Raw genomic sequence first — 230686 nt, forward strand, 5'->3', positions numbered from 1 at the left:
CAAGGCGATGATCGCGGACAACCAGCTGGCGATCGTCGGCGGCCGCAATCTCGGCGACGAATATTTCAGCGCCAGCGAAACGCTGCAATTCCGCGATCTCGACGTGCTCGCCGCGGGCCCGATCACCGCCGACGTCTCCGCCAGTTTCGACGACTACTGGAACAGCAGCATTGCCTATCCGCTGCGTGCGCTGAACCATCAGAAATTCGACGCAAAAGAACTGGACAAGACGCGCGACGACTTGCGTCAGCACTGGCGCGAAAACGCCGATCCGTACAACGCGAAGCCGCTGAACGCGACCCCGCTTGCCACACAAATCGCCGACGACCAGCTCGGCCTCACTTGGGCACCAGCCGAATTCAAGGCGGATTTGCCGGAGAAAATCATCCACCCGTCGCCGGACTATGTCAGTCCGCCGATGCAGCGTCTCGCCGAGCTGATGCACGACGCGCAGAAAGATTTCCTGATCATTTCGCCGTACTTCGTACCACACGAATCGGGTGTCGAGGCGGCCGGCGTGTTGACGCATCGCGGCGTGCGGATCGCCGTGCTGACCAACTCGCTCGCCGCCACCGACGCGGTCGCCGTGCAAGCGGGCTACAGTCCGTTTCGCGTGCCGCTGCTGCAGCAAGGCGTCGAACTTTACGAATACAAACCGCAGCAGAATACGCCGCGCGCGGGGATTGCCGGTTCGCGTTCGCGCGCCAGCCTGCATGCCAAAACCTACGTGATCGATCACCAGATTCTGGTCATCGGCTCGATGAATCTCGACCCGCGTTCGGCCAATCTGAACACCGAACTGGCGCTGGTGATTCACAGCGCGCCGCTCGCCGACCAGGTCGCGCAGATCTTCGCGCGCGCCATCGCGCCCGAGGTCAGTTACCGCGTAACGCTGGCCGACGCCGCGCAGCTCGCCTACCTGCGTTCGATCGGTGCGCCGCTGTCGCCGCTGGTGTGGACCGACGTCGAAAACGGCATGCGCCGCACCTACATTTTCGATCCGCAAGCGGGTTTGTACCGGAACGCGCTAACGGGTCTATTCTCCCTATTGCCTGTCAACGCAGAACTTTGAAAAGCGGAGTTGAACATGACTGAAGACGTACGAATGGAGCGTGACACGTTCGGTGAAATCGCCGTGCCGAACGCGCGTCTGTGGGGCGCGCAAACGCAGCGCTCGCTGCAGAATTTCCGCATTTCGACCGAGAAACAGTCGCTTGAACTGATCAACGCGCTGGCCGTCATCAAGCGCTCCGCCGCCGAGGTCAACCAAGGTCTCGGCGTGCTCGACGAAAGCAAGGCCAAAGCCATCATCGCCGCCGCCGACGAGATCATCGCGGGCAAGCATCCCGACGAATTTCCGCTCGCCGTCTGGCAAACCGGCTCGGGCACGCAGACCAATATGAACCTCAACGAGGTGATCGCGAATCGCGCCAGCGAATTGCTCGGCGGCGAGCGCGGCGAAGCGCGCAAAGTGCATCCGAACGACGACGTGAATCGCGGTCAATCGTCGAACGACGTGTTTCCGACCGCCATGCACGTGGCCGCCGCCGACGCGATCGTCAAGCATCTGCTGCCGGCGCTGAAGACGCTGCGCGATACGCTCGACGGTAAGGCGAAAGCGTTCGCCGACATCGTGAAGATCGGCCGCACGCACCTGCAGGACGCGACGCCGCTCACGCTCGGCCAGGAGTTTTCGGGTTACGTGGCGCAACTGGATCACGGCATTCGTCACGTGGAAGCGACGCTGCCGCATCTGTACGAACTCGCGCAGGGCGGCACCGCGGTCGGCACGGGGTTGAACGCGCATCCGCAGTTCGCGGACAAGGTCGCGGCCGCGATCGGCAAGCAGACTGGCTTGCCGTTCGTGTCGGCCCCGAACAAGTTCGAAGTGATGGCCGCGGCCGACGCGCTGGTGTTCGCGCACGGCGCGTTGAAAACCGTCGCCGCGAGTTTGAACAAGATCGCGAACGACGTTCGCTGGCTCGCGAGCGGTCCGCGTTGCGGTCTCGGCGAGCTATCGATTCCGGAGAACGAGCCGGGCAGTTCGATCATGCCGGGCAAGGTCAATCCGACCCAATCCGAAGCACTGACCATGCTGTGCGCGCAGGTGTTCGGCAACGACGTCGCGGTGAATATCGGCGGCGCGAGCGGCAACTTCGAGTTGAACGTGTTCCGGCCGATGATTGCGCACAACGTGCTGCAATCGGTGCGACTGCTGGCCGACGGCGCGCATAGCTTCAACGACAACTGCGCGGTCGGCATCGAGCCGAATCGCGAGCGTATCGATACGTTGCTGAACGAATCGCTGATGCTGGTGACGGCGCTCAATCCGCACATCGGCTATGACAAGGCCGCCAAAATCGCGAAGAAGGCGCATAAGGAAGGCACCACGCTGAAGGCGTCGGCGCTTGCGCTCGGGTATGTGACCGAGCAGCAGTTCGACGAGTGGGTGAAGCCGAAGGAGATGGTGGGGCATTCGGCCGGTTGAGTGGCCAGATAAGCGGCCGGTTGAGCGACCGGTCAGCGTGGCGAGTTGGTCGGCCGGTCGAGCGCCTCGACGCTACGGCCGGTCAAGTCGCTCTGTTGCTGCGCTTGCGGCTCGCCTGACCCGCTGTCCTCGCAAACGCCCTGTTCGCGTGGACAGCCCGGCGCGCCGGCAATCCCTGCCGGCACCGCTTAAACCTTCCCCTGCGCCACTTCTTCCGGCTTCAACTCGACGATCGCGTCGAGCGCTTCCTTCACGTCCATCGCGTATTTCGCAAGACGCTTCTGCTCATCCGTTTCCGGCACGAAGGCCGGCACCGGCACCGGGTGGCCGTTCTCGTTGACGGCGACCATCACGACCAGACAATCCGTGGTTTGCATCAGCTCGCCGCCCTTCGGGTCGCCGGCTTGCACGGACACGTGGATGTGCATGCTGGTGCGGCCCGTCGCCACGACCCGCGCGCGCAATTCGACGAGGTTACCGACCAGAATCGGCCGACGGAACCGGATATTGCCCACGCTGACGGTCACGCAATAGCGGCCCGACCACACCGCCGAGCACGCGTACGCGGTCTCGTCGATCCACTTCATCAACGCGCCGCCGTGCACCTTGCCGCCGAAGTTGACCGAACTGGGTTCGGCGAGAAAGCGGAAAGTGGTTTCGGAACGGTCAAACGGGGCTGCGGAAGGGGTGCTCATGTTGACTCCGGTCAATCGGATGCATTGAAAGGAGGCGATTATACGAGCGCAATATTGACAGCGTCGTGGGTTCGGCGCGGTTGGCGAGGCGAATTGTTGCGGGAATTGGTTGAGGCTTTCGGTGAGCTTTCCGTCGGCGCGGGGCTTTGTGTCCGGGTCACGCCAAGGTAGCGCAGGGCTATCACCGGCAGCGCCCGCACGGTCGAGGCAGTTGTCCGTCGCTCATTTATGCACCGTAACGCCCTCGTCGATCGTGCCGTACATCGTGATGCTGCCAGTGCCGGCCCCCGACGAATCCGCACCGCCCTGCACGCACGCGCCGAGCAGCAGTGCCGCGACCAGCGCGGCGAGAAGAGTTTTCATGACTGCGTGTTCCCGCAAAGACAGGCTTCGATTCTAGCCTGGCGGATCAAGCCGGCTCAGGAGCGGCAGCCACCGCGCCGCGCCCGATGCGCCTGCCGGGTTTTCGTAGCGCATGCATGCAACACTTCACGCTAAGCTGAAACATAGAATGCCGCGGATCGGTACATTGGTCCGTATGGCGCCCTGGCGGCGCCGCCAACGGCAACCCGGTTGCCCGGACTCGAAGGAGACACCCCATGACCCTCAAGCTCGCCGACGAACAGAACCATTTCCCCGGCCTGAGCCGGATCGGCGCGCTGCTCGCCGACCCCGGCCGCGCCGCGATGCTGTGGGCGCTGATGGACGGCAGCGCCCGCCCGGCCGGCGAACTGACCGTCATCGCCGGGCTCTCGCCGTCGGCGGCGAGTGCGCATCTCGCCCGCCTGACCGACGGCGGTCTGCTCGCGCTCGAAGTGCGCGGCCGGCATCGCTACTTCCGGATCGCGTCGGCGGATATTGCCGCCTCCATCGAAGCGCTCGCCAACGTCGCGCAAATCAGCGCGCCGCAGCGGTCCGTGCCGCGCCCGGTGCGCACCGTGCCGCTCGACATGCGCTACGCCCGCACCTGCTACGACCATATGGCGGGCGAGCTGTCCGTGCGCGTGCTGGAGCGATTGGTTCAGCGCGGTCTGCTGACGCTGGACGGCACCTCGCTGGAAGCAACGGAAAACGGCGCCAGCCGCTTCGCCGAATGGGGCATCGATCTGTCGGCGCAGAAAAGCCGTCGACGCCGCTTTGCCTGCACCTGCCCCGACTGGAGCGAACGCCGGCCGCATCTGGGCGGCGCGCTCGGCGCGGCGCTGCTCGACTCGTGGTCCGCGCACGGCTGGGTCGAGCGGACCGAGCGGCCGCGAATCCTGCGCGTCACGCCGGCGGGGCAGCGTCATTTCGATACGTTTCTGGCAGGCTGAATCGTCGTCGGAACGACCACCCGTGTCGCTCGTAACCCTCTGATGCGATTACAGAAATTCTCCAATCAGCTTACGGAATGCCTTATCGAGACCTTTTGTTACACGCCGGTGAGGTGGCCTTACAAAAGTGGGGGTCTTGAAACATACGCGGCATGTAAAGTGAACTCCGGATGAAGCAAAATGCCGCGTCCGCCGGAGATAAATCATGAGAACACACACTAAAGATCAACACTCGAATCGCCGCATTACGGGCTACACCCTGATCGCGGCCGCGGCGTTTCTGCTCGCCGCTCAGGCCGGCATCGCGCAGGAAGTCCAGCCCGCTCCTCAGGTCGCCTCGACGCAGAACACCGATCCGCCGGGGCGCATTGCGCGCCTGAACTACATGGCCGGCACGGTGACCACCGAACCGGCCGGCGCGACCGACTGGTCGTATGCGCAGCTCAACCGTCCGCTCACCACCGGCGATCAGTTGTGGAACGACCAGAACGCGCGCTCGGAGCTGCACATCGGCTCGACCGCGGTGCGCCTCGATCAGTCCACCAGCCTCGATATCCTCAATCTCGACGACAACAGCGCGCAACTCAAAGTCGCGCAAGGCACCTTGTCGACGCGGGTGCGCGAACTGGCGCCGGGTTCGTCGTATGAGATCGACACGCCGAATCTCGCGCTCGGGCTGAACGGCCCCGGCGACTATCGCGTCGACGTCGCGCCGGATGGCAGCAGCACCAGCGTGACCGTGCGCAGCGGTAGCGCGACGGTGTACGGCGATAGCGGTCAGGTGCAAGTTTCGGCGGGCCAGCAGGTCCGCTTCGGCGGCACCAGTCTGCAACAGGTCGCCGACAACGGCGTGCCGGGCCTCGACGGCTTCGACCAGTGGGCCGCCGCGCGCGATGCCGCCGAAGACCGCTCGGTGTCGGCACGCTACGTGTCGCGCGACATTCCCGGCTACGAAGACCTCGACGCCAACGGCACATGGCGCAGCAGCCCGCAATACGGCGAAGTGTGGGTGCCGCGCGCCACGCCGGTCGGCTGGGCGCCGTACCACGAAGGCCACTGGGTCTGGCAGGCGCCGTGGGGCTGGACGTGGGTCGACGATGCGCCGTGGGGCTTCGCGCCCTACCATTACGGCCGCTGGGCCCAGGTCGACGACGCGTGGGCGTGGGTGCCGGGTCCGATCGTGGTTAGCGCGCCGCCGGTCTACGCGCCGGCGCTGGTCGCCTTTGTGGGCGGCGGAGGCGGCGGTGGGGTCAACTGGGGCGTGAGTCTGGCGATCGGCGGCGCGGTGGCGGCCGGCGTCGCGTGGTTCCCGCTCGGCCCCGGCGAGCCGTGGCATCCGCAGTGGGGCGGCGGTCACGATCACTGGAGCCCCGGTTACTACAACCGCGTCAACCAGACGACGATCGTCAACAACTACAACCACAACGTGACGAATGTGAACGTGACCAACATTCACAACACGTACATCAACTATCGCGCGCCGGGCGCTGTCACCGCGGTGCCGGCGACGGCCTTCGTGCACGGTCAGCCGGTGGCGCGCTTCGCGCAAAAGGTCGACCCGCAGCAATGGCGCAACGCGCAGATCAACCCGGGCGGCGTGGGTATCGCGCCGGTCAAGGAAAGCTTCGGCCCGGGTCTGCGCAACGCGAATTACCGGCCGCCGGCGGGTGTCGCGGCACGTCCGGTGGTCGCGACGCGCAGTCCCGCCATGCCGGCCGCCTATCACGACACCCTCGCGCAGAATTTCGCGCAGAGCGGTGGACGGGTGCCGGGCGCGGGTCAGCCGATCGTGCGGACCTCCGTGCCGGCGCACATGGCGGGCGGTCCCAGCGCATTACCGGTGCAGAACGTGCGGGTCGTGCAGTCGCATATGCCGGGACGTACGCCGGGGGCGGCGCCGGGTGCGCCGGGTGCGCCTGGCGGGATGCAGCAGGCAGGGCAGCGTCCGGGGGCGATGCCCGGCGCGGCGCCCGGTCAGCCGCAACGTGGCGAGCAGGCGCAGGCTCGGCCGGGTATGCCTCAACCGATGGCCAATGAACGCCAGCAACCGGGCGAAGCGGGACATCCGGCAAACGGCGTGCCGCGTCCGCCGCAAGCGAACGGCGGCAACCCGCAAGCCAACGCGCAGCAGCACGGCATGCCTCAGCAGGCCGGCCAGCAGCCGGGCGCGAACGAGCGCCACGAGCCGGCATGGACGCAGCCGCATACGCCGATGGCTCAGCAGGCGCAGCAGCGTGGCGGGCAGCAGGAGCCGGCGCGGCAGGCAGAAGCTCGTCCGCCGCAGCCGCAGCAACAGGCTGAGCGTCAGGCGGAAGCGCCGCGCGAAGCGCAACGGCCGCAAGAAGCTCATCCGCAGCCGATGCAGCAGGCGCAGCAACCGCGTGAGGAATACCATCCGCAGCCGGCACAGCAGGCGCAGCAGCCGCGTCAGGAAGCACGTCCGGAACAGATGCAGCAACCGCGTCAGGAGCCGCGTCCGCAACAGGTGCAGCAGCCGCGCCCGGAACCGCGTCCGCAGCAGGCACAGCAGCCTCGCCCGGAACCGCGTCCGCAACCGGCGCAGCAACCGCATCCGGAACCGCGTCCGCAGCAGGCGCAGCGTCCTGAAGCGCATCCGCAGCACGAGGAGCAGCACTCGTCCGGTGGCAACCATGACGAGCATCACAAGGGCTAAACCCGGCAGCGCCGAGCTTTAATCCGCGCACCTGAACTCGAGGTGCAACAAAAAACCCCCGCGACTCACATCGCGGGGGGTTTTTATTTTTCAAGCGAGCCGAACGCAGGCCGCCAACCGCTCAGACCGCCATCGGCGCGGTCAGCGGCTCGTGATGCCGATAACCCACCAGCGAAAAATCCGACGGCTCGATCTTCTCCAGCCACTCCGGCTCATACACACCGGTCGTCGCATAGTCCGGCACGCGATCTGAAATCGCGAAAGCCGGGCTCTCATACGGCTCACGCGTCAATTGCCGCTGCAACATATCGAGCTGGTTTTCGTAGATGTGCGCGTCGCCGATGAAGTACGTGAACCAGCGCGGCGTATAGCCCGTCAAGCGGCCCACCAGATGCAGCAACGCCGCGCCTTCGGTCAGGTTGAACGGCGTGCCGAGCCCGACGTCGTTGCTGCGAATGTACAGACACAGCGAAATCTCGCGCCGCGCGACGTTCGGCAGGAACTGATACAGCAGATGGCAAGCCGGCAGCGCGATCTGATCCAGCACCGCGGGGTTCCACGCATGAAACAGAATTCGCCGGTCGGCGGGGTTCTGCATGATCGTGTCCAGACATTGACGCAACTGGTCGATCGCCTTGTAAAGCAGCACTTTGGGACTGCCGTTCTCGTCGAATTCGGTCACCACCTGGAAGCCGCGCGACTGCGCGTCGGCCAGCTGCGCGCTCGCGCCCGCGTCGAGCACCTTGTAGGCCGGCCACTGGCGCCACTGCACGCCGTACACGTCGCCGAGATCGTCCGGCCCTTCGCGATACGGATTGGCCAGCCATTGCGGATTCTGGTTCGCGTTCGCGTCCCACACCTTGCAGCCGAGGTCACGAAAATCCGCGGCGCTGCGCGACGCGCGCAAAAACCCGACCAGTTCGCCGATCGCCGACTTGAACGCCAGCTTCTTCGTGGTGACAGCGGGAAAACCTTGCTGGAGGTCGAAGCGCAACATCGCGCCCGGCATGCTGATGGTACGGATGCCGGTGCGGTTTTCCTGCCATGTGCCGGTGTCGAGAATCGTGCGGACGAGGTCCAGATACTGTTTCATGCGGGTTCCTTCGACGACGCGCGCGGCGCAACCGCCAGGCGCGCCACGAAAATTGAGCGGAAAACCCGATTTTAACAAGCGCGGCCGGACGACGCCGGAGCGCGGCACGAACCAGAGAAAATATCGACGCCCGCCATCCCCCCGGCCCGCGACGCGCGCGAGCGGTGGAACGCAAGGTCTAGAGATGCGGCACCGTAGCCGGCAAATCGCCGTGCGGCGCGGCCAGCGGTTCGCCTTCCATGTGCCGCATGCCATGCGAGCACAACAGCCGGTACAACGTGACGCGCGAAATACCGAGTTCCTGGGCGGCGTCGCCGAGACGGCCGCGATGGCGCAGCAACGCCAGCTCGATTGCCTGACGCTCGGCTGCCTCGCGCGCCTGCGCGAGCGACACCGGCACGATCTCGACGTACTCGGCCAGTTCCAGATCGCGCGCCGTGATCGCGCGCCCTTCTGACATGACGATCGCGCGCCGCACCCGGTTGATCAGCTCGCGCACATTGCCCGGCCAGCCGTAGTTATGCAGCGCCGCGATCGCATCCGGCGCAAAGCCGCGCAGACGGCGGCTCGCATCTTTCTTGAAACGTTCCAGCATGTGCCGCGCCAGCAGTTCGATATCCTTACCGCGCGCGCGCAGCGGCGGCTCGTCGATCTGCAGCACGCACAGACGGTGATAGAGATCGGAGCGGAAGCGCCCTTCGATCATCGCGGCGGTCATATCCACGTGGGTAGCCGAAATGATGCGCACGTCGACGTCGATCGCGCCATGGCCGCCGAGCCGTTCCACCTTGCGTTCCTGCAGGAAGCGCAGCAGGCTCGCCTGGCTTTCGAGCGGCAGATCGCCGATTTCGTCGAGAAACAACGTGCCGCCGTTGGCCGCTTCCACGCGGCCGATCTTGCGCTGATTCGCGCCCGTGAACGCGCCGCGCTCATAGCCGAATAGTTCGGATTGCAACAGATGCGGGGGAATCGCGCCGCAGTTGATCGGCACGAACGGAGCGTTGCGCCGCGCTGAACGCTCGTGAATCGCGACCGCCGTCAATTCCTTGCCGGTGCCCGATTCGCCGGAGATGAACACCGGCGCGTCGGTCATGGCCACTTTGCGGATCGAGCGGAACAGCGCGAGCATGGCGTCGCACGAGCCGACCATTTCGCCTTCGGCGCCTTGCGAGGCATCGTTCGAAGCGGGTTCGCCCAGCGAGATCATGCCGTACGCGTGGCCGACCGAATCGACGATCCGGTCGCCCGAATACGGCACCGTGACATAGTCGAAACAGTAGTCGCGCACGAGCCGGCGCAAGGCGGCGTCCTGCAACTGGCCGGGCAAGGTGGCCGCGACCCAGCCGACGTTCGGCATGGTCAGGCAGGATTCGAAGGCGGCAATTTCGTGCGGCTGGAAGTCGCTGCAAAGATCGAGCAGGCCGCCCGCCGCCATGCCGGCGCGAACCGCCCGGCGCACGTCACGCGCCGATCCCACCACTTCGACATGCCAGCCACGCTGATGAAAGCGTGTGTGCAGCTCCGCGCTCGGGTCGCGTGAAACGTAAATCAGTTGCCGCGTTGCGGGTTCCATTATTCAGATCCTCTCGTCAACGAACGTTAAGGATGACGCACGCACCTGAACCAAGATTCAGACACGCTGACCCGTTCGGGATTCGCGCAATAGCAAAAACCGAACGGCCATTCCATTCCGTGCGGACAGCTGATCCCCAAGAAAGCGGCGTGTGTGTTTGAGACGGCCCGTTAGCGGGCTTTTTTAAATCTGAAGCTCTTTTTCGAGAGCTTACTATACGCGCGTCGCTTGGAAAACAATTATGCGAATTTAATCGCAAATCCCATACCCAGTAAGGCTTAGCGGGCGATCCATCGATATTAAGCCGACAAATAAAACACGAGTGGAAGCGCTTTTCCTAGCGTAGACCCGAAGGTACTTCGTACCGCCGCAATTAACAAATTATAGGTATTTTCTGCCTGCCGTTTCAGCGCTGAAACGTTTTTGTCCGATTTGTCGAGCTTGACTCCGGGGTATGCCGGTCGCATCCAGATGCATCAACGGATTGCGACCGATGGCACACGTTTCGCTAAATGCTGTGCACCAAGGAGACACATCATGCGACTCGCTTTCCGCACCGAACTAAGCAGCCTCGCGTCTTGCGCCGCACTGTGCGCCGCCGCCGCTCTGTTCGTGCTGCCCGCCGGCGCCCGTGCCCAGCAAGCCGTCCAGGCGCAAAGCGCCACGCTGGCCGATTCCGCCGACTCGAACGACAGCGGCTTCGCCTCGTTCACGAACGCGACGCTGCGCGTCAAGGCCACGCCGGTCTGGACGGCCTCGACGTCCAGCGAGTTCAGCCTGCTCGCCGGCAACGCGCTGAGTTTTCCGGTCGATGGTGCATCCGTGAACGATTTTTCGCTCGAAGACCAGGTGTTGTCGCGCCAACGCGGCGGCGCGGTCGGCATGTTGATGGTGGCCGCGACGCCGCAGCTGATGCGCGGCAGCGGCAGCGGTAACGGCAACAGCGTGACGCTGTGGGACGAAATCGCCCCGCCCTCGTCGCCGCTACCGATTCCGGTCGACGCCGCGCGTTCCGCGCAAGGCAACGTGGCCAATTACCAAAGAAAGTAACCGAACAGATTAACGACGCATACCGGCGGCGGTGACGCGCAAAGCGCGCCACCCGCTTACAGAGACAAAGGCAGGGAACCGACATGACTATCTCAACCCGCATGCCGTGCGCGCAGCGATCGCCGCAGGCATCACCCGTCTCGCTGTCGACCACGCCGTCGACCCGCCCTCCCGTCTTCCTGGCCGCGCTAGCTGGAGCCACCCTGCTCGCCGCCTGTGCCTGTTTCAGCGTCTGCGCCAACGCGCAGCAAACCGTCAACCCTGGCGACATCATCGTTGAGCGCACGGTCACGCCGCGTGACGCGTTTATCCCGGTGCCGAAAGACCAGGATCCGGTTGCCGTACGTGCCACCACTTTCCCGGCCAATTCATTCAATCCGGCGATCGCCCAACTCGTGGGCGACACCGATCTGACGAATGCGCACGGGTCCAGCGGTGTCGCCGACGGCGGCGTGCTCGGCGGCACCGGCATGCAGGCGGTTACGCAAATCCTCAGCGGCAAGACGACCGGCAACAACGTCGCGCTGAACGCCGGTGGCATCGGCCTGCCCGGCCCCGGGATCGGCGGCACGATCACCTCGTCGGTGACGGGCGCGCTGGCGCCGCTGTCGAACGCGCTGAGCGGCTCACTCGGAGGTTTGAAATGAACCCGCTCAACGTGCGTTCACCGCGCTTGGGTTCACTGCGGATGGCGCTGGGCCTGTGCTTTGGCGGCGTGGCGCTGCTGGCCGGCCAGGCGCACGCGCAAGCCGTGCCGACCGTCGGCGCCAACGCGATCATCGGCAACGGCGCCGGCGCGGGTGTCACCGGCGCGTTCGCGGTCAATGAAACGGCCGGTCTCGACAACGCCCAGGCCAATCAGATCACGCTGACCAACGGCGGCTCGGTGGGCAATGCCAATGTCGGCACGCAAAGCGCGACGGTTGCCGCGAAGGTCACGAATGCACAGGCGTCGATTCAGGCGAACGCCTTTTCGAATACATCCGGCGCGGTACTGGTGAACCAGTCCGCCGGAGCAGGGAATCTGCAGCGCAACAGCACCCAGATCGGGACCGCCGCTGTGCTCGGAGTCGAGACCGTCTCGGATGGGGAGCTATCCGCGACGGCCCCGAAAAACGGAAGTCTGGGTCAATCCATCGGGGTTCATAGCGTACGCGAGGCAAACATCTCCAACGATGCCTTCAAGAACGTCAGCGGGATCGTGCAGATCAACCAGACAGCCGGCGCCGGTAATGCCACGGCAAACAGTTTTGTGCTCCGTCCCCCGGCGGGCACTTTTTTTAACTGACCACACTTAAAGTATCGGAGCGAATCATGAAGCGCACTCTTATTGCCGCAGCCGTCCTCGTTGCCGCATCCGGCAGCGCCTTTGCCGCACCGCAAAAGGTCTACCTGTTCAATGCCACGCTGGTGGGTGAAGCGGTCGGCGTCGAAGGTCTGGTTGGCCTGTACGGTTGCGTGCATGTGTCCAGCACGGCCGGCGCGGTGATCAATAACAGCCAGATGGTCAACGTCAACGCGTCGCTCGACCCGCAAGCCCAGAGCTACACGAGCGGCCACGTGACGACGTCGGTGAATAACAACTCGTCGTCGGTCGTCGGCGGTGGCGTCGCATACGCCGTGCTGACGCAAAGCCATTCGTCGAAATCGTCCAGCTCGCAAGGCGCGCAAGCGTCTGCCGGTTATGTGTATGGCAGCCAGAGCAGCGCGGTGCAAGGCGGCGGCTATTCGTTCAGCCAGCAGGCAGCCGGCATTGAAGGCGGCTTCAGCCACACCAGCCAGAACGCCGGTGGCCATATCGCGGCCGGCGGTTCGATCGGCGGCAGCTACAACTATCAGGGCTTCAATACGCCGTTCTTCGGCGAAGGCTCGGCGCATGCAAGCGGCGGATTCTCGGCCGGCTACAACGAATCGAGCTATACCAACTCGGCAGGTGTGGCAGGCGGCTTCGAAGCCAGCGAAGGTTCGGGACAAGGCAAGGTGTGGGGCTACAAGGCGAGCCAAGGGTCCGGCTACGCCGCGGTCGGCGAACAGTCGTCCAGCTATTCGAAGAGCTCGTCGTCTTCCACCGACGCCTACGGTGCAGCATGGGGTATCGACGCCAGCCTCGCCACAACCGACGTGACGGTGAAAGGCTCCGTGACGCAGCACATCAACACGCAAGCCGCCGGCACGCTGACCGCCACGACCGGCAACGGCGCCGCCAACGGTGTCTCGGGCAACCTGGGCATCAACATCACGGAAGGTATCGACAACGCTCAGAGCAACGACGTGTCGCTCGCTTCGGTCGACGTCGGCAACGTGTTCGGCAATGCGCAGATCTTCAACTCGCAAGGCTCGGCCGGCACCGCCAAGATCAACAACTTCAATCTGAATGCGTCGATCGGCGACAACTCGCTGCAAAGCGTGTCGGGCAATGTCGGGGTGAACGTCTCGTCGGGTATCGGCAACGTGCAGAACAACAGCCTCGCCGGTGCAGTGACGACGACCACGCCGATGAATGCCGAAACCACGGCAATGGTCGCCACGGATGACAACTCGCAAACCGCCAACATGTCGGTCAAGGGTCAATTCCAGGGCACCGCGATGCTGGGCGCAGGCGCTTTGATGAACGCGTCGGGCAACATCGGCGTGAACATTGCCGGTGGCGCGGGCAACCTGCAACACAACGGCCTCGCAATCGCAGCGCTGAACAGCGGTCACTAAGCTGACGGCACCGCGACAGCGGGTAGAAGAAGCCAGAAAAGCAGCAGGGAGGACGCGCCGGCCGCCATCGCAGCGGCCGGCGCGACCACGGAGCAGGAGACCAGCATGTCCGGGTTCAAGGGGTTCCCGGCGCTACGGTTCGCCGTAGCGTTGGCAAGCTGCACGCTGTGCGTGGACCAGACTTACGCGCAGGCGAGCATCGACACGTCCACCTTCGCGGGCGTGCCGTTGACGAAGACAGTTCGTTCGATGAAGGACATCCGTTACAGCCACATCGTCAATCAGCAGTTCGACTACAGCTGCGGTGCGGCGGCGCTGGCGACCCTCCTCAAATTCGGCTATGGCATCGACATTCCGGAAACCGAACTGATCCGCCGGATGATGGTGTTCTCCACGCCCGAAGTAGTGGTCAAGAATGGCTTCTCGATGCTCGACATGAAGAAGTTCGTCGAGACCATCGGCATGCGCGGCCGTGGCTTCCGGGTCACCGTCGACGCACTCCAGCATCTACAGATTCCCGTGATGGTGTTGATGAACATCGACGGGTACGAACACTTCGTGATCGTCAAGCACGCCGAGCAAGGCCGCATCTTCATTGCGGATCCGGCGCTGGGCAATCGCATCGTGATGCAGGAGGACTTCGCGAAGACCTGGAACGGTCTCGTCTTCGCGGTCCTCGGCAAACCCTTCAGGGAGGATTCCCCGCTCTTGCAGGACAACGAGTCGCTCGCGCTGAAGCTGCGCGCCAGCGCGCTGGCTAACGGCACCGCGGCGACTCCCTTTGTCGAGTACGGCTTGATCAAGGCAGACCTGTTCTGACTCAACCATGAAGCAACAGCTCACTCAGCTCGGGCTCGCAATCTGCACCTTGATGTGCGGCCTGACCAGCAGCGCCCATGCGGCACAGGGCGCCGGCTCGCCACCGGTACCCGAATTTCTCGCCGCTCACGACACCGACGCCGCAGCCCTCAAGGTGCAGATGGTCGGCGACGATGTGCTCGCCGCCCAGACTGGCAAATATGCCGGCGGCACGATGATTTCCGGCTTCGTGCTGAACGTCATTTCGCAATGGCAGTTGCCCAACGGCGTGACCGCCCTCGCCCAAGGCACGCTGTCGGCGGTGCAGAACGCCGTCGGACAGGTAAGCACCGCCGTCAATTCGATGGCAAGCGTAACCGGGGGCAGCGGCGGCAACTCGGGTGCCAACCCGAACGCTCAAGCCACCGGTGGACAAAACATTTCGGTGAACGGCGTGTCGCAAGTCACCCAGGTTGCGGGCGATAAGAACACGGGTTCCAACTCGGCAATCATCGATTTCAATAATAACGCCGTGGTCCTGGGGGGCGCCGCCAATGTCCCGTCGGCAGCGGCCAGCAATTCGACCGGCTCAGTCAAAGCCGGCATCACGTTCGGCAGCAATGGCATTAGCGTCGCATTACAAACACCGGCTGGGCTCGCCACCCAGACCATCACGCCAGGCAACGGGCAAATCGCCCAGTTACTACAGATTGCAGGCAATAACCAGCAAGTCGCCAACGCATTGCAGTTGAGTTTGCAGACGCAGCAGATGTCAGCCGCGATGATCCGTCAGTTAGGCGTACTACAAGCGCTGCAAAACCGGAGATGAAGCGTCGGGCCGCCACCCGTCAACCGTAGGACCAGCAGTAAAGATACGGCAGCGCGCCGCCCGGCAACGGACGGCGTGCAGCCGGAACACCGGGGGAACACAAAATGAACAATTTTTCATCGACCAGAATGCCGCGCACGGCACTGGCGGCCATTCCGGCCGCCGTCCTGCTATTCGCGCTTTCGCAAAGTGCCGGCGCTCAGGCGCTGGCGGGACAATCGGTAGAAGACCGTCTGAACACGTTGATGCGGGTCGTCGACGAGCAGCAGCGGCAGATCCATTCGCTCGAAACACAGGTCACCAATCTCGAAATGGCGCAACGCGGCCGCGGCATGCCGGGCTACGGTGCACCGGCCGGCAGCGAAGCGGTGGCCGAACAGCCCGGCGCCGACGGGCTGCCGGTACCGTTGCCGCCGCTCGCCCAGGTCAATCCGGGCGTGCCGGCGCCAGGCGGCAACACGGGCACCGCCACCGGCGTGCCCGTCAACCCGCCGGCGCCCGAGGGCAACAGCGCGGGCGGCCTGCCCGCCGCCACCGACGGCAGCGGCGCGATCGGCACGACCCAGAAAGCCAACGAACCGGTGCGCACGCAAGCCGAGGAAGCCGTCGTGCAACGCGAACACGCGCCGCTCTTCGACCACAAGCTGACGATGGACTGGGGCATCAGCGACACCTACTACGATCGCCGCCAGTTGCAGTTGTCGGGCTTCCTCGCGCTCGACGCGATTTTCCTCGGCAACATCAACCTCGGCGAGACCAAGTCGCACCAGGTGATGGCCGATCTCGATACGCGCTACGGTCTGACCGACCGCATGAGTATCGACGTCGACGTGCCGTACATCTACCGGCATAGCAATTTCATCGTCGGCGGCGCGGGCGGCGCGGCGAACACGCTGTCGGACGCGTCGGTGAACGGCAGCAATGTCGGCGACATCAACTTCGGGATCTACTACCAGTTCCTGAAAGAGACCAACAGCCTGCCCGACGTGGTCGGCAGCCTGCGCATCAAGGCCCCGACCGGCACCTCGCCGTTCGGCCAGAAACTGGTGCAGGTGGACGCCAACAACACCAACCTGGTCGCGCCCAACAAGCTGCCCACGGGCACCGGCATGTGGAACGTCACGGCCGGCGTCTCGCTGCTGAAAACCTACGACCCGGTGGTGCTGTTCGGCAGCCTGTCGTACACGTATAACGTCGCCCGCTCGTTCGCGGACATCTCGTCGGTGCAGGGGCAAACCGAACCGGCGACGGTCAAGCTCGGCGACGTCGTGCAGTTCGGCGGCGGCGTCGCGCTCGCGTTCTCCGACAAGGACTCGGCCAGCATCTCGTACACGATGGCGCTCGAACCGGAATCGAAGACGCGCGCGCCGGGCGGCTCGTACTCGAAGGTACCGGGCAGCGAAACCACGGCGGCCGCGTTGAATTTCGGGCTCAACCACGTGGTGAACAAGCACCTGACCATCAACGGCTCGGTCTCGGTCGGCCTGACGCCGGACGCGCCGAACTTCGTGGTCGGCGTGCGCTTTCCCTACACATTCTGATATGCCAACGATACGAGGTCGAACGTGCGTGAATCACCTCATCTGACCAGTGTTGCTCCGGTGGCGGGAGCGGCTTCGCATCTCACGCTCGCGCTGCCGCAGAAAAGCGCGGCGGCCCGCGTGGTGGATACGCCTGCGCGCCTGCCGCCGACGGTGGCCGCGAACGGCGGCATGGCGGCGGTGGCCCACATACGGACCGAACGTCTGCTGCTCTACGTGGCGCGCACGCCGGACGAGACCTTGATTGCGCATCTGAAAAGCCGTGGCTGGAACGTCGCGGCGGCACGCTCCGCGCATGAGCTCGGCAAGCTGGTGAAGCCGGACGTGGCATGCGCCGGCATTGTCGATCTGGCGAGCTTTCCGCCGCGCGATCTGGCCGGTCTCGAAGCCAGTCTGCGGCAGCAGCAGGTCGGCTGGATCGCGCTCGCCACGCACGAGCGCCTGAACGATCCGGTCGTGCGGCGGCTGGTGCGCCACTACTGCTTCGACTTCGTGAAAATGCCGGTGGCGAACGCCTCGGTCGATTATCTGGTCAGCCACGCATTCGGCATGGTGACGCTGTGCGAGCCGGAGGTCGCGCCGCCCGTCGGCGAATCGGGCGACGAGGAAATGGTCGGCACCTGCGAAGCCATGCAACACCTGTTTCGCACCATCCGCAAGGTGGCGAACACCGACGCGAGCGTGTTCATCTCCGGCGAGTCGGGCACCGGCAAGGAGCTCACCGCGCTGGCGATTCACGAGCGCTCGCCGCGCCGCAAAGCGCCGTTCATCGCGATCAATTGCGGCGCGATTCCGCACCACCTGTTGCAGTCGGAACTGTTCGGCTACGAGCGCGGCGCGTTCACCGGCGCCAACCAGCGCAAGATCGGCCGGGTCGAAGCCGCCGACGGCGGCACCCTGCTGCTCGACGAAATCGGCGACCTGCCGCTGGAAAGCCAGGCGAGCCTGCTGCGCTTTCTGCAGGAAGGCAAGATCGAACGCCTCGGCGGCCGCGAATCGATTCCGATCGACGTGCGGATCATTTCAGCGACCCACATCGATCTGGAAGACGCGATGCGCGAAGGACGTTTCCGGGCCGACCTGTTTCATCGGCTGTGCGTGCTGCGGGTCGACGAACCGCCGTTGCGCGCGCGCGGCAAGGACATCGAAATTCTCGCGCATCACATCCTGCACAAGTTCAAGACCGACAGCGCGCGCAAGATCCGCGGCTTCACGCCTTCGGCGATCGAGGCGCTCTACAACTACAACTGGCCGGGCAATGTGCGCGAGCTGATCAACCGGGTGCGTCGCGCGATCGTGATGGCGGAAAACAAGCTGATTTCCGCCGACGACCTCGATCTCGCGCACTTCACCGAACAGCAGACCATGACGCTGTCGCAAGCACGCGAGGCCGCCGAGAAACGCGCGATCGAAACGGCGTTGCTGCGCCATCGGCATCGGCTGAACGAAGCGGCGGCGGATCTGAATATTTCACGCGTCACGCTCTACCGGTTGATGGGCCTGCATGGCTTGCGTGAATTGAGCGCCGTCGAAGACAAAGCCGTGCTCGCGGGCGAAGACGCCGAGCACGAATGACGCGTTGCACGGGGGGTGGGTCCGCACCCGTGGGCCCGCTTCCGCGCGTCAGGTAGAATCGTCCCGGTTACGTTCCCCTTTCCATTCGATGACGACGCTCACCCTGATCGTCGCTCGCGCCAATAACGGCGTGATCGGCCGCGACAACCAGTTGCCCTGGCGACTTCCCGAAGACCTGGCGTTCTTCAAGCGCACCACGATGGGCGCGCCCATCATCATGGGCCGCAAGACGCATGAATCGATCGGCCGGCCATTGCCGGGACGCCGCAACATTGTCGTGACACGCGATACGACGCGCCGCTTTCAGGGCTGCGATGCCGCCACCACGCTCGAGGAGGCGCTCAAGCTCGCCGCTCAGGATCAGGCGCCGGAAGCGTTTCTGATCGGCGGTGCGCAGTTGTATGCGGAAGGGTTGCGGCAGGCGGACAAGCTCATCATCACCGAGATTTCCGCCGACTTCGAAGGCGACGCCACGTTCCCCGAGCTCGACGACAGCGAGTGGGAAGAAGTCGCGCATGAAACGCATCGCGCGGATGCACCGAATGACTTCGATTATGCGTTCGTGACTTATAAGCGCACGGGCGCTTGAGGTTGCCGAATCCAGACTCAAACGCATTTGCATAAAAAACGCCACGCAAAACCTTGCGTGGCGTTTTTGTTTTTACCTGCGCGTTGCGCGCGGCTGCGCGCCGCAACGCGCAGCCACAACCCGCTTACTGCCCGGCGATCGTCATCCGTTCGATCAGCACCGAGCCGGTCTGCTTGGTGCCGCGCGTGATCGTATCCGCGCCGATCGCGACGATGTGGCGGAACATCTCCTGCAGCGTGCTCGCCACGGTGATTTCCTCGACCGGATACTGGATCTTGCCGTTCTCGACCCAGAAGCCCGAGGCGCCGCGCGAATAGTCGCCCGTCACGTAGTTCACGCCCTGCCCCATCAGCTCGGTCAGCAGCAAGCCGGTACCGAGCTTCTTCAGCATCGCTTCGAAGTCGTCTTCCGGACGCGTGTTGGAACTCTTCAGCGACAGGTTGTGCGAGCCGCCCGCGTTGCCGGTGGTTTGCATGCCGAGCTTGCGCGCTGAGTAGGTGGAAAGGAAATAGCCTTCCACCACGCCGTCTTTCACGACCGACCGCTGTTTGGTGCGCACGCCTTCTTCGTCGAACGGCGCGCTGCCCATGGCACGGGCGACGTGCGGATCTTCGACCACTTGTACGTGCGGCGCGAACACCGGCTTGCCGAGACTGTCGACGAGGAACGACGTCTTGCGATACAGCGCGCCGCCGCTGGTGGCCTGCACGAACGCGCCGAGAATGCCTGCAGCGAGCGGCGCTTCGAACAGCACCGGCACCTTGCGGGTGTCGAGGCTGCGCGCGCCGATGCGCGACAGCGCGCGTTGCGCCGCGTAGCGGCCCACCGCCTCCGGATCGGCCAGATCGCCGGCGTTGCGGGTCGACGTGTACCAGTCGTCGCGCTGCATGTTGCGGCCGCTGCCGGCGATCGGCGCGCACGCAACGTAGTGGCGCGAGAACGGATAACCCGCGAGGAAGCCGCGCGACGTGGCGAGCACGAATTGCGAGTGCTGCGCCGAGACGCTCGCGCCTTCGGAGTTCTTGATTTGCGGATCGGTCGCGAAGGCGGCGTCTTCCGAGCGACGGGCGATTTCCACGGCTTCGTCCGCGCTCAGATTCCACGGGTGATACAGATCGAGATCGCGTGGCGCGGTTTCGAGCAGCTCCGCTTCGGCGAGGCCCGCGCAGTCGTCTTCCGCCGTGAAGCGCGCGATGTTGTACGCCGCCGCGACCGTGTCCTTCAACGCCTGCGACGAAAAGTCCGAAGTGCTTGCGTTGCCGCGCTTGTTGCCGATGAACACCGTCACGCCGACCATCTTGTCGCGGTTGTGCTCGATCGTCTCGACTTCGCCGCGCCGCACGGAGACGGACAGGCCGTCGCCTTCGGAAATCTCGGTCGCCGCGTCGGTACCGCCGAGCGACTTCGCGTGACGAAGGATGTCCGAGGCGATTTCCTTCAGCTCATCCTGGGTATGCGGAAAAAAGCGCTGCTTGACGTCCATGTCTGCTGCCATTGTCGTTGCCGTCCTGTTCGGGGCCGAGCGGCCCTGTGTGTTCGTACCTGCCACGCATGTGCGTCTGCGTCTGTGTCTGCATTTGCGTCGTAACGCATCCCGCGATCATAGCAAGGTCCGCGCCGCCGTACCTGGCATTCGCCGGGCGTCACTTAGACGATGCTTTGGCGGGCGCGCAAGCGCGCGACAGCGTACCGTCGGGGTCATGCGCAATCCGCTTCGGCAGGCGCGGCGCGAAGGCTCGCGCGCGCCGGGACGGCCGGTTCGACAGGCGCGGCACGCTACAATATCGGTATGACACGCAAAACCCGCATTCAACCCATCGAATCCGCCGAGCCGGAAATCGACGAGAACGGTTACGACCGTCCCAGCAAGTCCCAGCTTAAGCGCGACATGCATGAGCTGCAGGAACTGGGCTCGGCGCTGATCGCCTTGCCGAAAGACGCGCTCAAGCGCATGCCGATGCCCGAAAAGCTCGACGACGCCGTACGCGAAGCACGCCGCATCACCGACCATGAAGGCAAGCGCCGCCAGGTGCAGTACGTCGGCCGCGTGATGCGTTCGCTGCTGGACGAGGAAACCGCCGCGCTGCGCACCGCGCTCGACACCTACAACGGCGTCAACAAGGCGGAAACGGCCAAGCTCCACTGGATCGAACGCACCCGCGAAAAACTGCTCGCCGACGACGCCGCGCTGACCGACTTCATTCGCCAGCATCCGAACGCCGATCCGCAGCAAGGCCGCACGCTGATCCGCAATGCCCGCAAGGAAGCGCAGCAGAGCAAGCCGCCGCGCTACTTCCGCGAGCTGTTCCAGTGGATCAAGAACGCCGACGGCCCGTCCGCCGCGGCCGATTCCGACGCCGACGACGCCTTGGAAGACGACGATGACGACCACGACGAGTAATCGGTCGGACAAGGCGCTGCGGCAACATCCGGACGAAATCGTGATCGGCCTCGTGTCGATCAGCGACCGCGCGTCCACCGGCGTCTACGAAGACAAAGGTATTCCGGCGCTGCGGGAATGGCTCGACGCGGCGCTGAGTTCGCCGTGGCAGGTCGTCACGCGCCTGATTCAGGACGACGCGGCCACCATTTCAGCCACGCTGACCGAACTGGTCGACGAAGTGGGCTGCGATCTGGTGCTGACCACGGGCGGCACCGGCCCGTCGCGTCGCGACGTGACGCCGGAAGCGACGCTCGCGGTCGCCACGAAGGAAATGCCGGGTTTCGGCGAGCAGATGCGGCAGATCAGTCTGAATTTCGTGCCGACGGCGATTCTGTCGCGCCAGGTGGCGGTAATCCGCGAAACGGCGGACCATGCGGCGCTTATCATCAATCTGCCCGGGCAGCCGAAGTCGATCAAGGAAACGCTGGAAGGTTTGCGCGATGCCGACGCGGACGCTGGGACCGGCGGTGCGGTGAAGGTACCGGGTATTTTTGCCGCGGTGCCTTATTGCATCGATCTGATCGGCGGTCCGTACGTGGAAACCGATGCGGACGTGGTGAAGGCGTTCAGGCCGAAGAGCGCACAACGGGCGGCGAAGCAGGGGTAGAGGTGGCGTGGGCCTGGCTCAGGCCTCGGCCTTAGGTCGACGCCCGGTTTCCATGTTCAAACCGGCGCGTAGATCTAACCGACGCCGTTCAGGCGCAACACAACGAACTGCGCCCTTCCCACTGGAAGCCGGCGCAGTAAAAAACCCGCCCGTTATTCCACAGCGCCAGCCGCATCCGCCGACGCCGGAATCAGGAAGTGCTCGCGGTAGTACTTCAGCTCGTCGATCGACTCGTGAATATCGGCCAGCGCCGTATGCATGGCGCGCTTCTGGAAGCCCTTGTAGATCGCCGGCTGCCACCGGCGGCACAGTTCCTTCAGCGTGCTGACGTCGAGATTGCGGTAATGGAAGAAGCGCTCCAGATCCGGCATCCAGCGCGCCATGAAGCGGCGATCCTGGCAGATCGAGTTGCCGCACATCGGCGATTTGCCCGGCGGCACATAAGCCCCCAGGAACTCGCGAATCTGTTCGGTGGCGTCGGCTTCGCTGACCGTGGACGCCTTCACGCGGTCGATCAGGCCCGAGCGGCCATGCGTGTTCTGATTCCACTGGTCCATTTTGGCGAGCGTCTCGTCGCTCTGATGAATTGCCAGCACCGGACCTTCGACCAGGCGGTCGAGCGTCGAATTCGTCACCACCACCGCGATTTCGATGATGCGGTCGGAATCGGGCTCAAGCCCGGTCATTTCCATGTCCAGCCAGACGAGATTCATGTCGCTACGCACGAGCGGCTGGTCGGTGGATGCGAGGATGTCAGTCATGAAGGGCAACCTTGATGGCCGGGCAGACGGTGTACGACCCGCGCGCCTGCCACGGCGAATGTTCGTTTGAGATTGGTTTGGGCCGGATCGGCGTTATCCCCCGCCGCGAAGCGGGAAGAAACATATAATTCTCGCATAGATACCACGGAATCCCCGGATGCCTACCCTGTACTTCACCGTTCTGTTCGTCATCGCCGTCGTGGCGATGGTCGGCACCAAACTGTGGCTCGCGTCGCGGCAGATCCGCTTCGTCGCCGGCCATCGCGAGCAGGTGCCGAGCCAGTTTGCCGGCACCATCGCCCTCACCGCGCATCAGCGTGCCGCCGACTACACCGTCGAGCGCACTCGCCTCACCATGATCGAAATCGTCGTCAGCGCCGCCGTGCTGGTCGGCCTGACGCTGCTCGGCGGCGTGCAGGCGCTCGATCTGGCGATCTCCGACTGGCTCGGCCGCGGCTACGCCGGCCAGATCGCGCTGGTCGCGGCGGTGATCGCGATCACCAGCGTGATCGATCTGCCGTTCGACTACTACCGCCAGTTCGTGGTCGAACAGCGCTTCGGCTTCAACCGCATGAGCAAGGGCATTTTCTTTGTCGACCGTCTGAAGGGTGTACTGCTCGGCGCCGCGTTCGGCCTGCCGCTGCTGTTCGTCGTGCTGTGGCTGATGAATCAGGCCGGCAGCCTGTGGTGGCTGTGGACGTGGGTCGTGTGGGTCGCGTTCCAGATGCTCGTGCTGGTGCTGTATCCGTCGTTTATCGCGCCGCTCTTCAACAAGTTCGAACCGCTCAAGGACGAAGCGCTGAAAAGCCGCATCGAAGCACTGATGCAGCGCTGCGGCTTCGCCGCCAAAGGTCTGTTCGTGATGGACGGCAGCCGCCGCTCCGCGCACGGCAACGCGTACTTCACCGGCTTCGGCGCGGCCAAGCGCATCGTGTTCTTCGACACGTTGCTCGCGCGCCTGTCGGGCAACGAAATCGAAGCCGTGCTCGCGCACGAACTCGGCCACTTCAAGCGCCGTCACGTGATCAAGCGGATGCTCGTCACGTTCGCGATCAGTCTCGCGATGCTCGCCCTGCTCGGCTGGCTCACCCAATGCGTGTGGTTCTACGAAGGCTTGGGCGTGCGGCCGTCGCTGATCGGCGGCAATAGCGGCCTGGCGCTGGTGCTGTTCTTCCTCGCGCTGCCGGTGTTTCTGTTCTTCGTCACGCCGCTCGGCAGCCTCAGCTCGCGCAAGCACGAGTTCGAAGCGGACGCGTTCGCCGCGACCCAAACCGATGCGCAAGATCTCGTCAACGCGCTCGTCAAGCTGTATGAGGACAACGCGTCGACGCTGACGCCCGATCCGCTCTACACCGCGTTTTATTATTCGCATCCGCCGGCGTCGCAGCGGATCGACCGACTGTTGCGTCACGCATGAGCGGCCGCGCCCCGAAAGCGAAGCAGGCCCCGTCCGCCCCGCGTATTGGCGGCCTCGTGGTGGCCGCGCACGGCCGCCATTACCTCGTCGCGCCGGAAGACGGCAGTCCGATGCTCCAGTGCTTCCCGCGCGGCAAGCGCAGCGAAGTCGCGGTGGGCGATCAGGTGATTTACGAAATGACCTCGGCCGATCAAGGCGTGATCGTCGAGATCGGCGAACGGCGCAATCTGCTGTATCGCTCGGATCAATACAAGTCGAAGCTTTTTGCCGCGAATCTCGATCAATTGCTGATCGTGCTCGCCACCGAGCCTCACTTCAGCGAAGACCTGCTCGGGCGCGCGCTGGTCGCGGCCGAGGCGAACGAGCTGAAGCCGCTGATCGTGCTGAACAAAACCGACGTGACCGCCGAACTCGCGTGGGCGCGCAAGCGGCTCGAGCCGTATCGCGCGCTCGACTATACGGTCGTGGAAGTGTCGATCAAGACGCAACCCGAGGCAGCGCACGCCGCGTTGAGCGAACATCTGCAGGGCCATGCCACGTTGCTGCTCGGCCAGTCGGGCATGGGCAAATCCACGCTGGTGAATCTGCTGATTCCGAACGCGGAAGTCGCCACGCGCGAAATCTCGACCGCGTTGAATAGCGGGCGTCACACCACGACTTTCACGCGGCTTTATCCGTTGCCGGATCTCGATGGGAGCGGCAAGCACGGTGCGTTGATCGACTCGCCGGGCTTCCAGGAATTCGGTTTGCATCATCTGACCGAAGGCCGGCTCGAACGTGCGTTCCCCGAGTTCAGGCCGCTGCTGGCGAACTGCCGGTTCTACAACTGCCATCATTTGCAGGAACCGGGCTGTGCGATTCTCGAGGCGGTCGCGGACGGCAGTATCCGTCGTGAACGGCATGCGCTGTACGCGCAACTCGTGCACGAAGCCAGTCAGATCGTGCGCTGATATGAGGCTGATGCGCGCGCCGAATCTCATCATCGGACAGCACTGGGTGAATCTGCTCGACGCCGCGGGTATTCGTTGCGAGTTGCACAACCGTTATCTGAACGGCGCGCTCGGGGATATTCCGGCGGATCAGTGCGCGCCCGAATTGTGGCTCGTGGATGAGCGCGATGAAGCGATGGCGCGGAGGTTGATCGACGCGGCGTCGCATGGGCCGGCGGCGGGGTCGCCTTCGTGGCGCTGCCATCAGTGCGGCGAGACGCTCGAGGCACAGTTTACGGTGTGCTGGCAGTGCGGAACGGCGCGAAATCCGTTGGATGGGTGAATCAATGAGGGCATAAAAAAACCGGGCAAGTTGCCCGGTTTTTTTTGCCCTGCGCTGTCCTGCGCGACGCTGGTCTTGGCTTGCGTGACCTTGGTCGAGTCTTAAGCCACCCACACCGCGATCGTCAGCATCAGCAACAGAATCATCCACAGCACGACCGCGCGCCAAACCAACCCCACCGCCGATTGCAGCGTGCGCGGCGTGCAGTCGTCGCCGACCTGCATCGGACCGCCGTCGCCGGTAGTCAGCGCGTCGAGACTGGACGGCTCCGCCAGCGGCCCGCTCAGGCGTGCGCCCAATGCACCGCTGCCTGCGGCGAGTAACACGCCGTCGTTAGCATCCGGCCACTGACGCGCATGATTGCGCCATGCATAAATCGCGTCTTCGAAATTGCCGACAATCGCAAAGCCAAGCGACGTCAGCCGCGCCGGCACCCAGTCGATCACGAAAAACGCGCGCTGCGCAAAGCTCGAAAATGCCACCGTCCGATCGTCGACCGGCCGCGCCCACGTGCGGGCCAGGTATTCAGCGATGCGATACAGCACCGCGCCCGCCGGGCCTACCGGAATCAGGAACCAGAAGAACACCCCGAAGACGTGACGATGCGACGCGACCACCGCATGAATCAGCGTGTGACGCACGATTTCGCTGACGGGCATGTCCACGGTATCGAGCCCGGTCCATTCATTCAGGATTTCGCGCGCGCGGGGCACATCGTCGTTATTCAACGCGAGGTGAATGTCGGTGAAGTAATGGCTGAACTGCCGGAAACCAAGCGTGAAATACAGCACCGCGACGTTCCACAGGAACGCGAGCGCAAAATGAATGTGATAAAGCACGTAGTAGACGAGCGCGACGGCCAGCGTCCACGGCACCACCACCACGAGCCAGGCGAGCAAACCATGCTTGGGCTTACCGGCATCGAATCCGTGCGCCGCCGACTCCGCATGGTATTGAAGCAGCGCGGACACCGGATTGTTCGGCGACAGCGCGCGCACCTGTTCAATGATCAGAGCCAGCAATACGGAGAAAAAAGTCATGCGATGCGCCGTGCTTTTCGAGTTTTTACGATTGTTTTATAACGATAGCACAGGGTCGGATGCCACTGAGCGCGGACGTTGACAAACACCCAACAAGTGCACACCCCGCGGCGATTCAAGCCGCGAGAAAGCGATAAAAATTGCGCAGCATGGCCGCCGTCGCGCCCCAGATGAAATGGTGGCCCCCAACCGGATTGCCGCGCTCGTCGCCCGCCTCCGCCGGCACCGATCCGGCACGCGGATACGGCATCGCGAAGAAACGACGCTCACCGCCTTCGTAGCGAAAGATACGCTCTTCGTGATTCGCCGGGTCCATCAGAAAGGCAAGCGGCACCTCGAAGACTTCGGCGACTTCGAGCGCGTCCGCTTTCAACGCGAACGGCGGATGCACCAGACCGATGACCGGCGTCACGCGAAATCCGGTGCCCGTCAGATAGTCGGGCAAGGCACCGAGAATTTCAACACGCGACGGCGCAAGACCGACCTCCTCCTGCGCTTCACGCAGTGCGGTGGCGGTAGCGTCGGCGTCGAAAGGTTCGTGACGGCCGCCCGGGAAACTCACCTGGCCGGCGTGGTCGTTCAGATGGTCGGCGCGCTGGGTCAACAGCACGGTGAGGCCGTGCTCGCGAACCACCAGCGGCACCAGCACCGCGGCCACCCGCGGATCGACGTGAGTATCGCGCCAGGGCGCTTCGATAATCGGCTCGGGCGCCCACGAAAGACGCTGCTCGAACCGTGCGCGCAAGCCATCGGGCGTGAGACGCCCGCCGGCCACCGGCGGCAGATCGGCGCCTGTCGCGACGACAGGCAAGGTTTCGGGCTCAAAGACGGGGCGGATCAACGGGTCTCTCGAATAGGCGGAAGGGGACGTGCCGCTATTTTGACCTGGCAAACAAAAAAGCACCCGCGAGGGGTGCTTTTTCTTACAGCATTTACGCTTAGGAAGCAGCGCGGTCTTTCGAGACCAGCTTTTCCTTGATCCGAGCCGACTTGCCCGAACGGTCGCGCAGGTAGTACAGCTTCGCACGACGCACATCGCCACGACGCTTCACGACGATGCTTGCCAGCAGCGGCGAGTACGTCTGGAACGTACGCTCGACGCCTTCGCCCGACGAAATCTTACGGACGATGAACGACGAATTCAGACCACGGTTACGCTTGGCGATCACGACGCCTTCGTAAGCCTGAACACGCTTACGCGTACCTTCGACCACGTTCACGCTGACGATCACCGTATCGCCGGGGGCGAATGCGGGGATAGTCTTTTCGCCGAGGGCGCGGCCAATTTCTTCCTGCTCGAGAATTGCGATCAGATTCATTACTGACTCCTAGATCCATCTTGTCGGCGTTCGTACCTGCCTTGCGCTAAGTTGCCTATTGCGCTTGGCTACGGCCCCGATAGAGGATGGGTTCACATCTGGCGCCGTACACGCATGTGCGGCGCCGCCTGGTGTCCGCTCGAAAGACCGAGGGCTTTACGCCTTCGACTCTTCTTTCGCGAGACTCGTAAGCCATGCCTCGTCGGCACGGCTCAACATCTTGTTCTTTCTGGCCGCCACGATCAGATCGGGCCGCTTGTTCCGCGTGTTGCGCAACGCTTCGCGCCGACGCCACGCCTCGATTTCCGCATGATGGCCGCCGAGCAGCACATCGGGTACACGCACGCCGTCGTATTCTTCGGGACGCGTGTAATGCGGACAATCCAGTAGCACATTGACGAAACTGTCCTGCACCGCCGATTGCGAGTCGTTGAGCACGCCGGGCAACTGACGCACCACGGCATCCATCAATGCCATGGCGGGCAATTCGCCACCCGACAGCACGAAGTCGCCAAGGCTGACTTCTTCGTCGACGACACGGTCGAGCAAACGCTGGTCGATCGCTTCATACCGCCCGCACAGCAGGATCAGGCCGGGCTCGGCAGCGAACTGCATGACACGGTCGTGATTCAGCGTAGCGCCTTGCGGTGACATCATCACGACACGCGGTGCGCCAATACCCTGCGCCGCCTGCGCAGCTTTCGCGGCGCCGATCGCATCTTCGAGCGGTTTGGCCAGCATAACCATGCCGGGTCCGCCGCCGTACGGGCGATCGTCGATGGTGCGGTAGTTGTCGGTCGTGAAATCGCGAGGATTCCACGTACGCAACCCGTATCGCTCCTGCTTCGCCGCCCGGCTGGTGATACCCCAATCGGTCAGCGCGCGAAACATGTCGGGAAAGAGCGTAACGACATCGAACTGCATCGCTCTCTCCGTTCAGCGAATGAATTTAGTAATCAGCTTCCCAGTCGACGGTAATTTGCTTTGCCGTCTGGTCCACTGTTTTGACAAAGACGCCGACGAACGGGATCAAACGTTCACCGGTAACCGGCTTGCCGCTTTTGTCGGTAGCCGGGTATTCGATACGCAACACCGAGTGCGCACCGTTGTCGATCATGTCTGCAACCTTGCCGAGGTGGACCCCGGCAACGTTCACCACGTCCAGGCCGAGCAGGTCGACCCAGTAGAATTCGTCGGCTTCGAGAGCCGGAAATTCGCTGCGGCTGATATAGATGCGAGTACCGCGCATTGCCAGCGCCGCGTCGCGATCAGCGACACCGCCCAATTGGGCAACCACGCTATCGCTATGCGTTTTCGCCTGTAACGACGGCGCCGATTTGCGCTCATGGCCTTGCATCAGCCACCAGCGCTTCGCGCTTAGCAAAGCATCGCCGCCATGCCCGGCATCCGCGTGAGCGGCTACCTTGACCCAGCCTTTGAGGCCGTAGGCATCGACGATCTTGCCAACCTCGACCACATCGGCCGGCCAGCTTTCCGCCGTTTCCGGGCGCATTGCTGCAGCACCTGAAACAACGGGTACGACATCGGCTTTCGCCTTGCCTTCGGCTTTTTCGACCGGCTTGCGGACGAATGCACCGAACGGCGCCTGACCAGACGTCTTGGCGCGCGAAGGTGCCTTGGCGCGACCTGAACTGCCGGAATCACGCTCAGACATGATTGAACCTCGCTGCTAACTTCGACGCCTGTTTCAGCAAAACACTTTGCGCATCGGACTGCTCACGCAGGTAGCGCGAGCCGCCGGCCGAACCGACGACGACACACATGCTAGCTACCATTAAGCAGCCGGCTGCGCCTTTTGCGCTTCTTTCACGAGACGCTCGACGGTCGGCGACAGTTGCGCGCCAACACCTTGCCAGTACGTCAGGCGATCTTGAGCGATACGCAGCGATTCACCCTTCGTAGCGACCGGGTTGTAGAAACCAACGCGCTCGATGAAGCGGCCGTCACGACGGTTACGCGAATCGGTTGCGACGATGTTGTAGAACGGGCGCTTCTTGGAGCCGCCACGAGCCAAGCGGATGATGACCATACTAGAATCCTTGAAAACCGGGGTTCGGAACGACTGAAACACGCGATTATAGCGGGAAACCGACGCCATAACAAACACTTACGGGGATAAACTGAGGAACGAGGTGGCGTCGCCCATCAGGAAACGGGCCTCGGACCCCGCTGAAACGCCCGAATTACCTGACGGAGCGCCTGTGAAACTCCCGCCGCCGATTGCCTTTTTGCCCGCATTTTTCGCGGTTCGCGCGTGGTTTGCCGGTTTGGCGCGCGCCCTGCATTATCGACGCGCCGTGCAGGCAGTGGCAGGCGCCTTACTCGCCGGGCAGGCCCTCACCGCCGTCGCCGCGTTACCGGTCGAGCGGATCAAACTGCCGCCGGGCTTCCGCATCGAGGTTCTGTCGGACGCGGTGCCGAGCGCGCGGGCCATGGCGCTGTCGCCGCAAGGCATTCTTTATATAGGCAGCCTCGACGGCCACGTCTACGCGCTCGAATTACAGAACGGTCACGTGACGGCCCGGCATGTGATCGCTTCAGGCCTGGAAATGCCGGCGGGCGTGGCCTGGCGGGACGGCGCGCTGTATGTGTCCGCGGTGTCGAAAATCTTGCGCTACGACGCGATCGACAGTCATCTGAACGATCCGCCCAAGCCAGTGGCGATCACCGACTCCCTGCCGACGGAAACGCATCACGGCTGGAAATTCATCGCGTTCGGGCCGGACGGCAAGCTGTATGTGCCGCAGGGCGCGCCGTGCAACGTGTGCCTGAAGGATCGCGACCGGTATGGGCTCATCGGTCGCATGGACCCGGACGGCAGCCATTACGAGGTCATCGCGCGCGGCATACGCAACTCGGTCGGCTTCGCATGGCATCCTGCGACGCATGAACTGTGGTTCACCGACAACGGTCGCGACCTGCTAGGCGACGATGTCCCGGACGACAAGTTGAACCGCGCGCCGCGCGTCGGCATGGACTTCGGCTTTCCTTATTGCCATGGCGGCGACACGCCCGACCCCGAATTCGGCAAAGACCATCCTTGCAGCGCGTTCACGCCACCGGTGGTCAAACTGGGCGCGCATGTCGCTTCGCTCGGCATGCGCTTCTATAACGGTGCGATGTTTCCCGCCGAGTATCGGAACAACATTTTCATTGCCGAGCACGGTTCGTGGAATCGCAGCAAGAAGGTCGGTTACCGCGTCGTTCGGGTGATCACCGACCCGGACGGCCGCAACGCTCACCAGGAAGTCTTCGCCGAAGGCTGGCTGCAGCCCGGCGAAACGGTCTGGGGACGCCCGGCCGACGTATTGCCGATGCCCGACGGCTCGCTCCTGATCAGCGACGATTACGCCGGCGCGATTTATCGGGTGACCTATTCAGGGCCGGGGTCCTGAACCATGCGACGCCGACGAACGCACAAAGCCGGCTGAAACGCTGTCCGCAGTCGCCGCGCGACTCCCCTACCGTAGACAAGGCCGCCCCAAACCGGCGCTAACGGCCGGCAACACAGCCAGCCCCCGCCAACACCGTCAACACCCGCCGTTGCCCGCGGCATTGCAAGCGCGACCGCCAGCCACGTGACCGCCGCCACCGCGCGGGCGTAGAATGCGCGTCGGTCCACGCCCTTCGGCGCGCTGCACCTTTCGACTGCCGGCCACCGTTCGCCACCGCCCGCCACTCTAACCTCGCCTACATGTCCACCCTCGCTTCGGCTTCCCCGCGTTTCAGATCCAAAACGATTACCGCCGCGCTGGCCTTCTTCTTCGGCAGCCTCGGCGCCCACCGCTTCTATCTTCATGGCACGCGCGACATCTACGGCTGGGCCCATCTGATCGGTACGCTGATTGGCATTCCAGGCGTCATGCTGGTGGTGGCAAGCGAGCGCGCATCAATGCTGGGCTGGGTGCTGGCGTTTTTCGGCGCCGTTTCGCTGCTCTCCGCGTTTCTCGCCGCGATCGTCTACGGGCTGCGGCCGGATGAAAAGTGGGACGCGCAATTCAACGCGCAAACCCAGCGTCAAAGCCGCTCCGGTTGGACGGTAATCTTCATCGTGATCTTCTCGCTGCTGATCGGCGCATTTCTGCTGATGACCGGTCTCGCCATCTCATTCCAGACCTATTTCGAAGGCCAGGTGCAGGCGGCCAAGGCGCTATCCCAGTAATCGCCCTTCGGTCGCGCGCGGCGCTAGAAAAGATCCAATTGAGGATTGTCGCGCGCTGACGGTTCAGCACGCATCGGCGCGACCGGCCGGAAGTGCGACATATCCAGAATGCCGTGGTCGCGCCGGTTGAGTCCCAAGCGACGCACGGCCTTGTGGAACCGCTGCTTGAGCAGATCCGCCCACAAGCCCTCGCCCTTCATGCGGGAGGCGAAATTCGCGTCGTAATCCTTGCCGCCGCGCATATCGCGCACGCGGCTCATGACCCGGTCGGCGCGATCGGGGAAATGCGCCGCGAGCCAGTCCTTGAATAGCGGCGCAACCTCCCACGGCAGACGCAACACGATATAGCTCGCGTTGCTTGCGCCCGCTTCCGTACAAGCCTCCAGGACACGCTCCATATCCGGCTCCGTGACGAACGGAATGACCGGCGCAATGCTCACGCCCACCGGAATGCCCGCCTCGCTCAACGTCCGGATGGCGCGCAGCCGCCGCGACGGCGTGGCCGCGCGAGGTTCGAGCGTGCGTGCGATCTGCGGGTCCAATGTGGTGATGGTAATAGCGGCCATGAATTGGCCGCGCGCCGCCATGGGCGCGAGCAGATCGATATCGCGTTCGATCAGCGACGATTTGGTGATCGCCGCAAACGGATGGTTACGCTCGCTGAGCACCTCGATTACCCGGCGCGTGATGCGCAGATCACGCTCGACGGGCTGCCACGCGTCCGTATTCACGCCGAGCGCGATCGGCTCCGGCACGTAGGATTTCCTCGACAATTCCCGTTCGAGCAGTTCCGGCGCGTTGATCTTCGCGTAGATCCGGCTTTCGAAATCGAGCCCCGGCGACAAGCCCAGATAACTATGTGTAGGCCGCGCGAAACAGTAGATGCAGCCATGCTCGCAACCCCGATACGGGTTCAGCGACACGCTGAACGGAATATCCGGCGACGCATTGCGCGTGAGGATGGTTTTGGCACGCTCCTCGAACACCTGCGTGCGCAATATCTTGGGCTCGCCGTCGTCGTCTTCCGAGACCGAAACCGATAGCCAGCCGTCGTCGACGGCTTCGCGCTGGTCGACTTCGTAGCGGCCTTGCAGATTCGTCACCGCGCCGCGCCCTTTGCGGGGCGCCGGCGGGGCGACCGGAAATTCAGGAACGGAGTCGAAGTCGGGATTGGATTGGGTCACGGCTGAAGAGCACGCAGAACGCAGGGCGGGTCAAAACAGAAACGGCGCAAAACACCTGTATGAATATACAGTGTTTACGCCGTTTGTCGAGTACCGCCAGCCGTACAAGAAATGCCTTAGCCGCCCGCCTTGACTTCCCGCTAATCCCCCACCGCGATCGTCAGCGTTTCCTTGATCTCTTCCATCACCACGTAGCTCTTCGACTGCACCGCGCCGGGCAACTGCAACAGAATGTCCCCCAGCAGTTTGCGGTAATCGGCCATCTCGCCGATGCGCGCCTTGATCAGATAGTCGAAATCGCCCGATACGAGATGGCATTCCAGCACCTCTGGAATCTTCTGCACCTCGCGGCGGAACTGGTCGAACATGTTGCCGCTTTTGTGATCGAGCGTGATCTCCACGAACACCAGCAGCGCCGCGCCCAGTTCAGCCGGATTCACGCGCGCGTGATAGCCGGTGATCACGCCGTCGCGCTCCATCCGCTTGACCCGCTCAATGCACGGTGTAACCGACAACCCGACCTGCTCGGCGAGGTCTTTCATGGCCATCCGGCCGTCCTGCTGCAGCAGGCGCAGGATCTTGTGATCGAGTTTGTCGAGGGACCGGACCGGTTGGCGCTGTGTACGCATGGTGTATTTGCTGAAAATCTTGAAAATACAATAACAAAACCTACCTGACTGTTAATAGTATAGCGGTTAACACTGGGCGACCCGCGTTGCACCTCGTGAATCGAACGAATGCCAACGAATCGACGCACGCGGCGCCCATTCAACCTCTATTGAACAGTCGGAGCAGTTATGCGAGTCGTCGTTTTGGGCAGTGGCGTCGTCGGGGTGACGAGCGCGTATTACCTGGCGCGCGCGGGTCACGAAGTGACCGTGATCGATCGCGAGGCCGGCCCGGCGCTCGAAACCAGCTTTGCCAACGCCGGCCAGATCTCGCCGGGCTACGCGTCGCCGTGGGCCGCGCCTGGCGTGCCGCTGAAGGCCGTCAAATGGATGTTCCAGAAGCACGCGCCGCTGGCGATCCGCCTCGACGGCACGCAGTTCCAATTGCAGTGGATGTGGCAAATGCTGCAGAACTGCACGTCGTCGCGTTATGCGGTGAACAAAGGCCGCATGGTGCGCCTCGCCGAATACAGCCGCGACTGCCTGCAGGCGCTGCGCGCCGAAACGGGCATCCAGTACGAAGGCCGTACCGGCGGCACGCTGCAAGTGTTCCGCACGCAGCAGCAGTTCGACGGCGCCGCGAAAGACATCGCCGTGCTGCAGGACGCCAACGTGCCGTATGAGCTGCTGTCGGCGGCCGAACTCGCGCAAGCCGAGCCGGCGCTCGCCGCCGTGTCGCACAAGCTGACCGGTGGCCTGCGCCTGCCGGGCGACGAAACCGGCGACTGCCAGATGTTCACCACGCGCCTCGCTGCGCTGGCCGAGCAACTGGGCGTCAAATTTCGCTACAACACGCCGATCGACGCGCTCGCCATGGCCGGCGACCGCATCGCCGGCGTGCAATGCGGCAGCGAACTGGTGCGCGCGGATTCGTTCGTCGTCGCGCTGGGTTCGTACTCGACCCAATTCCTGTCCGGCCTCGTGAAGATTCCGGTCTACCCGCTCAAGGGTTATTCGATCACCGCGCCGATCGTCAACGAAGCGGCCGCACCGATCTCCACCGTGCTCGACGAAACCTACAAGATCGCGATCACGCGTTTCGACGACCGGATTCGCGTCGGCGGTATGGCCGAGATCGTCGGCTTCGACAAATCGCTGCGTCAGGCGCGCCGCGAAACGCTGGAACTGTGCGTGAACGATCTGTTCCCGGGCGGTGGCGACACGTCGAAGGCGAGCTTCTGGACCGGCCTGCGCCCCATGACGCCGGACGGCACGCCGATCGTCGGCCGCACTCCCGTGCCGAATCTGTTCCTGAACACGGGTCACGGCACGCTGGGCTGGACCATGTCGTGCGGTTCGGGTCAGTTGCTGGCCGACGTGATGTCGGGTAAGCAACCGGTCATCAAAGCGGACGATCTGTCGGTGCATCGCTATCTCGGCGAGACCGCCGGCGCGCATCGTCCGGCTTACGCCTGAGGTTTAACCCACGCTTCGCGAGAGCGGTTGCTCTGGTGGGTCGCGAAACTTGCCAGCGCGAAAAAAAAGCGCCCCATGGGGCGCTTTTTTCATGCCGGCGCGTTAAGCGTTATGCCCAACGCGATCAAGCAACATCAGAACTGATCGTCCGACAAAGCCAGCACGCTCTCGCCGCCCTTGGCGCTAACGATCGACGCCTCGAGCGCCGACGCCAGCGGCAACACATGCTCCGCATAGAACTGCGCGGTCGCGATCTTCGCGCCGTAGAACGCCGGATCTTCGTCGCTCTTCTTCGTCGCGGCCAGCAATGCACGCGCCATCTGCCAGCCGCCCAGCACGACGCCCGCCAGCTTCAGATAAGGCACGCTGCCAGCAAACACCGCGTTCGGATCGCCCTTGGTATTGGCCAGCACGTAGTCCACCGCCGAGTTCAACGCGTCGTGGCCTTGCGCCAGATACTTCTTCATCGAGTCGAACGCCGGGCCTGATTGCGCGCCGAGCGCTTCGACCGTGCGCGCCACGTCGCCGAGCAGCGACTTCGCAACCTTGCCGCCGTCACGCAGGGTCTTGCGGCCGATCAGGTCGTTGGCCTGAATCGCCGTCGTGCCCTCGTAGATCGGCAGAATGCGCGCGTCGCGGTAGTACTGCGCCGCGCCGGTTTCTTCAATGAAACCCATGCCACCATGCACCTGCACGCCGAGGCTCGTCACGTCGATGGAAAGCTCCGTGCTCCAGCCCTTCACGATCGGCACGAGAAACTCGTAGATTGCCTGATGCTCGGCGCGCGTCGCGTCGTCGGGATGACGATGCGCGACGTCGCAATGCGCCGCGGCGACATAAGCCAGCGCGCGCGACGCTTCGGTGAGGCCACGCATCGTCGCGAGCATGCGGCGCACGTCCGGATGCTGGATGATCGCGACCGACTGCTTCGCGGAGCCATCTACCGGACGGCTCTGCACGCGATCTTTCGCATACGCGACCGCCTTCTGATACGCGCGATCCGACACGCCGACGCCCTGCATGCCGACCGCGAAACGCGCCGCGTTCATCATGATGAACATGTACTCGAGGCCGCGATTTTCTTCGCCGATCAGATGTCCGATCGCGCCGCCGTGATCGCCGAATTGCAGCACCGCCGTCGGGCTCGCCTTGATGCCGAGCTTGTGCTCGATCGACACGCAATGCACATCATTGCGCTCGCCGAGCGAACCGTCTTCATTGACGAGAAACTTCGGCACGATAAACAGCGAAATGCCCTTCACGCCTTCCGGCGCATTCGGCGTGCGCGCCAGCACGAGATGGGCGATGTTCTTCGCCATGTCGTGCTCGCCCCACGTGATGAAAATCTTCGTGCCGAACAGCTTGAACGACCCGTCACCCTGCGGCTCGGCGCGCGTGCGCACCAGCGCGAGGTCGGAGCCGGCTTGCGGCTCGGTCAGATTCATCGTGCCGGTCCATTCGCCTGAAATCAGCTTGGGCACGTAGGTTTGTTTCTGCGCTTCGGTGCCGGCGGTGAGCAGCGCTTCGATCGCGCCGTCGGTCAGCAGCGGGCACAGCGCGAACGACAGGTTCGACGCATTGAGCATCTCGATGCAAGGCGTGGCGATCAGCTTCGGCAGGCCCTGGCCTTCGTATTCCACCGGATGCTGCAAACCTTGCCAGCCGCCTTCGCCGAACTGGCGAAAGGCGTCCTTGAAGCCGGGCGTCGCGGTGACGACGCCGTCTTTCCAGCTGCTCGGATTGCGATCGCCCTCGACGTTCAGCGGCGCCAGCACTTCGCCGCACAGTTTCGCCGACTCGTCGAGCACGGCCTGGGCCGTGTCGAAGTTAGCGTCTTCGAAGCCCGGCAGCGTCGCGATTTCGTCGAGACCGGCCAGTTCTTTCATCACGAACAGCATGTCCTTGATGGGCGCCGTATAGCTCATTTCAGTTCTCCTCCTGTCTTCGATATAAAAAGGGCGCCGGACTTGATCGGTCCCGCGCCCTTCGCTGTTGCTGCCAGACGCCTTCAGACGGCGCTGCGGTGTTTAACCGAGTTCGCTCACGAACTCCGGCACGACCGTGAACAGATCGCCCACCAGACCGTAATCGGCGACGCTGAAAATCGGCGCTTCCGGATCTTTATTGATCGCGACGATCACCTTCGAGTCTTTCATACCGGCCAGATGCTGGATCGCACCCGAGATGCCGACTGCCACATACAGTTGCGGCGCGACGATCTTGCCGGTCTGGCCGACCTGATAGTCGTTCGGCACGAAGCCCGCGTCGACCGCTGCGCGCGAGGCGCCGAGCGCTGCGTTCAACTTGTCGGCCAGCGGTTCCAGCACCTTGGTGTAGTTCTCGCCGTTGCCGAGACCCCGGCCACCCGAGACGATGATCTTCGCCGACGTCAGTTCAGGACGGTCCAGCTTCGTCACTTCGCGGCTCACGAACTGCGAGACGCCGCTGTCTGCCGCTGCGTCGATCTTCTCGACCGCTGCGCTGCCGCCTTCGGCTGCGACCGGATCGAAACCGGTCGAGCGCACCGTGATGACCTTGATCGGGTCGGCCGATTGCACCGTGGCGATCGCGTTGCCGGCGTAGATCGGACGCTCGAACGTGTCGGCGCTATCTACTGCGGTGATGTCGCTGATCTGCGCGACGTCGAGCTTCGCGGCGATACGCGGCGCGACGTTTTTGCCGTACGCGGTGGCCGGTGCCAGAATGTGCGTGTAGTTCTTCGCGATGGTCAGCACCGTCGCTTCGACGTTTTCCGCGAGACCTGCCTCGAGTTGCGGTGCGTCGGCGAGCAGCACCTTGCTGACGCCGGCGATCTTCGCCGCTGCATCCGCCGCGCCTTGCGCATTGTGACCCGCCACCAGCACGTGAATATCGCCGCCGATCTTCTGCGCGGCGGCAATCGTGTTCAACGTCGCGGCTTTAATCGACGCGCCGTCGTGTTCTGCAATAACCAGATTCGTCATTTCGTCTGTCTCCGCGTTTCTCTTAAAGCACCTTGGCTTCAGTCTTCAGCTTCTCGACCAGCGTCTTCACGTCCGGCACCTTCACACCGGCGGAACGCTTGGGCGGCTCGACGACTTTCAGCGTCTTCAGGCGCGGCGACACGTCAACGCCGAGGTCTTCCGGCTTGATCGTTTCCAGCGGCTTTTTCTTCGCCTTCATGATGTTCGGCAGCGTCACGTAGCGCGGCTCGTTCAGGCGCAGGTCGGTGGTGATCACGGCCGGCAGCGTCAGCGACAGCGTTTCCGCGCCGCCATCCACTTCGCGCGACACCGTCGCTTTACCGTCGGCCACCACCACCTTCGACGCGAACGTTGCTTGCGGCAGATTCGCCAGCGCAGCCAGCATCTGGCCGGTCTGGTTCGAATCGTCGTCGATAGCCTGTTTGCCGAGGATGACCAACTGCGGCTGTTCCTTGTCGACCAGCGCCTTCAGCAGCTTGGCGACCGCCAGCGGCTGCAGTTCTTCAGTCGACTCGATCAGGATCGCGCGATCCGCGCCGATCGCCAGCGCGGTGCGCAGCGTTTCCTGCGATTGCGTCACGCCCGCCGACACGGCGATCACTTCGGTCGCCACGCCCGCTTCGCGCAGACGCACGGCTTCTTCAACCGCGATTTCGTCGAACGGATTCATCGACATCTTCACGTTCGCGATGTCGACACCCGTGCCGTCCGATTTGACTCGAACTTTCACGTTGTAATCGACCACTCTCTTCACTGGCACCAGGATTTTCATGCACACGCTCCAAAGTTACGAATACGTCAACCCAGCGAACATTATAGCGACTGCCCTTGCGGCAGCCGCGTCGCGGGCGCTCTAGCAGGAGGATATCGCTCCTCAGCGGCGTGACGGCAATAACGAACGATCGTTCTATTTTAATCTCGAAAAAACCCGGGTGACAACCCCGGGTCCCGATTCACGACTCTAATTTTGCATTGCCGTCTTGTCTTACTACGTTTGCGCTACTCCGTATGAGGGATGCCGGATCACCACGCGGTGATTACCGACCCGCCAAATTTTGTCGCCACGAACTGCTTCACTTCCGGCGAATGGTACGCGGCGATCAGCTTGGCGACCCACGGCTTGTCCTTGTCTTCCGCGCGGATCGCGATGATGTTCACATACGGACCCTTCGGATCTTCCGCGGCGATCGCGTCCTTTTTGGGGTTCAGACCGGCTTCCATCGCGAAGTTGGTGTTGATCGCAGCGGCGTCCACGTCGTTGAGCGAACGCGGAATCTGCGCGGCATCGAGTTCGACGATCTTCAGCTTGCGCGGATTGTCGACGATGTCGAGCGGCGTCGCCTTCAGGCCGGCATCGGCGCGCAGTTTCAGCAAACCTTGCTTCTGCAGCAACAACAGCGCCCGGCCGCCGTTGGTCGGATCGTTCGGCACGGCGATCTTCGCGCCGGGCTGCAACTCGGCGAGCGTCTTCACTTTCTTCGAATAGATACCCATCGGGTAGGTGACGGTATCGGCGATACGGATCAGCTTATAGCCGCGGTCCCTCACCTGCGCCTGCAAGTACGGGTCGTGCTGGTAGCTGTTCGCGTCCAGATCGCCGGCGGCGAGCGCCGCGTTAGGCTGCACGTAGTCGGCGAATTCGATGATCTTGATGTTCAGACCGTTCTTTGCGGCGACCGTCTTCACGACTTCCATGATCTGCGCGTGCGGGCCGCCGGTGACGCCGACCTTGATCGAGTCTTCGGCGTGAGCCGCACTGGCGGCGAACAGCGACGCGGCGCCGAGCAGGGCGGCGAGCTTGAGAATCAAACGACGTTGCATGATGGACCTTTCCAAACCTGATGATGCTGTTGTTATTTATGGCTCAAACGACGCACGAGCCAATCCCCGAACGACTGCACCAGTTGCACGAAGACGATCAGGATCACCACGACCGTCAACATGACTTCCGGCAGAAACCGCTGATACCCGTAACGAATGCCCAGATCGCCGAGACCGCCGCCGCCGATCGCGCCGGCCATCGCCGAATAGCCGACCAGCGAGACGAACGTGATCGTCAGCCCGGCCACCACGCCCGGCAGCGATTCCGGCAGCAGCACCTTGAAGACGATCTGGCTGGTGGTCGCGCCCATGGCTTGCGCGGCTTCGATCAGCCCGCGGTCGACCTCGCGCAGCGCGGTTTCCACCAGACGCGCGATGAACGGCGCGGCGGCGATCGTTAGCGGCACCACGGCGGCGGCCGTGCCGATCGACGAACCGACGATCAGGCGCGTGAACGGAATCACCGCGACCAGCAGGATGATGAACGGCGTCGAACGCACCGCATTGACGATCACGCCCATCACGCGATTCACCGCGATGTTCTGCAACACACCCTGACGATCGGTCAGGTACAGCAACACGCCGAGCGGCAAACCCACCGCCGCGCCGACCAGTCCGGAAATGCCCACCATCACGAGCGTTTCCCAGAACGACTGGACGAACATATCGAACATTTCACTCAACATACGAAAGCTCCTCCACCACCACACCCTGTTCACGCAGATACGTCAGCGCCTGCGCCACCTTCGTAGGTTCGCCGCCCGCGAGCACCGCGAGCGAGCCGAACGCCTGCCCCTGGATTTCGTCGATCTGGCCGTGCAGGATGTTGAAGTCGAGCTCGTAGCGGCGAATCGTCTCCGACAGGATCGGCTGGTCGACACCCGACCCGGTGAAGGCCAGACGCAGCAAATGGCCGCTGCCGGTCTTCAGGCGTTCGGCGACGCGCGCTTTCATGGCGGGCGGCAGTTCCTGCGCGATCACGTCGCCGATCAAGGCGCGCGTGACTTCGTGATGCGGTTGCAGGAACACGTCGATCACCTTGCCCTCTTCGACCACACGGCCCGCGTCCAGCACCGCGACGCGGTCGCAGACCTGCTTGATCACGTCCATCTGGTGGGTGATCAGCACGATCGTCAGGTTCAGTTCGCGATTGATGCGTTTGAGCAGATCGAGAATCGCGCGGGTCGTTTCGGGGTCGAGCGCGGAGGTCGCTTCGTCGGAGAGCAGCACTTTCGGCTTGCTCGCCAGCGCACGCGCGATGCCGACGCGCTGCTTCTGGCCGCCGCTGATCTGCGCCGGATAGCGGTCTTTCTGCGCCGACAGGCCGACCAGGTCGAGCAGCGGCAGCACGTTCGCTTCGATCTCGGCGCGCTTCATGCCGGCGAGTTCGAGCGGCAGCGCGACGTTCTCGTACACGGTGCGCGACGACAGCAGGTTGAAGTGCTGGAAGATCATGCCGATTTCGCGGCGCGCTTCGCGCAGTTGGGCGGCGGGCAGCGTGGTCAAATCGCGGCCGTTGACGACGATATTGCCTTCGGACGGGCGGGTCAGCAGGTTGAGCGTACGGACGAGCGTGCTCTTGCCCGCCCCGCTACGGCCGATGATGCCGAACACTTCACCCGCCGGAATCGACAGGTTGACGTTGTGCAGCGCCTCGACCCAGCCCCGGGGTCCGGCGAAGCGCTGGGAGATATTGCGTATTTCGATCATGGAAAAACGAAACGGCGGAGTTTGTCTGCGAGCGTTGTGTGCTCCGGACAAGCGGCCGCCGTTGCTTTTATTGGGATTTGAGGCGGCAATTCTACCGCAGCGACGTCATTCCCTTTAATAATCAATTGCGCGCTTTTTATAACCTGAGAGCATTAGAGGCCTGCCCGGTACGCGATGCTCGCGTGCGTCGCGTGGCAGCGACTATGATCGGGCGGAACAAAATCAGGATAAGACGACGGCCATGGAGATATCCCAAAGCGGCAAGGTGCGGCCCAGCGACGGCGCGCGGACCAGCGGCACGGCGCAGCGCGGGTCGGTCACGACCGCCGACGGCGTGACGTTGCCGCTCTACCGCTGGCCAGCGACTGCGCCACTACGCGCGACGGTGGCGCTGCTGCACGGTCTCGCCGAGCACGCCGGGCGTTATGCCGCGCTGGCTGCACGATTGAATGCGGCCGGCATCGAACTGGTCGCGATCGATCTGCGCGGTCACGGCGAAGCGCCCGGCAAGCGCGCTTACGTGAACCGCTTCGACGACTATCTGCTCGACGCCCAGGCGTTGCTCGACGCGGCGGCGCAAAGTTGCGCGCCGCTCTTTCTGATGGGACACAGCATGGGTGGCGCGGTCGCCGCGCTGTACGCGATCGAGCGGCTCGGCGCGAGCGGTCGGCGGTTGAACGGGCTGATTCTGTCGAGCCCGGCGCTGGCGCCCGGTCGTGACGTACCGCGCTGGATGCTCAAGCTGAGCCAGGTAATCAGCCGTCTATGGCCGAGCTTCCCGGCGATGAAAATCGACGCCGCGTTGTTGTCGCGGCTCGAACCGGTCGTGAACGCCAATCGTAACGATCCGCTCGTGCATCACGGCGCGATCCCGGCGCGCACCGGTGCGGAGTTGTTGCTGGCGATGGCGCGGATCGAAACCGGCCGCGCGGGTTTGCGTTTGCCGCTGCTGGTGTATCACGGTACCGCCGACAAGCTCACCGAGCCCGACGGTAGTCGCGCCTTCGGTCAGTTCGCGGGCTCTCCGGATAAAACGCTCACGCTGCACGAAGGCAGCTATCACGAGACGATGAACGATCTGGATCGTGATCGGGTGATTGGGGCGTTGATCGAGTGGATTGAGAAACGCGTTGTAGCGAGGGGTTGAGCGAGAGCGGCTGGGCGAGTTCGCGGCACGACGCGGCACGACGCCGAACACCCCGCCACGCGCGCCTAGCGCTTCCAATCCGGCGGCCGCTTCTCGATGAACGCCTGCACGCCCTCGAGCGCCGAGTCATCCATCATGTTGCAGGCCATCGTCTGGCCGGCGAGCTGATACGCCGCCTCGATACCCATCTCAAGCTGACGATAAAAAAGCCCCTTGCCCGCGCTGACCGCTTCAACCGGTTTCGCGCAGATGCTGGTGGCGAGCCGAGCGATTTCCGCATCCAACGCATCCGCCGGCGCCACGCGGTTCACCAGACCCTGCTGCTTCGCTTCGGCGGCGTCGATGAAATCGCCGGTCAGCAACATCTCCAACGCCGCCTTGCGCGACAGATTACGCGACAACGGCACCGACGGCGTCGCGCAGAACAGTCCCAGATTCACGCCCGACACCGCGAAGCGCGCCGTCTCGGCCGCGACGGCGAGATCGCACATCGCGACCAGTTGACACCCGGCCGCCGTGGCAATGCCCTGCACCCGCGCTATCACCGGTTGCGGCATACGCTGGATCGTCATCATCAGTTTCGTGCAGCGGGCGAATAGCGTCTGGTAATACGCCAACGACGGCGCCGCGCGCATCTCCTTCAGATCGTGACCGGCGCAGAATGCGCGGCCCGCACCCGCGATCACGACCACGCGCGCCGCCGACGACTGCGCGATGCCGGTCAGCGCCGTCTGCAACGCGTCGAGCAATGCTTCGGAGAGCGCGTTGAACGCGTCGGGCCGGTTCATCGTCACCCGCACGACACCCGGCACGCCATACGCGCCGTGTTCGATCTCGACTAATGAAGCGTTGCGCACGTCGGCGTTCATGGCCCGGTCCTCGTTGAGTTTGAATTCATGCAAGCCGCGCGTTGATGGCACGGCGCGTTAGCGGCAGCACGCCACACGGTGGTTCGGCGTCAGGTTCCGCGCGTCAAATCCCGGCCAGCGCACGCACATGCGCCACCACGCTACGCCCGAGCGCGGACAGGTTATAACCGCCCTCGAGACAACTGACGATGCGCCCACGCGCATAACGCTTCGCGATCTCGCGCATCTGGTCGGTGATCCACGCGTAGTCGTCTTCGACGAGGCCCATGTTGCCCAGATCGTCCTCACGATGCGCGTCGAAACCGGCGGAGATGAAAATCATCTCCGGCTTGAATTCATGCAGACGCGGCAGCCACATCATGTCCACCACCTCGCGCACTTCCATGCCTTTCGAACGCGCCGCCATCGGCACGTTGCACATGTTCGACGCCTGGTTGTCCGCGCCGGTGAACGGATAGAACGGATGCTGGAAGATGCTGCACATCAACACCCGTGAATCGCCGGAGAAAGCCGCTTCGGTGCCGTTGCCGTGATGCACGTCGAAATCGATAATCGCGACGCGCTCCAGACCGTGCACCTCGAGCGCATGGCGCGCGGCGATCGCGACGTTGTTGAAGAAGCAGAAGCCCATTGCGCGCGCCGGCTCCGCATGGTGGCCCGGCGGGCGCACGCTGCAGAACGCGTTGTCGTAACGGCCTTCGATCACCGCGTCCGTCGCGGCCACCGCCGCGCCCGCCGCGCGCAACGCGGCTTGCCAGGTGTGCGGGTTCATCGACGTATCGGGGTCGATTTCGGCGAGGCCTTCGGCGGGCGAACGGCTGCGAATGTAATCGACGTGAGCTTGCGTATGCACGCGCAGCAGCGCGGCTTCGTCGGCGAGCGGCGGCGACTCGCGCTCGATCAGCGAGTCGATGCGGCTCGCGATCATTTGATCTTCGATTGCCTGCAGACGCGCGGGGCATTCGGGATGCCATTGCCCCATATCGTGCAACAGACAGTCGGCGTGGGAGTAAAAACCTGTTGCCATGATTCTCTTCTGCGGCGCGGCACCGTGATGCGCGCGCGGCGTGTCTCCATCCAGGGCGCGCGCCCTCGGCGCGCCAACATTTATCAAGTTACCACACGACGCGCGTACGACGTATCCACCACAGTTTTGCGGAAGGCGTCGGGTATACTGCCCCGAACCGTTTTCCCCTGTCTCTTGCGCACCGCGCCTTCAGCTCACTATGACCGTCAAGCTTGCTCTGTCTGCACGAAACCGGCTACGCACCCAAACGGTAGTCGCCGCACTATCCGTCGCATCGTGCATGTTCATGGCAACTCACCCCGCGCAAGCGCAAAGCACCGCCAGGAAAGCGCCGGTGCAGATCGCGCAAAGTCAACCGCAGTCCGCCGTGCCGCAAGGACAAACCTTCGAGGAAGAAATCGTCCCGCAGCGCTACGCGAACAACGCCGCAGTGGACACGTTCATCAACGACATGGTGGCGCGCTACGACTTCGACCCGGACGCGCTGCACGCGCTGTTTTCGCACGTCAGCTATTCGGCGACCGCGGTCAAGCTGGTGACGCCGTCGCCCTCGCCGTCCATCAAGAACTGGCGCGTGTATCAGTCGCGTTTTCTCGACCAGATCCGCATCAACGCCGGCGTGCGCTTCTGGCGCGCCAACCAGGCCACGCTGCAACGCGCATACGAGGAGTTCGGCGTGCCGCCGGAAGTGGTCGTTGGCATTATCGGCGTGGAGACGATTTACGGTCGCTTCATGGGCAACTTCCGCGTGCTCGACGCGCTGACCACGCTCAGCTTCGACTACCCGAGCACCGCCAATCGCGAGGATCGCCAGGCGACCTTCCGCAAGAATCTCGAAGACTACCTGGTGTGGACCCGCGATTCGCAGATCGACCCGACCACGGTGCTCGGCTCGTACACCGGCGCGATCGGCATTCCGCAGTTTCTGCCGAGCAGCATCGTTCAATACGCGGTGAGCTACGACGGCAACAAGCAGATCGACCTGCGCACCAACCAGGCGGATGCGATTGGCAGCGTGGCGAACTATCTGCGTCAGAACGGCTGGGAAAACGGCCGGCCGGTGGTGTGGAAGATCGGCTCGGACGCCGGCAGCCTGGGCGTCGCGCAAGCCGCCGCCGACGGCAAGCCGGAACCGCATTGGCCGCTCGACCAGTTACTGCGTGCCGGGCTGCTGCTGAACGAACCGGACGTGGACGTCGCGGCCGAAGCCGGCACGCCGGTCACGGTGGTGGACCTGCCGTCGCCGGGACGCGGCACCGAGTACATGCTGGGCCTGAAGAACTTCTACGTGCTGACGCGCTATAACCGCAGCTTCTTTTATGCGCTCGCGGTTTATCAGTTGGGCCAACGCGTCAAGGCGCAGATGGAAGCGAGCGACGCGGCAAGCGCCGCCAAGAACGCAACGCCGCCGGTGGCGGCTTCGCAGTAAATCCGCTATCGGCGACGCGAACCGGCTACTGGTTCGCAACGGTTCGCGACGTATTGCATCGTGCATAAAAAAGCGCCGGTCCTGGTTGAAAGGACCGGCGCTTTTGCATTTGTTCACGAAGCCGCGTACTCAGGCGGGAAACACACCCGTCGACAGATACCGGTCGCCGCGATCGCAGACGATGAACACGATCGTTGCGTTCTCGACCTGACGCGCAACGCGCAACGCCACCTCGCACGCGCCGCCCGACGAGATGCCGGCAAAGATGCCTTCCACCGACGCCATGCGGCGCACCGTTGCCTCAGCCGCGGCCTGGCTCACGTTCTCGACGCGGTCCACGCGGCTGCGATCGAAAATCTTTGGCAGATAGGCTTCCGGCCATTTACGGATGCCTGGAATACGCGAGCCCTCTTCGGGCTGCGCACCGACGATCTCGATTGCCTGATTCTGTTGCTTCAGATACGTGGACACACCCATGATCGTGCCGGTTGTACCCATGGACGACACGAAGTGCGTAATGCGCCCCTCGGTATCGCGCCAGATTTCCGGACCCGTGCCTTCGACGTGCGCCGCCGGATTGTCCGGATTTGCGAACTGATCGAGGATGATGCCCTTGCCTTCGCGCTGCATCTGCTCGGCGAGATCGCGGGCGTACTCCATGCCGCCGGTAACCGGCGTCAGGATGATCTGGGCGCCGTATGCAGCCATGCTCTGACGCCGCTCGATCGACAGATCTTCCGGCATGATCAGCACCATCTTGTAGCCGCGGATCGCGGCCGCCATGGCCAGCGCAATGCCGGTGTTGCCGCTGGTCGATTCGATCAGCGTGTCGCCCGGCTTGATGCGGCCGCGCGCTTCCGCTTTCTTGATCATCGACAGCGCCGGACGGTCCTTCACCGACCCCGCCGGATTATTGCCCTCGAGCTTCGCAAGGATCACGTTATTGCGGCTGCGAATCTCGTCGTCTGGAAGCCGGACGAGTTGCACGAGCGGCGTATTGCCGATCGTGTCTTCAATCGTTTTGTAAGCCATATCGTTTCTGGTGCCGTCGCTGCGGGGAGTCTTCAATCTGTCGATTCTAAACCACCGTGCCCGCGGTTGCCGTGCGGCCCTTCTGCCCGCATGGATGCAGGCGCGCGCATCATCCAGCGCGCATGGTGCGAACCACGCAAAAAGCCCGCGACGTAGCGCCGCGGGAGCCAGTCATCTGCATGACAGCTGAAGGAGTGTGCTGAACAACTCCGGGGACGAGAAGGGGTACGACACGAGCGAGCCGCGCGCGCGACGACACACGCCACGAACGCGGCCCGCGTCAGGCTATTTCTTTACCGCCACGGTGGTATTGGCTTTGGGTGCGTTGGCCGGAGTGGCCGCGGCCTTGTTCGATGCAGACGCCGCAGCTTGCGTGTTAGGAGCCGCGCCAGCCGGACCGACAGCGAGACCCTCCGCCTGCAGGCGCTCGACGGTATGCCCGCCCATGCCTTTGACGCGCTTGCCGAGATCCGACGGGTCCTTGAACGGACCATGCGCTGTACGCTCTTCGAGAATGGCTTTCGCTTTGGCAGGACCGATGCCCTTGATGCCGCGCAGCGCGTCTTCGTTCGCCGTGTTGACGTCGACCGCCGCGTACGCGTGGCCGAAAGCGGCGAGCATCGCCGCGGTAACCAGAATTTTTCGAAACATATGGAATCTCCCTCGTACAACCGGTTGGCGACCATCACCAACCGGGAGATTCCACTTTACAGAGGTGTCCGGACTAATTAAACCTGGCCGAATAGCCAATGGACGTAGCGGTCGACACCTTCCTGCACGCTCAGGAACGGCGCGTCGTAGCCGGCCGCGCGCAGCTTGCTCTGGTCAGCCTGCGTGAAGCACTGATACTTGCCGCGCAGCGCGTCGGGGAACGGAATGTATTCGATCAGCCCGCGCTGCACCTGATCCGCGAGCGACAACGCCGGTTCATTGTTCAGCCCACGCAACGTGTTGACCACGGTGCTCGCGATGTCGTTGAACGGTTGCGCGCGCCCGCTGCCCAGATTGAAGATGCCCGACTTGTCCGGATTATCGAAGAAGAACAGGTTGACCTTCACCACGTCTTCGATCGAGACGAAATCGCGTGTCTGCTCGCCCGCGGCGTAGCCGTTGTATTCGCCGAACAGCTTGACCTTGCCTTCGGCGCGGAACTGGTTGAAGTTGTGAAACGCCACCGACGCCATGCGCCCCTTATGCGTTTCTCGCGGCCCATAAACGTTGAAGTAACGGAAGCCGGCAATCTGGCTCTTCGCGGTGGGCAGCACGCGGCGAATCACCTGGTCGAACAGGAACTTCGAATAGCCGTACACGTTCAGCGGCTGCTCGACTTCGCGCTCTTCGACGAAACGGCTCGAACCACCGTACGTAGCCGCCGACGACGCGTACAGAAACTGGATGTTCTGCGCGAGGCAAACATCGAGTACGTCTCGGCTGTAGCGGAAGTTGTTGTCCATCATGTAGCGGCCGTCGGTTTCCATCGTGTCCGAGCAGGCGCCTTCGTGGAAAATCGCGCGCACCTTGCCGAAGTCGCCGCGCCTGAAGCGTTCGACGAATTCGGTTTTGTCGAGGTAGTCGTCGATTTCGCAGTCGACCAGGTTCTTGAACTTGTCGGCGCGCGTGAGGTTGTCCACGGCGATGATGCGTTGTTCGCCGCGCTCGTTGAGCGCCTTCACGAGATTGCTGCCGATAAAGCCGGCCGCGCCGGTGACGATGACAGTCATGATGATCCTGCGGTAATGAGTTTCAGCCGACGCCCCGCGAATCCCCGTGCCGTGCCGTCAAGGCGCGCGTGACGAGAGATCCGGCGGGCCTGCGTCAATGAAAGAGTTCGTCGTAATTGACGGTGGCCGTGCCGAGTTTACCGACCACGATACCGGCCGCGCGATTCGCGAGGCCGACCGCGTCGATCAGCGTGAGACCCGCGCCCAGCATGGCGGCGAGCGTCGCGATCACGGTGTCGCCGGCACCCGAGACATCATACACTTCACGTGCATCCGCCGAGGCGTGCAGGATGCCGTCGTCGGAGAAGAGCGTCATGCCCTCTTCCGAACGCGTCAGCAGCAGGGCCTTGAACTGCAGATCGGTGCGCAACTTCGTGACACGCGCGAGCAGGTCTTCTTCGGATTTCCACTGACCGACCACCTCGCGCAACTCGGCGCGATTCGGCGTGATCAGCGTGGCGCCGCGATAGCGCTCCCAGTCGTCGCCCTTCGGGTCGACCAGCACCGCCTTGCCGGCCGCGTGCGCCTTGGCGATCATTTGCGTGACGTGGGTCAGGCCGCCCTTCGCGTAATCGGACATCAGGATCACGTCGTGCGACGGCAGCAGTTCGTCGAAACGCGCGAGGCCCGCGAGCAGGACTTCATGCGCCGGCGAGTTCTCGAAGTCGACGCGCAGCAACTGCTGCTGGCGCGACAGCACGCGCAACTTGATCGTGGTGAGCAACGCCGGATCGCGTTCGAGGTGCGGCGTCACGCCGCTTTCGCCGAGCAATTGCACGATGCGCTCGCCGGGTTCGTCGTGACCGACCACACACAGCAAACCGGCCTGCGCGCCGAGCGCAACCGCATTGCGCGCGACGTTCGCCGCGCCGCCCAGACGGTCTTCCTGGCGCTGCACGTGCACGACCGGCACCGGCGCTTCCGGCGAAATGCGGTTCACATCGCCGAACCAGTAACGGTCGAGCATCACGTCGCCGACCACCAGCACGCGCGCGGCGGCGAGCTGCTGGCGCGGCACCGCGATGAGGGCCGGCGCCGGCGTGGATGCCGCGGCTCCGGGCAAGGTCTCAGACATCGGCCGGAAGTTCAGAGGGTTGGGCATAAGGGCGTCCAATCGAGTGATAGTCGATGCCGATCTCGGTCATCGCGTCCGGTTCGTACAGGTTGCGGCCGTCGAAAATCAGCGGCGACTTCAGCACGGATTTCAGATGCAGGAAATCCGGGCTCTTGAATTCCTTCCATTCGGTGACGATCACGAGCGCGTCGGCGCCGGTGAGCGTTTCGTCCTGCGTCCCGGTGAAGGTCAGACGCGCGAGTTGCTCCGGCGCGTCGTGCAGATCGAGCGCGAAAACGCGACGCGCTTCGGCCACCGCCACCGGATCGTACGCGCGCACCTGCGCGCCGCGCGCCAGCAGTTCGGCGATCACGCGACGGCTCGGTGCCTCGCGCATGTCGTCGGTATTCGGCTTGAACGCGAGACCCCAGACGGCGAACGTGCGGCCGTTCAGATCGTCGCCGAGCTTCGCCGCGATCTTGTTCACCAGCACGTCTTTCTGGTGGTGGTTGACGTCTTCGACCGCTTCGAGAATGCGCAGCGGATGACCGCTTTCGCTCGCCGTGCGGATCAGCGCCTGCACGTCTTTCGGGAAGCACGAGCCGCCGTAGCCGCAACCGGCATACAGGAAGTGATAACCGATCCGCGGGTCCGAGCCGATGCCGCGACGCACCGCTTCGATATCGGCGCCGACGCGGTCCGCCAGATTCGACATTTCGTTCATGAACGAGATGCGCGTGGCGAGCATGGCGTTGGCAGCGTATTTGGTGAATTCGGCCGAGCGCACGTCCATGTACAGCGTGCGTTCGTGATTGCGGTTGAACGGCGCGTACAGGCGCTTCATCAGTTCGCGGGCGCGCATGCCGGACTCATCTTCGTCGTGGCCGAGCACGATGCGATCGGGACGCATGAAGTCGTCGACCGCTGCGCCTTCCTTCAGGAACTCGGGATTCGACACCACCGAGAAGCGGTGCTGCTCGCTATCGGCGAGACCGCGTTTGGCCAGCTCTTCTTCGACCACCGCGCGCACGCGCTGCGCCGTACCGACCGGGACCGTCGATTTGTCGACGATCACCTTGAAGCCGGTCATCGTGCGGCCGATGTTGCGAGCCGCTTCGAGCACGTATTGCAGATCGGCCGAGCCGTCTTCGTCGGGCGGCGTGCCGACGGCGATGAACTGCACCTCGCCGTGCGCCACGCTCGCTTCGATATCGGTCGAAAACGTAATGCGGCGCGCCGCGCGCGTGCGGTTGATGATTTCCAGCAAGCCCGGCTCGTGAATCGGCACGCCGCCGTTGTTGAGGATCTCGATCTTGCGCGGATCGACGTCGAGACAGAATACGTCGTGGCCGATTTCGGCGAGGCACGCGCCAGTGACGAGGCCCACATAGCCCGTGCCGATAATGGTGATTTTCATACGCTTTCCGGTAGAGGGTTCCGGTGATGATTCCCGGCGATGAAGCCGGTCATGAACACATTGCTGCGATAGCCGCTCGCGTGGACGCTGGCGCCCCGCGCCTGATGCGGCGGGTGCGCGACGGTCCGATTAATGGCCGACGCGGCCGCCATGGCGTCAGTTCGACGCGGTGATCGGTTCGACGCGACGCGGCGCATAGGTTTCCCAACCGCTGCAACCCGGGCACTGCCAGTAGAAAAGCCGCGCCCTGAAGCCACAATTCTGGCACGTATACCGCGGCAGATTTTTGGTGCGCTGGCGGATCAGCGTGCGCATCAATTCCAGCTCGCTGCGCCGCGGCTCTTCCGCGAGGGCTTCCTGCGCTTCGAGCAGACGCGTCATGCCGGCCAGATTCGGCGACTTCTGCATCTGCGAGCGCGCCAGCGCGTGCGCCGCGTCGGGCCCACGCAGTGACGCGACGTGCTGATAGGCAACGTCGAGCAGGTCGTTGGTCGGATAGCGGTCGACCCAGGTGGTCAGCAGATCCGCGCCGTCCTGCGGGCGACCGAGCGCCTCGTAGGCTTTCATCAGCTTTTCCGCGACCAGCGGTAGGTACGCCGGATTCTGCTCCTCGACGCGCCGCCATTGCGCGATCGCCGCTTCCTGCGCGCCGCCGGCGGCGTCGACGTCGCCGAACAGGATCGTGGCGCGCACGTTGGTCGGGTTCGCCTTCAGCGCGTAGCCGAGTTGACGTCGTGCTTCGTCCGGGTTTTTCTGCTGCAGCGCTTCCTGCGCGAGTTCGCAATGGAACTGCGCGATTTCCTTGTCGAGCGATTCGGCGCCCATTGTTTCGAGATGGCGAGCGGTGTCGATCGACTTGACCCAGTCCTTCTCGATTTCGTAGATGGTCAGCAGCGCGCGTTGTGCGCCGAGCGCGTAGTCGCCGGTTTCGAGCGAACGGAAGGTTTCCTCCGCACGGTCGAGCAGACCGGCTTTCAAAAAGTCCTGCCCCAACTCATAAAGAGCGTGATCGCGCTCGGTGACGGGCAGATCGGCGCGGCTCAGCAGGTTCTGATGCACGCGGATTGCGCGGTCCGTTTCGCCGCGGCGCCGGAACAGATTGCCTAGAGCGAAGTGCAGTTCGATGGTTTCCGGGTCGAGCTTGACGACTTCGATGAACGCATCGATCGCCTGGTCGGGCTGCTCGTTGAGTAGGAAATTCAGTCCACGGAAATACGAACGCGGCAGGTTGGCGCTTTCGGACAGCAGCGTCTTGAGGTCGTAGCGCGCGGCCATCCAGCCGAACGCGAACGCGACGGGTATGACCAGCAGCCACCAGAAGTCTAGATCCATGCGATTGATGCAAATGAGCGGGAAAGCGGAAACGGAAAGCCGCGCTGACGACGCGCGGCTAAGGAAATGTCAGATCAGCGGTGGCATGGGCGGTTGTTCGACCACCACGGGGGTTTCGCGTGCCACTCGCAACTCGCGCTTGAGCCGGCCGTTTTCCATGCGCAGGCGCACCATGGCCGGCATGGACGACACCAGCCCGGCCAGCAGCCCCACGACAAAGAACGCGAGGCCGATCAGGATCAACGGCGCCGACCATGCGTAGCCCGCGAGGAAATTCAGCGTAGCAGTTTGCGTATTGGAGAGCGCCAGCACCAGCAGCAGCACGAACACCAGTACACGGATCAGCCAGACGATAAATTTCATGAATAAGGTCTCTTGACGGCAGTTGCGGGGTGACGCCGGCTTGATGACGCGTCGCGCCACGGTGTTGCCCGCGCCGAAGTGACCCGTATTGTAATTGAAGCCCTCGTGGCTGGGCAGGAACTGGGTGAAAGCGGGTTGGCGGCGAGATTCATTGCTGAATCGAGACGGCGGGCACGCTGAGCAGCGCCTCGGTCAATTCACGCGAAAAATGCAGACAAAAAAAGGTACACGCGAAAGGTATGGGCGAAAAAAAAGCACCCGAAGGCGCTTTTTCTGGTCTTTTGCCGACTGGCTTTGGCCGCTGACGTTACCAATGCCACGCTGCAAACCACACAGCGGAGCACTTACAGGTCGTCATCCGGCTCTTCGGCCTTCAGCGGCTCGCCCGCGCGACGATCTACCCGTTCGCGCAACTCCTTGCCCGGCTTGAAGTGCGGTACGTACTTCTCAGGTACCAACACCTTCTCGCCCGACTTCGGATTACGCCCGACGCGGGAGGGACGACGGTTGAGGCCGAAGCTGCCGAAGCCACGAATTTCGATGCGATGACCGTTGGCAAGTGCCTCCGACATCGCATCAAGCATCGTCTTCACCGCGAAATCCGCATCTTTAAGAACAAGCTGCGGAAATCGCGTAGCCAGCTGGGCGACCAATTCCGATTTGGTCATACTGCAGCAGACCTCTCAGGCTTACTGGTTCTGGCCGTCGAGCTTGGCTTTCAGCAGCGCGCCGAGGTTCGTCGTGCCGGTTGCAGCGGTGCTCGAGTCCGACGAAGCCAGGCCGCGGATCGCTTCCTGTTGCTCAGCCGAATCCTTGGCCTTGATCGACAGGTTGATACCACGCGACTTGCGATCGATGTTGATGATCATCGCGTTGACCTTGTCGCCGTCCTTCAGCACGTTGCGAGCATCTTCCACGCGGTCTTGTGCGATTTCCGAAGCGCGCAGGTAGCCTTCGACTTCCGCCGACAACTGAACCACCGCACCCTTCGCGTCCACCGTCTTGACCACGCCGTCGACGATCGAACCCTTGTCGTTCATTGCAACGAAGTTGCTGAACGGGTCGCCTTCGAGTTGCTTGATACCCAGCGAAATGCGTTCCTTCTCGACGTCGATGCCGAGAACGATCGCTTCCACTTCGTCGCCCTTCTTGTACTTGCGAACGGCTTCTTCGCCCGTTTCCGACCACGACAGGTCCGATAGGTGAACCAGACCGTCGATGCCGCCCGGCAGACCGATGAAGACGCCGAAGTCGGTGATCGACTTGATTGCGCCTTGCAGCTTGTCGCCCTTCTTGAAGTTGCGGCTGAAGTCGTCCCACGGGTTCGGCTTGCATTGCTTCATGCCGAGGCTGATACGGCGGCGGTCTTCGTCGATTTCGAGAACCATGACTTCGACTTCGTCGCCCAGCTGCACAACCTTCGACGGTGCAACGTTCTTGTTCGTCCAGTCCATTTCCGACACGTGAACCAAGCCTTCGATGCCCGATTCGACTTCGACGAATGCGCCGTAGTCGGTGATGTTGGTGACCTTACCGAACAGGCGCGTGCCCGACGGGTAACGGCGCGAGATGCCTTCCCACGGATCGTCGCCCAGTTGCTTGATACCCAGCGAAACGCGGTTCTTCTCTTGGTCGAACTTGAGGATCTTCGCGGTGACTTCCTGGCCAACCGACAGCACTTCGCTCGGGTGACGCACACGACGCCATGCGATGTCGGTGATGTGCAGCAGGCCGTCGATACCGCCGAGGTCCACGAATGCGCCGTAGTCCGTGATGTTCTTCACCACGCCTTCCACGATCGCGCCTTCCTTCAGCGTTTCGAGCAGCTTTGCGCGCTCTTCGCCTTGGGTCGCTTCGATCACGGCGCGGCGCGACAGCACCACGTTGTTACGCTTGCGGTCCAGCTTGATGACGCGGAATTCCAGCGTCTTGCCTTCGTACGGGGTCGTGTCCTTGACCGGACGCGTGTCGACCAGCGAACCCGGCAGGAACGCGCGGATGCCGTTGACCATCACGGTCATGCCGCCCTTGACCTTGCCCGTGATCGTGCCGGTCACGAGTTCGTTGTTGTCGAGAGCCTTTTCCAGCGACAGCCACGAAGCCAGACGCTTCGCCTTGTCGCGCGACAGGATCGTGTCGCCGTAGCCGTTTTCCAGCGCGTCGATCGCGACGGAAACGAAGTCGCCCGCCTGCACTTCTACCTCGCCCGCGTCGTTCAGGAACTCTTCGAGCGGGATGTAGGCTTCGGACTTGAGACCAGCGTTGACGACCACGAAGTTGTGGTCAACACGCACGACTTCGGCGGAGATCACTTCGCCGGCACGCATGTCTTGCTTGGTCAGCGACTCTTCGAACAGAGCCGCAAAAGATTCGGTATTCGGGGTAGAGGTTTGCAGGTCGGACATAAAAATCAAAATTTGCATGGTTCTCGCGGTGCCCGGCTGGCCGGATGGTCAGCATCGGTAAAAAAGTGCGAATGCCACGCGGGGTTAAGGGGTTAATACAACGCTTCACAACGATCGCGAAGCAGCTACTGACAACGGACTTTCTACTGCGCCCACCGCCGACAGAACGCGTACTTCTGTTAGGCGTGCGGGACTAAAGCTTCATACCACTGCACCACGTGCTCAACCGCCTGGTCGATCGACAATGCCGAGGTATCAAGCAGCTTTGCATCCGCTGCGGGCTTGAGCGGCGCGGCCGCGCGCTGACTGTCACGCTCGTCGCGCTCACGCAAATCCCGGAGCAAGTCATCTATATTAGCAGAAAAACCTTTTTGGATCAATTGCTTATGCCGGCGGGCCGCGCGGGCCTCGACACTGGCCGTCATGAACACTTTCAGCACGGCATCCTGGAAGATCACGGTGCCCATATCCCGGCCGTCGGCCACCAGCCCCGGCTCCTTGCGAAACGCCCGCTGACGCGCTACCAGCGCGGCTCGCACGGGAGCGTGCACGGCGATCGCGGACGCGCGGCTGCCGACTTCCTCGGCGCGAATGTCGGCGGACACGTCGACGCCGTCGAGCTGCGCCAGCCCCTCGCGAAACGTAATGTGCAGCTCGTCGATCAGTTTGACCAACGCATCGGCGTCGTCGGCGGCGACGTTGTAGCGGCAGCTTGCCAACGCGGCGAGCCGGTACAGCGCGCCGCTATCCAGCAGGTGAAAGCCGAGGCTCGCGGCAACCAGCGCGGCCACGGTGCCTTTGCCGGAGGCACTCGGGCCGTCGATCGTAATGACGGGCGTCTGGTGAAAGGGACGGGTCGGTTTCATCGAAAAATTCGCACGTCGGGCGATTCGGGGGCGAATCAGGGTTGAGCAAGCGCGGTAAAGCGCTCGAAATAATCGGGAAACGTCTTGCCGACGCACTTCGGGTCGTTGATCCGGATCGGCACGCCACCGAGGCTCACCAGCGAAAAGCACATGGCCATGCGGTGATCGTCGTAAGTGTCGATCGCGGCGTTCGGAATCAGCTTTTCAGGCGGCTCGATGACGAGATAGTCCTCGCCCTCCTGCACCTTGGCGCCGACCTTGCGCAGTTCGGTCGCCATCGCGGCGAGCCGGTCGGTTTCCTTCACGCGCCAGCTGGCGATATTGCGCAACGTGGTCGCGCCGTCCGCGAACAGCGCGGCGACGGCGATCGTCATGGCCGCGTCGGGAATCAGATTGCAGTCCATGTCGATCGGCTCGAGCTTGCCGCTGTCATGACCGACGCCGCGCACTTCGATCCAGTCGTCGCCCATTTGCAGGTTGGCGCCCATGCGAATCAGCGCGTCGGCAAAGCCGACGTCGCCCTGAATGCTCGCCCGGCCCACGCCCTCCACTTTCAGCGGCCCGCCGCCGAGCGCGCCGGCCGCGAGAAAATATGACGCCGACGACGCATCGCCTTCCACCATGATCGTGCCCGGCGACTGATACCGCTGCCCCGCCGGCACGACGAACTGATGCCAGCCATGACGCTCGACCTTGATGCCGAAGCGCTCCATCAGCTTGATCGTGATCTCGATGTAGGGCTTCGAGATCAGTTCGCCGTCCACCTGCACGGTGCTAACGCCGCTTTCGGTGCGTAGCAGCGGCAGCGTCATCAGCAGCGAAGTCAGGAACTGGCTCGACACGTCGCCGCGCACACGGATCGGCGCGTCGGCGGAAATCTGTGCCGGCCGAATGCGCAGCGGCGGATAGCCTTCGTTCTCTTCGTAATCGACGCGCGCGCCGAGCTGGCGCAAGCCGTCGACCAGATCGCCGATCGGCCGCTCGTGCATACGCGGCACGCCGTGAATACGATAGTCGCCGCCGTTCACCGCCAGCGCCGCCGTCAGCGGACGCACCGCCGTGCCCGCGTTGCCGAGGAACAGGTCCGCCGTGCGTGCCGTGAACGCGCCGCGCGTGCCGGTCACGACGCAGGTGTCGCCGTCGCGCTTCAGACGCACGCCGAGCTTCTCGAGCGCGTCGAGCATCACGCGGGTGTCGTCGGAGTCGAGCAGGTTGGTGATCGTCGTTTCGCCTTCCGCGAGTGCCGCCAGCAGCAGCACCCGATTCGAAATGCTCTTCGAGCCGGGCAGACGGATCGTGCCGGACGCACGGGAAAAAGGTCCGAGGTCGAGGAATTCCATGATTGAGTCCAGTTCCGGTTATTTCGACGCGTCGCTATGCGCGACGCCGGCCGAGCGCTGTTCCTGCCACTCGCTGCGCGCCACGCGTGAGCGCGCGAACACGGCTTCGAGCGTCGCGCCGTCGGCCGCCTCGATCGCTGCGCGCAAGCGCGCGAGCACGGCCGTGTAGCTGTCGAGCTCTTCGAGCAGCGCGGCGCGATTGGCGACGCACACGTCGCGCCACATTTCCGGGCTCGACGCCGCGATGCGCGTGAAGTCGCGAAAGCCGCCCGCCGCGAACGAAAACTTCAGCGCGGCGTCCGGCGAATTGAGAATCTGCTCGACCAGCGCGAACGACAGCACGTGCGGCAAATGACTGACCGACGCGAGCACGCGGTCGTGCTGTTCGGGCGACATATCGCGCACGCAGGCGCCGGTGGCACGCCACATCGCGGCGACGCGCTCGACCGCCTCAGGTGCATTCTCGGGCAGCGGGCACAGCACGACGTTGCGGTTCACATACAGGTCGGGCAACGCGGCATCCGGACCACTCGCCTCGCGGCCGGCAATCGGATGACCCGGCACGAACTGGCCGATGCGGTCACCGAGCGCGGCGCGCGCGGCCGCGACTACGTCGGACTTGGTGCTGCCGGCGTCGGTGACGATCGTCGCCGCGTCGAGAAACGGCGCGATGCGTTCGAGCAAAGGCTGCGTTTGCGCGACGGGCGCCGCCAGCAGCACGAAGTCGGCGCCGGACAACGCCTCGCGTAGCGCGCTGTCGTCGCTCAACGCCACGGCGCTGTCGATCACACCCAGTTCCAGCGCCCGCGCGCTCGAAGCGGACGAGCGCCCGACGCCGATCACCTTGCGCGCGCCAGCCGTCTCGCCGCGCTCGCGCAGCGCGCGCGCCAGCGATCCGCCGATCAGGCCGACACCGAAAATCACCAACTTGTTAAAAGAAAACGCAGCCACGTCGGTCATATTAAAAGCGCGCCTCTCATGCGATGCGGCGCGCGGATCAAGGATTGCCGCTCAGGTTACCGTTCAGGTTACTCAGGTACCGGTCAAGCGGCGGCGAGCGTCTTTTCGAGCGCCGCGATGAATGCTTCGTTTTCTTCCGGCAGGCCGATCGTGATGCGTAGCCATTGCGGCAAACCGTAGTTGCCGACCGGACGCACGATCACGCCCTGCTTCAGCAGCGCCAGGTTGACGCGGTTACCGGCCGAGTCGTCGTTGCCCACACGCACCAACACGAAGTTGCCGTCCGACGGTACGTACTCGAGGCCGAGCTTGTCGAACGCTTCGGTCAAACGGCGGTAGCCCTGCGCGTTCAGCGCGGCGCTCTTTTCCAGAAACGCCGTGTCGTTCAGCGCCGCGATCGCCGCCGCTTGCGCGAGCGTGTTCACATTGAACGGCTGACGCAGACGGTTCAGCAGATCGGTCAATTCCGGCTGCGCGATCGCGAAGCCCACGCGCAGGCCGGCCAGGCCAAACGCCTTCGAAAACGTGCGCGACACCAGCAGATTCGGATAACGACGCACCCAGGCGATCGAGTCGTAGCGCTTGTCTTGCGGCAGATATTCGGTGTACGCCTCGTCGAGCACGACGGCCACGTTGCGCGGCACCTTGTCGAGAAACGCCTCGAGCTTCGGACCGTCGATAAACGTGCCGGTCGGATTGTTCGGATTGGCGACGAAGATCAGGCGCGTGTCGTCGGTAATCGCGGCGAGCATCGCGTCGAGGTCGTGACCGTACTGGACGGCCGGCACGACGATCGCGCGTGCGCCCAGACCTTGCGTGGCCAGTGCGTAAACCGCGAACGAGTACTGCGCGTAGATGATCGACTGACCCTTCTCCACGAACGCGTGCGCGGCGATTTCGAGAATGTCGTTGCTGCCGTTGCCGAGCGTGATCCACTCGGCCGGCACGCCGTACCGCTCGCTCAGCGCGCTCTTCAATTCGAACGCGTTCGCGTCCGGATAGCGGCCCAGTTCGCTGGCGGCTTGCGCCATGGCGCGTTGCGCCGATTCCGGCATGCCCAGCGGGTTTTCGTTCGACGCCAGCTTTACGATGTTCGCTTCGTCCAGACCAAACTCGCGGGCCACTTCCGAAATCGGCTTACCGGCGACGTAAGGGGCAATCGCGCGCACATAGGAAGGACCGAAAGACGTTGTCATGAAAATCTCCGAACGATGATTAGCAATTGAATCTGCGACTGGCGCGCCACGCATGCCGTTGGGCGCCGCCTGTGTGTCTGTGTGTCAGCCTGCACGCCATTAACGCGCGCGCGGATACGAGCCTAGAATCTTCAGAAACGCGGCCTTTTCGCCGAGTTCGGTGAGCGCGGCAGCCACGGCCGGATCGTCGCGATGACCTTCGACGTCGATGTAGAAGTAGTACTCCCACGTACCGACGCGCGCCGGACGCGATTCGAACCGGGTCATGGACACGCTATGGCGTGCCAGCGGTTCCAGCAGCTTGACCATTGCGCCGGGCTCGTTCACCACCGACACGATCAGCGACGTCTGGTCGTACCCGCTCGGGCCGCCGGGCTGCTTGCCAATCATCACGAAGCGCGTGCGATTGTGCGGATCGTCCTGAATCAACGCGTAGGCGACTTGCAAACCGTAGTGAGTCGCCGCGCGATCGCCGGCGATCGCCGCGACGGTCGGATCGGCCGCCGCCATGCGCGCCGCTTCGGCGTTGCTCGACACGGCCTGGCGCTCCAGATGCGGTGCATTCGTCGACAACCAGCGCTGGCATTGCGCAAGCGCCTGTGCATGCGCGCAGACGCGCGTGACGCCGGTCAAGCCGCCGTTCAGCGACAGCAGATTGTGATGAATCGGCAAAGCCAGTTCACCGCCGATCGTAAGTTGCGTTTGCAGCAGCAGATCGAGCGTGCGCGAGACCGCGCCTTCGGTCGAGTTCTCGACCGGCACGACGCCGAATTCGGCGGCGCCGGCTTCGACGGAGCGAAATACCTCGTCGATCGACGGGCACGGCAGGCCTTCGATCGACTGACCGAAGTACTCGTGCATGGCCTGCTCGCTGTACGTGCCGACCGGCCCGAGGTACGCGGCCTTGATGGTCTTTTCGAGCGCGCGGCTCGCGGCCATGATCTCGCGCCAGATCGCGCTGATGTGTTCGCTCGCGAGCGGCCCGTCGCTCATGTCCTGCAGACGCGCGATCACCTGCTGCTCGCGCTCGGGGCGGAACACCGGCGCGTTGAAATGCTTCTTGACTTCACCCACTTCGAGCGCCACCGCGGCACGCTGATTGAGAAGTGCGATCAGTTGCGCGTCGAGCGCGTCGATGCGTTCGCGAAGGGGTTTGAGTCGGGTATTGAGTTCGTCGTCCATGCGTGAAAACGGCCCTGCCGGGTAGCTGCTGGAAAGGATGCGCGCGCCTGCTGCTCAATGCTGCTCGCTCAGGCGCTACGCTGTTCGAATTCCTTCATGTATTCGACAAGCGCTTTGACGCCTTCGAGCGGGACGGCGTTATAAATCGACGCCCGCATGCCGCCGACGGACTTGTGGCCCTTTAGCTGCACCATTCCCCGGGCTTTCGCACCGGCCAGGAAATCTTCGTTGCGCGACTCGTCGGCGAGGAAGAACGGTATGTTCATCCGCGAGCGCGAGCCACGCTCGACCTTGTTCAGATAGAAGCTGCTGGCGTCGATCGTGTCGTATAACAGCTTCGACTTTTCGAGGTTGCGCGCTTCCATTTCAACGAGACCGCCCTGCTTCTTCAACCACTTGAACACCAGCCCGGCGATATAGATCGCGTACGTGGGCGGCGTGTTGTACATCGAATTGTTTTCGGCGACGGTCTTCCATTCGAACGCCGACGGGCAAATCGACAGCGCGCGATCCAGCATGTCTTCACGCACGATCACCACCGTCACGCCCGCCATACCGATATTCTTCTGCGCGCCACCGAACAGCACGCCGTATTTGGCGATGTCCATGGGGCGCGACAAAATATGCGACGACGCGTCGGCCACTAGCGGAATATCGCCGAGGTCCGGAATCTCGAACGTTTCGACGCCGTGAATCGTCTCGTTCGTGCACAAATGCACGTAAGCCGGATCGTCCGACAACTGCCATTCCGAACTCGCGGGCGAACGCGTGAAACCGTCCGCCGTCTGACCGCTCGCGGCGACGTGCACGGCGCCGTATTTCTGCGCTTCCTTGAACGACTTCTGCGACCACGAACCGGTCACGATGAAATCCGCACGCGGTTTCGCGGCGAGCAGGTTCATCGGAATAATCGCGTTCTCGCCGAGACCGCCGCCCTGCAGAAACAGAATGCGATGGCTGGCCGGCACGTCGAGCAGGTCGCGCAGATCGACGAGCGCTTCCTCGTGGATCGACATGAATTCCTTGCCGCGATGGCTCATTTCCATCACGCTCATGCCACTGCCTTGCCAATCGAGCATCTCGTCGGCTGCCTGACGCAGCACTTCTTCGGGCATGGCCGCGGGGCCGGCGGAGAAATTAAAGACGCGCATCGTGAAATCCTGGAAGCAGGCGCGAAAAAGAAGGATCGCGCAAATTCGGCGAATTGGCCGCCGTGAAGGTAGCCACTGTGAAGCGGGCCGCGCGGTGCAGATCGCATCGCTTCGACAACGCAAACAGGCCAGGCGAATTTGCCCGCCGTATCGCGCTGAAAAAAATAATGGCCGTTTGCGCGTGTGCGCAAACGGCCATTATCGCATTGTCACCGTCAAGCCGCCAAACCCGGCGCGCCCTGGAACCTATGGGACGCGCCTGAGAAAGCGGCTAGCGCGGCATCAGCGCAGCCTTTCGACCTGGGACTTACTTGGCCGGCTTGACCGAAGCGACTTCCTTGTCTGCCTGGTCACGCGTTGCCTTGATCGATTGCGGCATGTACTTTTGCATCAGGCCATTCACGACGTCGCGGCCAACCTGGTCTTGCACCTGGATGAACTTGCGGCCAGTCGGGCTCTTGTAGAACGCGGTCAGATCCTTGATTTCCGACGTGCTGTAGTACTTCGCGTAAGCGTCGTACTGAGCTTGCATTGCGTCCTGACGGAACGAGTCCGTTGCGAACACTTGACCTGCGCCGTCAACCAGCTTCGGCACTGCATTCTTTTGCAGCGTCGGGACGGAAGCCTGCTTCTGCTTGTCCGTCATCGTCTTGTTTTCGCTCAGAGCGTCCGACAGGATGGCCGGAACCAGCTGCTTGGCTTGCATCTGGGCGCTGTTGCCGATCGCGCCGACGAGCTTCTGTGCGTCGATTGCGTCCAGCAGATCCTTGATGGCAGCCTGCTTGGCCGGATCAACCGGTGCCGCGGCAGCAGCCGGAGCCGCCGGAGCCGGGCTCTGAAGCGCTTGAGCCATAGCAAAGGTCGGCACGAGGGCAGCCAGCAACATCAGTTGTTTGAATCGTTTTTGCATCATTACTCCCTAAGAGAAATTAATTTGAACTGCGCGCTGCGCGGGATACGCATCGGCCCGATACGCCATGATTCCCTGCGCAGCTTTCAACCAATCACTGAGACTGAAACCGCCAATGCGGATCAGGCCGCACCACCTTCGTCACTGCCGTTTTCACCTTCGGCCGGACCTTCGGTGTCGCCTTCCGCATCGCCCTCAGCTTCCGCCTCAGCAACCTGTTGCAGACCTGAAAGCTTGGTCCCTTCGTCAAGGCTGATGAGTGTAACACCTTGGGTTGCACGGCCCATTTCGCGGATTTCCGACACGCGCGTGCGAATCAGCACACCCGTATTCGTGATCAGCATGATCTGCGCTTCCTGATCGACCAGCGTTGCGGCGACCACACGGCCGTTACGCTCCGACGTCTGAATCGCGATCATGCCCTTCGTGCCGCGCCCGTGGCGGGTGTACTCGATGATAGGCGTGCGCTTGCCAAAACCGTTTTCCGTAGCGGTGAGCACTGACTGCTGCTCGTCGCCGGCCACCAGCAACGCGATCACGTTCTGGCCGTCTTCGAGCTGCATGCCGCGCACGCCGCGCGCCTCACGGCCCATCGGGCGGACGTCGTTCTCGTCGAAGCGAACCGCCTTGCCCGAATCCGAGAACAGCATCACGTCGTGCTGGCCGTCTGTGATCGCGGCGCCGATCAGGTAATCGCCGTCATCCAGACCGACCGCAATAATACCTTTGCGCAGCACGCGGCCAAAGGCTTCCAGCGGCGTCTTTTTTACCGTTCCTAACGCGGTGCCCATGAACACGAATTTGTCGGCCGAGAATTCCTTGACCGGCAAGACAACCGTAATCTTTTCGCCTTCCTGCAGCGGGAAGATATTCACGATCGGACGGCCACGCGAATTCCGCGAACCTTGCGGCACTTCGTAGACCTTCACGCTGTAGACGCGACCGCGATTCGAGAAGCACAGAATGTGGTCGTGCGTGTTCGCGATGAACAGCGTGTCGATCCAGTCGTCTTCTTTCATAGCCGTGGCCTGCTTGCCACGGCCACCGCGCTTCTGCGCGCTGTATTCGGACAACGGCTGCGACTTCACATAACCGGCGTGCGACATGGTCACGACCATTTCCTGCGGCGTGATCAGGTCTTCGGTGTTCAGCTCGGTCGCGTTCATCTCGATCTTCGAGCGGCGCGCGTCACCGAATTCGGCTTTGATCGACGTCAGTTCGTCGACGATGATCGCCGTAATGCGCTCCGGGCGAGCCAGAATGTCCAGCAGGTCGGCGATTTGGGCCATCACTTCGCGGTACTCGCCGATGATCTTGTCTTGCTCGAGACCCGTCAGGCGCTGCAGACGCATCTGCAGAATTTCCTGAGCCTGGGTGTCGGACAGACGGTAGAGGCCGTCGGACTGCATACCGAACGCAGGATTCAAGCCATCAGGACGGTAGGCTTCACGGCCGCCCGCCGACGCGTTTTCCGACTCGGCGCGCGACAACATTTCGCGCACCAGCGACGAATCCCACGGACGCGCCATCAATTCCTGCTTGGCGATCGGCGGAGTCGGCGCACCCTTGATGAGCGCGATGAATTCGTCGATGTTGGCGAGCGCCACCGCCAGACCTTCGAGCACGTGACCGCGTTCGCGCGCCTTGCGCAGCTCGTATACAGTGCGCCGCGTCAACACTTCCCGGCGATGCGACAGGAAGCACGACAGCATTTCCTTCAGGTTCAGCAGTTTCGGCTGGCCGTCGACCAGCGCGACCATGTTCATGCCGAAGGTGTCCTGAAGCTGGGTCGCCTTGTACAGATTGTTGAGCACGACTTCCGGCACTTCACCGCGCTTGAGCTCGATCACGACACGCATGCCGCTCTTGTCGGACTCGTCGCGGATATCGGAAATGCCTTCGAGCTTCTTCTCGTTGACCAGTTCGGCGATGCGCTCCAGAAGTGAGCGCTTGTTCACCTGGTACGGCAATTCGTCGACGATGATCGCCATGCGCTGACCGCGATCGATTTCCTCGAAGTGCGTCAGCGCGCGCATCAGCACGCGGCCACGACCGGTGCGATAACCGTCGCGCACGCCGGCCACGCCGTAGATGATGCCGGCGGTCGGGAAATCGGGCGCCGGGATGATCTCGATCAGTTCGTCGATCGTGGCTTCCGGGTTTTTAAGCAGATGCTGGCACGCGTCGACGACCTCGTTGAGGTTGTGCGGCGGAATGTTGGTCGCCATGCCGACCGCGATCCCGGATGAGCCATTGATCAGCAGATTGGGAATGCGCGCAGGCAGAATGGCCGGTTCGTTCTCACTGCCGTCGTAGTTCGGCGTGAAGTCGACCGTTTCCTTGTCGATGTCGGCCAGCAGTTCGTGGCCGATCTTCGCCATGCGGATTTCGGTGTATCGCATCGCGGCGGCGTTGTCGCCGTCGACGGAACCGAAGTTGCCCTGGCCGTCCACCAGCATGTAGCGCAGCGAGAAATTCTGCGCCATCCGGACGATGGTGTCGTAAACAGCCGTGTCGCCGTGCGGGTGGTACTTACCGATGACGTCGCCGACAATACGCGCCGACTTCTTGTAAGCCCGGTTCCAGTCGTTGTTCAGTTCGTGCATCGCGTACAGCACGCGCCGGTGTACCGGCTTCAGGCCATCGCGAACATCGGGAAGCGCACGCCCCACGATCACGCTCATCGCGTAATCGAGATACGAACGGCGCATTTCCTCCTCTAGGGAGATTGGCAGAGTCTCTTTGGCGAATTGATCCATTATCCGTATCTTTTACGTGCCAAGGCGACGGGTAAACGACGCCTTGGCGTAAGCATTGCAGGCGCAACGCATCACGCGATTCTAACATGCCGCGAATCCGCTCCCGACTCGGGTACGTATACCTATTAGAGGGTGCCCGGAGAGCGTGTCCCGATGCCCCACTTTTGCGCCGGTCAGGCTCGATTCGTGCGTGGGGCAATCCGCCGCTCAGCCATGACTGGCGGAGCCTCCAGCGGATTGCTTCTGTTGCGCATGCACCACAATTGAGGGGCGATTTGATTGGGGGCAGATTTTTTTATCGTGGGAAGGGAACGATATGGCAAAATGCCAACGCACAAAGAGTTAGACACTGCTCGAAGTCTACACAGCACGTTTTTTGTTCTACACCGATGTTATACTTCGAGCAATGTATGACTTGTCTTCGTCAACAGGCTCGCAGTAAACCTGCGGTAATCTCAATTTCGAGAGGAGAAATATGAATAAACTTTCAAAGCTCGCGTTCATTGCAGCTACCGCAGTTATGGCTGCATCCGCCATGGCGCAATCGGTGCCGGCGTCGCGACAAGCTACGAATGACAACTGGGTGAATGGTACCGGCGAATACGTGTGGATGAACGGCACGAACGAACTTTGCTGGCGCGATGCATTCTGGACGCCGGCAACGGCCAACGCAAAGTGCGATGGCGCCCTGGTTGCCCAGGCTCCGACCCCGCCGGCTCCGGTCGCACCTGCACCGGCTATCACGAGCCAAAAGATTACGTATCAAGCTGACGCACTGTTCGACTTCGACAAAGCAATCCTGAAGCCGGGCGGTAAGGAAAAGCTGGACGATCTCGCATCGAAGATCGGCGCGCTGAACCTGGAAGTCGTCGTTGCAACGGGTTACACGGACCGTATCGGTTCGGACAAGTACAACGATCGTCTGTCGCTGCGTCGCGCTCAAGCTGTCAAGGCATACCTGGTCAGCAAGGGCATCGAATCCAACCGTATCTATACGGAAGGCAAGGGCAAGCGCAACCCGGTCACGACCGGTTGCAACCAGAAGAACCGCAAGCAACTTATCGCCTGCCTCGCACCGGATCGTCGCGTGGAAGTCGAAGTTGTCGGTACTTCGAAGCAGTAAGCTACAAATTACCGCAGTATCAAAGCCCCGCTTCGGCGGGGCTTTTTTTATGCCCCGCTTTTGCCGCTGCACGGCGTGCTGATACCGCTTGCGCCCCAGAACGGCGCGGCATTTTGCCGCCCTGTCCCTCGACCTATATACTCAGGGTTTATCCTCGAGCGCCCGCTCACCGCTCTCATCGAGGCAGCTTCCGCTATGACCAACGCCGATCCCCACGAACTGCAGAAATTCAGCGACCTTGCGCATCGTTGGTGGGACCCGAATGCGGAATTCAAGCCGCTGCACGAACTCAATCCCATTCGTCTGAGCTGGATCGACGCTCACGCCCATCTCGCGGGCAAGAAGGTGCTGGATATTGGCTGCGGCGGCGGGATTCTGTCGGAGTCCATGGCTAGCCTAGGCGCGCACGTCAAAGGTATCGACCTGTCGCACCAGGCGCTCGGCGTAGCCGACCTGCACAGTCTTGAAAGCGGCGTCACAGTCGACTACGAAGAAATCGCCGCCGAGGCGCTCGCCGCCCGCGAACCCGGCACGTACGACGTGGTGACCTGTATGGAAATGCTCGAGCACGTGCCGCAGCCGTCCGCCATTGTCGAGGCCTGCAAGACACTGGTGAAACCCGGTGGCTGGGTGTTCTTTTCCACGCTCAACCGCAACGTGAAGTCGTACCTGTTCGCCGTGATCGGCGCCGAGTACATCGCGCGCATGCTGCCCAAGGGCACGCACGACTACGCACGCTTCATTCGCCCGTCGGAATTGGCGAGTTTCGTGCGCGCGGCCGAGCTGCGCACGGCCGACATCAAAGGTATCGTCTACAACCCGCTCAGCAAGCACTTCGCGCTGTCCGCCGACACGAGCGTGAACTACATGCTCGCCTGCCGCCGCGACGTCTGACGCGCCACGACCTCCGGACCCGAACCCATCAATGAGCGATCCCACGCCCCTGCCCCAACGCGAAGACAACGACGATGCCTTGGGTCTTTGCCATGCCGTTCTCTTCGATCTGGACGGCACGCTAGCCGACACGGCGCCCGATCTCGCGGCCGCCGTCAACAAGATGCGCCACGATCGGGGACTCGAGATGGTGCCGCTCGAAGATCTGCGGCCGCTCGCCTCCGCCGGCGCACGCGGGTTGATTGGCGGTGCATTCGGTATCGGTCCCGACAGCCACGAATTCGCGTCGATGCGTGAAGAATTCCTCGCCAACTACGAGGCGGATTTGTGCATCGAAACCACGCTGTTTCCGGGCATTCCCGAGATGCTGGACGACCTCGATGCCCGTGGCGTGCGCTGGGGCATCGTCACGAACAAGGTTGCCCGGCTCACTGAGCCGCTGATCGCTCAGCTCGGTCTGGAAGAGCGCGCCGGCTGCGTCGTCAGCGGCGACACGACACCCCATTCGAAGCCCCACCCCGCGCCGTTGCTGCATGCCGCGCGTGAGCTGGACGTGGTGCCGGAGCGCATCGTCTACGTCGGCGACGATCTGCGCGACGTGCAGGCAGGCTTCGCCGCCGGCATGAAAACGATCGCCGCCGCCTACGGCTACTGCGGCAACGACATTCCGCCAACGCAATGGCACGCGCAACACGTCGTTCAGTCGCCGACGGAACTGCAAAAGCTACTGCGTGATATTGGTTGAGTCGCAAGGCCTCGGCAGAACGGAAGCAGCGCACCACCGCTTTCGCTCCACCAATGAGTCAGGACGCCGCCGCCAATCTATTGTAAAATCTACGTTGGTTCAGATGTTTTGAGCAACGAACCGCGGGGGCGACCTGGTTTCGACAGGGGTTGCGAAGCGGCTAGGGCATGTCGAGGACCCGTCACCTCGTTAATCAATGGGAAAAACGTAACTGCAAACGACGAAACGTTCGCACTGGCAGCCTAAGGGCCGCCGTCCTCTGCCTAGTTCACTGACGGGCTAGAGTCGCAAGACCGGTAGCAATACCGACAGAGGTCATATACGTCAGTTAAGCCTTGGTGGTGTCACGACATCCGGGTCGAAAATCTAGTGAATCGCCTTAGCGCAGCGTGTTCGTCCGCGTCGCTCGGGTTAAATCAAACGACAGAACTAAACATGTAGAACTAGTCGTAGAGTGCTTCTGGACGCGGGTTCGATTCCCGCCGCCTCCACCAGACATCGTGCCCACCTCACTGGTGGCGCGCTTTATAAAAAACCCCGACAGCGTCGAGCTCTCGGGGTTTTTTGTTGCCGGCGTTCGGCGAGCGTATCCGTACAGCCGCGCTACCTCGCGCTATATGTTTACCTCTCCACTAGCGTCGAGGCGCGCCAGGCGTGGAGTGCGTTCACCGCAGCCGAGGCCGGACCCGAAGACGACCCGTCAGCGCCACGTTCGGGCATGGCCTGAACCACCGGCGCAGCGCTGCTGGGCGGCTGCACGGGCGAGACGATTGCAGCCCTGTTCGCCATTGCGTTTGCAGGAGATTCACTCGCGAGCCCATCCACGGCGACGCCCACCACGCCACCACCCGCCCCCATCAGCAACCCATTCACCCGCCCCACCTCATCGAAATCCAGCGCTGCCGTCGCGGCCTTAAGCTGCAGCAGCGCAACGATCGTTGCGTAGCGCGCGCGGATCCCATCCCGTCGATTCGCATACAACGCATCCGACGCGCGCAGCACATCCGCGCTGGTCCGGCTGCCGACCTTATAACCCACCTGCGTCGCGTCGAGTGCCGCGCGCGAGGTCCGCGTCAAGCGCGTCAGCGAATCGACCCGCACCACGCCAGCGCGAAAGCGCGACCAGTTCTCGCGCGCCGTCGCGCCCGCGACGCGTTGCGCCGCCACCAGTTCGTCCTGCGCCTTGTCTTCCAGCGCGAGTTTTTCGTCGACGATGGCCGTGGTCTCGCCGCCCTCGAACAGCGGAATCGTGATCGACAACATCGCGGTCGTAGTCGTGGTCGGGCGAGAGTAGCCGGATGCAGCGCCCGCTGGGGTATGCGTCGCCGACAGGTTCACGACCGGCAGATGTCTCGCCCGCGCCTTCTCGACCTCCAGCTCAGCGAGGCGGCGGTCAATCTGCTTCAACTGCACCGCGAAGTCATGAGCTTCGGCCTGCGTGGCCCAATTCTCGCCGTCCACGGGATCCAACCTCGGCATCACCGCACTGTCCGACAGCCGTGACAACGCAGCAAACGGCTGCCCCGTAAGTTGTTCCAGAGCAAGCCGCTTGAGCTGCAAATCGCTACGCGCGTCCTGCTGCTGCAACCGAGCCTGCTCGCGCGCCGCTTCGGCCTCCCGCAGGTCGATTACGGTCGCCTCGCCGGCCGCCTGCCTACGGCGTAACAGATCGAAATGCAGATCGAGCGCCGCTGCGTAGTCGTTGGCGCGTGTCAGTTCGTCTTCAGCGGCAAGCTCGTCGAAGTACGCGCGCACCGCCTGCACGATCGCCGACTGCTGCGCGTTCGCCACCTCCACCACGCCGCGTGCCGCGATCACGTCAGCCTGCTTGTAGACCGTCCAGCGGCTCCAGTCGAAGACCGGCTGCGTCAGCGTGACGCTCCAGCCGTTCTGCCAGTAGGTGTCGCGCGGAAAACCGTCCATCGCGGTACTGTTATACGCGCGTCCCCAGCCGCCCGCGACTTGCGGCAAGAACCCGGCGCGCGCCTTGGGCAGTGCCTGCTGAGCCGCTTTCGAACCCGCGCGGAATGCCGCCAGATTCGCGTCGTGGTCGGTCGCCTGCTCGACCACCGTCGACAGATCGACCGCCGCGGCCGGGCTCACCAGCGCGACGCAAGCGAGCGCGATCAGCCCGAGCCAGCCCGGCACGGCGGTGCGCTTAGCCATGAATCACCGCGCCGGGGCGCGCCTCGCACACCAACTCGCCTTCGATCAACCGGTAACGCGTGTCGAACGCCGCCGCGAGCGACATGTCATGCGTAATCACCACGACCGTTCGCTCGATGCGCTGCAGCAACGCCACGATCTGTCGCACCGACGCCGGATCGAGATTCGACGTCGGCTCGTCGAGCAACAGCAGTTCACGTGACGGATACAACGCGCGCGCCAGCAGCAGACGCTGCCGCTGGCCGGCGGAAATATTCGCGATCGTGTCGCTGATCACCGTGCGCGTGCGCATCGGCAAACGCATCACGTCGGGCAGCAGGCCGACGTCGTCGAGCAAGGCGTGAATGCGGGCTTCGTCCGCGTTGCCGGCGAACAGCGACACGTTGTCCGCAATCGAGCCATGCAGGATCAGATCGCCCTGACGCATATGCACGGCGTGACGACGGATTTCGTCGACGGTGAGATTCGGCCACGCAATGCCGTTCAGCTTGATCTCGCCATCCTGAAGCGGTTCGGCTGCGGCGAGCAGCTTGAAAAGCGTGGACTTGCCGCTGCCCGACGAACCGGTGATCACGATCTTGTCGCCGCGGTGAATGACGAGATTCGCGCGCGTGAGCACCGGTTGATCCGACACGCCGTAGCGGAATGTGACGTCGCGCACGTCGATGCGCTCGAAGCTGCGCACCTCGACGGTTTTGTGCGTGTCGGCGGACGGCGTGTAGCGCTCCGCTTCGCAGTCGACGATGTCACCGACCCGCGCCGCCGGCACGCTCAGCATGAAATATTCGAAGGCCGCGTTGATCGAACGCGCAAAGCGCTCCGACAGCAGGGACTTGTAGATCAGAAACGAATAGAACACGCCCACCGAAATCACGCCGCCCAGCATCAGACGCGCCGCGAACCACGTAATCGCGATCATGTCGGCATAATTGACCAGCTTCAGGATCGCGTCGCGTGCGCTGCCGAGCCGGCTGTTTTGCACGAGCGCCGCGATATACGCGCGGTATCTGGCCATGAAGATCGCGGTGCGCCGCGTCTCGCCCTGCGACAGCTTGATCAACGACGCGCCGCGTATCGTTTCGATCAGCGTGTCGTCGCAACGGGCCGACTCTTCCAGCACAAGGGCATGGGTATCGCGCATGCGCGCGAACAGCGCGAACGACACGGCAACGTAGACCGTGAAAACCAGCAGCGCGATCACGGTGAGTTGCCGGCTCTGCACCAGCATCAGCGCGAGCGCCAGCATGCCGACCACCAGGTCGATGCACAGCGCGATCGTTGTGCGTGTCGTGTAGGTGCTGATTTCGTCCTGCGCCTTCACGCGCGCGAACAGATCGCCGACATGCCGCTTCTCGAAGTACGGAATCGGATTGCGCAGCAGCTTCAACAGCAGCCCCTCGGTCATGCTCATCTGCACGAAGCCGTGCAGCAGTCCGACGAGATACGTTTCCACGTAATGGCTCAACGCACCTGCGACGAAAATGCCCGAGAACGTCAGCACGAGCACGTTGAGCAGATTGAGGTTGTCGGCGGCGACCACGTCGTCGAGCACCAGATTGCCGAGATACGGCATGGCGAGGATCGCGAACTGGCTGCCGAGCGCCACGAACATCACCTTGGCGATCTGCGCCCTGAGTTGCGGATTCAGCGCGCGCACACGGGCGATCGCGGCAGGCACTCGGGACTTGTCGCGGATGCGCGGCATGAGCGGCGTCGCCGCGCATTCGAGCAGGTAGCCGGACACGTTGGCCACGAAGGTATCCATCGAAATGCGCCGACGTCCGCTGGCCGGATCGATCACTTGCACGTAGCCACGCCCGCACTTCTCGAACACCACGAAATGCGCGCCGCCGAAATGCAGGATCGAACCACGTTTTACGCGCGGCAGATCGCCGGCGTCGAACCGGTAGGCCTGCACGGCGAGACCGAATTCGACGGCGACGTCGTAGAGGTCCATGAGCGTCAGGCCGTTGGCCGAAACCGGCCGGAACGCCTGCAATTCGCGCACCTCGGTTGCCCGCCCAAGATGCGACAGCACCATGGCGAGACACGCATAACCGCACTCGGCGACTTCGTTCTGATAGATCGCTCGCATGGTCAGCCTCGTAGCACGCGGAACAGCGGTGCAAGTACCCATTCGGCGATGGTGCGGCGCTCGATCACGATGCTCGCCGTCGCGGCCATGCCGGGCAGGATGTCGAAGCGTTGCCGCTCGAAGTGGAACTGGTCGCCGCTCAGCGTGGCCCACGCCATGTAGTCGCTGTCCGGCCCTGGCGACTTCGACGCGGCGCCCCGCGAGATCGCCGAGCGCACGGTCGTGCGCGAAATCGAATCGATGCGCGCTTCATAGGTGCCGAATTTCGCGTACGGAAACGCGTCGAACTTCAGCCGCACGATCTGCCCTTCGCGGACGAAGCCACGTCGGCGCGAAGGGATGCGCAGCGCCGCGCGCAAACTGCCCTTTTCGCCGGTCGAGATGACGAGCGCGACGTCGTCCGGTGCAAGCGTTCGACCCGGAACCAGTCCTGAAAAAGTGACCACGCCGGCCTTGGGCGCTGAAATCGTTGCGTCCTGGCGGGTTTGTTCGAAGCGCACGCGAATGTCCTGCAGATCGCGGGCGTGGCGCGCCGCCAGTTCGTTGAGCTGGGCGGCGAGGCCCGTTTGTGTGCCGACCGCCGCGCCGAGTTCCGCGCCCAGTTGCTGGCGACGTGCGCCGCTCTGCGCCAGCGCGACCTTCGCCTGGTGCGTGTCCGCCCTCGCCTGCTCGACCCGGTCGGCGGTGATGTAGTCGACCACCGATTCGAGCCGCGTCAATTTGCGGCGGGCTTCGTCCGATAGCGCGCGGTCTTGCGCCAGTTGCTCGCCCAGCGCCGCGATTTCCGCGCGCCGGCTTTGCACGGCGACGCGCGCGGCGTCCAGTTGCGCGGACAGATCCGCCTTGCGTTGCTCGTATTGGGCTTCGCTCGCGCGGATCTGTTCGTCGCGCATCTGTTCGTCGAACGCCGGGCGTTGCTGACCGTCGCTCGCCAGCGAGAGATCGCGATCGAGCCGGAACAGCGCGGCCCCCTGCGCGACGTGCGCGGACGGCTCGACGTAGATCTCGGAAACGAGTCCGGTCACCCCCTGAATCTTGACCTCGGCGGGCGAGACGATTTCCGCCCGCACGTCCTGTTTCAGTTCGACGTCGTGGAAGAACGCGAATACGGTCGCGATCGCCACGACGGACGAAGTCGCATAGGCAATCCAGCGCCACGAGACGTCCCTGAACTGCGGGAGATTGATAGGTTCCATAGCCTCATTGCCGCCGGACACCGCCCGGCGCTGTGTCGATCCGCCTGGCTACGGCGCCGTGCGGACGGGTCTAACGAACTGGCGCGAACGCGTACATCGACGGATGTCCGGCGACTAGCCAGTCTGAATAGTTGTGGGTTACCGCCGATTCGATGCAACGCGCAAGCTGCTGCACGGCGTCAGGGGCGGCAAGGGGTAGCGGATCGAACAACTCCGCGCTGAAGCGCCCGCGGTCGAAACGCAAATAAAAGGGCAAAAGGACGGCACCGAATGGCGCGCCAAGCCGGAAAACGCCGTTGTGAATCCGCGCATTACGTCCGAACAGGGAAACGCCGACGGTTTCCATCGGATAGCGATGCAACGCGAATGGCGGTACATCGGCAAACAACACCACAACCCCGCTGCGCTTCAACGCACGCGCGACGCGCAGGCCGAGTCCGTTGCGGTCGTCTTCGCCATAGGTGTAGAGCACGTTGACGCCGGGGATGAGTGCGTGGTCATTGCCATACATGTCGCGCGGCACACCGGACACGACCGCAATCGACTCGAGCCCGAGCAGCGCGCGCAATTCGTCGATGACGTAAATGTTTGCGTATTGCGACACGTAGTGAAACGGCGACACGATGACAGGACGCCCTGGCTCGTCGGCCTGAAGCTGGCGGATTTTCCCGGCTAGTGCTGCGGCGACGCGCTGCAGGTCGGGCCACGCTTCGCTACCGCGCGATAGGCGCCCAAAATATATGCGTTGATCGATCAGCTTCTCGCGCAAATGCGCGGCGGCGACACGACTCTTTTCAAGCGGCGCAAGTTGCAGCACATCTCGCCCGATCTCCAGGCGCGCGATGCCCTGCCAACGCTTGCGCGCACTGACGAGACCCTGAACTTTGCACACAAGCGCAGCACACGGCTCAATGACCGAAGGCGGCAAGCGAGCAATCGATGCGCCCCACGCGCTGCGCCACGCATACGCCATCTTGCTGCGTAGCAAAGTCAGCAGGATCGACGTGGCGCGCTTCCATTCCATCTTCAACTCCACGCCCCTATCGCGGCACTGGGGCGCCCCCTCAGGAAACGCCCCAGTGCGTTCTACGCGTTTACGAGCGCGTGTTAGCCGGAACCGGCGTGCTCTTTGCCGACGACTGGGTGGGCTGCGAGCTGCACTTGCAGCAACCGCCTGCAACAGCGGATTTAGCCAAGTCGTTACGATTGATTTTTTGCATTTGAGACACCTTTTAAATAATTCAACAAATTAAATTAGCCCACGATAACCACTGAATTCGTGAAGCGAATAAAATCTTATCAGCGCGTTTTTTTGATAGAAGACTCTTTGCTCTATTTTACAATTCTGCCCCATCTCAACCCGCTCACTGATTTGCGCTGCCCACCGCCCGCAAGTACGGCGTTGTCGCTCGAAAGAGCGACATTATTTCCGTCTCGATATAACCGGAGCGCAATCTTCAATCACGGAAAAATAAAATCATCAAAGAAAACCGCAACATTGAAATTTCCGAAAAAACATTAGAAAAATTCATAATATTTATCCAAATTAAAAAATCCCCCTCAAAACCAGACCTTCAAAAAGATCGCAACGTCGTAGAGTCGGGAATAAACCCTCACTCCGATCCGTTTAAGACTCGCACGCACGCAAACCGGCAGCGCGGGCATAACCCTCGCTGCACAAACTCAAAACCGTACGTTGTCAAACCAGGAGATCACATGATGCGCAAGACACTCTTCGGCGTCGCCCTCGTCGGCTTCTTCGCCTTGCAGCAGAGCGCTTTCGCCGAGGCGCCCAAAACAGTCGACGGCCGCTTCGTCAACGCCGACGGCATGACGCTCTACACCTTCGACAAAGACACCACGCCCGGCGTCAGCGCCTGCACCGGCGGTTGCATGAGTTACTGGCCGGCGGCGCTGGCCGGTTCAATGGATAAGCCGGCGGGCGACTGGACGCTGATCCCCTCGGCGGACGGCAAACAGCAGTGGGCCTACAAAGGCCATCCGCTGTACCGCTACGCGGCCGACAAACAGGCCGGCGATGAAAAGGGAAATGGTTTCAAGGACATGTGGCACACCGCGAAGCCTTGAATGGCCGCTGCGCGATAAGCGCCCCGCGTATCACGCGCGCACCAACGAAAAACGCCGGCATCGAGCCGGCGTTTTACGACAAACGGAAGAGTACCGCTCGCGTTACTCGTCTTTAGGACACTGCAAGTTACAGCCGTTCGGATCGCCGTTGTCGCCGCGCTTGCGCATGGCCGACTTCTTGTTCGACTGATACTTGTCCGACGGCGCCGATGCGGCGAACGGCATTTGCGGATGCTCGGCGAGACGGAACTGGTCCTGCAGGATACCGCCCGGCACGCCGGGCGAATTCTGTGCGAACGCGACCGGAGCGGTGGCGAGAACCATACCGGTTGCAGCGACTGCAACCCATGCGTGAAGAAGAGCTTTCATAGCGATTGAGCGCGACGACTCGCGCGATTGAGGCGAAAACGGAAGCTTAGAGCGTATCGCAAACCGGCGCCATCCGCAGCGCCGAACCCACGTAGACGGTTACGGCTGCTTACGCCGACACGCCCAGCCCCGCTTCGAGGTCGACCAGCGTGCCGCATTCCTGCGGATCGTAGCCTTCGAGTTGATCGACGCTATGCCGAAACGCGGCGCCGCGCAGCAGGTCGATCACCGTCGCGAGCGGCGCGCGTTCCAGACGGCTGCGGTCGCAGGCGAAGTAATAGTCTTCGTCGACGATCGGAATGAAATCGAGCCCGAAGTGATGCGCCGCCGGCTCCACGCCGAACCCCACATCCGCCATGCCGCTCGCCACGAAGGCCGCGATCGCCGAATGCGTCAGTTCGGTCGACGCATAGCCATTCACCCGGTCGGGATCGACACCGACCTTGCGCAGCGCGAGATCGAGCAGCATGCGCGTGCCCGAGCCCGGCTGACGGTTGACGAAGCGGATGTCGTCGCGCGCGAGATCGCCAAGACCGCCGACGCCGCGCGGATTGCCCTTGCCGAGAAAGAGCCCCTGTTTGCGCCGGGTCAGATGCACCAGCACATGGCGTTGCGGATCGAGCCAGCGCCGATAGGTGTCGGCGCAAGCCGCGCGAAACTCGCCGCGCGGCAAATGGAAGCCGGCCAGATCGCACTCACCGCGCGCCAGTGCGCTGACGGCGTCGGCGCTGTCACGGTATTTGATGTCGACCGGCAGATCGTGCGCGACCAGCGACGTGACCAGCGCCGCCACCGCGTAACCATGCGACGCGTAAATGCGCACGTCGTCGGCGGGTGGCGCAAGCCAGCGGTTCAGATCGCTCGCCACTTCGCTGGCCAGCGCCTGCATGTTGCCGTCGAGCCGCTCGCCGCATAGACGCTGCGCGCGCAGCACGGCCTGGCCGAGTTCGGACAGCACCGAGCCACGGCCGCGCTCCTTCGCAATCAGCGGACCGCCGAGACGCTCTTCGATGCTGCGCAGCAGGCCCCACGCATGACGGTAGGACAAACCCTTAAGCGTGGCCGCCTGCGCGATGCTGCCGGATTCGTCCACCAGCGCGAGCAGCGGCACGACGTCCGACAGGCTGGCCTCGCGGCCGTCCGCCCCCTTCACCACCAGCTCCGCCTGGCACTCGATTCTGATCATATATGCTCAACTCTTTCCTATTGCACAGGCTGTTTCACCCGCCTATTGTTCGGCTATCCCATATCGAATAAACAAAGCATAAGTGCACGCTTTATGAATGACAAGTGCATATATGACTTTTGGAGGAGCCCCCACTTGGACGATTCCCTCGCCGTCGCGCCGGATCAACTCGTGCAGCGTCACGCGCGTCCTGGCATGTCGCTGCTCGCGGTGCTGCACGCGATTCAGGACGAACTCGGCTACGTGCCGCCGGCCACGGTCGCGCCGCTCGCACGGGCCATGAATCTGTCGCGCGCCGAGGTGCACGGCGTCATCACCTACTACCACCACTTCCGCACGCAAGCGCCCGCGCCGGTCACGGTGCAACTGTGCCGCGCCGAAGCCTGCCGCAGCATGGGCACCGAAGCGCTCGCGCAGCATATCGAAGCGCGCACCGGTTGCCGCTTCGACGCCGAACACGAGCCTCATGCCACGGTGGAACTGGAATCGGTGTATTGCCTCGGTCAATGCGCGCTGTCGCCGGCGCTGATGCTCAACGGCACCTTGCACGCGAAAGTCACGCCGCACAAATTCGACGCGATTCTCGCCGCCGCCGAAAAATGCGTGGAGGTGACGGCATGACGCGCATTTACGTTCCCTGCGATTCGTCGGCCCTGGCGCTTGGCGCCGATGCATTGGCTCAAGCAATCGCCGCCGAAGCCGCACGCCGTGGCATCGAAATCGAACTGATTCGCAACGGTTCGCGCGGCCTGCTGTGGCTGGAGCCGCTGATCGAAGTCGCGACGGCCGAGGGCCGCGTCGGCTACGCGAATGTCGAACTTGACGACGTCGCCGCTTTGTTCGACGCCGCCTTCCTGCAAGGCGGCGAACACGCGCGTCGCGTTGGCGTCGTCGATGAAATTCCGTATCTGAAGAAGCAGCAACGCCTTACCTTCGCGCGCATCGGCATCACCGATCCGCTTTCCATTGACGACTACGTCGCCCACGGCGGTCTCGACGGGCTGCGTGCCGCCCTGCAAACCGACGGCGACGCCGCCTGCGAAGCGCTGATCGAATCCGGCCTGCGCGGTCGCGGCGGCGCGGCATTCCCGGCCGGGATCAAATGGCGCACGGTACGTGGCGCGAAAGCGGCGCAGAAGTACGTCGTCTGCAATGCGGACGAAGGCGACTCCGGCACGTTCTCCGATCGCCTGGTGATGGAAAGCGACCCGTACATGCTGATCGAAGGGATGATCATCGCGGGCGTCGTGACGGGCGCAACGGTCGGCTATATCTACGTGCGCAGCGAGTATCCGCATTCGATCGCGACCCTCGAAGCGGCCATCGCGAAAGCGCGCGCCGCCGGCTGGCTCGGCGACAGTGTGCTCGGCTCGGCGGCGCATCGTTTCGAACTGTTCGTCGCAAAGGGGGCCGGCGCCTATGTTTGCGGCGAGGAAACCGCGCTGCTCGAATCGCTCGAAGGCAAACGCGGCATCGTCCGCGCGAAGCCGCCGGTGCCGGCGCTGGTCGGTCTGTACGGTCAGCCGACCGTGATCAACAACGTCATCACGCTAGCCACCGTGCCGCTGATCTTCGCGCGCGGCGCGGCGTTCTACAAAGACTTCGGCATGGGCCGTTCGCGCGGCACGCTGCCGTTCCAACTGGCCGGCAACGTGAAGCAAGGCGGTCTCGTCGAACTGGCGTTCGGCGTGACGCTGCGCGAATTGCTGGTCGACTACGGCGGCGGCACGGCCAGCGGCCGGCCGGCGCGCGCGGTGCAGGTAGGCGGCCCGCTCGGCACTTATCTGCCGGAAAGCCAGTGGGACATTCCGATGGACTACGAGGCTTACGCGGCGGTCGGCGCGGTGGTCGGCCACGGCGGTCTGGTCGTACATGACGACACGTCGAATCTCGCCGAACTCGCGCAATACGCCATGCACTTCTGTGCGCTCGAATCGTGCGGCAAGTGCACGCCGTGCCGGATCGGCTCGACGCGCGGCGTCGAAGTGATCGGCCGGATCCGCAACGGCGATACGTCCACCCGTCAGGTGCAACTGCTGCGCGATCTGTGCGACACGATGGTGTCCGGCTCGCTGTGCGCGATGGGCGGCATGACGCCGTTCCCGGTGCTGTCCGCGCTCGATCATTTCCCCGAAGACTTCGGTCTCGCCGGCGCGTCCGCGAACGTGCCGCATCACGCGCCCAAAGCGGCCTGACCCAGGAGCTCAACCATGTCCGACGTGCTCAACTCCCCTGCCGGCGGCTGCGGCTCCGGCAACTGCGCGTGCAAGTCGCAGGCGCAACAGAAAACGCAAGGCCGCGCGCCCCGCTCGCCCTTCGACGACACCGACTACGGCACGCCCGAACGTCATGCCGATGTCGATATCACGCTGGATATCGACGGCCAGAGCGTGACGGTGCCGGCCGGCACCTCGGTGATGCGCGCCGCCGTCGAAGCCGGCGTGAACGTGCCGAAACTGTGCGCCACCGATTCGCTCGAACCGTTCGGCTCGTGCCGCCTGTGTCTGGTCGAGATCGAAGGCAAGCGCGGCTATCCGGCGTCGTGTACCACGCCCGTCGAAGCCGGCATGAAAGTGCGCACGCAGACCGACCGTCTGCAATCTCTGCGCCGAAACGTGATGGAGCTGTACATCTCCGATCACCCGCTCGACTGCCTCACCTGCCCCGCCAACGGCGACTGCGAACTGCAGGACATGGCGGGCGTGACGGGCTTGCGCGAAGTGCGCTACGGCTTCGACGGCGCGAACCATCTGAAGGACAAGAAGGACGAGTCGAATCCGTATTTCACCTACGACGCGTCGAAGTGCATCGTCTGCAATCGCTGCGTGCGCGCGTGCGAGGAAACGCAAGGCACGTTCGCGCTGACCATCGCGGGACGCGGCTTCGAGTCGCGCGTGGCGGCGAGCGAAAACCAGCCGTTCATGGAATCGGAGTGCGTGTCGTGCGGCGCGTGCGTCGCCGCGTGCCCGACCGCGACGCTGCAGGAAAAGTCGGTGATCATGCTCGGGCAGGCCGAGCATTCAGTCGTCACCACCTGCGCGTATTGCGGCGTCGGCTGCTCGTTCAAGGCGGAGATGAAGGGCAACCAGGTCGTGCGGATGGTGCCGCACAAGAACGGCCAGGCCAACGAAGGTCATGCCTGCGTGAAAGGCCGCTTTGCATGGGGGTATGCAACGCACAAGGACCGCATCACCAAACCAATGATTCGCGCGAAGATCACCGACCCGTGGCGCGAAGTCAGCTGGGAAGAAGCGCTGGGTTACGCGGCGTCGGAATTCCGCCGGATTCAGGCGCGGCACGGCCGCGATTCGATCGGCGGGATTACCTCGTCGCGTTGCACGAACGAAGAGACCTATCTGGTGCAGAAGCTGGTGCGCGCCGCGTTCGGCAACAACAACGTCGATACCTGCGCACGCGTGTGCCATTCGCCGACCGGTTACGGCCTGAAGGCAACGCTCGGCGAATCGGCGGGCACGCAGACCTTTGCCTCGGTCGATAAAGCCGACGTCATCATGGTGATCGGCGCGAATCCGACCGACGGCCACCCGGTGTTCGGCTCGCGGCTGAAGCGTCGCGTGCGGGAAGGCGCGAAACTGATCGTGGTCGATCCGCGGCGAATCGATATCGTCGACACCCCGCATGTGAAGGCTTCGCATCATCTGCAATTGCGGCCGGGCACCAATGTGGCCGTGGTGAACGCGCTGGCGCATGTGATCGTGACCGAGGGCCTGTTCAACGCAGACTTCGTGGCCGAGCGCTGCGACACACGTGCATTCGAACAGTGGCGCGATTTCGTCTCACTGCCCGAGAACGCGCCGGAAGCAACCGAAGCGTTGAGCGGCGTGCCGGCTCAATCCCTGCGCGAAGCCGCGCGCATCTATGCGACCGGCGGCAATGCCGCGATCTATTACGGTCTCGGCGTCACCGAGCACGCGCAAGGCTCGACGATGGTGATGGGCATCGCCAATCTCGCGATGGTCACGGGCAACATCGGCCGCGAAGGGGTCGGCGTGAATCCGCTGCGCGGCCAGAACAACGTGCAGGGCTCGTGCGACATGGGCTCGTTCCCGCATGAGTTGCCGGGCTATCGGCATATCAGCGATACGGTGACGCGCACGCTGTTCGAGCAGGCGTGGAATGTCACGCTGCAGCCCGAACCGGGCCTGCGGATTCCGAACATGTTCGACGCCGCCGTGCACGGCACCTTCAAGGGTCTGTACTGCCAGGGCGAAGACATCGTGCAGTCGGATCCGAACACGCACCATGTGGCGGCAGCGCTGTCGTCGATGGAATGCATCGTCGTGCAGGACATTTTCCTCAACGAGACCGCGAAATACGCGCATGTGCTGCTGCCGGGTTCGTCGTTCCTCGAAAAGGACGGCACCTTCACCAACGCGGAGCGCCGTATCTCGCGCGTGCGCAAGGTGATGCCGCCGGTGCCGGGCTACGCCGACTGGGAAGTCACGGTGCTGCTCGCGCGCGCGCTCGGCTATGAGATGGATTACACGCACCCGTCGCAGATCATGGACGAGATCGCACGTCTCACGCCGACGTTCCATGGCGTGTCGTATAAGAAGCTCGACGAACTCGGCAGCATTCAATGGCCGTGCAACGAGAACGCACCCGAAGGTACGCCGACCATGCACATCGATACATTCGTGCGCGGCAAGGGCAAGTTCGTGATTACGAAGTTCATCGCCACGCCGGAAAAGGTCACGCGCAAATTCCCGTTGCTGCTGACCACCGGGCGGATTCTGTCGCAGTACAACGTCGGCGCGCAAACGCGCCGCACCGAGAACTCGCGCTGGCACGACGAGGACCGGCTGGAAATCCATCCGCACGACGCCGAGGAACGCGGCATCAAGATGGACGACTGGGTCGGGATCGAATCGCGCGCGGGACAAACCGTGTTGCGCGCGAAGGTGACCGAGCGGATGCAACCGGGCGTCGTCTACACGACGTTCCACTTTCCCGAATCGGGCGCGAACGTGATTACCACCGACAGTTCCGACTGGGCCACCAACTGCCCGGAATACAAGGTGACCGCGGTGCAGGTGATGCCGGTCGAACAGCCCTCGCAATGGCAGAAAGACTATTCGCGCTTCAATACCGAACAGCTCGATCTGCTGAAGCAACGCGAGTTGGCCAACACCACCTCGGGCAAGTGAGGCGAGCCATGGACAATCAGAATCTGATCGACATGGCGAACCGGATCGGCGACTTCTTCGATTCGATGCCGGACCGCGAAGAAGCCTTGGGCGGGATCGCCGATCATATCCACCGCTTCTGGGAGCCGCGTATGCGGCGCGCGTTGCTGGCGTCGCTCGATGAGGAGCCGGCAGCGGGCGGCGTCGAGATGTCGGCGATCGTCAGGGAAGCGCTGGTCAAACATCGCGAGCCATTGACGCCCGCCGCGGTTTAACGCTTGGCACGCGAGCGCGTCATAACGTCATAGCGCGGTCTGCTCGGGGATCTCGCCGCCCACCGCGAACCATGCCTCGCAATGCCGCAGCAAGGCGTGCAGATCGGTGCCGGTGCGCCCGCGCGCGCTGATATAACCGTCGGGTCGCACGAGGTAAAACGAAGGCCGCGTGCGTCCGTACGATTCGGACAGCGCCGGACCGCCGTCGCCGGTCGTGTCGGTAATGCGCCAGATACGCACCGCGCCCGGCAACAAACGGTCGACTTCGGCCGCCATGCGATCTCGATCCGCGTCCGGCGGCGACGCATGTTTCGCGGCGGGATCGAGCGGCGTGTCGTCGACCGGCAGCGGCGGCACCAGCAGAAACAGCGAGAAGAACGCCGGGTCGTGCAGATCGAAAATACAGCCGACGCCTGGCGCACGCCCTAGCGGTCCGTCCACCACATGCACCAGCGCATCCGGCGCCCGTTCGCCAGCGCGCGGGCCGCCGTCGAGCACCCGTTCGAGCGTGAGCGGGCTGCGCCGGTACTGGATCGACAACTCGCTGATCGTCAGACGCGCGGCGTCTCGCAACGGACCGAGCGCGGCAAGCACCGGCATCACGCGCTCGCGCAGCAACTTCAACGGACCATGATCGGCTTCGGCCATCTGCATGACGAAACCGCTCTGGCGCAGCACGTCGCGCTCGATCGGATGCCGCTCGGCGTGATAGGTATCGAGCAGCCGATCCGGCGCCGCGCTCTTCAGCACGCGGGCGAGTTTCCAGCCGAGATTGAACGCCTCCTGAATGCCGGTGTTCATGCCTTGCGCGCCGGCCGGGCTGTGAACGTGCGCGGCGTCTCCCGCGAGAAAAATCCGGCCAACACGCAGGCGGTCGACCATCCGGCTATTCAGATGGAAATGCGCGGACCACTTGAGGTCCGACACCTCGACGCGTTCTCGCACGCGACGCGCGATCAGCGCCTTGCAGTCGTCGAGCGACGGCGGCGGCACACGGTCGAGCGGCGGTTCACCCAGCACCGCGGGCGTGGCGGGCGACGTGACGGCCGACGGCTCGACCGCGTGATCCGCAATCAGCCGATGCCGGCCGTGGCCCATTGGAAACAGCGCGACCAGGCCGTCGTTCGAGGCGAACAGGTGAAACTCGTCGTCGGGCCAATCGGTTTCGGCGTGCAGGTCGGCGAGCAGGAAGGTCTGCTCGAAGGTCTTGCCCGCGAAGCTCAGGCCGAGCCGGTGACGCACCGCGCTATGCGCGCCGTCGGCGGCAATCAGATACGACGGACGCATGGTCTCCGTGTGGCCGTCGGCGCGGCGCAGCGTCGCCTGAACGCTGGCGGCGCCTTGCGCGAAATGGGTTAGTTCGACGCCGCGTTCGATCGTCACGCCGAGCGTCGCGAGATGTTCGGTCAGCAGCCGCTCGGTTACGGCCTGATCGAGAAACAGCAGATACGGATAGCGCGTGTGCAACGGATCGAAATCAAGCCGCGCGAGACGCATGCCGTTCGAGAAGAGATTGGCCACGCGCGCGCGATGACCGAGTGCGAGAAACGGCTCGACCAGACGATGCTGCTCCAGCAGTTCCAGCGTGCGCGCCTGAATGCCGATGGCGCGCGAATATGGGCTCGGCCGCATGGCCTTGTCGATCAGACGCACGGGCACGTGCGCACGCGCGAGGCTCATGGCGGCGGCGAGTCCGGTCGGACCCGCGCCGACGATCAACACCGGCGACGCATCGTTGGCAGCGGCGTCCATGCGGGGCTCCGGGGGCGGCAGTGCGTTCTAGTGTACGCCCTGACGAAGTCGGCCTGGAGACGCTGCCCGCGCAGCGTTTTACGATGCGCCGCATCAAAAATGCGCGGGCGAGTGGGTCTGGATTACGGCTTGGGTAAAGGCTCGTTGGGTGACCGTCGCATTGCGGATCACACGCTACGTCAATGCGCGTGCCCCGCGTGCTCCATCGCGCAATGATGCTGGGTGGTGCCGAGATCGACCTGCAGCGTCGCGTGCAGCATCGAGAAACGCTCCCGCAGCACGACGACGATCGCGTCGAGCGATTCGTCGCCGGGATGGCCGGCCGGCATCACCAGATGCGCGCTGAGCGCGTTGCCGGTGGTCGACAGCGCCCACACGTGCAAATCGTGCACGTCGACGACGCCCGGCTGGGTCGCCAGATAGTCGCGAATGCGTTGCAGGTCGACGCCGGGCGGCACAGCGTCGAGCGCGAGGCGCACCGAATCGCGCAACAGCCCCCATGTGCCGATCACCACGACGGCGACGACCAGCAGGCTCATCACCGGATCGAGCCATGTCCAGTTGGTGTAGAGAATCACCAGCCCGCTGAGCGCGACCGCCGCCGAAATACCGGCATCCGCCGCCATGTGCAGGAATGCGCCGCGGATGTTCAGATCGTCCTTCTGCCCACGCATGAAGAGCCACGCGGAAATACCGTTGACGATCACGCCGGTGGTCGCCACGACGAACACCGCGAGGCCGGCTACCGGCGCCGGGTTCATCAGACGGCCGATCGCCTCGGCAACGATCACGCCGCAGGCGAACAGCAGCAAGCCCGCATTGGCCAGCGACGCGAGAATCGACGAACTGCCGTAACCGAACGTGTAGCGCGCCGATGGACGCCGCGTGGCGAGCCAGCCGGCACCCCATGCGAGCAGCAGACCGAGCACGTCGGAGAGATTGTGGCCGGCGTCGGCGAGCAAGGCGGTGGAGTGCGCGAGCACGCCGTAGATCGCCTGGATCACGACGATCAAAACGTTCAGCGCGACGGCGAGCGCGAATGCGCGGCCGTGGCCTGGAATGGGGGCGTGGGAATGGCTGTGGCCGGCGTGGGAATGGCTGGCGTGGTTGTGGCCGGCGTAGGCGTGGGCGTCATTGTCGTCATGACCACCGTGGTCGTGATCGCCGTGACCGTGGTCCACGTGCGCATGCCCCGCGTCTTCATGCGCGTGCTCGTCCTCGCGCTCGTCGGCCGGCCGATCCGGGTGATTCGTGTTCGTCATGTCGCATCCACGGGGAAATCGCTGGCCGGCTCGGCCACGTGCTCCAGCATGCCGGTCAGCATCGCGGTGATGTGACGGTCCGCGGCGAGGTAGAACACCTGCTTGCCCTGACGCTCCGCGCGCACGATCCGCGCTGCCCGCAACAGCCGCAAATGGTGGCTCACCAGCGAAGGCGACAAACCCAGCGCCTCGGCGATCGCCCCTACCGCACGTCGCCCGTCGACGCACGCCAGCACGATCCGCAAACGAGTCGGATCGCCCAGCAGGCGAAACAGATCCGCCAGCGGCACGATGGTGTCCGCGGAACGGTCGTCGAAACGGCTTAACGAAACGGTGGAGCCAGACGAGCCGGCGGAAATGGTAGAAGCCACGGCAGTCGTCATAGTCGATCACTTATGAACAAGTATTCACATGTTATACATATCGACATGACCGGTCAAATCGGAGCGCGGTGCGTCGAGTGTGGGAAAATGCGGCCTCTGCCTCACCCGAATCCCATCCCCCGTCATGCAACCTGTATTTGACCGCGCTTTCGCGGCGCATCGTGACGGCCGCCTCGCCGACGCCGAACGCGACTATCGCGCAACGCTCGAGGGCAACCCCGCGCACGTCGATGCGTTGCACCTGCTGGGCGTTCTGCGCCATCAGCAAGGCCAGCACGCCGAAGCCGCCGAGCTCGTGCGGCGCGCGGTGAAACTGCGCCCGGAAGACGCCGCGCTTCAGCTGAACCTCGGCAATGCGCTGAAGGCGCTGGGCCAGATCGACGACGCCATCGAACAGTTCCGCAACGCGCTGACGCTCGCGCCGTCGTTCCCGATGGCGCACTACAACCTCGGCAACGCGTACGCATCGCAGGGCCGGCATGAAGACGCCGCCGACGCCTTCGAAAAATCGTTGCGCCTGCAACCGGACGACGCGTCGTCGCATAACAATCTCGGCAATGCGCGGCACGCACTAGGCCAGCACGAAGAAGCGATCGCGTCGTTCACGCGCGCGCTCCAGCTGCGCCCCGGCCACGCCGGCGCGCTGAACAACATGGGCATGTCGCTGAACGCACTCGACCGCGCGGACGAAGCGATTCCCTGCTTCCAGAAAGCGCTGGCCGCCGAGCCGCGTTTCGTCGCCGCGCACTTCAATCTCGCCAATACCTTCGACGCCACCGGCCGCCACGCCGAAGCGGTCAAATCGTTCGAAGCGGCGCTGCGCTTCCAGCCGAACCTGCCGCCGGCCATCTTCGGCATGGGCAATGCGCTGGCGGCGTTGGGACGTCACGCGCAGGCGTTGCCGTATCTCGAACGCTCGGTCGGTCTCGATCCGCAATTCGCGCTGGCGTGGCTCAGTCTCGGCAACGCGCACCTCGCGCTGGGCGCGCATGCGCCCGCGGTGCGCGCGTTCGATCAAGCCTTGCGCCAGCGTCCGGACCTCGCATCCGCGCATATGAACCGCGCGTTGGCGTGGCTCGCCCTGCGCGATTTCGCGCGCGGCCTGCCGGAATACGAATGGCGGCTGCAAACCATGGCCGAGCCGGCGATTCAGACGCTGCCGCGCTGGCACGGCGAACCGATCGATCAACGCACGCTGCTGATTCACGCCGAACAAGGTTTCGGCGACACGCTGCAGTTCGCGCGCTTCGTGCCGCTCGCCGCGCAACGCGCCGCGCGCGTGGTGCTCGAAGTGCAGCCCGCGCTGTTGCCGCTGCTGGCGCCCGCGGCGCAGGCCTGGCGCGTGACGCTGATCGCCCAAGGCACGCCGCGCCCTGCCGCCGATCTGCATTGCCCGCTGCTCAGCTTGCCGCTCGCGCTCGGCATGACTTACGACACCATTCCGGCGCGCACGCCCTACCTCGACGTGCCGGCCGCCTATGGCCGCAAATGGCGCGGCTCGCTCGGCGGCCAGGCGAAACGTAAGATCGGCATTGCGTGGACGGGGCGCATCCAGCCCAACGAAACCCGTTCGATGCCGCTCGCCGCGCTCGATCCCCTGTTCGCGCTCGACGGCATCGACTGGATCGTGCTGCAACCCGAGCTGAGTGTGGACGAACGCGCGACGCTCGACACGCATCCGCGCGCGGCGTCGATTCATCGCTTCGACACACGTATCGGCGATTTCGCCGATACGGCCGCGATCATCGAACGGCTCGATGCGGTGGTGTCGATCGATACGTCCATCGCTCACCTTGCCGGCGCGCTGCGCAAGCCGTTATGGCTGATGCTGCCGTTCGCGGCGGATTGGCGCTGGTTTACCGGCGACGCACGCAGCCCCTGGTATCCGGGCGCGACGCTCGTGCGTCAGCCCCAGCCGGGTGCGTGGCATGAGGTCGTCGAAGCGGTGGCGAACGAGTTGCGCCACGGTTGAACGGCGCTTGTGCATCGACAGCCGGACGGCGGTTCGGCTTACCGTTGCACCCAAACAAAAACCCCGCGCTTTGTTGGAGCGCGGGGTTTTTTGTTGGTCTCACCGAACGGCGAACGCTGAACGTCAGGCCGCTCGATACTGATTGCGCGATTCCGGCGTGCGGTACAGCACCAGGGTCGCGACCAACCCGCAGATCGCCGCCGCCCCGAGGAACAGCCCCGGTGCCGCCTTGTTGCTCGTGGTGTGAATCAGCAGCGTCGAGATGGCCGGCGTGAAGCCGCCAATCGTCGTGGCAAGGCTATATGCCAGCGAGAAACCGGCCGTGCGCACTTCGACCGGCATCACTTCGGTCAGCGCCACCACCATCGCGCCGTTATAGCTGCCGTACAGGAACGACAGCCACAACTCGACGGCCAGCAGACGCGCGAACGACGGTTCGGCGACGAGCCATTGCAACGCGGGATAGGCGGTAATGATGGTCAGAATCGTGAAAACCAGCAGCACCGGACGGCGGCCGATCCGATCCGACAACGCGCCCGCGAGCGGCAGCCAGATCAGGTTCGACAGGCCGATGCAGACGGTCACCACCAGCGTATCGATCGACGACAGTTTCAGCACTTCCTTGCCGAAGGTCGGCGTGTAAGCCGTGATCATGTAGAACGACACCGTGGTCATGATCACCATGCCCATGCCGCCAAGCACGATGCCCCAATTGGCCGCCATGGTCTTCAGGATCTCGCCCATGCTCGGACGATGCTTGCGCGCCTTGAACTCCTCGGTTTCCTGCAACGAACGACGGATCAGGAACAGGAACGGCACGATCAGGCAGCCGATCAGGAACGGCACGCGCCAGCCCCAGGCGCCCATCTGGTCAGCCGGCAAAACCTTGTTCAACACCACGCCGATCAGCGCCGCGAACACCACCGCGACCTGCTGGCTGCCCGACTGCCACGCACAATAGAAACCCTTGTTGCCCTTGGTCGCGATCTCCGACAGATACACCGACACGCCGCCCAGTTCGACACCCGCGGAGAAGCCCTGCAACAGCCGGCCGAACAGCACGAGCGCCGGCGCCAGTACGCCGATCGTCGCGTAGCCTGGAATCGCCGCCACCGTGAGCGTGCCGAGCGCCATCAGGCCGAGCGTGAGGATCAGGCCTTTGCGGCGGCCGTGATGGTCGATGTATGCGCCGAGCACGATCGCGCCGAGCGGACGCATCAGGAAGCCCGCGCCGAACACCGACAGCGACAGCATCAGCGACGCGAATTCGTTACCGCTCGGAAAATAGGTTTTGGCGATGGCCGACGCGTAATAGCCGTAGACCATGAAGTCGTACATCTCAAGAAAGTTGCCGCTGACGACGCGGAACACCGTCTTGACTTTCGATTCCTGGGACGAGGAAGTAGCGTGTGTCGCTGTAGACATGACATTCTCTGGAAAGCCCGTCGCCCTCGGTTCTGGCGGCGATCAGGCAGTTGAAACGATCCACTGGTTTCGGTGAAGCGGATGCCGCTGGCAAGGCGTAGCAGGAACAGAGCAGGAACGCGCCGGGGGCGCTGCATTTTCATGCTGAAAGCACTCAGCTGATATCAGGGTAAACATCGTGAAACAGGCTGAGGCCTTGCCACGTAATGTTACCGTTGTTGGCGTTGTCGCGTAATGCATACAGAATCATTACAGACCATGCCGGCTACTGACGACCGCCGTCGTCCCGATAGAATTTGCGTCCTGCCACTTCGCGCTGATCGCCACCCCGATGCAAGCCAACCGCACTCTTTCGCTGCGCCCCGCGACCCTCGTCGATGCCGCTCTGATTGCTTCGATTCACGCCACCAGCTGGCAAGCCACCTATCGCGGTTTGTTGCCCGACACGTTCCTCGACAGCGAAGTCACGCGCGAACGCGCGGCGTATTGGGAAGCACGTCTGAGCGCGCCGGGCGGCGAACGCCGGATCGTCCGGATCGCGGAGCTCGACGGCGAGCCGATTGGTTTTCTCTGCGCGGAGCGGCAGCCGGAATCGGCGTGGGGCGTACTGCTCGACAACCTGCATGCGTTGCCGGGCTATCAGGGCATTGGCGTCGGTAAACTGCTGATGCGCGCCGCCGAAGATTGGACTCGCGAGCAAGGCGAGGCGCAGTTGTATCTGTATGTGCTCGAAGGCAATACGCCGGCGATCGGTTTCTACGAACGACAAGGCTGGCAGTTCGTGGGCGCGGAACCCGATCAGATGGGCGGCATGGATATCACCGCGCTGCGCTATGTCTATCGGCTGGGAAAATAGGCGGCTTCAACAGGTCCGCAGGTCGTTCTGACTTTGCCGGACCTGGAATGTTTCTATATCAATTTTCAGAAACGTCCGATCGCGACTTTGGATGCTTCCGAGCATTATCTTCCTCATCCCGATGGCTTCAAGGTAAAACGCCTACGCGCCCCGCTGCTCGGTTTCAGCATGATGCTGATTTCCGATGTTGACAGGGTGCGCACGTGAGGCGTCTCACGCGCATCTTCCGAAAGCTGTCGACCCGCCGTTCCACGGAGCCGCCTATTGGTCGCTCTCTTTCGAAGTGCCGGAAGGTATATCCATGTCCACGATTCCTTTTACCCTGATCGAGGGCTCGATCGCGCTGCCGCGACTGCGCCCGTTGGGTCGCCATTTGCCGGCACCGTTCGGCCGCGACTGGGCATATCGCCCGCCGGGCTACAGTTTGCGGATCGAACTCAAAGCGCTTTACGCCGCGGTGATTCACACCTTCTGCATGAGCGATCAGACCTTCCGCTCGTTGTGCAAATGGGTGCCGCTGGTGCTGGCGGAACCGCGCGAGGTGATTGCTGATGCGCGAAACCAGGTGGGCGAAGAACGGGCCACTTTCGGCAGTACGCCGCTCGGTCAGGCAGCGAAATTTTCCGCCGACGCGCGTGCATTTGTGTCTGCCCAACAACCTGCGGCTGCCACACCTTTGCAGCGTGCGGCTAGTCCCAGGAATACGTTGGCAGGCGGCGCCTGCGCACTGACTGGCACGGCGCTATTGGCGTGGATTGTTCTCAGTCATATGCCGCATCGCTATGCAATCAGCGAGTCGAGTCCTGCGAAGACGATCGCCGTCGATCACGGCGCACCGCTGACGCAAAGCGCGTCAGATACCGCGTCGTCGCCCATGAATGTGAAGGTGGATTCCGCCAACGCACAGGCATCGACGTCTGACGACGCATCCGGAAAAATCATCATATCGACGCCGGCATTGGCAGAGTCCACAGCACATGACTCCGACTATTCAACCGCACAGCATCGCGACGATCTTCACGAAAAGACTGGCGAGTTGCACAGAGCGGCTCGGCATAGCAACGCAAAAATCGTCGCTTCCTACAAGGCCGTCTACGCCGCGGCAAGGAAGGATCGCATACCGAGCGCCATCGATTCGACCGTCGCGACACAAGCATGGCCCAAACCGTCGGCTGATGGTGCTTACTCGCCGTTCGTGCCCGCACAACCCAGCGACGAGCCGTACGCTTCGGTCAAGATGTCGGCCGCGACACCCGTTCGATCGGTTGCGCCGCCACCCCGCTCCGCTTCCGCGACCGAATCGTCCGGAACCGGTGAGACCGATTGGATGAGCCATCTATCGCAGCGTCGCGTGACCGACATTCCGGATCAGTTTTCGAGGTAAGCAGACCACCGTCATCGAGAAAAGCGCGATAAAAAAACCCGGCCGTTAATATCGGTCGGGCTTTTTTTTCTGCGTGACGCTTACTTCTGCAGCGGCAATCCCGATTCGGTTTGGCGCTGCAGTTGCAGAACCTCCCCCTGCACCCGACGCAGTTGCGCCTGCGCTTTTTCCTTTTCCAACCGCAACGCGGCCGCTTCGGTCTGCGTCTGCCGCTGGTAGTCGTTGACCTTGGCCTGCTGCGCACGCGCTACGTCGATATCGGCCTGCAGACGTTTCGCGCGATCTTCGGACAACGCGATGATGTCTTCGATATAAGCCTTCTGCGCCAGTAACTGCGTGCGACGAATTTCAACCTCCGCCAGCTGCACCGTTTGCTGGACGAAGTCCGCGTAGATCAATTCCGCGCGCGCCGCGTCTTCGGATTTGATGACGCGCCAGAAGCGTTTGTCCTGAAACAACGCGACGTAATACGTCATTTCCTGTGGATAGAAAAACAGACTCGCGCCGTAGCTGCCGTTATATGTGGTGCGCAGTTCATTCAGCTTCGTGTCGTGAATCATTTGCATCAATTCGGCGACGTTGCCCTGCGATTCGGTGCCTGGCGTGTTCGTGGCCGCCGTGCTCGATGCGCTCGATGCCGCCATGCCCGGCGCGTTGCCGACCGGCTGCGCGGTCAGTGCGCCCATGGCTGGCCGCGTGCCGGCCAGGGGAGCGGCCTCGCCGTCTTGCGCCGCCAGCACGAAACCACTTTGCTGCAACAGCACACACGAGATGGCGAGCAACATGGCGCGCCATACAGTTAAGGGGTACTTCATACCGGTGCTCCATGCGAATCCAAAACAGCAGACGATTATCGCGCGGATCAGCCGTCAAGCGAAGCACTCAAGCGTCCCGAAATGGGACTTTAAATTGAGACAAATAAATCGCGAATCATTCCGCCAGATGAGGTGAGCACATCGCGAGATAAATGCGGTGGGATGACACGAAAACACGACGATCCGTCTCATTTGCGGACGAATCCGAATCTGTGTTGAATTCAGGAGGATCCGGCGAGAACCGGCCCATGCGCGAGTGCCGGCTTGCGTGAGCACCAGGCCGCGCCACCGGGACGCGGACCTGGCGCACCCCTCATCTCAAAAGCGCGTTTCGCGCGCCACCCGCAGGAACGTATCCAGCAACGGCGTGCAATCCAGCAATTCCGGACCGCCCGCGCGATGAAACTCCGGATGCCACTGCACCCCCATCACGAAAGGTGCACGACGGTAACGGACTGCCTCGATGATGCCGTCGGAGGCCGACACCGCTTCGATATTGAGGTCGCGCCCCAGCGTCTTGACCGCCTGATGGTGAATCGAGTTGACGATCGCATCGCGTCGGCCGGGGAACATGTTGGCCAGCGTCGAGCCGTCTGGAAAGTGAATCCCATGCCGATGCTGATCGTAGTTCTCGTTGACGTGCGCGCCGGCGGTGGGCACGTCGGTGGCAATGTCCTGATACAGGGTGCCGCCGAACGCCACGTTGATCAGCTGGCAGCCGCGGCATACGCCGAGCACCGGCTTGCCCGACTCGATAAATTCATGCAGCAGTTCAAGCTCGTACATGTCGCGCACGCGGTCGCCCGGCCACTCGTGGCTGGTCGCGCTTTCCGCGTACGACTGCGGCGAGACGTCCGCGCCGCCTTGCAGCAACAGGCCGTCGAGATGCTTGGCATAGTCGCGCAAACGGATATTGCTCGGATGCAGCATGCCCTGATGACCGACCGTGGGAATCATGAACACCAGCACGTCGCGCGACATGACCCAGTGCGCAATCGACTCCTCGAGGTACTGCAGCGTCTTGCCGCGCAGCCCCTTCGCACCCGGCTCCGGGTGAAAGATCCGTGCCGACACGCCGATGCGCAACGTGCGCTGCGTGATCCGTTGACCGGCGCGATCGAACAACTGGCGGGCGCGCGCCGCAATGATGCGGCCGAACACGGTCCACGCGGAATCGTTCTGCTTCAGATAGCGTGGCGCCGACGGCGGCAGCGCGTTAGGCGGCGGCGGATTGGACGCGGAAAAGTCCGGCGCGGCGCCAAACCCGGGGGGCGGTGCGCCGGCCGGCCGAGCGGTGGAGGCGGCGGCTTCCGGTACGGCGGCGGCGCTATCGGCCTTCGCGGAGGAAGTCACTTCGCCGGCAAGCGGCTCGCTGCCTGAAAGCGTCGCCGGGTGTTTCGGCGCGGCTTGCGGTTCGGCGGGCGTGGCATGGGCGCGAGCATCGCGCGCCGCCTTGTCATGAACAGCCGCCTCCTGCTTCGCCGTAGATGCCGCAGCGGAACTGCGCGCCTCGGCGGCGTCGCGCTGCCGTGCGGTTTGCGGATCGGCCGGCGTCACGGCGGAAGCGCTGTCGGGGTCGTCGGTGGACGATCTGACGGCCGCTTCTTCCGCCGCGGCCTGCGAGGCCGCGGACGGTTTCACCACGTTCTTGATCGGCGACTGGATGGAATCTTCGTGCGAGAGGGGTAGCGAGGCCGCCGGATCGGGCGGCGGCTCGGCGGGCTTGAACGACGCGCCGGAGGGTGCGCCAGTCGCCCCGCCAGAACTCGCGCCAGACGGTGCGCCGGTCGCCGCGCCAGAAACCGCACCCGACCCAGACCCAGACGCAGAAATTGCACCAGAAGGACTTGCACCGGACGGCGCGGGCGACGCCGAAGGCGACGGAGGACTGCCGGGCTGACCGGCGTTTTCAGGTTTGTTTTCGCTCATGACAGTCAGACAGGCGCCTTCCACGCGAACGAATGAATATGCCCTGATTATCCGCTAGCGAGCCAAGCCCCGCAAACCCGCACACAATTGCTCACATTGTTGAGCCAGACGACACAATCCCGTCGGACCTAATCAGGGATCCGGCTGTTCATCGAAAGTTTCGCGCAACGCGATCTGCATCGCCGCGTGGATCTTCACGCACCAGCGCCAGACGAGCGCCAGCAAAAGCGCCACGCAGATCAGCACGGCGGTGAGCAGCCCGGTCGGCGGCAAGATCCCGCCGGACAGCGCGGCCAGCAGCAAAAACACGCCGACCATCGACACCACCGGCACCAGATCGGAAATCGCATACCGGATCGCGCGCGTGAAGCGCCCCGCCGTCGCCGGTTGGACGCTGACTTCGGCGAGCAGCAACGCGAGCGATTTGGTTTTCCGGTAGACGGCCACCAGAAACGGCAACGACACGATCAGCGCGACGCTCCACAGCACCACCCGCTGCAACGGCTCGGCCGCCAGCCAATGCGCAAGCCAGACACTGGTGTACGGCGCGCTATACGACACCGTCAGAAAAATAGCGGCGACCAGCGCGAGGTTCACCGCGATTTGCAGAATGATCCGCCGCGTCATGCTGAACAGCGTCGGTTCACCGCTCCCGGTGCTCAGGCTGCGCAACCACTGTCCATAGAGGCCGAAACCGTTCGCAAGGGTACGCGGCAGCGCCGCGCCGAGGCGCTGCGTCAGCGGATCCGCGGCCTTGATGAGATAGGGCGTGAACAACGTGGTCAACGCCGACACCGCCACCGCGATCGGATACAGAAACGCGCTCGTCACCTTCAGCGTCAAGCCGAGCGACGCGATGATGAACGAGAACTCGCCGATCTGCGAGACGGTCATGCCGACCCGCATCGCCGTACGACCGTCCTTGCCGGCCAGAAACGTGCCGAGTCCGCACGACACGATCTTGCCGACAATCACCGCCACCGTGATCACCGCGATCGGCCACGCGTAGTCGACCAGCACGGCCGGGTTCAGCATCAAGCCGATCGTCACGAAGAAGATCGCCGAAAACGCGTCGCGCAGCGGCGCAATCAGATGCTCGATGCGATGCAGATGACGCGATTCCGCCATGATCGCGCCGATCAGAAACGCGCCGAGCGCGATGCTGTAATCGAGCTTGACCACCAGCAGACAGAAGCCGAAGCAGAAGCCCAGCACCGACACCAGCAGCATCTCGTCGCTCTTCGCGCGCGCCACGTAATTCAGCGCACGCGGCACCACCAGAATGCCGACCACCAGCGACACCGTCATGAACAGCAGCAGCTTGCCGAGCGTCACCATCGCGACGCCCGCGCTCAACTGCCCGGTCTGCGCGATGCCCGACAGCAGCACGAGCATCGCAATGGCGAGAATGTCCTCGACGATCAGAATCCCGAACACCAGTTGCGCGAAGCTCTCGCGCTTCAACCCCAGCTCGGAGAGCGCCTTGACGATGATGGTGGTCGACGAGATCGCCAGGATCGCGCCGAGAAACAGCGAGTCCATCGAACTCCAGCCGAACGCGGTGCCGATCTCGTAGCCGATCCACAGCATCAGCACGATTTCGGAGAGCGCCGCGACGATCGCCGTCGCGCCGACCTTGAAGAGCTTGCGCAGACTGAATTCGAGGCCGAGCGAAAACATCAGGAACACCACGCCGAGCTCGCCCAGCGTCTGGATGGTCTGCTCGTCGTGAATCAGTTGAAACGGCGGCGTGTACGGTCCGATGATCACGCCCGCCGCGATGTAACCGAGCACCACCGGCTGCTTCAGGCGATGGAACAGCACGGTGACGACGCCGGCGAGCGCCATCACGACCGCCAGATCCTGAATGAAGCCGATGCCATGGTGCATACACGCGCCCCTTACAAAAAGTAATGTCTCAAAAACGCAGTGTAACAAAGGATCGCGACGCGCCCGACGGCCCGACCATGCGGACGGAACGGGCTTGCCGCGTCAGGGATCGATCCGATGCCATGCGCAAACCGGAATGTTTTTGACACACTGGACGCCTGTGAAATATCACAATAATATTTGACGCATATTTTTACCGGAGTGGCGTGATGCAGCAGCTGTCTTTCAACGTTGTAGACCGTAGCGGCGCCGGCCGCGCCGAGATTGTCGAAGTGAACCGTCTGACGATTGCCGGGTGGGCCGGCCGCGATCAGGCCGCGATCGAGCATCACATCGCCGAACTGGCTGAGCTCGGCGTGAAGCGGCCGTCCACCACGCCGTGTTTCTACCGCCTCGGCGCGGAACTGCTGACGCAAGCCGAACAGATCGACGTGATCGGCGCGCGGTCCAGCGGCGAGGCCGAATGCGTGCTGGTGAACGGCAAGGCAGGTCTGCTCGTCACCATCGGCTCCGATCACACCGATCGCGAGGTCGAGGCCTACGGCGTCACGGTGTCCAAACAGGTGTGCCCGAAGCCGCTCGCCCGCGACGCCTGGCGTTTCGACGACGTGTCCAGCCACTGGGACCAACTGGAATTGCGCGCCTACGCCGTGACGAACGGCGAACGGCGCGTCTATCAGCAAGGCAGCGTCGCGTCGCTGCTGCCGGCCGTCGATCTGCTCACGCGCGCGCCGCTCGCGCCGGGCGCGGCGATGTACTGCGGCACGCTGGCGGTACAAGGCGGCATCATCGGCATGCTCGACGGCGACGCCCTCGAACTCGAACTGCACGACCCGATCCTGAACCGCACGCTGCGCCACGCCTATCGCGTGCACGCGCTACCTATCGTCGAATGAGGCACCCATGAGCTCCCCTTCGCACTCCGTCAACGCCGACGCGTCTTCCGACGCGTGGCTCGAAGCCGCCGCCCTGCGCAAGATCACGTGGCGCATCATGCCGTTCCTGTTTCTGGTCTACGTGCTGTCGTATCTGGACCGCGTCAACATCGGCTACGCGAAGCTGCAGTTCACCGGCGACCTGGGCCTCTCGAACGCGGCGTATGGACTCGGCGCGGGGATCTTTTTCTTCGGCTATTTCGTGTTCGAAGTGCCGAGCAACCTGCTGCTGAAGAAGTTCGGCGCGCGCGCCACGATCGCCCGCATCACGATGCTGTGGGGCTTGCTGTCGTGTCTGATGATGTTCGTGCACAGCGAAACCATGTTCTACGTGCTGCGCTTTTTCCTGGGCGTTGCCGAAGCGGGACTGGTGCCGGGCGTGGTGCTGTATCTGACGTTCTGGTTTCCGTCCGACCGGCGCGCGCGGATGGTCGCCGTGTTCATGGCCGCGATTCCGGTGGCGGGCATTATCGGCGCGCCGTTGTCGGGCTTTCTGATGTCGGCGCTGCACGAGGCGCACGGCCTGCGCGGCTGGCAATGGATGTTCCTGATCGAGGGCATTCCGTCGATCCTCGCCGGCTTCTGGGCGCTCGCCGTATTGCGCAACACGCCGGCCGAAGCCGCCTGGCTGACCGACGATGAAAAACGCGTGATCCTGCAGCGCCTCGCGCGCGAAAACAGCGCGGCCGCGGCGGCCGGCGCCGAGCATAGTCTCGGGGTGGCGCTGCGCTCAGGCCGCTTCTGGCTGCTGACGCTGATCTACTTCTGCCTCGTCACCGGCAATGCGGGTTTCTCGTTCTGGTTGCCGCAGATCGTCAAGGATCTGGGCGTGACGAACCTCGTCGCCAATGGCTTCGTCACCGCGATTCCTTATCTGGCGGCAGGCATCGGCATGATTCTGATCGGGCGCTCGTCGGATATCACCGGCGAACGGCGCTGGCACTACGCGGTGTGCTGCTTTATCGGGGCGGCGGGTTTGCTGGGCAGCGCGTCGGTGACCAACTCCATCCCGCTCGCCGTGACCGGGTTGTCGATTGCGTATATCGGGATTCTGGCGGGCTTCGGCATCTTCTGGTCGATGTCGACAACCTTCCTGCAAGGCTCGGCGGCCGTCGCCGGGATCGCGGTGATCAACTCGATCGCGAATCTGGCGGGCTACGTGAGTCCGTATGTGCTCGGCATCGTCAAGGACGCCACGCATAGCGTGACCTTCGGGCTGGTGCTGATCGCGGGAGCGTTGATCGTCGGCGGGCTGGTGACGTTGATGATGCCGCGCGTGAAGGTGCAGCACGCGGCGGCCGTGGCGGCGGGGAACGCTTGATGCGGCGTTGATGCGCAAAACCTTGCTCTACAATGCGGACGACATCGCCCGCCCGTTCCCCACATGACGCTTTTGCAGACTGCCCGCCCTTCCCGACCCACCCGCGAGACCGCCGCCGCGAGCCTCGCCGAACAGGCCTATGCGTTCGTCAAACGCGAGATCATCACGATGCGTTTGCGGCCGAGCGAGGTGCTCAACGAAGCGGAGCTGATGGCGCTGACCGGCATCGGCCGCACGCCGGTGCATCAGGCGCTGCATCGACTGGTACACGAAGGCATGCTGACCATCATGCCGCGCAAAGGCATCATGGTCCGGCCGGTGTCGCTCGACGACGTGCTGGCGATCATCGACGTGCGGCTGGTGAACGAAAGCTACTGCGTCGAGCTGGCCGCGCGCCACGCGCAGCAGCACGATTACGACGCAATGCAGGCGCTGCTGGAGCGCTCGACGGTGTGCGTCGCCGCGCACGATATCGAAGGCATGATGGATATCGACCGCGAATTCCATCTGGCGATTTCGGCCGCGTCGCGCAATCCGGTGCTGGCCGATATTCTGCGCGGCCTGCATGAGCGATCGCTGCGCTTCTGGTTTATTTCGCTGTCCGAGCCGCATCATCTGGAAGATGTCCACGAGGAGCATCTCGAACTATTCCGTCTGCTGCGCGAACGCGACGCCGAAGGCGCGCGCGAGTCGGTGCAGAAGCATATCGAGGCGTTCCGCGCGACGCTGTTCAGCCGGATCTGAGCGCCTCCAACCGAACGCCTTGACCGGCGCGCTCTCAATCGAACTCAACCGGCTTGCCCGGTTCAACCGGATTCATACCGACATCATGGCCACTGCCTTCACGCCCTTTCCGCCGCTTGCCCAGCTCGCCGCCGACCTCGCCGCCGGCCGCACCACCAGCCGCGCGCTGGTCGACACCGCGCTCGAACGGATTGCCGATCCGGCCGGCCAGGGCGCGGCCGTCTTCATGCACGTCGACGCGGACAATGCCCGCGCCGCCGCCGATGCGCACGACCGCCTGCGCGCCGCCGGCACGGTGCTGTCGCCGCTCGCGGGGATTCCGGTGTCGGTCAAGGATCTGTTCGATATCGAAGGCCAGCCGACCCGCGCCGGCTCCGTCGTACTCGCCGACGCCCCCGCCGCCAAAGCGGACGCGGTGGCGGTCGCGCGTCTGAAGCGGGCCGGCGCCGTGCTGGTCGGGCGCACCAACATGAGCGAATTCGCGTTCTCCGGACTCGGCCTGAATCCGCACTACGGCAATCCGTTGTCGCCATACCAGCGCGGCGTGAAGGGCGACGAACGGATTTCGGGCGGTTCGTCGTCGGGCGCGGCGGCGTCGGTCGCGGACGGCATGGCGGCCGTCGCGCTCGGCACCGACACCGGTGGCTCGATCCGCATCCCGGCGGCGCTGTGCGGACTGACCGGCTTCAAACCGACCGCCGGGCGGATTCCCAAACAGGGCGGCGTGCCGCTGTCGTCGACGCTCGATTCGTTCGGCCCGATCGGCGTCTCGGTGGCGTGCTGCGCGCTGGTCGACCGGATGCTGGCCGGCCTCGAGCCGCGTATTCCGGCCGCCCGGCCGCTCGAAGGCGTGCGCCTCGGGGTGCTGACCAACTTTGTCACCGACGGCGTCGAACCGGCCGTCGCCACGGCGATCGACACGGCGCTCAAGCATCTGGAAGCGGCCGGCGCGATCGTCACCGAGGTGCGTTTCGCGCCGCTCGACCGTTTGCCGGAGATCAACCGCTTCGGCTTTTCGCCGATCGAAGCGTATGCGTGGCATCGTCCGTTGCTGGAGAAACACCGCGACCAGTACGATCCGCGCGTGCTGGTCCGCATTCTCAAAGGCCAGCCGGCCAGCGCCGTCGACTATCTGGATCTGCTCGCCGAGCGCCAGGCGCTGCTGGACGAGGCCGCGCGCACGCTGTGGCAGCGCTTCGACGCAGTGGTCGCGCCGACCGTGCCGGTGCTGCCGCCGCGCGTAGCCGACCTGGTGCACGACGACGACGCGTTCGGCCGCACCAATGCGTTGATCCTGCGCAATCCGAGCGTGTTTAACTTCCTCGATGCGTGCGCGCTGTCGCTGCCGTGCCATCTGCGTGGCGACGCGCCGGTCGGCTTGATGCTGGCCGGTGCGCCGCACGCCGACGACGCGTTGCTGGCCATCGGCCGGGCCGCGGAGGCGGTGCTGAACGCGATTCGTTGAGTGGGCGAAGGCGGCGGAAAAGCGACGGATAGCCGCGCTCCCAAGCCACAAACGTGCCGTAATACCGCGATAAGCGGCGGGGCGGGGGTTCGCGCTAGAATCGCGGGCACCCGCCCTTTCCGTTTCCAAGACAGCCACATAATCCATGAATAACGACACTGCGATGCTGCGCCGCGAGCGCTCCCTGCTGGTTCTGCTTGGCCTGATCTGCGTCGCCCTCGTGGCCGGCGCGCTGTATCTGCAATATTTCCTACACGAAGATCCGTGCCCGTTGTGCATCATCCAGCGCTATTTCTTCCTGTTGATCGCGATTTTTGCGTTCCTCGGCGCGCGCTTTAATAGCTGGCGCGGTGTGCGGCTGCTGGAAGTGATGGCGGCTTTGTCGGCGCTGGCCGGCGCGTTGACCGCCGCGCGCCACGTTTACGTGCAGGCAAATCCGGGCTTCAGCTGCGGTTTCGACGCGTTGCAGCCGGTGGTCGACAGTCTGCCGCCGGCGCATTGGCTGCCGGGCGTGTTCAAGGTCGCCGGGCTGTGCGAAACCGCCTATCCGCCGATTCTGGGCCTGACGCTGCCAATGTGGTCGCTGGTCGCCTTCGTGGTGGCGTTCATCCCGCTGGCGCTGACGCTGATGAAGAACCGCCGCCGCTTCGTCTGACCCCCCGAAGTATTGAAATAGCGCCGGAGTGCCGGCCGTCGTTCGCGGCGGCTCGGACTCCGGCGTTTTTTTGCGCTGATTGCGTTCGCGCCCCTTCCCGCCCGACGCCCCCGCCTTGCCCCGTCGCATTCGCCACAAATCTCCCGCCCCACCCCGCCCCATCGGCCTTTGCGCCATTTCCACCGTGACGCAACTTCCCGGCGCGGCGCGAATCGTACTTATTCATGACCGCATCCGAATAAGCGTCATGCGCCATGGGAAATATTTTTGAGACTGGGTAGTGCTAAATTCGGACCTGGATGGCGATCTACGTGCGCGAGGCCGGCTTTGGCGCGACCCCATGCGTAACGCGCGCCCGGTCCGCACTGTCTTCTGGATTCGCCATGACATCGCAAACCATCCGCTTTTATCACCAGGGGTCCGTCCGTGAGGTCACGGACGTCCCGGCGACGCGCACCGTGCTTCAGCACCTGCGCGAGGATTTGCGTTGCACGGGCACCAAGGAAGGCTGTGCGGAAGGCGATTGCGGCGCCTGCACCGTCGTGATCGGCGAACTGGACGCCCACGGCGAGCTGGCGCTGAAAGCGGTCAACGCCTGCATCCAGTTCCTGCCCACGCTCGACGGCCGCGCCCTCTTCACCGTCGAAGACCTGCGCGCCGCCGACGGCGCGCTACACCCCGTCCAGCAAGCCATGGTGGATTGCCACGGCTCCCAATGCGGTTTCTGCACGCCCGGCTTCGTCATGTCGATGTGGGCGCTGTACGAAAACCAGCCGGCCGCCGCTGGCCTGCCCACCCGCGACGAAATCAACGCCGCGCTATCCGGCAATCTGTGCCGCTGCACCGGCTACCGGCCGATCGTCGACGCGTCGCAGAAAATGTTCGACTACCCGCAATACCCGCGCGCGACGCTGGACCGGCGGGCCATCGCGGAACAATTGCGCGCGCTGCAACGCCACGACACGTTCGAATACCGCGCCCCCGACGCGCGCGGCGCCGCCTTCGGCTCGCCCGCCTTCCACGCGCCGGTATCGCTCGACGCCTTCGCCCGTCTGCGCGCCGAGCATCCGCAGGCGCGCCTGCTGGCCGGCAGCACCGACGTCGGCCTGTGGGTCACCAAGCAGTTCCGCGATCTCGGCGACATTCTGTACATCGGCAACGTCGCCGAATTGAAGACGATCGAGCGCGACGCGCAAACGCTGACGATCGGCGCCGCCGTCACGCTCGAAGACGCCTACGCCGCGCTCGCCGTCGATTACCCCGAACTCGCCGAACTGTGGACCCGCTTCGCGTCGCTGCCGATCCGCAACGCCGGCACGCTCGGCGGCAACGTCGCGAACGGTTCGCCGATCGGCGATTCGATGCCCGCGCTGCTCGCGCTCGACGCCGAAGTCGTGCTGCGTCACGGCCCGACAACCCGCACGCTGCCGCTCGACGCGTTCTACCTCGGCTATCAGAAAACCGCGCTGGCAGCCGGCGAATTCGTCGCGGCATTGCGCGTGCCGCGCCCTGCGGCCACGCTGCGCTTTCGCACCTACAAAGTATCGAAACGCTACGATCAGGACATCTCGGCGGTGTGCGCGGCCTTTGCCTTGCAGATCGACGAAACCGGCACGATCCGGCAAGCCCGCATTGCGTTCGGCGGCATGGCGGCCACGCCGAAGCGCGCCGCGCAAACCGAAGCCGCCCTCACCGGCGCGGTATGGAACGAAAGCACGGCGCGGCAGGCCATGAACGCGCTCGTCGCCGATTACCAGCCGCTTAGCGACATGCGCGCGTCGAGCGCTTACCGGCTGAAGGTGGCGCGCAACGTGTTGTGGCGCTTCCACCTCGAAACGCGCGACGATGCGCCGCTCGCGCTGTGCGACGTGAATGCGTTTGCATTCGAGACCGGCGCACCGGACGCCCTCGTGGCGAAGGAGCCGTCGTGATGAACCGCACCGATGCTTTCGTCGATCAGGCGGCGAGGCGTGCCGCGAAGGCGGCTGACCATAGCGCGAACCCAACCGCGCAAAGCCCCACGAAGCAGCCCGAAAAACCGGCAGAAAATCCGCTCGAAAAACCCGCCGCGCGCCCGCACGCCAGGCATATCGCCTCGCTGGAAAACGACACGGCAATCGGCGTCTCGCTGCCGCACGAATCCGCGGCGCTGCACGTCAGCGGCGAAGCCACCTACACCGACGACGTCGTCGAACTGCACGGCACGTTGCACGCCGCTCTCGGCTTGTCGCACCATGCGCATGCGCGCATCGTCTCCATGGATCTGGACGCGGTCAGACGAGCGCCCGGCGTGATCGCCGTGCTCACCGCCGACGATATCCCCGGCGAAAACAATTGCGGCCCGGTGCTGCACGACGACCCGATTCTCGCCGTCGACGAAGTGCTGTACCTCGGCCAACCGGTCTTCGCCGTGATCGCCGAAAGCCACGACCTCGCCCGCCGTGCCGCGGCGCTCGCGAAAAGCGACGACGTGATCCGCTACGAACCGCTCGAAGCGATCCTCACGCCCGCTGAAGCCAAGGCAAAGCAGCAATACGTCCTGCCGCCGCTGCATCTGAAGCGCGGCGAGCCGGCCGCGAAAATCGCCGCCGCGCCGCACCGGATCGCCGCCACGTTCGAAGTCGGCGGCCAGGAACAGTTTTATCTCGAAGGCCAGATCGCGTACGCCGTGCCGAAAGAAATGGACGGCATGCTGGTCTACAGTTCGACGCAGCATCCGAGCGAAATGCAGCAGGTGGTCGCGCATATGCTCGACTGGCCGGCGCATAGCGTGCTGTGCGAATGCCGGCGCATGGGCGGCGGCTTCGGCGGCAAGGAATCGCAATCGGCACTGTTCGCCTGCGTGGCGTCGCTGGCCGCAAAACTGCTGCGTCGCCCGGTCAAACTGCGCGCCGATCGCGACGACGATTTCATGATTACCGGCAAGCGCCACGACGCGATTTATTCCTACGAAGCCGGCTTCGACGACACCGGCCGCATTCTCGGCGCGCGCGTCGAAATCGCATTGCGCGCGGGCTATTCCGCCGACCTCTCCGGCGCCGTCGCCACGCGCGCCGTGTGCCACTTCGACAACGCCTACTACCTCTCGGACGTCGACATCGTCGCCCTGTGCTGCAAGACGAATACGCAGTCGAACACCGCGTTTCGCGGCTTCGGCGGTCCGCAAGGCGCGCTCGTGATGGAGGTGATGATAGACAGCATCGCGCGTCAGTTGAAGCGCGATCCGCTCGACGTGCGCGTCGCCAATTACTACGGCATTGGCGAGCGCGATACGACGCCATACGGACAGCGCGTCGAAGACAACGTGATCGCGCCGCTCACCGACGAGCTGCTCGACAGCAGCGACTATCGCGCGCGCCGCGCTGAAATCGCGGCCTTCAACGCAACGAGCCCGGTGCTGAAACGCGGTCTGTCGTTCTCGCCGGTGAAGTTCGGCATTTCGTTCAACGTGCCGTTTCTGAATCAGGCCGGCGCGCTGGTGCATGTGTACAAAGACGGTTCGGTGCTGGTCAACCACGGCGGCACCGAGATGGGCCAGGGGCTCAACACGAAGGTCGCGCAGGTCGTGGCGAATGCATTGGGTTTGCCGCTCACGCGCGTGCGGGTCACGGCAACCGACACGTCGAAGATCGCCAACACCTCGGCCACCGCGGCATCGACCGGTAGCGATCTGAACGGCAAGGCCGCCGAAGCCGCCGCGCAAACCATTCGCGCGCGGCTCGCCGAACTCGCAGCGAAACAACTCGGCGGCCATGCGAACGACGTGCGCTTCATGCATGGCGAGGTATCGGTGAACGGCGGCGCGATGCCGTTCGAGCAACTGGTGAGCGCCGCGTACCTGGCGCGCGTGCAGTTGTGGTCGGACGGTTTTTACACCACGCCGAAGGTGCATTGGGATGCGAAAACGCTAACCGGTCATCCGTTTTATTACTTTGCATACGGTGCGGCGGTGTCGGAAGTCGTGATCGACACGCTGACCGGCGAATGGAAACTGGTGCGCGCGGACGTGCTGCACGACGCCGGCCAGTCGATCAATCCGGCAATCGACATCGGCCAGGTGGAAGGCGGCTTCATTCAAGGCATGGGCTGGCTCACCACCGAAGAACTATGGTGGAACCGCGACGGCCGTCTGATGACGCACGCGCCGTCCACGTACAAGATTCCGGCGGTGAGCGACACGCCCGCGGCGTTCCACGTGCAGCTTTATCAGAACCGCAACGCCGAGCCGACCGTGTTCCACTCGAAGGCGGTCGGCGAGCCGCCGTTGTTGCTGCCGTTCTCGGTGTTTCTGGCGATTCGCGACGCCATCGCGGCCGCCGTGCCGCACGCGCGGCAAGCACCGCCGCTGCGCGCACCGGCCACGCCCGAGGCGATTCTCGACGCGCTGGACGCATTACACGCGGCGAGCGACACGCAACCGCCCGACCCAAGACCGGAACCCGCTGAATCGAGCAACACGACGTGACGAACGTGAATCGAAACGCATGAACCGAACCACCCGAACCACGGCCCCACGCGACACGAACGCGCCGGACCACACTCAACCGGCCGCACGGACACCCCGCGCGGCCCTGTATGGAGAACAGCCGGATGCAAGCCTGGCTACCTGACCTGCAACATCTGCTCGCGCATGGCGACGCCGCCGTGCTGGTCACGGTCGCGCGCGTCGAAGGTTCGGCGCCGCGCGAAGCCGGCACCAAGATGATCGTCACGCGCGAATCGGCGAAACACACCATTGGCGGCGGCCACCTCGAATGGAAAGCGATCGAGACCGCCCGCCAGGTGTTGCGCGACGGCATGCGCTCGCCGCACATGCGCCGGCTGGAGCGTTTCGCGCTCGGCCCGAGCCTCGGCCAATGCTGCGGCGGCGCGGTGATTCTGGCGTTCGAGCGGCTCGACATCGGCGATCTCGGCTGGATCACGTCGCTCGCGAAACGCGTGGCCGCGGGCCAATCGACGGTGCGTAGCGTATCATTCGGCCCCGCACCGGATGCGGTGATGCTGTCCGACCCCGAGCCGGGTGTCGACGCCGCCGACTGCCTGCTGTGGGACGGCGCCGGCTTCGACGACAGCGGCGCGCTGCTCACCGAGACCATCGCGCCAGGCGACTTTTCGGTCGTGCTGTTCGGCGCCGGTCACGTAGGCGCGGCGCTGGTTCGCGTGCTGGCCACGCTGCCCTGCGCGGTGCGCTGGGTGGACGAGCGCGACGCGCAGTTTCCGCCGGCCGAATTGCTGCACGCGGCCAACGTGAAAATCGATCCGAACGACGCCCCCGACGAAGCCATCGACCAGGCGTTGCCGAACACGTACTTCATCGTGATGACGCATAACCACGCGCTCGATCTCGAACTGGCCGAGCGGATTCTGCGGCGTGGCGATTTCGCCTTCTTCGGCATGATCGGCTCGCACAGCAAGCGCAAGCAGTTCGAACACCGGCTCGCCGCACGCGGTCTCGACCCGGCGCTGATCGGGCGGATGAAGTGCCCGCTCGGCGTGGACGGCATCGTCGACAAGTCGCCGGAAATCATCGCGATCTCGGCGGCGGCGCAGGTGTTGCAAGCCGTCGAGGCGAACGCAAGCCTGCATCACGCGACGCATACGGTTTGACACGAGGCGCCTTGTCCGACAGCCCTCAGATAAGGCGACGGCATCCAGTGCGAACCGACTCCAACATCACCCCTGACCGACCATGACGATAACGACTGCTACCCCCACGACGCTCGCCGACAAAACCGCGCGGGCACCGAAGGCCGAGTTGCACATTCATATTGAAGGCTCGCTCGAACCCGAGCTGATTTTTGCGCTCGCCGAGCGCAACGGCGTGAAGCTCGCGTACGACTCGATCGACGCGTTGCGCGCCGCGTACGCGTTCACCGATCTGCAATCGTTCCTCGACATCTATTACGCCGGCGCGAGCGTGCTGCTGCACGAGCAGGATTTCTACGACATGACGACGGCGTACGTGGAACGCTGCCTCGCCGACAACGTGATTCACAGCGAGATTTTCTTCGATCCGCAGACGCACACCGAACGCGGTGTGCCGATCGCGACGGTCGTCGCCGGGATTGAGCGCGCGCTCGCCGACGCCGAAAAGCGCGGCATGACGAGCAAGCTGATTCTGTGTTTCCTGCGTCACCTGTCCGAAGAAGATGCGCTCGCCACCTTCGAGGAAGCGCGCCCGCTATTCGAGCAATATCGGCACCGCCTGATCGGCGTGGGGCTCGATTCGTCGGAGCGCGGCCATCCGCCTTCGAAGTTCGAACGCGTGTTCGCCAAGGCGCGCGCTCTCGGTCTGAAACTGGTCGCGCATGCGGGCGAAGAAGGTCCGCCCTCGTATATCTACGAAGCGCTCGATCTGCTGAAAGTAGACCGCGTCGATCACGGCGTGCGCAGTATCGAAGACCCGGCGCTGGTCGCGCGTCTGGCCGATTCGCGCGTGGCGTTGACCGTGTGTCCGCTGTCCAACCTGAAGCTGTGCGTGTTCGACGACCTGACCAAACACACGCTGAAGGACCTGCTCGATCGCGGCGTCGCCGTGACGGTGAATTCCGACGATCCCGCGTATTTCGGCGGTTACGTGAACGCCAATTATTTCGCCACCATCGACGCGTTGAAGCTCAACGATGCCGAGGTCTACACGATCATCCGCAACAGCTTCGAAGCGTCGTTCGTCACGCCCGAGGAACGCAGCGAACTGATCGCGAAGCTCGACGCGCACTGGCACCCAGACGGCCCGCACTGACGGGCCGACGTATAGCAGCCGGCGGCGGCACGCTCTCTACGGAGAACGCAGTCGAAACACCGTCGCCAGGCTGTTCAGCTTCCCACAATCGGAGACGGTTTTTCCATGACTCATTCGGCCAACCCGGCTAAAGCAGGCCAATCGGCATTTCGTGCGCAACTGCTGACCTTCAACGGCGATCCCGCGCAATCGCCCAATGCGGCGGTCTTCAACGAAGACGGCTTGCTGATCGTCGAAGACGGTCACGTGGTCGCGGCCGGCGCGTATGCGGCGCTCGCGTCGCAACTCGCGCCCGGCACCCAGGTGCAGGACATGCGCGACAAGCTGATCGTGCCGGGCTTCATCGACACGCACATTCACTATCCGCAGACCGACATGATCGCGTCGCCGGCGCCGGGTTTGCTGCCGTGGCTCGACACGTACACGTTCCCGACCGAACGGCGCTTTGCCGATCCGGCGTATGCGCGCGACACGGCGAGCTTTTTCGTCGAGGAACTGCTGGCTTGCGGCACGACCACCGCGCTGGTGTATTGCACAGTCCATAAGGAATCCGCCGACGCGCTCTTCACCGAGAGCGAAGCGCGCAATCTGCGGATGGTGGCCGGCAAGGTGCTGATGGACCGCCATTGCCCCGAGTTCCTGCAAGACACGCCGCAATCGGGCTATGACGACAGCGCCGAACTGATCGGCCGCTGGCACAACCGTGGCCGTCAGATGTACGCGCTCACGCCGCGTTTCGCACCCACATCGACCGAAGCGCAACTCGAAGCGTGCGGTGTGCTGGCGAAAGAGCATGCGGACATTTTCATCCAGAGCCACGTCGCGGAAAACACCGACGAAGTGAAGTGGGTCGCCGATCTGTTCCCGGGCCACCGCAGCTATCTGGATATTTACGATCATTACGGGCTGCTGCGCCGCCGCGCGGTGTACGGCCATTGCATCTACCTCGACGAGGAAGACCGCAAGCGCATGGCGCAAACCGGCGCGGTCGCGTCGCACTGCCCGACGTCGAATCTGTTCCTCGGCAGCGGCTTGTTCGACTTCGACAAGGCCGACGCGGCCGGCATGCCGATCGCACTGGCCACCGACGTCGGCGGCGGCACGTCGTTCTCGATGCTGCAAACCATGAACGAAGCACACAAGGTCGCGCGTCTCACCGGCCACCATCTGACCGCCACGCGGATGTTCTATCTGGCCACCGCCGGCGCCGCCGAAGCGCTCGACCTCGCGGATAAAGTCGGCACGTTGAAGCCGAAGTCGGAGGCGGACTTCGTCGTGCTCGATCCGCAAGCAACGCCGCTGCTCGCACGCCGCACCGCGCGCACCGAATCGCTGGAAGAGTTGCTGTTCGCGTTCGCGCTGCTCGGCGACGACCGCGCGATCTATGAGACGTATGCGGCCGGCAAGCGCGTGCATCGCCGCGACGATGTGCGGGTGCATGCACCGCGTACGGCACGGATCGCAGCATAACCATCGCCACGGCGGAATGAAAAAACGGCGCTTCGATTTCGAAGCGCCGTTTTTCCTTGGCTTATGCCGTGGCACGTGGCAACGGCGACGGTGACGACAATCCGCTCAACGCTGCGTACACACCTCGTGCAACGCATTCAGCCGCCGCACCGGATCCGCGACATACGGATTCGACTCGTCCCACGCATAACCCGCCAGCACCGCGGCAATCATCCGCCGGATCGACGGCGCCTGATCCGGATAAAAGATGATGTCCTGCAACGCGCCCGTATACCAACGCTCGACAAACGCGCGGAACGTATCGATACCCTTGCGCAACGGCACGTCGTAAGCGGCGGACCAGTCGACCTCTTCGCCGTCCAGTTGACGGTTCAAGGTCTCGACCGCGAGATGCGCGGAGCGCAACGCGATCGTCACGCCCGACGAGAACACCGGATCGAGAAACTCGCCCGCATTGCCGAGCAACGCGTAACCCGGGCCATGCAAACGCTCCACGTTGGCCGCATAACCGCCGATATGCCGTACCGGCATCAGGAACGGCGCGTTGCCGATCAGCCGGTTGAACGTTGGCTCCTGCTGGATCAATTCGCGCAGCTTCGCGTCGCGCTCCGCTTCCGGCGTCTCGAGGAAACTCGCCTCCGCCACGCAGCCCACCGACGAACGGCCACCCGCCAGCGGAATCATCCAGAACCACACGTCGCGGCGCTCCGGATGGGTCGCCACGCAAATCTTGTTGCGGTCGGTGACGCCGGCCGGAATGCCGTCCTGCACGTGCGTGAAAATCGCGGCGCGCGTGGGCATGCGCGTCGGCGCTTCGAGGTTCAGCAGGCGCGGCAGCACGCGGCCGAAGCCGCTCGCGTCAAGCACGAAACGCGCTTCGATCTGATACGCGTGATCCGCCTCGTCGATCACATCGACGAGTGGCCTCGCGCCGGTGTGAACCGCGCGCACCGCATGACCGAAGCGCACGTCGGCGCCCTGTTCCGCCGCACAGCGAATCAGAATGTCGTCGAACACCGCGCGTTCGACCTGGTACGTGGTGCCCCAGCCCGGCGAATGCTTGTCGCGGAAATCGAACGCCGACGACTTGTCACGATAGATGAAATGCGCGCCGTTCTTGTACTGGAAGCCGGCCTCGACCACGGCCTGCAGCATGCCGGCTTCTTCGAGGTAGGCCATGCTCTGCGGCAGCAGGCTCTCGCCGATCGAGAAACGCGGAAAATGCTGGCGCTCCAGCACCAGCACGGAACGACCCGCTTTGCGCAGCAGCGCTGCCGCAACCGCGCCCGCCGGACCCGCGCCGATGATCGCGACATCGACGCTAGTGCGCTCTGACGTGTGTGTAGTCAAATTTGCCTCAAATCGTTTGCTTGCCATGTGCAGCGTTACGCTGCATCCTTACTTCTCGTTACAATTGCCTGCTAAACGCCCCGCATGAAACGCGCCCGGGGCACAGCAAAAACAAAATTTCGCCGCGGAGTCCAGCGTGTCGCCATCCGAAACATCCAGCGTGCCGTACGTGCCCGAAACGGCCTTCGGCATCTGGTTCCTGCGTACCCACACGTGGGAACACCACGTCCTGCGGGTCGCCATCAACGACCTCAAACGCCTGATCGACACACCGTTGCCGGCCGCGCCGGTAATCGTCGACGTCGGCTGCGGACAAGGCATTTCGTTCCGGCTGCTCGCCGAGGCGTTCAAGCCGCGGCGCATCGTCGGCGTCGATTTCCATGAGGCGTCGCTGGCGCTCGCCACGAACGCGGCCAACGCGTGCCGCGCCCAGTGCGCCGATATCGACGTGCTGCACGGCGACTGCGCGCAACTGCCGTTGCCCGACGCCAGCGCCGACGTCGTGTTCTGCCATCAAACCTTCCATCACCTCGTCGAGCAGGACCGCGCGCTCGCCGAATTCCGCCGCGTGCTCAAACCGGGCGGCGTGCTGCTGTTCGCCGAATCCACCGACGCGTACATCAAGTCGTGGGTGATCCGGCTGCTGTTCCGTCATCCGATGCATGTGCAAAAGAGCGCCGACGGCTACCTCGACATGATCCGCCGTGGCGGCTTCAGCTTCACCCAGCGCAACGTTTCGTTGCCTTACCTGTGGTGGAGCCGCGCGAAAGACTTCGGTCTGTTCGAACGCATCGGGCTGTCCCATCCGCGGCCCGGCAAGCGTCGCGAGACGCTGGTCAATGTCGCGGCGGTGAAGGCCGGTTAAAGCGCGCTTTAACGCACGTCAAAGTCCTTTAAGCACGAATCAAACCTGCTACCTGCTACCTGCTTATCTGCCTTAGCGGCGCAAGGCGCCGGCATCCACCGCCGCCTTGCCGCCTTGATGCTTCGCGGCACCGCATGGCGCCGCGTCCAACCCGCCTGCCCTTACTTGCGCAACGTCACCACGTCGCCCGTCAATGCCACACCGGCAATCACCGCACCCGCACCGCACGTGAACTCGGTCGCGCTCTCACGCAATTCGTTCTTGTAGTTGCTCTTGATGTTGATCACCGCGTTGCCGCCTTCCTTGCGCGCGCGTTCCTGCAATTCGATCACCGCCGACAGGAACACGTGCTGGCACGCCTGCAGGTCGCTCTTGCCGAATGCGTTGGTCTTCTTGTTGGTGGCGAATTCACCCATCGACTTGACGACCGCCGCATGGCGTTGCCCCGCGAAATACAGGCCGATATCGTCGCTGACCTTGCCGGGTTCGCTGTGCAACGCGGCGTCGATCGGGTAGTTGTCGACGGTGTCGCGTGCGAAAGCCGGTGCGGCGCAGAGCGTGGCGAACGAAGCGATCAGTGCTGCACACATCAGATGGCGTTTCATTGAGACTCCTTGGTAGTTGTTGTTGCTATGTGAGTTCTATTTCAATCCGACCTGCTTCGGCGGCTCAGTTCGGTTCCAGCACGACAAGCTGGCCTTTCACGGCGACCGCCGCTGCGCTATTGCTCACGCCGCAGGTGAAATCCGTCGGCGAGTTGGTCTCGGTGCTATGAAAACGCGTCTGCACGTCGATCACCGCGTTCGCGTTATGTTCGCGCGCCGCGGCGCGCAGCTTGCGCACCGCTTCGGCGAGCGCCGCATGGCATGCGCCATCCGGCGTGTTGACCTGACGGGCGATCCGCACCGAATACGACACATCGCCCAGTTGGGTCCTCACCGCTGGGTGATCCTGCGGGCCGAAATACACCTGCACGCTCTCGGCCGGTTGACCGCCCGCCGCGGTCGGCGCCACCTGCTTGCGGAAATGCACCGGCTCGCCACCGCCCGATTGACCACCCGCCGCATTCAGCGGCACCGTCAACACCTGCGTCGCGCAGCCCGTCTGCGTCAGCGCCACGACCGCCAGCGCGCCCAACACACCTATCTTTTTCATTGTTATCACCCTCGGTTTTTTAGATTTCGCGGCCGTGTCAGCCGCCTTGCCACGCTTCAAACATCAGGCTCGCGCAACTGCCGCCGAACCCAAATGAAACCGACATCGCCGTCTCGATCCGCGCCTCGCGCGTAGTGCGCACGAGCGGCAAATCGCCCAGCTCCGGCTCCGGCGTCTCAATGCCCGCCGTTCCCGCGATAAAACCGTCGCGCATCATCAGCAACGTATAGATCGCCTCATGCGCGCCGCACGCGCCGAGCGGATGCCCGGTCATGCCCTTGGTCGACGAGAACGCCGGCACGCCATGCCCGGAAGACCGGTCGGACGCGGCGCCGAACACGTCGCCTAGCGCGCGCAGTTCTTCGACGTCGCCGAGCGGCGTCGACGGGGCGTGCGCGTTGATGTAGTCGGGCCGCTTGCCCGCTTCGTTCAGCGCACCGCGCATGGCCCGCGCAATACCGGCCGCGCGCGGCGCGACCATACCGGCGCTGTCGGTGCAGTCGCCGAAGCCGGTCAGCTCCGCGTAGATGCGCGCGCCGCGCGCCAGCGCGTGGTCGCGCGCTTCGAGCACCAGCACGCCGGCGCCCGCCGCAATCACGAAGCCGTCGCGCGCGGTGTCGTACGGCCGCGAGGCGTGCTGAGGCGTGTCGTTGAAGCGCCGCGACAACGCGCCCATCGAATCGAACATCAGCGTCATGTTGTCGTGCAGCGATTCGCTGCCGCCGGCCAGCACGATCTGCTGGCGGCCGCTCTGAATCAGTTGCATGGCCTGCCCGATCGCGAGCGCCGACGTGGTGCAGGCCGACGACGGCGAGTAGCTGACGCCTTCGAGTCCGAACACCTGTGCGACATTGGCCGACGTGGTGCTGCTCATAGCATGCGGTACGACGTACGGCGGCACCTTGTCGACGCCGCGGGCGTTGGCGATCAACATGGCCGCGTCGTAGCTCTGCATGTTGCCGACGCCCGAGCCGATCACCGTGCCCGCTTGCGGCGAACGCAGCATGGTTTGCGTGAGACCGGCGTCGTCGATCGCCCGGCGCGCGGCGTGACACGCGAAGCGCGCGGTGTCGCCCATGAAGCGTTCGAACTTGCGCTCGAACGGCGGCTCGTGCGCGACCGACGCCACGCCCGCCACCTGCGAGCCGAAGCCGCGCTCGCGCCATGCGTCGATCCGCTCGATCCGCGAGCGGCCCGAGCGCAACGCCGCGGACACACCGTCGAGCGTATTGCCGAGACACGACACGATCCCCATGCCGGTCACGACGACGCGTTGCAGCGCCACGCTCATCGAACGCGCCTGAAAATCAGCGACGTGTTGATGCCGCCGAACGCGAAATTGTTGCTCATCACGTAGTCGGCGTCGATCTCACGGCCCGTGCCGACGATGTAATCGAGCGGCGCGCAAGCCGGATCCACGTTGCTCAGGTTCAGGGTTGGCGCGTACCAGTTGCGCTTCATCATTTCGATGGTCCACCACGCTTCGAGCGCGCCGCACGCGCCGAGCGTGTGGCCGACATAGCTCTTCAGCGAACTGATCGGCATGTGCGCACCGAAGGTCTGCGCGGTCGCATGGCTTTCGGCGATATCGCCGCGATCCGTCGAGGTGCCGTGCGCGTTCACGTACTGAATCGCGTCGGGCGACAGTTGCGCATCGCGCAACGCGAGTTGCATGGCGAGCGCCATGGTTTCGGCGGTCGGCTGGGTCATATGCGCGCCGTCCGAATTGCAGCCGAAGCCGACGATTTCCGCGTGAATCCGCGCCCCGCGCGCGACCGCGTGTTCGTATTCCTCGAGCACCAGCGTGGCCGCGCCTTCGCCGACCACGAGGCCGTCGCGCGCGGCATCGAAAGGACGCGGCGTCAGATGCGGCTCGTCGTTGCGCGTGCTGGTCGCGTACAGCGTGTCGAACACGGCGACCGCCGGGCCCGACAGTTCTTCCGCGCCGCCCGCCAGCATCAGCGTCTGCTTGCCGCTCTGGATCGCCTCGTACGCGTAGCCGATCGCCTGGCTGCCCGACGCGCAGGCGCACGAGGTCGGAATGATCCGTCCTTTGAGATCCCAGAACAGGCTCACGTTGACCGCCGTGGTGTGCGGCATCATCTGCACGTAGCTGTTCGACGTGACGTCGCCCATCGAGCCGGTTTCGAGCATCGTGCCGAACGCGCGGATCGGTTGCACCGAGCCCGACGACGAACCGTAGGCGACGCCCATGCGGCCGTCCTTGATGGTGTCGTTGTCGGCAAGGCCGGCATCGGCCAGCGCGAGTTCGCTGGCGCGCACCGAGTACATCGACACCGGGCCCATCGAACGGGTCTTCTTGCGCGGGTAATGCGCGGGCGCCTTGAATTCCGGCAACGGACACGCGAGCCGCGTATGCAGCGATTCGAAGTAATCCCATTCGGGCATCCGGCGCACCGCGTTCACGCCGCTTTTCAGGCGCGGCTCGATGACGTCCCAGCTATCGCCGAACGCCGTGACGCCGCCCATGCCGGTAATGACGACACGCTTCATCACACCATCCCACCGTTGACGCCGATCACCTGACGCGTGACGTACGAGGCCGCATCCGACATCAGGAAGCTGACCACGGACGCCACCTCGGCAGGCTGGCCGACGCGGTTCATCGGCACCGTCTTCAGCGCGTGCTCGAGTTGCAGTTCCTCGAGCATGCCGGTCTCGATCAGCCCCGGCGCCACGCAGTTGACAGTGATGTTGCGCGTCGCCAGTTCGACGGCGAGCGCCTTGGTCGCGCCGATCAGGCCGGCTTTCGCCGCGCTGTAGTTGACCTGGCCGCGATTGCCCATCACGCCGGACACCGACGCGATCGTGACGATCCGGCCGCCCTTGCGAGCGCGCACCATCGGCATGGTGAGCGGATGCACGACGTTGTAAAACGAATCGAGACCGGTTTCGATCACGATGTCCCAGTCTTCTTCGCTGAGCGCGGGAAACGCGGCGTCGCGGGTCACGCCCGCGCTGCAGACGATCCCGTAGTACGGTCCATGCGCGGCGACATCCGCTTCGAGCACGTCACGGCACACCGCCCGTTCGCGCACGTCGAATTGCAGCACGCGCGCCGTGCCGCCCTGCGCGGCGATGCCCGTCGCAACCGCTTCGGCTTCGGTGCGTCCCGTGCGGCAATGCACGGAGACGGCGAAGCCGTCGGCGGCCAACTTGTACGCAATCGCACGGCCAATGCCGCGGCTTGCGCCGGTAACGAGAACACGCCGGCTCATGAACTGAAACTCCCTTCAATGAATGACTGAAAATCGGGCGGTTGAAACACCTTGACGACGGCTTCCGCGCAATGCAGATCGCCGTGATGGATCGTGCATTCGTACGCGCCGTGGCCTTCTTCGCTGCGCAGCAGTTCGGTGACGTGAACCCGCAGTTGCGCGCCGCCGCTGAAAGTCGGCTCCAGCGCCTTGTAGCTGCGCGAGCCGAGCAGGACACCGGGCCGCGCGCGGCCGCCGCCGCGCATGGCCAGCAACGCGACGTGCGCGGCGATCGCCTGCGCCATCAGTTCGATGCCGAGCCACGCGGGCATCGCGCCTTGCGTGTCGGCGTACCAAGCGTCGGCGTGGACCGTGGCGCGCGCGCTTAACGTGTCTTCGTCGAAGGCTTCCACGGCATCGATCAGCAGCATCGTGCCGCGATGCGGGATGATGGCTTCGATCGGTTGACGCAGTAGCTGCTCGTGCGTTGGTGTTGGTGTCGGTATTGGCATTGCAGCCGGCGTGGTTGGGGTTAGCGTCGTCGTCATCGTGCGCATTACCGGGCCAGAATCAGGCTGACATTGCTGCCGCCGAAAGCAAACGAATTACTCATCACGTACTGCGAGTCCACGCCGCGCGGCAGAAAACGCCCGGTTTCAACGAGGTCCAATACCGGCAGCGAAGGATCGGCCTCGCCATCCCACACATGACGCGGCAACGGCACGTCGTCGCGCGACAGTGTCAGCCACGCGAAGCCGAGTTCGGTGGCGCCGGCCGCGCCGAGCTGGTGGCCGGTCAACGGCTTGGTGCCGCTCGCCGCGACGCCTTCGGGGAACACGCGCGCCATCAGGCCGGCTTCCATCTCGTCGTTCTTGCGTGTGGCGGTGGCGTGCAGATTCACATAGCCGATCGCCGACGGCGCGACGCCCGCCTCCGCGAGCGCTTCGCGCAGCGCCAGTTCGCCGCCCACGCCTTGCGGGTCCGGCGCCGAAATGTGATGCGCGTCGCTCGATTCGCCGACGCCCGCGAGCCGCACCGGCGCTTCGTCGCGGCTCATCAGAAACACCGCGGCGCCTTCGCCGACGTTGATCCCGCAACGATTGCGGCTCATCGGATTGGTGCGCACGGCGCTGGTCGATTCGAGCGAGGCGAAACCCTGCACCGTCAACTCGCACAGCGAATCGACGCCGCCTACCACCACCGCATCGCACAGCTGCAGTTGCAACAGACGACGCGCCGACGCAAACGCCTTGGCGCTCGACGTGCAGGCCGTCGAAATGGTGAACGCCGGTCCATGCACACCGAGCGCGGCGGCGGCGAACGGCGCGGCGGTGCCGATTTCCATCTGCCGGTAGTTGAAGTTCGCGGGTAAGCAGCCCGCTTGCGCCTGATAGACAAACGCGGCTTCGGCCGCTTCGATGCCCGACGTGCTGGTGCCGAGCACCACACCAATCCGGTGCGCGCCGTAACGCTCGCGTGCGACATCGACGGCGGGTGCGATCTGCGTCAACGCGGCGAGCAGCAGACGGTTGTTGCGGCAGTCGTAACGCGCGAGTTCGGCGGACGGCGCCAGATCGAGCGGCGCGAGCACGCTGCCGACGAACGCCTCGCCGATGCCCGTATGCGCGCTCGCCATGCCGGGCGATTGCGCGGCGGCCAGTGCGGGAACGATGTGAGCGAGGTCGCCGCCGAGCGCGTTGATCATGCCGAGCGCGTGCAAATAAACTGATGGCGCTTTCATGCGACCCTCCTGGATTCCGATGGCATGCCGATCGGCGCGAGCAGCACCGAGACGAGAATGCCGAGCGAGAGCGTGGCGCCGAAACTCTTCAGCGCGGGCATGGCGCTCATGCCGAGCATGCCGAACGACAACAACGTGGTGGCCGACGAGAGCAGCACGCCGGTCCAGACCGCGCCGAGATCCGCATTCGCGCGCAGACAGCCTTCGCGCAGAAACACCGCATAGTTTGCGCCGACGCCGAGCACCAGCATGAGTGCGAGCCAGTTGAACAGGTTGAGCGGCACGCGGGCGTAACCAAATGCGGCCAGCGTGACGCCCACGGCGAGTAACACGGGCAAGGTCACGGCGATGCCGCCACGCAGGCGATCGGCCAAGCGGGCTTCCTTCGGGGCGTATCGCACCACCAGCAGAATCAGCACCAGCACAAGCGCGCCACCGAGCCACCAACCGCTATCCACGCGATACGCGCCGAACAGCTTCGACACGCTCGCGGCCTTGTCGACGAACACGACACCCGGCAGACTTTGCGCCGTCGCGATCAAGGCGGGTTCATTCCGCAGCGTCACGCCCTGCGGAATCACGACGGCGGCGTACGCTTTCGTAGCAGGATCCACTTCGCCGAGCCACAAATGCCGGTACGGTTGCGACCACGGTGCAGCGAGCCATGTGTTGACAGTCAACGGCGCTTGCGGTTTGGCGAACGCGGCGAGCCATGCATCGGCGACTTCGTCCTTGAAGCCGGCTTGCATGAGTGTCGCGCGCAACGCGGCCGGGTCGTTGAAGACATGCTGCGCGAGCAACGCATGGTCGTCATTCTGCTGTTTCGCCGAGGGCACGAATTGCGCGACCGATTGATAGTTGCCCACTTTATTCGCGGTACCGTTCAACGCATCCAGCTTCGTGCCCAGCGCTTCGGCGCGTTGCAACACGAGCTCCGGCGTCTCGCCGCGCACGACGAAAAACTGCGCGCTGTTATCCACGCCGATCGCGTCACGCACCTTGTCCTCCTGCGCGACGAGCGACGGATCGCGCTGGATCAGCAGATGGATATCGTCGTCGCTGGTCAAACGCAGCCAGCCGGGAATCGCGACGATCAGCAGCAGCGACGCGACGAGCCACGCGCGCCGGCCGCCGATCGTGCGATGCCAGACCGTGAGCCCACGCGCCGCGCCCGCGAACAGTCGCCGCGGACTGCGCTTCGGCGGCCGCGTCAACAAGGCGGGCAACAGCCAGAGCACGGAGGCGAATGCCGTCGTGATACCCGCCATCGCAAAGCACGCAATCTGCTTGAGCGCCGGAAACGGTACCCACATCAGGATCGCGTAGCCGAGCAGGCTGGTCGTCAATGCGACCGTCAGCGCGGGACGCACCGCGCGAGCGCCACGCCGGGCATCCCAATCGCTGCCGGCGCCGAGATAGACCACGAAGTACTGGATCGAATAGTCAACGGCCTCGCCAATCAAACTCGCGCCGAACACCAGCGTCAACAGATGCAGTTTGCCGAACACCAGCATCGTCACGGCCAGTGCGCAGACAATGCCGAGCGCCGTCGATACGAAGCCGAGCAGCAGCAGACGCGGCGAACGGAACACCCACATCATCAGCAGCGCGATGCCGCACAGCGACGCGACGCCGATCAGATGCACCTCATGTTCGGAAGCGCTGCGCGCCGATTCCGCGTAGAACACCGCGCCGGTTCGCGCGACCGAGACGTCGGGGAACGACTGCTTCAGTTGCTGTTCGCCTTGGGCGAGCGCGGCAAGCACGGCATGCTGTGTCCTGGTTTCGTAGGCCGAGCCCGGCAAGGTCGCGACGATCAGCACGCTGGTCGCGTCGCCGCGATGCGATACCAGCAGGTTGTCTTCGAGTTCGAGGTTCGAGGTGGCGAGCGGCAGGCCGTTCAGCCAGTGTTCGAGCCAGCCGAAGGGATCGTCGGCAAGTGGCGTCGTCAGGCCACTTTGTAACGGGCTGTAGATGCGTTGCGCAAGGGCGTCGTGCAGGGTCGATTGTCGTGGCGCGGCGAGCGCCGCGCGATCGCCCGGCGTCAGCAGCCCAAAGCGATACGGCATATACAACGCGCCGATCTGCGACAGATCGAACGGCGGCAACTCCGCCGTCACCGAACCAAACGCCCGGCTCTGCCGCAGCGAACCGCCCAATTGCCGGGCCGCGGCCTTCGCATGCGCGTCGTCCTTGCTGGTGACGAGAAACACCGTGCGATCGCCGAGCGCGCTCGCCAACGTATCGACCGCCTGTTCGGCGACCGGGTCGGCCTCGGTGGCCGGCAACAGCGCGAGCAGATTGGTCTGCAACGGCGACGGTCCCGTGAAGCGCCAGCCGCAGTACAGCGTCGCGACCAGCGCGAGCAGCAGCCACGCGGCGCGCATGCTCCACGTCTGTTTCGCGGACCGCGGTTGCAGCATGTCCATTACGGCGCTCCGAGCAGGCCGCGCTCAGCCGGCGTCAGTTCGGCGACCGCCGCGCTCCTGGCGAAGTCGAGCGTCGTTACGTCGCCATTAGCGAGCGTGATGCGCAAGCTTTGCAGATAGTCGCCACCGCTCATCTCCAGGCCTTTGATCGACTGCGCGATCTGCGGCTGGTTCGGCGTGAGTTGCATGCGCCATTGCGCGGCGCTGCCTTCGGCCCGCACGTCGAATTGCGAGTACAGCGCGGACAGATCGCCACCGAGCATCGCGCGCATCATCTTCGACACTTGCGCGACGCCGCGTGCGCCTTGCGCGCTGTGAGCCGTCACGCGCTGGCCCGCGGCGTTGAGTTCGGCGACGCCAGAATCAGTGATGACGTAAGTGGCCTTGTAGGGCGCGTCGATCTGCCAGATCACGCCGCGCTCGCGAAAGAACAGCAGCGAGCCGCTACTGACGAGCGGCTGCCTCATCGCGGCGAGGGTCTGCGTCTGCGTGAACTGCGCGCGCACGCCCTTGGCTTGCGCGAGATGCGTGGTGATCTGCGAGACCAGCGCGGGATTGCCCGCAGCGGATGACGGCGACGCCTGCAATGCCTCCGACGATGGCGCGGCCATCACGGACAGCGGCCATGCGAGCGCCGCCAGCATCCCGCACGCACCGACGGCCACGCAGCCGCTCACCAGCGCCGCGCGCAAGTTCACTGTCCCCATGCGCGCTCCAGCTTGTCGAACACCACGGGCGGCGACACGAACTGCAGCTCCTGGGTCGCGGCATCGACGGCGACCTGGATCGTATAGCCCTTCGTCAAGCGCGTACCGGACGCGCAATCGACGATTTCATAGCCTATTTTCAGGCGGTTTTCATGTTCGAGCAGTTGCGTGCGCACTTCGATCTGCTGGCCGTAGATGGCCGGTCGCACATACTTGAGATGCACCTCGACGATCGGCCACAGATAGCCGGACGCCTGCATCTCGCGATAGTCGTAATCGAAGGTACGCAGCAGCGCCGCGCGGCCGATCTCGAAGTACTTCAGATAATGGCCGTGCCAGCAGACGTTCATCGCATCGACGTCGTGGAACGGCACTTCGACCGTTGCGCTCGCGCTCGGTACTTTGCGGGACTCGCTCATGCGTGCGCCCCTCCGCGATAGTCGTGCAGCAAATCGCACGCCGCGATGCGCGCGGTCAGCGCGCGCAACTCGTGTTCGAGCGCACGGTCTTCGTCGACGAACGGCGACGCCGCGCTCACCCTGTCGATAAATCTTTGCAGCGGCGCCGGCACCGGCGTCGCGCTGTCGAGCCTCAGGCGCAGGCGCGCGGCCTGCACTGTCGCGAGCGTATGCGCGGCGGCCACCTGTTCGGTCAATTCCAGCACGCGCAAACAATCGCGCGCGGCGATCGTGCCCATACTGACCTTGTCCTGATTGTGGGCCTCGGTGGAGCGTGAAAACACGCTCGCGGGCATCGTGTTCTTCAACGCCTCGGCCGTCCATGCGGACGACGAAATCTGCACCGCCTTGAAGCCGTGATTGATCGCCACCCGCGCGGGCGCCGCGCCCGACAGATTGCGCGGCAAGCCGTTGTTGAAGTTCACGTCGACCAGCAACGCGAGCTGCCGGTCCATCAGATCGGCGAGATTGGCCACCGCCACTTTCAGCGAGTCCATCGCGAACGCGATATGGCCGCCGTAGAAGTTGCCGCCGTGCAGCACGCGTCCGTTGTCGGGGTCGATCAGCGGGTTGTCGTTCGCGCTGTTCAACTCGTTCTCCACGTCGCGACGCACCCACGTCAGCGCGTCGCGCGCCACGCCGATCACGTGCGGCGCGCAGCGAATCGAATAGCGATCCTGCAGCCGATGCCCCGGCGTATCGTCGCGCCCGCTCAGATCGTCGCGAATCCACGCTGCGGCTTCGGCCTGACCGGCGTGCGGTTTCACTTCGAACAGCATCGCGTCGAAGTGCGCGGCGCGGCCGTCGAGCGCCACCGTGCAGAGCGCGGTGAGACGCGCGGTGAGGCGCGTCAGGTGATCGGCGCGCGCAAACGCGAGACAGGCGAGACCCGTCATCACCGCCGTGCCGTTCATCAGCGCGAGGCCTTCTTTCGGCGCGAGCGTGAGCGGCGCATGACCGAGTTCTTGCCAGACGTCGCGCACGTCGCGCAACTGCCCGGCGAACATCACGTCGCGTTCGCCCGCCAATGCGGCGGCCACGTACGACAGCGGCGTCAGATCGCCGCTCGCGCCGACCGACCCTTCCGACGGAATGCGTGGCAGCACGCGATGATTGACCAGATCGGCAAGCCGCTCGAGCAACACCGGACGCACGCCGGAAAAACCATAAGCGAGCGAGTTCAACCGCGCGGCGATCACCGCTAGGGTTTGCGCGTCGTCGAGATACTGGCCCATGCCGCAGCCGTGATAACGCGTCAGTTGCAGCGGCAACGCTTCGACCAGCTCCATCGGCACGTCGACCACGCAGGCGTCGCCGTAACCGGTGTTGACGCCGTAGACAGTGGCGCCCGCTTCCAGATGGCGGCGCAAGAAATCCGCGCCGCGCTGAATACGCGCGCGCCACGCCGGATCGGCGCTCAGTGCGATCGGCGCACGCTGATGGGCAATCGCGACGACCTCTTCGATCGTCAGCTTGCGGCCGCCGACCACGACGGCATTGGCGTGTGCGTTCACCTGCGCGTCGGCAACCGACGCATCGATCAGATCATGTTCGGCCATTCGCGCCTCGCTTGGGGCTGGCCCAGAAATCGAAGAAGTTGAACCATTGATAAGGAGCCTTGCGGCAATAGTGTTCGAGCCGCACGGCGTAACGTTGCGCCCATGCCGCGAGATGCTGCGCGCGTTCGCGGCGCGGCAACTCGATGCGCTCGGCGAACGGCTCGAAATACAGACGGTAACCGTCCTGTTCTTTCAGACAGAAAAACAGATAAACCGGGCAGCCCAGCGCGTGGGCGAGTACATACGGGCCTTGCGCGAACGGCGCGGTCGAGCCGAGAAATTGCGCCTCGGTCGTGCGGCCCGTTTCGTGCGCGGGCACGCGATCCCCGACGATCACCAGCAACTCGCCGTTATCCACGCGCTCCTGCATCAGCATCGCGGTCTCGGGACCGAAGTCGCGCACTTCCAGCAGATGGCGCGCGAACTCGCTATTGGCCGATGCCAGCACGCTGTTGAAGCGGCGCGCGTGCTCGGTATAGACGACTGCGGTGACCTTCGCATAGGCGCCCTGCGCGGCGAGCGCGCGGGTCATTTCCAGATTGCCGAGATGCGCGCCGATCACGAGTGCGCCCTTGCCGCTCGCGGTCAGCGCGTGGAAGGCGGCGGGATCTTCGAATTTGACGTCGGCGTTATTGACGCGGCCAGACCATGCCCCGAGCTTGTCGAAGCCCGACTGCGCGAACGCCAGCATGTGCCGGTAAGCGGAGAGCCAGCCGGGACGCGGCGTATCGCCATGTGGGGCGCCTTGGCCGAGGTGCCTGAAGTAGTTGCTCGATGCTTCGCGCGCGGCGCGGCCCGTCAGCAGAAAATACGCGACGATCGGATGCAGCCACAGTGCGGTGAAACGGCGGCCGAACAGCTTGCAACTGAGCGCGAGCAGGGACATGCCGAGGTGGCTGCCGCGTTCGGCGATGCGCCACCAGTCTTGCTGGGTTTTGCCGTGCCCGTCGATTGAAGCGCCTGGCGCGCTTGCCGCATCGGCGAGTACAGCGCGGCGCGGCATCAGTTTGTGTGCGAGCAGCATCGGCAGACGCCACAGCATGCCGAACACGAGCCGCGTGTGACTGCGACTGATGCGCACGTTGTCCCATAGCACGTCGAAATGCGACACGCCGTCGATGGCATACGTGACGCGCGTCGGAATGGAGCGGAACGCCGCGCGCCGCCAGTAGAGACGCACGAGGATTTCGATGTCGAAGTCCATGCGCGTTGGCAACTGCACGCGGTCCATCAACTCGCAGGCGAGCGCCAGCGGATATAAACGGAAACCGCACATCGAATCGCGAATGGTCAGCGACAGCGTTTCGATCCACACCCACACGTGGGTCAGATAACGGCCATAAAGGCGCGCTTTCGGCACGCTCTCGTCGTAGACCGGCCGACCGAGAATCACCGCGCCGGGCTCGGCTTGCGCGGCTTCGATGAAACGCGGCACGTCGGTGGCGTCGTGCTGGCCGTCGGCGTCGATCTGCAACGCGTGCGTGAAGCCCGCGCGAGATGCGGCGCGCAGCCCCGCCATCACCGCCGCGCCCTTGCCGCCGTTGACCGGCAAGCGCAGCAGCGTCAGTCGACCGGCGTACTGCTGCGCGAGCGCGGCGAGCACCTGCTGGGTCGGCGCGTCGCTACCATCGTCGACGACGAACAGCGGCAGGTCATGCACCGCGAGATGAGCGACGGTCGCGTCGATCGCGTCTTTATGGTTGTAGATCGGAATGACGATGCACGCGGCGAACTTCATCACGCGTGCTCCCGGTAGACGATCACGCCGGACGCGCATTCACGGCCGCTCAGTTTGTAGACGAACTGTACGCGCCGACGCGCGGCGTCGTGGGCCAGCGTGAGTTTAAGTACCGCGCCCGGCGCCACCGGCGCCATGAACTTCAAACGGTCGACCGATGCAATCGCGCGCACGGCCGGCACATGATCGGCGGCGAGGCGAATCGCCCAGTCGACCTGCACGACGCCGGGAAGAATCGGCAGCCCAGGAAAATGGCCGGCGAAATGCACGAGCGTGGGCGGCACGCGCAGATCGTAGTGCAGCGTCTCGCCGCTACGCGCCTCGGCGAGCACTTCCATGCCTTCGCTGCGTGGCTCGAATGCGGCGGCGAGCGCCGCGGCCGGCAGCTTGCCGCGTGCGTCGAACGGCAGCGTCGCGCGAAACCGCCAGTGGCGCGGCAGCACGACGACATCGACATAGTCGGCGAGATACCGGCGCAGCGCCCTGGCGAGCGCCACACGGCCCTCGTCGCGCAACGCCTCGCTGCCCGCTTCGGTCAACGCCACCACGGCGCCGACGCGCTCGCGCGTGGCGCCTTCCAGCGGCACCAACGCCGCTTGCACGACATACGGATGCCGCGCGAGCCGCGCTTCCAGTTCCGGCAGCGATACGCGCTTGCCATCCAGCTTCAGCACGCGATCCAGCCGCCCTTGCAGACGGAAACGGCCGTCGGCGTCGAGCGCGATCTGGTCGTCGGTGCGATGCCAGCCGCGATGGTCGAGATGCGGCGAGCGCACGTTCAGCGCGCCGTCTTCGTCGCGACGCACTTCGATACCGGCTACCGGCTGCCACGCGTCCGTCTGATCCTGGCGCCGCCACGCAATGCCGCCGGTCTCCGTGCTGCCGTAGATTTCGAGCGGCGCGGCGCCATAGGCCGCGGCGTATTCCCGCGCGGCGTCCAGCGCAAGCGGACCGCCCGACGAGAAAAACGCGCGCGGCGCCGGCGTCAAGGCGGCAAAGCCGGGCAGCGCGGGCCAGCGCGACAGTTGCGCGGGCGTCGACACCACGACGGTCGCGCCGCCCTGATCGATCTGCTGTTGCAGATGCAACGGTTCGAGGCTGATCGCGCGGTCGAACGCGCGGCCTGCCGCAAGTGGCCACAACACGCGAAACAGCAAACCGTAGATATGATGATGCGGCACGCTCGCGAGCATCGTGGCGTCGCCGACGAGCGTGCCCCACTGGCGTTCGAGCGTGTGTACTTCGGCGTTGAATTGCGCGAGCGTTTTGCGGATCGGTTTGGGGGTGCCGCTGCTGCCAGAGGTATAGAGCGTGAGCGGGGCTTGCGGGTCGATGCGGTAGGCGGTGCCGTCGATCTCGCCGTTATCACCCGCAGCGAACCGCGGCAGATCCGCATCCGTGAGCACCGCATCGTAAGCATCGGCCAGATCGGCGAGATACCCGGGCGTCGCATTCGCCGGAATCACCGGCTCTTTTCCGCACGCGAACAACGCAAACAGCGCGCAGGCAAAATCAAACGGATCGTCGATACACAGCGCGTAGCGTTGCGCGTCGCGCGCGCGCAGCAGCGCGATCCAGCCCGCCACGCGCGCGCGAAACGCGGCGCGATCGAGCACCACGCCGCCATCGCGGCATACCGGCGTTTTCAACCCGGCGGCCTCGACAGCCGCCGACAACACATCATGCAACGCAATCATGCCGCCTCCGAACGCGCGGCTCGCGGCAGCACCACCAGATAGCGCCAGACGATCTCGGCCACCAGCAGCACGCCGATCAACCCATATGCGATCGCGCCGTTATACAGCGACCAGCTCGCGCGACTCCAGTACAGCGCCGTGTACGCGGAAAACGCGCCGTTCAGCGCAAAGAACCCGCACCACACCTGAGTGACGCGCCACGTATGACGCACCGCGCGCGGCGGCAGATCCGGATTGCCGAGCCGCGCGAATTTTTCGATCATCGACGGCCCGCGCACGAGCGTCGCGCCGAACGCGATCAACAGCCCCAGATTGACGAGCGACGGATAAAGACGCAACAGCAGTTCGCTATTGGTCAACACGATCGCCGCCGACGCGCCGCTCAGCAAGCCGACCACGGTCCAGTCGATCGACGAGAGCCGCCGCAGCGACGTCGCGACCGGACCGCTGCCCGCCCAACGCTGCAACCACAGAATCGCGAACAGCATGCAGCCGACGTAGCGCGGCGTATCCCAGCGCCACGCGCACAGAATCAGCGCGGGATAGGCGAGCTTCAACAGCACCTGCACGACGGCTTTAGTCCAGCTACGCCCCACGTTCCGCGAGGCCGGAACGGTCCCGGCAGTCCCGGCGGCCGTGACGCGAGCGTCGGCGTCGGGCTGATCCGCCGCCGCTTGCCTACGCGAGCGCGCGACGAACATCAGCCTTGTGCCGCCAGCAGGGATTCGACCGCACCGATCACATCGCCGACCGTGCGCACCGACTTGAACTCCTCCGGCTTAATGCGGCGGCCGGTCATTTCCTGCAGCTTGATCGCCAGGTCGACAGCGTCGATGCTGTCGAGATCGAGCTCTTCGAACAGATTGGCCTCGGGCGTCACGCGCTCCGGCTCGATCGCGAAGTTCTCTTTGAAAATGGCGCGGATGCGCTCAAGAATCTCAGCCTCGGACACGATTTATTCCCCTTTTCTGGTGGTTTCATTCACAGCGTCCGCCGCTTCGCGCTGGCTCGCGACGAGCGCGGCCAGTGTGCTGATCGAACGGAAGTGTTCGCGCGTGCGTTCGTCGTTCGCTGCGATGGTCAGTTGGTATTGTTTGCGCAGCACGATGCCGATTTCGAGCGCATCGATCGAGTCGAGACCGATGCCGTCGGTATCGAACAACGGGGCGTCGTCGTCGATATCGGCGGGGCTCAGGTCTTCCAGATCGAGAGCCTCGATCAGAAGCTGTTTAATTTCCAGTTTTAAAGAATCCATAATCGAACAGGTGCTGAGTAATGTGTGCTTCGATGGCGCTCGTCACGCTGCGCGCCGCAAGGGCCGGTGTCGCGTCGTGCGCCGCGAGCTGCTCGACGTCGAGCGGCTCGAGAACGTTCACGCGCATCCGGAATGCGCGCGCCGGCACGTCGTACCAGCGCATCTGCTTGGTGAAAGCGGGCGGATCGCAGTCCATCAGCACCGGCACGATCGGCGCGCCGACCTTCAGGGCCATGTGCGCGAAACCGCGCGAAAACGCATGCAGGCGGTTCGGCGCCGGACTGCGCGTGCCTTCCGGGAAAATGATCATCGTGTAGCCGGCCGCCAGTTGCCGCGCGCCGGCCTCGACCAGTGCCGAGGGATCGGCGTTGCTGACGTATTCCGCCGAACGCACGATGCCCCAGAAACACGGGTTGCTCCAGTGCGCGTTTTTCACCACGCAACAGGCGTGCGGTGTGAGCGACAACAGCACCATCACGTCGAGATAAGTGGGGTGATTCGCGACCACGATCGCCGGGCCGCCCGCGCGCAACGCCGCGACGTTCGACACGTCGAGCTCCATCACGCCGATGCGCTGCAGCGCCGCGACCAGCGCGCGAAAAAACCAGTGGATCACGCTCGTCACCGCGAATTGGCGGGACGCACGATGCGGCCACAGCCATGCAAGCGGAAACACCAGCACCGAAAACAGGGTGCCGCACACGCCGAACACCACGAAGGCCATGCCCGTCGCACAGAGACGCCAGCCGTAATCAAGCCGCGAGGTCATGCCAGCTCCAGTGCCAGGTGGCGTCGGCGTGATGCCAGGCGCCCGGGTTGCCGGTTTCCAGACAGTGCAGCAAGGCCTGGCTTTGCGTCGCGAAACGGGTCTCGGCGGCAGTCTGGTTTGCGTCGACTGCCAGACTGTCTGCGCGGTCTGGCGCGTGTGCGTTGTCAGGCGCATTAGCCCTACCCACGCCCTCACCGCCGGACAACCGGCACGTCAGTCGTCCTGTTGCCGTGTCGTCGTCCAGCAGAATCGCCAGCGCGCCGCCCGGCACTTCGTCTTCGATCGTGCCGTAGGCCGGATCGGCAGGTTCGTCGGCATACACCAGCAGCACCGGCGCGCCAGGCTGCGCCGCATATTGCGCGTGCGCTTCCAGCAGCGCGTAGCCGAGCGTTTCGGCGCCGGCCGAAATCGCGCTGGCGGCGGAACGATCGCCGCGCGCGATGCCGAACACGCCGGTCATGGCATTGAGCACCGACAGGCTGAATGCGGTCGGCGACACCGGCTCGCCCGCACTGATGGCGCGCAGGATGTCGGTGGTACGGCGCAGTTCGCCGTGACGCGACGCGAACACGACCCGCGCCGGCTCCTGCGCAACGCACTCGTGCGCAACCTTCAGCGCGACTCGCGACAGAGTGCTGAGACGACGCCGTACGATCGGCTCGATAAAGCCGATGTCGGGTGCGGCAGATGCGGCAGCAGGCCAGCTAGACCAGCGAGCGACCGGAATGGTCCAGTGCAGATCGGGCATATCGGTGTTCGCGCGTTGATGCGAGGAGAGGCTGAAGCGCCTGACGGAATACGCAGCCGTCACAGCGTGCGGGCGCCGCGCGGACCGGCAATCTCCAGCCGGGAGTCAATCCAGATCCAGTCTTCTTATATAGGGTTCAGCAAATTAACGGCACCAAGCCCCATTTATTTAGGCACCGTTGACAATTAGTGTGACAAATTGCCCCGAGCCCCCGTATGGTCGCCGAATCATACTGAATATTGTGGATTAAATCAGCCACAAAAGACGTATCCATCTGTATCCGTATCGCCTGCACGACGGATCGTCAAATGCGCCTCAAGCCGCTCCGGCGGCACTTTCCCGCGCGACGCTTCGCCCGCATGCCCTGCCCCCACCGGGCTCGGCCGTCGGTAGCGATGCGCGCGACGATATCCTTACGCCCCAATACTTTCATTTAACTTTCTTAATATCTGTTTCATTTGGCGAATTTTCGAACTTCAGGCGGCACCCCGCCTTAAAGCGCAAGACGCGCGAAGCGAAGTTCACGTGCGGTAAAAACGAAACGGCCCGGCAGGTGATGCCTGCCGGGCCGTTTCGTTTTTTCCATCTGGATTGCCGCAGTGCGTCATCCCGCGCACGCCTCCCGGCGCGCCCGCTTATCAATTACTGCACGACCTTCGGCGCTGAAGCCGGCGCCGGCATCGCGGCGGGAGCGGCGCCCGTCGCGGCCATTTCATTCGATACCGCGCCGTTCTTGTCCAGCGGAATCTTGACGGTATGCACGATGCCGTTGCCCAGCGGGAAGTCGGCCAGCGCGCTGCGCGCCAGATACGGCATGGCCCTCACCAGCGAAGACTCGGCGCCCGAGTTGCGCGCGGTCACGTTATAGACTTCCTTGCCGGTCGCGCGCTCGGTGATCCGCACGCCGAGCAGATGCGTGAAGATCGGATAGCTCTGGTTCACATACGCCGTCGGAAACGGTCCATACGGACCCCAAGGGCCCCACGGATCGAATGGCCGCCCCCAGTAAGGCGCGGGCCACGGGTTGTAGTACACCGGCTCGGCGACCGTCACCATGTCCGAGCGAATCCCATACGAGAGCCCGACCAGATAGCGCGCCTGCGCGGCGTCGACCTGGCGGAACGCGTGCGTGGCCAGTTCGTTGGCCACCACGCGCTCGTAAGTGCTCAGTTCCAGATTGTTTTGCTGATCCGCCGCCCGCGTGAACGCATAGGTGCGGGTCGCGTCGTTGCCGCTCCAGTCGGAGAAGGCCGTGACCTGGGTGGTCACGTAAGTCGTGCAGCCGGACAGCAGCGCCGCCAGCGACGCTAGCAGCAGCGTGGCGCGGCGGGTCCATCGATTGATTGTCATGGTCTACCTCGTGAAGCTCGGTGTTGCCCGTTATCGCCCGTCATGAACGGATGCGCCGACGCGCGGGCTGCGTTCCGCGTCGGCGCCCGATAATACGCTGACCAGGCGATTCGGTAAAAAGTTCGCGCCGCACGAATGCGCGAGGCTTTGTACAATGGCTCGACAAGCCCGGCTCGCACGCCAGAAGCGAGCTTGCCGACTCGAGTTCCCATCCTACAGAACGCCATGGCCGATACCGCTACGCCCAATGTGATCCGCCGCGCCGATTACGCGCCGCCCGCTTTCCTGATCGACACCGTCGTACTCGAATTCGATCTCGTCCCCGAACGCACGGTCGTGAAAAACACCATGCGGGTGCGCCGCAATCCGGACGCGTCGCACGCCACGCAGCTCGCGTTGATGGGCGAGCAGCTCGAGTTCGTCAGCGCCGCGATCGACGGCAAGCCGTTCGGCAACGTGCATGCACATGAACACGGCCTGCTGCTCGACCATGTACCGGACGACTTCGAACTCACGCTCACCAGCGTCTGCAATCCGGCTGAGAACACCACGCTGTCGGGCCTCTACGTGTCGGGCGGCAACTTCTTCACGCAGTGCGAGGCCGAGGGCTTTCGCCGTATCACCTACTTCCTCGACCGCCCCGACGTGATGGCGACCTACACGGTAACGCTGCGCGCAAACAAGACCGATTATCCGGTGCTGCTGTCGAACGGCAACCTGCTCGAAGAAGGCGATCTGCCGGACGGCCGCCACTTCGCGCGCTGGGAAGATCCGTTCCGCAAGCCGAGCTATCTGTTCGCGCTGGTGGCCGGCAAGCTGGTGGCGCTCGAAGAACGCGTGAAGAGCGGCTCGGGCAAGGAAAAACTGCTGCAGGTCTGGGTCGAGCCGCACGACCTCGACAAGACCCGTCACGCAATGGATTCGCTGATCAACTCGATCCGCTGGGACGAGGAACGCTTCGGGCTCGAACTCGATCTGGACCGCTTCATGATCGTCGCGGTGAGCGACTTCAACATGGGCGCGATGGAAAACAAAGGCCTCAACATCTTCAACACGAAGTACGTGCTGGCGAATCCCGAAACGGCCACCGACACCGACTTCGCGAACATCGAGGCCGTCGTCGGCCACGAATACTTCCACAACTGGACCGGCAACCGCGTGACCTGTCGCGACTGGTTCCAGCTGAGCCTGAAGGAAGGCCTGACCGTGTTCCGCGATCAGGAGTTCTCGGCCGACATGGCCGGCGGCGCGACCGACGAAGCCGCGCGCGCCACCAAGCGCATCGAAGACGTACGCGTGCTGCGCCAGATGCAGTTCGCCGAAGACGCGGGCCCGATGGCGCACCCGGTGCGTCCGGAAAGCTACGTCGAGATCAACAACTTCTACACGATGACGGTCTACGAGAAAGGCTCGGAAGTCGTGCGGATGTATCAGACGCTGTTCGGCCGCGACGGCTTCCGCAAGGGCATGGACCTGTACTTCAAACGTCACGACGGTCAGGCCGTGACCTGCGACGACTTCCGTCACGCGCTCGCCGACGCGAACGGTCGCGATCTGGCGCAGTTCGAACGCTGGTACAGCCAGGCCGGCACGCCGCGCGTGTCGGTGCGCACCCTTTACGACGCCGCCCAGCAGCGCTATAGCGTGACACTCACGCAAGGCTACGGCGAGGCCGCCTCGGCTGCGCGCGAGACGCAAAAGGGGCCGCTGCTGATTCCGTTCGCGATCGGCCTGATCGGCAACGACGGTAAGGATCTGCCGCTGCAGCTGGAAGGCGAGGCGCAGGCATCGGGCAACACCACGCGCGTGCTGGAATTCACGCAGACCGAACAGACTTTCACGTTCGTCAACGTGGCGCAAGAACCGTTGCCGTCGCTGCTGCGCAATTTCTCGGCGCCGGTGATCGTCGAATATGACTACTCGGCGGACCAGCTGGCGTTCCTGCTCGCGCACGACAGCGATCCGTTCAACCGCTGGGAGGCGGGTCAACGCCTCGCCACCCGCGAGTTGCTGACGCTCACCGCGCGTGCCGCGACCGGCGTGCCGCTGCAACTCGACGACTCGGTGGTCGCCGCGTTCGCTCGCGTGCTGACCGACGAAACGCTTTCGCCTTCGTTCCGCGAACTGGCGTTGATGCTGCCGTCCGAGGCGTATCTGGCCGAGCAGATGGCGGAGTCGAATCCGGCCGCCGTACATGCCGCGCGCCAGTTCGTGCGCAAGCGTCTCGCCAATGCGCTGAAGAGCGACTGGCTCAAGGTGGTCGAGCAACATCGCACGCCGGGTGCGTACGAAGCGACGCCCGAGGCTTCGGGTCATCGCGCGTTGAAGAATCTTGCGCTCTCGTATCTCGCCGAACTGGACGATCCGGCCGACGCCGTGCGGCTCGCGACCGCACAATATGAGGCCGCCAACAACATGACCGACCGCGCGGCGGCGCTGTCGGCGCTGCTCAGTTCGGCAGCGGCGAACGGCGGCAGCGCCGACGCGCAGCGCGCGCTGGACGACTTCTACCGGCGCTTCGAGAAAGAGCCGCTCGTGATCGACAAATGGTTTGCCTTGCAAGCCGTGCAGCGCGGCAGCGCGCAGCGTCCGGTGATCGACGTGGTGCGCAAGCTGATGGCGCACCCCGCGTTCAACCTGAAGAACCCGAACCGTGCACGCTCGCTGATTTTCAGCTTCTGCGCGGCAAACCCGGCGCAGTTCCATGCCGAAGACGGCTCGGGTTATGCGTTCTGGGCCGAGCAGGTGATCGCGCTCGACGCCATCAATCCGCAGGTGGCCGCCCGCCTCGCCCGTTCGCTCGAATTGTGGCGCCGCTTCACGCCGACGCTGCGCGACGGCATGCGCGCCGCTCTGGAAAAAGTGGCCGCGCAGGTGAAGTCGCGCGACGTGCGCGAAATCGTGGAGAAAGCATTGGCGTGATGCCCGCCTGAGCGCTGTTTTTTGTCTTGAGAAGCCGGCACGCGTTGCCGGCTTTTTTTCGTCCTGAGTTTGTTCTGAATTCGTCTTGCGCCGGACGAGGCGGCCACGCGCGCAATGCTCAGCGTTAGCCATCTGGCCGACTGTTCGAATCGCGCCGATAGGGTGAAAGTAAACGTACTCTTTTAACGGTTTACGTTTAACGCTTGACGTTATATCATCCCATGATCACGACATTCAAAGACAAAGCTACCGCAAGAATTTTTCAGGGCGAGTTCGTGCGATCACTGCCGCTTCCAATGCAGACTCTCGCACGGCGCAAACTGCTCATGATCGACGCCGCCCACTCCATCCACACGCTGCGCGCGCCGCCCGGCAACCGGCTCGAAGCGTTGCAAGGCGAGCGCAACGGGCAATGGAGCATCCGTATCAATGCGCAATGGCGCGTCTGTTTTGGTTTTGTCGGCGAGCACGCGCTGAATGTCGAGATCGTCGACTATCACTGATTATTGGGAGGCCAGCATGGTCATCAAACGCTCCGATCTGGACCGCATCGATTTCTCAGACATCGATACCGGCGAGAGCATGCCGGAAATCCATCCCGGCGAGATTCTGCGCGGCGAGTTCCTCGAACCGCTCGGCATGTCCGTCAATGCGCTCGCGCTTGCGCTGCGGGTGCCGGCGCCACGCATCAACGACGTCGTCCGCGGCAAGCGCGCGATCTCGGCCGACACGGCGCTGCGCCTCGAGCGCTACTTCGGCGCGAGCGCGCAGTTCTGGCTCAATCTGCAAATCGCCTACGACCTGCGCGTCGCCGCCGCGGCCGCCGGCGAGCAGATCGAACGCGAAATCGAACCCATGCCCAAGGCGGACCGGCCGAAAATGCCAAAAATCACCGCCGAACACGCCCGCGCAGCGGCGCTGGCCACCAGCTTGCGCAGCAGCGTCGAAGACGGCCGGGCACAGCGCGCGGCCTGACTCTCGCCACACCGCGCGCGGCGTGTGGCGGCACTGAGCGGCGCGATGCTCGTCAAAAGCACGGAGCGGACACAACGAACGGTTAAAATCGAGATATTCCTCAAGCCTTCCCGGAGTACAGCAATGGCTTTGCAACGTCGTACCACTCTCACGAAGTACCTGATCGAGCAGCAGCGCGAGACCAATAACCTGCCGGCCGACCTGCGCCTTTTGATCGAAGTCGTCGCGCGCGCGTGCAAGGCGATCAGTTACCACGTCAGCAAAGGCGCGCTGGGCGATGCGCTCGGCACCGCGGGCAGCGAAAACGTGCAGGGCGAAGTGCAGAAGAAGCTCGACATTCTGTCGAACGAGATCCTGCTCGAGGCGAACGAATGGGGCGGCAACCTGGCCGGCATGGCGTCCGAGGAAATGGAACAGTTCTTCCCGATCCCGGCCAACTATCCGAAGGGCGAATACCTGCTGGTGTTCGATCCGCTCGACGGCTCGTCGAATATCGACGTCAACGTGTCGATCGGCACGATCTTTTCGGTGCTGCGCTGCCCGGACGGCCAGCAGCCCACCGAACAATCGTTCCTGCAACCGGGCACGCAGCAGGTCGCCGCGGGCTATGCGGTGTACGGCCCGCAAACCGTGCTGGTGCTGACCACCGGTAACGGCGTGAACTGCTTCACGCTCGACCGCGAACTCGGTTCGTGGGTCCTCACGCAAAGCGATATGCGCATTCCGGTCGAAACCCGTGAATTCGCGATCAACGCGTCGAACGAACGCCACTGGTACGCACCGGTCGAGCAGTACATCGGCGAATTGAAAGACGGCAAGGACGGTCCGCGCCAGAGCGACTTCAACATGCGCTGGATCGCGTCGATGGTGGCGGACGTGCACCGTATCCTGAATCGCGGCGGCATCTTCATGTATCCGGCCGACAAGCGTACGCCGGACAAGCCAGGCAAGCTGCGTCTGATGTACGAAGCGAACCCGATGGCGTTCATCGTCGAACAGGCCGGCGGAGCCGCGACAAACGGCGAGAAACGCATTCTGGACATCCAGCCGAAGAGCCTGCACGAACGCGTGGCGGTGTTCCTCGGTTCGAAGAACGAGGTCGACCGGGTCACGCGCTACCATCTCGAAGCAAAAAAATGAGCGTAGGGGCTTGCCAAGCCCGTAAAGAAGTCCCTATAATCTCGTTTCTCCTGATGCCGGAATAGCTCAGACGGTAGAGCAGCGCATTCGTAATGCGAAGGTCGGGGGTTCGATTCCTCTTTCCGGCACCATCAAGATTCAAGCAAAAAGCCCAGTCCTCGTGACTGGGCTTTTTGCTTTTCGGCGCTCGTTTCAGCACGCGTTTCCACACTCGCTCAAGCGCCATCGATCAATGGACGATCTCGTCCATTACCCGCCGAAGCAACGGACGGGAACGCCCATTCATCCACCGCTTTTTTCGTCGCGCCGTTGATTCATGGGTCTTCGGCCGCCTGGCACGCGTCTCGCTCTAGCTGGTCCGGCGCCCTTTCATTAAACCAATAAGGGCGATCCACGCAGTGTTGCTTGCAGGCAGCCGCCGATCCTCGCTAGGTCGATGGACCAGCAGCACGCGCCGGCCGCCGGCATTCCGACTGGCGTCCACGCGCAAACGTCTCGGGCCACACCGTTCTCCTGACCAACTTAAGGATCGAATCCCATGACCACCGTCGGCGAACTTCACACAAAAAACCTCGAAGCTATGGTTCCGGCAGCCAGTTCGACCTGGACGTCTCTAGGCGGCGCGTTTCGCGGCATCGCGGCGCCCGTCTACTACGGCGGAAGCCTCTATGCCTTCACGCGAAATACGGACAACACGTTGGGCATGTGTACCGTGACGTCGCCGACAACCGGTAGCTGGATGCAACTGGGCGGCCAACTGACGAACAGCCCGGCGTCGGCAATTTCGCCGAACGGAACGCTCGGCGTGCTCGGGCTCATGCAAGGCAACGTGGTCGAAATCAACTACGTCAATCCGTTCCAGGGCACGCAAACCGGCTTCAGCAATTTTGCCGGCGGCACGCCGTCGGGTGTCAGCTGGTCGGGTGCTCCGGTGATGACCGTCAACAGCAACAACCGGCTCGAGGCATTCATGCTCGACAGCAACGGCAACATGTGGCACACCTATCAGACGAGTGTCGGAACGAACCCGACCTGGAGCAACTGGTCGGTACTCGGCAGCACCTTCCTCGTCGGCGCCTCGTTCCAGGTTTTCCTGAACACGAATACCGGCGCGCTGCAGGCAGTCGCCATCGGCACGAATAACCAGATCTATCAGATGACCCAATATCAGGGCGGTGGCCGCGACGGCTGGAGTTCGCCGGCCCTGGTCGGTACGCTCCCGAGCGTCACGCCGCAATTCACACTCGGCACGGCGGCCGCGTTCAATCCGGGCACGTCGTACTCGGTGTTCTCCGGCTTCAACAGCCAATCCGGTGTATCGGCCAACCCGTTGATGTATTCGAGCGGTTCGTATTCCAACGGAACCTGGGTGAACCTCACCGTGCCCGACTCGCCGATCACCACGTCCGCACCGCTGATGCTCAGCAACGCCGGCACGCCGCAATTGATTTACCAGTCGCAGACCAATCCGGGGCAAGTCGTGCTGCTGTCGCAGAACACGGCGTCGACGAGCTTCTGGAAAGGACAGCAGCAGGTCGGCGCGGCAAGCGGCGACTTGAGTGGGCAAATGTCCGGCGTCATCAATGCCGGCAACGTGGCGTTGTTCCAATGCGGTCAGAGCAAGGGCCAGCTTTACTTCATCAACTATCTGCCGTCCTGATGGCGAATTTCGCTTTCGCCTGCGGGCGACCATCTCCTGCGTGCCGATAGGCGCCGGGGATGACGACTACGGTGAGCGGCACCCCCGCTCACCGTTTTTGCGCTTGCATGCCGAAAGCGGCTCGGCGGCGCTACGCTGCCGAACAGGCGAACCCCGGCATCGACCAACAGGATCGATCGCTTCAAAAACGCCGGAACGTCGCGTGCCGCTCGCTATCCGTAGGACGCGGTCGTGACGAGATTGCGAGCCAGCATCGACTGCTCGGCACTGACCGGCTCGCTTGGCTGCGTCCCGTACGCAACCACTGCCTCGCGCGGCGCCGACGTGAACCACGAAATCCGGCCCGCGCACTCGATGCCGACCTGACGTCCCTTCCAGTACACAGCGTTTTCCACGGCGGACTCCTTGTGAGGTAGAACAGCCATCTTCCGCGCTCGCGAAGCCGCGTCCGTTCGCGACCGCACGCGAAAGCGCCATCCATGCGATTCATTCAATCCATGATAGGCGGCGCGCCCACCCATGCGACGGGTTGTCATCCGGCGACGCGAATCTGGCGCAAAAGGATGAGCGCGCCGCCGTCCACAACAGCGGCGTGAATTTCTGCTTTCCGGCGGGTATCGGCTACGCTGTCGGTCGTCGAGGCGCCGGGCACGGCCCGTGCGAACTCGCCAGCGTTCACCGCCCGCAACCGCAGTCATCGCACCAACCCGCTATTCATCCCCATGGACGCCATCCGCAAACCGCCACGCTCGCCCGCGACATCCTCCAGGACGCCCGCGCCCACTGGCTTCGTCCGGGTGCGCGGCGCACGCGAACACAACCTGAAGAACATCGACGTCGACATTCCCCGCGATGCGCTCGTCGTGTTCACCGGCGTATCGGGCTCAGGCAAGTCGTCGCTGGCCTTCGGCACGTTGTACGCGGAGGCGCAGCGCCGCTACTTCGAATCGGTCGCTCCGTATGCGCGGCGGCTGATCGACCAGGTCGGCGTGCCCGAAGTGGACGCGATCGAAGGGCTGCCGCCCGCGGTCGCGTTACAGCAGCAGCGCGGCACACCGAGCGCGCGTTCGTCGGTGGGCAGCGTGACCACCTTGTCGAGCCTCGTGCGCATGCTGTACTCGCGCACCGGCGACTACCCGCCGAAACAGCCGATGCTGTTCGCCGAGGACTTCTCGCCGAACACGGTGCAAGGCGCCTGCCCAAGCTGCCACGGACTTGGCCGCGTGTACGAGGTCACCGAGAAGTCGATGGTGCCGGACGACTCGCTGACCATCCGCGAGCGCGCGATCGCTGCGTGGCCGCCGGCGTGGCACGGACAGAATCTGCGCGACATTCTGGTGACGCTCGGCTACGACGTCGACACGCCATGGCGTGATCTACCGAAGCAGGACCGCGACTGGATTCTGTTCACCGACGAGCAACCGACAGCGCCTGTCTACGCCGGCCTCACGCCGAAGGAAACCCGCGCCGCCCTCAAACGCAAGGACGAGCCGAGCTACCAGGGCACGTTCACCGGCGCGCGCCGCTACGTGCTGCACACCTTCGCGAACACCCAAAGCGCGCTGATGAAAAAGCGCGTGTCGCAGTACATGATCGGCAGCGTGTGTCCGGCTTGCCAAGGCAAACGGCTTAAAAAGGAAGCGTTGTCGGTGAAGTTCGCCGGGCTCGATATCGGCGAGTTTTCGCAGTTGCCGCTAGCGGGGCTGGCGGCGATGCTCAAGCCGATCGCTCGCGGCGAATGGCCGGAGCCTGACGCGGCCGGGAGCGCGGGAAAAGGCAAAGGCAAAGGCGCGGTACTCAGTGAGCATGCGATGCGCGACGCCATCGACAAAAGAGTCGCCGCCGGCGGCTCGGCGCACAAAATTTCCCGTGACGTGCGGCGCACGCCGAACCTGTCCGAAGAAAAACGCGTCGCCGCGCAGCGTATTGCCGCCGAACTACTGGAACGGCTGACGACGCTGATCGACCTCGGACTCGGTTACCTCGCGCTGGAGCGCAGCACGCCGACCCTGTCATCCGGCGAACTGCAGCGCTTGCGGCTGGCGACGCAGTTGTCGTCGCAACTATTCGGCGTGGTGTATGTGCTCGACGAACCCTCGGCCGGCCTGCATCCCGCCGACGGCGAAGCGCTCTTCACTGCCCTGCAATCGCTGAAGGCGGCGGGCAATTCGCTATTCGTCGTCGAACATGATTTGCAGATGATGCGGCGCGCGGACTGGTTGGTCGACGTCGGTCCCGCGGCGGGTGAAGCGGGCGGCCACGTGGTGTACAGCGGACCGCCCGCGGGGCTCGCGAAGATCGACGCGTCGCAGACACGCCGGCATCTGTTCGCGCCGCCCTCGCCCGTCGATCGCACGCCACGCGAGACCTCGGGCTGGCTAAAGCTCGCCGGCATCACGCGCAACAATCTGCATGGCTTGAACGTGGCGTTTCCGCTCGGCTGCCTGACGGCCGTCACGGGCGTATCGGGTTCCGGCAAGTCGAGTCTGGTGAGCCAGGCGCTGCCCGAACTCGTCGCGAGCCACCTCGGGCGGGTCATCGAAAGCACGGACGACGATGAACTCGACCCCTTGCTAGCCGACGCCGCGCTACCGACCGGCGGCCATATCGCCGACGGCATGGACGCGTTGCGGCGGCTCGTGCGCGTCGATCAGAAACCGATTGGCCGCACGCCGCGCTCGAATCTCGCCACTTATACGGGTCTGTTCGACCATGTGCGCAAGCTGTTCGCCGACACGCCGTTGGCGCGCAAACGCCGCTACAACGCGGGCCGCTTCTCGTTCAACGTCGCCCAGGGCCGCTGCCCGACTTGCGAGGGCGAAGGCTTCGTCAGCGTCGAATTGCTGTTTCTGCCGAGCGTCTATGCGCCTTGCTCGACCTGTCACGGCACGCGCTACAACACGCAGACGCTGGACGTCACCTGGCGCGATAAAACCATCGCCGAGGTGCTCGACCTGACCGTCGACACCGCCTGCACGTTCTTCGCCGACGAACCCGGCGTGATGCGCGCGCTGAGCGTGCTGCGCGACATCGGTCTGGGCTATTTGCGGCTCGGCCAACCCGCCACCGAACTGTCCGGCGGCGAGGCCCAGCGCATCAAGCTCGCCACCGAATTGCAACGCACGCAACGCGGCGACACGCTGTACATCCTCGACGAGCCGACCACCGGCCTGCATCCCGCCGACGTCGACCGTTTGATGGTGCAGTTACAGGGACTCGTGGACGCGGGCAACACCGTCGTGGTCGTCGAACACGATATGCGGGTGGCCGCGCAAAGCGATTGGGTGATCGACGTCGGGCCCGGCGCGGGCGACGCTGGCGGCACGATCGTCGCGAGCGGCACGCCGTCCGAAGTCGCGCGCACGAAGGATAGCCGCACGGCCGTTTATCTGCGGCCACTGCTTGAGCGCGTGAAGCCTCTATAAATTTTGCAAAAAACCTTAAAAGCGGCCAGCCGGGCGTCAACGAAATCGGAGAATCGATCGTTTACAAAAAGATTAGGCGGTTGAATGAGCAGACCAACGCACCGGTAATTAACGAACGTTCGGCCACTTAACAAGAAAATCCTGCTGATGCGGCAGCGCACAAAATAGGCGCGGTTTGTTCATATCAACTGCGTTGAAGTCGTGATGCGCGAAGCATGAGAAGCGCCGCGGCGAAATGCCCGTGCGACAAGGCTGACAGGGACCGGAAGAAAAGTATCGGACTGGTTTGAGGGGATGCGAGAAAAACCGAACATCCGTAAGGCAATCGATAAATTTTATTCAAACACTCTGTTCAAATGTTGGCGTGTGCCGTTAAAGCAACAAACAACCCGTGAGCTGCATCAGCTGCTGGTGCAAAACGGGGACCGAGGCAGATAATCGGTTTGTAAAGGAGAAAGATCATGGATGCCAAACCACCGAAGATTCCGACCCCGGACAAAGTTTTTAGCCCGGATCCGGAACCCGCTGGCGTCGAGTTTCTGGGTGCGGAACTGCCGGAGCACGTGCGCGCCTTTTTCGACGAACAACGAAAGTCGTGCGACTCGAAGTAATGAGTCAATGGCGCGATGCAGCATCGGGGTCCGCGCGTTCGGCGCGCGGCACGGGCAAGCACGCGCTTCGTGACGGGTTTCACACTCGGCGGCTAATGCGGGCTAAAGCCGTTTGAGTCCGACGCTTGGGCGATGCCCGGCGTCTGTTTCTGCTCGCCATCAAGCTTTAATCCGCGCCACGACTTGCGTTGTTTCGCACACCGCTTTTCGCCAATGAATACGTCCGCAATGCCGGGCATCGTCTATTCTTCTGGTTTTTCTTTCGCGGCTCTCCGGCCATCCCCTCCCTCATGAATCGTTCGTCTCGCTTTGGCGCGCTCTGTGCGCTGACGTTGTTCGCCGCGCTTGCATTCACGTCTGCTCCCGCTGCCGCGGATGGCGACGATACGGCGCTCACCAATCTGATCGCGCTGGCGTCGCAGCGCCTTGCACTGGCGGAACCGGTCGCGCGCTGGAAGTGGGCGAATCATCAGGCGATCACCGATACGCCGCGCGAAAACGCACTCCTCGCCGATGTGGAGAAACGCGCCGCTGCCGCCAATGTCGACCCGGCGTTCGCCCACGCGTTCTTCCAGGATCAGATCGACGCGAGCAAGGACGTGCAGAACGCGCTGTTTGCGAACTGGCGTGCCACGCAAGCACCGCAAGGGCCGGCGCCGGATCTCGCCACCTCGACGCGGCCGCAACTGGACCGGCTGACGCAATCGCTGGTGGCCGGCCTCGCGCGCGTGCAACCGCTGCGCTCGGCGCCGGATTGTCCGTCGCGCGTCGCGCAAGCATTGGCCAACTGGAAATCGCTGACACGCTACGACTCGGCCCGCTCGGGCGCGCTGACTCGCGCGCTGGGTCATGTGTGCGAGACGGGTGGTGTAGGCGCGACAGGTTGAGCGGCGCGGCGTGACCGAACGCCGCCCGGCTCAACCGGCTGAATGAGTTAAGCGAGACTCGCTGCGGACGCGCCGCTCGTCACGCTCAACGGCATCACCCGCAGACCGCGCGCGAGGTGACTCTGGAGGATGCGGTAGGTCGACAGTTCAAAGGGCCCCGCGACGCTCGACGCATGCAAATCCGCCGCCTGCGCGAGCGAAGTCGCATGGCCCACGTAGCGCCAGCGATCGACCACATGAAACGCGCGCGATTGCGACTCTTCGTCGCGTTCCTCGAAAACGATCGGGCCTTGAAACGGCCAGGGCGCGTCTGCCGGATCGCTTTTCGCGACGCGCGGCACGCGGTTGTGACCGGGACGCAAGGTCGCGATCCACTGCGCTTCCGCCAGCATGGCGCCTAGCTCACCGCCGGTTGCGCGCCACTCGACGCGCCGCACCTGCTGCGCAAGCCGCATATCTTTCGACGAGCGCCGTTCGCCGGTCAGATGCGAGCGCAAGCGTTGACGCACCCGCACGCTTCGTCCGACATACAGCGGCAGATCCTCTTCCCCATAGAACGCGTAGACACCGCACCCGGCCGGCGCGCTGTCCAGCAAGTCTTCGGTGATGTCACCGGCGAGCCGGTAGCGACGTGTGGTGCGCTCGATCTGGGCGCGCAATACATCGAGCGGCACGAGGCCATGCAGGCGCTGCCAGAACTGCCAGATCAGGTCGGCGTCGGCGAGTGCGCGGTGGCGGTCGGACGGCACCAGCGCATGACGCTCGACCAAAGCATCCAGCCCATGACGCTTTTCCGCCGGAAACAACGCGCGCGACAAACGCACCGTGCACAGCACGTCCGGATCGAACGCCAGGCCGGCACGGCGAAACTCACCGCGCAGAAAGCCGCGATCGAAACTCGCGTTATGAGCGACGAACAGCTTGCCGTTCAGGCGCTCGAACAAGGCCGGTGCAATCGCGTCGAAGGTCGGCGCGCCGCGCACCATGGCGTTAGTGATACCGGTGAGTTGCTGGATGAAGGACGGGATCGGCTGCTGGGGGTCGACGAGACTGCTCCAGCGCGACACGCCGGCGGGTCCGATTTCGACCACGCCGACTTCGGTAATGCGATGCTCGCTGGTCGAGCCGCCGGTGGTTTCAAGGTCGACGAAAACGATCGGGCCATCCAGGGCCGGCTCCGACAAAAACTGTTCAGACATGGAAAGGGATACTTTGGACGCGTGACTTTGCGGCAAGTATGCACCAGTTGGCTGTCCTGTACCCGGGTTGCATCGAATGAAATGTGTTGAGCGGCAGGACGGTGCGCGACATTTCACGGCGCTTTGCGTGACCGATAAAATCCACCGCGATTATATTTTTCGTATAAACGCTGTCGCGGCCAAAAAAGCGCTGCGCATTGAATTTATTTAACTGGGCACGACCGTCCGAACTGGATAGTTAATCCAGTCCTGTTTGCCGACGATGATGCAGGTTAAAAAAGCCCTCGCTTTCGTGCGAGGGCTTTTTTGCGATCAACTACGCGTTACGGACGTGCGCGGCGTCTTACAGCGGCTGGATATTCGCAGCCTGCTTGCCCTTCGGGCCGGCCTTGACGTCGAACGAGACGCGCTGGTTTTCCTTCAGCGACTTGAAGCCGTCTGCGCGAATCTCCGAGAAGTGCGCGAACAGATCTTCGCCGCCCGAATCCGATGTGATGAAGCCAAAGCCCTTAGCATCGTTGAACCATTTGACGATACCAGTTTCCATGTTCCAGTTTCCCTCGATGATTTATAAAAATCGGGCAATGCCCTCAATCCGAATATCACTGCCAAACTATCCGCCGTGGATTATTTCTGACAACCCATCTGGAATCAGACCGGTTACGTGAATTCAGCTTTGCCGTTATACGGGGGACGAAGAATCGTCGTCAAGCGAATTTTTGATATTCGTTTAGCTAGCAACACGCTATGCGTAACGCAAACCGCATCGGCAATGTTTATCGCATATCTCAGTAAATACCGAATAAATTTCACGTCAATATTACTTACTCGACGAGCCGACATGCAAAATGGCGGGAAAAATTTCTACACACCACCCATTTGTGTAACAAATGATGTTTTTAGTAAGTGTTTTTCCGACTTGTTGCGCCACACTCCCGTCAGCATCATTGAAATGAGTAAATGCTGTGATGCAGATCAGGAGAATGTCATGCTGTTGAATGAAATCCGTCGGTTTGTCGCCTGGCTTACGCGGTCGCACGTCAGGGCCGCAGACGGTCAGTGCGAGGCGCGCGCGGAAATGACAGGCTCCTCCACTTTCCGACCCGATCCTGTGTTTCCTGTCTGGCACGGCGATCACTGGCAGAACCTGCTGTCGTCGCCCATGGATGCCCGCCGCTACGTAATGGAAGACTGGAGCGTGCCGGCCACCATCGAGTCGGATCTGACTGACGGCGCGATGCCCGCGCACTAACCGACGCGCATTCACGCTCCGTCGGACGAAAAAAAAGCGCGACTGGGAAGTCGCGCCGACAAAGGTTTGGAGATCTTTTTCGTCAACGAAAAAGTCTGCTTCGGAAAGCAGAAATTCCAGTATAGCGGCTGAGAAGACGCCGATTATTTACACAATCGACAATCATCTATTTCATTCGCAACAACAATCCTTTTTTACGAATTATCTCGTTGTTTTTTGCATCGATTACTGTCGCAAATGAGCAACGCCAATCACGCCGACTCGCTTCCCTCATTCCACGAATAACGCCAACGGCCTTTATCTATAAGGCTCTCCCGGCATTCTCACATCGTTTCCGATCGCGTAATAATTTATTGCGGAAATCGGAATGTCCATGGCGTAACCCGTCTCTCTACACTTTGCGTAACCGGAAACCAGCGCGTTTTTGTTCCGCGCGCATCTCACACGGATTACGCCTCTCGCAGCGGCCCGCGTGAAGGTCTCCCTAAAGCCTGGGTTCAACGCCCACTCTCGCTCTCGGAGTTACAAGATGATGAAGAAGACACTCATGGTCGCTGCCCTCACGGGCGTTTTTGCAACGGCTGCGCAAGCTCAAAGCAGCGTTACGCTGTACGGCTTGATCGACGCCGGCATCACCTATACGAACAACCAGCACGGCCATAGCAACTGGCAGGAAACCAGCGGTTCGGTGAACGGCAGCCGTTGGGGCCTGCGCGGCGCTGAAGATCTGGGTGGCGGTCTCAAGGCCATCTTCACGTTGGAAAACGGCTTCGGTATCAATGACGGCACGCTGAAACAAGGTGGTCGCGAATTCGGCCGTCAAGCGTTCGTCGGTCTCGCGAGCGACCAGTTCGGCGCCGTGACGCTCGGCCGTCAATACGACAGCATGGTCGACTACGTCGGTCCGCTGGCGCTGACCGGCACGCAATACGGCGGCACGCAGTTCGCGCACCCGTTCGACAACGACAACCTGAACAACTCGTTCCGTGTGAACAACTCGGTCAAGTATCAGAGCGTCAACTACGGCGGCTTCAAGTTCGGCGCGTTGTACGGCTTCTCGAACCAGGCTGACGGCTTCGCGAACAACCGCGCGTACAGCGCTGGTGCATCGTATAACTGGGGCGGCCTGAACATCGCTGCCGCTTACCTGCAACTGAACAGCAACGGCGCGACCGGCGCAGCGGCTGCATTCAATTCGGGTGGCGCGGTGTCGAGCGACAACACGTTCTTTGCTGGCCGTCAGCAAACGTGGGGCGCGGGTGCGAACTACGCGTTCGGCCCGGCAACGGTCGGCCTGGTGTATTCGCAAACCAACCTGTCGGGTCTGGCTGGCATCGGCGCAGGCGCGTCGGGCCAATCGGCTGGTATCGGCGGCTTCGGCGGCGACAGCGCTCACTTCCAGAACTTTGAAGCGAACGCCCGTTACGCTCTGACGCCGGCAGTGAGCATCGCCGGTTCGTACACGTACACCAAGGCAAGCCTGGCCGGTACGCGTCCGCACTGGAACCAGTTCAACCTGCAAACCGCGTACGCGCTGTCCAAGCGTACCGACGTGTATCTGCAAGGCGAATACCAGCAAGTCAACGACGGCGCGATCGTCGACGCCGACATCAACGGTCTGGCTGCTTCGGGCAACAACAAGCAAGTGGCTGTCACCGCGGGTCTGCGTCACCGCTTCTAAAGCGGCAGGCAGGTCTCGTAGTATCGAAGGCGCCGTTCGCGGCGCCTTTTTTTATGCCGCGGCGCAGGCGTATTAGGGCTCTGTCACGATCGCATCTCTAGTGCCAAGCGCTTGCGACAAGGTGGCGGCCCAGCCATTAGCCGCCGATGTCCGGCGGCGGATACGTGACGTTCAAGATGTCGATCGGCTGCGGGCCGGCAGGCGTGTACAACGTGACGGTATCGCCGATTTTCGCCTTGATCAGCGCGCGTGCCACCGGCGAGATCCAACTCACGTAGCCGATATCCAGATCGACCTCGTCAACGCCGACAATGGTCACGACATGATCCTCGCCATCTTCGGTCGCATACTCGACGGTCGCGCCGAAGAACACCTGATCGACGTTCTCCTGCTTGCTACTGTCGACCACTTCCGCGAGGTCCAGACGCTTGGTCAGAAAACGGATGCGCCGGTCGATCTCGCGCAACCGACGCTTGCCGTAGATGTAATCGCCGTTTTCCGAGCGATCGCCGTTCGACGCCGCCCACGACACCAGCTTGACCACCTCGGGCCGCGCAACGTCGATCAGATGCAGCAGTTCGTCACGCATGCGCCGATAGCCGGCGGGCGTGATGTAGTTTTTGGTACCCGCCGGCACATCCGGCTGAGCGACGTCGAGATCGTCGTCATTCTCTTCGCTCGACTCTTTGACAAAGGCCTTGTTCATGATCATCCGTTGACTGCAGCAAACGACTGCCTATCAAGGGTACACGATCATGACCATGAGACAAATCGCAGTTACACCCTTCCCTTTTTCAAAACCTTTGCTATAATCTCGTTTCTGCGTGCGGCTGTAGCTCAGATGGATAGAGTACTTGGCTACGAACCAAGGGGTCGTGGGTTCGAATCCTGCCAGCCGCACCACTTATTCGAGGGCCTCCCTCCCGGGAGGCCCTTACGTTTTACCCAGTTTCATTGCAGTAATGCATCACCTGTTTAGCGTGCGGCTGTAGCTCAGATGGATAGAGTACTTGGCTACGAACCAAGGGGTCGTGGGTTCGAATCCTGCCAGCCGCACCACCTATAAAGGGCCTTCCAATCGGAAGGCCCTTTGTTTTTGTTCGACACATTTTGCTCAGTTACGCCAAGCCGATACCTGCCCGGCAGGTCTACTTGGCCAGGGCCGCGTGAAGTATGCAAGCACCTGCCAACCCGTCGACTTACCGCGGCGCCGACTGAATATCCCCAATCTGCCCGTCCGGACTCGGCATATCGCCGCCGTACGAACCTTGCGCCGTTTCCTCGCCAATCGGCTGCGCTCGTTCTCCGCTCAGCACCTGTGCCTCGTGCAGCACATCGTCCACGGTCTCGCCATACCGGCTTTCAACGAACGCCCGCAGCAACGCCTCCCGCAGCGAGGCGCCTCGCCCTTCCACCGTCCGGTGACTACCTTCGAAATCCGCGACGCAGTACGCCGCGCCCTGCTCGGTCCGCTCGCGTACTTCCAGCCGTTGCGCGCGCTCCAGAACCGCGGCAGCGGCCTCCCATGAGGTGGACGGTGTGAACCGGCCGTCCCAAGGACGTCCGCGATCATTGCCGCGAATGGAAACGGTTTCGCCGCTGTCGGTAAAGTGGATTTCGCGCACGAAGTCGTGCAGGCTGCGCGCGACCCAATAGTCGAGCGCAAGGCCGGTGAGGTCAGCTACGTTCATGAGCGTTCTCCCTGAAGAAAACGTGAGACTCGCAGGCGGCGCGGGCGTTCCGGACGTTGGGATCGACGCGGATGGCACTTAAGACAAGCCTCGGACAAAAAAAAGCGTGCTTGCGCACGCCTTCGGCCACATCTCAAGCACGCCGCACATTGCGCGCAGCGTGCGAAACAAATCAGTAATCCGCCCGCTCGCGATCAATCCGCATCCCGCCATCGTGACGGTGATGGCCTTCCTCGCTCGGCCGCTCGCGCGCGATGCGCATGACGTCCGGGTTGGTACGCACGCGGCGCATTACGTTGGCCAGATGGACGCGATCGCTGACCTGGATCACGAAGCGCAGCACCGTGGACTCCTGCGACAGATCTTCGTCCATTGCGATGTGGACGATGTTCGCGTCCGCCGACGTGATGTCGGCCGCCACGCGGGCAAACACGCCCTTGGTGTTCTTGACCAGCACCTTCACGGCGACGTCGAACAGACGGCCCGGCTGCGGCGCCCACGCCACGTCGATCCAGCGGCCCGGATCGCGCTTATGGATACGCTGCGCGACGCGGCAGTCCGTTGTATGGATCGCCATGCCGAGGCCGATGCCGATATAGCCCATGATGTCGTCGCCCGGAATCGGACGACAGCAGGCGGACAGTTGCACCGACATGCCCTCGGTGCCCGTGATCACCACCGGCGGCGCATGCGGCAGATCGGAGTTGGAGCGCGAGCCGTCGTCGTCGGCGTCGCGGCCGCTCATCAGCACCTCGATGCGCTTGGCCATGACCGCCGCGACACGCCGGCCGAGACCGATGTCCGCGAAAATTTCCTGACGGTTCTTGTTGCCGGTCCATTGCACGAGCTTTTCCCATGCTTCCGGCGTGACGTCCGACAGCGCCAGGCCGTAGCCCTTCAACGCCTGATCGACCAGGCGTTCGCCGAGCTGCACGGACTCGTTCAACCGCATCGTCTTCAGATAATGACGGATCGCCGAGCGCGCCTTGCCGCTGCGCACGAACCCTAGCCAAGCTGGATTCGGCTTCGAATACGGCGCCGTGATGACTTCGACGATGTCACCGCTCTTTAGCTCGGTGCGAAGCGGCAGCAGTTCATTGTTGATCTTCACCGCGACGCACTGGTTGCCCAGGTCGCTGTGGATTGAATACGCGAAGTCGAGCGCGGTGGCGCCGCGCGGCAACGCCATGATCTTCGACTTCGGTGTAAACACGTAGACCGCATCCGGGAACAGATCGATCTTCACGTGTTCGAGGAATTCGCTCGAGTCGCCGGCTTCGCTCTGAATATCCAGCAGCGACTTTAGCCACTGGTGCGCGCGCTTCTGCACGTCGTTCAGGTCGGCGCTACCGTTCTTGTACAGCCAATGTGCGGCCACGCCGGCTTCGGCGATCTCGTGCATCTTGCGGGTGCGCACCTGAAACTCGATCGGCGCGCCGAACGGGCCGACCAACGTGGTGTGCAACGACTGATAGCCGTTCACCTTCGGGATCGCGATGTAGTCTTTGAACTTGCCCGGCACGGGCTTGTACAGCGCATGCAGCGCGCCGATGCAGGTGTAGCACTCCAACGCGCTTTCAACCACCACGCGGAAGCCGTACACGTCGAGCACCTGCGAAAACGACAATTGCTTGTCGCGCATCTTCTTGTAGATGCTGAAGATGGTTTTCTCGCGGCCGGTGACTTCGGCGTCGATCTTCGCGTCGGCAATAGCGCGCTGTACCGACTCCAGAATCTTGCCGACCACCTCGCGCCGGTTGCCGCGCGCTGCCTTGACGGCTTTTTCGAGCGTGGCGTACCGGTGCGGGTTGAAGTTCGCGAAGCTCAGATCCTGCAGCTCGCGATAGGTATTGTTCAGACCGAGCCGATGAGCGATCGGCGCGTAAATGTCCAGCGTTTCGCGCGCAACCCGGCGACGCTTCTCGTGCGGCACCGCACCGAGGGTGCGCATGTTGTGCAGCCGGTCGGCGAGCTTCACCAGAATCACGCGGACGTCACGCGCCATTGCGAGCAGCATCTTGCGGAAGTTTTCCGCCTGCGCTTCCTCGCGATTGCGAAACTCCATCTTGTCCAGTTTCGACAAACCGTCGACCAGTTCCGCGACCTTCGCGCCGAAACGCTCGGCGAGTTCGGCCTTGGTGACGCCCTGGTCTTCCATCACGTCATGCAGCAGCGCCGCCATGATCGACTGAGCGTCGAGATTCCAGCCCGCGCAGATTTCCGCGACGGCGACAGGATGCGTGATGTAGGGCTCGCCACTCTGGCGGTACTGGCCGAGGTGGGCTTCGTCGCTGAAATGGAAGGCCGCCTTGATGTCCTTGATCTCTTCCGGCTGCAGATAGCCGGACAAGGCGGACGTCAGTTTGGCAATCGAGACGACGTCATGCCGGCGCGGTTGCTCCGGCGTGGCGGTCGGCCCGAACAGATGGCGAAACGACTGTTCGAGGACCGCGTCGATGTACTTGCGTGCAGACGAGGGCGAGTCGGCGTCGTGTTCCACTTCCGTGGCGGTGGGCGGGGTGGTACTCATGGTCGCCTCCGCAGCGGTTGGGGTTGGACGCCGGTCTGCACGTTGATGCAATTACGTGTAGCAAATGGGTCAAGCGAGGTAAAGCCGGTGTAGCGGTGAAACCAGAAACGCGTGAAGCAAAAGCAGGTAAAGCAAGCGGGCAATCGAAACCGGAAAACAGTGCGCCTTAAACCGGCACCTTCTTCAGCATTTCGACGCCGACCTGGCCGGCTGCGATTTCGCGCAGTGCGACGACCGTGGGCTTGTCGCGGCTTTCGATCTTCGGCGTGTGACCTTGCGCGAGCTGACGCGCGCGATAGGTCGCGGCAAGCGCGAGTTCGAAACGGTTCGGGATCTGTTTGAGACAGTCTTCGACGGTAATGCGGGCCATGTTGGGTTCCTTCTCAGTATGTTGCTTATTCTACCTTATGTGCTCGACACGCCGCCGCGTTCACGCGTGTGGCAGATGAATGCCGAGCTGCACGAAAAGCTGCGTGTGGCGCGCGTATTGCGACGCAAAGCGCGAACGCGTGGCGGCCACGAGGCACTGCAGTTCGCCGAGCGCGCGATCGAAGTTCTCGTTGATCACCACGTATTCCGCTTCGGCCGCGTGCGCCATCTCGCTACCCGCGGCAAGCAGACGCCGCGTGATCACATTCGGCTCGTCCTGGCCGCGTTTCTTCAGACGCTCTTCAAGCGCTTCGAGCGACGGCGGCAGGATGAAAATCTCGACCGCGTTGTGAAACTGTTTCTTCACCTGCTGCGCGCCCTGCCAGTCGATTTCGAGCAGCACGTCATGGCCGCTTTTCATCTGATCCTCGATCCAGACGCGCGACGTGCCGTAGTAATTGCCGTGCACTTCCGCGCTTTCGAGAAACTCGCCGGTGTCGTGACGCGTCATGAAATCGTCGACGGTGGTGAAGTGATAGTGCTCGCCGTCCTGCTCCTTCGGACGCGGCGGGCGCGTCGTGTAGGAAATCGACAAACGGATCGCGTCGTCGCCGGCGAGCAGCGCGTTCACGAGCGTCGACTTGCCCGCGCCCGACGGCGCCACCACCATGAACAGGTTGCCGGGATAAGCACCGGCGTAGGGATTGCGTGTGTGGTCGGTCATGTTCGTGTTGCTCCAGCCTTATTCCAGATTCTGTACTTGCTCGCGCATCTGTTCGATGAGCAGCTTCAGGGTCATCGACGAATCCGCCAGTTCCTTCGCGGCGGCCTTCGAGCCGAGCGTGTTCGCTTCGCGATTCAGTTCCTGCATCATGAAGTCGAGGCGCTTGCCGACCTTGCCGCCCTTCTGGATCACATGGCGCGTTTCGTTCAGGTGCGCGGTGAGGCGCGACAGTTCTTCGGCGATGTCGATGCGGATGCCGTACATCGTCACTTCCTGGCGAATCCGTTCGTTGATTTCCTCGCGCGACACGATCGTCGCGGCCGTGTCCGGCGCGGCGATGCCGAGCGCTTCCTGCAGACGCTCCACGATCTTCTGCTGATGCTTCGCGATCAGTTCCGGCACGAGCGGGGTGATCTTCGTGACGATCGTTTCCATCTCGGTGACGTTGGCGAGCAGCATGGTGGCCAGTTGCGCGCCTTCACGACCGCGCACGTCGATCAGGTCGGTAATGGCCTGTTTGCCGCAGGCGAGCACCGCGTCGCGCAGCACGTCCTGCGCCACGCCGGTTTCGGCCAGCACGCCGGGCCAGCGCATGATTTCACCGGTGCGCAGACGACCGGCTTCCGGGAACGTGGACAGCACCGTGCGTTCGAGCACCGCGAGTTGCGTCAGCGCCTCATGGTTGATCGAGCCCGCGTTGGCCGTCTGTTCGCTGCGCTGCAGATTGATACGGATATCCACCTTGCCGCGCGACAGTTTGTTCATCAGCATTTCGCGCAGCGTCGGTTCGCAGACGCGCACGTCTTCCGGCATGCGGAAGTTCAGATCGAGAAAGCGCGAGTTCACCGTGCGCAGTTCGACCGACACGCTCACGCCGCCGGTGCCCGAGGCCGCGACGAGTTCGCGCGTGGCGCTCGCATAGCCAGTCATGCTGTAGATCATCGTATTTCTCGCGATTGTGGCCATGCGCTCGACGATGGCCGGAGAGTCGAATCGCCCGGCGCTTACGAGGCGCGAGGCGGAGAATCGGCATTATCCCATTTTTGCCGGAAGGGCCGTCCTGCCACGGCCGCCGTCGAGCGGCACACGGCGAAGCGTGCAAGCGTCCGCGCACGACCGCCGCCGCGCGATCGGCGGTAAAATCGCGCTTTCCCTTCCGCTTTTCTTCCAAACCGATCCCAAATGACCCACACCACCCAACGCCCCAGCGGCCGCCAGGCCAACCAGCTGCGCGACGTGCGCATGACGCGCCACTACACGAAGCATGCGGAGGGCTCGGTGCTGGTCGAGTTCGGCGACACCAAGGTCATCTGTACGGCGAGCGTCGCCGAATCCGTGCCGTCGTTCCTGCGCGACCGCGGTCAGGGCTGGCTGACCGCCGAATACGGCATGCTGCCGCGCGCCACCAACACGCGCAACGACCGTGAAGCCGCACGCGGCAAGCAGACTGGGCGCACCCAGGAAATCCAGCGGCTGATCGGCCGCGCGCTGCGCTCGGTGTTCGATCTCGAGAAGCTCGGCGCGCGCACGTTGCATATCGATTGCGACGTGATCCAGGCCGACGGCGGCACGCGCACGGCAAGCATCACCGGCGCTTTCGTGGCGGCGCACGACGCGGTGGCCAAATTGCTGGCCACGGGCCGCATCGAAAGCTCGCCGATCACCGACTACGTCGCGGCGATTTCGGTCGGCGTGTACGACGGGCTGCCGGTGCTCGACCTCGATTACGACGAAGACTCGCAGTGCGACACCGACATGAACGTGGTGATGACCGGCGCGGGCGGTTTCGTCGAAGTTCAGGGCACGGCCGAAGGCGTGCCGTTCTCGCGCGACGAAATGAACGCGCTGATGGATCTGGCGAGCGACGGCATCAGCACGCTGATCGCGAAGCAGAAGGCAGCGCTGGAGCAGAAGAGTGAATGAGGTTCGCCAGAGCGGCGGCGAAGCCGGCCCGGATTCGCCGTTGAAGAAAGTGGTGCTGGCGTCGAATAATGCCGGCAAGCTGCGCGAATTCGCGGCGCTGCTCGGCGCGGCCGGCATCGAACTGATTCCACAAGGCGCGTTGGACGTGCCCGAGGCGGAAGAACCGTATCCGACTTTCGTCGAAAACGCGCTGACCAAGGCACGCCATGCGGCGAAGCTCACCGGCCTGCCCGCCCTCGCCGACGACTCCGGCCTGTGTGTGCGCGCGCTGCGCGGCGCGCCGGGCGTTTATTCGGCACGTTACGCGCAGTTGGCCGGTGGCGAGAAAAGCGATGCCGCGAACAACGCGCGGCTCGTCGCCTCGTTGCAAGGCGAGACCGATCGTCGCGCGTATTACTTCTGCGTGCTGGCGCTGGTGCGTCACGCCGACGACCCCGAACCGTTGATCGCCGAAGGCCGCTGGCACGGCGAGATTCTCGACACGCCGCGCGGCGAGCATGGGTTCGGTTACGACCCGCACTTCTTCCTGCCGTCGCTGAACGCGAGCGCCGCGCAGCTCGAACCGGCGGTGAAGAACGCCGGCAGTCACCGTGCGATAGCGTTGCGGCAACTGCTCGCGCGCCTGACGGAGGAAGCGTGATTCCGATCAAACCGGCGCCGGCCGAGATCGGCAACGGCGTCATCAAGGCGTTCACGTCGCCGGGCAGTATCCGGCTGACGTCGCTGCCGCCGTTGGCGTTGTACGTGCATTTTCCGTGGTGCGTGCGCAAGTGTCCGTATTGCGATTTCAACTCGCACGAGTGGAAAGGCGACACGTTCCCGGAAAACGAGTATCTCGACGCGTTACGCGCCGATCTCGAGATGGCGCTGCCGCTGGTGTGGGGACGCCAGGTGCATACCGTGTTTATCGGCGGCGGCACGCCTAGCTTGCTGTCGGCGGCGGGTCTCGACCGGATGCTGTCGGACGTGCGGGCGCTGCTGCCGCTCGACGCCGACGCGGAAATCACGCTCGAAGCGAACCCCGGCACCTTTGAAGCCGACAAGTTTGCACAGTTTCGCGCGAGCGGCGTGAACCGGCTGTCGGTGGGGATTCAGAGTTTCAACGAGGCGCATCTGAAAGCGCTCGGCCGGATTCACGACTCGACGCAGGCGCGCCACGCGGTCGAGGTCGCGTCCACCACGTTCGACAACTTCAACCTCGACCTGATGTTCGCGCTGCCGGGACAAACGCTCGCCGAATGCCAGGCCGATATCGATACGGCGTTGTCGTTCGCGCCGCCCCATCTGTCCTTGTACCACCTGACGCTCGAACCCAACACGCTGTTCGCAAAGTTCCCGCCGGCGCTGCCCGACGACGACGCCTCCGCGGATATGCAGGACTGGATTCACGAACGCACCACCGCGGCCGGCTACGGTCGCTACGAAGTGTCGGCGTACGCGCAACCGCACAAGCAGAGCAAACACAATCTGAATTACTGGCGCTTCGGCGACTATCTCGGCATCGGTGCGGGCGCGCATACCAAGTTGTCGTTTCCGAATCGCGTGTTGCGCCAGGTGCGCTACAAGCATCCGTCCACGTTCATCGAGCAGGCCAGGGCCGGCACGGCGGTGCAGGAAGAACATGAAGTCGGGCCGCGCGATCTGCCGTTCGAATTCATGCTGAACGCGCTGCGGCTGGTGGAAGGGTTTCCGGTGCATCGGTTCATCGAGCGCACGGGTTTGTCCATGACGTCGATCGAGCCGGCGTTGCAGGAAGCGGAGCGACGCAAGCTAATCACGCGCGACCACGAAAAGATTGCGCCGACACCGCTCGGTCAGGCGTTCCTGAACGACTTGCAGGAGCTGTTTCTGAAAGATCCGCAGTGATAGCGGTTCGAGCGAGTGTCGCAGGAACGATTTTTCAGGTTACAATTTAGGGCTTGGAGGTGTGGCCGAGTGGTTTAAGGCACCGGTCTTGAAAACCGGCGAAGGAGCAATCTTTCCGTGAGTTCGAATCTCACCGCCTCCGCCAGATGAATAGCAAGCCGTTGAATCCAGAAGGATTCAACGGCTTTTTGTTTGGCGACTCACATACTGACTATCAAACCCGACCGCACGCGTCTGGCGGTCCCGCTGACAATTTGGCTCGTGCATGGAGTCCACTGCGGCAAGGAGCAGCTTTCGCGTGAAGCGGCGGGAGTGAAGGCTTGCTCAGAATCCCGGATGTAGAACCGGCGACGTAGATTGAGTGGTTTCATGGGCAACTTATATGGCGCGGTCGTCGCCAGAATATTGATCGAACCCTCGTGTCGCGCTGCCTCTGGTTCTCGGAATTGTTGGTCTATACACCGAGGAGCTTCGCTCATCGAACGGCCGCTTAGTCGGTTCGGAACAGACGTTTCAACATCTGAGCAATGGGACGGGCGCATGGCAAATTTAAGGGAGGCCCTGCCTTGGGCGCGCGGTCAGTTATCGCTGCGCTTGTTGCTCTCTCTGACGTCGAATCAGCGTTGACGATAACCAGACAATGACTGTCGCTACAAAGAAGCTCATGAAGAGCAGCGCTCCGAGCAATACGTTTTCTTCTCCCTCTGAGCCTATGACGCCGAACAGATGGAACACCGGCGTTAGCGCAGTCCACACGGCGTCACTACCCACCCAACGCGCCAGCGGGTCGATGCGCGAAAGCCCGAAGAATACGAACGGTGTAAGCAGGACGGCGAGACCGGTACGCAGAAGCACTTTCATCGTACGTCCACCGTACCGTAATAGGGAATGTCCGTGCCAGGGATGACTGCGGCCGGTTGCGATAGCAGGTATGCGCTAAGTCGATCAAACTGCGCTTGCGACGTGAGCGTGATACAGCCATCGCTGATACCCCAGCGTCCATTCGGATGCAGCCGGAAATTGCCGCGCTTCACGCCGTTTACGAACGTCCAGTCATCGATCTTGCCATCGGCGCTGTACAACGCAAACCAGGATGACCGATTGCTGTTTGACCACATATCCAATGCGAGATCGCGCACGCGCCCAAGTCGGCCGCCGGTCTCCCGTTTGATAATGTAATAGCGCCCCTTGGGGATAGGGCCAGCACCAACGACTGCGGTGTCGGCGGGGTTATCTACATGATCCTTATTGCCTGAGAACGCTGCTACTCCCCCGAATCCGCTGCATAGGAGCGTTGAGAGCTTCTGTGCGTTGAGTGCAAATGTACATTGCGCGGGCATACCAATCCTTTGGGCCTGTGACTGGCGTAAGGTATGACAAATTACGCGGTTTGCGCAATCGATGTGGCGTCGCGGGGTGGAGAACATGCGGCGTGCATTGAAAATCTAGCGGTTATGCGACCACGTGGCTCTATCGAATCGGCCTGAGGCGCATCGCTAAGCGAAGGCGTGGACCCGTCGGCAAAACGCAAGGCTTTGGTACATTCCTCGTACCATTAGTTTTGCGGGATGTAACCATGCGTCAGCACCACGCGAGGCGGCCAGCAAGTGCGCGGTGCTGATCGCGCATCGGGGATAAGCGACGGACCCGCGATATCTGGCCAAGTTAAACGTCGTCATCAAGAAGCATGGACTCGACAAGCTCAGTGCGAAGGCTCCCCGATGATTCGCCGTGCCCTTGCAATCATCGCCCTGGCGCTTGCCCAACAGGCTTACGCAAAGCCGCTTGCGATTCCGAATGACGACAGCGCAGCAGACAAGGCCATTGCCATCACGACGCAGTATCAATTGACGCACGACAACGTCGAATGTTTGCAGTTCGACACGTTCGATAAGGGGACGTTTTACGTGGTGCGTGTTCGGGAGATTCGCCCCAAGGCATGCGGCGGTGCACCGGACGTGTCGCCAACGCTGTTCTTTCTGAAGATACGAAAGAGCTACGGGCGCACCCTGATGAGCGCGGATGGCGACGGGTCCCGCTACGTGTTGCCGAAACGGGTAACCAAGTCCGACTAGGCCACCGGTGTCGGCAGCGGCACTTTAAGTTTGCCTTAAGCAACATCGCGCACTATGCGCGAGCCTGACGAAGGCAATTCACACTTTGTCGTACCCGCCTGCACCGGGCCGGAAGTACGGTGCTTGTAGTAAGCCGACCCCGTGAGGTCGGCTTTTTCATGGCCGAACGGAAGCGCAAGCGGAAACGTGACGAGTAACCACACCGGCCCTTACGCAATTGATTGCACAAGATCGTCAGACGGACAAAACCGAACTTGAGTTCGTTTGCCAACTTCGCCCTTCTCCTGGGTAACGCGAATCGAACTGCGGTAGGACAGATAGTCTGGATTGCTCGCGCCCGACTGGCTCTCGACAACACAGTTGTCGCTACTACTGCAACTCGTTCTGAAGTTGTTGCAACTGTTGATTCGCCTGTTGCAACTGCTGCTCGACCGCTTGCAATTGGTTGTTGACGTTAGCAAGCTGCGTGCTCAGCATGCCCTGCTGAAACGCCAGTTCCAGTGGCGACCGGTTCGCGTGCTGGGGCCCCGGAAACTGTTGCAACTGAGCCTGCAGGTTTTGTCGCTGCTGCATGAGATCCTGCCGCTGAAACTGCAACTGCTGCACCTGCTGCTGCAATTGCGCGACGGCATGATGTCCAAAACTGATCCCCGCAGGCATTCCGCCACGCCAGCCTCCCGGCACCCCAACCTCGCCGTGTGCATGCCAGCCGCCGCTATCGTCCTGTTTGACGGGATACGCGTACTTCGTCGGCATATCCGGGTGGTGGACTCGCCAGGTACCGTTGTCCTTGTCGTACTTCACCGGGAAAGCCCGCGCGTCTTGCCTGATATACGCCGCCCCGCTGTCGTCCTTGAACACGCCTTGATGGATCGCATCGGCACGTAGGGGACCATCCGGTTCGATGGCGTAATGCGCGGGCACACCGAATCGCACGTTGCCCGCGCGCGATCGCGACTCGTCTGAGCTAACTGGCCTCGCGTGCCTTTCCCCATCCAACGGTCCGTGTGCCGACGCATCGAACAATGCAGGCGATGCACGCGGTGTCGCCACCGGTACGGCGCCGTGCGCCGCCGGTGCCTGATCCGATGGGTTCGTTTGACTGCCAGCTGATTGGACTTTCATGTCGCTATCCCTATCTAAATAAGAACTTGAAGTCGGCTTGATCGAGTATTCCTCGCGAGGAGCACTGACCAACAGTTACAAGCCGAGAGACCGTTGAAGGCCTAGCACCTTGCTCTTCAGCGCGGCTAATTCGTTCAGAACGCTCATTCGTTGACCGTGCAAGCGATGGATCTCGAGCATGAGGCTCTGCCGCTCGGAAAGTGAAGGCGTCGTTTGCGGCGACCCAATAGCCTGTATCAGCCCACGTTGCAGCTGGTCCCACTGCTGCGTGAGCTGCTGCTTCTGATTTTCCAGTCGTTGTATCTGCGCCCGCAGATCCATGATCTCGTGCTGAGCTTTATTGAGGCTAGCCAATGGATCACCTTCCCAACCTCCAGCCAAGCCCACCTCGCCATGCGTGTGCCAATTGCCGCTTCGATCCGTCCTGACGGGATATTGGTACTTAGTCGAATTATCGGGTCTATAAACGCGCCAGGTGCCATTTCCCTTGTCGTATTTGACCGGGTAGGTACGAACGCGTTGCTTGATATATGCCGTGCCCTTGTCGTCCTTGTAGACACCTTGATTATTAACATCGGCATGCAATGAACCGTAAGGTTTGCTCGCGTAGTGCACCGGAACATCAAAAGACGGGTTGATCGTCGACGGCAGCAACCATGCCTGCCTTGCACCGTCGGCGCGGCAATCCGATGGCCGGTGTGCCGAGGTATCGAACATCGGTGGCGCGCCATTGGGCCTCGCCGTCGGCGCGGCGCTTTGCGCGACTTCCATCTGCGTGCTTTCGTTCGTTTGACTGCCAGCTGATTGGACTTTCATTTCACTGCTCCGTCTATGTGAAGGTCGACATCGGCATCGCCGATGCACGTCTCGCGAAGCGAAACACCAGTCCATTTCAACAGCGGGCGTTCACGACAAGGTCGTATTTATATCAATGCGACTTCGCGAGGCTCAGCTCGCACGATCAGAACCAAAAACTAGTCGGCATGAGTGATTGAGCACACCGCTTTCCTTCTCATCGATTCAAACAGGCGTATTGCTCGATCAATGGAAGACTCACGTCAACCGCGCCCCTCAACTTCCCGTTTGTCCGGTCGATATCCAATCTATCGATGCCGTCCGCACACGCCCAGGAGGCGCTCATGAAAGTCCGTTCGTTAGTCGTTGCGTTGATTTACGTGGCCGCGGGTTCGGGCGCATCGTTCGCGTTCGCGGGCACATCTTTCACGTCCGACGATGACAGCGCGGCCGTGTTCGGCTCGGTGAAACTGTCCAATCTGCAGGATATCGGCGGCAGCGCGAAACTCGCCGCGCCGCCCGCGACCGTAGGAATGGATGCGTTGCGCGGCGCCAGCGGCAATCTCGGCGTCAATCTCGCCGCCGGCGCATTGAACGCGCAAGCCAATGAAATCGCGGTGATCGGCACGCCTCGCGCGGAGATTTCCACGCAGCAGAATGTGCATGCCGTCGCGCAGTTGAACGGCAGCGCTAGCGCGCAACTCGGCGCCCACGCACTCGCCGGTGTGAGCGGAAATGTCGGGGTGAATATCGCAGCCGGTGCGGGCAATGCGCAATTTAATGGACTCGTGGTCCATTAAATTGGCGGTCCATCGAGCAGAGACCGAACGAGGACCGCAGCGCAATTCTCGCGATGAACGCCGCGAGTCGCGTCACCGCGTCGAATCGGCGATTCAACCATCCGCCCTCCACCTCACACGCTAAGCGCTTCCAGCCTTTCGCGCGCGTCGGCGCAGCGGCGATTCAGGTCGCGATGCATCAGCTGGCTGTCGAGCAGCGCCGATACATCAGACAAACCGTAATCAAAGCGCAAGACGTATTCGATGTCCGTGTAATCGTGATAGGCGCCGCTGTCAGCCAGCTTCTGCGCTTCAGCGAAAGCGGCACGTCGCCGTTCGCCATTCATCAAATCTCTGATCGCCATGATTGCCGCTCCGAGGAACAGTGGTCCCATCATAGCAATGCAAATCGAAACACAGGGTCGCGCGCGTGCAACACCTGGTGTTTTCCGTAGACGCATCGCATTGCGCGACGTGAGCAAGCATGCGCGCCGCTTGAAGGGCCTTTGTCACCGTGGAGTAACGCGGCGTTCACACAGCGGCGACCGGCGCCTTCGTTCCATGCCATCTGACCACCAGAATCCGGCCGACGTAACACAACGCGCCCGCGACGCCGACAACGACACCCATGCCCTTCGGCGAGCCGTCCTGCCATAAGCCAACCGCGAGACTCGACAACGCACCGAGAGCCAACTGCACCGCGCCGAACACGGCCGCCGCGGCGCCGGCGTTGACCGGATAGCGATGCATCAGATCGGTCGTGCAATTGGCCGACAATAACCCCACCACACCGACCACGAAGAACAGACCGAACACGATCGACCACAATCCGCCGAGCCCGGTCAGCGACACGAAACACACAAACAGCGAGGCGATGCAACTGACGGTCGCCGCGAACGAAATGATAGGCAGCGACCCGAGCCGCCCGACGAGCCGCGTATTCATGAAGTTGCCGAACATGATGCCGACGATATTCAGCGCGAACAGAAAGCCGTAATGCTGGGCCGACACATGGAAGTATTCGATGTAGACGAACGGCGTCGCCGTGATGTACGCGAACATCGACGCGAACGCCATGCCGCCGCACAGCATGTGCCCCCACGCCACCGGATCGCGCAACAGCTTGCCGTACGCGCCGAACGATTTCAGCAGTGCCGACTCGGCGCGCTTCTCGCGCGGCCACGTTTCCGGCACCTTAAGAAACGCGGTGACCGCGCACAGCGTGCCGAACAGCGTCAGCACCACGAACACCACGCGCCAGCCGCCGAGCAGCAGCAACTGTCCGCCGATCAGCGGCGCGAGCAACGGCCCTATCGACGTGACGATGGCGAGCATCGACAGCACGCGGGCGGCGTCGGTCGGACCGTGCGCGTCGCGCGCGATCGCCCGCGCCAGCACCGACGCCGCGCCCGCGCCCAGCGCCTGCACGAAGCGGAACGTCACGAGCGACCCGATCGAGAACGACAACGCGCAAGCCACGCTCGCGAGCGCATACATGATGATGCCGCCGAGCAGCACCGGCCGACGTCCATAGGTATCCGACAGCGGACCATAAAGCAGCATGCCGATCGAGAAACCGAACATGAAGCTGGTCAACGTGGTCTGCGCGGCGCCGTTGGTGATCGCGAACGCCTGCGCGATGGTCGGCAGGCTCGGCAGATACATATCGATGGAAATCGGCCCGCATGCGGCGAGCGCACCGAGCAACAGAATCAGCCGGCCATCGGGCCGGCGTCTGGTGACGTGAGACATGGGAATCCAGATGATGCGCCGCGCCGTGACCGGCAGCGGAACGCGTGAAACGGGGCATGCAACGACTTGACGTCCTCAATTGTACGCGACGGTTAACCTGAACACCGTGCAAGTCCACGTAACGCCACGACACACCAGCGCCCACCGCCACGCACCGCGAAGTCGCACGCACTACCGCATCGGCGAACGATGCACGTTCATACTGAACCAGCGGCGTCGGCGGTTCGCGGCGACCCTGGCGCCGATCGGTTAAGCTGCCGCCAGACCGATCCGCACGCCACATGAACGCATCCGGACGGCGCTATTTCACCCTCACGTAACGACAACGCCACGGCCACGCAATGACCGCCTTCCTGCTGATCTGGAGCCCCAAGAAATGGCCATGGCCTGAACTGCCCGACGTGGCCAGGCGCGTCGCCGCCGGTGTCGCGGTATCCGACGTCTGGGGCTGCGGATTCGCGCGCGGCATTCTGCCCGGCGATCGGGTGTTTCTGCACCGTGTCGCCATGGAACCCAAAGGCATCTTCGGCTCCGGCTACGTGACACGCGCGCCGTACGAGGTCCCGGACCCAGCAACGAAGCGCGGCTACCGTCTGTGTATCGACTTCGTGTACGACTGGCTGGTCGATGCTCATGCCACCGTGGTGATTCCGCGCGAAACGTTGCGCGTGCATCCGTTCTCGGTGCAGACATGGGACGCGCAAAGTTCCGGCACCGTCATCAAGCCAATCGCCGAAGGCGCGCTGGAAAAGCGTTGGCGCGAGCTCACCGGCGCGCGTCCGTCGCCGGCACTCGAACCGCCCACGACACCTCCGCGTTCCAGCAAAGTCAGCGCGCACGCCGCCGTGGCGGCAAAAAGCGCGCGCAAAACCTGAGCCTGCGGACAAGGCCCGCCGCAAAGCCGCTTCACGCTGACTCCGGTACAATTTCCTCACCGATCCCAGCGCCGCGCGAACCGCCTTCCAGCAACCCGCGCCGCTGCGCAACCTCTATTCCAGCTATCGCCATGTCCAACAACGAATCCCTCTTCGAACGCGCGCAACGTACCATTCCCGGCGGCGTGAACTCGCCGGTGCGTGCATTTCGCTCGGTCGGCGGCACGCCGCGCTTCATCGAGCGCGCGCAAGGCGCGTACTTCTGGGACGCGGACGGCCAGCGCTACATCGACTATATCGGCTCGTGGGGCCCGATGATTCTCGGCCACGTCCACCCCGAAGTGCTCGAAGCGGTCCAGCGCGTGCTGGGCAACGGCTTCTCGTTCGGCGCACCGACCGAGTCCGAAGTCGAAATCGCCGAAGAAATCTGCAAGCTGGTGCCGTCGATCGAACAGGTTCGTATGGTGTCGAGCGGCACGGAAGCCACCATGAGCGCGCTGCGCCTCGCGCGCGGCTTCACGGACCGCAGCCGCATCGTCAAGTTCGAGGGCTGCTATCACGGCCACGCGGACAGTCTGCTGGTCAAGGCCGGTTCGGGCCTGCTCACGTTCGGCAATCCGACCTCGGCGGGTGTGCCGGCCGACATCGCGAAGCACACCACGGTGCTCGAATACAACAACGTCGCGGAACTCGAAGAAGCGTTCAAGGCGTTCGGCAACGAAATCGCGTCGGTGGTCGTCGAGCCGGTGGCGGGCAACATGAACCTCGTGCGCGCCACGCCGGAATTCCTGCAAACCTTGCGGCGCCTGTGCACCGAATACGGCGCCGTGCTGATTTTCGACGAAGTGATGTGCGGCTTCCGCGTCGCGCTGGGCGGCGCGCAGCAGGTCTACGGCATCACGCCGGACCTGACGTGCCTGGGCAAAGTGATCGGCGGCGGCATGCCAGCCGCGGCGTTCGGTGGGCGTCGCGACATCATGGCGCACCTCGCGCCGCTCGGTGGCGTCTATCAGGCGGGCACGCTGTCGGGCAATCCGATCGCGGTCGCCGCGGGCCTGAAGACCTTGCAACTGATTCAGGCGCCGGGCTTTTACGACACGCTCACCGCTCGCACCGCGCGCCTCGCGCAAGGTCTGGCGAAGGTCGCACAAGAAGCCGGCGTGCCGTTCGCGGCCGACTCGCTCGGTGGCATGTTCGGCCTCTACTTCGCCGACGCGATTCCCGCGAGCTTCGCCGAAGTGACGAAGAGCAACGTGCCGCGCTTTAACGCGTTCTTCCACAAGATGCTCGACGCCGGCGTGTACTTCGCGCCGTCGGCGTACGAAGCGGGTTTCGTGTCGATCGCTCACGACGACGCTATCATCGACGCCACGATCGAGGCGGCGCGTGGCGCGTTCGCTTCGCTCGCGGCCTGAAGCCGGCGAGCGCACGAGTTACGCGAGCCACGCGAGTCACGCTGACCCGTCGCCGCGACCGACCAACCCATATCGCCTAGCCACCGCACCCGACCGGACCCCGATGTTCTCGCAAACCGACTTCGTCCATATGGAACGCGCGCTCGCTCTCGCGAAGCGCGGCATGTACACCACCGATCCGAACCCGCGAGTCGGCTGCGTGCTCGTCAAGAACGGCGAAGTGATCGGTGAAGGCTTCACACAACCGGCCGGCCAGGATCATGCGGAAATCCGCGCGTTGAAGGATGCGCGTTCGCGCGGTCACGATCTGCGCGGCGCCACGGCCTACGTGACGCTCGAACCGTGCAGTCACTTCGGCCGCACGCCGCCGTGCGCGAACGCGTTGATCGAAGCGCAGGTCGCGCGCGTGGTCGCTGCGATGGAAGACCCCAATCCGCAGGTGTCCGGACGCGGCCTCGCGATGTTGCGCGACGCCGGTATCGAAGTGCGTTGCGGACTGCTCGCGCAGGAAGCGCATGAGCTGAACATCGGTTTCGTGTCGCGCATGACGCGTGGCCGCCCCTGGGTGCGCATGAAGGTCGCGGCGTCGCTCGACGGCCGCACTGGCTTGCCATCAGGCATCAGTCAGTGGATCACCGGCGAAGCGGCGCGCGCCGACGGTCACGCGTGGCGCGCCCGGGCCTCGGCGATTCTGACGGGCATCGGCACCGTCAGGGAAGACGATCCGCGCATGACCGTGCGTGCCGTCGACACGCCGCGCCAGCCGCAACGCGTGTTGATCGACAGTCAGCTCGACGTGCCGCCCGAGGCGCAGATTCTGGCCGGCGCACCCACGCTGATTTTTTGCGGCAATCTGGATCAGCGCCATACCGAGCGCGCCAACGCGTTGCGCGATCGCGGCGCCGAGATCGTCCAACTGGCGAACCCCGCTGGCAAGGTCGACCTGCCCGCCGTGCTGAACGTGCTCGGCCAGCGCAACGTAAACGAATTGCACGTCGAGGCCGGTTACAAGCTGAACGGCTCGCTGCTGCGTGAGGGTTGTGTCGACGAACTGCTCGTCTATCTCGCGCCGAGCCTGCTTGGCATGGACTCGATGAGCATGTTCAACCTGAGCGCGCCGGACACGCTGGAAGGCCGCGTCAAACTGAATTTCCATGCGATCGACCGGATCGGCGACGATCTGCGGATTCTCGCGCGCTTCACGCCTCCCGGCGCGGCCGAACCCGGCGGCGATCCCACGTCTGAACCCATTACAAATTGATCGAGGACTAGCACGATGTTCACAGGAATCGTCGCGGCAGTGGGCCGCATTGAATCAGTCAAGCCGCTCGGCACGGACGGCGACGCGGGCGTACGCCTGAACGTCGAAGCCGGCGGCCTCGATCTCGGCGACGTTCAGCTCGGCGACAGCATCACGATCCAGGGCGCCTGCATGACCGTGGTCGCGCTGACAGCGCATTCGTTCGAAGTCGATGTGTCGCGCGAAAGTTTGAACTGCACGGCCGGGCTCGGCGAGACTGGCGAGGTGAATCTCGAGAAAGCGCTACGCGCGCATGACCGGCTGGGCGGCCATATCGTTTCCGGTCACGTCGACGGACTCGGCACGGTCACGCATTTTGCGCCGGTGGGTGAATCGCATGAGCTGCGCGTCCTGGCGCCGAGAGAGATTGGCCGGTATCTCGCCTTTAAAGGATCGATCACGGTGAACGGCGTGAGCCTGACGGTGAACTCGGTTAAAGATCGCGACGATGGCTGCGAGTTTTCGATCAATCTGATTCCGCATACGGTGCAGGTGACGTCGCTGAAGAATCTGCGCGAAGGGTCGCCGGTTAATCTCGAAATCGATTTGATTGCGCGATACGTCGAGCGGATGCTCAGCACGTCCCAGGACGGCTCTACGTCGTTGAAATAATTCGATTTTTTATGAAAATGCGTCTACCGTCGTCTCAAGTAAAAGTCACTGCATCTACGATTTGGTGACGGTATTTCTGACGGTATACTGCCTTTTTCTGCGGTTCGTATACCGTCATGCCTCCAGAAATCGGCCTCTTCGACGCACCCCGAATCGCTGCCTGCCGTGCCAGTATTGGGATCGGTGGCGATGTCCAGAGACGTCCTACGGGCGGTTTTAGAGCGCTTCTGGTGTTCTGTGCTTGATAACTCGACCATGGACGCCTATGCCGAACGCCGTACCAATCGCTTCCGTCCCAGCGGCCTCCAATACACCATGGACTACCGAGTCAGCTACGAACACAGCCTGAAGAGCGAGCCCGAAGCGTTCATCGCTCAGGTATCGTCCCAACTTGTGGGAGGAGTGCCCGGCAACATACCCCGCGCACTCCTGCCCGAGTACATCACCGAACTCATCCTCCGGCGCTCGCCGACGATCGGACGAATCCGGCACCTCCGGGTTCTCTGAAGGGGTCGCATCTTCCGCGAGCACATCGGATGACCGTAACAGTGGGCAGCGCATTTGACCGAACGCGGCCAAACCCGCCATTTACACGCGTCGTCGGTCGGACATTCAGGCGTCGATTCCGCCCCGTAATCGGTCGCCCGATTGTTCGAGACGAACGCGCCTTCGGCCATTGCGGTCATTGATGCGAGGGCACGTGGTAGTCGCCTGAAGACGCCTAACCCGCCATTCGTTAGCGACCGGTCCTGAACGAAGCGTTCCACTTCAGCGAATGCGTACTCCGTCCCTGAACGGACTAACGTCCCCGTTCAATGAGAGTCCGCGATCGTCGCCTTTGCAGACATTGCGCCAAACGCCGGGTTGCGCTTGAACACATCTATTTGTTGTATTGCTCTCGCTTCATCGCCCTCGGATGTCGATCCAACGGGAGTTGTATCCAACGGATCGGTTCGGATGTGGGTTGGCCATGAGGTTTCATTGCAGAACGTTCCGCCCAGTATTCCGCCATTTGATCGCTTTCATTAGTCAATACTCGTTTCCGATGTGTTGGGTGACTAGAAAGGCCCCCTAATTTCTTCTACAACATTGAGAGTGGGGTCCGGTGAAGCGAGCGGACGGACCCGACCGGCTTGCGATCTTTGCCATGAAAAAGAAAGAGGGGAAAAAGGATGGGACTCACGTTGATCGCGCGAGTGTCCGGCATCGCTTTGTGTGCCACGAACGTGCGCTGGCGGAGGGTTTTGCTCCGCTGCCGTCTCCTGTTGCCGTGCGCGCTGCTGTGCGCGTGCGGAACGTCACCTACCCAAGACGATGGCAAGGTCACAACACAGGATGAGGCCGCGACGGTGCGGGTGTCGGCGATTATGGTCGCGCCTTGGCAGGAGGTCCAATCAGTTTTGCAGCCGAACTTCACTATGAGCGGGGATGCTGCCGCGTCCGACGTGCTGCCTACGACCTCCAGAATTCAGGATCAGCTTCTCAATGCCGTGGCGGCGAGTCTAGGCATCGGATTGCCGCAATCGTCGAAACAGGGCACCTCGACTTCGACGTCAAGCAGTTCCAACAACTCATCGACGGCCGCTGGCGTGAGTACGATCACATCGAACCTAGCCAACGGTGTATCGACGACGTCGACCACGACGACGGCGCCGGGCGTGGTACCCGCTGTGCCTTCTGGCGTGCCGGCCGGTACTCAGTCGCTTACGCCCGCCGCGAATGCGTCAACGCTCGGCATCGACCCGGAGCTTCGGTACAAGGCAGCCAACTATCTAAACGAGCAGGTTCAGTTACTGAACAAGGAAGTCCAATACGCGTCGGCCCAGAAGTGCATGGTACCTTACGTCGTCAAGCTACGCATCGCGGTGATGTTGCATAAGCCGCGGATAGCCTATTCGGCGCATACCTTTGTGTCGTTCTTCAACGAAGACGCGCCCAAAGCACGGGCCGCGAAGATAGCTTCCGCGGCCTCAGCAGCTTCCGCGGCCTCAGCAGCCTCCGCGGCAACGGAAGCTTCCGATGACGCATGTCAAGTAGGCCCGCTTGTTGTGCCTACAGTGGTGCCGCTTCTCGCCGCGGACAACATTAACGTCGCGCTGAAATCCAATACCGCGGAGATGGCAACTCAACTGGGATTTGCACTGTCCCTCATGGAGCACGGCGTTGGCGCGAGCGGCAATCTGGGATACCTAAAACAGGCAATCCATTCCATATCGGATCAGGAGATGTCCAGTACGCTTACGGTCACGATGCAGTCCACCAATACCTTGTACGCACGCATTGCCCCGAATAACGAATACGACGATCCAGCGTTGATCGGAGAGACCTACGACCTTGCGGTTTTACTGTTGGTGCCACGAGGCTATTTCAACGACGCGCCCACGGACGATAAATCGTTCATCGGCGCGGGTAGGGCCAAGCGGGCGCCCACGAAGGACAAGTTCTCTACTGGCGATGCGGAAAAAACCAAGAATGGATCCGCTCAAACCGATTCTTCCAGCAAACCGGTAAAAATCGAACTCGCCGTAGTAACTCAACTCAGGGACGCGAAAAACGGTGAGGTGCTGAATATCGCCGGCGAAGACGCCTTGGCGAATGCGTTCGACAAATTCGTTAAGAAATGGGTAAGTGTCGATCCGGCTAAGATCGCAGCATGGAACAGTCTCTCGCCGCAGGAGAAGCAAGAGATCTCGCGCCCCTTGGTACAGGATGTGGAAATCGCCAATTTGTCGGGATTCTATGAGCAACTGGACACCGTGGGTCCTCCTGCGTACACGTGCCCCAAGACAATGACCAAGAACGCCGCTAGCACTGTGGCCACCAGAGAAGTTGCCGCAGGGGCAATCCCACAGAATGCGCCCCACAGTCAAAGTCCGACCCGGATAAGCGAGAGCGCTGGTGATGACCGGAGCAAACAAGAAGTCCATAAAACGCCGCCCCCGTGTTTCTTTGATTCGAGGCTGGCGTTCGCTCTTTGGAACGATCTGGCCCTAGCGTTGGCCACGGTGCCGAATATAAATACTGACTTTCAAATTCCGCGGCCGTCAAACCTCACGATACCCCCCCAGCAGGACGCGCTGGTCCTCGACGACGGCAAGCAGAATGCACAGGTGACGCTATACAACGTCGGTGGCACGTCGGCGGCGGGCTTCGGAGCCTATCTGACCATTGCGCCGGGCAGCGCGCAGGGGAATAGTGGGAAGCCTGTTAATCTCGCCGTGCAGAGTATGACGCTCGATCCTGTCGCGCACATACTCACGTTGACGTTTCCTTCACCGCAAAAGTGGGGACTTCGTACCTCCATGCCTGCTCCGCAAGGGCAGACGCCGCCTAAGGCGGACAGACGCGGAAAAGCGATAAAAGTTGCTCAGACACCGACGAGTGCCGATGCCCTCTACATTTTCGCGAGTTGCACGGACCCGACGCAGCTCTGTCCGGAGTATGACGGGCCAGTCTCAATGCAAGCGCACATTGTTACGTCCGCTTCTGATGCCGCGGCGGGCAGTCCCGATTTCAAGGTGGCGCAAGGCAGCAATGTCATTGACGAGGCCAATGACGGCAAGGGCGTGATGAGCATAGTGATCAGTGGTCTCAAGCCGCAGAAAAATCAACCAGCGGCGTCCGTCGCGGTCACCGTCACCGGTGCCGACGTCGGATCGGCAACAGACAGCACGGGCACGGCGCTGACATTGAGCGACAGTGGGTATGTGATCAAGCAGAATGGTACCTACACGTTCAATCTGTTCAATCTCTCACCCGGTGCAAAGGTCACGGCGACCGCTCAGCAAATGAAATCTGCTGCGAGCGCCACTAGCGCAAAAGTCGGTGCACCGGCCACCGCGACGTATTCCGTTATCAGTCTTGCCTCGGAAGCGCGTCGCTAGTTCCGCAAAGGAGTCTCATCATGTCAGATACCAATGTCCATCGCGCAGGCGCTACAGTTTCGAAATCTGGAATCTATACGGTGCGGTTCCTCGACGACAAGGTACCAGCATCCGTGAATGCGCTCTGTTTAAAGGGCGAGCAATTCATCAGCTCAGCTCGGCCGGCGGAGTTTTCGCTCCAGCACGAGGCAGAGCGCCAAGGAGACGTCAAAGAGTTGCAGCCATATACGCCATAGTAGCGAGGCCGACGGGCAAGCGAACGTATTGAAGTGAGCTTCGGCAAAGTCTGGCGACAGACCGATGCCTGCCTTGTACTCAGGAAGCGCGCCCGGTCTTTGGTTTGCATGATTTTATACCTGCTCGGAACCCTCCCGCCAGGCGTCAGCAGCCGGGCCGCGAAAAAATGCTTCAAGACGTGTTGAGTGAAACGGTTTCCGCGGTCGACGAAAGGCGCGATTCGATCGCTGCGGTCGAGCGCTTGACAGACGTAGACAAGGCTCGAAAGGCCGCCTTCTTGAAAACCAATGACCGTTAAGGCCCAACGACTCGTCCTTCGACGTGTCTCGGCGAGTGGTCGTTGCACCTCGGAAAGCGCCGTTGGATTGGCGCTGGCTCGAAAGGCGGCTTAGGGTCGACGCTGTTGAAAAAGTCGTTGACCGTCTTTGTCGCGGGGTTTTCAGGGGTACTTACCCTTGACCTGCGTGCATGAGCGGCTTGTAGGCCGATCTGAGACGTCGACTTTCGCGCAGGAGAGTTGAAGAAGCCACGCAGCGACTTTTTCAACAATATCGGTCGACCCGAGACAGTGGTCATCCGTCACAATCCGGCCATGCGAAGATCCGCTGTTGAACTGCCCGCCGAACTCGCAATATCCGAGCCGACGCACAGCTACCGAACTGTTCTGCATCTCACGATCGTTCCGCCGGTGATCGATCCAGAGAAAATCGAGGCATTTTGGACTCGCAATCGCTTCTCCACGATTTCAGCAGTGGACCGGGGACCGCTGGCAGTGGGGTCACCGCTAGCGCTGGAGTCGCCGCCTCAACTCGCCGATAATCTTCCCGTCCAGCGCCCAGTCTTCGTCAAGGTCCTTCACCAGAACGCGGCCGCTCCATTCTGGATAGGCCAGTTCAATAACACGTGCCCAAAATCTCACGTTGGATAGTGGCAAATGGTCACCGCCGACCATAGCGATCAGAATGTTCCTGACGTGTGCGAGGCTGTACGAGACTCCGAACTCGGTCTCTATCATTCCGGCCACGCGCGCAAGCGTCCAACGAACACGCTTGGGCGAGCTTCTACCCCTCGGACCAAGTTCGCGCACGTAGCTGTCCACCAGCCGCCTTGCAAGTAACGCCTTCTGCTCTTCCGTTAAGCCCCCAGGGCGACCTAGTGCTCGTCTACGCCACGGCTCATTCTCTGGATACGCCTCCTTCAATCTCGCCCAGCGCGACACTGTTTGCCGGGACACGCCGAGTTCCCGCGCGACGTCTGCTTGCGACACCCCCTCATCGAGCAGCGTCATCGCCTCCCGCCTGCGCTCGCCTAGCTCATCAAAGTTCCGCCTTGTCCTTCTTTCCTCCATAGCACCCTTACCGCGATCGGATCTTTGTCACCTACTATATTTAAATCAGCAAGATTTTGCCAAAGTTATTTAGCGCACATGGCTCCGTCGCCAATCGGTATTGTTTCAACATCGAAAACTTCCATGTTGAACGACCGAGAAAATGCCTCTAACAAACATCGAAATCAATCAGGCAAAAAGCAACGGCAAGCCTTACAAACTGCCCGACGGGAACGGCCTCTATCTGTACGTGACGCCGACTGCGCGGTCGTGGCGGTTCGATTACCGTATCGGCGGCAGGAGGGGTACTGTGGTGTATGGACTCACCACTGAGCTGACAGGTCCCCAAGCCCGCGAGCGGCACCGAGAGGCGAAGAGACTACTCGCCAGCGGCACCGACCCGGCGACGCACAAGAAACTCGAAAAGCTCGCCCTCAACGCGTCGTTCGGCAACACGTTCGAGGCCACGGCAAAGCACTGGTACGACAGCAAGAGCCCACTTCGCTCGAAGCCATGGCAGGAGGCACACAGCCTGTACCTGCGGCGCGACCTGAACCCGGTCATTGGCAACGTGCCGCTCGAACAAATCGACGCGCGTGCACTGTTGAATGCGCTCGAAACCGTCCGCCGCGAGCGAGGCGTCAAAACCGCCGAACGTGTTCGGCAAACGGCGGTGCAGGTGTTCGACCACGGCATGCGCAAGCTAAAGGTCCAAGCCAACCCCGCGCGCGTCCTGCAAGGGTGGATTGATGTTCCGCCCCAGGTCCATCATGAACCACTAGGCGAGGACGAGATTCACGAGTTCGTGGAGCGCCTTGACGCCGACACGGGGGCCGCCGCGACAAAGCTGTGTATTCTCCTCATCCTGCTCAGTTTTGTTCGCAAGAATGAGATGGTGCAGGCCTGCTGGGAGGAATTCGATCTCGACAACGCGGTTTGGGTGATTCCCGCTGAGCGCATGAAGATGCGCGACCCTCACGTCGTGCCGCTCAGCCGACAGGCACTATCGGCGTTGGAGCAACTGAAGCCGCTTTCGTTCGGGTCTGGCTATCTGTTTCCGAGCCTCAGCAGCATCATGAAACCAATGGGGCTCTCGACGCCTAACGTCGTCTTTGAGCGAATGGGCTACGGGGGACGTTTCACGCCGCACGGTATCCGTGCTACCGCCAGCACGTTTCTGAACAACCGGGGTGTGCGGGCGGACGTGATTGAACGCCAGCTCGCACACGTCGAACGCAACCGCGTAAGGGCTGCGTACAATCGTGCGGAGTATTGGACCGAACGTGTGACCGCAATGCAGATGTGGGCCGATTTCGTGTTGCCTGATCACGTCACGACTGGCGGCGCATGGGTCGTACCGCTCCCCCAACAAACCGAATAAGTCGACTACTAACTGACCGATCTCTGTATGAACTTCCACGACACCAACGGCTTCGACCCAAACATATTCGCGCTGACCGATCTTGAGAAGGAATTCGGTCCTGACGATACCGCATGGCAGTTTCTCAAGTGGAATCCGGATTACCGGCAAGCATTCCATCAGTTACTCGACAAGAAAAGCGATATGGACGCGCTGGAAGCCATTCTCGCCCATATCAAGAGCCCGAATCCCGAGGTAATTGCGTGTGCCCAGAACGAAACGTGCAGGAGGAGGTTCGGCATCGCAGCGTGGCTCGACCCCGACGAGGAACGGCTACCGGAGTTGAACAATCCCGACGACTCTTGGTTCTTTCCGCTCATGAGACCGCTGCAAGAAGACACCATGCTGAAGTTCCGGCAGCGCGACGCATCGTACGAAAAACGGCCGGGTGGTCAATGGCTGACTGTACGGGAAACGCCTTTTGGGTATCGCGAGATATTGCGAACGGGGCCACGCCGTCCCGCGCGCCTGCCTGCAAAGAAGGAAAATCACTGCCAAAAACTAGTCTTCACTGCCATTGACTGTAGCGTCCCTATCGACGCGCAACTTGTTGCGCTCGAAAAGCTGGTGCGGACGCAGCGTGAGTACTGGAACGAGCAAATCTGCACCACGGATAGCGCAAGTGTCATCATCGAGCCGATAGGATGGAACGACGTGATCCGCCCAAGTCGCGTCGAAGAGCCCGACTTCTGGCAAACAGTGGGCATCGACGCACTCGGTCCCATCAGGAAGCAGATCGAGGAATGCCGGTCGAGGCTTGCCCGAATACATCGCAAGCTTGACGATGACGATCTTGTCCTGCATTTCGGCGAGCGTTTCCCCATGCCAAAAGTGCCGGGGGGAGAAGTCGCGACACCCAGCCGCAACCGCTATCTGAAAGCCCTCCTGCTGATCGCTGAGCGGATACCACCCGACGCCTTCAGGACCGACAACATCGATGCCGAACGGCCCGGGCTGGCCCATCAAATCGCTAGAGAACTTGGGATTGTTCGCGCCGAGCAGCCACGGTGGGTGAAGGTTTTCGACGAAGGCATGTCGACCTGGCACCTGCGGCGCGCCAAAAGCCTCGTCACCCACTTCTATGCATGGCTGGTACACGCGCAGGTGTCATTTGCTGATGAAGCGAAAAAAGCAAAGGAAAAAGCCGCAGCAACATGATCGCGCTCTCCCCGCCGCACTTTCCTCGCACTCACGCAACGCGCACATCGACCAATCACGGTCGATGTACCAACCTCCTTCCACCCCCGCCGCACGCTCTTCCACATCGTTCTCCTTGTGTTGAACCGTAGCGGAAAATCCCTACCGCCGCTCCCATTCAGTCAGAGCCGCCGCATGCACCGTGACTGCCACGATGTGAACGCCTCTTGTCAGGGCACCCCGCCAAACACTTTTCCCGAAGTCTGTCAAATCACCAAACGGAGATTTGAAAAAGCGCCGAAATCAAATGTCTGACTTAGCGTTTTTGGGTTCTGCCTGTTTTCCAGACAATGGCTTCCGTTCACTCCTGAACAGACATGAATAGACGAACGGAGCCATCAATGACCCCAAAAAAACTCTCTTTGCCCGGCAGTGGTGTGCAGGCTAATGAACCATCTTCGCTGATTTCTCGGGTTCGCCAGGGACGTCAAGCACGCCCAGCCCGCGCGAGCAACGGTGCGCAAGACGCACATCTGTCTGCAAACACGGGGGCTGGCGCAACCAACGCGGTCGCCGTGAAAGCCAGGGCCAATACCGTCTGCCCCGCGCACGTCCCGCATCTCGAAAAACTGATTCGCTGGGTACGCTCCTATTCCAAAGACCGTCTGATGAAAGAAACGGAGGTACTTACGACTATCAGCCGCTCAAAGGCAGCGATGCGCCGGGATGTCTCGCTCGGCCTCTTCCCCAAGCAGATCAAAACGGGGCCGAAATCGAGTGCGTGGCGTGAGTCGGAGGTCATGGGGTGGGTCGAGGCGACGACGGTCCTCTCGCGTGTTGCAAACCCCGGCTTCGACATGAAGGAGTTCGTCGCCGCTCTGGACGTCGCCATCAGCGGCACGGCGGAGGCAAGCGCATGAACACGATTGCCCTTGACATGCCCGGCGATGGCGCAGATATCGGCGAATGGATCGCCAGCGACATGCGCGCATTTTCCGAAAAGGCCAACGCTATCTGGGAAAGCGCGCGCGCCGCCGACGAAGATCACCCCTACCGCCTCAAATACGGCCTTGGCGGAGAGCTGATCTGGGTATACGGCGAACCGGGATTCGTGAATGGCGAGGACATCGAGAACGCCGTGGTCGTTCCGTTTTTCGAAGGCTCAACGAACAGGATCACCGCGATCCGCTTCATTGGGACGAACGATAACGGCGACGAACACGACGTCTGGCTGCGAGGCGATTCTGGGCACGGGGGCACCTACGCGCGTATCGGTGCGCACAAAACGGATACGCTGTTGCTTGCGCCGAATTTTTCGGACGCCCTGTCGCTGTTTGAGGCAACCGGTGATCGCGTCGCGGTACCTGCGGATTCTTCCAGCCTTGGACTTGTCGCCGCCACGCTCGCCAGCGCCCACCCCGACACACGCATCGTAGTTTGCGCTACGGAGGCAACGCGGGCCGAGGCCGAAGCAGCCGCGCGCATGATTGGCGCTCCGCTGGCGATCCCGGCGACCGGCACCACGCCTTGTCTGTATGAGGACTTCAACACCCTCTATCAACAATCGGGCCAGGCAGCAGTATGCGCCGTCGTCGAGACTGCGATGGTACCGAAATCCAGCTCGGAGATCGACGGCACGCCGGTCGACATCATTCCCTGGCCCATCCAGATTCCCAGCATCGGCGAGTTGGTCGCGAAGACGGAACGGATGATTCGTCGCTTCTCGATCCTGGACGAATTTCAGGTGCTCACCGTCGCGCTTTGGATTTTCGCTTCGCACGTCATGGACCTGATGCCGTTCGCGCCGATCCTTGGCCTGTTCTCGCCTACGATGGGCTGCGGCAAAACGACCCTGCTCAACGTTCTGAAGCATCTGGTGCGTCGCCCGGTCGCCGCCGGGGGGTTGTCACCTGCGTTCATCTATCACGTCATCGAACGCCTCATGCCGACCCTTCTGATGGACGAAGGCGAGCACTACGTTGGCAAGGACCGCGCAATGACCAACATCATCAATTCCGGCCACACCCACATCGCTGGATACATAGGCAAGGTAATCAACGGCAGGTCGAAGATGCACCCGACGTACTGCCCGAAAGTCCTGGCGATGATAAATCTCCCGGCTGGAACGACCTACGACCGTTGCATTCCGATTCATCTTCGGCGCAAGCTGCCCGATGAAGCCGTGGAGCAGATGCACTACGCAAACGAAGCGGAATTTGCTCAACTGAAGTCGATGATTGTCCGGTGGGCGAATGATGCAAGGCCGTTACTCATGCAGGCGCGACCGGCGCGGTTGAACGTGTCGAACAGCCGGACGGCGGACAACTGGGTGCCGCTGCTCACGGTGGCCAGCCTCGGCGATGAAGCGCTGCTGAACAGGGCGATTGCGGCGGGCGAACGTATGGCAGTGTCCGTGCGCAACCGACTGAACGACGGCGAACTGTTGCTGCGCGACGTCAAGCCCATCTTCGACGCTACCGGCAGAAAGTGGCTCTGGACGCATGAACTGCTCGACATCCTGTGTTCGGACGAAGACAAGCAATGGCGGTATTACTGCAACGGCAAACCTCTTTCGTCGCGCGCACTCGGGGAGATGCTGGCTCCATTTGGCATTGTGAGCAAGGACATCCGGTACGGCGAGAGCGTCAAGAAGGGATATGAGAGGGCCGCCTTTGAGGATGCGTTCGCGCGATACGTCAATAGCAGCACCGAATGAGCGCTACTGCCGCTACAACGCGACAGTAGACAGGAGACACATCTCCGCAGGCGCTGCATTCCTGAGTGCCAGCACGACTGGACTATTCGGCGTGCTGGCAACGGCAATGTGAAGTAATACCGTAAGTATGACAATAGTTTGTACAGCCATATGGCCATGTAGAACAGCTATACACCCATAGTGCAAGTTGAGCAGCCGAAGATAGCTATATGACACGGGCTCAGCTATGTACTCCTACCTTAATAGCCATTGAATGTGATAGACACCATGAATCTTACCCGTATGGAAGAATGCATCATGCTCGACACGGTTGGGCTTGCCGTCAACGACATCTCCGCCAGTCTCCCCACCCGTTCCTGGACGGAAGTGGATGGCAGCCGTGAGCGGCGCCGGGACTATGGTGATTTCGAGTCCGACGCGGGACAGGGAAAGCTTAAGGTCAAGCACATCAAAAAGACCAGGCAGTTGCTCGTGGAAGGTAGTTGCGCACGTTTCTACCAAGGCCACAACATCGTCGGCTCCGGCGACATGATCGCAACTGCCTTCTCCATGCTGCGTGCTGTCAAGGACAAGCATGGAATCGAGATTCCGCTTCAAAGGGCCAAAGTATTTGCGCGTGGCGAGGACATCGCCGTTACGCGCGTTGATGTGCCTGTCATGCTCCGCGTGCCCGAAGGGCTCAGTGTCGGTGGCGTCATCAATGGTTTGGCCTGCGCCGCCATTCGCTGCGGGATCAACATGTCGCTGTTCCACAACGAGAGCTTCTACTTTGATCAGAATTCGCAGACCTCTGCCCTGAAAGGGTACGACAAGGATGCCGAGATCGAGACTCACAGGAAGGAACTTGAACTGCCCACAACGGAAACGGCGAACATGCTCCGTGCACTCGCCAAGTCGACAGTCCGGCTCGAAGCCGTTTTCCGCAAAAAGCACCTCGACAATTGCAGCCTGTTCGGGGGGAAAGTCGTGGTGCCCCGCGACCTCCAGCCGAGTGTGCTCGCGAAGATGTTTCTCGACCTGATAGAGACGTACGATTTGCGGGGCAGCCTGAGCGCCCGGCTGCGTCAGGACGACTTTTTGCGGGTGCCATACCGCGACAGGGGAACGGTGGCGTACTGGCAGACCGGCGGAGAGATGCTGGCCTACTTTGACCACAAAGAACGGACGTTCAAGCGCCACCGCCAGCGCATCAAGGAACGCTGCTCAATCGACATTGGTGGCCCCCCGCCCGGGCAGATCGACGTGCCCGTGCAGATCGGCGACATTCTGGCGCCTGGGAACTTTGTGCCTCTGCCGGAGGCAATTCGCTACGACCATCAACTCATGCACTCGCTGGACATGCGTGACGAGTGGTTCGGTCTGTGCGACCGGCTAAAGATCCACAACGGCATCGGACGGGCGTACATCGAACCGGCTGTAGTCCCCGCCCCGTTGTACATACCGGGCGACTGAGTCACACGCTACGCCGCTACACCGCTACAGATACGCTCAAGGGCGTTACGAAAAGCCGCTTTCGTGCCGCCTGTAGCGTTGTAGCGGCTAAAACGACGCCGGGGGAAACCGGCGAACCTGCAGCGCTGTAGCGGCCAAAACGCCTTTCGAACCGTTGTTCTGCCGCCCTGCCAGCGCCTCTGTAGCGTTGTAGCGGCATTTCCGCATGCTATCGGGCCGACCTCGCGACACGACACCGGCCCTGTGTAGCGGCGTAGCGCCTCCACCCGCCCCATGTGATTTGCGCCTTCACGTGTGAGATACTTTCCAGCGATTTCACATAGGGAGACCATATGGCTGTCGTAAAACTGGGCGTAGCAGAGATTGACATCGGCAAGGTCGATCATAGCCTCACCGTCTGGAGCACCAAGAATACGAAAATCGGGCAATTGGTGTTCAGCAAGGGTTCGGTCGAATGGTGGCCGAAAGGGAATAAGGTCAACGCCCACACGTATACATGGGCTCAGTTCGCCAAGGCATTGGAAACTGCCTCCGATGCAAAGCGCGTGATTCCACCCACTGAACCGCGCGCGAAGAAAGCTCCAGCACCCAAGTCCGCGCCAGTCGCAAAGAAGAAGGCGAATAAAGCTGCCCTGACTCGCAAGCGCGCAGCCTGAACACCCGTTACCCGCAGACGGTGCAGCGAGCTTCTGAAACGCTCGCTTCTAAAACGGGAATTGCCGGATATCGGACGCATAGTCGGCAATCATGCAATTGCCATGCACCGATAGATTAAATGCGCGATATTACCAAAGTTATTCATTAAACCGGCACTCAACAGCTATTGATAAAATCGGTTATCAATAGTTGCCGTGTGCCACGAATTGCGGCGCACTTTCGGCATCAGCTACCGTCAAAGCTTCGATTTCACCGCTGATTTGCGCGCACGGCCTACCCGGCCCTTCTCCGGAGATACCGTGCCGAACAGACTGATGCCCATCGCGCGCACCGACAGGCGACAACTGACCGCTGCCGAATTCCACCAGCTCGCGAACGTGCCGCCCGAGGCGGAATGGTTTGGCAACCTGGACAATCCTCGCACGCGTCGCGCCTACCAGGTTGACCTGCGCGACTTCATGGCCTTCATCGGCATCGCACGGCCAGACGAATTCCGTACCGTCACGCGCGCGCACGTGCTCGCGTGGCGCAAGCACCTCGAAGCCCGCCAACTGTCTGGAGCGACGATACGGCGAAAGCTGGCTGCTCTGTCATCCCTGTTTGACTATCTGTGCGAGCGCAACGCGGTTTCGCTGAACCCGGTCGCAGGCGTCAAACGCCCGAAGAACAATGGCAACGAAGGCAAGACGCCAGCACTCGGCGACCATCAGGCCCGCGCACTGCTGGACGCGCCCGACCCGGTCACGCTGAAGGGCAAACGCGACCGCGCCATGCTCGCCGTGCTGCTGTACCACGGCCTGCGCCGCGAAGAGCTGTGTTTGCTCAAAGTTCGCGACATTCACGACCGGCGCGGCACGCCGCATCTGCGAATTCATGGCAAGGGAAGCAAGCTGCGCTACGTGCCGCTGCACCCGGCCAGTGCCGAACGCTTGCATACCTACCTCGAATCGGCAGGGCATGACACTGTGCCGGATGCGCCGCTCTTTCAACCCATCCGAAAGACTGGCACCGCGATCACGGCCGATGGGGTCTATAAATGCGTGCTAGCGTGGGCTGTGCACGCAAAGATCGCCGTCGAAGGTTTCGGCGTGCATAGCCTGCGGGCGACTGCTGCGACGAATGCGCTCGACCACGAGGCCGACATTGCGAAGGTCCAGGAATGGCTCGGTCACGCGAACATCGCCACCACCCGCCTGTACGACCGGCGCAAGCAGAGGCCGGAGGACTCACCCACGTTCAAGGTCGCCTACTGATCACAGCATTTGCATCGATCAATTCCGTTTTGAACCAGCTCGCGCGAGCATCAATGTAGTCCGCTCGACACGTCCTTAGACTCTCACGCTGCATTTCGCAAATGCTTCGCGGCAACGCAGGCCTCGCCCGACGCGTTACATAGGAGAGGGATCTGGGCAGTGCTCTTTGGTCGCCGACGCACTTAGTGCGGATGGAATCAGATCGCTACGCTTAGTGCCAACCCGCACTTGCGGACCAAGCGACAATAGCGCCATCGCCTATACTTCATTCTGCCCGACAATGAATCGCGCGCGCTCATACAGCTCATCGAAAGTGATGATTTCCGGACTATTGGTGTTGCGCCGATATAGTTCAAACGAGCGATAGCGTTCCTGGTTCACACCGTGCTCACCGGAGAACTCATGAAGACTGCCGACTACGAGGAAGGACTTCGGCATATAGTTAAACGCTTCCTCCCCCGTCGGATTTCCTATGCCGTCGGTGAGTGAGAGTTTTGACCTTATAGACTCCGTGGCCAACGCAACCGTACCTTGGACCTGCGAGACGGCACCCGCGAGTTCAGCCGATGGTGCCCAGCAGCCAGCCCGGTAGGGTTGCGCGTTAAGTAACGCGGTCTTCTGCGTCTTGATCTCGACGAAGCACAAGCTTGAAATAACTCCGCGACTTCGGAGAAGCGCGTCTACGCGCTTACCGTGTTCCGAAACCGTGTGACCGTGAACGACCTGTTCGAGCTTCTTATCGTCAAGGGCGGAGAGGTGGATATAGCTCAATCCATATCCAAATATCCAAGGATTCTTCTCGAAGAACTTTTGCCAAACGGCCTCGCTAGTACATTGCTTCTTGGTTTTGACCTCTTCGAAATAACTCTCATCCTCAAGCAGCTTCTGGAAAACTTGCAACTGACGCTTACGATAACCAACGGCCACGACATCCTCTTTCGTCACTGCCGAGCGGATCACCTCCGCGAACAATTCTTGATTGTCCTGAACGAGCGCCTGTGCCTGGATACTTGACAGTACAATGCGACGAAGATCGTCGTCCGTGATTTTCATGGATCCGCTGCTCTTAAGCGGCACAGACTGGACGTGGTTGATAAATTCAATCAACTTCCCGATCTCATCACCGACGAACGAAAAACTAGCGTTGTGAGGTTTATCCGTTGCAACAGTGTAGCCCTGAATGCTGAGTACGAAAATTCCGCGATCGTCCTCGAAGAACTTGGCGGTTATGCAAGTTTTCGCGTCTTCTTTATGCCTAAGTACGAGTTCGTCTTTGACTTGTGCGAAGGCATATGTCGTCGGCTGCTCAATCAACTTCGTTGCGATACGCACCTTGCGGGCTGGGTCGGAAAACGAATCGAGCCGCGGGCTGATGTAGGTCTTTCCGGGATCGGGGTCCTGATAGCTATCCGTAGTTGACATCAATTCCCCTATTACCACTCGCGAGTTGGATTGGACACGACGAGGAGAGCGTCAACTGGCCAAGACGATCGCATCGACTCCTCGATCTGACGCGGGGATGTCTGATGCTACTTTCTCGTCCAGATTAACGGTTCGTTATTTCAAGACACGCTCCGTGCCTTCAGCGCATCACGCCGCGCTCGCCTTCTAACCTTCAAGGCCGTCGTAGCGACTAGTACCAGTAAGAATGCAGGCTACAGTGGCAATAAGGTCAATTGCGAGGCGACCGGCCCGGCCGGCCGCCGAGTGATGGCGATGCCCCGCACCTTCGCCACGTCCACGACAACTCGCGTTATATGGTGCGTCGTGTTGATTTGCCGCCACGTTGTCGAGTTTCCAGGCCCCTCTAGGCCCTTGGCTGTAGCATAGATGTACGCGTCCGCAGTGGAAAAGTCGGCCTCTGCGAAATGACCACTAGCCACGATCCTGCTGCAGACATCTTGCATAATCTCTTTGTCGGAGCCCGACTTGGCTCCGCGCTCGACCAACCATGCGGTCTCGGTGGTGTAGCGATAGTGTCGAATGGCAGCCGCGCCGCTGCCCCCAAATACCATCTTCGCGCAGTCGGCTGCGTAATCGCCGAATATCATATGTTCGGCTGTTGCGGGGTCAAACTTCACCGCCTGCCGCCAAGCGGCCCACTCGTTGCGTGGCCAGAGCATACTTGAGCCGTGATCTGCTGGATTCTTTTCGGGGTAGTACGTGCCCTGGAAGATGATCTGCTGCCACGGACCAAGGTCTTGCAGCAATTCAAGCGCCCCACCGATAATGGGAGCCACATGTTCCGGCAGGGAAAAGTCGGAATCAAAGAAGTCGGCGATTATCGCGCAGTCGTTCACTTTTAAGCCTAAACGCTCCAAGGCTATGGTCAGAGCTACGCCAAACCCTGGTCCCACCATGTCGCCGGAACGCACACAGATTCCAAACTTTAGCGAGTCGCCGGGGTTTATCGCGGCTTTGAAGCCTTCGATTTCTGCTACCCCGAGATCGCTCAGCATAGCCATGGGGATGCCCTGAACGTGCATGCTTCGTGCACGGGTAAATACCTTGGGCAGCCAGATGGCAAGACTGTCTCTGCCGCACTCGTCGATCAGGTGGGTTAAGTCAATAAAGGCGCGGCGGTCGCACCAATGACGCGCAAGTATTGCCCCGACGTCAGGGACGGCGCCAACTTGAGCAGCTTCATCCGAAGCAAACAATTCGGGATGGGTATCGTCCCGCTCTGCCAGTGGCGGCACGATAAAACGAGGCAAGATGTACGCAGCGACATCTGACGCAAGCTCTCGAACGCCGCCTAGTTCGCCCGCCTTCATACGCAAGGCTGGTGAATAAAGAACTTTATCTAATCCGCCCATCGACCGCCTCCGGGAGTTACGAGAGAAGTTGCTTGCGTACCTTGCCCCGGCCGATCTTGTCCGAGAATAGGGTGTAGTTTTTCCGTTCAAGCCGTATTCGACCAAAAACGATCGCGGGCGAAATACCTAGTTGATCCGCAAAACGTTCGATCGGGTCAGCGGTTTTGGCAATGCGCGCCGGAGAACGCGACCAGACTTCTTCCGGAATCAGCATATTAGCCGCAAACTTGTTGGCTTCATCTTCCAACTCATCGACCTGAGTCGCTTCGACATCGTCAAAAAAACCCGCAGCCAAGCCCGTTCTGTAATGCAAGATCACGTGGGCGACTTCGTGCATCAGCGTAAACCAAAAGTTGTCCAGAAAGTCTCGCAACAAGGTCATGCCGATTACAGGAATATCATCGACCAGAAAAGCTGCGCCATCTACCTTCATACCGGTTATGTGCGGCTCTGCAATCAGGACAATTCCATGCTGCTTGAGTAACTCCTGAGCCCTTAGCGGACCATCATCTAGCTTGCTAAGACGGACCAAATCCACTAACCAAGAAACATCAAGCGGACGATACTTGAGTTTATCCCGCTCGATGATTGCCTTTGCTCGACGCGTGATTTGCGCTTTCCAGGACAATAGAGACCAATCTTCGGAATGGTCCTCGACATTTAACCCGGTCCGCAGCAAAGACGGCGTACCATGCATTTCTACGTGTTCGGCGACGTATCGGACAAGCTGGCTGATGCCGTTTTCATCAGAAGCATCACTTTGCAACCAACCGTTGGCTCGTGCGTGCTTTAGGACCTTTTGGGCTTCGGCTTGTGTCACTTCGAAGGACGGCATCCAGTCCGTGCTCGAAGGCGAACAAAAATCTGCCGACATGCGTAGTGATAGCGCTCGCGCAACTCTTATGTACCCGGCAAGACTGATGCTGCGATAACGGTCAACTTCATATCGCTGAATCGCCTGCTCGCGAAGCCCGAGCTGTCTTGCCAGGTCTTTTTGCGACCATCCTTTTGTTATGCGGGCGACTATCAACAGTTCACCCGGATCGTTTTCTGCTCGCTGTCTCAGAAGCTCAAAATCCCCGTTCTTCGCCCTGTGATAGGCGTCGAGCATTTCAGACAACTCCCGCTTTTCGGAGGTCAACGATCGGCGCACACCGTCAATAACCTCACGCGGCAATCCTTCAACGATGGACTTCAAGACCTGTTCTGAGGACAGTGCGTAACTTATTTGCTCTATTACAGCGGAGACCTCGCGGGCCTGCCGATCGCTGGAAATAATGGGACTAGGTGACATAGAGGAATAGTACACATCAAATATGTTGTGTGTCAATGCTCGGCGAATGACCTCAGCGGGGTAATTAGTCCAACGCCCTCGCGCCCGAGGCGAGGGAAAGCACGGTCAAAAAGATGAAGTTTTGCAAGTACGCTTGTATGCGCCTGAGAAAGCCCCCCCCAGAGACGGAAGGTTGCCGCTTGGCGGTAGTTGATGGCGGTGTTGCATTTGGCTAAACGCCAGCGCCACGGCTGAAACCCAGACAAGTCGTGTGTCGAAACTGTGGCGTAATTCGACAAAGCCGTAACGAAACGATGGCTTAGCCAAATGTAACAGCGGTCCTCCGCGCGCTTCGACGCGCCTGCCGCAATGGCCAAGGCCTTTTCTTTTGTTCGGGGCGGCTGGCGGCATTAGTACGCGGCGGGGTGGAGGGTTGCGGCGCTTTTCGCTGCGCGGCGCCCGCGCTGCTGCCCTGCTGTTTTCGCCAGCGGTGTTGCGCGAGGCGCGCTCAGCCGGTTGACCTCGCCGCCGAGATTCGTTACATTTGCCCACCGGTTCGACCTCCGGTTCGCTCGATAAATTCCGGCCACGTAATTCCATCGAGCGTCACATTGGCTGCGGTAGATCGGCTCTTGCCGATCAAGATGATGGTTTTTTTGCTCATTTCCTAGTCACGGGAAAGGGTGTGGGGTGGCCGGCATGTCCTGAACCAGAACGAGGACTGTGCAAATGTCTGAACGAAACTCATACCGCCTTACCGCGCTTGGCCGCACGTACGACGTGCGCCGCGTGTTCCTGAACAAAAAAGATGACTTCACCGAGGACGTCTCGCGTCCCTCGGGCTGTGACGTATCTTCAGATTCCGCCAAATCGCGCCCCCCGTTCCGCCGTCCGCTGCTGCTGCCCACGTCGCCCTTCGAAGTCGAAAAGATGGATCGAGAAGGCATACTTGAGAAAGCCAGCTGGGTAACGGATACGCTCTTGCTCACCGTCGACGACCTTCCCGTGTCCCGCGCGGAGACGTTGAAGGACCTGCGTGCGAAGGCGCTCGTCGAATTCGAAGGCAGCGAACTGTCGAAACAGCAGATGTACGATCATTACACGCGCAAGCGCTTTGGCATCAGCCACAATGACCTCGTGGCTGAGTTGCGCGAGGCGGTTGTCGAGCGCTTCAATGTGGCTTTTGACGGCATCCTGTACGTGATGCCGATGGAGAGCTGGCGGCAATCCGGCGCGCGTGAAGTCGTGCGCGGGCACGAGATCGCGGCCAGCCGTCAGGTGATTGACGAGATGCTCGAGCTGGCGGGTAGCGGCCACGTTCACTCGCAATACCTCGCAGCGCTGTTGTTGTGCTTTACGCAGCGAGGCTTGAGCAAGCGCAGCGTTGAACTGCTGCTCCAGGCGCATGAGAATGCGCATCCGCAGGCACTCGAAGCGCTGGGCCGCCTCCTGCTCGCTCAGGGTGAGCACCTGAGCGCCATTCAGGCGTCGCTACTTGCGATGCAAGGTGGCTACCCGGACGCAAAGCACACCATTGGCGAGGTGCAGCGTTCGATGACCATGACGGTGGTGATGACGCAAGGCGGCCCCGTGCCAGCCTTTATGGTGATGCTGCACGGTCTCGACGACAAGTATCAGGCTCTCGCGCGCACGTACTTCCCCGATTGGTTCCCGAGCGAAGCGGATCGCGCCGCAGCGTTCTTCAGTCGCTTCACCAAGGGTGACAGCCATGTGTGATCACCCGGACCATCAAGCCGAGCCCGACGAAGCCGAGGAAGCCGAGGAAGCCGAGGAAGCCGAGGAAGCGCAGTGTCGCGTATGCGGGTGCGAAACGGGCGAGGCGGATTTCGAACGGATCGACGACGAGTTCAACCCGCGTAACCCGATGTGTCCTGATTGTCAGTCTGAGGCGCGTTTGCGCAGCCAGACCTGCGAGTTCTGCGACGAGCCTGCCGAGTACGAGACGGACGCTGGGCCTCTGTGCGATGAACATCACTCGCAGTACGTCGATGGCTTCATAGGCCGCGACTAGCAGCAGGGCCGCCAGAAGGCGGCCCTTTTCTTTTTGTGCCGCCAGCACGCCTTCTCTCGCGCAACCGCTGGTGCAAAACGTCCAACCCTTTTCTTTGTCGTACGAGATGGCCCAAACGCCCCGGACGAGCATGATCGCCGCAACGACGATCAGCAGAAGAACGACTGCGAGAACGACGGGGTTCTTCAGCAGATCCCCAACGATGTCCCACATCGTTCTGCCCGTGTGTGGCTTATTCCCCCTTGGTTAGACGCCATACGGAGCTCCTTGAATCGGTTTCCGAATCTTTAACGTCTACCACCTATTCTCACCACGCTGGCCGGACCGTTGTCGATCCCCAGGCGAATCCACCACGACTGAACCATTTCTGCTTCGCCTGCTCCCTCAACTTTAAGCCGTTACACGCAAAGCTTGCAATGGCTGTGGACGGCTGCACTTGAATGCAAATAGCCGCCCTCTATCCTCGCCGCTTTTGTATCTGGCTAAACGCTACTCAGCCATCCAACCCACCTTGATCTGCGCAAGCACCACGTTCACCTTGTCGATCACAGATTGCTCGACTTGGCTTCCATCACCAATCTCCACGGTCACGCGGATGCGAAGTGCTTGTCCCGCCGTCGCCTCACGCAATGCGTCGATGTTGTCGGCAAGGTCCTGGACCTCGTGAGTCTGAAGATCGGCACTCGCAGCCTTCGAACCGTTGAGCTTCGGCAATGAGGGCGGCTTCACCCCGTTCTTGCTGACACGAATCTTGATCGCCGATGCCCCGCCCATATCGCAAGGCCACGATGCCGAATCGAGGGTGCGCTCGATCAGGCCCAAACGGAATGCCTCGTCGAGCGCCTGAAATGTACGTGCCCATGGCAGAGGCTTGCCGAAATTGGCCGAAAGAGCGCCGTGGATCAGATGTACCGTGCTTTGTCCGCCAGACCACGCCGCAGGAAGCTGATCTTGCAGCAGATCGACGCTGGAGAACGTCGGCGGCGGCGCAAGCAGTTGCGCCGACTCGCTTACGAATCCGGCCGGGACGTCCTCACCCAACACGCTGATGGTGCCGTTGACCAGCCAGACGCGATTCGATTTCACCGCTCCCGCCACCGCAGCCGCAATGGCCAACGGTTCGGCTGCCGGAATCAGCACGTTCTCGGTGTAGCCGCCTTTGTCAACTTCCACGAAGTGCTTGCCGGAGAAGTACTCGCTGATGTCCGCCAACGTGATCGCGTCTGTTTTCCACAGACCGTTCAGGATGCCCGGTGCAAGGAGCGCCGCATCCAGCTCCATCAGGGCCGCGGCATCCGACAGCGCCACTTCCAGACTGGAATCCTGAGTCGCCGTGTCGTCGGGCCGACTCTTCCAGAACGTACGCACCGACTTGTCGGCCCGCGTCACGCGCAACACAAAATCGCCCGCTTCGCAGCCTTGCAGCAGAGTTTCCAGAATCGCCGAGCGGTTGAGCATCTTCGGCAGCCTGGCAGTGGCTGCGAACGCGCCGACTAAATCTTTCACGAAGCGCGCCTTGTCGCCCGCAGCCCACAGATCGAACGGGCCGCCGGGCAGCAGTGCCTCGGCATTCACTGCCGTACTCTCGATACGCAGCCGCTTGTCGGCCGCCATCTTGGCGAACAGCGGATCGTTGTCGACGTTGATTCGGTAAGCCGCCACGTCATTGGAGTCGTTCACCGTGACGGCGATGCAATACGCCATCACGATCTGCGACACCATCTCGCCGCGAGCCGCGCGCAGATTGCCTTCGAGACGGGTCGTTGCCGCTGTGTCAATGTCGGTGCGCTCCTTCAGCATTTCGCGCACCTTTTCCCAGCCCAACAGGTCGCGCACTTTCTCTCGAGCAACTTCGATCCCGTCACCGGACGGCACGGCCAGTACCACGGCATTGCGGTTCTGGGCGCGCGGCTTGTCGGGGCCGGTGGTTTCGTCGATGAAGCGCCGCGCCTCCGCGCTCGGCTTGCCGTTCGATGCAGCCTTTGGGCCCAGCACGGCGTAGTGGAACTCGCCATCGTCCTCGATATCCGCAGGGCGCGCAGGCAGCAAATTCACTTTCGCGCCCGCGCCGCGCGCGCCCTCGGTCAGCTTGCTGGCACCGCGAATTTCCTTCTCAAGCACCTCGTCGACCAAGCTCGCGCTCACGTTCTGCCGCGCGTCGTGATGCATCTGCTTGAGGTTCGGCTTCGACCCCAAGCGCTCAACCTTCTGTTCCTGCAGGAACCGAAGCAGGCTCGCCTGGCTTTCCAGAGGCAAGTCTCCGATTTCGTCAAGAAACAGCGTGCCGCCGTTGGCGGCCTCGACCCGGCCGATCTTGCGCTGGCTGGCGCCAGTAAATGCCCCCTTCTCGTAGCCGAAGAGTTCCGACTGCATGAGGTGGGGTGGAATTGCGCCGCAGTTAATTGCAACGCAAGGTTTTTCGCGACGTCGGGAGCGTTCATGAATCGCGACGGCGGTCAGTTCCTTGCCGGTGCCTGACTCGCCCGAGATGAAAACCGGTGCGTCCGTTGTCGCGACTTTCCGGATCGAGCGGAACAGTGCAATCATGGCCTCGCACGAACCCACCATTTCGCCTTCACTAGCGGGCGTCGCTGAATTCGACAAACTACCTGTAACAGCGTCGGTTAAAAAAGCCATGCCCCACGCGTGGCCAACCGCGGAGGCGACGCGCGCCGGGTCGACAGGAATCGTGAAGTAGTCGAAACAGTAGTCACGAACCAGCCGTCTGAGTGACGGCTCTTCTATTTGTCCAGGTGCAACGATGGCGATCCAGCAGACGCTTGGACGTGCAAGAGCGGATTCAACTCCGGCGATGTCGTGCGGTTGACTACCGTCGGCAAGATCAAGAAGCCCCGCCGCCATCGGAGTCGAACGGGCCGCGCGCACTGCATTGCGGCCCGACTCAGCCACGTCAACGGTCCAGCCGCGCTCGCTCAAGGCTGCCAGGACACTCGCGTCGGCATGTTGTGATAGATAGATCAATCGTCTTGTTGAGGTTGCCATCCCTTCGCTCCCTCAAGCTGCATAACCGAAGCGGCCGCGCACACGACTGGCATCTGCGGTCGCGATACAGTGTGCCCAAGCAGCGCCATCTCCTGGCAGCGGTGTTTTCTCGTCTCGCGAATATTCGTTTTGCATATTTTTCCTTTTTTTTTCATAAACTGAAGGTAACGCTTATTCCGGACTGGCGTACGAAGCTGGTACGGAGGCCAGACGCGATAACAATCCATAAACGCAAAAGCCAAGGCGAATGCCCTGGCTTTTTATTGGTTGTGAATTGGAATGAAACTTTGGTCGCCGGCACGGATTAAAACCGGGACTCGTGAAACGCATTTTTAACGGTGCGCCGGTACCACTTCGGGAGAAGCGATTCGCTAAAATTCACGTTGAAAAAGGCCTGCTCGGGAAACAGGTGTCTCTTTGCGGTCGATCTGGGTTTTGGGCGCAAGCAGCAGAATCGAAAGTTCGAGCTACCCGGGCAAGTGAGCTTCCGACGCGATTGGTGAGCCCGCGACGAGCAGTTGAATGAATACGCCAGTGTTCGTATCGGATCGCAGTCGTCCTTCTATTTGGCGGCGACCGGCTGCCCCGTCAGCCAGTTATTGATGTCATCCAGCACCTGCCGTTCGATACCCAGGTAGCCGTGCGGCGAATGAGCACCACATTGCTCGCCTCGCTCACCGGCTCCCTCTGATGATTCGACTTCGACGTAATCGAAGTCACTTCGCTTGGCAAAGCGCTTGCCAGAGAAAGCTGGAGAGGACACGCAGCCATCGTCGGCGTTAGAGACGATCAGCACCCGGTGGTTCTCACTCTTCACGCTTTCAAAGTCAAGACTGGCGAGACTAGGGCTGCCCTTGTGGGGAACGGTCACCGGCGACGTCAACACGAAGGCGTCGGCGAGCGTCCGATCGCGGTCTAGTGCGTTGCCCACCGACATGGTTCCGGCACTCGTGCTGACCAGTGCAATCTTCGAGTTCGGAAAGCGCTGGCGAAGGGCGGTCACGACCGCTTGCGTATCCGTGAACGATTCCTTGCTCAGCCGGAAGGAATCGTCGATGCCGTTCGGATGATCGGACGGCGTGTCGACCAGTGCTACCGCGTCTCCCTGCTCAATCCAGTGGTGTGCCGAGCGGATCACAAAATTTCCCCTGAGCGTCGTCGCGCCGGTGGCATCCAGATGAAGGGATCCCGGCGTGCCGCCGAACAAGGCGATCACCCACGGCGGGTTCGACGACGACGACTCGACGAAGATGCTCTGCGTCACGCCGTCCCGCGTCGGGAATGTCACGAGGTCGCCGTGATCGAGCGGGGCCGCATACGAATGGACAACGGCAAGGTAAGCTGCCAATGCACAAAGGATTCGTTTCATGAATGCGTTTTCTCGCCGTATAGGAGAGTTGGCAGGCAACGTGTCATTTGCCGCCAACGTGCCGGCCGTACGGGGAATTGCCATAAACTGCGATCGGCGGGCCCGATGGACCTCGCGTTGAGAAAGGAACTGAATGCGCTACCGGCCCTGGCAGTGAAGGCGAGACGCCCCGCGCTTCCGTCGCATCGGCTGCTGCCACGGTGTCAACGTTTCGGAGCGCAGCAGCATGTAGCCGTCGAGCGCTAACGTTGTCGGGCTCGATTTCCAGGATTGCTTCAGTGGTTGCCGCAGCATTCTGATACTGGCCTGTGTCGAACTGTTGCTCGCCCTGCGCCAGGAGCGCCTGCAGCTTCATGGACAAGTCCTGCCCGATCTCCGAGTCCTGCGTATCGCCAGTTCCTGCGTTATTCGCGTCCGTGGCTGACGTGGCTGGCGGCACTTCAACGTCCGATTGCCGGGTAAGTGGCATAGCGTTGCTCACCGGCTCATTTGTCGAGCCTGTTGCCACGTTGGGCTGCATCTGATTTTGCGAGGAACCCTGCGGCGTGGCCGCTGGTGCGACAGTCGGAATGCTGTGACGACCAGCCAGTTCCAAAATCTTTTGATCTACAACAGCTGCGTAAGGCGCAAGCGCATGATGCGCCAACAGAACGAGCGCCGTTACACCGAACAGTGCGGGTGTCACGACAGCCACCATCAGGGGCCCCCATGCTGCCCAGCTCGCTTCGGCTACGATGCGCTTGTCTCCCGCGAGGTATCGACGATATCTCCGTTGCGAAGCGAGCACATCCCCGTGTTTCGGGTTCAGATAATCGTTTTCAAGCTTCCTTAAACCTGCCCCATAAAACAGCCGCGCCACGATGCCGCGCTGTCTCAACTTTTCCACGGTATACGGCAAGTCTTCCCCCGGGAAGTCATGCGGTGCCCTATCCATCCTCATATTGTTCCCCGATAACGTGCTGACGATATGGTTTCGGCCAGCCCCGCCGGGACCGCCGCAGCACGACCATTCGCGCACTGGTTCTGATCTCTGAATTGTCACTCATAGCGCGGGTAATCATAGAGCGTGTCCCTAAGCAGGTCAAACCCATACGCTAGTGAGTCTTTCAATACGAAATCCCCGATGGATTACGACCCGCTTGCGCTGTTCGGAAAGCGCCTGATCGAACTTCGCAAAGAGCTCAACTGGTCGCAGGAACACCTTGCCCTTGAAAGCGGCCTCGCCCGCTCATATCTGGGCGAGGTCGAACGGGGCAAGCGCAACATCGCGCTCATCAATATCTGCGTGCTCGCGCACACGCTTGGCGTAGCGCCCTCCGAGCTGCTCGACTTCGGCGCGCCAGTGCCGAAGCCAGCCAGGAAAAAGTAGAGCGGCAACGACTAAACGATTGGCGCGGACAGTTTCATGCGCCCCGCTTGGCATATACCTCCAGGAACCATTGAATTTCAGGCAGGCTGGTTCTGACGTAGTCCTGCGGCCCGACCCAGTAAGCCGGATCGATCACGTACGAAATCACGACGCTTTCATCGTGGCTTGCGCGGGCGCGGTGGAACAACACGTGCCGGCCGAGATTCGTTTGATCGTCGTAATCCACGAGCGCAAACGCCAGATCGGGTATTTCGCTGACCGACGCCGGCTCTTCGTACATGCCCGTGTCGTATCCGTAGTGCGCGAGCAGTCGCGCGATGAAGTCGCCGGTTATCCAGTAAGGACCGTGCACTGGATGCCTGAACCGCTCGATTGCAACATTGCGCACGGCTTCGAGGGTTGTGCCACAGATCATGGCGATTACCGCGAACGAGCAATCGAAGTCGCCGCTTTGCTGCACGCGTCGGAACGCTGGCACGAACCCGGCTCCGGTCATGGTGACGGTGGTGGGGATGGCCGGCATGGTCAATACTCCGACGGGAAAAGCAGGGTTGTCACGCTGCGGTCGGCTTCGGTGATGACCCATATTCGCGGCCCCTTCACCTCGAAGCTCGACAGGATGCGCGAGCCATGCCGGACGGCCAGCCAGTTCGACCTTGCATCTTCGGGTGGCACGTCACCCCAGTCGCCGGTAGCGTGCCGCCTGAGAAACGGGTCGGCTGCAATGCCGTGGTGTTCGAGATGGGCAAGTACCCCGCGTGTTGCAACAATCTGCCCGAGCCGAAACAAGGGTTGCGGCGGCTGGTTCGGGCTGTGTGAAGCTGAACAGGTGCAGGACATAAGATGCTCCGTAGTGGAAGAAGCCCGCCACCGGAAACCACCGGGTCCGTGAACGCGAAAAGCCAGGCTTGACGCTCTGGCTTTCGTTGCAACCGGGACGGGAAAAGTTAATTGCTGACGGGATTACTTGGCGGCCCCGGCTTTGGCGTTCATCGCGTGGATGCCTATCGCCCACGTACCGGCGATGCTCTGGAAGTTAGTACGAACCCGGTCGGCAGGTTTGCACCACAAAGCCGGATCCAATGCATATTCGACGGTCGCGCCGGGGGCGTGCGACGCCTTTCTCGCGCGGTGGAAAAGGATGTGCCGCCCGACCTCCATTTCGGGGTTGTAGTCGACCAGCAGGAAAGCGACGTCGGGGATATCAGCCACACGACCAATCTCCTTGTACACGGTCGCGACGAACCCTAGTTGTGCAAGCAGCGCTGCAATCTGTGTCTCGCCAAGGTAGTACGGGCCTCTCGCGGGATGCTTTGTCTTTGCGATAGCGATGTCCCGCACTTCTTCGATTTTCTTCCCAGAGAGCATCGCGGCACATGCGAAGACGTCGTCAAAATCGTTGGTCTGCGCGACGAACGGAAACGCGGGTGAGAATGTTGTCGGGGTGCTCTCGACCGTCGTTGGAATGGTAATGGCAGGCATGGAAGCTCCGTTAAAACGCAAAAAGAAACCACGCAGCAACGCCTGCCTGGCGGCATCGGACATTTTCAGTGGATCAGGGAGAGAAACTCGAAGCGAAATCCGGCCAAATTCCAGCGGATTTGCTCAGGCATGCGCTGCGGCGCGAGCGGCGAGCCGAAAACCCGTTTTTAGTCGGTTTTTTGGTCGTATTGTTATTTTACCAGGGCTAAATTACACCCTCAACGCTAAATAACTTTGGTGGGGCACGCCAAAAAGAGCCGACACGCGTCGTCAGAATGCAGGAAAATTCGGGGCTTCGCATTGCGTGCCCAAGTAGATTCTCACGGAGGGTGAATAGACGCCATCGGCGGCCACGTTCATACCTTGCACGAAAACCCTGAATTTCCACTATTTTGGCCAGAGCCCGCGATGCGATCCCCTATTCTCGCCCTTCAAGGCAATATGCTGCACGCATTCGAAAATCCCAATGGGAGTGCCGTCAAACTACTCGAAGACGCGGCCGCAGAGGGGATTGTCAGTCCCGAGATCGATTTGATCATCGACGAACTGCCGCCTATGACACCTAGTGTTAGCCGACAAGTCGGTGAGGCAGCTCGTATCCACCTTCATATTACACAGCTCGAGTTGATGTGGGCGTTCGTGTACGGCTGGGTCGTCTTATACGAAGAAGCGGTCCAGCGTCCTTGGATGGAGAACCGCTACAATGGACGAATCCTTCTCGAAACAACGCTCACGCAGCGCGCGGCAGCCCTTTTGGATTGGGCAACGGGGTTGCGGACGACTTACCGTGCATGGCCAGACCGATTCCCGTCTCCAAGATACGCATTAGACGATCAAGAATATGAGTATGCCTTGAAGGTCAACGGAATCTTCCAAAGCGCCGTTGCGTTTCTACTGTTTCATGAGTTTGGACACGTCACCCAGCGACACCTTGACGCCATAATCCGGAACGACACCGATGCGGGAGCGCTCGCAACCGCGATTGCGATGGAACGAGAAGCTGATGATTATGCCTTTCGCATACTGCTATCTGGCAACGACGATGAGGCGACGCGTCGCACAAAAGGATGGGCCGTTTTGTCGCCTGCCTTGTCGTCAATGTATCTAGTCGACGGTCGCGCTCGTGTGTACCAGGCCAGGCACCCTCACTTGCACCACCGCGTACAGGGCATTTTGAGCAAGCTGAATTTCCACGAGGATAGAAATCGCTTCTACTATCATTACCTCCGCGCAACAATCTTGCGGACATTTGATCGGGCATACGCCCTGAAACGTGGCACCCAGTTATCGCCCGAGTTGTTCGAGACCGCAGACGAGGCATTCGATGCTGAAATGGATGACTTGGACGTTTTCCTTCGTTCTGGCATGAAGGCGCCGAGATGACTTGCTTCTGGACGCGATCGTCGCCGTGGAAATATCAAAGAGACCACATGGAAGAATAACTCAACATGGTGCCTCCAATTGTTGCGGCATGTGCCTCCCTTAGCGCGTAATCACCCGCTGTTGATGTAGTGCCAGCTCAGACGGCCGTTCAAGTTCAGTTTAGGCTGCAGGGAAATCCGCAATGCAGCAATCCTAGCGTCGTGTCGTTAACGCCACTTGGCGCCAATGTATCGTTGGCATCTGCGGCCATGAACACCGCAGTCCAACTTGAACGCGGCAGAAACGATAACCCTTGGACGATGGTGCAGATAACGCAAGCATCGCTCAGCCGTAAGTACTGTGCTTTGATGCCCTTTTGCCTCAGGCAGACATAACGTGAGACCATAAAAAATGAACAATAATCGAACACCTGAAGGATCCATTTGGCGCTTGTGGGATTTCCACTGTCACACTCCTGCCTCCTACCAGTGGAAAGGGCAGAAACTGCGTGGATTGCAGGGCCCAGCACGGGACCAGTTGATCTCTCAGATGGTCCAAGCATTGGCGAACGCAAGCCCCGACGTCTTCGTCATCATGGACTATTGGACCTTCGATGGTTATTTGGCAATCGTGCATCACTTTCGGAGTCATCCGACGTCGTTGGCAGGAAAGACTGTGTTCCCCGGCATCGAGTTGCGCGTCGAGAGCTCGCTTGACCAGCGCTTAAATGTTCACCTAGTGATCGACCCGAAGGTCAGCCCCCAAACGCTTCACGATGTGCTGGCGGCGCTAAAGGTCAACCTCAAGAAAGGCGACCGGTCCCTGAGCGACGACTGCCTCGTCCAGCATGCGAGGGAGTTAGGTCCGGATAGGTTGGCCAAAGGTAGTTACGATGCCGCGAGGGTCGCGAGCGACGACGAGTATGCGCTGCGGGTGGGTTGGGAGACTGCCATGGTCACGCAGGAGTCGCTGAAGGCAGCATTGACAGTGCTGGGGGGCCAAGGCCTATTGCTCATGCCGTGGGACACGTACGGAGGACTGCGCGAAATCGATTGGGTAGCGCATTACACGGAAGTCCGTCGACTGAGGTCGGCCGCAGACATTTTCGAGTGCAAGGACGAGGGTAACCGACAGGCCTTCCATGGCGTCAAATCGCCCTTGAACGAAAAGTACTTTGACAACTTCTGGGATTCACTGGATCAGAAGACACGCCTTTGCGTACGCGGCACCGACGCCCACAGCTTCGGTACCTACGGAGTGTTTCCCAGTGGAATGAAGACTTGGATCAAGGCAGAGCCAACCTTTCAGGGACTTCGGCACGCGATCAAAGAGCCCGTCTTTAGGTCTTATGTTGGCGAGATTCCTCCCAAAAAGGCTTACGTTCAAAGCAACGGGCGGCTGTTTATGCGGCGTCTGCAGCTTGCCACCAAGCCGAACGCGAAAACCGAGGAGAAGTGGTTCGACGGCACGGACCTCGAACTGAACCCCGACCTTGTCGCCATCATTGGCAACAAAGGTTCCGGGAAGAGCGGCCTCGCCGAGGTGCTAGCGCTGGCGGGCAACTCGAAGGCACACGACTTCTTTACATTTCTCGTGGACAACCGCTTCAAGAGCGGGAACACCCAGCGGGCAAGCGCCTTTGAGGCGACGCTCACCTGGCGGAACGGCGACGTGACCCAAGCGACCCTCAACCAGGTCGCAAAGGCCGATCTGCCAGAGCGGGTCAAGTACATCTCTCAGATCTACTTTGAGGAGCTGTGCAATGAACACGTAGCGGGGCGCTCCGACCGGTTCGGCGCAGAAATACGGAAAGTGCTCTTCTCTCATTTGGACCAAGCGGAGCGTGGCAGCCACCAGAACTTGGATGAGTATCTTGCTGCCAAGGAACAACCTGCCAAGGAGCGCATAGAACAGCACCGCGCCAACCTTCGGAAGATTGGCTCACAGCTCGCTGAGCTGGAGCAACAGTCCAGCATGGCACATGAGAACGAGCTCAAGGAAAAGCTCGCTTCCAAAGAATTGGAGCTACGAGACCTGGAGACCAAGAAGCCCGCCGAGGTCAGTCAACCTGCCGAGGCATCGCTAGCCCCGCCTAGCGCCGAGTCGCTGCGTCTTACCAGCATCGCTGAGCGGCTTTCCTTACTTGAAGTAGCATCAACCACCGGTGACGTAAGCAAGCGCACGCTGACCGAGCGGCGCAACGTGACGGCTAGCGTGGCTGAGCGCTTGGAATCGTTCGAACAGCAAGCCACCCGTACCGAGAATTCGCTGCGAAGCGAACTTCTGGCCGTCGGCGTTGACCTCGCCGAACTCGTCTCGGTGCAAACCAAACGCGGAGAGCTGCTGCTGCTCGTCCAGAAGCTCGATAAGGATTTGCTGCAGCTAAACGCCGAAGAACAAGCCCGAGCCACGGAGCGGGGGTCACTCGTAGAAGAGCGAATCCAACTGCAACAAACGCTCGATCTGCCTAACAAAGCGTACCAGGAGTACGTCGTTGCCCTCGAACTATGGGAGAAGGCCGTCAAAACCCTTGTCGGCGTCGCAGACGAGGCGGACACCATCGCGTTTTACAAGTTCCGCCTACAAGAACTTGCAGAGATTCCAAATCGTTGCAGTGAACTTGAAGGCCAGCAAGATGCGCTGGTCCGCATGATCCACGCTGAGTTGACAGCAGTGGCGCATGCCCGTCGACCGCTCTTCGCTCCTGTGGAGCAACTCGTAGAAACTGTTCCGGGAGTTGCAACCGAACTCAGGGTTGGTTTCCAAAGTGGGCTGTTCTTCGATCCTCAGGCCTTCGCGGAGAAGTTCTTTTCGCTCATCAAGCAAAACACCGGCGGCTTCCGCGGCGATGATGAGGGGCCTCAAAAACTTTTGAGAATGCTCCGTACCATCGAGTTCGATGACGCTACAAGCGTATCCGCCGGTATGAGGGCGATTCGCACGGCGATCACTGGGGCCGGACAGCCTGGATCCGCCCTGCAGCAAATCCTACGAGCCAAGGTAACTGCGGAGCAGCTGTACGAGCACTTGTACGATTTGCGGCAGCTTGAGGCCAAGTTCTCGCTGAGTCTTGCGGGTACGACCATCCAACAGATGTCGCCGGGGCAACGGGGAGCGTTGCTGTTGATATTCTATCTTTTGGTGGACACGGATCCGACGCCGCTCATCCTTGACCAACCCGAGGAGAATCTGGACAACCAGACTGTCTACTCTATGTTGGTGCCCATTATCCAACGAGCGAAGGAGCGGCGGCAGATCATCATGGTCACCCACAACGCGAACCTCGCGGTGTGTTGCGACGCCGAGCAAATCATACATGCCGAGTTCGACCGCGCAGATCGGTTCGCGCTGAAGTACAAGGCCGGTGCCATTGAGAGCGCAAACCTTAACAAAGCGGTGATGGACGTGCTTGAAGGAACGACGCCGGCGTTCGATAACCGGCGCGACAAATACCATCAGTAATTGAGTGCGAAGAATCGCGACGGTCATCGCAGAACGTTGGATCGAGATATGTATAGAAAAACACATCGCCCCAAATTGCTATTTGAAGACGCGTTGAGCGCCTTCATTGCGACGGAGATTTTGATAGCCTCTAATCATGCGGGTTGAACAATCAAGTACGGCACTACAATCTTCCACGGCCATGAAGGCACATTGACTCGATCTACTGGAAGAAAACCTAATGGATGGGATTGGAGTACCCGCAGAACGCCGGCTACAGTGACCCCTTTCACTCTATCCGCGCCCTATGGCCTATACACAATCGCAGTCACAGCCGAACTGACATGATCAAAAATTCCTTCGATTTCCTAACACAGAAAATCGCTGACAAGCTTCGCTTGATTCAAGCTCATACGTTGCAAGCATTAGCGGAAGATATGGCCATGATCGCATGCCCGGGCCGCTTCAATGAACGCGTCCTCTACCGACAAGGTCGGAATGCAGATGCGCAAACGACGAAAGGATGGCCCGACGCATACGTCGTCACGGGTGTAGATACAGTTGACGGCATTGAAGCGACTCGCGACAAGCAAAGCTGGCACAAGCATCTTGAGGAAGATGTCAAGAAAGCTTCCGACAATGAATATCTTAACCTCTCAGGTTACTTCTTTGTTGGCGGCTACCCCGACCATGAGCCCCCTAACGCGGACATTACCGACTGGACAAATAAATTCATAGCATTGGGCGTACCCCCCAGCAATATTCAGCTGCTCATTGGAAAACACCTAGCGATGGAGCTTTCTGATCCCAAATACGCTCGGATACGTCAGGAATATCTCGGACTTGCGTCATCGGGTCAGTATTTTGAAGCCCTTGAGCAAAGCCTTGTTGCTGCAAACGCACGTGGTCTCGTACACTTATCCGCAAAAGACTTCAAAGAAAATCGCGTATTCAAACCTCCAGTAATGGAAAGAGCGATCACTGGTCTTCTTGACGATGGTTGCATTCTGATCAGAGGCCATGGCGCTTGTGGGAAAACTACGCTTGCTCAATCGATCGGCTCGGATAGCCGGTTTGCGTTGTCCCCCGTATTTCTACTCGATCTTGCGCGACTGAGCGGCGGCGTCACTAGCGGCGAACTCACGAATGAGATGATTGACCTCTCCGGCAAAGACGTCCTACTGATAATTGACAACGTACATATCGACGAGCGTACATCTGAGATCATCCTAAATCAGTGGAGGAGGCACTGTGCCCCGCTCGGAGCAAGACTTATGCTACTGGGTCGCGAAACACATTCGACCAGTGGCACACCACTTGGCTCAATCGCCCCGCTTGTGCTACGCGCGGGCACTTTTGAGCTTGAAGGAATCGTCAAATGTGTGCTGCAACAGAACGCGATATCGCCGCCCAAAATCCCTCGCCAAGAGATTCGGAAGTGGGTTGAGACCTTTGGAGGCAAATCGAGACAGCGAGACGTCGCCGTCGACCTGCTAGCGTTTAGCGCTGCGGTGCAGCGTCGTACCAGACAGCTTTTGTTGCAAGATTGGCGATTAACGGCGAAGGATGCCGTGGATGCCGTGCGTGATCGATACCTTGACCCGCTCTTGGACAAGAGAGACATGGCGAACGTATTGCGAGTGGCTGCGCTGTCAGAGTACGAGTTGCCCGTTCCGATCCGCGCGCTACCTTATCCAGAAAAAGGACTGGCGACCTTAGTAACCGAGCTTGGAATTGCTTTTATACATGGCGAAACTGTTTCTTTAGCTCATGCGGCATTAGGTCCTCTTCTCCTTGCGGCCGCCGTTTCAGCCGAACCAGATAGGGAGAGACTCGACGCGGTACGCTTATCCCCGGCACTCGGTTTCCGAATGTTGCTGCGCCGTATCTACCCGCATCTACGAAAGAGCATCCTCGCCGCCCTGCGCCAAGTGGTAGAAGGGGATCGCTGGTGGGAGGCCTGCGAAGGATTGCACGATGTTGCAACCGTGCTCACTGGCCGCATTCGCATGCTTGAAGAATCCGCCACGACGATCGACTCAACAGTCAGCTCACACTCGAAATTTCGCGAAATCGTAAATGAATCGCGTAGTTTAGAGACACTGAGCGCGTTTGCAGGCCGAGTACGTTCGCTGAAACTAGGCCAAACGGCAGATGCAACGTTGAGTAGTGCCGACCCGCAGCAATGGAAGGCACTCGAGATGAATCTATTGCTGGCTCGCGCAGGTGAAGCTCTGTCCTTTTTCAAGAACATCAAGAATCCCGGCGAGGTTGCGGCCAAAGTTGATCTTTCGCAATGGAATCGTGCGCGCCGCACAAGCGCCGTAGATCGAGCTTCCGCCACGTCTCAACTTGTACGTTATTTGGAAAATCTCGGCCAACATCGACTGTCCCAAGAACCAGCATTACATTTTCTCGAAAATTTCAGCCTTGACAACCTGCACGCTTCAGACCTAGGTGACATATCGAATATCATCCGTGCTGCCCACGCTCCGGAAGAGGTGGTATCTATCTTTTTCACGAAGCTCCGGGAAGCAAACTGGCTCGGGAAGACGTACCTTGAGACGCGCTCTGGACAGATATGCGGAGCGCTAATGTCCTTTAGCAATACATTGACCGAACGAATTCGGATGGAAATCCTGATTCCAGAAGTCGAAACGCGAATGGAGAAGGAACTTAGTCAATTAGATAACACCAAGAAGCGCGACGTGGCGCGGTTCGTATGCATGTTAGGCGGTGCTACAACACTGTGGAGCGATCGCATCAGAATCGGACCTTGGGCGTGGCCACATGATCAGAACATAACAGAAGTATTTGCGTCGCAATACGCATCGCGGGACCCCGAGCAGGATCATGCGCGTGATTTGGGAATGTATGAGCTTCAATTTTGGTGTGGTATGAAGTGGCTTACCGACATGGGACGTGCACCGCTGTCCACAGTGGACGCGTCTGTCGGAGCGGCCTTCCTATATCGATTGAGCCGAAGTACACCTCCGACTTCCCATGCGAGAGCTGTCCGAGAAGATCTGCTCAAATGGCTCGAGGTCTGCCGAGACCGAGGATGGAATTTATCAAACGCCTTGTGAAATTACGTCGAGGCGGAGAGATCCACACCCGTCTACCCACGTCCCGCTACAGACAGTGCAGCCTGACGGTATTTCTGACGGTATACTGATGACTTTTCGTCACCTCGCCCATGCGGGGCACGTGTTTCTCGCCAGATTCAACATAATTGCGCGGTATGTGGAAAGGATGCTTGGGGCGTCGCAGGACGGCCGTAATCCCGCGCAATAATTCCATTCTTTATAGCTGGACCAACGCCATCGCGTCGCTGCGTCCAATCAGGTCCACGCGATCCCGAGAGTGCGAGCATGTCCAGCCGGACTCAATCTCATCGCGCCGCGTGGGAAGCGAAGGTTATCGACGGCGCAACGGCAATGACTATCTCAACCACACCCCAACTCGATCTGTCGAAGTTTCCGCGCCGCGCCCTCCTCGAAGGGCCGACGCCGATTCAGCATCTGCCGCGCCTGAGCACGCGCCTGGGCGGCGTGAATGTGTTCGTCAAACGAGACGATCTGAATGGTTTGGGCGGTGGCGGCAACAAGTTGCGCAAGCTCGAATTCCTGATCGGCGAAGCACTGGCGAGCGGTGCGGACACGATCATTACCGTCGGCGCGCGACAATCGAATCACGCGCGCCTGACGGCCGCGGCCGCTGCGCGTGTCGGCCTTCAGTGCGAGCTGGTTCTGACCCGAGCGGTGCCGCGTGACGACCCCGACTACGTCGACAACGGCAACATTCTGCTCGACGCCTTGTTCGACGCGCGCGTGCACGATTTGCCGGGCTCGGCCAACGCGCTGCAATTCGCCGAGGACCGCGCGAACGCGTTGCGTGCGCAAGGCCGTCGCATCTATGTCTGTCCGCTGGGTGGATCAAGTCCGGTGGGCTGTTTGGGCTATGCGGATTGCGCGGCTGAAATCGTCGGCCAGGCGAAGGCGGATGGCGTGTCGTTCGATCACATCGTCATTCCCAACGGGAGCGGTGGGATGCACGCCGGACTCGTCGCCGGATTGGTCGCGATGGGGCTGGAGCCGTCGCTCGTGAGCGCGTTCACCGTGTATGGCAAGGCCGAGCAGGCCCGCGCAACCACGCTCGATAAAGCAAACCAGACGGCTCAACTCATCAGCACGACGCTCCGCGTGGACAGCAGCGCGATTTCCATCGATGAAGCCCAACTCGGCGCCGGCTACGGCATCCCCACCGATAGCATGCGCGCGGCGGTTCGCCTGATGGCGTCGACGGAAGGGTTGCTGCTCGATCCGGTCTACGGTGGAAAGGCCTTCGCGGGTCTCGTGGAAAACGCCGCCGCCGGACGCTATCGCGCAGGACAGAACATCCTGTTCGTCATGACCGGCGGTCTGCCCGGGCTTTTCGCCTACCGAAGCGAGTTCTGACAATTTAACGATCGGCCAGAAGCCAGAAAAAAGCCGACCGCTAACCTCGTTAAACCTCGCTAAACCGTTGAACCGCTAAACGCCTACGCGCTGATATCGATGCTCTTGCCGACCGCGGCGTTAGCGCCGCTCGCCTGCGACGTCGAGGTCGACGGCACGACATCGGCCGATGCGCTCACCACGATCCCCTTGGAATGCAGGTGATGGTGATGGCTTCCCGTCGTACTGGTCGACGAGGTCGCCGCCTTCAGGTGCGTGGCGAAAGTTGGTTGCTGGCTGGCGCTGGCGCCCGATGCGCCGGCGCTGCTCTTGTTGCCGGCCAGTTGCGACAGACCGGAACGGATTGCGCTGCCTACATTGCTGAGCAGCGTTGAGGCTAGACCGATTGGAATCATTTCGACGTCCGTCGTGAGAAGGGGTGGCTGAAACAGCCATGCCGACCGACTATAGCCCGCCGCCATGGCCGCGAACGCGGCGAATAGAGCGGGGAATTGCCGTCTTTTCACTCCGCTCGCACGTGGTTGGGAAAACCACCCGCCCGCGCAGCGACACCATCCCGCGGCCGACTTACCCGTCCCGCCGCCGTTCGGCGTAAGTCTCCGCACAGATCGCCTGCAACGACGCGATGAACAGCGTCAGCGCCTCCGGACGCGGCCGTTGCGAATGCGTGAACACGGCGATCGGCGGCAGCGTCCACTGAAACGAATACGGCACGATCGCCACGCCCGCGATTCGAACCAGCTCTTCGGCGATATCGGCCGGAACGATCGACACGGCGTTTTCACCCGACGCAATCATTTCGCCGATCAGTTTCGACGAATAACTTTCCACCATCGGTACGGGCGGCGCCGCCCCCGCGGCGAGAAACAGATCCGAAACCTGTTCGCGCATCGGCGTCTGCGGCGCGCCGAGAATCCAGTCGAGCGTGCGCAGCGTGTTCCAGTCGAGTTTCACGCGCGCCAGTTGCGCGGCCAGCCGCCGGTTCGCAATCAGCCGGGGCTGTTGCTGGTACAGCACCTCGAAGCCCACCTGCGACAGATCCACCGCTGCCGACGCCCGGCCGATCACGATGTCGACGGTATGGTCGTGTAGTTGCGCGAGCAACTGCTCGCTGGTGCCTTCGTGAATCGTCACGGTCAGGCGCCTCTCCATGCCGGATTTCAGCCGCCGCAAGGTCGCCGACAACATCTGCCCGGAGATGAACGGAATCACCCCGACGTGCAGGTGCGCCGCATGCCCGGACGCCACCGCCTGCATATCGCGCGCGAGGTGGTCGAGGTCGTGAACCATCGCCTGGGCGCGCCTGAGCACCACCGCGCCCAACGCGGTCGGCAACATGCCGCGCGACGAGCGCTCGAACAGCGGCGTGCCGAACATGCTCTCCAGTTCCGCCAGTGCGTTGGTCACGGCGGGCTGACTGCTGGCCATGTGCTCGGCGACCCGCGTGAGCGACCGGTGCTGCTCGATTTGCAGCAACAGCACCAGGTGGCGCATTTTCAGCCGCGCGCTCAGGCGCCTGACCAGATCGTTCGATTCGAATGTCATCGCAAATGTCGTCGGTTAACCGCGCACCCATCATAAAAAAGTGATGAGGCGATATTAAAACAGAATGGTCACCTTATAACGGCTCTCTAGAATCGCCTTAACAGATCGTGCCGGGACCGGCCCGGCACTCACCAAGGCGAAAAACATGAACCCGACCGACCAGCAAGCCGCTTTCGACTATCACGAATTCCCGACCCCGGGAAAGATCTCCGTGGTGGCCAGCAAACCGCTCGCGACCCAGCGCGATCTCGCGCTCGCCTACACGCCGGGCGTCGCCAGCGTATGCTCGGCCATCGCGGACGATCCGCTGCAGGCGTATCGCTTCACCGCTCGCGGCAACCTGGTCGGCGTGATCAGCAACGGCACCGCCGTGCTGGGCCTCGGCAATATCGGCGCGCTGGCCTCCAAGCCGGTCATGGAAGGCAAAGGCGTGCTGTTCAAGAAGTTCGCCGGCGTCGACGTGTTCGACATCGAAATCAACGAAACCGACCCGGACAAGCTGGTCGACATCATTGCCGGCCTGGAGCCGACCTTCGGCGGGATCAATCTCGAAGACATCAAGGCGCCGGAGTGCTTCATCGTCGAGCGCAAACTGCGCGAGCGCATGAAGATTCCAGTCTTTCACGACGATCAGCACGGCACGGCGATCACCGTCTCGGCGGCTTTTATCAACGGCCTGAAAGTGGTCGGCAAATCCATCACCGAGGTCAAGGTCGTCACGTCCGGCGCGGGCGCGGCGGCGCTGGCCTGCCTCGATTTGCTGGTGGACCTCGGTCTGCCGGTGGACAACATCTGGGCGACCGACATCGAAGGCGTCGTCTATCGCGGCCGCAAAGCGCTGATGGACCCGGACAAGGCGCGCTTCGCGCAGGAAACCTCGGCGCGTACGCTAGCCGAAGTGATCGAGGGGGCCGACGTGTTCCTCGGGCTGTCCGTGGGCGGCATTCTGAGCGCGGACATGTTGAAAAGCATGGCCGCGCGGCCGCTGATCCTCGCGCTCGCCAATCCGACGCCGGAGATTTTCCCGGAACTCGCACACGCCACGCGCGACGACGTCGTGATCGCGACCGGTCGTTCGGACTACCCGAACCAGGTGAATAACGTGCTGTGCTTCCCTTATATCTTCCGCGGCGCGCTCGACGTGGGCGCCACCACCATCACGCGGGAGATGGAAATCGCCGCCGTGCACGCCATTGCCGGTCTCGCGGAAGAAGAACAGAACGAAGTGGTCGCGGCCGCCTACGGCGCCTACGACGTGGCATTCGGGCCGCAATACCTGATTCCCAAGCCGTTCGACCCGCGCCTGATCGTGCGGATCGCGCCGGCCGTCGCGCGGGCGGCCATGGAAGGCGGCGTCGCGACCCGGCCGCTGCCGGATCTGGACGCCTACGTCGAACAGTTGCAGCAGTTCGTCTACCACTCTGGCGCGTTCATGAAGCCGCTATTCTCAAACGCACGCCAATTCGTGCGTGACGGCGGCAAGGCGCGCATCGTCTTCACCGAAGGGGAGGACGAACGCGTGCTGCGCGCGGTGCAAGTGGTCGTCGACGAAAAGCTGGCGCGGCCGATTCTGGTCGGGCGGCCGGAGGTGCTGCTCGCGCGCATCGAGAAATTCGGTCTGCGCTTGCGGCTCGGCCAGGACGTCGAAGTCACCAATCCCGAGTACGACGAGCGTTTCACGCAGTACTGGACGACTTACTGGGAATTGATGTGCCGCGACGGCATCACGAAAGAAATGGCGCGGGTCGAGACGCGCCGGCGCCTGACGCTGATCGGCGCGATGATGGTGCGCCTTGGCGACGCGGACGGCATGGTGTGCGGCACGGTCGGCGCGTATCACGATCACCTGCGTTTCGTCGATGAAGTGATCGGCAAGAAACCCGGCGCACGCACCTACGCGGCGATGAACATTCTGCTGCTCGATCAACGCACGGTCGCGCTGGTCGACACGCACATCAACGACGACCCCACCGCCGAACAGATCGCCGAATACACGATCGCCGCCGCGAAACAGATGGCGTGGCTGAACCTGACGCCCAAGGCCGCGCTGCTGTCGCGCTCGAACTTCGGCTCGGGCGCCGCGGCCTCCGGCGCGAAGATGCGCCGCGCGCTGGAACTGGTGCGAGAGCGGGCGCCCGAGCTCGAAGTGGACGGTGAAATGCACGGCGACTGCGCGCTGGACGAAGCATTGCGCCTACGCATTCTGCCCAACTCGCCGCTCAAGGGCGCGGCCAATCTGCTGGTCTGCCCGAACGTGGACGCCGGCAACATTGCCTACAACCTGCTGAAAACCGGCGCGGGCAGCAATGTCGCCGTGGGTCCGTTCCTGCTCGGCGTCAACGCCCCGGTGAATATCCTGACCTCGAGCTCCACGGTCCGGCGGATCGTCAACATGACGGCGCTGACCGTGCTGCAGGCGAACCTGACGGATCACTGAGCGATTCGATAAGCGATTGCCGGCCGATTGTGGGGGGCCGCCGGGTCTTCCACAAGTCGGCCGAATGGCCTATCCCATCCGGCGGATGGCGACTTGAGACCGCGCGTGGCGTAAAATACGCGCTTTCCCGAAAATCTCCGCCAACATGACGCTCGCCTCCACTCCAGAGATCATCGCCGAACTGAAAGCCGGCCGGATGGTGATCCTCGTCGACGAAGAAGACCGCGAAAACGAGGGCGACCTCGTGATCGCCGCCGAATTCGTCACGCCGGAAGCGATCAACTTCATGGCTCGCTACGGCCGTGGCCTGGTCTGCCTGACGCTCACCCAGGAGCGCTGCAAGTTGCTGAACCTGCCGCTCATGACGTACCGTAACGGCACGCAGTACGGCACGGCGTTCACGGTCAGCATCGAAGCGGCCGAAGGCGTGACCACCGGCATTTCCGCGGCGGACCGCGCCCGCACGATCGCCGCGGCGGTCGCGCCGGACGCCAAGGCCGAGCACATCGTGCAGCCGGGCCACGTGTTCCCGATCATGGCCCAGCCAGGCGGCGTGCTCGTGCGCGCCGGCCATACCGAGGCCGGTTGCGACTTCACCGCGCTGGCAGGCCTCACACCGGCCGCGGTGATCTGCGAAGTCATCAAAGACGACGGCACCATGGCGCGTCTGCCGGACCTCATGGAATTCGCGAAAGAACACGATCTGAAGATCGGCACGATCGCGGATCTGATCCACTATCGCAGCCGCACCGAGTCGATCGTCGAGCGTATTTGCGAACGCACCATGCAAACGGCGCACGGCGCGTTCCGCGCGGTCATGTATCTCGATCAGCCGAGCGGCCAGCCGCATATCGCGCTGGTGCGCGGCACGCCGTGCACGGATCAGGACACGCTGGTGCGCGTGCACGAGCCGCTGTCGGTGCTGGATCTGCTGGAAGTCAGCGAATCCACCCACTCGTGGACGCTGGACGCGGCCATGAAAGAGATCGCCGCGCGCGACTGCGGCGTGATCGTGCTGCTGAACTGCGGCGACTCGAAAGACCATCTGATCGACGTGTTCAAGGCCTTCGATTCGAAGGAAAAAGCCGAGGCGCTCAAACGCCGTCCGGTCGACTTCAAGACGTACGGCATCGGCGCGCAGATTTTGCGCGAGCTGGGTGTCGGCAAGATGCAGGTCCTGTCGAACCCGCGCAAGCTGGGCAGCATGTCGGGTTACGGTCTCGAAGTCACCGGCTTCGTTCCGATGCCGGGCAGCAAGGCACAAGCTCCACAAGGCTGATCCGACCACTCTCGCGCATTAGCGCCCACTCAAAACACTACGGAATTCACAATGGAAATCGGACAATACCAACCGAATCTCGACGGCGACGGACTGCGCATCGGCATCGTCCAGGCGCGCTTTAACGAACCCGTCTGCAACGGCCTCGCCGACTCCTGCATCGAAGAACTCGAACGCCTCGGCGTGACCGGCGAAGACGTGCTGCTGGTCACCGTGCCGGGCGCGCTGGAAATTCCGCTGGCGCTGCAAAAGCTCGCCGAAAGCGCGCAATTCGACGCACTGATCGCGCTCGGCGCGGTGATTCGCGGCGAGACGTACCACTTCGAACTGGTCTCGAACGAAAGCGGCGCGGGCATCACGCGTATCGGTCTGGACTTCGGCATTCCGGTCGCGAACGCCGTGCTGACCACCGAAAACGACGAGCAGGCCGTGGCCCGCATGACCGAAAAGGGTCGTGACGCAGCGCGCGTGGCCGTCGAAATGGCGAACCTCTCCGTCGCGCTCGAACAACTCGGCGGCGACGACGAAGAAGAAGACGAAGAAGAGGAAGAGGCATGAAGAGCGCACGCCGACGCTCCCGCGAACTGGCCACGCAGGGGCTTTACCAGTGGCTGCTGTCGGGTTCGCCCGGCGGCGAAATCGACGCGCAATTGCGCGGCGCGCAGGGCTTCGACAAGGCCGACCACGAACATCTGAACGCGCTGCTGCATGGCGTGATCCGCGATTCGGAAGCATTGTCCGCCGACATCGCGCCGTGTCTGGACCGTCCGCTCGAACAGCTGTCGCCGGTCGAACGCGCGGTACTGCTGGTCGCCGCGTACGAGTTTAAGAACCATGTCGATATTCCCTATCGCGTTGTCATCAACGAGGCGGTCGAACTCGCCAAGACGTTCGGCGGCGCCGACGGCTACAAGTACGTGAACGGCGTGCTGGACAAGCTGGCGGCGCAACTGCGCGCGGCCGAAACGCAAGCAGCCCGCAAGCATTGAGTTTGGTGCGGCACATGGCTGCGGCGCGAGCCGCGGGCATGTGCCGGGTTGGCTGTATCTGGACCGTAGTCGCTCTGAATGGATCTGACTGATCGTATGAACTCCGTGACCGAACCCTTGGTGCGGCTTGCCGCGCGCGTCGACGCCATCCAGCCTTTCTATGTGATGGAGCTGGCCAAGGAGGCCGCGCTACTGGAGCGCGACGGGCGCGACATCATTCACATGGGAATCGGCGAGCCCGATTTCACCGCGCCCGAACCGGTCATCGAGGCCGCCGCGAACGCGCTGCGCCGCGGCGTCACGCAATACACCAACGCGCTCGGCCTGCACGCGCTGCGCGAAGCCATCTCGGCGCACTACGCCGATTTCTACGGCGTGAACGTCGACCCGGCTCGAATCGTGGTCACGGCCGGCGCTTCCGCCGCGTTGCTGCTGGCGTGCGCCGCGCTGGTCGATCGCGACGACGAAGTGCTGATGCCCGACCCGTGCTATCCGTGCAACCGGCATTTCGTGATCGCCGCCGAAGGCAAACCGGTGATGGTGCCTAGCGGCCCGGCCGAGCGTTTCCAGCTGACCGCCGCCGACGTGGAACGGCTGTGGAACGAGCACACCCGTGGCGTGTTGCTGGCGTCGCCGTCGAATCCGACCGGCACGTCGATCGAACCGGCCGAACTCGAGCGCATCGTCAAATCGGTGCGCTCGCGCGGCGGCTTTACCATCGTCGACGAAATCTACCAGGGCTTGAGCTACGACGCGAAGCCGGTGTCGGCGCTGTCGTTCGGCGACGACGTGATCACCGTCAACAGTTTCTCGAAGTATTTCAACATGACCGGCTGGCGGCTCGGCTGGCTGGTGGTGCCGCCGAACATGGTCGGCGCGTTCGAAAAGCTTGCGCAGAACCTGTTCATCTGCGCGTCGGCACTCGCGCAGCACGCGGCGCTCGCGTGCTTCGAGCCGGAAACCATCGCTATTTACGAAAGCCGGCGGCTGGAATTCAAGCGTCGGCGTGATTTCATCGCACCGGCGTTGGAATCGCTGGGTTTTTCGGTGCCAGTCATGCCCGACGGCGCGTTTTACGTCTACGCGGATTGCCGCACGGTCGCGCATCGGGCCGCCGGCGACAGCGCCGCGCTGACCAAAGCGATGCTGCACGATGCGGGCGTGGTGCTGGTGCCGGGCATGGATTTCGGCACGCATGCGCCGAAGCACTACATCCGGCTGTCGTATGCAACGGCTTATCCGAAGCTGGAAGAAGCCGTCGACCGGCTGGCAAAGCTGTTCGGTCGGCATTGATCCGTGCTTCCGGATCGCCAGACGTGAAAAAGGACACCCTCGGGTGTCCTTTTTTGTGGCCGACGGCTTGCATCAGCCCGGTCACGTTCAGCTCACATGCCAACTTCAGGCGCCGAACTCCGAATTCGAAGCAACATGCTTGGGCGCGTTGGAACTGGCGTCGTCCTGCTCGGACACCGGCGTCTTCACCGGCGCCGCGCTCAGCGGATGACCGCTGTCGAGCGTCACCTGCACGCGCTTGCTGCTGGTAGCAGCCGCGGCCGTCGTATTCGCCGACGCGGTCGTCAGAACTGGCGACTGCGGTGCATTGATCGGCACCTTGCGGCCACGCGCCACGTCGCGCAGACGGCCACGCTCGGCCATCACCTTGGCACCGTAACCGCCGTCGTCCTGCGAGGTCGAGCCCACGTAGAGGCGCAAACCGCCCGGCAACGAGCCGCCACGGGCGATGCAATCCTTCAACACCAGCGCGCCCACCTTGATGTTCGCAACCGGTTCGAGCGCCGCGCTCTGGCCGCCGAAGTACTGGAACTTGTCCGAATGCACCTTCGACATGACCTGCATCAGGCCTTGCGCGCCCACGCCGCTCTCGGCGTACGGGTTGAAGCCCGACTCGATCGCCATCACGGACAGCAGCAGCAGCGGGTCGAGACCGACTTCGCGGCCGGTGTCGAACGCGGCCTTCACGAGCTCGCTAACGGGCTCCTGAGCGACGCGATAACGGCGCGCCAGGTACGACGCGACCAGATCCTGCTCACGGGTCGACACCAGCACGCGGTCGTCGCGGGCGTCGGCGGAGACGCGTTGCGACGGAATCAGACGCGCCAGCGCGCTGACGCTTTGCATGGTGCGCGGATCGAGCCCGTTGAGGGCCGCGACGCCCATACCGGCCGAGCCGGAGCCGTCGAAGGCGCCGTCGAAACTGGTGTTGCTCACGGTGGCGGCGGTGTTGCCGTTGTTCGCACCGCTCGCGCTGTCGGCGCCGTTCGAATTGGTGGACAGCGAGTCGTCGGAAGACGGGCTACCCGGCGGGCCGAACGACGGCAGCGGGTTGCCTTGCAGCAAGCGGGCAGGCCCGGCTTGCACAGCGGCCGACACAACCGGCATCAGCTTGGCGGCCAGCGTGCCGCGCAGGGCCGGCATCAGCCACAGTACGAGTGCCAGCACGACAGCGATACCGCCGACAATGCTGAACAGGTGATGACTCATTCGCGTCCCGCGACGCAGCACACCACGCACAACCTGCGCAATACGCTCATCGGGACGCCACGATAACCAGGCGTTCATTCAGATCTCCCATGTTGCATGATCCCCGAACTCCGCCATGTGAACAGGCGGTAACACACATTCGAAGAGTCAAGACATCGCGTGCTCTGTCTGGTTAGGGCAGCAGCGACGTCGGGAAAACGGCAAATACCGTCTGTGGGGAGCCATCCTGAAAAGTGGCCGCGGCATACCAAAAAAGTATGCAGGCGGTGGCTCCCACGCGAAAAACCAGCGTCAGTTGGCGCTGGCGAGGACTTCAATAAGGCCGTCGGATACCGTGCAGGGGTTCGGTAAACGGTGACGCGTTGCGTCTAAAGGGACCGGGGGCAGTGGTAAAAAGGTTCACGCCCTGCAACCAATGTGGACGGATTCTATGCAGGGTTTTATAGATCGTCAACACTATAGACAGGCAAAAGTATAACTAATTGTAATAATGAACAGTGTTCAGTCGGTCAAGAACCGCGCAGCATGCGCCTTTTGAGCCATCTCAAAAGGCTTCCTCTACCTAGGCCGTTCGGCTGAGCTACGTGCGTTAGTCAACGCAGGTAAAATCGACAATCGTTTTGGCGCGGCGGCAGCCTGCTGCGCCCTTCCTTCCCGCCGCTCGCGCGGCACTGAACCGCACCAGATGAAATATAAAGACCTGCGTGATTTCGTCGGCCGTCTCGAATCGATCGGAGAGCTGCGCCGTATCTCGCAAACCGTCTCGCCTGTCCTGGAAATGACCGAACTGTGCGACCGCGTGCTACGCGCCGGCGGCCCGGCGTTGCTGTTCGAGAGGCCTGCCCAGCAGGCGTTTCCCGTGCTCGGCAACCTGTTCGGCACGCCGCGCCGGGTAGCGCTCGGCATGGGTGTCGACGCGCAGGCCGGTGAAGGCGACGGCGCCGCGCTCGAGTCGCTGCGCGACGTCGGGCGGCTGCTCTCCGCGTTGAAGGAACCGGAGCCGCCAAAAGGCCTCAAGGACGCGGGCAAACTGTTCTCGCTGGCCAAGGCGGTGTGGGACATGGCGCCCAAAACGGTGAGCGCGCCGCCCTGCCAGGAAGTCGTCTGGGAAGGCAACGACGTGGACCTCGCCAGGCTGCCCATTCAGACCTGCTGGCCGGGCGACGCCGGCCCGCTGATCACATGGGGCCTGACCGTCACAAAAGGCCCGAATAAGAGCCGACAAAATTTAGGTATATATCGCCAGCAACTGATCGGGCGTAACAAACTGATCATGCGGTGGCTCGCCCATCGTGGCGGCGCGCTCGATTTCCGCGAGTTCGCGCTGCAGAATCCAGGCAAGCCATATCCGGTAGCAGTCGTGTTGGGCGCCGACCCGGCCACGATCCTCGGTGCGGTCACGCCTGTGCCCGACACCCTGTCTGAATACCAGTTCGCCGGGCTGCTGCGAGGCGGGCGCACCGAACTCGCCAAATGCATCACGCCGGGTGTCGACGGTTTGCAGGTGCCCGCGCGCGCTGAGATCGTGCTGGAGGGGTTCATCTATCCGCAGGAAGGCACGCCCTCGCCCGCTCCGGCCGGCGCGCCGCCGCGACCCACCAAAGGTGCGTCCGCGGGTTACGAACATGCGCTGGAGGGCCCGTACGGAGACCACACCGGCTACTACAACGAGCAGGAGTGGTTTCCCGTTTTCACCGTCGAACGCATCACCATGCGGCGCGACGCGATCTATCACTCCACCTACACCGGCAAACCGCCCGACGAGCCCGCGGTGCTCGGCGTCGCGCTGAACGAAGTGTTCGTGCCGCTGTTGCAGAAGCAGTTCAGCGAGATCACCGACTTCTATCTGCCGCCCGAAGGCTGCAGCTACCGCATGGCCATCGTGCAGATGAAGAAAAGCTATCCCGGCCACGCCAAGCGCGTGATGTTCGGCGTGTGGAGTTTTCTGCGGCAGTTCATGTACACGAAGTTCATCGTCGTGGTCGACGAAGACGTCAATATTCGCGACTGGAAAGAAGTGATCTGGGCGATCACCACGCGTATCGATCCCGCGCGCGACACGGTGCTGGTAGACCGCACGCCGATCGATTATCTGGATTTCGCGTCGCCGGTGGCCGGGCTCGGATCGAAGATGGGGCTCGACGCCACCAACAAGTGGCCCGGCGAAACCGATCGCGAATGGGGCCGCCCGATCGAGATGGATAAAGCGGTCAAACAGCGCATCGACACGTTGTGGAACGAGCTGGGCCTGTAGGCGAGCCGCACGACAAGTTCAAATAACAAAACACCAACGGAGTGGTCGCGCGGATGCATGCTTTTTCAATGATGTCGGACGGATTTTTTCTGTCGCTGTCGTTGTGTCTGGATATCGGTCTCGTGAACGTCGCGATGATTTCGCTGACGCTCTCGCACGGCTTCAAACCCGGCTTCTGGCTCGGCCTCGGCTCGTGTATCGGCGACCTGATTTACGCGGCGCTCGCGCTCGCGGGCATGGCCGCACTGCTGCAGTTCGAATCGGTGCGCTGGGTGGTGTGGATCGGCGGCGCGGCGATTTTGCTGTTTCTCACGTGGAAGATGGCGCGTGAAGCGATGTTCCCGGCGTCGGCGCCCCCGGTCGCTGGCGAGGCGGATGCGAACGCGCCGCATCTGTCCGCATGGCGCGGCTTTTTGCGTGGCGTCTTGCTGGCGGTGTCGTCGCCTTCGGCGATTCTGTGGTTCGCGGCCATCGGCGGCGCGTTGATCGCGAAAGCGGGCGCGACGAGCGTCACGACGGCGCCGGTGTTTCTCGGCGGCTTCTTTCTCGGCGGACTGTGCTGGACGATCTTTATCTGCGGGCTCGGCAGCCACGGCCGCAAACGCGCGGGCACCGGGTTGCTGCGCGCGTGTCATGTGCTGTCCGCGCTGCTGTTCGCGTACTTCTCCTATAGCGTGATCGTCAACGGGTATCGCGATCTGATCGTGCAGACCGCGCACGCGGTGAGTTGATATGAAAACGGCTCGCCTTGAGCGAGCCGTTTTCCGTTTGCGACCTTCAATTCCGTTCAGCGAGCGCCAGCCTCAGCATTAGCTGCCGACGATCCATCACGCGAGGTACTGCGCGAGTTTCTCCAGATCGACGTTACCGCCGCTGATCACCACGCCGACGCGTTTGCCTTCAACCGGCACAACGCCGTTCAGCACCGCGGCCGCCGCGAGACAGCCCGTCGGCTCGACCACGATTTTCATGCGCTGCGCGAAAAAGCGCATGGAGTCGATCAACTGCGCGTCGCTAACGGTTTCGATTCGCGCCACCAGCTTGCGAATGATCGCGAACGTGTAGTCACCGAGATGCGTGGAGGCGGCGCCGTCGGCGATAGTACGCGGCGTGTCGATCCGCACGATCTCACCACGCGCGAGCGACTGCTGGCCGTCGTTGCCGGCTTCCGGCTCGACGCCGATCACCGTGCATGCCGGGCTCAACGCCGCCGCCGACAACGCGCTGCCGCCGATCAATCCGCCGCCGCCGAGACAGACGAACAGCATGTCGAGCGGACCGGTTTCATCGATCAGTTCCTTCACTGCGGTGCCCTGCCCCGCGATCACATGCGGATGGTCGTAAGGCGGGATCAGCGTCATGCCGCGCTCTTCGGCGAGCCGGCGGCCAATCTCTTCGCGGTTCTCGGTGTAGCGGTCATAGGTGATGACTTCGCCGCCGTAACCCTTGGTCGCCGCGACTTTGGCCGCGGGCGCGTCGTGCGGCATGATGATGGTCGCGCGAATGCCGGCGAGCCGCGCCGACAACGCGATGGCTTGCGCATGATTGCCCGACGAGAATGTCAGCACGCCGGCCTTGCGTTGCTCCGCGTCGAAGTGCGAAATCGCGTTATAGGCACCTCGAAACTTGAAGGCGCCCATGCGCTGAAAATTCTCGCACTTGAAGAACACCGACGCACCCGTGCGTTCGTTGAACGTATTCGAGGTCAAAACGGGAGTGCGGTGCGCGACGCCTTCGAGACGCGCGGCGGCGTCGAGGACGTCGTCGAAAGTGGGAGCGGGAAGCGCATGCATCGGCGAAACTCTCCAGAGCGGTGGTTAAACAACCATTCTCCCAGCTTCGCCGCTGCTTTGGATCGCTACCGCGCCAACAAAATACAAACGGCGTAACCCGGCAATCAAGCCGGCGTTACGCCGTTGAACCTGCACCAAGCACTTAAGCTTTAGCGACGGTAGTAGCCGTGGCCGTAATAACCGTGCGCGTAATAGCCGCGGCCGTAATAACCGTGATGATAGTAAGGACGGCCATAGCCGCCGTAATAGCCACCCACCACCACTGCGGGCGGCGGCGCATACACAACCGGCGGCGGCGCATAGACGGGCGGCGGCGCGTAATAAACCGGCGGCGGCGCGGCATAAACCGGATAAGCCGGCGCAATCGGCACCCCGATACCGATACCCACGGAAACGTGTGCTTCGGCTGCACTGGCAAGTCCCAGGCCGAGTGCGGCGGCAACGACAAACGGAACGATCTTTTTCATTTGTATTCTCCTAGCGCGGCCCACCAAGGTCGCCGACTTCGCATGCGTTGCATGCTCTGAACCCAATGTATCGAAAAAGCCCAATCGTATTTGTGCGCATTTGTTGCAAATTGCAATTGGCGGCAATACGTCGGAATTCGTGCGTGCGCAAGAAATGCCGAACGGGCAACGTGGCGGGCTGAAAACTAAGGGTTTTCGCGCGGCCGCGAAATCTCAGGGGCCGCTTGACGAAGCGCACGGCGTCGAAAGCGCGCTTTTCAGTAATCTTTGATTACAAATTAGCTTCAATCCTGACGGCTCGATTGAAGCGCCATAACGAAAAATGCCCGGCGATCTAGCCGGGCACCTCTTACCTGCAAACAGCGCTAGCAGCGTGTGTCAACCAACCTTCACGTAGGCGAATTCGCGCGACACGCTCGGCGGGACGTAGGCGCCGCTGATCCGCACGCGCGGCGTCAAGCGCTTTTTCTGGTCCCACCAGCGGCGGCGCTGTGCGTGGGTGAGGAACCGCAAGTGCTTTCGGTAAGAAAAAATGCTCATCGTGACCTCCCGAATCTGACTGCGAGACGAAATACCCGGAACTGCAACGGCCTAAATCGGCACATGGACGAATTGTGAGCAGTTTTCAAGCCTGCCAGGCGCGTGCCGCCGGATAACCGGCCGGCCACGCCATACGGCGCGCCAACTGATCAGAGGAAAGCCCGGGCGCCGAGGTCGCTTGCGGGCGGCCGGATGCGCGATACTTCTGCTTTCCCGTCCAAATGTTCCGTCTGGAGCAGGCAACCATGTCCCAGTCTTCTCTGCCGCGTCTCGGCTTTATCGGTGCAGGCCGGCTCGCGCGGTGCCTGGCGCTGAGCTTTTCCCGCACCGGCTATCCGGTCACGGCGGTGACGAGCCGCACGGCGGCCTCGGCCAGCCGGCTTGCCAGTCAAATCGAGCATTGCGCGGCTTGTGACGACCCTCAACAGGTTGTCGACGCCGCCGACATCATCTTTTTAGCCGTTTCGGACGACCATATCGGTTCGTCAGCCCACACTCTGCGCTTCGACCCGGCGGCGGCGAGCGGCTCGCGTAAGGCGCTGGTGCATTGCAGCGGCGCCTCGCCGGTCGAACTGCTGGCCCCGGCGCGCGACCGGGGCGCGGCAATCGGCGGCTTTCATCCACTGTACCTCTTTGGCGGTGAGCTCGCCGACCTCGAGCGGATTGCCGGCTGTTCGGTCACGATCGAGGCCGACGGCGCGCTGAAAGACGCGCTGACGGCGCTAGCCGTCGCGCTGCGCTGCCATCCGCTGTCGATTCCGGCGGGCGGACGCATGCTGTATCACGCCGCCGCGCACTATGCCGCCAGCTTCGCGCTGTGCAGCCTGGCCGAATGCGTCGCGCTGTGGCGCACGCTCGGCTTCGCCGAAGACGACGCGCTGCGCGCGCTGCTGCCGATGCTCGCCGGCACCATCGAAACCGCACGCGACAAGGGGCTGTCCAATTCGCTGGCGGGCCCGGTGTCGCGCGGCGATACGGGTGTGGTCGCCAAGCAGCTGGCGCTGCTGGAGGGGCTCGGCGGCGACCACGCCGCGCTCTACGGTTTGCTGACGCGGCGCGCGGTCGGCCTCGCCGAACGCCGCGCCACGCCGCCCGCCGCCATCGAGGCGATCGCCGAGGCCGTTGAAGAATCGCTCAACCGCTCGCTGAATCAGGCGGCCACAGGTGCAAGCGTCAAGTAAGCCGTGATAATGTGACGTCCGGCGCCGCGCGCAATCCGCCAGCGCCGCGCTTCGGGACCAACAGACGAGAACGCACAATGATCAAGGTCAGCATCCTTTATCCGTATCGGGAAAACGGCCACTTCGACGTGGACTATTACTGCGTCACGCATATGCCGCTTGCGGCAAAGCTGTTCGGGCCGTCGCTGAAAGGCTGGTCGGTCGACGTCGGCATCAACGCCGGGCCGCCGGGAACGCCGCCGCCGTATGTCGCGACGGGACATTTCCTGTTCGAGAGCGCGGACGACTTCTACAAGGTCTTCAAATCCGCGGCCGAACAACTCACCGCCGACATTCCCAATTACACCGACGGCGGCAACGGCGCGATTCTGATCAGCGAGATCAAGATTTCCGTGTGATGGCGAGCGGAGGCGGACGCGGCGGCGATCTATCGTTGTACTGGCCGGTCAAGCTCGCGGGTGGCCGGTCAAAGGCCGAGCGGCTGCCCGAGACCCCGCGCACGCCCTTCCGCTGAAGCGGCGCATGAAAACCGAATGAAACCGCTGGCGCACCGATCGGCTCGCGCCGGCTCCCCGCGGCCGACCGACGGCCGCCATCAGAAGGATAAGGACACACGATGTTTGGCGATATCGCCCGTTTTCTGCTCAATACCGTCTTTACGCTGTTCGGCGCGGCGTTGCTGCTGCGCGCCTGGCTGCAGGTCGTGCGCATGCCGCCGTACAACCCGGTCACGAACGCCGTGCTGCAAGCCACCAACTGGATCGTGCTGCCGCTGCGGCGGATTCTGCCGAGCACTCGCAGCATCGACTGGGCGAGCCTCGTCGCGGCGCTGATCGCGGCGATCGTCTATGTGGTGCTGATGGTGGTCCTGACCGGCGCCGATCCGCTGACCCTCGTGCCGACGCTGCTGATCGTCGCGGTGCTGACGGTGATCAAGTGGGCGCTGAATCTCATCATCTGGATGACGATCCTGATGGCGCTGCTGTCGTGGCTCAATCCGCGTTCGCCGGCCATGCCGATTCTTTATCAGCTGACCGCGCCGTTTCTGAATCCGCTGCGCCGGGTCGTACCGCAGCTCGGCGGTATCGATCTTTCTCCGATTCTGCTGTTCGTGATCGTGCAGGTGCTGCTGATGGTGGTGACGCGCGCGGCGGTTCAGCTGACTTACTTCGTGATCTGAACCCGGGGCGCAGCTTCGGCGCGGGCGGGAAAGGGCGGTGCGATTTGCGCTAACTGCCTTTTCCCGAGTAAAATCGTGCGCTCTGCGGGCGTCGTATAATGGTAATACCCTAGCTTCCCAAGCTAGAGCCGTGGGTTCGATTCCCATCGCCCGCTCCAACGCTTCCGTTCGTGAAGCGTTGCAAGGTGGTTCATCCGCCTCTCCCATCAGACCGTGCTGGACTTGGTCGACCTTCACCAGAAACATTGCAAAGCCGCTCCGGGCGGGTAATCCGTCGTCTGGCTAATGTGGCGAGCGCCTGATTGAGGTCAGCGTGCGATCAAAAGATCACATGACAGCAATCCAACCTTAAAAAGTCTGCAATCACAGTCCTTAAACGACTTAAGGTCTGTGATTCCGGTCTTGACGACCAAATCGTCGTGGCATAACATGTTTTCAATCACAAGCCATAAGTCACTTTAAGACTACGATTGCAGACATCATGAAGCGCAACGAAACGCCTCTCCTGCCGTCCACTCGTCTCACCGAGGCGCAAATGCTGGGCGAGCGCATCGCCCAGCTCCGGCAAGGCGTCAAGCTGCGCCAGTCCGACGCAGCCGCGCGGGCCGGGCTGTCCCGGTCCACGGCGATTCTGATCGAAAAGGGCGATCCTGGCCGCACGTTGGCGCAGGTCCTGCGCTACGTGCACGCCATGGCGCCGGAGGTGTCGTTGCAAGCGTTACTCGCCGGCGAAGTGCCCGCCCTGATTGCGCTGCACGCGCGCAAATTACCGCAGCGCGTGCGTCGGGCGACCAAAACCGAACTTCGCGACCTCGATTTTTAAGGAGCCGTAAGTGGCAACTCGCCGCGTCCCTGACCGGATAGCCGTTTTTGCTCACGTGCCAGACCAGGCCGAAGGCGTGCATCAATTCGTGCCGGCCGGCCTACTGGACAGTGAGACGGCCGCGGCCGACCAGCGCACGGTCAGTTTTGCCTACGGCACGCGCTACGTAAAACGCCCGGAGGCCTTTGAGGTCGACCCGCTTGCGCTAAATCTGGCAAACGCTCGCGAGAATCCGGGTACGCGGTGGTATCCGCTGCCGGAGGTCGGAGAATTTGGCGGTATTCGCGATGCCGCGCCGGACGCATGGGGCCGTCGCGTTATCGAGGCCCGCCTCCATGCCGCGCCAAATAGCCTCGACGAATTCACCTATCTGCTGGAAGCCGGCAGCGATCGGGTCGGCGCGCTCGACGTCCGCGAACGCCTCGACACACCACCCCGGCAGGCCGCCGGCAACATGCTGGGCTTGCCGTATCTGCTTCAGGCCGCGGCGGCCGTCGAGGCAGGCGAACCGATCCCGGCGAATCTCCTGCCCTATCTGGGTGGCGCGCCGTCGGCCGGTGGCGCGCGCCCCAAGGCGTCCGTGCGCGACGAACACGGCGTGCTGTGGCTCGCCAAATTTCCGGCAAAAAACGACGCGTACAACCTGGCGATTGTCGAGGCAGGCGCTCTGGACCTGGCCCGTGCGGCCGGTCTGACGGTGCCGCCCGTGCGGGTGATCGCCGTGGGCGACCATCCTGTTCTGCTGATTCGCCGATTCGACCGTTTCTGGGCGCCGGCGGGCCAGCCGCTGGCGGCCATGGCGCGCGGCTACGACACCGAGCCGCAAGAAGGATTCACCGAAGGACGCATTCCGCAAGTCAGCGCGCTGACCCTGATGGCTTGCCCTGAGATGGAATCGATCGCCAAGGGTTATAAGGACCTCGCGCAGACCATCCGCGAGCAGGTTCATCCGCAGTGCATTGCGCGCGACAACGAAGAATTGTTTGCGCGGATGGTGCTCAACATCTTCGTGACCAATGACGACGACCACCTGCGCAATCACGCGTTCTCGTATGACGCACAGTTGCAAGGCTGGCGGCTGAGCCCTTTGTACGACGTGGTCCCGCGGCCGTCCGCATCGCAGGAGAGGCGCTTGCATTTGAGCGTTGGCACCCAGGGAAAACTGGCCACGCTAGACAACGCCATGAGCGAATTTGCGGCCTTCGTGCCGGATCGCCCCGCCGCTCTTGCCGTTATTCGCCGCGTGTGGGGTGCGGTTCGAAGCTGGAAGACGGTCTTCGAAGTCCAAGGCGCCACCCCGTCGCTTATCAGGATTCTCGAGCAGGCCATTCGGCCTTTGAACGAGATTGCCAGCGCGAAGCTCGAACACGAACTGCGCCGCACTGCCTAGCACCTCGGCGCATCGCAACGCGCGTCAAACCCAGTGATTCGCCGCCCACACCAACCTGGCGGCGCCGGCATGGTGATAGCGGCCGAGAATATAGCGAATGCCGCCCTGGCATTCTTCGACCGCGTTGCCGAAAGACTTCTCGCCCTCAGGATTCAATCGGGATTGCGCCGGCAACAGCTGATAAAGCCCGCGCGCCGCAATCTTCGGATTGCGTAAGTTCACGACCCCGCCCGATTCCTGCGCCATCAACCACAATAAATCGTCGTATTGGGTCAGCGATACTTTTTCGATCGACAGCGCCTCGCGCAGCGCAAGCCGCGACGTGGTCGGAACGGTATTCGGATCGACGGCCACCCAGCCCTGTTTGGCCGGTTTCGCCTGGCGGTGATTGTGTGCGTGCTTACTCATAGTGAATAGTCGTTCGGATAATCGTTGGAAACAGACGGCTTACAGAACGATTAAATCATACGAATGCCCATCTCGGTTATTAAAATGTAATGTACCCGACGATTTCCATGCGTCATGCAAGCCCCTGTCCGTCTGGACGCACCCTTTTCGGTTGTGCTACCGTACGCGCACTTGCAACGCCCGCTCCACCTTGCTGCTGAACCTCAGCAGAATCCAGCACGAGCCGCCTCCACGAAGGCGGCTTTTTTGTAATGACGGCGGCCTGGCGACGCGATTCGCCGCGCACTGCGCTGACCAACAGCGCAGTGCGAACCACGGCGGCTCCTGTCACGCGCAATACCCTGCGAGCGCCGAGCGCAGCGTACATACGCCGCCCGAGCCGCGCAGCCCTGACCCTTGTAGCAGCATCGACAATGATCCACGATCCCAACGACGCCGGCCTGCCGGACGACCTCCCTACGCCTTCCAGCGCGACCGACACCCCGCCCGCCATCGACGACGGCGCCGCGCCGCAAGGCGAAGCCCTGCACCTGCGCCGCATCCGCAGCTTCGTGACACGCGCCGGCCGCGTCTCGACCGGCCAGCGCCGCGCAATGGACGAACTCGGTCCGCGCTTCGTGGTGCCGTACACACCGCAACAACCCGACTGGAACAGCGTGTTCGGCCGCACCGCGCCGCGCGTGCTGGAAATCGGCTTCGGCATGGGCGCGACCACGGCGGAGATCGCCTCGCACCGCCCTGACGACGACTTCCTCGGCGTCGAAGTGCACGAGCCCGGCGTCGGTGCGCTGCTGAAACTGATGGGCGAACAGAATATGTCGAACATCCGCATCATTCAGCACGACGCGGTGGAAGTGCTCGAGCAAATGATTGCGCCGGACAGCCTCGACGGCGCGCACATCTTTTTTCCGGATCCGTGGCACAAGGCGCGTCATCACAAGCGCAGGCTGATCCAGCCGAAGTTCGTCGCATTGCTGGTGTCGCGGCTGAAACCGGGCGCCTATCTGCACTGCGCCACCGACTGGCAAAACTACGCCGAGCAGATGCTCGAAGTACTGGGCGCGGAACCCGCGCTAGCCAATACGGCCGACGGTTATGCCCCGCGCCCCGACTATCGTCCGGTGACCAAGTTCGAGCGCCGTGGGTTGCGGCTCGGACACGGCGTCTGGGATCTCGTATTCCGCAAACGCGGCTGACGGCAACGTCTCACGCGCGTCGCTAGAAACCCCTGTTGAAAAGCAAAAAGGTCCGCAAACGCGGACCTTTTTTCATGGTTAAAGCTAAATACCCGGCGCGAGAAAACTTAATCCGCCCAGCTCAATGCACCGCTGTAACCCACCAGCAGGATCAACAGGCCGAAGCCGATCCGATACCACGCAAACACCGTGAAATCGTGCGCGGCGATATAGCGCAGCAACCAGCGCACGCAGGCGAACGCGCTGACAAAGGCCGCCACGAAGCCGAGCGCGAAGCTGCCGAGCGCGTCGGCGGAAAGCAGGTGCCAATCTTTATAGAGCTCGTAAGCCGTCGCGCCGAAGATGATCGGAATCGCGAGGAAAAACGAAAATTCAGTGGCGACGCGGCGCTCGAGACCGAACAGCATCCCGCCGATGATCGTCGAGCCCGAGCGCGACATGCCCGGAATCAGCGCGAAACATTGCGCGAGGCCGACTTTCAACGCGTCGAGCGGGCGCAGATCGTCGACGTTTTGCACGCGTGCCGGCACATTGCCGCGCGCGCGCTGACGCGCTTCCGCCCACAGGATCACCACGCCGCCCGCCACCAGCGCGAACGCGACCGGCACCGGTGAAAACAGCGCCGCCTTAATCGACTTCTCGAACAGCAAGCCGAGCACGACGGCCGGAATCGTCGCGATGATCACGTTCAGCGCGAAGCGGCGCGCGTCGGGACGGCTCGGCAAGCCGGCCACCACGCTGCCGATACGTCGCCGGAACTCCCAGCACACAGCGAGAATGGCGCCGAGCTGGATCACGACATCGAAGGTTTTCGCGTGGTCGTCCGTGAAGTTCAGCAGACTGCCCGCGACGATCAGATGCCCGGTGCTCGACACCGGCAAAAATTCCGTCAACCCTTCGACGACGCCCAGAATCAGCGCCTTGCAAGCCATTAGCCAGTCCATCCGTGACCCTCATCGCGGTAAATAATCGGAACGACAGGGCCGGCACGGTCAGGCGCGGCCCTGACGGCCGCGCGCCACGTCATTTTTCGACGATCTGCACGCGTATGCCGTTTGTAAGGATTGTGATTGTACCGGGTTCGTAATTCACGCCGGCAAATTGCAACTGTTCGGGCTTAAAGGTGTAAATCGGATAGTTGGTCAGCAACTGGGTGGCGAGCACCGCCGCGGCGGCGCTGATCTGCTGCGTATAGGCCTGCGCCTGGCCGCTGACGCTGACGTTGTCGACGTTCGGCGACTTCAGGACGACCGATTTGCTGGCGGCGTCGTAAGCGAGTTCACTCGATAGCGTGAAGACGCCGTCAACCGGCTGCGGCATGAACGGGCTCGCGAAACGCGCGTCGAGCTTTACCGAGATGCGGTTCGCGTCCGGCAGGAAACCGACCACGGGATTGGACAGCGCGACGTCGAATACTTGCGAAACCGTGCGCTGATACGGGAATTTGCGCTGCACCGCGTCCTGCACCTGCTGCTGCGAGAACGTGTAGTGCGAAGGGATGAACGGGAAAGTCGGCGTCGCGCAGGCGGTCAGCGAGACGGTGATGCCCAGCGCGCTACAGCATGTCAGCGCGGCGAGCAGAAAGCGGCGCCGGGCCGGCGCGGTGGGTTCAATCATGCGGAATCTCCTGGGAAAAGCGGTTCGTTCATGCGGTTCGTGTCGAGGTGGTTGTGTCGACACGCGGCCGGGTTTGCACTTCGAGTTGCGTCAGCCATGCGAGGGCTTCGCTGCGCTCCGTGCCGCACATTTCCGTCTGCGGTTGCAGACCGGAACAGCACGCCGGCCGCTCCGGCCGACCGAAGATCGCGCAGCGCAGATCGTCGCCGAGTTGCACGCAGCGCACGCCGGCCGGCTTACCGTCGGGCATGCCGGGAATCGGACTCGAAATCGACGGCGCGATACAGCACGCGCCGCAATCGGGCCGGCAGGCGTGACCTGCGACCCGAAACGGCGACTCGCGTTTCCCCGTGCCTTCCTGCACGGCTTTTGGCGCCGGGTTTCGCACGCCGATTTGCCCTTCGAATTGCCCGTCATTTCGCACTTGATCTTTCACTTCGTTCACCACGTCATTCGCCGCGTCACCCATGCCGTTTTTCCCAAACCACGCACCGCCATCATCCTGTAGACCCGCATTGTGCCATCGCATTCCATGCGACCTTTTTACGCAATCCAGCAAACGGTCGCTCACGTAAACTCGAAAGATCACAAAGGCCGCGCTCAACAGGCAGCGACCCTCGGCGTACGACCCGACCCGATCCGCTCGGGCGAAGCGCGCCCGAGCCTGCCTCTTCCGGGTGGCCAACCAACCCGAGCCCCTCATGACCACCGCCGAGTCGCTGTTCCGCCCCGATCTGCTCGCCAAATACAGCGCGAACGGTCCACGGTATACGTCCTATCCGACCGCGCTGCAGTTCCACGATACGTTCGATCCCGCCGACTACCTGCGCGCCGCCGCCGACCCGGGCGCCGCCACGACGGACCTGTCGCTGTACTTCCACATCCCGTTCTGCGACACCGTGTGCTTCTACTGCGGCTGCAACAAGGTCGCGACAAAAAACCGCGCCCACGCGCGGCCCTATCTCGACCAGTTGAAGCACGAGATGGCGTTACAAGCTGCCTGTTTCGACACGCGGCGTCCGGTGTCGCAGCTGCATTTAGGCGGCGGCACGCCGACCTTCCTCTCGCACGACGAAATGGCGGAGTTGATGGCCGCCGCGCGCGAACACTTCGCGTTGCTGCCCGAAGCGGAAGGCGAATATTCGATCGAAGTCGATCCGCGTGAAGCCTCGCCCGACACCATCGCTCATTTACGCACGCTCGGCTTCAACCGCCTCAGTCTCGGCGTACAGGATTTCGATCCGGTCGTGCAGCAGGCCATCAACCGCATTCAGCCGCTCGAGATGACCGGGTCGGTGATGCAAGCCGCGCGCGAGACCGGCTTTCATTCGATCGGCGTCGATCTGATCTACGGGCTGCCGCATCAAACGGTCGAGAGCTTCAGCCGCACGCTCGACACGATGCTCGAACTCGCGCCGGATCGGCTCTCGGTGTTCGCTTACGCGCATATGCCGCAGCTCTTCAAGATGCAACGGCAAATGGACCCGGTCACGCTGCCGTCGCCGACCGTGCGGCTCGCGCTCCTGCAACGGGTGGTGGAGCGATTGACCAGCGCGGGCTATGTGTACATCGGCATGGATCACTTCGCGCTGCCCACCGACGAGCTCGCGCGTGCCCAGGCGCAGCGTACCTTGCACCGCAATTTCCAGGGCTACAGCACGCGCGCGGAATGCGATCTGATCGGCTTCGGTGCGTCGTCGATCGGCAAGGTCGGCGACGTCTACGCGCAGAACATCAAGGATCTGCCCGGCTACGGCGCGGCGATCGACGCCGGCCGGCTCGCGATCACACGCGGCGTGCGCCTCACGGCCGACGACCGTCTGCGCCGCGACGTGATTACGCAACTGATGTGCAATCTGGAACTCCGCTTCGACGAATTCGAAGCGGCCTACGGCATTCGCTTCGCCGACACGTTCGAGCCCGAGCTGGAGCGTCTGCGCGGTTTCGAAGACGACGGACTGGTCACGCTCGGCGCCAGCAGGCTCGAAGTGCGGATGGCCGGACGCATGCTGGTACGCAACATCGCGATGGTGTTCGATCGCTACCTCGGCCAGCAGACACTCGAGCGATTTTCGCGGACGGTTTGACGGCATGGCGGCCGAATCGAGCAACCGGCTTGCCCGTCGTCCGATTTTTTGCCATAATCTGCGTCTTCGCCGCGCGCCATGTTCCGACGCGTGTGCTGCAAGACCTGCCCAGGTGGTGAAATTGGTAGACGCAGGGGACTCAAAATCCCCCGCCGCAAGGCGTGCCGGTTCGATTCCGGCCCTGGGCACCAAATCGAATTCAAGTTCGACCAGTTAGTTTGAATAAAACCCGCGAGAGCATAAAGCTTCGCGGGTTTTTTCATGCGCGCGTGGTTATGCTTCCGCCGCGTCGGGTGGCGCCGACAACGCACGCAAGATCGTCATCGCGTCATCCACACGCTCGGCCGGCACGAACAGATGGTCGTGATAAAAGGCCGACACCACGTTGCACGCAATTTGCGCTTGCGCCAGCTTCGTCGAGATCACGGCCAGAAACCCCACGGCGGCAAGGTCCGAATGAACCGTCAACGTAATCATGCGCGCGGTGAAGTCGTAGGCAATGCCGAGGCGGTCGGCATCCGACTGATCGAGAATCGCGGTCAGGCCTTCGGCCTCGTGGAACAGGCAGACCGCGTCGACGCCCACCGGCATCCGGCGATCGGCAATGCTACAGAAAACATAAGCCGGCGCGGCGACGATCGGCGTCATGTCGCGTAGCAACTGTTCGAGATCGCGGCTCGCTTCCATCGCTTTCCTCCTTATCGCCCTGCCACTCGCGCGCCGCCTTGCAGCGCCGCGCGCCGGCGCTTGAACACATAGCCGACCCACATCACCACCAGCCACGCCGGCACGAGCCACACCGAGACCGACAACCCCGGCGTCATGGCCAGAATCACGAGCACCAGCGCCATGAACGCGAGGCAGATGTAGTTGCTGAGCGGGAACCAGATCGACTTGAACACCAGCGTCTCGCCCGCCGCCACCATCGCCTTGCGCGACTTCAGATGCGTCAGGCTGATTAGCGCCCAGTTCAGCACCAACGCGGCAACCACCAGCGCCATCAGCAAACCGAGCGCTTCGGCCGGAATCAGATAGTTGACGATCACGCAGGTGAACGTGGCGAGCGCCGACAAACCGATTGCCATATACGGCACGCCACGGCGGTCGACCTTCATCAGCGCGCGCGGCGCGTTGCCCTGCTCCGCGAGACCGTAGAGCATGCGGCTATTCGCATACACGCCGCTGTTGTACACCGACAGCGCCGCCGTCAGCACCACCACGTTGAGCACGTTCGCGGTCAGCGTCGAACCGATCTGAGAGAAAATCATCACGAACGGGCTGCCGCCAGCCGCCACTTCATTCCACGGATACAGCGAGAGCAACACCGTCAGCGAGCAGATGTAAAAAATCAGGATCCGATAGATCACCTGATTCACCGCTTTCGGAATGCTTTTTTGCGGCTGATCGGCCTCGGCTGCCGTGATACCGATCAACTCCAGGCCGCCGAACGAGAACATGATGACGGCGAGCATCATGAAGAGGCCGTGAAAGCCGTGCGGGAAGAAGCCGCCATGAGTCCACAGATTGGTGATCGACGCTTGCGGACCGCCGTGACCGCTGAACAGCAGATAACCACCGAACAGAATCATGCCGATCACCGCCACCACCTTGATGATGGCGAACCAGAATTCGGTTTCGCCATACGCCTTGACGTTGGCGAGATTGATCGCATTGATGGCGACGAAGCACACCAGCGCCGACACCCACGCCGGCACGCCGGGCCACCAGTAATGCACATAGGTGCCGACCGCGGTCAGCTCGGCCATGCTCACGAGCACGTACAGCACCCAGTAATTCCAGCCCGACAGAAAGCCGGGAAAGTCGCCCCAATATTTGTACGCGAAGTGGCTGAATGAGCCGGCCACCGGTTCCTGCGCAACCATTTCGCCGAGCTGCCGCATGATCATGAAGGCGATGATGCCGCCGATGGCGTAGCCGAGAATCATCGACGGGCCGGCGGCCTGCAACACGCTGGCGGAGCCGAGAAACAGGCCGGTGCCGATCGCGCCGCCCAGCGCGATCAACTGGATATGGCGATTCTTGAGCCCGCGCTTCAGGCCGTCTTGCTGCTGTGCACTATTCAACATTGCGCCCCAGTGTATGGATATCGATCACCCGATCGGACTTATGGTCCCTGCCGGGCACAACCCGAAATTTTACCGTGGCCGATATAAGTCAAATACTGGGAGCAACCCGCGCTTCGTTCAGCGCCGCACTTAACGGCGCGGTTAGGGATTGTCACTGGCCTGGGGCTTCTGTATGGTCGCCTAGTCGAGCTTCCCGCCTTCGGAGATTCAACATGTTGCCCAAACGCCTGCTTTGCGCCGCTGTTTTGTGTCTCTGTTTCGCGGGGACAGGCGTGCGCGCCCAAACCGCGGCGCCTGCCGAGGCGCCCATGGCGACACCCAACGTGGCACCCGCTCCGGAACCCGTCGACGAACCCGGCATGGAAGCCAGCGCGCCCGAAGCGCCCGCTTTACCCGCTGCCCAGCCGCCTATGAAGCCGCCCACACCTGCGGCGCCAGCACCCGCCCCAACACCCAGCGCCGCCGCCCCCACACCGCCCGCCGTGCCGATGACCGGCCCCGTACGCAACATCGTGCTGGTGCATGGCGCGTTCGTCGATGGGTCGAGCTGGAACGGCGTGGTCGCCAAACTGCAGCAGAAGGGTTATCACGTGAGTTCGGTGCAAAACCCGCTGACGTCCCTCGCCGACGACGTCGCCGCGACCCGTCGCGTGCTCGCGCGGCAGGACGGACCGACCATGCTGGTAGGCCATTCGTGGGGCGGCGTGGTGATCACCGAAGCAGGCGCGAACGCGCCGAATGTAGCGGGTCTCGTGTACATCGCGGCGATTGCGCCGGACCTTCACGAGTCGGCCCAGGATCTGATGAAGCGCGCCGAGCCGATGCCGGCGGGCAAGGCGATCATTCCTGACGCGAGCGGTTTTCTTTGGCTCGATCGCACGAAATATCATGCGGACTTTGCCGCGGACGTACCCGAGAATCTCACGCGCGTACTCGCCACCGCGCAGGTGCCGATCGCCGCGAAGGCCTTCAGCGAAACGGTCAGTCACGTAGCGTGGAGAGAAAAGCCGTCATGGTATGTGTTGACGACCAAAGACCGCGCCGTATCGCCGGACGTCGAAAAATTCATGGCCGACCGAATGGGCGCGAAGATCGTGCCGATGGCGTCGAGCCATCTCGCGCCGGTGTCGCATGCCGCTGCGATTGCCGATGTGATCGATCGCGCGGCGCGGGAATTGAGCCGGCAGCAATAGCGGCTTACGCTCGGTTCGTGCGTATGCGCGGCAACGTGACCGCGCATACGCCAGCTAACTTATTACGCGATCCGATCGCGCTTCAGTGGCCGTCGAACCACTTCAGTACTTCAGTACTTCAGCGCAGATTCGTCGTCGCCAATTCGACGATCTCGTCACCGCGTCCGTTCAGCACCGCCTTCAGCATATAAAGACTGAAACCCTTCGCCTGCGCCCATTCAATCTTCGGCGGCATCG

At 62.5% G+C, this 230686-nt stretch carries 205 protein-coding genes, 6 tRNA genes, 1 other RNA gene and 1 pseudogene (2 of these 213 running past the window's edge); 102 read left to right on the forward strand and 111 right to left on the reverse strand.

Annotated features, from left to right (window positions below; translation table 11 throughout):
- Positions 1-1072, forward strand: partial view of a phospholipase D family protein gene (locus B0G83_RS13460; RefSeq protein ID WP_258167887.1) — the 3' portion only. 554 nt of this gene lie to the left of the window's left edge; only the last 1072 of its 1626 coding nucleotides appear in the window; its start codon lies off the left edge, out of view; its stop codon occupies positions 1070-1072.
- A gap of 15 nt (positions 1073-1087) precedes the next feature.
- On the forward strand, positions 1088-2488 hold the full coding sequence (gene fumC, locus B0G83_RS13465) for a class II fumarate hydratase (RefSeq protein ID WP_105507896.1): 1401 nt from the start codon (positions 1088-1090) through the stop codon (positions 2486-2488).
- Between the two features lie 188 nt (positions 2489-2676).
- Here fumC and B0G83_RS13470 read toward each other — a convergent pair whose 3' ends face one another.
- Together B0G83_RS13470 and B0G83_RS38610 are read right to left on the reverse strand one after the other, a co-directional pair.
- Positions 2677-3183: an acyl-CoA thioesterase gene (locus B0G83_RS13470; RefSeq protein WP_105507897.1), complete on the reverse strand. Its 507-nt coding sequence runs from the start codon at positions 3181-3183 to the stop codon at positions 2677-2679.
- Positions 3184-3405: 222 nt separating this feature from the next.
- Entirely contained in the window at positions 3406-3546 is a 141-nt protein-coding gene (locus tag B0G83_RS38610; RefSeq protein WP_181156848.1) for a hypothetical protein, read from the reverse strand.
- A gap of 236 nt (positions 3547-3782) precedes the next feature.
- Between B0G83_RS38610 and B0G83_RS13475 the strand changes: the two genes are divergently transcribed.
- Complete coding sequence (locus B0G83_RS13475; RefSeq protein WP_105507898.1) at positions 3783-4496, forward strand: helix-turn-helix transcriptional regulator; 714 nt, start codon at positions 3783-3785, stop codon at positions 4494-4496.
- Between the two features lie 205 nt (positions 4497-4701).
- A complete protein-coding gene (locus B0G83_RS13480; protein ID WP_105507899.1) occupies positions 4702-7170 on the forward strand; it encodes a DUF6600 domain-containing protein in 2469 nt (822 codons plus the stop codon).
- A 121-nt stretch (positions 7171-7291) separates the two neighbouring features.
- Here B0G83_RS13480 and B0G83_RS13485 read toward each other — a convergent pair whose 3' ends face one another.
- Both B0G83_RS13485 and B0G83_RS13490 read right to left on the reverse strand, forming a co-directional pair.
- Positions 7292-8263, reverse strand: a complete 972-nt coding sequence (locus B0G83_RS13485) for a thymidylate synthase (protein WP_105508106.1) — start codon at positions 8261-8263, stop codon at positions 7292-7294.
- Between the two features lie 178 nt (positions 8264-8441).
- The gene (locus tag B0G83_RS13490) at positions 8442-9836 is read right to left on the reverse strand and encodes a sigma-54 dependent transcriptional regulator (protein ID WP_105507900.1); all 1395 of its coding nucleotides are present in this window, start codon (positions 9834-9836) and stop codon (positions 8442-8444) included.
- 537 nt (positions 9837-10373) lie between these two features.
- On the opposite strand from B0G83_RS13490, the gene B0G83_RS13495 reads away from it, so the two are divergent.
- The 9 genes from B0G83_RS13495 to B0G83_RS13535 all read left to right on the forward strand — a co-directional run bounded on the left by B0G83_RS13495 (position 10374) and on the right by B0G83_RS13535 (position 18924).
- Positions 10374-10886 carry a hypothetical protein gene (locus tag B0G83_RS13495; protein WP_105507901.1) on the forward strand — a complete coding sequence of 171 codons (513 nt, stop codon included), beginning with the start codon at positions 10374-10376 and terminating at the stop codon, positions 10884-10886.
- Positions 10887-10969: 83 nt separating this feature from the next.
- Positions 10970-11533 carry a hypothetical protein gene (locus B0G83_RS13500; RefSeq protein ID WP_105507902.1) on the forward strand — a complete coding sequence of 188 codons (564 nt, stop codon included), beginning with the start codon at positions 10970-10972 and terminating at the stop codon, positions 11531-11533.
- Between the two features lie 41 nt (positions 11534-11574).
- The gene (locus tag B0G83_RS13505; protein WP_105508107.1) at positions 11575-12174 is read left to right on the forward strand and encodes a hypothetical protein; all 600 of its coding nucleotides are present in this window, start codon (positions 11575-11577) and stop codon (positions 12172-12174) included.
- Positions 12175-12200: 26 nt separating this feature from the next.
- The gene (locus tag B0G83_RS13510; RefSeq protein ID WP_105507903.1) at positions 12201-13592 is read left to right on the forward strand and encodes a hypothetical protein; all 1392 of its coding nucleotides are present in this window, start codon (positions 12201-12203) and stop codon (positions 13590-13592) included.
- Between the two features lie 105 nt (positions 13593-13697).
- Positions 13698-14411: a C39 family peptidase gene (locus B0G83_RS13515; RefSeq protein ID WP_105507904.1), complete on the forward strand. Its 714-nt coding sequence runs from the start codon at positions 13698-13700 to the stop codon at positions 14409-14411.
- 7 nt (positions 14412-14418) lie between these two features.
- The gene (locus tag B0G83_RS13520) at positions 14419-15219 is read left to right on the forward strand and encodes a peptidase C39 (protein ID WP_105507905.1); all 801 of its coding nucleotides are present in this window, start codon (positions 14419-14421) and stop codon (positions 15217-15219) included.
- A 104-nt stretch (positions 15220-15323) separates the two neighbouring features.
- Complete coding sequence (locus B0G83_RS13525) at positions 15324-16760, forward strand: hypothetical protein (protein ID WP_105507906.1); 1437 nt, start codon at positions 15324-15326, stop codon at positions 16758-16760.
- A gap of 24 nt (positions 16761-16784) precedes the next feature.
- A complete protein-coding gene (locus B0G83_RS13530; RefSeq protein ID WP_105507907.1) occupies positions 16785-18335 on the forward strand; it encodes a sigma-54 dependent transcriptional regulator in 1551 nt (516 codons plus the stop codon).
- Between the two features lie 88 nt (positions 18336-18423).
- Complete coding sequence (locus tag B0G83_RS13535) at positions 18424-18924, forward strand: dihydrofolate reductase (RefSeq protein ID WP_105507908.1); 501 nt, start codon at positions 18424-18426, stop codon at positions 18922-18924.
- Positions 18925-19048: 124 nt separating this feature from the next.
- Here B0G83_RS13535 and pmbA read toward each other — a convergent pair whose 3' ends face one another.
- Complete coding sequence (pmbA, locus tag B0G83_RS13540; RefSeq protein WP_105507909.1) at positions 19049-20419, reverse strand: metalloprotease PmbA; 1371 nt, start codon at positions 20417-20419, stop codon at positions 19049-19051.
- Positions 20420-20713: 294 nt separating this feature from the next.
- Here pmbA and yjgA point away from each other — a divergent pair, with 294 nt between their 5' ends.
- Positions 20714-21325, forward strand: a complete 612-nt coding sequence (gene yjgA / locus B0G83_RS13545; protein ID WP_105508108.1) for a ribosome biogenesis factor YjgA — start codon at positions 20714-20716, stop codon at positions 21323-21325.
- A complete protein-coding gene (gene mog / locus B0G83_RS13550) occupies positions 21306-21974 on the forward strand; it encodes a molybdopterin adenylyltransferase (protein ID WP_105507910.1) in 669 nt (222 codons plus the stop codon). The genes yjgA and mog overlap by 20 nt, the downstream gene beginning before the upstream one ends.
- A 152-nt stretch (positions 21975-22126) precedes the next feature.
- On the opposite strand, the gene orn is transcribed toward mog, so the two are convergent.
- Entirely contained in the window at positions 22127-22735 is a 609-nt protein-coding gene (gene orn, locus B0G83_RS13555; RefSeq protein WP_105507911.1) for an oligoribonuclease, read from the reverse strand.
- Positions 22736-22892: 157 nt separating this feature from the next.
- Between orn and B0G83_RS13560 the strand changes: the two genes are divergently transcribed.
- The 3 genes from B0G83_RS13560 to B0G83_RS13570 are packed head-to-tail and all read left to right on the forward strand — an operon-like array spanning position 22893 to position 25424.
- Positions 22893-24152, forward strand: a complete 1260-nt coding sequence (locus B0G83_RS13560) for a M48 family metallopeptidase (protein ID WP_105507912.1) — start codon at positions 22893-22895, stop codon at positions 24150-24152.
- Entirely contained in the window at positions 24149-25102 is a 954-nt protein-coding gene (gene rsgA / locus B0G83_RS13565; RefSeq protein ID WP_105507913.1) for a ribosome small subunit-dependent GTPase A, read from the forward strand. The genes B0G83_RS13560 and rsgA overlap by 4 nt, the downstream gene beginning before the upstream one ends.
- Before the next feature lies 1 nt (position 25103).
- On the forward strand, positions 25104-25424 hold the full coding sequence (locus B0G83_RS13570; protein WP_105507914.1) for a DUF2007 domain-containing protein: 321 nt from the start codon (positions 25104-25106) through the stop codon (positions 25422-25424).
- A gap of 101 nt (positions 25425-25525) precedes the next feature.
- Here the strand turns inward: B0G83_RS13570 and B0G83_RS13575 are convergent, their stop codons facing one another.
- The 6 genes from B0G83_RS13575 to rpsP form a co-directional block, all read right to left on the reverse strand.
- Positions 25526-26464, reverse strand: a complete 939-nt coding sequence (locus B0G83_RS13575; RefSeq protein WP_105507915.1) for a CobD/CbiB family protein — start codon at positions 26462-26464, stop codon at positions 25526-25528.
- A gap of 115 nt (positions 26465-26579) precedes the next feature.
- The gene (locus B0G83_RS13580; protein ID WP_105507916.1) at positions 26580-27305 is read right to left on the reverse strand and encodes a CoA pyrophosphatase; all 726 of its coding nucleotides are present in this window, start codon (positions 27303-27305) and stop codon (positions 26580-26582) included.
- Between the two features lie 97 nt (positions 27306-27402).
- On the reverse strand, positions 27403-27783 hold the full coding sequence (gene rplS / locus B0G83_RS13585) for a 50S ribosomal protein L19 (RefSeq protein WP_105507917.1): 381 nt from the start codon (positions 27781-27783) through the stop codon (positions 27403-27405).
- Between the two features lie 156 nt (positions 27784-27939).
- On the reverse strand, positions 27940-28707 hold the full coding sequence (gene trmD / locus B0G83_RS13590; RefSeq protein ID WP_105507918.1) for a tRNA (guanosine(37)-N1)-methyltransferase TrmD: 768 nt from the start codon (positions 28705-28707) through the stop codon (positions 27940-27942).
- Between the two features lie 25 nt (positions 28708-28732).
- Positions 28733-29458: a ribosome maturation factor RimM gene (gene rimM / locus B0G83_RS13595; protein ID WP_105507919.1), complete on the reverse strand. Its 726-nt coding sequence runs from the start codon at positions 29456-29458 to the stop codon at positions 28733-28735.
- 120 nt (positions 29459-29578) lie between these two features.
- Complete coding sequence (gene rpsP, locus B0G83_RS13600; protein WP_006050280.1) at positions 29579-29833, reverse strand: 30S ribosomal protein S16; 255 nt, start codon at positions 29831-29833, stop codon at positions 29579-29581.
- A gap of 172 nt (positions 29834-30005) precedes the next feature.
- On the opposite strand from rpsP, the gene B0G83_RS13605 reads away from it, so the two are divergent.
- Both B0G83_RS13605 and B0G83_RS13610 read left to right on the forward strand, forming a co-directional pair.
- Positions 30006-31199, forward strand: coding sequence for a sorbosone dehydrogenase family protein (locus B0G83_RS13605; protein WP_105507920.1), 1194 nt, complete (start codon positions 30006-30008; stop codon positions 31197-31199).
- Between the two features lie 299 nt (positions 31200-31498).
- The gene (locus tag B0G83_RS13610; protein ID WP_105507921.1) at positions 31499-31966 is read left to right on the forward strand and encodes an NINE protein; all 468 of its coding nucleotides are present in this window, start codon (positions 31499-31501) and stop codon (positions 31964-31966) included.
- A gap of 23 nt (positions 31967-31989) precedes the next feature.
- On the opposite strand, the gene B0G83_RS13615 is transcribed toward B0G83_RS13610, so the two are convergent.
- Entirely contained in the window at positions 31990-33150 is a 1161-nt protein-coding gene (locus B0G83_RS13615; protein ID WP_105507922.1) for a PA0069 family radical SAM protein, read from the reverse strand.
- A 140-nt stretch (positions 33151-33290) separates the two neighbouring features.
- Entirely contained in the window at positions 33291-33779 is a 489-nt protein-coding gene (locus B0G83_RS13620) for an Lrp/AsnC ligand binding domain-containing protein (RefSeq protein ID WP_035547518.1), read from the reverse strand.
- Positions 33780-33947: 168 nt separating this feature from the next.
- Between B0G83_RS13620 and B0G83_RS13625 the strand changes: the two genes are divergently transcribed.
- Positions 33948-35234: a D-amino acid dehydrogenase gene (locus B0G83_RS13625; RefSeq protein ID WP_105507923.1), complete on the forward strand. Its 1287-nt coding sequence runs from the start codon at positions 33948-33950 to the stop codon at positions 35232-35234.
- A gap of 134 nt (positions 35235-35368) precedes the next feature.
- Here B0G83_RS13625 and B0G83_RS13630 read toward each other — a convergent pair whose 3' ends face one another.
- The 6 genes from B0G83_RS13630 to B0G83_RS13655 all read right to left on the reverse strand — a co-directional run bounded on the left by B0G83_RS13630 (position 35369) and on the right by B0G83_RS13655 (position 41728).
- Complete coding sequence (locus B0G83_RS13630) at positions 35369-37159, reverse strand: acyl-CoA dehydrogenase (RefSeq protein WP_105507924.1); 1791 nt, start codon at positions 37157-37159, stop codon at positions 35369-35371.
- Between the two features lie 102 nt (positions 37160-37261).
- The gene (locus B0G83_RS13635) at positions 37262-38197 is read right to left on the reverse strand and encodes an electron transfer flavoprotein subunit alpha/FixB family protein (RefSeq protein ID WP_105507925.1); all 936 of its coding nucleotides are present in this window, start codon (positions 38195-38197) and stop codon (positions 37262-37264) included.
- A 22-nt stretch (positions 38198-38219) separates the two neighbouring features.
- Complete coding sequence (locus B0G83_RS13640; RefSeq protein ID WP_105507926.1) at positions 38220-38969, reverse strand: electron transfer flavoprotein subunit beta/FixA family protein; 750 nt, start codon at positions 38967-38969, stop codon at positions 38220-38222.
- Positions 38970-39220: 251 nt separating this feature from the next.
- Positions 39221-40018: a MetQ/NlpA family ABC transporter substrate-binding protein gene (locus B0G83_RS13645; protein ID WP_105507927.1), complete on the reverse strand. Its 798-nt coding sequence runs from the start codon at positions 40016-40018 to the stop codon at positions 39221-39223.
- 32 nt (positions 40019-40050) lie between these two features.
- The gene (locus tag B0G83_RS13650) at positions 40051-40704 is read right to left on the reverse strand and encodes a methionine ABC transporter permease (RefSeq protein WP_105507928.1); all 654 of its coding nucleotides are present in this window, start codon (positions 40702-40704) and stop codon (positions 40051-40053) included.
- Entirely contained in the window at positions 40694-41728 is a 1035-nt protein-coding gene (locus B0G83_RS13655; RefSeq protein WP_105507929.1) for a methionine ABC transporter ATP-binding protein, read from the reverse strand. Before B0G83_RS13655 ends, B0G83_RS13650 begins: the two co-directional genes overlap by 11 nt.
- Before the next feature lie 241 nt (positions 41729-41969).
- On the opposite strand from B0G83_RS13655, the gene B0G83_RS13660 reads away from it, so the two are divergent.
- Positions 41970-42875: an alpha/beta hydrolase gene (locus B0G83_RS13660; protein ID WP_105507930.1), complete on the forward strand. Its 906-nt coding sequence runs from the start codon at positions 41970-41972 to the stop codon at positions 42873-42875.
- 65 nt (positions 42876-42940) lie between these two features.
- Here the strand turns inward: B0G83_RS13660 and B0G83_RS13665 are convergent, their stop codons facing one another.
- A complete protein-coding gene (locus B0G83_RS13665) occupies positions 42941-43744 on the reverse strand; it encodes an enoyl-CoA hydratase (RefSeq protein WP_105507931.1) in 804 nt (267 codons plus the stop codon).
- 103 nt (positions 43745-43847) lie between these two features.
- Complete coding sequence (locus B0G83_RS13670; protein ID WP_105507932.1) at positions 43848-44771, reverse strand: histone deacetylase family protein; 924 nt, start codon at positions 44769-44771, stop codon at positions 43848-43850.
- A 280-nt stretch (positions 44772-45051) separates the two neighbouring features.
- Between B0G83_RS13670 and mltB the strand changes: the two genes are divergently transcribed.
- Positions 45052-46200: a lytic murein transglycosylase B gene (mltB, locus tag B0G83_RS13675; RefSeq protein ID WP_105507933.1), complete on the forward strand. Its 1149-nt coding sequence runs from the start codon at positions 45052-45054 to the stop codon at positions 46198-46200.
- Positions 46201-46329: 129 nt separating this feature from the next.
- On the opposite strand, the gene cysM is transcribed toward mltB, so the two are convergent.
- The 17 genes from cysM to gyrA form a co-directional block, all read right to left on the reverse strand.
- Positions 46330-47232 carry a cysteine synthase CysM gene (gene cysM, locus B0G83_RS13680; RefSeq protein ID WP_105507934.1) on the reverse strand — a complete coding sequence of 301 codons (903 nt, stop codon included), beginning with the start codon at positions 47230-47232 and terminating at the stop codon, positions 46330-46332.
- A gap of 285 nt (positions 47233-47517) precedes the next feature.
- Entirely contained in the window at positions 47518-47883 is a 366-nt protein-coding gene (locus tag B0G83_RS13685; RefSeq protein ID WP_105507935.1) for a helix-hairpin-helix domain-containing protein, read from the reverse strand.
- 77 nt (positions 47884-47960) lie between these two features.
- Positions 47961-48953, reverse strand: coding sequence for an ADP-glyceromanno-heptose 6-epimerase (rfaD, locus tag B0G83_RS13690; protein ID WP_105507936.1), 993 nt, complete (start codon positions 48951-48953; stop codon positions 47961-47963).
- A gap of 94 nt (positions 48954-49047) precedes the next feature.
- A complete protein-coding gene (gene rfaE1, locus B0G83_RS13695) occupies positions 49048-50055 on the reverse strand; it encodes a D-glycero-beta-D-manno-heptose-7-phosphate kinase (protein WP_105507937.1) in 1008 nt (335 codons plus the stop codon).
- Positions 50021-51424 (reverse strand): UDP-glucose/GDP-mannose dehydrogenase family protein, encoded by a 1404-nt coding sequence (locus B0G83_RS13700; protein WP_105507938.1) that lies wholly within the window; start codon positions 51422-51424, stop codon positions 50021-50023. The genes rfaE1 and B0G83_RS13700 overlap by 35 nt, the downstream gene beginning before the upstream one ends.
- 156 nt (positions 51425-51580) lie before the next feature.
- Positions 51581-52756, reverse strand: coding sequence for a lipopolysaccharide assembly protein LapB (gene lapB / locus B0G83_RS13705; protein WP_105507939.1), 1176 nt, complete (start codon positions 52754-52756; stop codon positions 51581-51583).
- A 69-nt stretch (positions 52757-52825) separates the two neighbouring features.
- Positions 52826-53119: a lipopolysaccharide assembly LapA domain-containing protein gene (locus B0G83_RS13710; protein WP_035549363.1), complete on the reverse strand. Its 294-nt coding sequence runs from the start codon at positions 53117-53119 to the stop codon at positions 52826-52828.
- A 344-nt stretch (positions 53120-53463) separates the two neighbouring features.
- Positions 53464-53787, reverse strand: a complete 324-nt coding sequence (locus B0G83_RS13715; RefSeq protein WP_007180889.1) for an integration host factor subunit beta — start codon at positions 53785-53787, stop codon at positions 53464-53466.
- 21 nt (positions 53788-53808) lie between these two features.
- Positions 53809-55542 carry a 30S ribosomal protein S1 gene (gene rpsA, locus B0G83_RS13720; protein ID WP_105507940.1) on the reverse strand — a complete coding sequence of 578 codons (1734 nt, stop codon included), beginning with the start codon at positions 55540-55542 and terminating at the stop codon, positions 53809-53811.
- Between the two features lie 161 nt (positions 55543-55703).
- Positions 55704-56390, reverse strand: a complete 687-nt coding sequence (cmk, locus tag B0G83_RS13725) for a (d)CMP kinase (protein WP_105507941.1) — start codon at positions 56388-56390, stop codon at positions 55704-55706.
- A gap of 35 nt (positions 56391-56425) precedes the next feature.
- Positions 56426-57730, reverse strand: a complete 1305-nt coding sequence (gene aroA / locus B0G83_RS39115; RefSeq protein ID WP_258167888.1) for a 3-phosphoshikimate 1-carboxyvinyltransferase — start codon at positions 57728-57730, stop codon at positions 56426-56428.
- A gap of 18 nt (positions 57731-57748) precedes the next feature.
- Positions 57749-58690: a prephenate dehydrogenase/arogenate dehydrogenase family protein gene (locus tag B0G83_RS39120; RefSeq protein ID WP_258167889.1), complete on the reverse strand. Its 942-nt coding sequence runs from the start codon at positions 58688-58690 to the stop codon at positions 57749-57751.
- Positions 58691-58773: 83 nt separating this feature from the next.
- A complete protein-coding gene (gene hisC / locus B0G83_RS13735; RefSeq protein ID WP_105507942.1) occupies positions 58774-59886 on the reverse strand; it encodes a histidinol-phosphate transaminase in 1113 nt (370 codons plus the stop codon).
- Positions 59887-59985: 99 nt separating this feature from the next.
- Positions 59986-61068 carry a prephenate dehydratase gene (gene pheA / locus B0G83_RS13740; protein ID WP_105507943.1) on the reverse strand — a complete coding sequence of 361 codons (1083 nt, stop codon included), beginning with the start codon at positions 61066-61068 and terminating at the stop codon, positions 59986-59988.
- A 68-nt stretch (positions 61069-61136) separates the two neighbouring features.
- The gene (gene serC, locus B0G83_RS13745; RefSeq protein WP_105507944.1) at positions 61137-62219 is read right to left on the reverse strand and encodes a 3-phosphoserine/phosphohydroxythreonine transaminase; all 1083 of its coding nucleotides are present in this window, start codon (positions 62217-62219) and stop codon (positions 61137-61139) included.
- Positions 62220-62526: 307 nt separating this feature from the next.
- Positions 62527-63129: a DUF2059 domain-containing protein gene (locus B0G83_RS13750; RefSeq protein ID WP_054037403.1), complete on the reverse strand. Its 603-nt coding sequence runs from the start codon at positions 63127-63129 to the stop codon at positions 62527-62529.
- 122 nt (positions 63130-63251) lie between these two features.
- The gene (gene gyrA, locus B0G83_RS13755; protein WP_105507945.1) at positions 63252-65888 is read right to left on the reverse strand and encodes a DNA gyrase subunit A; all 2637 of its coding nucleotides are present in this window, start codon (positions 65886-65888) and stop codon (positions 63252-63254) included.
- Between the two features lie 475 nt (positions 65889-66363).
- On the opposite strand from gyrA, the gene ompA reads away from it, so the two are divergent.
- The 4 genes from ompA (at position 66364) to ssrA (ending at position 69144) form a co-directional block, all read left to right on the forward strand.
- Positions 66364-67011, forward strand: coding sequence for an outer membrane protein OmpA (ompA, locus tag B0G83_RS13760; protein ID WP_007180879.1), 648 nt, complete (start codon positions 66364-66366; stop codon positions 67009-67011).
- 195 nt (positions 67012-67206) lie between these two features.
- Positions 67207-67905 (forward strand): bifunctional 2-polyprenyl-6-hydroxyphenol methylase/3-demethylubiquinol 3-O-methyltransferase UbiG, encoded by a 699-nt coding sequence (gene ubiG / locus B0G83_RS13765; protein WP_105507946.1) that lies wholly within the window; start codon positions 67207-67209, stop codon positions 67903-67905.
- Between the two features lie 31 nt (positions 67906-67936).
- Entirely contained in the window at positions 67937-68650 is a 714-nt protein-coding gene (gene gph / locus B0G83_RS13770; protein ID WP_105507947.1) for a phosphoglycolate phosphatase, read from the forward strand.
- A 124-nt stretch (positions 68651-68774) separates the two neighbouring features.
- Positions 68775-69144: a transfer-messenger RNA gene (gene ssrA / locus B0G83_RS13775) on the forward strand.
- Between the two features lie 127 nt (positions 69145-69271).
- Here ssrA and B0G83_RS13780 read toward each other — a convergent pair.
- The 4 genes from B0G83_RS13780 to B0G83_RS13795 all read right to left on the reverse strand — a co-directional run bounded on the left by B0G83_RS13780 (position 69272) and on the right by B0G83_RS13795 (position 75287).
- Positions 69272-70816: a TolC family outer membrane protein gene (locus B0G83_RS13780; protein WP_105507948.1), complete on the reverse strand. Its 1545-nt coding sequence runs from the start codon at positions 70814-70816 to the stop codon at positions 69272-69274.
- The gene (locus B0G83_RS13785; RefSeq protein WP_105507949.1) at positions 70809-72911 is read right to left on the reverse strand and encodes a peptidase domain-containing ABC transporter; all 2103 of its coding nucleotides are present in this window, start codon (positions 72909-72911) and stop codon (positions 70809-70811) included. Before B0G83_RS13785 ends, B0G83_RS13780 begins: the two co-directional genes overlap by 8 nt.
- 2 nt (positions 72912-72913) lie before the next feature.
- Entirely contained in the window at positions 72914-74107 is a 1194-nt protein-coding gene (locus tag B0G83_RS13790; protein ID WP_105507950.1) for an HlyD family secretion protein, read from the reverse strand.
- Positions 74108-74177: 70 nt separating this feature from the next.
- Positions 74178-75287: a hypothetical protein gene (locus B0G83_RS13795; protein ID WP_308701444.1), complete on the reverse strand. Its 1110-nt coding sequence runs from the start codon at positions 75285-75287 to the stop codon at positions 74178-74180.
- 539 nt (positions 75288-75826) lie between these two features.
- On the opposite strand from B0G83_RS13795, the gene B0G83_RS13800 reads away from it, so the two are divergent.
- A complete protein-coding gene (locus B0G83_RS13800) occupies positions 75827-76195 on the forward strand; it encodes a hypothetical protein (protein WP_105508110.1) in 369 nt (122 codons plus the stop codon).
- A gap of 102 nt (positions 76196-76297) precedes the next feature.
- Here B0G83_RS13800 and B0G83_RS13805 read toward each other — a convergent pair whose 3' ends face one another.
- Complete coding sequence (locus tag B0G83_RS13805) at positions 76298-76564, reverse strand: hypothetical protein (RefSeq protein WP_105507951.1); 267 nt, start codon at positions 76562-76564, stop codon at positions 76298-76300.
- A 109-nt stretch (positions 76565-76673) separates the two neighbouring features.
- Positions 76674-77750, reverse strand: a complete 1077-nt coding sequence (locus B0G83_RS13810; protein WP_105507952.1) for a substrate-binding domain-containing protein — start codon at positions 77748-77750, stop codon at positions 76674-76676.
- Positions 77751-77885: 135 nt separating this feature from the next.
- Between B0G83_RS13810 and B0G83_RS13815 the strand changes: the two genes are divergently transcribed.
- From B0G83_RS13815 to B0G83_RS13830, 4 genes are read left to right on the forward strand one after another with little or no spacing between them, the layout of a single operon-like run.
- A complete protein-coding gene (locus tag B0G83_RS13815; RefSeq protein WP_105507953.1) occupies positions 77886-78371 on the forward strand; it encodes an NAD(P)H-dependent oxidoreductase subunit E in 486 nt (161 codons plus the stop codon).
- A complete protein-coding gene (locus B0G83_RS13820) occupies positions 78368-79945 on the forward strand; it encodes an NADH-quinone oxidoreductase subunit NuoF (protein ID WP_105507954.1) in 1578 nt (525 codons plus the stop codon). The genes B0G83_RS13815 and B0G83_RS13820 overlap by 4 nt, the downstream gene beginning before the upstream one ends.
- 15 nt (positions 79946-79960) lie before the next feature.
- On the forward strand, positions 79961-82918 hold the full coding sequence (gene fdhF / locus B0G83_RS13825; protein WP_105507955.1) for a formate dehydrogenase subunit alpha: 2958 nt from the start codon (positions 79961-79963) through the stop codon (positions 82916-82918).
- Between the two features lie 8 nt (positions 82919-82926).
- Positions 82927-83172, forward strand: coding sequence for a formate dehydrogenase subunit delta (locus tag B0G83_RS13830; RefSeq protein ID WP_105507956.1), 246 nt, complete (start codon positions 82927-82929; stop codon positions 83170-83172).
- A 27-nt stretch (positions 83173-83199) separates the two neighbouring features.
- Here B0G83_RS13830 and B0G83_RS13835 read toward each other — a convergent pair whose 3' ends face one another.
- From B0G83_RS13835 to B0G83_RS13845, 3 genes are all read right to left on the reverse strand, one after another.
- Complete coding sequence (locus B0G83_RS13835; RefSeq protein ID WP_105507957.1) at positions 83200-84924, reverse strand: FAD-dependent monooxygenase; 1725 nt, start codon at positions 84922-84924, stop codon at positions 83200-83202.
- A gap of 179 nt (positions 84925-85103) precedes the next feature.
- Positions 85104-86186 (reverse strand): cation diffusion facilitator family transporter, encoded by a 1083-nt coding sequence (locus tag B0G83_RS13840; RefSeq protein ID WP_105507958.1) that lies wholly within the window; start codon positions 86184-86186, stop codon positions 85104-85106.
- Entirely contained in the window at positions 86183-86569 is a 387-nt protein-coding gene (locus B0G83_RS13845) for a helix-turn-helix transcriptional regulator (RefSeq protein WP_181156851.1), read from the reverse strand. The genes B0G83_RS13840 and B0G83_RS13845 overlap by 4 nt, the downstream gene beginning before the upstream one ends.
- Positions 86570-86693: 124 nt before the next feature.
- Here B0G83_RS13845 and B0G83_RS13850 point away from each other — a divergent pair, with 124 nt between their 5' ends.
- The gene (locus tag B0G83_RS13850) at positions 86694-88541 is read left to right on the forward strand and encodes a tetratricopeptide repeat protein (RefSeq protein WP_105507959.1); all 1848 of its coding nucleotides are present in this window, start codon (positions 86694-86696) and stop codon (positions 88539-88541) included.
- A 123-nt stretch (positions 88542-88664) separates the two neighbouring features.
- On the opposite strand, the gene B0G83_RS13855 is transcribed toward B0G83_RS13850, so the two are convergent.
- Positions 88665-89966, reverse strand: a complete 1302-nt coding sequence (locus tag B0G83_RS13855; RefSeq protein ID WP_105507960.1) for an MFS transporter — start codon at positions 89964-89966, stop codon at positions 88665-88667.
- A gap of 331 nt (positions 89967-90297) precedes the next feature.
- On the opposite strand from B0G83_RS13855, the gene B0G83_RS13860 reads away from it, so the two are divergent.
- A complete protein-coding gene (locus tag B0G83_RS13860; protein WP_105507961.1) occupies positions 90298-90822 on the forward strand; it encodes a GNAT family N-acetyltransferase in 525 nt (174 codons plus the stop codon).
- A 511-nt stretch (positions 90823-91333) separates the two neighbouring features.
- Entirely contained in the window at positions 91334-92206 is an 873-nt protein-coding gene (locus B0G83_RS13865; protein WP_181156852.1) for a hypothetical protein, read from the forward strand.
- Positions 92207-92286: 80 nt separating this feature from the next.
- Here the strand turns inward: B0G83_RS13865 and B0G83_RS13870 are convergent, their stop codons facing one another.
- From B0G83_RS13870 to B0G83_RS13880, 3 genes are all read right to left on the reverse strand, one after another.
- Entirely contained in the window at positions 92287-93021 is a 735-nt protein-coding gene (locus tag B0G83_RS13870) for a DUF2968 domain-containing protein (protein ID WP_105507963.1), read from the reverse strand.
- A 318-nt stretch (positions 93022-93339) separates the two neighbouring features.
- Positions 93340-94950 carry a gamma-glutamyl-gamma-aminobutyrate hydrolase family protein gene (locus B0G83_RS13875; protein WP_105507964.1) on the reverse strand — a complete coding sequence of 537 codons (1611 nt, stop codon included), beginning with the start codon at positions 94948-94950 and terminating at the stop codon, positions 93340-93342.
- Between the two features lie 132 nt (positions 94951-95082).
- Positions 95083-96840: a cation:proton antiporter gene (locus tag B0G83_RS13880; protein ID WP_105507965.1), complete on the reverse strand. Its 1758-nt coding sequence runs from the start codon at positions 96838-96840 to the stop codon at positions 95083-95085.
- A 209-nt stretch (positions 96841-97049) separates the two neighbouring features.
- On the opposite strand from B0G83_RS13880, the gene B0G83_RS13885 reads away from it, so the two are divergent.
- From B0G83_RS13885 to guaD, 10 genes are all read left to right on the forward strand, one after another.
- Entirely contained in the window at positions 97050-97736 is a 687-nt protein-coding gene (locus tag B0G83_RS13885; protein WP_105507966.1) for a DUF2848 domain-containing protein, read from the forward strand.
- Between the two features lie 7 nt (positions 97737-97743).
- On the forward strand, positions 97744-99096 hold the full coding sequence (locus B0G83_RS13890; RefSeq protein WP_105507967.1) for an MFS transporter: 1353 nt from the start codon (positions 97744-97746) through the stop codon (positions 99094-99096).
- Positions 99097-99159: 63 nt separating this feature from the next.
- The gene (locus B0G83_RS13895) at positions 99160-99840 is read left to right on the forward strand and encodes a GntR family transcriptional regulator (protein WP_105507968.1); all 681 of its coding nucleotides are present in this window, start codon (positions 99160-99162) and stop codon (positions 99838-99840) included.
- A gap of 85 nt (positions 99841-99925) precedes the next feature.
- A complete protein-coding gene (locus B0G83_RS13900; protein WP_105508112.1) occupies positions 99926-101305 on the forward strand; it encodes an amidase in 1380 nt (459 codons plus the stop codon).
- Positions 101306-101450: 145 nt separating this feature from the next.
- Positions 101451-101960 carry a disulfide bond formation protein B gene (locus tag B0G83_RS13905; protein WP_105507969.1) on the forward strand — a complete coding sequence of 170 codons (510 nt, stop codon included), beginning with the start codon at positions 101451-101453 and terminating at the stop codon, positions 101958-101960.
- 383 nt (positions 101961-102343) lie between these two features.
- Positions 102344-103891 carry a xanthine dehydrogenase small subunit gene (gene xdhA / locus B0G83_RS13910; protein WP_181156853.1) on the forward strand — a complete coding sequence of 516 codons (1548 nt, stop codon included), beginning with the start codon at positions 102344-102346 and terminating at the stop codon, positions 103889-103891.
- The gene (xdhB, locus tag B0G83_RS13915) at positions 103891-106425 is read left to right on the forward strand and encodes a xanthine dehydrogenase molybdopterin binding subunit (protein ID WP_105507971.1); all 2535 of its coding nucleotides are present in this window, start codon (positions 103891-103893) and stop codon (positions 106423-106425) included. Before xdhA ends, xdhB begins: the two co-directional genes overlap by 1 nt.
- 125 nt (positions 106426-106550) lie before the next feature.
- On the forward strand, positions 106551-107567 hold the full coding sequence (xdhC, locus tag B0G83_RS13920) for a xanthine dehydrogenase accessory protein XdhC (protein ID WP_105508113.1): 1017 nt from the start codon (positions 106551-106553) through the stop codon (positions 107565-107567).
- 82 nt (positions 107568-107649) lie between these two features.
- On the forward strand, positions 107650-108702 hold the full coding sequence (locus B0G83_RS13925; protein ID WP_105507972.1) for an adenosine deaminase: 1053 nt from the start codon (positions 107650-107652) through the stop codon (positions 108700-108702).
- A 105-nt stretch (positions 108703-108807) separates the two neighbouring features.
- Positions 108808-110172 carry a guanine deaminase gene (gene guaD, locus B0G83_RS13930; protein ID WP_105507973.1) on the forward strand — a complete coding sequence of 455 codons (1365 nt, stop codon included), beginning with the start codon at positions 108808-108810 and terminating at the stop codon, positions 110170-110172.
- Between the two features lie 105 nt (positions 110173-110277).
- Here guaD and B0G83_RS13935 read toward each other — a convergent pair whose 3' ends face one another.
- Entirely contained in the window at positions 110278-111522 is a 1245-nt protein-coding gene (locus tag B0G83_RS13935) for an NAD(P)/FAD-dependent oxidoreductase (RefSeq protein ID WP_105508114.1), read from the reverse strand.
- A gap of 136 nt (positions 111523-111658) precedes the next feature.
- On the opposite strand from B0G83_RS13935, the gene B0G83_RS13940 reads away from it, so the two are divergent.
- Complete coding sequence (locus B0G83_RS13940) at positions 111659-112387, forward strand: class I SAM-dependent methyltransferase (protein ID WP_105507974.1); 729 nt, start codon at positions 111659-111661, stop codon at positions 112385-112387.
- Between the two features lie 161 nt (positions 112388-112548).
- Here the strand turns inward: B0G83_RS13940 and B0G83_RS13945 are convergent, their stop codons facing one another.
- The 19 genes from B0G83_RS13945 to B0G83_RS14035 form a co-directional block, all read right to left on the reverse strand.
- Positions 112549-112992 (reverse strand): excinuclease ABC subunit A, encoded by a 444-nt coding sequence (locus B0G83_RS13945; protein ID WP_105507975.1) that lies wholly within the window; start codon positions 112990-112992, stop codon positions 112549-112551.
- Positions 112993-113056: 64 nt separating this feature from the next.
- Positions 113057-113542: a signal peptidase gene (locus B0G83_RS13950; RefSeq protein ID WP_105507976.1), complete on the reverse strand. Its 486-nt coding sequence runs from the start codon at positions 113540-113542 to the stop codon at positions 113057-113059.
- Positions 113543-113579: 37 nt separating this feature from the next.
- Entirely contained in the window at positions 113580-114833 is a 1254-nt protein-coding gene (locus B0G83_RS13955) for a beta-ketoacyl synthase (RefSeq protein WP_105507977.1), read from the reverse strand.
- Complete coding sequence (locus B0G83_RS13960) at positions 114830-116056, reverse strand: beta-ketoacyl-ACP synthase (protein WP_105507978.1); 1227 nt, start codon at positions 116054-116056, stop codon at positions 114830-114832. The genes B0G83_RS13955 and B0G83_RS13960 overlap by 4 nt, the downstream gene beginning before the upstream one ends.
- On the reverse strand, positions 116056-116781 hold the full coding sequence (locus B0G83_RS13965; RefSeq protein ID WP_105507979.1) for a 3-ketoacyl-ACP reductase FabG2: 726 nt from the start codon (positions 116779-116781) through the stop codon (positions 116056-116058). The genes B0G83_RS13960 and B0G83_RS13965 overlap by 1 nt, the downstream gene beginning before the upstream one ends.
- Positions 116778-117272 carry a hotdog family protein gene (locus B0G83_RS13970; protein ID WP_105508115.1) on the reverse strand — a complete coding sequence of 165 codons (495 nt, stop codon included), beginning with the start codon at positions 117270-117272 and terminating at the stop codon, positions 116778-116780. The genes B0G83_RS13965 and B0G83_RS13970 overlap by 4 nt, the downstream gene beginning before the upstream one ends.
- Before the next feature lie 44 nt (positions 117273-117316).
- Positions 117317-118501 (reverse strand): beta-ketoacyl-[acyl-carrier-protein] synthase family protein, encoded by a 1185-nt coding sequence (locus B0G83_RS13975; protein ID WP_105507980.1) that lies wholly within the window; start codon positions 118499-118501, stop codon positions 117317-117319.
- Complete coding sequence (locus B0G83_RS13980) at positions 118498-120930, reverse strand: MMPL family transporter (RefSeq protein WP_105507981.1); 2433 nt, start codon at positions 120928-120930, stop codon at positions 118498-118500. Before B0G83_RS13980 ends, B0G83_RS13975 begins: the two co-directional genes overlap by 4 nt.
- Positions 120930-121637, reverse strand: a complete 708-nt coding sequence (locus tag B0G83_RS13985) for an outer membrane lipoprotein carrier protein LolA (protein ID WP_105507982.1) — start codon at positions 121635-121637, stop codon at positions 120930-120932. The genes B0G83_RS13980 and B0G83_RS13985 overlap by 1 nt, the downstream gene beginning before the upstream one ends.
- A complete protein-coding gene (locus tag B0G83_RS13990; protein ID WP_105507983.1) occupies positions 121625-122056 on the reverse strand; it encodes a thioesterase family protein in 432 nt (143 codons plus the stop codon). Before B0G83_RS13990 ends, B0G83_RS13985 begins: the two co-directional genes overlap by 13 nt.
- Positions 122053-123654 (reverse strand): histidine ammonia-lyase, encoded by a 1602-nt coding sequence (hutH, locus tag B0G83_RS13995; protein WP_105507984.1) that lies wholly within the window; start codon positions 123652-123654, stop codon positions 122053-122055. Before hutH ends, B0G83_RS13990 begins: the two co-directional genes overlap by 4 nt.
- Complete coding sequence (locus B0G83_RS14000; protein WP_105507985.1) at positions 123641-125392, reverse strand: glycosyltransferase; 1752 nt, start codon at positions 125390-125392, stop codon at positions 123641-123643. Before B0G83_RS14000 ends, hutH begins: the two co-directional genes overlap by 14 nt.
- The gene (locus tag B0G83_RS14005; RefSeq protein WP_105507986.1) at positions 125392-127089 is read right to left on the reverse strand and encodes an AMP-binding protein; all 1698 of its coding nucleotides are present in this window, start codon (positions 127087-127089) and stop codon (positions 125392-125394) included. Before B0G83_RS14005 ends, B0G83_RS14000 begins: the two co-directional genes overlap by 1 nt.
- Positions 127086-127790 carry a hypothetical protein gene (locus B0G83_RS14010; RefSeq protein ID WP_105507987.1) on the reverse strand — a complete coding sequence of 235 codons (705 nt, stop codon included), beginning with the start codon at positions 127788-127790 and terminating at the stop codon, positions 127086-127088. Before B0G83_RS14010 ends, B0G83_RS14005 begins: the two co-directional genes overlap by 4 nt.
- Positions 127790-128041 (reverse strand): acyl carrier protein, encoded by a 252-nt coding sequence (locus B0G83_RS14015; RefSeq protein WP_035547711.1) that lies wholly within the window; start codon positions 128039-128041, stop codon positions 127790-127792. Before B0G83_RS14015 ends, B0G83_RS14010 begins: the two co-directional genes overlap by 1 nt.
- A gap of 3 nt (positions 128042-128044) precedes the next feature.
- A complete protein-coding gene (locus B0G83_RS14020) occupies positions 128045-128344 on the reverse strand; it encodes a phosphopantetheine-binding protein (protein ID WP_105507988.1) in 300 nt (99 codons plus the stop codon).
- Positions 128319-129113 carry a 1-acyl-sn-glycerol-3-phosphate acyltransferase gene (locus B0G83_RS14025; RefSeq protein WP_105507989.1) on the reverse strand — a complete coding sequence of 265 codons (795 nt, stop codon included), beginning with the start codon at positions 129111-129113 and terminating at the stop codon, positions 128319-128321. The genes B0G83_RS14020 and B0G83_RS14025 overlap by 26 nt, the downstream gene beginning before the upstream one ends.
- Positions 129097-129861: a beta-ketoacyl synthase chain length factor gene (locus B0G83_RS14030; protein WP_105508116.1), complete on the reverse strand. Its 765-nt coding sequence runs from the start codon at positions 129859-129861 to the stop codon at positions 129097-129099. The genes B0G83_RS14025 and B0G83_RS14030 overlap by 17 nt, the downstream gene beginning before the upstream one ends.
- A 642-nt stretch (positions 129862-130503) precedes the next feature.
- Complete coding sequence (locus tag B0G83_RS14035) at positions 130504-131211, reverse strand: DUF4136 domain-containing protein (RefSeq protein ID WP_105507990.1); 708 nt, start codon at positions 131209-131211, stop codon at positions 130504-130506.
- Between the two features lie 225 nt (positions 131212-131436).
- On the opposite strand from B0G83_RS14035, the gene pepN reads away from it, so the two are divergent.
- The 6 genes from pepN to B0G83_RS14070 all read left to right on the forward strand — a co-directional run bounded on the left by pepN (position 131437) and on the right by B0G83_RS14070 (position 137908).
- Positions 131437-134133, forward strand: coding sequence for an aminopeptidase N (pepN, locus tag B0G83_RS14045; RefSeq protein WP_105507992.1), 2697 nt, complete (start codon positions 131437-131439; stop codon positions 134131-134133).
- Positions 134134-134354: 221 nt separating this feature from the next.
- Entirely contained in the window at positions 134355-134636 is a 282-nt protein-coding gene (locus tag B0G83_RS14050) for a type II toxin-antitoxin system RelE/ParE family toxin (protein ID WP_105507993.1), read from the forward strand.
- A gap of 16 nt (positions 134637-134652) precedes the next feature.
- Positions 134653-135108 carry a HigA family addiction module antitoxin gene (locus B0G83_RS14055; protein WP_105507994.1) on the forward strand — a complete coding sequence of 152 codons (456 nt, stop codon included), beginning with the start codon at positions 134653-134655 and terminating at the stop codon, positions 135106-135108.
- A gap of 123 nt (positions 135109-135231) precedes the next feature.
- Positions 135232-136248, forward strand: a complete 1017-nt coding sequence (locus B0G83_RS14060) for a class 1 fructose-bisphosphatase (RefSeq protein WP_035547733.1) — start codon at positions 135232-135234, stop codon at positions 136246-136248.
- A gap of 55 nt (positions 136249-136303) precedes the next feature.
- Positions 136304-136379 (forward strand) — tRNA-Thr (locus tag B0G83_RS14065).
- Between the two features lie 407 nt (positions 136380-136786).
- Entirely contained in the window at positions 136787-137908 is a 1122-nt protein-coding gene (locus B0G83_RS14070; RefSeq protein WP_105507995.1) for a hypothetical protein, read from the forward strand.
- Positions 137909-138120: 212 nt separating this feature from the next.
- Here B0G83_RS14070 and B0G83_RS14075 read toward each other — a convergent pair whose 3' ends face one another.
- Positions 138121-138303, reverse strand: a complete 183-nt coding sequence (locus B0G83_RS14075) for a hypothetical protein (protein WP_105507996.1) — start codon at positions 138301-138303, stop codon at positions 138121-138123.
- A gap of 327 nt (positions 138304-138630) precedes the next feature.
- Between B0G83_RS14075 and B0G83_RS14080 the strand changes: the two genes are divergently transcribed.
- The 3 genes from B0G83_RS14080 to B0G83_RS14085 all read left to right on the forward strand — a co-directional run bounded on the left by B0G83_RS14080 (position 138631) and on the right by B0G83_RS14085 (position 142831).
- Positions 138631-141333, forward strand: coding sequence for an excinuclease ABC subunit UvrA (locus tag B0G83_RS14080; RefSeq protein ID WP_105507997.1), 2703 nt, complete (start codon positions 138631-138633; stop codon positions 141331-141333).
- Between the two features lie 461 nt (positions 141334-141794).
- Positions 141795-141944, forward strand: a complete 150-nt coding sequence (locus B0G83_RS38615) for a hypothetical protein (protein WP_028200145.1) — start codon at positions 141795-141797, stop codon at positions 141942-141944.
- A gap of 290 nt (positions 141945-142234) precedes the next feature.
- Positions 142235-142831: a chorismate mutase gene (locus tag B0G83_RS14085; protein WP_105507998.1), complete on the forward strand. Its 597-nt coding sequence runs from the start codon at positions 142235-142237 to the stop codon at positions 142829-142831.
- Between the two features lie 47 nt (positions 142832-142878).
- Here the strand turns inward: B0G83_RS14085 and B0G83_RS14090 are convergent, their stop codons facing one another.
- On the reverse strand, positions 142879-144030 hold the full coding sequence (locus B0G83_RS14090; RefSeq protein ID WP_105507999.1) for an exonuclease domain-containing protein: 1152 nt from the start codon (positions 144028-144030) through the stop codon (positions 142879-142881).
- A gap of 343 nt (positions 144031-144373) precedes the next feature.
- Complete coding sequence (locus tag B0G83_RS14095; protein ID WP_007180812.1) at positions 144374-144577, reverse strand: cold-shock protein; 204 nt, start codon at positions 144575-144577, stop codon at positions 144374-144376.
- A gap of 441 nt (positions 144578-145018) precedes the next feature.
- Here B0G83_RS14095 and B0G83_RS14100 point away from each other — a divergent pair, with 441 nt between their 5' ends.
- Together B0G83_RS14100 and B0G83_RS14105 are read left to right on the forward strand one after the other, a co-directional pair.
- Positions 145019-145282, forward strand: coding sequence for a hypothetical protein (locus tag B0G83_RS14100; RefSeq protein WP_105508117.1), 264 nt, complete (start codon positions 145019-145021; stop codon positions 145280-145282).
- Positions 145283-145814: 532 nt separating this feature from the next.
- On the forward strand, positions 145815-146963 hold the full coding sequence (locus B0G83_RS14105) for a porin (RefSeq protein ID WP_105508118.1): 1149 nt from the start codon (positions 145815-145817) through the stop codon (positions 146961-146963).
- Between the two features lie 136 nt (positions 146964-147099).
- Here B0G83_RS14105 and greB read toward each other — a convergent pair whose 3' ends face one another.
- Positions 147100-147669: a transcription elongation factor GreB gene (gene greB, locus B0G83_RS14110; protein WP_105508119.1), complete on the reverse strand. Its 570-nt coding sequence runs from the start codon at positions 147667-147669 to the stop codon at positions 147100-147102.
- Between the two features lie 120 nt (positions 147670-147789).
- On the opposite strand from greB, the gene B0G83_RS14115 reads away from it, so the two are divergent.
- Positions 147790-147866, forward strand: a tRNA-Arg gene (locus B0G83_RS14115).
- 79 nt (positions 147867-147945) lie between these two features.
- Positions 147946-148022 (forward strand) — tRNA-Arg (locus B0G83_RS14120).
- 140 nt (positions 148023-148162) lie between these two features.
- Here B0G83_RS14120 and B0G83_RS14125 read toward each other — a convergent pair.
- The 5 genes from B0G83_RS14125 to B0G83_RS14145 all read right to left on the reverse strand — a co-directional run bounded on the left by B0G83_RS14125 (position 148163) and on the right by B0G83_RS14145 (position 153219).
- The gene (locus B0G83_RS14125; RefSeq protein ID WP_105508000.1) at positions 148163-148654 is read right to left on the reverse strand and encodes a phage protein NinX family protein; all 492 of its coding nucleotides are present in this window, start codon (positions 148652-148654) and stop codon (positions 148163-148165) included.
- Positions 148655-148826: 172 nt separating this feature from the next.
- Positions 148827-151184, reverse strand: coding sequence for a bifunctional (p)ppGpp synthetase/guanosine-3',5'-bis(diphosphate) 3'-pyrophosphohydrolase (locus B0G83_RS14130; protein WP_105508001.1), 2358 nt, complete (start codon positions 151182-151184; stop codon positions 148827-148829).
- A gap of 166 nt (positions 151185-151350) precedes the next feature.
- On the reverse strand, positions 151351-151554 hold the full coding sequence (rpoZ, locus tag B0G83_RS14135; RefSeq protein ID WP_006025620.1) for a DNA-directed RNA polymerase subunit omega: 204 nt from the start codon (positions 151552-151554) through the stop codon (positions 151351-151353).
- 60 nt (positions 151555-151614) lie between these two features.
- Positions 151615-152277: a guanylate kinase gene (gene gmk / locus B0G83_RS14140; protein WP_105508002.1), complete on the reverse strand. Its 663-nt coding sequence runs from the start codon at positions 152275-152277 to the stop codon at positions 151615-151617.
- 18 nt (positions 152278-152295) lie between these two features.
- Positions 152296-153219 carry a YicC/YloC family endoribonuclease gene (locus B0G83_RS14145; RefSeq protein WP_105508120.1) on the reverse strand — a complete coding sequence of 308 codons (924 nt, stop codon included), beginning with the start codon at positions 153217-153219 and terminating at the stop codon, positions 152296-152298.
- A gap of 240 nt (positions 153220-153459) precedes the next feature.
- Here B0G83_RS14145 and rph point away from each other — a divergent pair, with 240 nt between their 5' ends.
- The 4 genes from rph to B0G83_RS14170 all read left to right on the forward strand — a co-directional run bounded on the left by rph (position 153460) and on the right by B0G83_RS14170 (position 156211).
- Positions 153460-154200: a ribonuclease PH gene (gene rph, locus B0G83_RS14155; protein ID WP_105508004.1), complete on the forward strand. Its 741-nt coding sequence runs from the start codon at positions 153460-153462 to the stop codon at positions 154198-154200.
- Positions 154193-154840, forward strand: coding sequence for an RdgB/HAM1 family non-canonical purine NTP pyrophosphatase (rdgB, locus tag B0G83_RS14160; RefSeq protein ID WP_105508005.1), 648 nt, complete (start codon positions 154193-154195; stop codon positions 154838-154840). Before rph ends, rdgB begins: the two co-directional genes overlap by 8 nt.
- Positions 154837-156066, forward strand: a complete 1230-nt coding sequence (gene hemW / locus B0G83_RS14165) for a radical SAM family heme chaperone HemW (RefSeq protein WP_105508006.1) — start codon at positions 154837-154839, stop codon at positions 156064-156066. The genes rdgB and hemW overlap by 4 nt, the downstream gene beginning before the upstream one ends.
- 55 nt (positions 156067-156121) lie before the next feature.
- Positions 156122-156211, forward strand: a tRNA-Ser gene (locus B0G83_RS14170).
- A gap of 437 nt (positions 156212-156648) precedes the next feature.
- Here B0G83_RS14170 and B0G83_RS14175 read toward each other — a convergent pair.
- Together B0G83_RS14175 and B0G83_RS14180 are read right to left on the reverse strand one after the other, a co-directional pair.
- Positions 156649-156927 (reverse strand): hypothetical protein, encoded by a 279-nt coding sequence (locus B0G83_RS14175; protein WP_105508007.1) that lies wholly within the window; start codon positions 156925-156927, stop codon positions 156649-156651.
- The gene (locus tag B0G83_RS14180) at positions 156924-157406 is read right to left on the reverse strand and encodes a DUF2778 domain-containing protein (RefSeq protein ID WP_105508008.1); all 483 of its coding nucleotides are present in this window, start codon (positions 157404-157406) and stop codon (positions 156924-156926) included. The genes B0G83_RS14175 and B0G83_RS14180 overlap by 4 nt, the downstream gene beginning before the upstream one ends.
- Positions 157407-157787: 381 nt before the next feature.
- On the opposite strand from B0G83_RS14180, the gene B0G83_RS14185 reads away from it, so the two are divergent.
- Positions 157788-158141: a hypothetical protein gene (locus B0G83_RS14185; RefSeq protein WP_105508009.1), complete on the forward strand. Its 354-nt coding sequence runs from the start codon at positions 157788-157790 to the stop codon at positions 158139-158141.
- A gap of 369 nt (positions 158142-158510) precedes the next feature.
- On the opposite strand, the gene B0G83_RS14190 is transcribed toward B0G83_RS14185, so the two are convergent.
- Complete coding sequence (locus B0G83_RS14190) at positions 158511-159065, reverse strand: DUF6543 domain-containing protein (RefSeq protein WP_146120227.1); 555 nt, start codon at positions 159063-159065, stop codon at positions 158511-158513.
- A 276-nt stretch (positions 159066-159341) separates the two neighbouring features.
- Positions 159342-160082: a hypothetical protein gene (locus B0G83_RS14195; RefSeq protein ID WP_146120228.1), complete on the reverse strand. Its 741-nt coding sequence runs from the start codon at positions 160080-160082 to the stop codon at positions 159342-159344.
- A 323-nt stretch (positions 160083-160405) separates the two neighbouring features.
- On the opposite strand from B0G83_RS14195, the gene B0G83_RS14200 reads away from it, so the two are divergent.
- On the forward strand, positions 160406-160861 hold the full coding sequence (locus B0G83_RS14200; protein ID WP_105508012.1) for a hypothetical protein: 456 nt from the start codon (positions 160406-160408) through the stop codon (positions 160859-160861).
- 113 nt (positions 160862-160974) lie between these two features.
- On the opposite strand, the gene B0G83_RS14205 is transcribed toward B0G83_RS14200, so the two are convergent.
- A complete protein-coding gene (locus tag B0G83_RS14205; RefSeq protein ID WP_105508013.1) occupies positions 160975-161205 on the reverse strand; it encodes a hypothetical protein in 231 nt (76 codons plus the stop codon).
- Positions 161206-161371: 166 nt separating this feature from the next.
- Positions 161372-162592, reverse strand: a complete 1221-nt coding sequence (locus B0G83_RS14210) for a Bcr/CflA family multidrug efflux MFS transporter (RefSeq protein ID WP_105508014.1) — start codon at positions 162590-162592, stop codon at positions 161372-161374.
- Between the two features lie 341 nt (positions 162593-162933).
- On the opposite strand from B0G83_RS14210, the gene B0G83_RS14215 reads away from it, so the two are divergent.
- The 7 genes from B0G83_RS14215 to B0G83_RS38160 all read left to right on the forward strand — a co-directional run bounded on the left by B0G83_RS14215 (position 162934) and on the right by B0G83_RS38160 (position 170914).
- Positions 162934-163467: a hypothetical protein gene (locus B0G83_RS14215; protein WP_105508015.1), complete on the forward strand. Its 534-nt coding sequence runs from the start codon at positions 162934-162936 to the stop codon at positions 163465-163467.
- A 131-nt stretch (positions 163468-163598) separates the two neighbouring features.
- Positions 163599-164882, forward strand: coding sequence for a glutamate-1-semialdehyde 2,1-aminomutase (gene hemL / locus B0G83_RS14220; protein WP_105508016.1), 1284 nt, complete (start codon positions 163599-163601; stop codon positions 164880-164882).
- A gap of 103 nt (positions 164883-164985) precedes the next feature.
- The gene (gene ribD, locus B0G83_RS14225) at positions 164986-166143 is read left to right on the forward strand and encodes a bifunctional diaminohydroxyphosphoribosylaminopyrimidine deaminase/5-amino-6-(5-phosphoribosylamino)uracil reductase RibD (protein ID WP_105508017.1); all 1158 of its coding nucleotides are present in this window, start codon (positions 164986-164988) and stop codon (positions 166141-166143) included.
- A 15-nt stretch (positions 166144-166158) separates the two neighbouring features.
- Positions 166159-166794 carry a riboflavin synthase gene (locus tag B0G83_RS14230; protein WP_105508018.1) on the forward strand — a complete coding sequence of 212 codons (636 nt, stop codon included), beginning with the start codon at positions 166159-166161 and terminating at the stop codon, positions 166792-166794.
- A gap of 315 nt (positions 166795-167109) precedes the next feature.
- Positions 167110-167301: a hypothetical protein gene (locus B0G83_RS14235; RefSeq protein WP_105508121.1), complete on the forward strand. Its 192-nt coding sequence runs from the start codon at positions 167110-167112 to the stop codon at positions 167299-167301.
- A 665-nt stretch (positions 167302-167966) separates the two neighbouring features.
- Positions 167967-170678 carry a hypothetical protein gene (locus tag B0G83_RS14240; RefSeq protein WP_105508019.1) on the forward strand — a complete coding sequence of 904 codons (2712 nt, stop codon included), beginning with the start codon at positions 167967-167969 and terminating at the stop codon, positions 170676-170678.
- A gap of 20 nt (positions 170679-170698) precedes the next feature.
- Entirely contained in the window at positions 170699-170914 is a 216-nt protein-coding gene (locus tag B0G83_RS38160) for a hypothetical protein (RefSeq protein ID WP_146120229.1), read from the forward strand.
- Positions 170915-171699: 785 nt separating this feature from the next.
- Here the strand turns inward: B0G83_RS38160 and B0G83_RS14245 are convergent.
- Complete coding sequence (locus B0G83_RS14245; RefSeq protein ID WP_105508020.1) at positions 171700-172263, reverse strand: helix-turn-helix domain-containing protein; 564 nt, start codon at positions 172261-172263, stop codon at positions 171700-171702.
- A 142-nt stretch (positions 172264-172405) separates the two neighbouring features.
- Here B0G83_RS14245 and B0G83_RS14250 point away from each other — a divergent pair, with 142 nt between their 5' ends.
- The 7 genes from B0G83_RS14250 to B0G83_RS14280 all read left to right on the forward strand — a co-directional run bounded on the left by B0G83_RS14250 (position 172406) and on the right by B0G83_RS14280 (position 180877).
- The gene (locus B0G83_RS14250; protein ID WP_105508021.1) at positions 172406-173623 is read left to right on the forward strand and encodes a tyrosine-type recombinase/integrase; all 1218 of its coding nucleotides are present in this window, start codon (positions 172406-172408) and stop codon (positions 173621-173623) included.
- A 27-nt stretch (positions 173624-173650) separates the two neighbouring features.
- Positions 173651-174820 (forward strand): hypothetical protein, encoded by a 1170-nt coding sequence (locus tag B0G83_RS14255; protein WP_105508022.1) that lies wholly within the window; start codon positions 173651-173653, stop codon positions 174818-174820.
- A 380-nt stretch (positions 174821-175200) separates the two neighbouring features.
- Complete coding sequence (locus B0G83_RS38885) at positions 175201-175719, forward strand: AlpA family transcriptional regulator (RefSeq protein ID WP_219849017.1); 519 nt, start codon at positions 175201-175203, stop codon at positions 175717-175719.
- On the forward strand, positions 175716-177515 hold the full coding sequence (locus tag B0G83_RS14265; protein ID WP_105508024.1) for a DUF3631 domain-containing protein: 1800 nt from the start codon (positions 175716-175718) through the stop codon (positions 177513-177515). The genes B0G83_RS38885 and B0G83_RS14265 overlap by 4 nt, the downstream gene beginning before the upstream one ends.
- Before the next feature lie 267 nt (positions 177516-177782).
- Positions 177783-178967, forward strand: coding sequence for a phage/plasmid replication protein, II/X family (locus B0G83_RS14270; RefSeq protein WP_105508025.1), 1185 nt, complete (start codon positions 177783-177785; stop codon positions 178965-178967).
- Between the two features lie 332 nt (positions 178968-179299).
- Positions 179300-179623 (forward strand): hypothetical protein, encoded by a 324-nt coding sequence (locus B0G83_RS14275; RefSeq protein ID WP_105508026.1) that lies wholly within the window; start codon positions 179300-179302, stop codon positions 179621-179623.
- Positions 179624-179923: 300 nt separating this feature from the next.
- Complete coding sequence (locus B0G83_RS14280; RefSeq protein WP_258167890.1) at positions 179924-180877, forward strand: tyrosine-type recombinase/integrase; 954 nt, start codon at positions 179924-179926, stop codon at positions 180875-180877.
- 258 nt (positions 180878-181135) lie between these two features.
- Here the strand turns inward: B0G83_RS14280 and B0G83_RS14285 are convergent, their stop codons facing one another.
- The 3 genes from B0G83_RS14285 to B0G83_RS14295 all read right to left on the reverse strand — a co-directional run bounded on the left by B0G83_RS14285 (position 181136) and on the right by B0G83_RS14295 (position 184891).
- Positions 181136-182299 (reverse strand): Shedu immune nuclease family protein, encoded by a 1164-nt coding sequence (locus B0G83_RS14285; RefSeq protein WP_105508027.1) that lies wholly within the window; start codon positions 182297-182299, stop codon positions 181136-181138.
- Between the two features lie 233 nt (positions 182300-182532).
- The gene (locus B0G83_RS14290) at positions 182533-183693 is read right to left on the reverse strand and encodes a beta family protein (protein WP_105508028.1); all 1161 of its coding nucleotides are present in this window, start codon (positions 183691-183693) and stop codon (positions 182533-182535) included.
- 16 nt (positions 183694-183709) lie between these two features.
- On the reverse strand, positions 183710-184891 hold the full coding sequence (locus B0G83_RS14295) for an XRE family transcriptional regulator (RefSeq protein WP_219849018.1): 1182 nt from the start codon (positions 184889-184891) through the stop codon (positions 183710-183712).
- Between the two features lie 804 nt (positions 184892-185695).
- Here B0G83_RS14295 and B0G83_RS14300 point away from each other — a divergent pair.
- Entirely contained in the window at positions 185696-186703 is a 1008-nt protein-coding gene (locus B0G83_RS14300; RefSeq protein WP_105508030.1) for a hypothetical protein, read from the forward strand.
- On the opposite strand, the gene B0G83_RS38620 is transcribed toward B0G83_RS14300, so the two are convergent.
- From B0G83_RS38620 to B0G83_RS14320, 4 genes and pseudogenes are all read right to left on the reverse strand, one after another.
- Complete coding sequence (locus B0G83_RS38620; RefSeq protein WP_181156857.1) at positions 186678-187211, reverse strand: hypothetical protein; 534 nt, start codon at positions 187209-187211, stop codon at positions 186678-186680. The genes B0G83_RS14300 and B0G83_RS38620 overlap by 26 nt on opposite strands.
- A gap of 1974 nt (positions 187212-189185) precedes the next feature.
- Positions 189186-190001 (reverse strand): annotated as a pseudogene (locus tag B0G83_RS39125) (sigma-54-dependent transcriptional regulator); the annotation flags it as partial.
- Between the two features lie 562 nt (positions 190002-190563).
- A complete protein-coding gene (locus B0G83_RS14315; RefSeq protein ID WP_146120230.1) occupies positions 190564-191370 on the reverse strand; it encodes a hypothetical protein in 807 nt (268 codons plus the stop codon).
- A 43-nt stretch (positions 191371-191413) separates the two neighbouring features.
- On the reverse strand, positions 191414-192256 hold the full coding sequence (locus B0G83_RS14320) for a hypothetical protein (RefSeq protein ID WP_146120231.1): 843 nt from the start codon (positions 192254-192256) through the stop codon (positions 191414-191416).
- A 237-nt stretch (positions 192257-192493) separates the two neighbouring features.
- On the opposite strand from B0G83_RS14320, the gene B0G83_RS14325 reads away from it, so the two are divergent.
- Positions 192494-192739 (forward strand): helix-turn-helix domain-containing protein, encoded by a 246-nt coding sequence (locus B0G83_RS14325; protein WP_105508035.1) that lies wholly within the window; start codon positions 192494-192496, stop codon positions 192737-192739.
- 34 nt (positions 192740-192773) lie between these two features.
- Here B0G83_RS14325 and B0G83_RS14330 read toward each other — a convergent pair whose 3' ends face one another.
- The 3 genes from B0G83_RS14330 to B0G83_RS14340 form a co-directional block, all read right to left on the reverse strand.
- Entirely contained in the window at positions 192774-193262 is a 489-nt protein-coding gene (locus tag B0G83_RS14330) for a hypothetical protein (protein ID WP_105508036.1), read from the reverse strand.
- Between the two features lie 2 nt (positions 193263-193264).
- Positions 193265-193579 (reverse strand): hypothetical protein, encoded by a 315-nt coding sequence (locus B0G83_RS14335; RefSeq protein WP_105508037.1) that lies wholly within the window; start codon positions 193577-193579, stop codon positions 193265-193267.
- A gap of 123 nt (positions 193580-193702) precedes the next feature.
- Complete coding sequence (locus B0G83_RS14340) at positions 193703-194284, reverse strand: hypothetical protein (RefSeq protein ID WP_258167891.1); 582 nt, start codon at positions 194282-194284, stop codon at positions 193703-193705.
- 345 nt (positions 194285-194629) lie between these two features.
- Between B0G83_RS14340 and B0G83_RS14345 the strand changes: the two genes are divergently transcribed.
- From B0G83_RS14345 to B0G83_RS14360, 4 genes are all read left to right on the forward strand, one after another.
- Positions 194630-195604 (forward strand): phage exclusion protein Lit family protein, encoded by a 975-nt coding sequence (locus tag B0G83_RS14345; RefSeq protein WP_105508038.1) that lies wholly within the window; start codon positions 194630-194632, stop codon positions 195602-195604.
- Positions 195605-195994: 390 nt separating this feature from the next.
- Positions 195995-199045 (forward strand): TrlF family AAA-like ATPase, encoded by a 3051-nt coding sequence (locus B0G83_RS14350; protein ID WP_374954911.1) that lies wholly within the window; start codon positions 195995-195997, stop codon positions 199043-199045.
- Positions 199046-199368: 323 nt separating this feature from the next.
- Positions 199369-202110, forward strand: a complete 2742-nt coding sequence (locus B0G83_RS14355; protein WP_146120232.1) for a hypothetical protein — start codon at positions 199369-199371, stop codon at positions 202108-202110.
- Between the two features lie 351 nt (positions 202111-202461).
- Positions 202462-203481 (forward strand): D-cysteine desulfhydrase family protein, encoded by a 1020-nt coding sequence (locus B0G83_RS14360; RefSeq protein ID WP_105508041.1) that lies wholly within the window; start codon positions 202462-202464, stop codon positions 203479-203481.
- Between the two features lie 83 nt (positions 203482-203564).
- Here B0G83_RS14360 and B0G83_RS14365 read toward each other — a convergent pair whose 3' ends face one another.
- Both B0G83_RS14365 and B0G83_RS14370 read right to left on the reverse strand, forming a co-directional pair.
- Positions 203565-203876: a hypothetical protein gene (locus B0G83_RS14365; RefSeq protein ID WP_146120233.1), complete on the reverse strand. Its 312-nt coding sequence runs from the start codon at positions 203874-203876 to the stop codon at positions 203565-203567.
- A 172-nt stretch (positions 203877-204048) separates the two neighbouring features.
- Complete coding sequence (locus B0G83_RS14370) at positions 204049-205026, reverse strand: LysR family transcriptional regulator (RefSeq protein ID WP_105508043.1); 978 nt, start codon at positions 205024-205026, stop codon at positions 204049-204051.
- A gap of 145 nt (positions 205027-205171) precedes the next feature.
- On the opposite strand from B0G83_RS14370, the gene B0G83_RS14375 reads away from it, so the two are divergent.
- The 5 genes from B0G83_RS14375 (at position 205172) to B0G83_RS14395 (ending at position 211024) form a co-directional block, all read left to right on the forward strand.
- Positions 205172-207463: an NADP-dependent malic enzyme gene (locus B0G83_RS14375; protein WP_105508044.1), complete on the forward strand. Its 2292-nt coding sequence runs from the start codon at positions 205172-205174 to the stop codon at positions 207461-207463.
- 145 nt (positions 207464-207608) lie between these two features.
- Positions 207609-208742 carry a bifunctional 3,4-dihydroxy-2-butanone-4-phosphate synthase/GTP cyclohydrolase II gene (ribBA, locus tag B0G83_RS14380; RefSeq protein WP_105508045.1) on the forward strand — a complete coding sequence of 378 codons (1134 nt, stop codon included), beginning with the start codon at positions 207609-207611 and terminating at the stop codon, positions 208740-208742.
- 51 nt (positions 208743-208793) lie between these two features.
- Positions 208794-209300, forward strand: coding sequence for a 6,7-dimethyl-8-ribityllumazine synthase (ribH, locus tag B0G83_RS14385; protein WP_054037335.1), 507 nt, complete (start codon positions 208794-208796; stop codon positions 209298-209300).
- Positions 209297-209731: a transcription antitermination factor NusB gene (gene nusB, locus B0G83_RS14390; protein ID WP_105508046.1), complete on the forward strand. Its 435-nt coding sequence runs from the start codon at positions 209297-209299 to the stop codon at positions 209729-209731. Before ribH ends, nusB begins: the two co-directional genes overlap by 4 nt.
- Positions 209732-209827: 96 nt before the next feature.
- On the forward strand, positions 209828-211024 hold the full coding sequence (locus tag B0G83_RS14395; RefSeq protein WP_105508047.1) for a pyridoxal phosphate-dependent aminotransferase: 1197 nt from the start codon (positions 209828-209830) through the stop codon (positions 211022-211024).
- A 105-nt stretch (positions 211025-211129) separates the two neighbouring features.
- On the opposite strand, the gene B0G83_RS14400 is transcribed toward B0G83_RS14395, so the two are convergent.
- Complete coding sequence (locus B0G83_RS14400) at positions 211130-212311, reverse strand: lytic transglycosylase domain-containing protein (RefSeq protein ID WP_105508048.1); 1182 nt, start codon at positions 212309-212311, stop codon at positions 211130-211132.
- 607 nt (positions 212312-212918) lie between these two features.
- Between B0G83_RS14400 and B0G83_RS14405 the strand changes: the two genes are divergently transcribed.
- Together B0G83_RS14405 and B0G83_RS14410 are read left to right on the forward strand one after the other, a co-directional pair.
- On the forward strand, positions 212919-214487 hold the full coding sequence (locus B0G83_RS14405; RefSeq protein WP_105508049.1) for a UbiD family decarboxylase: 1569 nt from the start codon (positions 212919-212921) through the stop codon (positions 214485-214487).
- Positions 214488-214540: 53 nt separating this feature from the next.
- A complete protein-coding gene (locus tag B0G83_RS14410) occupies positions 214541-215218 on the forward strand; it encodes a LysE family translocator (RefSeq protein WP_105508050.1) in 678 nt (225 codons plus the stop codon).
- A 96-nt stretch (positions 215219-215314) separates the two neighbouring features.
- Here B0G83_RS14410 and B0G83_RS14415 read toward each other — a convergent pair whose 3' ends face one another.
- The 3 genes from B0G83_RS14415 to B0G83_RS38625 form a co-directional block, all read right to left on the reverse strand.
- Positions 215315-216280: a threo-3-hydroxy-L-aspartate ammonia-lyase gene (locus B0G83_RS14415; protein ID WP_105508051.1), complete on the reverse strand. Its 966-nt coding sequence runs from the start codon at positions 216278-216280 to the stop codon at positions 215315-215317.
- Between the two features lie 149 nt (positions 216281-216429).
- A complete protein-coding gene (locus B0G83_RS14420; RefSeq protein WP_105508052.1) occupies positions 216430-216747 on the reverse strand; it encodes a hypothetical protein in 318 nt (105 codons plus the stop codon).
- 378 nt (positions 216748-217125) lie between these two features.
- Positions 217126-217287: a hypothetical protein gene (locus tag B0G83_RS38625; protein ID WP_176058684.1), complete on the reverse strand. Its 162-nt coding sequence runs from the start codon at positions 217285-217287 to the stop codon at positions 217126-217128.
- A 245-nt stretch (positions 217288-217532) separates the two neighbouring features.
- Between B0G83_RS38625 and B0G83_RS14425 the strand changes: the two genes are divergently transcribed.
- The 6 genes from B0G83_RS14425 to B0G83_RS14450 all read left to right on the forward strand — a co-directional run bounded on the left by B0G83_RS14425 (position 217533) and on the right by B0G83_RS14450 (position 221861).
- Entirely contained in the window at positions 217533-218468 is a 936-nt protein-coding gene (locus B0G83_RS14425) for a Rossmann-like and DUF2520 domain-containing protein (RefSeq protein ID WP_105508124.1), read from the forward strand.
- A gap of 77 nt (positions 218469-218545) precedes the next feature.
- Positions 218546-218866 carry an EthD family reductase gene (locus B0G83_RS14430; protein WP_105508053.1) on the forward strand — a complete coding sequence of 107 codons (321 nt, stop codon included), beginning with the start codon at positions 218546-218548 and terminating at the stop codon, positions 218864-218866.
- Positions 218867-219084: 218 nt separating this feature from the next.
- A complete protein-coding gene (locus B0G83_RS14435) occupies positions 219085-219648 on the forward strand; it encodes a YggT family protein (RefSeq protein ID WP_105508054.1) in 564 nt (187 codons plus the stop codon).
- An 84-nt stretch (positions 219649-219732) separates the two neighbouring features.
- Positions 219733-219806 (forward strand) — tRNA-Gly (locus tag B0G83_RS14440).
- Positions 219807-220129: 323 nt separating this feature from the next.
- The gene (locus B0G83_RS14445; protein WP_258167892.1) at positions 220130-220471 is read left to right on the forward strand and encodes a helix-turn-helix transcriptional regulator; all 342 of its coding nucleotides are present in this window, start codon (positions 220130-220132) and stop codon (positions 220469-220471) included.
- Between the two features lie 10 nt (positions 220472-220481).
- Positions 220482-221861 carry a type II toxin-antitoxin system HipA family toxin gene (locus B0G83_RS14450; RefSeq protein ID WP_105508056.1) on the forward strand — a complete coding sequence of 460 codons (1380 nt, stop codon included), beginning with the start codon at positions 220482-220484 and terminating at the stop codon, positions 221859-221861.
- 24 nt (positions 221862-221885) lie between these two features.
- Here B0G83_RS14450 and B0G83_RS14455 read toward each other — a convergent pair whose 3' ends face one another.
- On the reverse strand, positions 221886-222269 hold the full coding sequence (locus tag B0G83_RS14455) for a hypothetical protein (protein WP_105508057.1): 384 nt from the start codon (positions 222267-222269) through the stop codon (positions 221886-221888).
- A 413-nt stretch (positions 222270-222682) separates the two neighbouring features.
- On the opposite strand from B0G83_RS14455, the gene trmB reads away from it, so the two are divergent.
- Complete coding sequence (trmB, locus tag B0G83_RS14460; RefSeq protein WP_105508058.1) at positions 222683-223465, forward strand: tRNA (guanosine(46)-N7)-methyltransferase TrmB; 783 nt, start codon at positions 222683-222685, stop codon at positions 223463-223465.
- A gap of 107 nt (positions 223466-223572) precedes the next feature.
- Here trmB and B0G83_RS14465 read toward each other — a convergent pair whose 3' ends face one another.
- From B0G83_RS14465 to B0G83_RS14475, 3 genes are all read right to left on the reverse strand, one after another.
- Entirely contained in the window at positions 223573-224409 is an 837-nt protein-coding gene (locus B0G83_RS14465) for an undecaprenyl-diphosphate phosphatase (protein ID WP_105508059.1), read from the reverse strand.
- Positions 224410-224488: 79 nt separating this feature from the next.
- Positions 224489-225082, reverse strand: a complete 594-nt coding sequence (locus tag B0G83_RS14470; protein WP_105508060.1) for a DUF1439 domain-containing protein — start codon at positions 225080-225082, stop codon at positions 224489-224491.
- A 28-nt stretch (positions 225083-225110) separates the two neighbouring features.
- Positions 225111-225446 (reverse strand): YkgJ family cysteine cluster protein, encoded by a 336-nt coding sequence (locus B0G83_RS14475; RefSeq protein ID WP_105508125.1) that lies wholly within the window; start codon positions 225444-225446, stop codon positions 225111-225113.
- Between the two features lie 337 nt (positions 225447-225783).
- Between B0G83_RS14475 and hemN the strand changes: the two genes are divergently transcribed.
- Positions 225784-227169: an oxygen-independent coproporphyrinogen III oxidase gene (gene hemN, locus B0G83_RS14480; protein WP_105508061.1), complete on the forward strand. Its 1386-nt coding sequence runs from the start codon at positions 225784-225786 to the stop codon at positions 227167-227169.
- A 106-nt stretch (positions 227170-227275) separates the two neighbouring features.
- A tRNA-Leu gene (locus tag B0G83_RS14485) sits at positions 227276-227360 on the forward strand.
- 82 nt (positions 227361-227442) lie between these two features.
- On the opposite strand, the gene B0G83_RS14490 is transcribed toward B0G83_RS14485, so the two are convergent.
- The gene (locus B0G83_RS14490) at positions 227443-227856 is read right to left on the reverse strand and encodes an ACT domain-containing protein (protein ID WP_105508062.1); all 414 of its coding nucleotides are present in this window, start codon (positions 227854-227856) and stop codon (positions 227443-227445) included.
- An 11-nt stretch (positions 227857-227867) separates the two neighbouring features.
- Positions 227868-229253: an amino acid permease gene (locus B0G83_RS14495; RefSeq protein ID WP_105508126.1), complete on the reverse strand. Its 1386-nt coding sequence runs from the start codon at positions 229251-229253 to the stop codon at positions 227868-227870.
- Between the two features lie 215 nt (positions 229254-229468).
- Here B0G83_RS14495 and B0G83_RS14500 point away from each other — a divergent pair, with 215 nt between their 5' ends.
- Positions 229469-230449: an alpha/beta fold hydrolase gene (locus tag B0G83_RS14500; protein ID WP_105508063.1), complete on the forward strand. Its 981-nt coding sequence runs from the start codon at positions 229469-229471 to the stop codon at positions 230447-230449.
- A 118-nt stretch (positions 230450-230567) separates the two neighbouring features.
- Here B0G83_RS14500 and poxB read toward each other — a convergent pair whose 3' ends face one another.
- Positions 230568-230686 carry the end of a ubiquinone-dependent pyruvate dehydrogenase gene (gene poxB / locus B0G83_RS14505; RefSeq protein ID WP_105508064.1) on the reverse strand. Its footprint extends 1606 nt past the window's final position, so the window shows 119 of its 1725 coding nt (coding positions 1607-1725); its start codon lies beyond the right edge, outside the window; it ends in the stop codon at positions 230568-230570.

The sequence above is a fragment of the Paraburkholderia sp. BL21I4N1 genome (assembly GCF_002973525.1).
Classification (GTDB): Bacteria; Pseudomonadota; Gammaproteobacteria; order Burkholderiales; family Burkholderiaceae; genus Paraburkholderia.

Bases quoted from the DNA above. Each gene is read 5' to 3' on its own strand.
- greB (WP_105508119.1), bottom strand. From the start codon at position 147,669: ATGAACAAGGCCTTTGTCAAAGAGTCGAGCGAAGAGAATGACGACGAT.
- B0G83_RS13860 (WP_105507961.1), top strand. From the start codon at position 90,298: ATGCAAGCCAACCGCACTCTTTCGCTGCGCCCCGCGACCCTCGTCGAT.
- B0G83_RS14365 (WP_146120233.1), bottom strand. From the start codon at position 203,876: ATGATTCCAATCGGTCTAGCCTCAACGCTGCTCAGCAATGTAGGCAGC.
- B0G83_RS38615 (WP_028200145.1), top strand. From the start codon at position 141,795: ATGGATGCCAAACCACCGAAGATTCCGACCCCGGACAAAGTTTTTAGC.
- trmD (WP_105507918.1), bottom strand. From the start codon at position 28,707: ATGCAGTTCGATGTCGTTACGCTCTTTCCCGACATGTTTCGCGCGCTG.
- B0G83_RS13855 (WP_105507960.1), bottom strand. From the start codon at position 89,966: ATGTCTACAGCGACACACGCTACTTCCTCGTCCCAGGAATCGAAAGTC.
- B0G83_RS14080 (WP_105507997.1), top strand. From the start codon at position 138,631: ATGGACGCCATCCGCAAACCGCCACGCTCGCCCGCGACATCCTCCAGG.
- B0G83_RS13475 (WP_105507898.1), top strand. From the start codon at position 3,783: ATGACCCTCAAGCTCGCCGACGAACAGAACCATTTCCCCGGCCTGAGC.
- xdhA (WP_181156853.1), top strand. From the start codon at position 102,344: ATGACATCGCAAACCATCCGCTTTTATCACCAGGGGTCCGTCCGTGAG.
- rph (WP_105508004.1), top strand. From the start codon at position 153,460: ATGACCCACACCACCCAACGCCCCAGCGGCCGCCAGGCCAACCAGCTG.
- B0G83_RS14420 (WP_105508052.1), bottom strand. From the start codon at position 216,747: ATGAAAAAGATCGTTCCGTTTGTCGTTGCCGCCGCACTCGGCCTGGGA.
- B0G83_RS13570 (WP_105507914.1), top strand. From the start codon at position 25,104: ATGAGGCTGATGCGCGCGCCGAATCTCATCATCGGACAGCACTGGGTG.
- B0G83_RS13715 (WP_007180889.1), bottom strand. From the start codon at position 53,787: ATGACCAAATCGGAATTGGTCGCCCAGCTGGCTACGCGATTTCCGCAG.
- B0G83_RS14340 (WP_258167891.1), bottom strand. From the start codon at position 194,284: ATGTCCGATGCCGCCAGGCAGGCGTTGCTGCGTGGTTTCTTTTTGCGT.
- B0G83_RS13750 (WP_054037403.1), bottom strand. From the start codon at position 63,129: ATGCAAAAACGATTCAAACAACTGATGTTGCTGGCTGCCCTCGTGCCG.
- B0G83_RS38610 (WP_181156848.1), bottom strand. From the start codon at position 3,546: ATGAAAACTCTTCTCGCCGCGCTGGTCGCGGCACTGCTGCTCGGCGCG.
- gmk (WP_105508002.1), bottom strand. From the start codon at position 152,277: ATGACCGACCACACACGCAATCCCTACGCCGGTGCTTATCCCGGCAAC.
- B0G83_RS14010 (WP_105507987.1), bottom strand. From the start codon at position 127,790: ATGTTCGTCGCGCGCTCGCGTAGGCAAGCGGCGGCGGATCAGCCCGAC.
- B0G83_RS13980 (WP_105507981.1), bottom strand. From the start codon at position 120,930: ATGGACATGCTGCAACCGCGGTCCGCGAAACAGACGTGGAGCATGCGC.
- B0G83_RS13620 (WP_035547518.1), bottom strand. From the start codon at position 33,779: ATGCGTACACAGCGCCAACCGGTCCGGTCCCTCGACAAACTCGATCAC.
- B0G83_RS14395 (WP_105508047.1), top strand. From the start codon at position 209,828: ATGAACTCCGTGACCGAACCCTTGGTGCGGCTTGCCGCGCGCGTCGAC.
- rpoZ (WP_006025620.1), bottom strand. From the start codon at position 151,554: ATGGCCCGCATTACCGTCGAAGACTGTCTCAAACAGATCCCGAACCGT.
- B0G83_RS13665 (WP_105507931.1), bottom strand. From the start codon at position 43,744: ATGAACGCCGACGTGCGCAACGCTTCATTAGTCGAGATCGAACACGGC.
- ribD (WP_105508017.1), top strand. From the start codon at position 164,986: ATGTTCTCGCAAACCGACTTCGTCCATATGGAACGCGCGCTCGCTCTC.
- B0G83_RS13560 (WP_105507912.1), top strand. From the start codon at position 22,893: ATGCCTACCCTGTACTTCACCGTTCTGTTCGTCATCGCCGTCGTGGCG.
- B0G83_RS14100 (WP_105508117.1), top strand. From the start codon at position 145,019: ATGCTGTTGAATGAAATCCGTCGGTTTGTCGCCTGGCTTACGCGGTCG.
- B0G83_RS14245 (WP_105508020.1), bottom strand. From the start codon at position 172,263: ATGGAGGAAAGAAGGACAAGGCGGAACTTTGATGAGCTAGGCGAGCGC.
- gph (WP_105507947.1), top strand. From the start codon at position 67,937: ATGAGCGATCCCACGCCCCTGCCCCAACGCGAAGACAACGACGATGCC.
- B0G83_RS13685 (WP_105507935.1), bottom strand. From the start codon at position 47,883: ATGTTTCGAAAAATTCTGGTTACCGCGGCGATGCTCGCCGCTTTCGGC.
- B0G83_RS13950 (WP_105507976.1), bottom strand. From the start codon at position 113,542: ATGAAAAAGATAGGTGTGTTGGGCGCGCTGGCGGTCGTGGCGCTGACG.
- B0G83_RS14345 (WP_105508038.1), top strand. From the start codon at position 194,630: ATGCGATCCCCTATTCTCGCCCTTCAAGGCAATATGCTGCACGCATTC.
- fdhF (WP_105507955.1), top strand. From the start codon at position 79,961: ATGTCCGACGTGCTCAACTCCCCTGCCGGCGGCTGCGGCTCCGGCAAC.
- cmk (WP_105507941.1), bottom strand. From the start codon at position 56,390: ATGAAACCGACCCGTCCCTTTCACCAGACGCCCGTCATTACGATCGAC.
- B0G83_RS13700 (WP_105507938.1), bottom strand. From the start codon at position 51,424: ATGAAAATCACCATTATCGGCACGGGCTATGTGGGCCTCGTCACTGGC.
- trmB (WP_105508058.1), top strand. From the start codon at position 222,683: ATGATCCACGATCCCAACGACGCCGGCCTGCCGGACGACCTCCCTACG.
- B0G83_RS14090 (WP_105507999.1), bottom strand. From the start codon at position 144,030: ATGTCTGAACAGTTTTTGTCGGAGCCGGCCCTGGATGGCCCGATCGTT.
- B0G83_RS14050 (WP_105507993.1), top strand. From the start codon at position 134,355: ATGATCACGACATTCAAAGACAAAGCTACCGCAAGAATTTTTCAGGGC.
- mog (WP_105507910.1), top strand. From the start codon at position 21,306: ATGACGACCACGACGAGTAATCGGTCGGACAAGGCGCTGCGGCAACAT.
- B0G83_RS13875 (WP_105507964.1), bottom strand. From the start codon at position 94,950: ATGAGCGAAAACAAACCTGAAAACGCCGGTCAGCCCGGCAGTCCTCCG.
- B0G83_RS14020 (WP_105507988.1), bottom strand. From the start codon at position 128,344: ATGGATTCTTTAAAACTGGAAATTAAACAGCTTCTGATCGAGGCTCTC.
- B0G83_RS14355 (WP_146120232.1), top strand. From the start codon at position 199,369: ATGATCAAAAATTCCTTCGATTTCCTAACACAGAAAATCGCTGACAAG.
- B0G83_RS13890 (WP_105507967.1), top strand. From the start codon at position 97,744: ATGAGCTCCCCTTCGCACTCCGTCAACGCCGACGCGTCTTCCGACGCG.
- B0G83_RS13905 (WP_105507969.1), top strand. From the start codon at position 101,451: ATGAATAACGACACTGCGATGCTGCGCCGCGAGCGCTCCCTGCTGGTT.
- B0G83_RS14370 (WP_105508043.1), bottom strand. From the start codon at position 205,026: ATGACATTCGAATCGAACGATCTGGTCAGGCGCCTGAGCGCGCGGCTG.
- rpsP (WP_006050280.1), bottom strand. From the start codon at position 29,833: ATGGTCATCATCCGCTTGGCTCGTGGCGGCTCCAAGAAGCGCCCGTTC.
- B0G83_RS13970 (WP_105508115.1), bottom strand. From the start codon at position 117,272: ATGCCAATACCGACACCAACACCAACGCACGAGCAGCTACTGCGTCAA.
- B0G83_RS14290 (WP_105508028.1), bottom strand. From the start codon at position 183,693: ATGGGCGGATTAGATAAAGTTCTTTATTCACCAGCCTTGCGTATGAAG.
- B0G83_RS13670 (WP_105507932.1), bottom strand. From the start codon at position 44,771: ATGGCAACAGGTTTTTACTCCCACGCCGACTGTCTGTTGCACGATATG.
- B0G83_RS14430 (WP_105508053.1), top strand. From the start codon at position 218,546: ATGATCAAGGTCAGCATCCTTTATCCGTATCGGGAAAACGGCCACTTC.
- ribH (WP_054037335.1), top strand. From the start codon at position 208,794: ATGGAAATCGGACAATACCAACCGAATCTCGACGGCGACGGACTGCGC.
- B0G83_RS14270 (WP_105508025.1), top strand. From the start codon at position 177,783: ATGAATCTTACCCGTATGGAAGAATGCATCATGCTCGACACGGTTGGG.
- xdhC (WP_105508113.1), top strand. From the start codon at position 106,551: ATGCAAGCCTGGCTACCTGACCTGCAACATCTGCTCGCGCATGGCGAC.
- hutH (WP_105507984.1), bottom strand. From the start codon at position 123,654: ATGGCCGAACATGATCTGATCGATGCGTCGGTTGCCGACGCGCAGGTG.
- B0G83_RS13835 (WP_105507957.1), bottom strand. From the start codon at position 84,924: ATGGACGCCGCTGCCAACGATGCGTCGCCGGTGTTGATCGTCGGCGCG.
- B0G83_RS14465 (WP_105508059.1), bottom strand. From the start codon at position 224,409: ATGGACTGGCTAATGGCTTGCAAGGCGCTGATTCTGGGCGTCGTCGAA.
- ubiG (WP_105507946.1), top strand. From the start codon at position 67,207: ATGACCAACGCCGATCCCCACGAACTGCAGAAATTCAGCGACCTTGCG.
- B0G83_RS13965 (WP_105507979.1), bottom strand. From the start codon at position 116,781: ATGAGCCGGCGTGTTCTCGTTACCGGCGCAAGCCGCGGCATTGGCCGT.
- B0G83_RS14360 (WP_105508041.1), top strand. From the start codon at position 202,462: ATGACTATCTCAACCACACCCCAACTCGATCTGTCGAAGTTTCCGCGC.
- B0G83_RS13525 (WP_105507906.1), top strand. From the start codon at position 15,324: ATGAACAATTTTTCATCGACCAGAATGCCGCGCACGGCACTGGCGGCC.
- B0G83_RS13780 (WP_105507948.1), bottom strand. From the start codon at position 70,816: ATGGCTAAGCGCACCGCCGTGCCGGGCTGGCTCGGGCTGATCGCGCTC.
- B0G83_RS14205 (WP_105508013.1), bottom strand. From the start codon at position 161,205: ATGGCGATCAGAGATTTGATGAATGGCGAACGGCGACGTGCCGCTTTC.
- B0G83_RS13925 (WP_105507972.1), top strand. From the start codon at position 107,650: ATGACGATAACGACTGCTACCCCCACGACGCTCGCCGACAAAACCGCG.
- B0G83_RS13985 (WP_105507982.1), bottom strand. From the start codon at position 121,637: ATGGGGACAGTGAACTTGCGCGCGGCGCTGGTGAGCGGCTGCGTGGCC.
- B0G83_RS13870 (WP_105507963.1), bottom strand. From the start codon at position 93,021: ATGAAGTACCCCTTAACTGTATGGCGCGCCATGTTGCTCGCCATCTCG.
- B0G83_RS13710 (WP_035549363.1), bottom strand. From the start codon at position 53,119: ATGAAATTTATCGTCTGGCTGATCCGTGTACTGGTGTTCGTGCTGCTG.
- xdhB (WP_105507971.1), top strand. From the start codon at position 103,891: ATGAACCGCACCGATGCTTTCGTCGATCAGGCGGCGAGGCGTGCCGCG.
- ribBA (WP_105508045.1), top strand. From the start codon at position 207,609: ATGACGCTCGCCTCCACTCCAGAGATCATCGCCGAACTGAAAGCCGGC.
- rsgA (WP_105507913.1), top strand. From the start codon at position 24,149: ATGAGCGGCCGCGCCCCGAAAGCGAAGCAGGCCCCGTCCGCCCCGCGT.
- B0G83_RS13650 (WP_105507928.1), bottom strand. From the start codon at position 40,704: ATGTTGAGTGAAATGTTCGATATGTTCGTCCAGTCGTTCTGGGAAACG.
- B0G83_RS13505 (WP_105508107.1), top strand. From the start codon at position 11,575: ATGGCGCTGGGCCTGTGCTTTGGCGGCGTGGCGCTGCTGGCCGGCCAG.
- B0G83_RS14035 (WP_105507990.1), bottom strand. From the start codon at position 131,211: ATGACAATCAATCGATGGACCCGCCGCGCCACGCTGCTGCTAGCGTCG.
- B0G83_RS13850 (WP_105507959.1), top strand. From the start codon at position 86,694: ATGCAACCTGTATTTGACCGCGCTTTCGCGGCGCATCGTGACGGCCGC.
- B0G83_RS14455 (WP_105508057.1), bottom strand. From the start codon at position 222,269: ATGAGTAAGCACGCACACAATCACCGCCAGGCGAAACCGGCCAAACAG.
- nusB (WP_105508046.1), top strand. From the start codon at position 209,297: ATGAAGAGCGCACGCCGACGCTCCCGCGAACTGGCCACGCAGGGGCTT.
- B0G83_RS14200 (WP_105508012.1), top strand. From the start codon at position 160,406: ATGAAAGTCCGTTCGTTAGTCGTTGCGTTGATTTACGTGGCCGCGGGT.
- hisC (WP_105507942.1), bottom strand. From the start codon at position 59,886: ATGACAACGTCTTTCGGTCCTTCCTATGTGCGCGCGATTGCCCCTTAC.
- B0G83_RS13900 (WP_105508112.1), top strand. From the start codon at position 99,926: ATGGCCACTGCCTTCACGCCCTTTCCGCCGCTTGCCCAGCTCGCCGCC.
- B0G83_RS14180 (WP_105508008.1), bottom strand. From the start codon at position 157,406: ATGCCCGCGCAATGTACATTTGCACTCAACGCACAGAAGCTCTCAACG.
- B0G83_RS13515 (WP_105507904.1), top strand. From the start codon at position 13,698: ATGTCCGGGTTCAAGGGGTTCCCGGCGCTACGGTTCGCCGTAGCGTTG.
- B0G83_RS13805 (WP_105507951.1), bottom strand. From the start codon at position 76,564: ATGAAAGCTCTTCTTCACGCATGGGTTGCAGTCGCTGCAACCGGTATG.
- B0G83_RS14255 (WP_105508022.1), top strand. From the start codon at position 173,651: ATGAACTTCCACGACACCAACGGCTTCGACCCAAACATATTCGCGCTG.
- B0G83_RS13885 (WP_105507966.1), top strand. From the start codon at position 97,050: ATGCAGCAGCTGTCTTTCAACGTTGTAGACCGTAGCGGCGCCGGCCGC.
- aroA (WP_258167888.1), bottom strand. From the start codon at position 57,730: ATGGAATTCCTCGACCTCGGACCTTTTTCCCGTGCGTCCGGCACGATC.
- B0G83_RS13845 (WP_181156851.1), bottom strand. From the start codon at position 86,569: ATGACGACTGCCGTGGCTTCTACCATTTCCGCCGGCTCGTCTGGCTCC.
- B0G83_RS13990 (WP_105507983.1), bottom strand. From the start codon at position 122,056: ATGAGCGAGTCCCGCAAAGTACCGAGCGCGAGCGCAACGGTCGAAGTG.
- B0G83_RS14325 (WP_105508035.1), top strand. From the start codon at position 192,494: ATGGATTACGACCCGCTTGCGCTGTTCGGAAAGCGCCTGATCGAACTT.
- B0G83_RS13960 (WP_105507978.1), bottom strand. From the start codon at position 116,056: ATGAAGCGTGTCGTCATTACCGGCATGGGCGGCGTCACGGCGTTCGGC.
- cysM (WP_105507934.1), bottom strand. From the start codon at position 47,232: ATGGCTTACAAAACGATTGAAGACACGATCGGCAATACGCCGCTCGTG.
- B0G83_RS14195 (WP_146120228.1), bottom strand. From the start codon at position 160,082: ATGAAAGTCCAATCAGCTGGCAGTCAAACGAACGAAAGCACGCAGATG.
- pheA (WP_105507943.1), bottom strand. From the start codon at position 61,068: ATGGACGACGAACTCAATACCCGACTCAAACCCCTTCGCGAACGCATC.
- B0G83_RS14125 (WP_105508000.1), bottom strand. From the start codon at position 148,654: ATGAACGTAGCTGACCTCACCGGCCTTGCGCTCGACTATTGGGTCGCG.
- B0G83_RS14335 (WP_105508037.1), bottom strand. From the start codon at position 193,579: ATGTCCTGCACCTGTTCAGCTTCACACAGCCCGAACCAGCCGCCGCAA.
- B0G83_RS13830 (WP_105507956.1), top strand. From the start codon at position 82,927: ATGGACAATCAGAATCTGATCGACATGGCGAACCGGATCGGCGACTTC.
- B0G83_RS13810 (WP_105507952.1), bottom strand. From the start codon at position 77,750: ATGATCAGAATCGAGTGCCAGGCGGAGCTGGTGGTGAAGGGGGCGGAC.
- B0G83_RS14500 (WP_105508063.1), top strand. From the start codon at position 229,469: ATGTTGCCCAAACGCCTGCTTTGCGCCGCTGTTTTGTGTCTCTGTTTC.
- B0G83_RS13640 (WP_105507926.1), bottom strand. From the start codon at position 38,969: ATGAAAATCCTGGTGCCAGTGAAGAGAGTGGTCGATTACAACGTGAAA.
- B0G83_RS13975 (WP_105507980.1), bottom strand. From the start codon at position 118,501: ATGAAAGCGCCATCAGTTTATTTGCACGCGCTCGGCATGATCAACGCG.
- B0G83_RS14265 (WP_105508024.1), top strand. From the start codon at position 175,716: ATGAACACGATTGCCCTTGACATGCCCGGCGATGGCGCAGATATCGGC.
- B0G83_RS14060 (WP_035547733.1), top strand. From the start codon at position 135,232: ATGGCTTTGCAACGTCGTACCACTCTCACGAAGTACCTGATCGAGCAG.
- B0G83_RS14210 (WP_105508014.1), bottom strand. From the start codon at position 162,592: ATGTCTCACGTCACCAGACGCCGGCCCGATGGCCGGCTGATTCTGTTG.
- fumC (WP_105507896.1), top strand. From the start codon at position 1,088: ATGACTGAAGACGTACGAATGGAGCGTGACACGTTCGGTGAAATCGCC.
- orn (WP_105507911.1), bottom strand. From the start codon at position 22,735: ATGACTGACATCCTCGCATCCACCGACCAGCCGCTCGTGCGTAGCGAC.
- B0G83_RS14400 (WP_105508048.1), bottom strand. From the start codon at position 212,311: ATGAACGCCTGGTTATCGTGGCGTCCCGATGAGCGTATTGCGCAGGTT.
- lapB (WP_105507939.1), bottom strand. From the start codon at position 52,756: ATGGATCTAGACTTCTGGTGGCTGCTGGTCATACCCGTCGCGTTCGCG.
- guaD (WP_105507973.1), top strand. From the start codon at position 108,808: ATGACTCATTCGGCCAACCCGGCTAAAGCAGGCCAATCGGCATTTCGT.
- B0G83_RS14300 (WP_105508030.1), top strand. From the start codon at position 185,696: ATGTCTGAACGAAACTCATACCGCCTTACCGCGCTTGGCCGCACGTAC.
- B0G83_RS13635 (WP_105507925.1), bottom strand. From the start codon at position 38,197: ATGACGAATCTGGTTATTGCAGAACACGACGGCGCGTCGATTAAAGCC.
- B0G83_RS14425 (WP_105508124.1), top strand. From the start codon at position 217,533: ATGTCCCAGTCTTCTCTGCCGCGTCTCGGCTTTATCGGTGCAGGCCGG.
- B0G83_RS13535 (WP_105507908.1), top strand. From the start codon at position 18,424: ATGACGACGCTCACCCTGATCGTCGCTCGCGCCAATAACGGCGTGATC.
- B0G83_RS13645 (WP_105507927.1), bottom strand. From the start codon at position 40,018: ATGCAACGTCGTTTGATTCTCAAGCTCGCCGCCCTGCTCGGCGCCGCG.
- B0G83_RS14470 (WP_105508060.1), bottom strand. From the start codon at position 225,082: ATGATTGAACCCACCGCGCCGGCCCGGCGCCGCTTTCTGCTCGCCGCG.
- mltB (WP_105507933.1), top strand. From the start codon at position 45,052: ATGTTCATGGCAACTCACCCCGCGCAAGCGCAAAGCACCGCCAGGAAA.
- B0G83_RS38160 (WP_146120229.1), top strand. From the start codon at position 170,699: ATGTCAGATACCAATGTCCATCGCGCAGGCGCTACAGTTTCGAAATCT.
- B0G83_RS13945 (WP_105507975.1), bottom strand. From the start codon at position 112,992: ATGAAACGCCATCTGATGTGTGCAGCACTGATCGCTTCGTTCGCCACG.
- pepN (WP_105507992.1), top strand. From the start codon at position 131,437: ATGGCCGATACCGCTACGCCCAATGTGATCCGCCGCGCCGATTACGCG.
- B0G83_RS14435 (WP_105508054.1), top strand. From the start codon at position 219,085: ATGTTTGGCGATATCGCCCGTTTTCTGCTCAATACCGTCTTTACGCTG.
- rfaD (WP_105507936.1), bottom strand. From the start codon at position 48,953: ATGACTGTCATCGTCACCGGCGCGGCCGGCTTTATCGGCAGCAATCTC.
- B0G83_RS14030 (WP_105508116.1), bottom strand. From the start codon at position 129,861: ATGCCCGATCTGCACTGGACCATTCCGGTCGCTCGCTGGTCTAGCTGG.
- B0G83_RS13630 (WP_105507924.1), bottom strand. From the start codon at position 37,159: ATGAGCTATACGGCGCCCATCAAGGACATGCTGTTCGTGATGAAAGAA.
- rimM (WP_105507919.1), bottom strand. From the start codon at position 29,458: ATGTCTGAGCGTGATTCCGGCAGTTCAGGTCGCGCCAAGGCACCTTCG.
- B0G83_RS13575 (WP_105507915.1), bottom strand. From the start codon at position 26,464: ATGACTTTTTTCTCCGTATTGCTGGCTCTGATCATTGAACAGGTGCGC.
- B0G83_RS39120 (WP_258167889.1), bottom strand. From the start codon at position 58,690: ATGACCGACGTGGCTGCGTTTTCTTTTAACAAGTTGGTGATTTTCGGT.
- B0G83_RS14055 (WP_105507994.1), top strand. From the start codon at position 134,653: ATGGTCATCAAACGCTCCGATCTGGACCGCATCGATTTCTCAGACATC.
- B0G83_RS14130 (WP_105508001.1), bottom strand. From the start codon at position 151,184: ATGAGTACCACCCCGCCCACCGCCACGGAAGTGGAACACGACGCCGAC.
- gyrA (WP_105507945.1), bottom strand. From the start codon at position 65,888: ATGGATCAATTCGCCAAAGAGACTCTGCCAATCTCCCTAGAGGAGGAA.
- B0G83_RS13660 (WP_105507930.1), top strand. From the start codon at position 41,970: ATGGAGATATCCCAAAGCGGCAAGGTGCGGCCCAGCGACGGCGCGCGG.
- B0G83_RS14410 (WP_105508050.1), top strand. From the start codon at position 214,541: ATGCATGCTTTTTCAATGATGTCGGACGGATTTTTTCTGTCGCTGTCG.
- B0G83_RS14000 (WP_105507985.1), bottom strand. From the start codon at position 125,392: ATGAAGTTCGCCGCGTGCATCGTCATTCCGATCTACAACCATAAAGAC.
- B0G83_RS14285 (WP_105508027.1), bottom strand. From the start codon at position 182,299: ATGTCAACTACGGATAGCTATCAGGACCCCGATCCCGGAAAGACCTAC.
- B0G83_RS14350 (WP_374954911.1), top strand. From the start codon at position 195,995: ATGAACAATAATCGAACACCTGAAGGATCCATTTGGCGCTTGTGGGAT.
- B0G83_RS13470 (WP_105507897.1), bottom strand. From the start codon at position 3,183: ATGAGCACCCCTTCCGCAGCCCCGTTTGACCGTTCCGAAACCACTTTC.
- B0G83_RS13520 (WP_105507905.1), top strand. From the start codon at position 14,419: ATGAAGCAACAGCTCACTCAGCTCGGGCTCGCAATCTGCACCTTGATG.
- hemN (WP_105508061.1), top strand. From the start codon at position 225,784: ATGACCACCGCCGAGTCGCTGTTCCGCCCCGATCTGCTCGCCAAATAC.
- B0G83_RS13495 (WP_105507901.1), top strand. From the start codon at position 10,374: ATGCGACTCGCTTTCCGCACCGAACTAAGCAGCCTCGCGTCTTGCGCC.
- B0G83_RS13485 (WP_105508106.1), bottom strand. From the start codon at position 8,263: ATGAAACAGTATCTGGACCTCGTCCGCACGATTCTCGACACCGGCACA.
- B0G83_RS14405 (WP_105508049.1), top strand. From the start codon at position 212,919: ATGAAATATAAAGACCTGCGTGATTTCGTCGGCCGTCTCGAATCGATC.
- B0G83_RS14215 (WP_105508015.1), top strand. From the start codon at position 162,934: ATGACCGCCTTCCTGCTGATCTGGAGCCCCAAGAAATGGCCATGGCCT.
- B0G83_RS14445 (WP_258167892.1), top strand. From the start codon at position 220,130: ATGAAGCGCAACGAAACGCCTCTCCTGCCGTCCACTCGTCTCACCGAG.
- B0G83_RS13840 (WP_105507958.1), bottom strand. From the start codon at position 86,186: ATGACGAACACGAATCACCCGGATCGGCCGGCCGACGAGCGCGAGGAC.
- B0G83_RS14415 (WP_105508051.1), bottom strand. From the start codon at position 216,280: ATGCATGCGCTTCCCGCTCCCACTTTCGACGACGTCCTCGACGCCGCC.
- B0G83_RS13610 (WP_105507921.1), top strand. From the start codon at position 31,499: ATGTCCACCCTCGCTTCGGCTTCCCCGCGTTTCAGATCCAAAACGATT.
- B0G83_RS14070 (WP_105507995.1), top strand. From the start codon at position 136,787: ATGACCACCGTCGGCGAACTTCACACAAAAAACCTCGAAGCTATGGTT.
- hemL (WP_105508016.1), top strand. From the start codon at position 163,599: ATGTCCAACAACGAATCCCTCTTCGAACGCGCGCAACGTACCATTCCC.
- B0G83_RS38885 (WP_219849017.1), top strand. From the start codon at position 175,201: ATGACCCCAAAAAAACTCTCTTTGCCCGGCAGTGGTGTGCAGGCTAAT.
- B0G83_RS38625 (WP_176058684.1), bottom strand. From the start codon at position 217,287: ATGAGCATTTTTTCTTACCGAAAGCACTTGCGGTTCCTCACCCACGCA.
- B0G83_RS13480 (WP_105507899.1), top strand. From the start codon at position 4,702: ATGAGAACACACACTAAAGATCAACACTCGAATCGCCGCATTACGGGC.
- serC (WP_105507944.1), bottom strand. From the start codon at position 62,219: ATGCGCGTCTTTAATTTCTCCGCCGGCCCCGCGGCCATGCCCGAAGAA.
- rpsA (WP_105507940.1), bottom strand. From the start codon at position 55,542: ATGCAAATTTTGATTTTTATGTCCGACCTGCAAACCTCTACCCCGAAT.
- B0G83_RS13655 (WP_105507929.1), bottom strand. From the start codon at position 41,728: ATGATCGAAATACGCAATATCTCCCAGCGCTTCGCCGGACCCCGGGGC.
- B0G83_RS13625 (WP_105507923.1), top strand. From the start codon at position 33,948: ATGCGAGTCGTCGTTTTGGGCAGTGGCGTCGTCGGGGTGACGAGCGCG.
- rfaE1 (WP_105507937.1), bottom strand. From the start codon at position 50,055: ATGCCCAACCCTCTGAACTTCCGGCCGATGTCTGAGACCTTGCCCGGA.
- yjgA (WP_105508108.1), top strand. From the start codon at position 20,714: ATGACACGCAAAACCCGCATTCAACCCATCGAATCCGCCGAGCCGGAA.
- B0G83_RS14025 (WP_105507989.1), bottom strand. From the start codon at position 129,113: ATGACCTCGCGGCTTGATTACGGCTGGCGTCTCTGTGCGACGGGCATG.
- ompA (WP_007180879.1), top strand. From the start codon at position 66,364: ATGAATAAACTTTCAAAGCTCGCGTTCATTGCAGCTACCGCAGTTATG.
- rplS (WP_105507917.1), bottom strand. From the start codon at position 27,783: ATGAATCTGATCGCAATTCTCGAGCAGGAAGAAATTGGCCGCGCCCTC.
- B0G83_RS13490 (WP_105507900.1), bottom strand. From the start codon at position 9,836: ATGGAACCCGCAACGCGGCAACTGATTTACGTTTCACGCGACCCGAGC.
- B0G83_RS14330 (WP_105508036.1), bottom strand. From the start codon at position 193,262: ATGCCGGCCATCCCCACCACCGTCACCATGACCGGAGCCGGGTTCGTG.
- B0G83_RS14315 (WP_146120230.1), bottom strand. From the start codon at position 191,370: ATGAAACGAATCCTTTGTGCATTGGCAGCTTACCTTGCCGTTGTCCAT.
- B0G83_RS13800 (WP_105508110.1), top strand. From the start codon at position 75,827: ATGCGCAAGACACTCTTCGGCGTCGCCCTCGTCGGCTTCTTCGCCTTG.
- B0G83_RS13790 (WP_105507950.1), bottom strand. From the start codon at position 74,107: ATGGAACCTATCAATCTCCCGCAGTTCAGGGACGTCTCGTGGCGCTGG.
- B0G83_RS13880 (WP_105507965.1), bottom strand. From the start codon at position 96,840: ATGCACCATGGCATCGGCTTCATTCAGGATCTGGCGGTCGTGATGGCG.
- B0G83_RS13955 (WP_105507977.1), bottom strand. From the start codon at position 114,833: ATGAGCGTGGCGCTGCAACGCGTCGTCGTGACCGGCATGGGGATCGTG.
- B0G83_RS13785 (WP_105507949.1), bottom strand. From the start codon at position 72,911: ATGCGAGCGATCTATCAGAACGAAGTCGCCGAGTGCGGTTATGCGTGT.
- B0G83_RS13820 (WP_105507954.1), top strand. From the start codon at position 78,368: ATGACGCGCATTTACGTTCCCTGCGATTCGTCGGCCCTGGCGCTTGGC.
- B0G83_RS14230 (WP_105508018.1), top strand. From the start codon at position 166,159: ATGTTCACAGGAATCGTCGCGGCAGTGGGCCGCATTGAATCAGTCAAG.
- B0G83_RS14240 (WP_105508019.1), top strand. From the start codon at position 167,967: ATGGGACTCACGTTGATCGCGCGAGTGTCCGGCATCGCTTTGTGTGCC.
- B0G83_RS14085 (WP_105507998.1), top strand. From the start codon at position 142,235: ATGAATCGTTCGTCTCGCTTTGGCGCGCTCTGTGCGCTGACGTTGTTC.
- B0G83_RS13895 (WP_105507968.1), top strand. From the start codon at position 99,160: ATGACGCTTTTGCAGACTGCCCGCCCTTCCCGACCCACCCGCGAGACC.
- B0G83_RS14185 (WP_105508009.1), top strand. From the start codon at position 157,788: ATGATTCGCCGTGCCCTTGCAATCATCGCCCTGGCGCTTGCCCAACAG.
- B0G83_RS14490 (WP_105508062.1), bottom strand. From the start codon at position 227,856: ATGGAAGCGAGCCGCGATCTCGAACAGTTGCTACGCGACATGACGCCG.
- B0G83_RS13510 (WP_105507903.1), top strand. From the start codon at position 12,201: ATGAAGCGCACTCTTATTGCCGCAGCCGTCCTCGTTGCCGCATCCGGC.
- B0G83_RS38620 (WP_181156857.1), bottom strand. From the start codon at position 187,211: ATGTGGGACATCGTTGGGGATCTGCTGAAGAACCCCGTCGTTCTCGCA.
- B0G83_RS14275 (WP_105508026.1), top strand. From the start codon at position 179,300: ATGGCTGTCGTAAAACTGGGCGTAGCAGAGATTGACATCGGCAAGGTC.
- B0G83_RS14175 (WP_105508007.1), bottom strand. From the start codon at position 156,927: ATGAAAGTGCTTCTGCGTACCGGTCTCGCCGTCCTGCTTACACCGTTC.
- B0G83_RS14005 (WP_105507986.1), bottom strand. From the start codon at position 127,089: ATGATTGCGTTGCATGATGTGTTGTCGGCGGCTGTCGAGGCCGCCGGG.
- B0G83_RS14105 (WP_105508118.1), top strand. From the start codon at position 145,815: ATGAAGAAGACACTCATGGTCGCTGCCCTCACGGGCGTTTTTGCAACG.
- B0G83_RS14375 (WP_105508044.1), top strand. From the start codon at position 205,172: ATGAACCCGACCGACCAGCAAGCCGCTTTCGACTATCACGAATTCCCG.
- B0G83_RS14250 (WP_105508021.1), top strand. From the start codon at position 172,406: ATGCCTCTAACAAACATCGAAATCAATCAGGCAAAAAGCAACGGCAAG.
- pmbA (WP_105507909.1), bottom strand. From the start codon at position 20,419: ATGGCAGCAGACATGGACGTCAAGCAGCGCTTTTTTCCGCATACCCAG.
- B0G83_RS14095 (WP_007180812.1), bottom strand. From the start codon at position 144,577: ATGGAAACTGGTATCGTCAAATGGTTCAACGATGCTAAGGGCTTTGGC.
- B0G83_RS14145 (WP_105508120.1), bottom strand. From the start codon at position 153,219: ATGATCTACAGCATGACTGGCTATGCGAGCGCCACGCGCGAACTCGTC.
- B0G83_RS14235 (WP_105508121.1), top strand. From the start codon at position 167,110: ATGGACTACCGAGTCAGCTACGAACACAGCCTGAAGAGCGAGCCCGAA.
- B0G83_RS13500 (WP_105507902.1), top strand. From the start codon at position 10,970: ATGACTATCTCAACCCGCATGCCGTGCGCGCAGCGATCGCCGCAGGCA.